Origin of the sequence: Thauera sp. 2A1 (assembly GCF_009469595.2) — a bacterium.
Taxonomy (GTDB): domain Bacteria; phylum Pseudomonadota; class Gammaproteobacteria; order Burkholderiales; family Rhodocyclaceae; genus Thauera.
In genome coordinates, this window is the sequence record NZ_SSXV01000008.1 from 1 (window position 1) to 172,732 (window position 172,732).

171 protein-coding genes and 6 pseudogenes are annotated in these 172,732 nt (G+C 64.0%); 89 read left to right on the plus strand and 88 right to left on the minus strand.

Annotated features, from left to right (window positions below; genetic code table 11):
- Nucleotides 1-628: 628 nt before the first annotated feature.
- The 4 genes from GH664_RS09220 to GH664_RS09235 all read left to right on the plus strand — a co-directional run bounded on the left by GH664_RS09220 (nt 629) and on the right by GH664_RS09235 (nt 6,639).
- The gene (locus GH664_RS09220) at nt 629-1,897 is read left to right on the plus strand and encodes a hypothetical protein (RefSeq protein ID WP_153167850.1); all 1,269 of its coding nucleotides are present in this window, start codon (nt 629-631) and stop codon (nt 1,895-1,897) included.
- A 39-nt stretch (nt 1,898-1,936) separates the two neighbouring features.
- Nucleotides 1,937-3,778, plus strand: coding sequence for an alpha/beta hydrolase (locus GH664_RS09225; protein ID WP_194270367.1), 1,842 nt, complete (start codon nt 1,937-1,939; stop codon nt 3,776-3,778).
- 775 nt (nt 3,779-4,553) lie between these two features.
- Nucleotides 4,554-5,009: a hypothetical protein gene (locus tag GH664_RS09230; protein ID WP_153167852.1), complete on the plus strand. Its 456-nt coding sequence runs from the start codon at nt 4,554-4,556 to the stop codon at nt 5,007-5,009.
- A gap of 193 nt (nt 5,010-5,202) precedes the next feature.
- The gene (locus GH664_RS09235) at nt 5,203-6,639 is read left to right on the plus strand and encodes an IS1182 family transposase (RefSeq protein ID WP_153167853.1); all 1,437 of its coding nucleotides are present in this window, start codon (nt 5,203-5,205) and stop codon (nt 6,637-6,639) included.
- A gap of 385 nt (nt 6,640-7,024) precedes the next feature.
- Here the strand turns inward: GH664_RS09235 and GH664_RS09240 are convergent, their stop codons facing one another.
- A complete protein-coding gene (locus GH664_RS09240; RefSeq protein ID WP_096453152.1) occupies nt 7,025-8,053 on the minus strand; it encodes a ParB/RepB/Spo0J family partition protein in 1,029 nt (342 codons plus the stop codon).
- Between the two features lie 427 nt (nt 8,054-8,480).
- On the opposite strand from GH664_RS09240, the gene GH664_RS09245 reads away from it, so the two are divergent.
- The 14 genes from GH664_RS09245 (at nt 8,481) to GH664_RS09310 (ending at nt 20,939) form a co-directional block, all read left to right on the plus strand.
- Nucleotides 8,481-8,843, plus strand: coding sequence for a transcriptional regulator (locus GH664_RS09245; protein WP_096453077.1), 363 nt, complete (start codon nt 8,481-8,483; stop codon nt 8,841-8,843).
- A gap of 299 nt (nt 8,844-9,142) precedes the next feature.
- Entirely contained in the window at nt 9,143-10,102 is a 960-nt protein-coding gene (gene trbB / locus GH664_RS09250; RefSeq protein ID WP_096453079.1) for a P-type conjugative transfer ATPase TrbB, read from the plus strand.
- A gap of 13 nt (nt 10,103-10,115) precedes the next feature.
- The gene (gene trbC / locus GH664_RS09255; protein WP_096453081.1) at nt 10,116-10,562 is read left to right on the plus strand and encodes a conjugal transfer system pilin TrbC; all 447 of its coding nucleotides are present in this window, start codon (nt 10,116-10,118) and stop codon (nt 10,560-10,562) included.
- A gap of 1 nt (nt 10,563) precedes the next feature.
- On the plus strand, nt 10,564-10,875 hold the full coding sequence (locus tag GH664_RS09260) for a conjugal transfer protein TrbD (RefSeq protein WP_096453083.1): 312 nt from the start codon (nt 10,564-10,566) through the stop codon (nt 10,873-10,875).
- Complete coding sequence (locus GH664_RS09265; RefSeq protein ID WP_096453085.1) at nt 10,872-13,439, plus strand: VirB4 family type IV secretion/conjugal transfer ATPase; 2,568 nt, start codon at nt 10,872-10,874, stop codon at nt 13,437-13,439. The genes GH664_RS09260 and GH664_RS09265 overlap by 4 nt, the downstream gene beginning before the upstream one ends.
- On the plus strand, nt 13,436-14,236 hold the full coding sequence (locus tag GH664_RS09270; RefSeq protein ID WP_096453087.1) for a conjugal transfer protein TrbF: 801 nt from the start codon (nt 13,436-13,438) through the stop codon (nt 14,234-14,236). Before GH664_RS09265 ends, GH664_RS09270 begins: the two co-directional genes overlap by 4 nt.
- Nucleotides 14,237-14,251: 15 nt before the next feature.
- Nucleotides 14,252-15,148, plus strand: a complete 897-nt coding sequence (gene trbG, locus GH664_RS09275) for a P-type conjugative transfer protein TrbG (protein ID WP_153167854.1) — start codon at nt 14,252-14,254, stop codon at nt 15,146-15,148.
- 2 nt (nt 15,149-15,150) lie between these two features.
- Entirely contained in the window at nt 15,151-15,639 is a 489-nt protein-coding gene (locus GH664_RS09280; RefSeq protein ID WP_153167855.1) for a conjugal transfer protein TrbH, read from the plus strand.
- 5 nt (nt 15,640-15,644) lie between these two features.
- Nucleotides 15,645-17,048 carry a TrbI/VirB10 family protein gene (locus tag GH664_RS09285; protein ID WP_153167856.1) on the plus strand — a complete coding sequence of 468 codons (1,404 nt, stop codon included), beginning with the start codon at nt 15,645-15,647 and terminating at the stop codon, nt 17,046-17,048.
- An 18-nt stretch (nt 17,049-17,066) separates the two neighbouring features.
- Nucleotides 17,067-17,846, plus strand: a complete 780-nt coding sequence (gene trbJ, locus GH664_RS09290) for a P-type conjugative transfer protein TrbJ (RefSeq protein WP_153167857.1) — start codon at nt 17,067-17,069, stop codon at nt 17,844-17,846.
- Nucleotides 17,847-17,863: 17 nt separating this feature from the next.
- Nucleotides 17,864-18,139 (plus strand): entry exclusion lipoprotein TrbK, encoded by a 276-nt coding sequence (gene trbK / locus GH664_RS09295; protein WP_153167858.1) that lies wholly within the window; start codon nt 17,864-17,866, stop codon nt 18,137-18,139.
- Nucleotides 18,136-19,725 (plus strand): P-type conjugative transfer protein TrbL, encoded by a 1,590-nt coding sequence (gene trbL / locus GH664_RS09300; RefSeq protein ID WP_153167859.1) that lies wholly within the window; start codon nt 18,136-18,138, stop codon nt 19,723-19,725. The genes trbK and trbL overlap by 4 nt, the downstream gene beginning before the upstream one ends.
- A 111-nt stretch (nt 19,726-19,836) precedes the next feature.
- Nucleotides 19,837-20,415 carry a TrbM/KikA/MpfK family conjugal transfer protein gene (locus GH664_RS09305; protein ID WP_153167860.1) on the plus strand — a complete coding sequence of 193 codons (579 nt, stop codon included), beginning with the start codon at nt 19,837-19,839 and terminating at the stop codon, nt 20,413-20,415.
- A gap of 2 nt (nt 20,416-20,417) precedes the next feature.
- Nucleotides 20,418-20,939: a transglycosylase SLT domain-containing protein gene (locus GH664_RS09310; RefSeq protein WP_194270368.1), complete on the plus strand. Its 522-nt coding sequence runs from the start codon at nt 20,418-20,420 to the stop codon at nt 20,937-20,939.
- A gap of 428 nt (nt 20,940-21,367) precedes the next feature.
- Here GH664_RS09310 and GH664_RS09315 read toward each other — a convergent pair whose 3' ends face one another.
- From GH664_RS09315 to GH664_RS09350, 8 genes are all read right to left on the minus strand, one after another.
- Nucleotides 21,368-22,927: a hypothetical protein gene (locus GH664_RS09315; RefSeq protein WP_153167861.1), complete on the minus strand. Its 1,560-nt coding sequence runs from the start codon at nt 22,925-22,927 to the stop codon at nt 21,368-21,370.
- Nucleotides 22,924-24,747, minus strand: a complete 1,824-nt coding sequence (locus GH664_RS09320; RefSeq protein ID WP_153167862.1) for a hypothetical protein — start codon at nt 24,745-24,747, stop codon at nt 22,924-22,926. The genes GH664_RS09315 and GH664_RS09320 overlap by 4 nt, the downstream gene beginning before the upstream one ends.
- 422 nt (nt 24,748-25,169) lie before the next feature.
- Entirely contained in the window at nt 25,170-28,034 is a 2,865-nt protein-coding gene (locus GH664_RS09325; protein ID WP_153167863.1) for an AAA family ATPase, read from the minus strand.
- Nucleotides 28,034-28,633: a hypothetical protein gene (locus GH664_RS09330; protein WP_153167864.1), complete on the minus strand. Its 600-nt coding sequence runs from the start codon at nt 28,631-28,633 to the stop codon at nt 28,034-28,036. Before GH664_RS09330 ends, GH664_RS09325 begins: the two co-directional genes overlap by 1 nt.
- Complete coding sequence (locus GH664_RS09335) at nt 28,630-30,471, minus strand: ABC-three component system protein (protein WP_153167865.1); 1,842 nt, start codon at nt 30,469-30,471, stop codon at nt 28,630-28,632. Before GH664_RS09335 ends, GH664_RS09330 begins: the two co-directional genes overlap by 4 nt.
- A gap of 489 nt (nt 30,472-30,960) precedes the next feature.
- Entirely contained in the window at nt 30,961-32,382 is a 1,422-nt protein-coding gene (locus GH664_RS09340; RefSeq protein ID WP_153167866.1) for an MBL fold metallo-hydrolase, read from the minus strand.
- 10 nt (nt 32,383-32,392) lie between these two features.
- A complete protein-coding gene (locus tag GH664_RS09345; RefSeq protein ID WP_153167867.1) occupies nt 32,393-36,001 on the minus strand; it encodes a S8 family serine peptidase in 3,609 nt (1,202 codons plus the stop codon).
- Nucleotides 36,002-36,523: 522 nt separating this feature from the next.
- On the minus strand, nt 36,524-36,859 hold the full coding sequence (locus GH664_RS09350; RefSeq protein WP_153167868.1) for a peptidoglycan-binding protein: 336 nt from the start codon (nt 36,857-36,859) through the stop codon (nt 36,524-36,526).
- Nucleotides 36,860-37,255: 396 nt separating this feature from the next.
- Here GH664_RS09350 and GH664_RS09355 point away from each other — a divergent pair, with 396 nt between their 5' ends.
- The 4 genes from GH664_RS09355 to arfB all read left to right on the plus strand — a co-directional run bounded on the left by GH664_RS09355 (nt 37,256) and on the right by arfB (nt 38,946).
- Nucleotides 37,256-37,636, plus strand: coding sequence for a transposase (locus GH664_RS09355; RefSeq protein WP_153167869.1), 381 nt, complete (start codon nt 37,256-37,258; stop codon nt 37,634-37,636).
- Nucleotides 37,633-37,977, plus strand: coding sequence for an IS66 family insertion sequence element accessory protein TnpB (gene tnpB, locus GH664_RS09360; protein WP_153167870.1), 345 nt, complete (start codon nt 37,633-37,635; stop codon nt 37,975-37,977). The genes GH664_RS09355 and tnpB (GH664_RS09360) overlap by 4 nt, the downstream gene beginning before the upstream one ends.
- A gap of 56 nt (nt 37,978-38,033) precedes the next feature.
- Nucleotides 38,034-38,243 (plus strand): hypothetical protein, encoded by a 210-nt coding sequence (locus GH664_RS09365; RefSeq protein ID WP_194270376.1) that lies wholly within the window; start codon nt 38,034-38,036, stop codon nt 38,241-38,243.
- Between the two features lie 298 nt (nt 38,244-38,541).
- Nucleotides 38,542-38,946, plus strand: coding sequence for an alternative ribosome rescue aminoacyl-tRNA hydrolase ArfB (gene arfB / locus GH664_RS09370; RefSeq protein WP_153167872.1), 405 nt, complete (start codon nt 38,542-38,544; stop codon nt 38,944-38,946).
- A gap of 37 nt (nt 38,947-38,983) precedes the next feature.
- Here arfB and GH664_RS09375 read toward each other — a convergent pair whose 3' ends face one another.
- Nucleotides 38,984-39,349: a hypothetical protein gene (locus tag GH664_RS09375; protein ID WP_153167873.1), complete on the minus strand. Its 366-nt coding sequence runs from the start codon at nt 39,347-39,349 to the stop codon at nt 38,984-38,986.
- A gap of 105 nt (nt 39,350-39,454) precedes the next feature.
- On the opposite strand from GH664_RS09375, the gene GH664_RS09380 reads away from it, so the two are divergent.
- On the plus strand, nt 39,455-39,931 hold the full coding sequence (locus GH664_RS09380; protein ID WP_153167874.1) for a helix-turn-helix domain-containing protein: 477 nt from the start codon (nt 39,455-39,457) through the stop codon (nt 39,929-39,931).
- Nucleotides 39,928-42,432, plus strand: coding sequence for a VIT and VWA domain-containing protein (locus GH664_RS09385; RefSeq protein ID WP_194270369.1), 2,505 nt, complete (start codon nt 39,928-39,930; stop codon nt 42,430-42,432). Before GH664_RS09380 ends, GH664_RS09385 begins: the two co-directional genes overlap by 4 nt.
- 48 nt (nt 42,433-42,480) lie before the next feature.
- Here GH664_RS09385 and antB read toward each other — a convergent pair whose 3' ends face one another.
- The 9 genes from antB to GH664_RS09430 form a co-directional block, all read right to left on the minus strand.
- A complete protein-coding gene (gene antB, locus GH664_RS09390; protein WP_153167875.1) occupies nt 42,481-42,981 on the minus strand; it encodes an anthranilate 1,2-dioxygenase small subunit in 501 nt (166 codons plus the stop codon).
- 4 nt (nt 42,982-42,985) lie between these two features.
- On the minus strand, nt 42,986-44,374 hold the full coding sequence (gene antA / locus GH664_RS09395; RefSeq protein WP_153167876.1) for an anthranilate 1,2-dioxygenase large subunit: 1,389 nt from the start codon (nt 44,372-44,374) through the stop codon (nt 42,986-42,988).
- Between the two features lie 115 nt (nt 44,375-44,489).
- Entirely contained in the window at nt 44,490-46,397 is a 1,908-nt protein-coding gene (locus GH664_RS09400) for an AMP-binding protein (RefSeq protein ID WP_153167877.1), read from the minus strand.
- A gap of 66 nt (nt 46,398-46,463) precedes the next feature.
- Nucleotides 46,464-47,471, minus strand: coding sequence for an NADPH:quinone oxidoreductase family protein (locus GH664_RS09405; protein WP_153167878.1), 1,008 nt, complete (start codon nt 47,469-47,471; stop codon nt 46,464-46,466).
- A 149-nt stretch (nt 47,472-47,620) separates the two neighbouring features.
- On the minus strand, nt 47,621-48,766 hold the full coding sequence (locus tag GH664_RS09410; RefSeq protein WP_153167879.1) for an ABC transporter substrate-binding protein: 1,146 nt from the start codon (nt 48,764-48,766) through the stop codon (nt 47,621-47,623).
- Between the two features lie 67 nt (nt 48,767-48,833).
- On the minus strand, nt 48,834-49,382 hold the full coding sequence (locus GH664_RS09415) for a flavin reductase family protein (protein WP_153167880.1): 549 nt from the start codon (nt 49,380-49,382) through the stop codon (nt 48,834-48,836).
- A 42-nt stretch (nt 49,383-49,424) separates the two neighbouring features.
- Entirely contained in the window at nt 49,425-50,684 is a 1,260-nt protein-coding gene (locus tag GH664_RS09420; protein ID WP_228111450.1) for an acyl-CoA dehydrogenase family protein, read from the minus strand.
- A gap of 9 nt (nt 50,685-50,693) precedes the next feature.
- On the minus strand, nt 50,694-51,485 hold the full coding sequence (locus GH664_RS09425) for an alpha/beta fold hydrolase (RefSeq protein WP_153167881.1): 792 nt from the start codon (nt 51,483-51,485) through the stop codon (nt 50,694-50,696).
- Nucleotides 51,482-52,522 carry a peptidase M29 gene (locus GH664_RS09430; RefSeq protein ID WP_194270371.1) on the minus strand — a complete coding sequence of 347 codons (1,041 nt, stop codon included), beginning with the start codon at nt 52,520-52,522 and terminating at the stop codon, nt 51,482-51,484. The genes GH664_RS09425 and GH664_RS09430 overlap by 4 nt, the downstream gene beginning before the upstream one ends.
- A 154-nt stretch (nt 52,523-52,676) precedes the next feature.
- Here GH664_RS09430 and GH664_RS09435 point away from each other — a divergent pair, with 154 nt between their 5' ends.
- From GH664_RS09435 to GH664_RS09450, 4 genes are all read left to right on the plus strand, one after another.
- Nucleotides 52,677-53,330 carry a glutathione S-transferase family protein gene (locus GH664_RS09435; RefSeq protein ID WP_153167882.1) on the plus strand — a complete coding sequence of 218 codons (654 nt, stop codon included), beginning with the start codon at nt 52,677-52,679 and terminating at the stop codon, nt 53,328-53,330.
- A gap of 57 nt (nt 53,331-53,387) precedes the next feature.
- Nucleotides 53,388-53,999 carry a TetR/AcrR family transcriptional regulator gene (locus tag GH664_RS09440; protein ID WP_153167883.1) on the plus strand — a complete coding sequence of 204 codons (612 nt, stop codon included), beginning with the start codon at nt 53,388-53,390 and terminating at the stop codon, nt 53,997-53,999.
- A 539-nt stretch (nt 54,000-54,538) separates the two neighbouring features.
- The gene (locus GH664_RS09445) at nt 54,539-54,826 is read left to right on the plus strand and encodes a DNA-binding transcriptional regulator (protein ID WP_194270372.1); all 288 of its coding nucleotides are present in this window, start codon (nt 54,539-54,541) and stop codon (nt 54,824-54,826) included.
- Between the two features lie 99 nt (nt 54,827-54,925).
- Nucleotides 54,926-55,723: an endonuclease gene (locus GH664_RS09450; RefSeq protein WP_153167884.1), complete on the plus strand. Its 798-nt coding sequence runs from the start codon at nt 54,926-54,928 to the stop codon at nt 55,721-55,723.
- 4 nt (nt 55,724-55,727) lie between these two features.
- On the opposite strand, the gene GH664_RS09455 is transcribed toward GH664_RS09450, so the two are convergent.
- The 3 genes and pseudogenes from GH664_RS09455 to GH664_RS09465 all read right to left on the minus strand — a co-directional run.
- A complete protein-coding gene (locus GH664_RS09455) occupies nt 55,728-56,687 on the minus strand; it encodes a 3'-5' exonuclease (protein WP_256219464.1) in 960 nt (319 codons plus the stop codon).
- A 43-nt stretch (nt 56,688-56,730) separates the two neighbouring features.
- Nucleotides 56,731-56,892, minus strand: a complete 162-nt coding sequence (locus GH664_RS09460) for a hypothetical protein (protein ID WP_228111459.1) — start codon at nt 56,890-56,892, stop codon at nt 56,731-56,733.
- A gap of 67 nt (nt 56,893-56,959) precedes the next feature.
- A pseudogene (locus GH664_RS09465) lies at nt 56,960-57,289 on the minus strand (HU family DNA-binding protein); the annotation flags it as partial.
- A 281-nt stretch (nt 57,290-57,570) separates the two neighbouring features.
- On the opposite strand from GH664_RS09465, the gene GH664_RS09470 reads away from it, so the two are divergent.
- Nucleotides 57,571-58,041, plus strand: coding sequence for a polymorphic toxin type 4 domain-containing protein (locus GH664_RS09470; RefSeq protein ID WP_153167885.1), 471 nt, complete (start codon nt 57,571-57,573; stop codon nt 58,039-58,041).
- Between the two features lie 35 nt (nt 58,042-58,076).
- On the opposite strand, the gene GH664_RS09475 is transcribed toward GH664_RS09470, so the two are convergent.
- The 3 genes from GH664_RS09475 to GH664_RS09485 form a co-directional block, all read right to left on the minus strand.
- The gene (locus tag GH664_RS09475) at nt 58,077-58,226 is read right to left on the minus strand and encodes a hypothetical protein (protein WP_157748705.1); all 150 of its coding nucleotides are present in this window, start codon (nt 58,224-58,226) and stop codon (nt 58,077-58,079) included.
- Nucleotides 58,227-58,398: 172 nt separating this feature from the next.
- On the minus strand, nt 58,399-58,578 hold the full coding sequence (locus GH664_RS09480; protein ID WP_194270373.1) for a hypothetical protein: 180 nt from the start codon (nt 58,576-58,578) through the stop codon (nt 58,399-58,401).
- Nucleotides 58,575-58,838, minus strand: a complete 264-nt coding sequence (locus GH664_RS09485; RefSeq protein ID WP_096453126.1) for a hypothetical protein — start codon at nt 58,836-58,838, stop codon at nt 58,575-58,577. Before GH664_RS09485 ends, GH664_RS09480 begins: the two co-directional genes overlap by 4 nt.
- A 401-nt stretch (nt 58,839-59,239) precedes the next feature.
- On the opposite strand from GH664_RS09485, the gene GH664_RS09490 reads away from it, so the two are divergent.
- Both GH664_RS09490 and GH664_RS09495 read left to right on the plus strand, forming a co-directional pair.
- Entirely contained in the window at nt 59,240-59,692 is a 453-nt protein-coding gene (locus GH664_RS09490; protein ID WP_153167886.1) for a hypothetical protein, read from the plus strand.
- 5 nt (nt 59,693-59,697) lie between these two features.
- On the plus strand, nt 59,698-60,561 hold the full coding sequence (locus GH664_RS09495) for a hypothetical protein (RefSeq protein ID WP_096453128.1): 864 nt from the start codon (nt 59,698-59,700) through the stop codon (nt 60,559-60,561).
- A gap of 260 nt (nt 60,562-60,821) precedes the next feature.
- Here GH664_RS09495 and GH664_RS09500 read toward each other — a convergent pair whose 3' ends face one another.
- The 4 genes from GH664_RS09500 to GH664_RS09515 all read right to left on the minus strand — a co-directional run bounded on the left by GH664_RS09500 (nt 60,822) and on the right by GH664_RS09515 (nt 62,104).
- Nucleotides 60,822-60,950 (minus strand): hypothetical protein, encoded by a 129-nt coding sequence (locus GH664_RS09500; protein WP_255424921.1) that lies wholly within the window; start codon nt 60,948-60,950, stop codon nt 60,822-60,824.
- 68 nt (nt 60,951-61,018) lie between these two features.
- The gene (locus GH664_RS09505; protein ID WP_096453130.1) at nt 61,019-61,417 is read right to left on the minus strand and encodes a type II toxin-antitoxin system VapC family toxin; all 399 of its coding nucleotides are present in this window, start codon (nt 61,415-61,417) and stop codon (nt 61,019-61,021) included.
- Entirely contained in the window at nt 61,414-61,650 is a 237-nt protein-coding gene (locus GH664_RS09510) for a CopG family transcriptional regulator (RefSeq protein WP_096453132.1), read from the minus strand. The genes GH664_RS09505 and GH664_RS09510 overlap by 4 nt, the downstream gene beginning before the upstream one ends.
- 187 nt (nt 61,651-61,837) lie before the next feature.
- A complete protein-coding gene (locus GH664_RS09515; RefSeq protein ID WP_096453134.1) occupies nt 61,838-62,104 on the minus strand; it encodes an RHS repeat domain-containing protein in 267 nt (88 codons plus the stop codon).
- Between the two features lie 117 nt (nt 62,105-62,221).
- On the opposite strand from GH664_RS09515, the gene GH664_RS09520 reads away from it, so the two are divergent.
- From GH664_RS09520 to GH664_RS09550, 8 genes are all read left to right on the plus strand, one after another.
- On the plus strand, nt 62,222-62,503 hold the full coding sequence (locus GH664_RS09520; protein WP_096453136.1) for a DUF1778 domain-containing protein: 282 nt from the start codon (nt 62,222-62,224) through the stop codon (nt 62,501-62,503).
- Nucleotides 62,500-63,021, plus strand: a complete 522-nt coding sequence (locus GH664_RS09525) for a GNAT family N-acetyltransferase (protein WP_153167887.1) — start codon at nt 62,500-62,502, stop codon at nt 63,019-63,021. The genes GH664_RS09520 and GH664_RS09525 overlap by 4 nt, the downstream gene beginning before the upstream one ends.
- Nucleotides 63,022-63,445: 424 nt before the next feature.
- Nucleotides 63,446-63,685 (plus strand): helix-turn-helix domain-containing protein, encoded by a 240-nt coding sequence (locus GH664_RS09530; RefSeq protein WP_096453140.1) that lies wholly within the window; start codon nt 63,446-63,448, stop codon nt 63,683-63,685.
- Nucleotides 63,685-65,016, plus strand: a complete 1,332-nt coding sequence (locus tag GH664_RS09535) for a type II toxin-antitoxin system HipA family toxin (protein ID WP_228111451.1) — start codon at nt 63,685-63,687, stop codon at nt 65,014-65,016. Before GH664_RS09530 ends, GH664_RS09535 begins: the two co-directional genes overlap by 1 nt.
- Before the next feature lie 214 nt (nt 65,017-65,230).
- Nucleotides 65,231-66,301 (plus strand): tyrosine-type recombinase/integrase, encoded by a 1,071-nt coding sequence (locus GH664_RS09540; RefSeq protein ID WP_153167888.1) that lies wholly within the window; start codon nt 65,231-65,233, stop codon nt 66,299-66,301.
- A 650-nt stretch (nt 66,302-66,951) separates the two neighbouring features.
- The gene (locus tag GH664_RS23915) at nt 66,952-67,704 is read left to right on the plus strand and encodes a homing endonuclease associated repeat-containing protein (protein WP_153167889.1); all 753 of its coding nucleotides are present in this window, start codon (nt 66,952-66,954) and stop codon (nt 67,702-67,704) included.
- The gene (locus GH664_RS09545) at nt 67,694-68,365 is read left to right on the plus strand and encodes a hypothetical protein (RefSeq protein WP_153167890.1); all 672 of its coding nucleotides are present in this window, start codon (nt 67,694-67,696) and stop codon (nt 68,363-68,365) included. The genes GH664_RS23915 and GH664_RS09545 overlap by 11 nt, the downstream gene beginning before the upstream one ends.
- Nucleotides 68,366-69,171: 806 nt before the next feature.
- Nucleotides 69,172-69,408, plus strand: a complete 237-nt coding sequence (locus GH664_RS09550; protein ID WP_255424927.1) for an HAD hydrolase-like protein — start codon at nt 69,172-69,174, stop codon at nt 69,406-69,408.
- Here the strand turns inward: GH664_RS09550 and GH664_RS09555 are convergent.
- The 7 genes and pseudogenes from GH664_RS09555 to traJ all read right to left on the minus strand — a co-directional run bounded on the left by GH664_RS09555 (nt 69,405) and on the right by traJ (nt 83,753).
- Complete coding sequence (locus GH664_RS09555) at nt 69,405-73,319, minus strand: DUF4062 domain-containing protein (RefSeq protein WP_153167892.1); 3,915 nt, start codon at nt 73,317-73,319, stop codon at nt 69,405-69,407. The two genes, GH664_RS09550 and GH664_RS09555, sit on opposite strands and share 4 nt — an antisense overlap.
- 976 nt (nt 73,320-74,295) lie before the next feature.
- Nucleotides 74,296-78,102, minus strand: a complete 3,807-nt coding sequence (locus GH664_RS09560) for a zincin-like metallopeptidase domain-containing protein (protein WP_228111452.1) — start codon at nt 78,100-78,102, stop codon at nt 74,296-74,298.
- A 64-nt stretch (nt 78,103-78,166) separates the two neighbouring features.
- Nucleotides 78,167-78,262: pseudogene (locus GH664_RS09565) on the minus strand (conjugal transfer protein TraD); the annotation flags it as partial.
- Between the two features lie 243 nt (nt 78,263-78,505).
- Nucleotides 78,506-79,042, minus strand: a complete 537-nt coding sequence (traF, locus tag GH664_RS09570; RefSeq protein WP_096452951.1) for a conjugative transfer signal peptidase TraF — start codon at nt 79,040-79,042, stop codon at nt 78,506-78,508.
- Nucleotides 79,043-79,089: 47 nt separating this feature from the next.
- Nucleotides 79,090-80,994, minus strand: a complete 1,905-nt coding sequence (locus tag GH664_RS09575; protein WP_153167893.1) for a type IV secretory system conjugative DNA transfer family protein — start codon at nt 80,992-80,994, stop codon at nt 79,090-79,092.
- Nucleotides 80,991-83,300, minus strand: a complete 2,310-nt coding sequence (gene traI / locus GH664_RS09580) for a TraI/MobA(P) family conjugative relaxase (protein WP_153167894.1) — start codon at nt 83,298-83,300, stop codon at nt 80,991-80,993. Before traI ends, GH664_RS09575 begins: the two co-directional genes overlap by 4 nt.
- 18 nt (nt 83,301-83,318) lie before the next feature.
- Nucleotides 83,319-83,753 (minus strand): conjugal transfer transcriptional regulator TraJ, encoded by a 435-nt coding sequence (traJ, locus tag GH664_RS09585; RefSeq protein ID WP_228111454.1) that lies wholly within the window; start codon nt 83,751-83,753, stop codon nt 83,319-83,321.
- A gap of 396 nt (nt 83,754-84,149) precedes the next feature.
- On the opposite strand from traJ, the gene GH664_RS09590 reads away from it, so the two are divergent.
- The 3 genes from GH664_RS09590 to GH664_RS09600 are packed head-to-tail and all read left to right on the plus strand — an operon-like array spanning nt 84,150 to nt 85,731.
- Entirely contained in the window at nt 84,150-84,572 is a 423-nt protein-coding gene (locus GH664_RS09590) for a TraK family protein (RefSeq protein WP_153167896.1), read from the plus strand.
- Complete coding sequence (locus GH664_RS09595) at nt 84,572-85,297, plus strand: conjugal transfer protein TraL (protein ID WP_153167897.1); 726 nt, start codon at nt 84,572-84,574, stop codon at nt 85,295-85,297. The genes GH664_RS09590 and GH664_RS09595 overlap by 1 nt, the downstream gene beginning before the upstream one ends.
- On the plus strand, nt 85,297-85,731 hold the full coding sequence (locus GH664_RS09600) for a conjugal transfer protein TraM (RefSeq protein WP_153167898.1): 435 nt from the start codon (nt 85,297-85,299) through the stop codon (nt 85,729-85,731). The genes GH664_RS09595 and GH664_RS09600 overlap by 1 nt, the downstream gene beginning before the upstream one ends.
- A gap of 451 nt (nt 85,732-86,182) precedes the next feature.
- Here GH664_RS09600 and GH664_RS09605 read toward each other — a convergent pair whose 3' ends face one another.
- Entirely contained in the window at nt 86,183-86,536 is a 354-nt protein-coding gene (locus tag GH664_RS09605; protein ID WP_096452965.1) for a KfrB domain-containing protein, read from the minus strand.
- A gap of 393 nt (nt 86,537-86,929) precedes the next feature.
- Nucleotides 86,930-87,091: pseudogene (locus tag GH664_RS09610) on the minus strand (JAB domain-containing protein); the annotation flags it as partial.
- A 49-nt stretch (nt 87,092-87,140) separates the two neighbouring features.
- Between GH664_RS09610 and GH664_RS23920 the strand changes: the two are divergent.
- Nucleotides 87,141-87,428: an SUMF1/EgtB/PvdO family nonheme iron enzyme gene (locus GH664_RS23920; RefSeq protein ID WP_153167900.1), complete on the plus strand. Its 288-nt coding sequence runs from the start codon at nt 87,141-87,143 to the stop codon at nt 87,426-87,428.
- A gap of 37 nt (nt 87,429-87,465) precedes the next feature.
- On the opposite strand, the gene GH664_RS09615 is transcribed toward GH664_RS23920, so the two are convergent.
- A complete protein-coding gene (locus GH664_RS09615) occupies nt 87,466-87,702 on the minus strand; it encodes a type II toxin-antitoxin system YafQ family toxin (RefSeq protein ID WP_013521179.1) in 237 nt (78 codons plus the stop codon).
- A 36-nt stretch (nt 87,703-87,738) separates the two neighbouring features.
- Entirely contained in the window at nt 87,739-90,705 is a 2,967-nt protein-coding gene (locus GH664_RS09620; protein WP_013521180.1) for a Tn3 family transposase, read from the minus strand.
- A gap of 203 nt (nt 90,706-90,908) precedes the next feature.
- On the opposite strand from GH664_RS09620, the gene GH664_RS09625 reads away from it, so the two are divergent.
- From GH664_RS09625 to GH664_RS09640, 4 genes are read left to right on the plus strand one after another with little or no spacing between them, the layout of a single operon-like run.
- The gene (locus tag GH664_RS09625; RefSeq protein ID WP_011137965.1) at nt 90,909-92,591 is read left to right on the plus strand and encodes a DDE-type integrase/transposase/recombinase; all 1,683 of its coding nucleotides are present in this window, start codon (nt 90,909-90,911) and stop codon (nt 92,589-92,591) included.
- Between the two features lie 2 nt (nt 92,592-92,593).
- Complete coding sequence (locus tag GH664_RS09630; protein WP_011137966.1) at nt 92,594-93,502, plus strand: TniB family NTP-binding protein; 909 nt, start codon at nt 92,594-92,596, stop codon at nt 93,500-93,502.
- The gene (locus tag GH664_RS09635; RefSeq protein WP_011137967.1) at nt 93,499-94,716 is read left to right on the plus strand and encodes a TniQ family protein; all 1,218 of its coding nucleotides are present in this window, start codon (nt 93,499-93,501) and stop codon (nt 94,714-94,716) included. Before GH664_RS09630 ends, GH664_RS09635 begins: the two co-directional genes overlap by 4 nt.
- Before the next feature lie 60 nt (nt 94,717-94,776).
- A complete protein-coding gene (locus GH664_RS09640) occupies nt 94,777-95,391 on the plus strand; it encodes a recombinase family protein (RefSeq protein ID WP_000904941.1) in 615 nt (204 codons plus the stop codon).
- A gap of 52 nt (nt 95,392-95,443) precedes the next feature.
- Here GH664_RS09640 and merE read toward each other — a convergent pair whose 3' ends face one another.
- The 5 genes and pseudogenes from merE to GH664_RS09665 all read right to left on the minus strand — a co-directional run bounded on the left by merE (nt 95,444) and on the right by GH664_RS09665 (nt 100,938).
- On the minus strand, nt 95,444-95,680 hold the full coding sequence (gene merE / locus GH664_RS09645) for a broad-spectrum mercury transporter MerE (protein WP_001087809.1): 237 nt from the start codon (nt 95,678-95,680) through the stop codon (nt 95,444-95,446).
- Nucleotides 95,677-96,042: a mercury resistance co-regulator MerD gene (merD, locus tag GH664_RS09650; RefSeq protein WP_003465059.1), complete on the minus strand. Its 366-nt coding sequence runs from the start codon at nt 96,040-96,042 to the stop codon at nt 95,677-95,679. The genes merE and merD overlap by 4 nt, the downstream gene beginning before the upstream one ends.
- Nucleotides 96,043-96,058: 16 nt before the next feature.
- Nucleotides 96,059-97,291 (minus strand): annotated as a pseudogene (gene merA / locus GH664_RS09655) (mercury(II) reductase); the annotation flags it as partial.
- A gap of 31 nt (nt 97,292-97,322) precedes the next feature.
- Complete coding sequence (locus GH664_RS09660; protein ID WP_153167901.1) at nt 97,323-100,352, minus strand: Tn3 family transposase; 3,030 nt, start codon at nt 100,350-100,352, stop codon at nt 97,323-97,325.
- A complete protein-coding gene (locus GH664_RS09665) occupies nt 100,336-100,938 on the minus strand; it encodes a recombinase family protein (protein WP_153167902.1) in 603 nt (200 codons plus the stop codon). The genes GH664_RS09660 and GH664_RS09665 overlap by 17 nt, the downstream gene beginning before the upstream one ends.
- 203 nt (nt 100,939-101,141) lie before the next feature.
- On the opposite strand from GH664_RS09665, the gene GH664_RS09670 reads away from it, so the two are divergent.
- From GH664_RS09670 to GH664_RS09690, 5 genes are read left to right on the plus strand one after another with little or no spacing between them, the layout of a single operon-like run.
- Nucleotides 101,142-101,399 (plus strand): antitoxin, encoded by a 258-nt coding sequence (locus GH664_RS09670; protein ID WP_153167903.1) that lies wholly within the window; start codon nt 101,142-101,144, stop codon nt 101,397-101,399.
- Complete coding sequence (locus GH664_RS09675; RefSeq protein WP_153167904.1) at nt 101,396-101,722, plus strand: type II toxin-antitoxin system PemK/MazF family toxin; 327 nt, start codon at nt 101,396-101,398, stop codon at nt 101,720-101,722. Before GH664_RS09670 ends, GH664_RS09675 begins: the two co-directional genes overlap by 4 nt.
- Before the next feature lie 15 nt (nt 101,723-101,737).
- Nucleotides 101,738-102,037 (plus strand): helix-hairpin-helix domain-containing protein, encoded by a 300-nt coding sequence (locus GH664_RS09680; protein WP_153167905.1) that lies wholly within the window; start codon nt 101,738-101,740, stop codon nt 102,035-102,037.
- Nucleotides 102,034-102,426, plus strand: coding sequence for a VOC family protein (locus GH664_RS09685; RefSeq protein ID WP_153167906.1), 393 nt, complete (start codon nt 102,034-102,036; stop codon nt 102,424-102,426). Before GH664_RS09680 ends, GH664_RS09685 begins: the two co-directional genes overlap by 4 nt.
- 13 nt (nt 102,427-102,439) lie before the next feature.
- A complete protein-coding gene (locus tag GH664_RS09690; protein WP_153167907.1) occupies nt 102,440-102,976 on the plus strand; it encodes a transposase in 537 nt (178 codons plus the stop codon).
- Nucleotides 102,977-103,024: 48 nt separating this feature from the next.
- Here GH664_RS09690 and GH664_RS09695 read toward each other — a convergent pair.
- The 4 genes and pseudogenes from GH664_RS09695 to merT all read right to left on the minus strand — a co-directional run.
- Nucleotides 103,025-103,444, minus strand: a pseudogene (locus GH664_RS09695) (cation transporter); the annotation flags it as partial.
- Complete coding sequence (gene merF, locus GH664_RS09700; protein ID WP_000654684.1) at nt 103,441-103,686, minus strand: mercury resistance system transport protein MerF; 246 nt, start codon at nt 103,684-103,686, stop codon at nt 103,441-103,443. The gene merF and the pseudogene GH664_RS09695, both read right to left, overlap by 4 nt.
- A gap of 2 nt (nt 103,687-103,688) precedes the next feature.
- Nucleotides 103,689-103,964: a mercury resistance system periplasmic binding protein MerP gene (gene merP / locus GH664_RS09705; RefSeq protein WP_000735441.1), complete on the minus strand. Its 276-nt coding sequence runs from the start codon at nt 103,962-103,964 to the stop codon at nt 103,689-103,691.
- A gap of 15 nt (nt 103,965-103,979) precedes the next feature.
- Nucleotides 103,980-104,330 (minus strand): mercuric ion transporter MerT, encoded by a 351-nt coding sequence (gene merT, locus GH664_RS09710; RefSeq protein WP_001294667.1) that lies wholly within the window; start codon nt 104,328-104,330, stop codon nt 103,980-103,982.
- A 71-nt stretch (nt 104,331-104,401) separates the two neighbouring features.
- Between merT and merR the strand changes: the two genes are divergently transcribed.
- Nucleotides 104,402-104,836, plus strand: a complete 435-nt coding sequence (gene merR, locus GH664_RS09715) for an Hg(II)-responsive transcriptional regulator (protein WP_000429838.1) — start codon at nt 104,402-104,404, stop codon at nt 104,834-104,836.
- 124 nt (nt 104,837-104,960) lie between these two features.
- On the opposite strand, the gene GH664_RS09720 is transcribed toward merR, so the two are convergent.
- Nucleotides 104,961-105,509, minus strand: coding sequence for a cytochrome P460 family protein (locus GH664_RS09720; RefSeq protein WP_043743735.1), 549 nt, complete (start codon nt 105,507-105,509; stop codon nt 104,961-104,963).
- Nucleotides 105,510-105,536: 27 nt separating this feature from the next.
- Entirely contained in the window at nt 105,537-106,070 is a 534-nt protein-coding gene (locus GH664_RS09725; protein ID WP_013521184.1) for a carboxymuconolactone decarboxylase family protein, read from the minus strand.
- A gap of 117 nt (nt 106,071-106,187) precedes the next feature.
- On the opposite strand from GH664_RS09725, the gene GH664_RS09730 reads away from it, so the two are divergent.
- The 9 genes from GH664_RS09730 to GH664_RS09770 all read left to right on the plus strand — a co-directional run bounded on the left by GH664_RS09730 (nt 106,188) and on the right by GH664_RS09770 (nt 110,471).
- Nucleotides 106,188-107,030: an AraC family transcriptional regulator gene (locus GH664_RS09730; RefSeq protein ID WP_079436164.1), complete on the plus strand. Its 843-nt coding sequence runs from the start codon at nt 106,188-106,190 to the stop codon at nt 107,028-107,030.
- Nucleotides 107,031-107,207: 177 nt separating this feature from the next.
- Nucleotides 107,208-107,498 (plus strand): nucleotidyltransferase family protein, encoded by a 291-nt coding sequence (locus GH664_RS09735; RefSeq protein ID WP_001247892.1) that lies wholly within the window; start codon nt 107,208-107,210, stop codon nt 107,496-107,498.
- A complete protein-coding gene (locus GH664_RS09740; protein ID WP_003100872.1) occupies nt 107,495-107,881 on the plus strand; it encodes a DUF86 domain-containing protein in 387 nt (128 codons plus the stop codon). The genes GH664_RS09735 and GH664_RS09740 overlap by 4 nt, the downstream gene beginning before the upstream one ends.
- Before the next feature lie 15 nt (nt 107,882-107,896).
- Nucleotides 107,897-108,070 (plus strand): hypothetical protein, encoded by a 174-nt coding sequence (locus tag GH664_RS09745; RefSeq protein WP_003154411.1) that lies wholly within the window; start codon nt 107,897-107,899, stop codon nt 108,068-108,070.
- 47 nt (nt 108,071-108,117) lie between these two features.
- Nucleotides 108,118-108,474, plus strand: coding sequence for a cupin domain-containing protein (locus tag GH664_RS09750; RefSeq protein WP_003465043.1), 357 nt, complete (start codon nt 108,118-108,120; stop codon nt 108,472-108,474).
- 254 nt (nt 108,475-108,728) lie between these two features.
- The gene (locus GH664_RS09755; protein ID WP_003100858.1) at nt 108,729-109,055 is read left to right on the plus strand and encodes a hypothetical protein; all 327 of its coding nucleotides are present in this window, start codon (nt 108,729-108,731) and stop codon (nt 109,053-109,055) included.
- Nucleotides 109,052-109,552: a hypothetical protein gene (locus GH664_RS09760; protein WP_003100856.1), complete on the plus strand. Its 501-nt coding sequence runs from the start codon at nt 109,052-109,054 to the stop codon at nt 109,550-109,552. Before GH664_RS09755 ends, GH664_RS09760 begins: the two co-directional genes overlap by 4 nt.
- Nucleotides 109,549-109,920 carry a hypothetical protein gene (locus GH664_RS09765; RefSeq protein WP_003100853.1) on the plus strand — a complete coding sequence of 124 codons (372 nt, stop codon included), beginning with the start codon at nt 109,549-109,551 and terminating at the stop codon, nt 109,918-109,920. Before GH664_RS09760 ends, GH664_RS09765 begins: the two co-directional genes overlap by 4 nt.
- Nucleotides 109,914-110,471 carry a recombinase family protein gene (locus GH664_RS09770; protein ID WP_003100847.1) on the plus strand — a complete coding sequence of 186 codons (558 nt, stop codon included), beginning with the start codon at nt 109,914-109,916 and terminating at the stop codon, nt 110,469-110,471. Before GH664_RS09765 ends, GH664_RS09770 begins: the two co-directional genes overlap by 7 nt.
- Nucleotides 110,472-110,734: 263 nt before the next feature.
- Here GH664_RS09770 and GH664_RS09775 read toward each other — a convergent pair whose 3' ends face one another.
- The 3 genes from GH664_RS09775 to GH664_RS09785 form a co-directional block, all read right to left on the minus strand.
- Nucleotides 110,735-113,650, minus strand: coding sequence for a Tn3-like element IS1071 family transposase (locus tag GH664_RS09775; RefSeq protein ID WP_003049965.1), 2,916 nt, complete (start codon nt 113,648-113,650; stop codon nt 110,735-110,737).
- Nucleotides 113,651-113,764: 114 nt separating this feature from the next.
- Nucleotides 113,765-114,469, minus strand: a complete 705-nt coding sequence (locus GH664_RS09780; RefSeq protein ID WP_079385910.1) for an isocitrate lyase/phosphoenolpyruvate mutase family protein — start codon at nt 114,467-114,469, stop codon at nt 113,765-113,767.
- Nucleotides 114,470-114,954: 485 nt separating this feature from the next.
- Nucleotides 114,955-116,814, minus strand: coding sequence for a glutamine--tRNA ligase/YqeY domain fusion protein (locus tag GH664_RS09785; protein WP_197970338.1), 1,860 nt, complete (start codon nt 116,812-116,814; stop codon nt 114,955-114,957).
- A gap of 69 nt (nt 116,815-116,883) precedes the next feature.
- On the opposite strand from GH664_RS09785, the gene GH664_RS09790 reads away from it, so the two are divergent.
- The 15 genes from GH664_RS09790 (at nt 116,884) to GH664_RS09860 (ending at nt 129,967) form a co-directional block, all read left to right on the plus strand.
- Nucleotides 116,884-117,735 (plus strand): AraC family transcriptional regulator, encoded by an 852-nt coding sequence (locus GH664_RS09790; RefSeq protein WP_052157284.1) that lies wholly within the window; start codon nt 116,884-116,886, stop codon nt 117,733-117,735.
- A gap of 124 nt (nt 117,736-117,859) precedes the next feature.
- The gene (gene msrA, locus GH664_RS09795) at nt 117,860-118,369 is read left to right on the plus strand and encodes a peptide-methionine (S)-S-oxide reductase MsrA (RefSeq protein ID WP_008652077.1); all 510 of its coding nucleotides are present in this window, start codon (nt 117,860-117,862) and stop codon (nt 118,367-118,369) included.
- Between the two features lie 85 nt (nt 118,370-118,454).
- Complete coding sequence (locus tag GH664_RS09800; protein ID WP_034053978.1) at nt 118,455-118,943, plus strand: peroxiredoxin; 489 nt, start codon at nt 118,455-118,457, stop codon at nt 118,941-118,943.
- A gap of 4 nt (nt 118,944-118,947) precedes the next feature.
- Nucleotides 118,948-120,480 (plus strand): YdiU family protein, encoded by a 1,533-nt coding sequence (locus tag GH664_RS09805; RefSeq protein ID WP_074423286.1) that lies wholly within the window; start codon nt 118,948-118,950, stop codon nt 120,478-120,480.
- A gap of 567 nt (nt 120,481-121,047) precedes the next feature.
- The gene (msrB, locus tag GH664_RS23925) at nt 121,048-121,488 is read left to right on the plus strand and encodes a peptide-methionine (R)-S-oxide reductase MsrB (protein WP_034054008.1); all 441 of its coding nucleotides are present in this window, start codon (nt 121,048-121,050) and stop codon (nt 121,486-121,488) included.
- Nucleotides 121,485-122,705: a bifunctional alpha/beta hydrolase/OsmC family protein gene (locus tag GH664_RS09815; protein ID WP_008647313.1), complete on the plus strand. Its 1,221-nt coding sequence runs from the start codon at nt 121,485-121,487 to the stop codon at nt 122,703-122,705. The genes msrB and GH664_RS09815 overlap by 4 nt, the downstream gene beginning before the upstream one ends.
- 32 nt (nt 122,706-122,737) lie before the next feature.
- Nucleotides 122,738-123,019, plus strand: coding sequence for a DUF427 domain-containing protein (locus GH664_RS09820; protein WP_034053981.1), 282 nt, complete (start codon nt 122,738-122,740; stop codon nt 123,017-123,019).
- A complete protein-coding gene (locus GH664_RS09825) occupies nt 123,016-124,425 on the plus strand; it encodes a mercuric reductase (protein ID WP_034053982.1) in 1,410 nt (469 codons plus the stop codon). Before GH664_RS09820 ends, GH664_RS09825 begins: the two co-directional genes overlap by 4 nt.
- A gap of 17 nt (nt 124,426-124,442) precedes the next feature.
- A complete protein-coding gene (locus GH664_RS09830; protein WP_008647302.1) occupies nt 124,443-125,051 on the plus strand; it encodes a sulfite oxidase-like oxidoreductase in 609 nt (202 codons plus the stop codon).
- Complete coding sequence (locus GH664_RS09835) at nt 125,044-125,805, plus strand: FAD-binding oxidoreductase (RefSeq protein ID WP_042797684.1); 762 nt, start codon at nt 125,044-125,046, stop codon at nt 125,803-125,805. The genes GH664_RS09830 and GH664_RS09835 overlap by 8 nt, the downstream gene beginning before the upstream one ends.
- Nucleotides 125,806-125,826: 21 nt before the next feature.
- Nucleotides 125,827-127,035: an ergothioneine biosynthesis protein EgtB gene (gene egtB / locus GH664_RS09840; RefSeq protein WP_197022694.1), complete on the plus strand. Its 1,209-nt coding sequence runs from the start codon at nt 125,827-125,829 to the stop codon at nt 127,033-127,035.
- Nucleotides 127,032-128,009 (plus strand): L-histidine N(alpha)-methyltransferase, encoded by a 978-nt coding sequence (egtD, locus tag GH664_RS09845; RefSeq protein ID WP_034053995.1) that lies wholly within the window; start codon nt 127,032-127,034, stop codon nt 128,007-128,009. Before egtB ends, egtD begins: the two co-directional genes overlap by 4 nt.
- Nucleotides 128,010-128,022: 13 nt before the next feature.
- A complete protein-coding gene (locus GH664_RS09850; RefSeq protein ID WP_008647292.1) occupies nt 128,023-128,469 on the plus strand; it encodes a hypothetical protein in 447 nt (148 codons plus the stop codon).
- Nucleotides 128,470-128,492: 23 nt separating this feature from the next.
- The gene (locus GH664_RS09855; RefSeq protein ID WP_034054001.1) at nt 128,493-129,029 is read left to right on the plus strand and encodes an MOSC domain-containing protein; all 537 of its coding nucleotides are present in this window, start codon (nt 128,493-128,495) and stop codon (nt 129,027-129,029) included.
- A 5-nt stretch (nt 129,030-129,034) separates the two neighbouring features.
- Nucleotides 129,035-129,967: a CorA family divalent cation transporter gene (locus GH664_RS09860; protein ID WP_042797683.1), complete on the plus strand. Its 933-nt coding sequence runs from the start codon at nt 129,035-129,037 to the stop codon at nt 129,965-129,967.
- A gap of 156 nt (nt 129,968-130,123) precedes the next feature.
- Here the strand turns inward: GH664_RS09860 and GH664_RS09865 are convergent.
- The 3 genes and pseudogenes from GH664_RS09865 to GH664_RS09875 all read right to left on the minus strand — a co-directional run.
- Nucleotides 130,124-130,498: pseudogene (locus tag GH664_RS09865) on the minus strand (ATP-binding protein); the annotation flags it as partial.
- A 146-nt stretch (nt 130,499-130,644) separates the two neighbouring features.
- On the minus strand, nt 130,645-133,560 hold the full coding sequence (locus GH664_RS09870) for a Tn3-like element IS1071 family transposase (protein ID WP_003049965.1): 2,916 nt from the start codon (nt 133,558-133,560) through the stop codon (nt 130,645-130,647).
- Between the two features lie 354 nt (nt 133,561-133,914).
- The gene (locus GH664_RS09875; protein ID WP_153167908.1) at nt 133,915-134,742 is read right to left on the minus strand and encodes a KilA-N domain-containing protein; all 828 of its coding nucleotides are present in this window, start codon (nt 134,740-134,742) and stop codon (nt 133,915-133,917) included.
- 148 nt (nt 134,743-134,890) lie between these two features.
- On the opposite strand from GH664_RS09875, the gene GH664_RS09880 reads away from it, so the two are divergent.
- Genes GH664_RS09880 through GH664_RS09890 form a run of 3 tightly spaced genes read left to right on the plus strand, consistent with a single transcriptional unit; the run spans nt 134,891 to nt 138,150 of the window.
- Nucleotides 134,891-135,529: a recombinase family protein gene (locus GH664_RS09880; protein WP_153167909.1), complete on the plus strand. Its 639-nt coding sequence runs from the start codon at nt 134,891-134,893 to the stop codon at nt 135,527-135,529.
- 25 nt (nt 135,530-135,554) lie between these two features.
- On the plus strand, nt 135,555-137,189 hold the full coding sequence (locus GH664_RS09885; protein WP_228111458.1) for an IS481 family transposase: 1,635 nt from the start codon (nt 135,555-135,557) through the stop codon (nt 137,187-137,189).
- Complete coding sequence (locus GH664_RS09890) at nt 137,179-138,150, plus strand: ExeA family protein (protein ID WP_153167911.1); 972 nt, start codon at nt 137,179-137,181, stop codon at nt 138,148-138,150. Before GH664_RS09885 ends, GH664_RS09890 begins: the two co-directional genes overlap by 11 nt.
- Nucleotides 138,151-138,397: 247 nt before the next feature.
- On the opposite strand, the gene GH664_RS09895 is transcribed toward GH664_RS09890, so the two are convergent.
- On the minus strand, nt 138,398-138,961 hold the full coding sequence (locus GH664_RS09895) for a MarR family winged helix-turn-helix transcriptional regulator (RefSeq protein ID WP_153167912.1): 564 nt from the start codon (nt 138,959-138,961) through the stop codon (nt 138,398-138,400).
- A 109-nt stretch (nt 138,962-139,070) separates the two neighbouring features.
- On the opposite strand from GH664_RS09895, the gene GH664_RS09900 reads away from it, so the two are divergent.
- The gene (locus tag GH664_RS09900) at nt 139,071-139,304 is read left to right on the plus strand and encodes a thioredoxin family protein (RefSeq protein ID WP_153167913.1); all 234 of its coding nucleotides are present in this window, start codon (nt 139,071-139,073) and stop codon (nt 139,302-139,304) included.
- 12 nt (nt 139,305-139,316) lie between these two features.
- Entirely contained in the window at nt 139,317-139,793 is a 477-nt protein-coding gene (locus tag GH664_RS09905) for a cytochrome P460 family protein (protein WP_153167914.1), read from the plus strand.
- A 454-nt stretch (nt 139,794-140,247) separates the two neighbouring features.
- On the opposite strand, the gene GH664_RS09910 is transcribed toward GH664_RS09905, so the two are convergent.
- The 18 genes from GH664_RS09910 to GH664_RS09995 all read right to left on the minus strand — a co-directional run bounded on the left by GH664_RS09910 (nt 140,248) and on the right by GH664_RS09995 (nt 153,426).
- Complete coding sequence (locus tag GH664_RS09910) at nt 140,248-141,789, minus strand: NAD(P)/FAD-dependent oxidoreductase (protein ID WP_153167915.1); 1,542 nt, start codon at nt 141,787-141,789, stop codon at nt 140,248-140,250.
- A gap of 72 nt (nt 141,790-141,861) precedes the next feature.
- The gene (locus tag GH664_RS09915; protein WP_256219465.1) at nt 141,862-142,320 is read right to left on the minus strand and encodes a cyclopropane-fatty-acyl-phospholipid synthase family protein; all 459 of its coding nucleotides are present in this window, start codon (nt 142,318-142,320) and stop codon (nt 141,862-141,864) included.
- Between the two features lie 35 nt (nt 142,321-142,355).
- Entirely contained in the window at nt 142,356-143,798 is a 1,443-nt protein-coding gene (locus GH664_RS09920) for an MATE family efflux transporter (RefSeq protein ID WP_153167917.1), read from the minus strand.
- Nucleotides 143,795-143,920, minus strand: coding sequence for a DUF1428 family protein (locus GH664_RS09925; protein ID WP_153167918.1), 126 nt, complete (start codon nt 143,918-143,920; stop codon nt 143,795-143,797). The genes GH664_RS09920 and GH664_RS09925 overlap by 4 nt, the downstream gene beginning before the upstream one ends.
- A 10-nt stretch (nt 143,921-143,930) precedes the next feature.
- Nucleotides 143,931-144,377, minus strand: coding sequence for an SRPBCC family protein (locus tag GH664_RS09930; RefSeq protein WP_153167919.1), 447 nt, complete (start codon nt 144,375-144,377; stop codon nt 143,931-143,933).
- A 57-nt stretch (nt 144,378-144,434) separates the two neighbouring features.
- Nucleotides 144,435-144,821, minus strand: coding sequence for a VOC family protein (locus GH664_RS09935; RefSeq protein WP_153167920.1), 387 nt, complete (start codon nt 144,819-144,821; stop codon nt 144,435-144,437).
- Nucleotides 144,818-145,366 carry a VOC family protein gene (locus tag GH664_RS09940; protein ID WP_228111455.1) on the minus strand — a complete coding sequence of 183 codons (549 nt, stop codon included), beginning with the start codon at nt 145,364-145,366 and terminating at the stop codon, nt 144,818-144,820. The genes GH664_RS09935 and GH664_RS09940 overlap by 4 nt, the downstream gene beginning before the upstream one ends.
- Nucleotides 145,367-145,410: 44 nt before the next feature.
- On the minus strand, nt 145,411-145,845 hold the full coding sequence (locus GH664_RS09945) for a glyoxalase/bleomycin resistance/extradiol dioxygenase family protein (protein ID WP_153167921.1): 435 nt from the start codon (nt 145,843-145,845) through the stop codon (nt 145,411-145,413).
- Nucleotides 145,846-145,918: 73 nt separating this feature from the next.
- Nucleotides 145,919-146,374 carry a VOC family protein gene (locus GH664_RS09950; protein ID WP_153167922.1) on the minus strand — a complete coding sequence of 152 codons (456 nt, stop codon included), beginning with the start codon at nt 146,372-146,374 and terminating at the stop codon, nt 145,919-145,921.
- A gap of 102 nt (nt 146,375-146,476) precedes the next feature.
- Entirely contained in the window at nt 146,477-146,896 is a 420-nt protein-coding gene (locus GH664_RS09955; protein WP_153167923.1) for a nuclear transport factor 2 family protein, read from the minus strand.
- A 25-nt stretch (nt 146,897-146,921) separates the two neighbouring features.
- Nucleotides 146,922-147,365: a nuclear transport factor 2 family protein gene (locus GH664_RS09960; RefSeq protein WP_153167924.1), complete on the minus strand. Its 444-nt coding sequence runs from the start codon at nt 147,363-147,365 to the stop codon at nt 146,922-146,924.
- A gap of 85 nt (nt 147,366-147,450) precedes the next feature.
- Nucleotides 147,451-147,843: a YciI family protein gene (locus GH664_RS09965; RefSeq protein ID WP_153167925.1), complete on the minus strand. Its 393-nt coding sequence runs from the start codon at nt 147,841-147,843 to the stop codon at nt 147,451-147,453.
- Nucleotides 147,844-147,896: 53 nt separating this feature from the next.
- The gene (locus GH664_RS09970; RefSeq protein ID WP_153167926.1) at nt 147,897-148,277 is read right to left on the minus strand and encodes a YciI family protein; all 381 of its coding nucleotides are present in this window, start codon (nt 148,275-148,277) and stop codon (nt 147,897-147,899) included.
- A 103-nt stretch (nt 148,278-148,380) separates the two neighbouring features.
- Entirely contained in the window at nt 148,381-149,715 is a 1,335-nt protein-coding gene (locus GH664_RS09975; protein WP_256219466.1) for an RNA polymerase sigma factor, read from the minus strand.
- An 824-nt stretch (nt 149,716-150,539) separates the two neighbouring features.
- Nucleotides 150,540-151,118, minus strand: coding sequence for a cyclin-dependent kinase inhibitor 3 family protein (locus tag GH664_RS09980; protein ID WP_153167928.1), 579 nt, complete (start codon nt 151,116-151,118; stop codon nt 150,540-150,542).
- 52 nt (nt 151,119-151,170) lie between these two features.
- The gene (locus tag GH664_RS09985) at nt 151,171-151,359 is read right to left on the minus strand and encodes a hypothetical protein (protein WP_153167929.1); all 189 of its coding nucleotides are present in this window, start codon (nt 151,357-151,359) and stop codon (nt 151,171-151,173) included.
- Between the two features lie 289 nt (nt 151,360-151,648).
- Nucleotides 151,649-152,542, minus strand: a complete 894-nt coding sequence (locus tag GH664_RS09990; protein ID WP_153167930.1) for a DNA-binding protein — start codon at nt 152,540-152,542, stop codon at nt 151,649-151,651.
- 215 nt (nt 152,543-152,757) lie between these two features.
- Complete coding sequence (locus GH664_RS09995; RefSeq protein ID WP_153167931.1) at nt 152,758-153,426, minus strand: SOS response-associated peptidase; 669 nt, start codon at nt 153,424-153,426, stop codon at nt 152,758-152,760.
- Nucleotides 153,427-153,514: 88 nt separating this feature from the next.
- Here GH664_RS09995 and GH664_RS10000 point away from each other — a divergent pair, with 88 nt between their 5' ends.
- Nucleotides 153,515-153,847, plus strand: coding sequence for a hypothetical protein (locus GH664_RS10000; protein WP_153167932.1), 333 nt, complete (start codon nt 153,515-153,517; stop codon nt 153,845-153,847).
- Nucleotides 153,848-153,850: 3 nt separating this feature from the next.
- On the opposite strand, the gene GH664_RS10005 is transcribed toward GH664_RS10000, so the two are convergent.
- The 3 genes from GH664_RS10005 to GH664_RS10015 all read right to left on the minus strand — a co-directional run bounded on the left by GH664_RS10005 (nt 153,851) and on the right by GH664_RS10015 (nt 156,432).
- A complete protein-coding gene (locus GH664_RS10005; protein ID WP_153167933.1) occupies nt 153,851-154,381 on the minus strand; it encodes a hypothetical protein in 531 nt (176 codons plus the stop codon).
- 19 nt (nt 154,382-154,400) lie between these two features.
- The gene (locus GH664_RS10010; protein WP_228111456.1) at nt 154,401-155,381 is read right to left on the minus strand and encodes a tetratricopeptide repeat protein; all 981 of its coding nucleotides are present in this window, start codon (nt 155,379-155,381) and stop codon (nt 154,401-154,403) included.
- A gap of 679 nt (nt 155,382-156,060) precedes the next feature.
- Entirely contained in the window at nt 156,061-156,432 is a 372-nt protein-coding gene (locus tag GH664_RS10015; protein WP_153167934.1) for a DNA-binding protein, read from the minus strand.
- 388 nt (nt 156,433-156,820) lie between these two features.
- Between GH664_RS10015 and GH664_RS10020 the strand changes: the two genes are divergently transcribed.
- Nucleotides 156,821-157,315 (plus strand): H-NS family nucleoid-associated regulatory protein, encoded by a 495-nt coding sequence (locus GH664_RS10020; RefSeq protein WP_153167935.1) that lies wholly within the window; start codon nt 156,821-156,823, stop codon nt 157,313-157,315.
- 328 nt (nt 157,316-157,643) lie between these two features.
- Here GH664_RS10020 and GH664_RS10025 read toward each other — a convergent pair whose 3' ends face one another.
- The 3 genes from GH664_RS10025 to GH664_RS10035 form a co-directional block, all read right to left on the minus strand.
- Nucleotides 157,644-158,192: a TIGR02281 family clan AA aspartic protease gene (locus GH664_RS10025; protein ID WP_153167936.1), complete on the minus strand. Its 549-nt coding sequence runs from the start codon at nt 158,190-158,192 to the stop codon at nt 157,644-157,646.
- 262 nt (nt 158,193-158,454) lie between these two features.
- The gene (locus GH664_RS10030) at nt 158,455-158,949 is read right to left on the minus strand and encodes a GNAT family N-acetyltransferase (RefSeq protein ID WP_153167937.1); all 495 of its coding nucleotides are present in this window, start codon (nt 158,947-158,949) and stop codon (nt 158,455-158,457) included.
- Nucleotides 158,946-159,218, minus strand: coding sequence for a DUF1778 domain-containing protein (locus GH664_RS10035; protein WP_153167938.1), 273 nt, complete (start codon nt 159,216-159,218; stop codon nt 158,946-158,948). Before GH664_RS10035 ends, GH664_RS10030 begins: the two co-directional genes overlap by 4 nt.
- A gap of 213 nt (nt 159,219-159,431) precedes the next feature.
- Between GH664_RS10035 and GH664_RS10040 the strand changes: the two genes are divergently transcribed.
- The 3 genes from GH664_RS10040 to GH664_RS10050 all read left to right on the plus strand — a co-directional run bounded on the left by GH664_RS10040 (nt 159,432) and on the right by GH664_RS10050 (nt 164,603).
- Nucleotides 159,432-160,538, plus strand: coding sequence for a hypothetical protein (locus tag GH664_RS10040; RefSeq protein ID WP_153167939.1), 1,107 nt, complete (start codon nt 159,432-159,434; stop codon nt 160,536-160,538).
- Nucleotides 160,539-160,553: 15 nt separating this feature from the next.
- The gene (locus GH664_RS10045) at nt 160,554-162,569 is read left to right on the plus strand and encodes a hypothetical protein (RefSeq protein WP_153167940.1); all 2,016 of its coding nucleotides are present in this window, start codon (nt 160,554-160,556) and stop codon (nt 162,567-162,569) included.
- Nucleotides 162,570-162,815: 246 nt separating this feature from the next.
- Nucleotides 162,816-164,603 carry a phage integrase family protein gene (locus tag GH664_RS10050; RefSeq protein ID WP_153167941.1) on the plus strand — a complete coding sequence of 596 codons (1,788 nt, stop codon included), beginning with the start codon at nt 162,816-162,818 and terminating at the stop codon, nt 164,601-164,603.
- A 294-nt stretch (nt 164,604-164,897) separates the two neighbouring features.
- Here GH664_RS10050 and GH664_RS10055 read toward each other — a convergent pair whose 3' ends face one another.
- The 5 genes from GH664_RS10055 to GH664_RS10075 form a co-directional block, all read right to left on the minus strand.
- A complete protein-coding gene (locus tag GH664_RS10055; protein ID WP_153167942.1) occupies nt 164,898-165,047 on the minus strand; it encodes a hypothetical protein in 150 nt (49 codons plus the stop codon).
- A gap of 454 nt (nt 165,048-165,501) precedes the next feature.
- Nucleotides 165,502-166,449, minus strand: a complete 948-nt coding sequence (locus GH664_RS10060; protein WP_096453061.1) for a hypothetical protein — start codon at nt 166,447-166,449, stop codon at nt 165,502-165,504.
- A gap of 581 nt (nt 166,450-167,030) precedes the next feature.
- Entirely contained in the window at nt 167,031-168,089 is a 1,059-nt protein-coding gene (locus tag GH664_RS10065) for a ParB/RepB/Spo0J family partition protein (RefSeq protein WP_153167943.1), read from the minus strand.
- Between the two features lie 2 nt (nt 168,090-168,091).
- Nucleotides 168,092-169,168, minus strand: coding sequence for a ParA family protein (locus GH664_RS10070; RefSeq protein WP_096453065.1), 1,077 nt, complete (start codon nt 169,166-169,168; stop codon nt 168,092-168,094).
- 234 nt (nt 169,169-169,402) lie between these two features.
- A complete protein-coding gene (locus tag GH664_RS10075) occupies nt 169,403-170,020 on the minus strand; it encodes a TetR/AcrR family transcriptional regulator (RefSeq protein ID WP_194270374.1) in 618 nt (205 codons plus the stop codon).
- A gap of 133 nt (nt 170,021-170,153) precedes the next feature.
- On the opposite strand from GH664_RS10075, the gene GH664_RS10080 reads away from it, so the two are divergent.
- The gene (locus GH664_RS10080) at nt 170,154-172,292 is read left to right on the plus strand and encodes an NAD(P)/FAD-dependent oxidoreductase (protein WP_194270375.1); all 2,139 of its coding nucleotides are present in this window, start codon (nt 170,154-170,156) and stop codon (nt 172,290-172,292) included.
- 23 nt (nt 172,293-172,315) lie between these two features.
- Here the strand turns inward: GH664_RS10080 and GH664_RS10085 are convergent, their stop codons facing one another.
- On the minus strand, nt 172,316-172,603 hold the full coding sequence (locus tag GH664_RS10085) for an RES family NAD+ phosphorylase (RefSeq protein ID WP_096453069.1): 288 nt from the start codon (nt 172,601-172,603) through the stop codon (nt 172,316-172,318).
- Between the two features lie 17 nt (nt 172,604-172,620).
- Here GH664_RS10085 and tnpB (GH664_RS23930) point away from each other — a divergent pair.
- Nucleotides 172,621-172,732, plus strand: a 112-nt coding sequence (gene tnpB, locus GH664_RS23930; RefSeq protein ID WP_368857353.1) for an IS66 family insertion sequence element accessory protein TnpB, incomplete at its 3' end; no start/stop codon positions are given.

The window sequence follows — 172,732 nt, forward strand, 5'->3', positions numbered from 1 at the left end:
CAGAAGACGGCCAGCGTCGACTGCGAAAACGAGCTCGGCTGGCGCGTGTCGTTCGGACTGCTCAGGCACGTCGTCGACCTTTGAAGCCCTCCGCTCCGCCGGGGGGCGGGGTTGCTCGGACGGTTACTTCACTCGGAATGGTGCCATTCCGTCAGCCCTCTGTCTGTCTTGTCCAAAGTACGGCGAGAAGCGCGGGCTCGAAGCCCTGCCGTTCCTGGAGGTCGTGCCCAGCCGTTGGACAAAATGGTTCATTTTGTCTAATCACGCCGCGCCATGCCCCTAAACGACCTCTTTGCCGGCCCACTCATGACAGACAGCAGGCGGCCAAGAGCAGTCGATCGTCGTTACATTTCCTTTGCATGCGCTCGGCTACCGCCTATGCTGAATGTAGTTTGCAAGAAGAGTGCGGATTCGCTTTACAGCAGTTTGCCGTCCTTATGCCCCCCGTTGGATATTGCTGGTGGTGCTCTACGTGGAAACGACAATCTCGACGACGCTTTACGGCCTGTCCCTGATATTGAGCGTGGGGTTTTGTCATTCACGGAGTGCTCTTCTATCTTGCACGGGTGAAATTCGAATTAGCGTCATTTCTACGTGCAATCAGCCCACATGACAAAGGGAGATGCCCATGTCAGAGATGTCCTCGATGGCAGACGACGGCCTGGCTCTCCTCGCATGGGCAGTTAGACAAGGCAAGCAGGTGCCGCCGGAACTCTCGGGAGAACTGCTGGCCGCGCCCGACCAACTGGCCGACCTGGACGAAGGCCCGAAGAAGGAAGCGTTCTACAGTGCCATCCAGAGACTGACCGCCCTTTTGCAGACAAGTCCCGCTGAAATTTGGGCCGAAAAGCAACGCGAAGCGCGTCTGGCACAGCAGGTTGTCGACGCACAGCAGCTACTCTCTTATGCAGTTGCCAATGGGAAGGAGATCAATGCTGGTGTTCGTAAGGCCTTGGTCGAATCGGCGGATGCCCTCATGCGGGGAAGTTTGAGGGCAGAAGGTGAGGACCGCTTCCTGCAGGCTTATCAAGAACTGACTAAGACGCTCGCACCGGTGACTTCAGAGACGCTGGAGGCGTCTAGAACCCGCTTTCCAAAGCTTGCGTTGTTGCTTACCCATCCGACCGAGTTCGTTAGCGGACTCGCCGTCGCCACTGGTGGCCGATTCTTGCACTCCCTGTTCTTCGTCTGCGTGTTGGTCGTGACTGGATTTGTACTCGCCTATTTCGCAGTGGGATCCACCACGCTCGCACGATACGATGAAGTGATTCAAATCGCCCAGATGGCGAAAGATTCCGCACGAACGAAGCAACTCGCGGTGCTCGGTGCCACACGAGCGCTCGAAACTGCAAGGGCAGGCACAGAGGCCGAACTAGAGAAAGCGCAGGCCGAGTTGGATAGGACCAAGGATGAGTTGACGCAGAGCGAGGTCACGTTGAAGGAAACCGATGCCGAGATGATTGGATTGCGTAATCGGCTGACAACTTGGATCAAACCGATTTGCGGCATGGTGGGGATGGCCGGCGCGTGCGGTTCTGAAGATAGGCCCGCTAGCACGTTAGTTTTTGATGCGCAAGTCATCCGCGATCAACTCGCTCAGATAATGTTGCCGATGCTGCTCGGCTTTCTCGGTGCGCACACCTTCGTGCTGCGCAATATGAGCCTCGACATCAGCAAGCGATCGTTTGCACCTGGTTCCTCAATTCATCACATGATCCGCCTCTTCCTAGGAGCTATGGCTGGAATTGCTTCGGGATGGATGCTGAAGCCTGAAACAATCGGCTTGCTCAGCAGCGCCCCTGCCTGGACTCTCGCCTTTATCGCTGGATACAGCGTGGAACTCGTATTTTCGTTTATGGACAGGATCGTAAGTGCCTTCAGTAACAAACCCCTATGAATTGATGTGCAACGCGTATCCTTGATGAGGACCGAGACTATGGAAGCGCATCAGTCTGCCCGCCCCACAGACAAAAACAAGCATCGCCTTCTAGTGGTCGCATTGAGAGGCTGGACCAACGCGAATGATCTGCTGCCAAAACTAACGGGAGACCCTGGCGGCGAGTATCCGAAAGCGTTTCTCCAGTTTGTTGAGTCGACGCTCCAGGAAAAATATGAGGTGGATCTATGGGTACCCGAGTTGCCACTTGCAATGTTTTCCGTGGCAGATCCAGCGGAGATAGTCGCGCAGATTGTGGATGACCTGAGCAAGAAAACTGAGGCGAAGGACTATGATGAAATTCAACTACTTGGGTTCAGCACAGGCGCACTCTTGGCACGCGGGGTCTTCTGCGCGGGCCATGGTGCGAGCGACGCGGGAGAAGTATGTCCCGAACACCGAAAGAGATGGGCCTCCTTAATCACTCGGATCGTGTATATATCGGCGATAACGCGTGGTTGGGAGATATCATCCGCCACACCGATGCGCTTCCGCTTGGTAAGTCCTCTGCTGAATTTTTTTGCGCACGCTTGGGGAATCTGGCACAAGCTATCGCACATTCACTCCTTTTCGCTCCGCAACTTGTTCGAGCCAATGGTGCTGATACATAAAGTGAAAAGGGGCGCTCCGTTTGTCACGCTAACTCAGCTTCAGTTTCTCGCAGTCCATCGCTCATTGATCGATGCTGGGCGCCCGGAACCGACAATTGTGTACCTCCTCGGATCACAGGATGAGTTTGTATCTCCGGCCGACGCGATGGATTTCGGGCCACGGGCTTGCTCAAATTATTTAGAAGTCCCGAATAGCAGGCATTTCGACCTATTGCGCCTTGAGGGGGACGGTGATAGGCCAAATGCACGCGTGGCAGTCCTACGTGAGGCGCTTCTAGCCTCACAAGAGACCTTGGCTCAGAGTCGATACAAAGTAGATCAGGAAGACTTGGACAGCAATCTTGACATCCTCGACCGGCCGCGTCGAGACGGTCCGTCGGAGGAATTTCCAAATGTAAATGTAGCCGTCATAATTGTTCATGGCATTCGCGATCACGGCTTCTGGACGAAGCGAGTCGCGCGCTGGGTTAAGAAAGTAGGCGCCGAAAAGGGCTTGATCGTTCGCGCACCATCCCCTAGTTACGGCTATTTCTCTGCGTGGGATTTCATCCGCCCGAGCGGCCGATTGGATGCGACCTATTGGTTCATGGAGCGGTACGTCCAAGTCAAAGCGGTGTATCCAGAGGCCAAAATTTCGTTCATCGGACACAGTAACGGAACCTTCCTCGCAGCAAGAGCGATGGAACTCTGCAAGGCGATCAAGCTGGATAACGTCGTGTTTGCCGGCTCAGTCGTTCGCTCGACGTTCGAGTGGCCCGTCATTCTTTCCATCAGCGCAAAGAGAGTTTTTAATGTCACGGCATCCAAGGATTTCGTTGTTCGGATGCTTCCCGGCTTCGTCGAACGGCTGGGGCTTTCTTTCATGCAATGCGGAGGCGCTGGTTATTTCGGATTCCGCGATTCCGCCACAATCGCCGACAATCGAGTGAAACAACTCGGAGTCCATGGTAATCATAGCGCAGGCATATCGGAAAACCATTGGGAGCGTCTGGCCAGAGCGGCTGTTAATGGCACGGTGACCGAGTCTAGCGCGTCAGAGTTGCCGGCTGCGCTATCGCGATCCATGCACGGGACGTTGCTCGTCGACCTCGCACTGATTGCGATCGTCGGTGGGATACTGTCTCTGCTTGTCCGGTTACTTATCGTCGTCTTACCGAATTCAATCCCCATTGAGACCATGGTCGCCGTGGTTGGCAGCCTTATTATCTACCGAGCTGCCAAATTCCTTTGAGGAAATACCCCTCCGCCCTCATCATCACCTCAGCTTAAATATAGTTCAACTATTGATGGCGACGTGTCCTTGCGGTGATCGAGAGATCAAATGTGACAGAAGCGAAACGGTGAAAACTCCGTTCAGGAAGTAGGCATTGAGCAGGCGCGATGCCAAGTGATCGGAGCGGTTGAGCAGACCGATTACATTACCGGCCCAGGAAAGCAGGATTCAACGACGTGAAGGATCGAGACGGTTTCAGTCATGCAGCCGGCCTATTTTGCAGGTGTGTTTCCTGTTGACTATGATGACAATTGCCGCGACCTTTAGAGCCGACCAAGACAGCCCATCTTGGTATTCCCGTGGGCTCACAAGCGCTTGCGGCCGTCAGTTGCAGCTTCATGCTGGACGGCACCTTTCGTACAGCCCCTCCGTCCGCTTCGGGTCGGCCTGAGACGCTCGTGGGTGGCCTTCCGAGGTGCTGCGTGGGTTCGGGGCCCTGGGGCTCTCAGTCCGGCCAGGAGCTGCCGGTGAGCGTTGGCGCTCGTAAGCCAACATCCACAATCCGCATGCAGTATGCTTCTCGCGTTAGGCCTACCCCCGACGAGTACCTGAACCGGGATCTGAAAACTACGATACGCTCCGGTCCAATTGCCAGGACCGCAGCACCACTCCTTGAAACGGCGCACATGTGCATGCAGCGCATTGCTGCGATGCCGAAACAAGTGGGGTCGTATTTTAGCCATGAGTACGTTCGGTATGCCCAGTCAATTAACTATTTGCCTGCCTGGTTAATGTGACTGCACCTCTTGTTTGGACGATCTGCCTCTCGTGCGTCAATACACAGATCGAGGAAGGGGCGCTGTATCTTGGGCGTGTGCAATTTGCCTCAGAAGAAGAAGCCCTGGCGTGCCTTGAACAGATCGAACGTGACGAGAATTCAAGTTATATATGCCAGCTCAGATGCGACGGGTGGGCTGATGCAAGTACCGGCTTAAGTGGGATTGAACATCCTCCAATCCATGTATCTGAGAAGGCAATTGAGAGTCTTCTTGGCGAGCCCCTTTATCCAAAAATAATTCAATGGAAGAGAAAATATAAAGTTCAAAAATTTATTGAAAAAAATGGCCTGCCAATTATTTCAATACTAACCATCATTGGGTTAGCTGCCCTTGGTGCGTCGGAGAATGTCATAGATATATTTCTGAAGATCCTCGAGGTCATTTGGCATCCTTTGACGTCATGGAGATAGAAGTTCACGCGCTAACGATTCCGTCGAGAGGGACCGCCCACAAGCTGCACTTGTGGGCTTTGCGGCTACGGTGGCCCTTCACGGCAAACGTTGAACGTCGGCTTTCCATATCTTCGACTGTCGTCTTTGGGTCCAGGCTGTGTCAAAACCCTAGATATAATATGCACGAGCCGTACATGGATCGGGGACTGTCGTGAAGCGTTTCGTTGAAGGCCAAGACCGTGGTCAAGGCACCCTGCTTCCGGAGCATGTGGATGATTACGTCGCCGAGGACAATCCAGTCCGCGTCATCGACGCCTTTGTCGAGCATCTCGACCTACGCAAACTGGGTTTCGAGCGCGTCGATCGCAGCTTCAATGGACGCCCGGCTTATCATCCTGCCGTATTGCTGAAGATCTACATCTACGGCTACCTCAATCGGATCCAGTCGAGCCGGCGACTTGAGCGCGAGGCGGGACGCAATCTCGAATTGATCTGGCTCACCGGTCGGCTTTGCCCGGATTTCAAGACGATCGCGCGGTTCCGGCAGGACAATGGCCAAGCCATCCGTAACGTCTGCGCACAGTTCGTTGGCGTCTGTCGCAGGTTGAAACTGTTCTCAAACGCCCTCGTCGCGATCGACGGCAGCAAATTCAAGGCGGTCAACAACCGGGACCGCAACTTTACCGCCAACAAGATCGATCGCCGCCGCGAGCAGATCGAAGCGAGCATCGAGCGCTACCTCGCCGCAATCGAGACGGCGGACCGGCAGAACCCTGACATTGCTGAGGCCAAGACTACACGCCTGCGCGAGAAGATTGCTTGTCTGAAGGAGCAGATGACGCAGCTTGAGGAAATTGAAGCCCGTCTGCAGCAGACGCCCGACAAACAGATCTCGCTCACCGATCCCGATGCACGCTCGATGGCCACCAGTGGTCGTGGCACAGGCATGGTCGGCTACAACGTCCAGACGGCCGTCGATAGCAGGCATCACTTGGTGGTGGCCCACGAGGTAACCAATGTCGGCCATGATCGCACCCAGTTGGCCAAGATGGCGAAGCAGGCAAAGCGCGCGATGGGTGTGAAAGAGTTAAGCGTGGTTGCCGACCGGGGCTATTTCCGGAGTGAGGAATTTCTGGCCTGTGACAAGGCGGGGATTACGGCCTACGTGCCCAAGCCGTTGACATCGAATGCCAAAGCCGATGGGCGGTTCGGCAAGGATGACTTCCTCTACGATCCGGAAAGCGACGAATATCAATGTCCAGCCGGTGAGCGACTGATCTGGCGCTACCACACCGTCGAGAACGGCCAAACGTTGCACCGTTACTGGAGCTCGAACTGCAAGGCGTGCTCATTGAAGCCGAAATGCACCCCTGGCGACCAACGTCGGATCAGCAGGTGGCAGCACGAAGACTTGCTCGAACGCATGCAGCGCAGGCTCGATCGCTCACCAGATGCAATGGCGATCCGGCGCCAAACGGTAGAGCACCCATTTGGCACGTTGAAGGCCTGGATGGGGGCGACCCATTTCCTGACCAAAGGCCTTGAGCGTGTCAGCACGGAAATGAGCTTGCATGTTCTCGCTTACAACATGAAGCGAGTAATGAAAATTCTCGGAAATGCGGCGCTAATCAACGCAGTGAGGGCCTGAAGGAGGCCTTCGTTTCTCTCTCTTTTCGTAATTCAACAGACGGCGAAAGAAACTTGGGACTCGCGTTTCGGTGTTTCCCCTCGGCTGCTCATTCTCTCAACGACTTTTGACACAGCCTGGGTCGATACGAGACTGTCGCAGGCGGTTCGCTGAGCCGCTGAGCGGGTTAAGGGGAAACGCCCACGTCAGATACATGTACGGGTCAGTAACCCAACGGCGGCGCCGAATCGACGTTTGCTGTTTCTTGCTGCAGATCAGCCCTGCGGGACTTGATTGCGATGGATGGACGCTGTTGCCCTGTCGATCCACGCGATCCCTGGCCGCTCTCCCTCGACCCGCTGGCGGTACCGAGCCAATGTTCGAGTTTTTCCACTCGGGCTCACCGTCAGCCTTCGATCAGCGCCACCAGTTTCATGTCTGCCAGGCGGGCTTCGACCTTATTCCCGCCATCCTCGTAGGTTAGCCAGGCCCACCCCTCGGTCGATGGGCGCTTGCTGAGGATTAGCCGGGCCCGCCGCCCGCGGTGTTCGACCTGGATGATGGCCCGCTTGAGCATGTCAGGGCCGGCCTTGCTTCTGGCGCCCGTCCTGTCCGGGCGCGGAGTCTCCCCTTCGCCCTGCAAATGAGATCCGTCCCCGAGGAGGTCATCGATACCTGCGTCGTGCTCGTCATCATGATGGCGCTTTTCCGCCAGGAACTCGCGCAGCATCCTGACCGACCCGCGCGTGAGTTCCTGGGTCTCGTCGGAGAGCCAGGCGCCAACTTCCGCCGGATATCGTTTGAAGGCGGTGACCAGTTCGTTGACCACGGTCACATCGCTTGCCCGGCCGCTGCTGAACGCGCGTGCGATGGGATCGGGCAGATCGAGAAGCGTCACATGCTGGGTGACGAACGCCGGGGATTTCCCGATCTCGCGGGCGATGTCGCTCTTCTTCTTGCCGCTCGAGAGTTCGCGACCGATGAAATCGGCGATCTCACGCGCGGTGAGCTCGTTGCGCTGCAGGTTCTCGATCACCTGATCGGCGTGGCTGTAGTCGTTGTCGATGAAGGCGGGGATAGTTGTCTTCCCCGCCCAGATCGATGCACGGTATCGCCGCGCGCCGTGGTTGATGAGGTAGCGCCCCTCGCGCTCCGGATGCTCACGCACCGAAATCGGCGACTTCACGCCCCGGATCTGGATAGTCTGGCCGATCTCAGCAATGCTCTGCGCCGAAAAACCGGGGTTGTCGGCCGTGCGCGGCTGCTGCGGATCTTCGTCGATCAGCTCGAGCGGCAGCTCCAGCGGGCGCCCGATGCGCACGAAGGCTTCCGACGGGCCCGGTTGCCGTGAGGGCTTGTCGTTACCTGCGGTGTCCGATGCGGATGCCCGGGGCCTCTCATCGGCTTTCGTCCTGGCATTCTTCACGCGGCTCATGGTGTGCTCTCCCATTTTCTTGTTGTCCGCGCAGGGTCACGGGTTGAACGCGGTGCGCGAGCGCGCTTTGGCCTCCCCCCTCGCTTCCGCCTTCATGGCCCAGGGGGTGTGTTGCCCGCCTGTGGGTCTGGGGTCACGCCACGCGCGTTACCGCTTCGAATGGGACCCGTCGGCGCCAGCGCAAGCTCCTCAAGCCCGGCAGGCCGTGCCTCCGCAGGCGGCGAAGCGGTCGGCGGGAGTGACGCATTCCGCGTGTCCGATCGTCGGCGCGCAGGTAAAATCGCGGGTTGACGAGAACAGGTCATGCCATACGCATTGTTTGAGACCCTCGCCCGACGCCACGCTGTGTGTGCGCAGGGTGTGCGGCGAAAAAACAATGCGATTTTAGCGGCTAAAGCCGAACGCGTGCAGCCAGAAGGCCCGAGCCTTGTACAACTACATCTTCTTCACGAACGTGCTGCGCGTCCTCGATGAGCTGCAGATGACCAAGCACGACCTCGCCGAAAAGTCCGGCGTGTCCATCTCTTTTCTCTCCGACATCACCACCGGCAAGGGCAACCCGTCGCTCAAAGTGATGGAGGACATCGCCCGCGCGCTGCAGACGCCGCTGCCGCTGCTGCTCGAAGTCACCGATCTGGATCCGGCCTCGCTCGAGGCGCTCGCCGGTGGCAAGGTCCCCAGCAGCCTGCCGCCCGGCTACGAACGGGTGGCGGCCGTCCTGCCCGAGCACCAGGCCTTCATCGTCAGGAAGTGGGCCGAGGCGGCCCAGAAGAAACTCAGGAAGTCGTAACGCCAGGGGTAGGGCGACGCAGCGGCACGAACGGGCAGACGCCCGCGTTTTAGCGGCTAAAGCGTGCCACAGCGGCACAGTCGCCTCTGGATGCCGCGCGTCCACAGCCTTTTCTCGCCCACGCACTCGTGCCCCCGGACGGCCGGCGGCCACGGTCGTGCTGCGCGCCCGTCTATTCACGCAGGATAATCAGGCCGCAACATTTTCGTCAAAACATTTTTCTTGAACTGCAAAATAGTTCGGTATATCGTTTAACAAAGTTCGGTGCCAACACAATGGCATTGTAGCCGGGGGAGACGATGTCCGAACAGCCTGAAGCCATCAGCATCCGCGAGCGTGCCCGGCGCAAGCTCGAACGCGACATGGGGCCGGCGTTCCTGGCGGCGCTGCACGACCCGAAGACCGTCGAACTCATGCTCAACGCGGATGGCCGCCTGTGGCAGGAGCGGCTGGGCGAGCCGATGCGCTGCATCGGCACGATGCGGCTGGCCCAGGCACAGGCCATCATCGAGACGGTCGCCGGCTACCACGGCAAGGAAGTCACCCGCCAGAAGCCCATCCTCGAGGGCGAGCTGCCGCTCGACGGGTCACGCTTCGCCGGCCAGCTCCCACCGGTCGTCCCGGCGCCGACCTTCGCCATTCGCAAGCGCGCGCTGGCCATCTTCACGCTGGATGAGTACGTCGCAGCCGGCGTGATGAGTTCCCACCAGCGCGACGTGCTGGTCGAGGCGGTGCGTGCGCACCGCAACATCCTCGTCGTGGGCGGCACCGGCAGCGGCAAGACCACGCTGGTCAATGCCATCATCGATCAGATGGTGGCCCATGACCCGGGCGAGCGGGTGTTCATCATCGAGGACACCGGCGAGATCCAGTGCGCCGCACAGAACTATGTCCAGTATCACACCAGCCTCGATGTGAGCATGACCGCGCTGCTCAGGACGAGCCTGCGCATGCGCCCCGACCGCATCCTGGTCGGCGAGGTCCGCGGTCCGGAAGCGCTCGATCTGCTGATGGCCTGGAACACCGGTCACGAAGGCGGGGCGGCCACCTTGCACGCCAACAGCGCGCGTGCCGGTCTGGACCGTCTGGCGATGCTCATCAGCATGCATCCGGACGCCCCCCGACCCATCGAACCGCTCATTGGCGAGGCCGTGCAGCTCGTCGTGCATATCGCCCGCGTCGACGGGCAGCGCCGTGTGCAGGACATCCTCGCCGTGTCGGGGTTCGACGGCGGCCGCTACCTCACCCACACCCTCTGAAGGAGTCTTACCGATGCCGCTTGCCCTGTCCCCGTTCCGCCTCAAGCACCTCGGGCAGCCCGCCGTGCGTGCGCTCTGCCTGCTCGCACTGCTGGCGCTCGTCCTGCTGGCACCGCAACTGGCCCTCGCTTCGGAGGGCACCGGGGGTTCGTTGCCGTACGAGAGCTGGCTCACGAACCTGCGCAACTCGGTCACCGGACCGGTCGCCTTCACCCTGTCGCTGATCGGCATCGTCGTCGCCGGCGGCATGCTGATCTTCGGCGGTGAGCTCACCGCGTTTTTCCGCACGCTGATTTTCATCGTGCTGGTCATGGCGCTGCTGGTAGGTGCGCAAAACATGATGAGTTCCTTCTTCGGCCGGGGCGCGGAGATCGCCGCGGCAAGCGGGGGCGCGGCCGAAGCCGTGCGGGTGCCGGCCGTGCAGGCCGGTACGGCGATGTCGACGGCGCAGGCGGTGTGACATGGCGCTGCGCACGATCCCGCTTCGCCGCGCCGGCAACCGGCACAACCTCTTCATGGGCGGGGATCGCGAACTGGTGATGTTCGCGGGCCTGCTGGCCGGTGCGCTCATCTTCAGCGCGCAGGACCTGCGCGCCACCGTATTCGGGGTCATGCTGTGGGTGGTGGCGCTCTTCATGCTGCGGCTGATGGCCAAAGCCGATCCGAAGCTGCGCCACGTCTATCTGCGCCACCGCCGCTATAGGGGCTACTACCCGGCGCGTTCGACCCCTTTCCGTGACAACACGGCCGCCCAGGGGAAGCAGTACACATGATCGCGGCCATTGCCTTCGTCGTAGCGGGGCTGGGCGCCGCCTTGCTGCTGATCCTGGTGGCCCGCATCCGCGCGGTCGAGGCCCGGGTGCAGCTCCGGCGGCATCGGTCCCGGGACGCGGGCCTCGCCGATCTGCTCAACTACGCCGCGGTGGTCGATGACGGCGTGATCGTGGGCAAGAACGGTGCCTTCATGGCCGCGTGGTGCTATCGGGGCGAGGACAACGCCAGCCGCACCGATGAGGCGCGCGAGCAGGTGTCGGTTCGCCTCAACCAGGCGCTGGCGGGTCTGGGCAGCGGCTGGATGGTGCATGTCGATGCGGTGCGCCGGCCCGCACCGGGCTACCCCGAGCGCGGGCGTTCGCATTTCCCGGATGCGGTGTCGGCGGCGATCGACGAGGAACGGCGGCGCCTCTTCGAGCGTCTGGGCACGATGTACGAGGGCTATTTCGTGCTGACGCTCACCTGGTTCCCGCCGGTGCTGGCGCAACGCAAGTTCGTCGAGCTGATGTTCGACGACGACGCGATCGCGCCGGACCACACGGCGCGCACGATGAATCTCATCGCGCAGTTCAGGCGCGAGATCGCGGCCATCGAAAGCCGTCTGTCCGCGGCGGTGACGCTCACGCGGCTGCGGGGCGAGCCGAGGGTCGAGGAAGACGGATCGACCGTCACCCATGACGCCTTCCTTGGCTGGCTGCAGTGCTGTCTCACCGGCGCCCATCACCCGGTGCGGCTGCCGGCCAACCCGATGTATCTCGATGCGGTGATCGGTGGTCAGGAGCTGTGGGGCGGGGTGGTGCCACGTATTGGCCGCCAGTTCATTCAGGTGGTGGCGATCGAAGGTTTTCCGCTGGAATCCGCGCCGGGGCTGCTCACCGCCCTGGGCGAGCTGCCGTGCGCCTACCGTTGGTCGAGCCGCTTCATCTTCATGGATCCGCACGAGGCCGTGCGCCACCTCGAGCGCTACCGCAAGAAGTGGCGGCAGAAGGTGCGCGGCTTCTTCGATCAGGTCTTCAACACCCACCTCGGACCCATCGATCAGGATGCGCTGTCGATGGTCGCCGACGCTGAAGCGGCGATCGCCGAGGTCAATAGCGGCCTGGTGGCGCAGGGCTACTACACCAGCGTGGTGGTGCTGATGGACGAGGATCGGGATGCGCTCGAGGCCTCGGCCCGCCTGATCGAGAAGGCGATCAACCGGCTGGGCTTTGTGGCCCGCATCGAGACGATCAACACGCTCGATGCTTTTCTGGGGAGCCTGCCCGGTCACGGCGTCGAGAACGTGCGCCGGCCGCTCATCAACACGATGAACCTGGCCGATCTGCTGCCGACCTCCTCGATCTGGACCGGCAGCCCGGAGGCGCCTTGCCCGCTCTATCCGTCGGGCGCGCCTGCGCTGATGCACGGCGTGACGCAGGGGGCCACGCCGTTCCGGCTGAACCTGCACGTGCGCGATCTCGGCCATACCTTTATGTTCGGCCCGACCGGCGCGGGCAAATCCGCGCACCTGGCGCTGATCGCCGCGCAGTTGCGCCGCTATGCGGGCATGTCGATCTATGCGTTCGACAAGGGTCTGTCGCTCTACGCGCTCACCCGCGCGGTCGGCGGACAGCACTACGCGGTCGCCTCCGACGACGGGCGGCTCGCCTTCTGCCCGCTGCAGTTCCTCGAGTCCAGAGGGGATCGTGCCTGGGCCATGGAGTGGATCGAGACGGTTCTGGCGCTCAACGGCGTGGAGGCCACGCCGGCCCAGCGCAACGAGATCGGTCACGCCATCCTGAGCATGCAGCGCAGTGGCGCGCGCACGCTGTCCGAATTTTCGGTGACGATCCAGGACGAAGCGATCCGCCAGGCGATCCGGCAGTACACGGTCGATGGCGCGATGGGCCACCTGCTCGACGCCGAGGAAGACGGCCTGGCGCTGGCCGGTTTCACCACCTTCGAGCTTGAGGAGCTGCTCGCGCTCGGCGAGAAATATGCGCTGCCGGTACTGCTGTATCTGTTCCGTCGCATCGAGCGCAGCCTGAGCGGCCAGCCCGCGGCGATCCTGCTGGACGAAGCCTGGGTGATGCTGGGGCATCCGGTGTTTCGCGCCAAGATCCGCGAATGGCTCAAGGTGCTGCGTAAGGCCAACTGCCTCGTGCTGATGGCGACCCAGAGCCTGTCGGATGCGGCCAACAGCGGGCTGCTCGACGTGATCGTGGAATCCACCGCGACCAAGATCTTCCTGCCCAATGTTTTCGCACGCGATCCGGACACGGCGGCGCTCTACCGGCGCATGGGCCTGAACACGCGGCAGATCGAGATCCTGGCGAGCGCGGTGCCCAAGCGCCAGTACTACTACGTGTCCGAGTCCGGCCACCGGCTCTACGAGCTGGCGCTGGGCCCGATCGCACTCGCCTTTGTTGGGGCAACCGACAAGGCATCGGTGGCCGCCATCCAGCGCCTCGAGGCGCGCGTCGGCGAGCGCTGGGTGCACGAATGGCTGGCCGCCAGGGGCCTGACGATCAACGATCAACGCGACGACGGGGACCCCGTCGATGCAATCCGGGAGGCCGCATGAGTCTGGCTGATACCGTCAAGGGGTGGCGCTTCCGGCGGCCGTCCGCATCGGGGCGCGACGCGACCGCGCCGTCGCACGGCTCTGAGGCGCCCGCATCGGGCGATTCGCCCGGCGCGCGGCGCACTGGCGACACCGACAACCCGTATCTCGCGGCGCGGCGCACCTGGAACGAGCATGTCGGCTCGGTGATCGCTCAAACCCAGACTTGGCAGGTGATCGGCCTGCTGTCGCTGCTGATCGCGCTGGCGGCCGTCGGTGGGCTGATCCACATCGGCAGCCAGTCGAAGTTCATCCCCTACGTGGTGGAAGTCGACAAGCACGGCCAGACGGTGGCTGCCGGACCGCTGACCGCCGCCGCGAAGGCCGACCCGCGCGTGGTGCATGCCGCGGTGGCCGAGTTCATTGGGGACGCCCGCATCGTGACGCCCGATGTGGCCCTGCAGCGCAAGGCCGTGTTCCGCGTGTATGCCAAGCTCGCGCCCAACGATCCGGCCACCGCGAAGATGAACGAGTGGCTCAACGGCCACGCCGAGGCGACTCCGTTCAGGCGCGCGGAAAAGGAAATGGTCAGCGTCGAGATCCGGACCGTCCTGCCCCAATCGCCCGACACCTGGCAGGTCGATTGGGTGGAGACGCGCCGCGACCGGCAGGGCACGGTGATGGGAGAGCCCGCCACGATGCGCGCGCTGGTCACGGTGTACACGGCTGAAGTGTCCGGCCAGACGACTGACGAGCAGTTGCGCAACAACCCGATGAGCCTGTTCGTCCGCGACTTCGCCTGGTCGCGGATTCTGTGAAGTGAGGGGGCGACGATGCAAAAGCACCTGTGTGCGGTGATCCTCGGCGCGATGGTGGGTGCGCCCGTGGTGGCGGCGCCCGGCGACGAGCTGGCCGACAAGTACTTCTCCGGGAAGAGCCCGGAACTGACCGCGCCCGAGCGCGAGGCGTTGCGTATCGCCAAGCGGTGGGGCGGCAGTGCGGCGTCGGGCGTGAAGCCGGTGGCGGGTCCGGACGGAGCGGTGCGCTTTCTCTTTGGGGCGCAGCAGCCCAGCATCGTGTGTGCGGTGCTGCAGGTCTGCGATATCGCCCTGCAGGCGGGCGAGCAGGTCAATTCGATTCATCTGGGCGACACCGCGCGCTGGACCGTCGAGCCCGCGATCACCGGCAGTGGCGCGACCGAGACCCAGCACCTGATCGTGAAGCCGATGGATGTGGGCCTGATGACAAGCCTCGTCATCACCACCAACCGGCGCACCTATCACCTGAAGCTGCGCTCGCACCGCACCGAGTACATGCCGCAGGTCGCGTTCACCTACCCTGAGGAGGCGCACGCCAAATGGGAGGCGATCCGCAGCCGAGAGGCGCGCGAGCGTGACGCCCAGACGCTGCCGCACACCGGCGAATACCTCGGGAATCTGTCCTTCGACTACGAGGTGGCGGGCGCCGCGCGCTGGAAACCGGTGCGCGTCTATAACGACGGTCGCAAGACCATCATCGAGATGCCCGTTTCGATGGCTCACACCGAGGCGCCGACCCTGCTGGTCGTGCGCAAGGATGGCGGGCTCTTTACTGAGGATGAAACGGTGCTGGTGAACTATCGCGTCCAGGGCGGGCGTTACATCGTCGACACCGTCTTCGACAAGGCCATCCTGATCGCAGGGGTGGGCGGTGGCCAGGACCGGGTGACCCTCACCCGGACGGGGAAATGACCATGACACGACGTCTCCCCCTGACCGGCCTCGTGCTCGCGGTGTGGGTGCTGGGCGGTTGCGCCACGGGCAGGCCGTACGGCAACTTCGTCGCGACCTCGGCCGCACTCGATCAGCCCGCGCTCGCCGCGCAGGCGACTCGGCAACTGGCAGCGCTGTGGCCGCCGGCCCGGACCCGGTTCGCGCTGACGCAGCCCGCGGCGGACACGTTTGGCGCTGCGCTCGTCGGGCAGTTGCGGGCCGCGGGCTATGCCGTTCAGGAGGCCGTTCCGGCGGCCGCCGCGGGGAGCCCCGCGCTGGGCACGGCGCCGGTCGATCCGGCAGCCGGCTTGACGTCGGAAGCGCTGCCGCTGCATTACGTGCTGGATCACGACGCGGGCACGGACCTCTATCGGCTGACCCTCTCGGTAGGCGAGCAGTCAATCACGCGGGCCTACCTGGCGCAGGGCGGCACGGTGAGACCGGCTGGCGCCTGGGTACGCAGGGAGTGAATTCGATGCGCGACACCGATGATCCCATGGCCCCCGAAGCCTCGCCCGGGACGCTCACGACGCGCTCGGGCGTGCGCCGGGTCAACAATCTGCCGATGTATCTGATGGGGGGCGTCATGGTCGCCTTCCTGGTGATCATGATGATGGTGGCAGCCGATCGGGCGGCCCGGCAGCACACGCCCGCCAGCGAACCGGCCGGGAAAGCGGGCAGCACCGCGATGTTCGCCCGGGAGATCGCGGGCGAGCAGACTGGCGGGATCATTCCCCCCGCCCCCCGACTGATCCCGCCCGCGCTGGACACGGCGCCCGCCCGGGGCTCGGTCTCGGAGCCGATCCTGATCGCCCGCCCGGACGATCTGGACGCGCCGCCCCGGCCGCCCGATCGCAGCGGACCGGTGCAGCCCGCGCGCGATGAGGAAGCCGAGCGCATCCGTATGGCCAAGCTCCAGCGCCTCGAGGAAGCGGCCAGGGCCCGAACCGGTGTGCCCGTCGGCGCCCCGCGCAGTGCCGCTTCCGCGCCGACCGGTGTTGCCGGTTCGTCGTCTTCGCGCGAGGACGTACGGGCGCGGCTCGCGGCGCTGCGCCAACAGGCCGAGGGCGCCCGCGGCGACGATCCCACCGCAGCCTATCAGGCGCGCCTGGCGCAGATCCGCAGCCAGCTCAACACCGGCGCCGGCACCCCGGCCACCAGTGCGGGTGGCGCACCCTCCCTGCTTCAGGGGGCCGGTGGCGGACGTCACGCCCTGGCCTCGTTCGGCCAGGCAGGAGCGGGCGACCGCTGGGCGATGGACGCCCAGCCCGAGGCGCCGCGCACGCCGTTCGAACTGCGAGCCGGGTTCGTCGTGCCTGCGACGCTCATTTCGGGGATCAACTCCGATCTGCCGGGCCAGATCATGGCGCAGGTTGCGCAGCCCGTGTATGACACGCCGACCGGCCGGCATCTGCTGATCCCGCAAGGCGCGCGCCTCATCGGCGCCTACTCGAGCGAGGTTGCCTACGGGCAGGCGCGCGTGCTGGTGGCCTGGCAGCGCATCGTGTTTCCGGACGGCAAGGCGATGGACATCGGGGCGATGCCCGGCGCCGACAGCGCCGGGTACGCCGGCTTCAACGATCAGGTGAACAACCACTACGTGCGCACCTTCGCATCCGCCTTCCTGATGTCGGCGGTGACGGCCGGCATCGCCCTGAGCCAGGACCGGGGCGGGCGCACGGACCATCGCGACACACAGCGTGCCGGCGACGCCCTGAGCGAAGCGCTGGGTCAGCAGCTCGGCCAGGTCACCGCGCAGATGATCGCGAAGAACCTGAACATCTCACCGACGCTCGCGATCCGTCCCGGCTACCGCTTCAACGTGATCGTGACGAAGGACATGACGTTCTCGAAGCCGTACCAGTCATTCGATTACTGACCCGAAGGAGGAGCCCTCATGAAGATGCAATGCCGAGTCGCGCGCGCCGCTCTCGTCGTGGCGCTGGCTGCCGGCCCCGTCACGGCGCATGCCGGCGGGATCCCGGTCATCGACGGGGCGAACCTGTCGCAGACGGTCATGACCGCCATCGAGAGCGTGGCGCAGACGCTCAAGCAGATCGAGCAGTACCAGACCCAGCTCCAGCAGTACGAGAACCAGTTGCAGAACACGGTGGCGCCGGCGGCCTACATCTGGGACCGCGCGCAGGCGACCATCAACGGGCTGATGGACGCGGTCGACACGCTGAACTACTACAAGTCGCAGCTCGGCAGCGTCGATGCGTATCTCGGGAAATTCCAGGACGTCGCCTATTACCGCGGCTCGCCGTGCTTCTCGCCGGCCGGCTGCAGCGACGCCGAGCGGGCCGCCATGCAGGAAAACCGGCGCCTGGCGGCCGAGTCGCAGAAGAAGGCCAACGATGCGCTGTTCCGGGGACTGGACCGGCAGCAGGATGCGCTGAGGGCCGATGCCCGCACGCTGGAGCAGCTTCAGTCGGGCGCCCAGGGGGCGGGCGGTCAGATGCAGGCCCTGGGCTATGCGAATCAGCTTGCGAGCCAGCAGGCCAACCAGCTCCTGCAGATTCGTGCGCTGCTGATTGCCCAGCAGAATGCGGTGGCGGCTCGTATGCAGGCGGAGTCTGATCTTGAAGCCAGGCAACAGGCAGCGCACGTCACGTCGACGGAATCGCGCATCGAACGCACGGCCAGCCCGAAAAACTGGCTTGAACTGACTCGCTGACAGGGAGGTCCGGCGCCATGAACAAGACGATACTGCTTGCAGGCCTCGCAGTGGTGCTACTGGCTGGCTGTGACAGCCACCCAGTCCCTCCTGCCATGCCCGAAGTTAACGACACCAACTGTCAGATCGAGACGATCAAGAAGATCGAGGACAAGGCAACACGCGAAACCTTCGCTGGGTTGTGCTCTCGGCGGCCACCGGCCGGCGGTGGCATTGCGCCGACCGAGAAGCCGATGAACTGGCTGGAACTTGCCAACCCGAAAGACCAGAAGGGGCAGGGGGCGAAGCCATGAACGCCGGGCACAAAGCAGCCTTGAGCGGTGCGGTCCTCACTCTCTACTCGACCGCTGCGGTGGCGCAACTCACGAACCTGGGGATGCTGGACCAAGTGGTGATGGAGTTCGCCACGCGGGCCACGGCTTGGCAGACCGTGGTGATGAATGCCGCCATGTACTTGTTCTGGACGCTTGGAACCATCTCACTAGTCATCACGTTTGGCGTCATGGCGCTTCGAAGGGCCGACATTGGCGAATTCTTCGCCGAGTTCGTCAGATTCATCCTGTTCTTCGGTTTCTTCCTGTGGCTGCTGCGCAACGGCCCGAATTTCGCCAACTCGATCATCCAGTCGCTTTCTCGGATCGGCGAGCAGGCCTCCGGCCTGTCAACGATCACGCCGTCAGGGATCGTCGATGTGGGCTTCATGATTTGGAAGCAGGCGATATCCAGTTTGTCCGCGTGGAGTCCTATTGATAGCTTCGTTGGTGTGGCCTTGAGCGCCGGCATCCTGATTCTGCTGGCTGTCATCGCCGTGAATATTCTGCTGCTGCTCGTATCGGCGTGGCTGCTGGCCTACGCAGGCATCTTCTTCTTGGGGTTCGGCGGCTCGCGTTGGACGTCCGACATCGCGATCAACTACTACAAGACCGTGCTGGGCGTGGCCGTGCAGATCATGACAATGGTGCTGCTGGTCGGCATCGGAAACGACCTCCTTTCCACGTTCTACGCCAAGATGAATAAGGGCGTGCTGAACTTTGAAGAGTTGGGTGTGATGCTGGTTTTCTGTCTGGCGCTGATGCTGCTGGTCAACAAGCTCCCAAGTCTGGTCTCCGGAATCATCACCGGCGCCAGTATCAGCCACGCCGGTATCGGCAGTTTCGGCGCAGGCGCGGCGGTGGGGGCTGCCGGGATGGCGGCGGCTGCAGCGGCAACGGGCAGCGCGATGCTGGCTGCGAGTGCAGCGAATGCCGCTGGCGGGGCACAGGCGTTGATGACAGCGGTCGCGAAGGGCAACGAGAACGTGCAATCCGGCGCCGACGTGCTCACGAGCCTGTGGGGTGGTGGGTACGACGGGGGAGACACGGGCGAGCGAGCCAAGAATCACATGTCGTACGCCGAGGCCGCTGGCATTTCATATCCCAACAGCACCCCGATTGATTCGACAGGGCAGGGTGGGAACGTCAGAGGCAGACAGCAGGCGAGGAACGACCAGTCAGGCAAGACAAGCGCATCTCGGGACCGCGCCGGCTCGAGCAGCGCGCGGAATGTCGAGGATCGTCCGCAACCGGGCTCGAGCGGACTGATGGCCTCAGTCGGGAAAGCTGGATTGATTGCCGCGGACACCGCCGCGAACCTGGCCAAAGGCACCGCACAGGTCGCCAAAGACGCGCTGGCCGGAACCACAGAGGCTGCACTGGACCGCATCGCCGAAACACCAGGCGGCAGGATCGCGGCCGCCATTAAAGGTGCGGCTGCGCCCGAAGGCGCGCATGGCGCGGCGCCGACGTTCGAGGGCAACACCCTCGCGGGCGCAGACACCAGCGACATCGACGTGGAAGCGGAAGTCGCGGCGTTCGTCAATCGCGACACCCGATCCGCATGAGCAGGAACAGCGCGGACTCGTCACGGCAAGGCTGGCACGCCCGGTGAAGGGCAAGGCGGGCGACGCTCACGCTACTGGCAAGAAGCGCAAATCAGCGAGGAGAAACGCACCATGAAAAGGCACCTCTTGGGCATCGCCGTCGCGGCGATGGTCCTCGGCGTAGCGATCCACCCGGCCGGTGCCCAAGAGGCAGAGGAGCTCGCCGGAGACACCCGCCTGGCTTGCGAGGCGATCCTGTGCCTCTCAACAGGCCAACGGCCGAGCGAGTGCACGCCATCACTGAATCGCTACTTCGGCATCATCAAGCGGAAACTCTCCGACACGCTCGAGGCCCGGCAGAATTTCCTCGAGCAATGTCCGGTCGCCCATCAGACGCCGCAGATGTCGGCCCTGATTCGTGCCGTCTCGCGCGGTGCCGGTCGGTGTGATGCGGCCTCGCTCAATCGAACGCTGCAACGGTGGAGCGGTGACGACGGCGGAGAGATCTCGATCAGCGACAGACTCCCGGAGTACTGCGCGGCGTACACCGGGCACGCCTACACCGACTTCAGCCAGACGCGACCCCGGTACGTGGCGACGCCCGAGAGCGGGGGCTATTGGGTCGAAGCCCAAGACTACGAGCGAGCCCTTGCGGAGTACAACGCGCGCCGGGAAGCAGCGCGCCGTAGCGAGGGGTGGGGAGATCGCTAGACATGCTGTCCTTCGTTGCCGATATGCCGCCGCTGGAGCAGGAAAGGATCCTGTGTTCGATTTCTTCCGCGGTGAAGTACGCCGTGCCGGCCAACATCGTGCTGGCTGTTGCCGAGAAGGAGGGCGGCAAGCCGGGCCAGTGGGTCCGCAACACGAATGGCACCCATGATGTTGGTGCGATGCAGTTCAATACGGCGTACCTACGCGAGCTGGCGCGCTACGGCATCGCGGCGGACGACGTTGCGGCCGCAGGCTGCTACGCGTTCGAGCTGGCCGCCTGGCGGTTGCGAAAGCACCTTCGGAACGACCAGGGCGACCTCTGGACGCGCGCCGCGAACTACCACTCCCGTACACCTCGATTCAACGCCGTGTATCGCACTGACCTGATGAAGAAGGCGGCAAAGTGGGCCGATTGGCTGGAAGCCCGGTTTGTCACGGTAGACGTGACCCGGGCGGACGCGACGCCATCAATGCCGATGGCAAATGCGGCGAATGCGCCGGCGGCGCTGACTGCGCGGCGATAACCCTGTTTGCATTCATCCAGAGCCCCCGAGTTCGACCTGGACGACACGTTTCTGAGTGGAGCTGCCATTGGGGGAACGGCCACGAACTGCTGGTCGTCGGCCGGAGCTGCCGGTCGGCCCGCGCCGAATGAGCGGCGGCAATGCGCTGTACTGCTGTCGGGGGAAGCGGGGGCGGGGTAAGCGACCCGTCTTCGGCCCCACCAGTTCACGCTACCGTCCGCAGCCGGTCGAATCCTCAACGAGTCGACGTCGGCATTCTGCGGATCGTCAGCTGGCACGCAAGACTCCAGCGAGAATAATGGAACATCGAGGACCGGGAATCGACGTGACCGCGCATTCCTGTCATGGTCGGATGTTGGGGGGCGGGATCATGACTCTCGAGCTTCCGAGGCGTTCGATGGGCACTACAGAAGCCTATTAGAGCCGAGTCAAGCGTAGTACTTGAAATTGGGTTTCCACTTGTCAGAGGTGAGCCCAGGGTTGGCGAGCAAGATCTCGCCGACCCGGTCGGAATACTTCACGGTGATCGGTTGGCCCTCGCCCAACTGGCAAGCGTTGTAATTCAGCTTGGTGAGCCCAAGGATGTCGCGTGCCACCTGCAGAAGATCTGCGTCGCCGTGCTGGATGGCGATTGCCAACGGGACTGGGACCTCGAAGCCGTCGTATGTTCCGAGCCGTGGCTTGAAGCCGTTGGTGAACAGAAGACCGTAGCGCAGGCCGCGCTGCCAAAACACTCCGCGCTGGACAGGATGTTGACCGCGTTTGCCGACGTCAGGATGCTCATCGAACCGATAGAGACGCTGACCATTTCTGTCTTGCCTGACCCGGATAGCCACGAGGTTCACACCCTTCGGACAGGCACGCCGGAAGCCCTCGAACTCTTCCGCTTCGATGCCAGAACGAGCGTGTAGGAAGATTTCCTTCAGTGGCCGACCATCTTGCTGCTCGTAGGTATCAATAACCCCCCTGAGTAGCGCCTCAGCTTTGTCAGGTGGCAGATGGAATTCGCCTTTTTCCTTTGAATACCACGGGCCGAATTCGCCTACGAAGACCAGCCCGTCGCCACTATCAAGGAACATCTGAGCGGCGCAGCAGGCTTGTCGGCCGTCCTCCGTCAGTTTGTAGGCGATGCCAACGTAGCACACGCCTTCGCGCGCCCACGGGGTCTTCCATGGTTTGGCGCCGCTCTTGTAGTAGACTGCTGTACCGAAATTCCAGAGACGGTCCGAGAGCGGATTGGTGCCCTTTTCGCCATTGCGGACCTGAGGCGTAACCATCAGAGTCGATTCTTTGATGATTTGAACGGGCAGTTCGTGTGCCATCATCCGAGCCTTGAGCTGCCGACGAAAGTCTGGCGAGAGCTGTCGCGCGGCTTGGTACTCGTCGAGTCCTCCCATGTCTTCGTCGTCGAACATTCGGAGCTGTCCACTCGCACGGTCTTTCAAGACGGACTTGAACAACCCGATCTCCTCTTTGGACCGCCCCTCATCGCTTCGTTTGTCGGGTGTGACGAAAGACTTGGGACGGCAGTTTTCATAGACCTCGTCCGGAACAACGCACACAGCTAGCGATGGCCGTCCATCCAGCTTGGCAAGTCGCTCGAGTTGCGCCAAGTAGAGGTTGGCGACACCATAAGAGCGCTCATGTCCGTCTGTTTTTCTGGACGCCTCTGAGAGTTCCGCGTCGTCTATGGCGAATGAACGCAGAGGCTTTGGCCATGGTGCACCGAATGCCACTTCGTACCCCGGAAAGGGTGGCCACGCACGATGCTTCGCGGCATCAACACATGAGGCGGGCGCATTGAGGGCGAAGCACCACTTCGCCCAAAGCTCAATACCCCGGGGCGTACCGAACACGACGTAATCCGGCATCTGGGAGCGACGCTCGGCGGGTCCGAAAAGGGCAAGGCCGTCGTGTGGGTCTTCGGCCGTCTGCCCCTCCCCAAACTCCAACAAAGGTTCTCCGAGAAAGTGAAAAGTATCGCTCATGCTTCAGTTGCCCCTTCGGGGGAGGCAGTGGTCTCGTCGTCACTCTCGTCATCATCTCGGGTACGGTACTCAGCAAGCTCTTCGCCCATGTCGTACACGCCGCTGATCGCCGCCACATCAAGTCCGACAGGGCAATTCCAACTGAGCGGAGTGCTCTTCATGACAACAGCAGCGTTTCCTTCACCGAACTGAATGACACCTGGGGACGTTTCGATGCCTTGCACCAAGCCTAGCAGGCGTGGAAGCCACTTGTTGTTCCACCATTGCTTGCTGACGATCTTTCGGCGGCGCCCAATCTCCTTGCCTTCAAATAGCATGCCTTCAGCGGTAGTCACTCGGATGTAGGGCCTGACCAAGACAGTCCAATTGCCTTCCTCGTCGCACTGCGGTGAGAAGCGGGGTGCAAGTTGGTAGTAGAACAGAGACGCACGGTCGCCGAAGCCTTTAGTGCGCTCGCCCGTCAACTGGACCGTAGTGTTGCGACCATCTACATGACGAATAGGCTGAACCCATTCGCCGGCTTCCCGCTTGGGGTAATAGAACACTCTGCGGTCGGTGCAGAACTTGAGACCCTTCTGGATGCACACGACTTCCAGGCTTCGACGCGTGACTTCCTTTGCGATGTCACGGGTCCGGCGGCCGTTACGTTCCGACATCTCCCTCCAAAGGAACTGACCTCGATTCGCTACCTTGACACTTGCCGGCGGCTCGTAGAACGACGCAAATGCGCTCTCGCCAATTCGCGCACACGGCCAGGTCTGGCGCCACGCCTCAATTTCTTCCTCCTTCGGCGTGTGCCGAAGGTCAAACGTTTTCATGAGGTCCGGTAATTGCAGCGAGAAGACGTTCGAATACACGGGCTCTGGTTTCGCCACCGTCATTCGGGTCGGAAGATAGTCACCAAGCGCGATGCTGCGCCCGCGTGCTGCATCGAGCTTCGGGGCTAGTCCGAGCGCTCTCAATCGGCCGAAGATGCTCTCCAGGCCTTTCATCCACGATGCGCCGAATTCGGCAGAGGTCAAGGATCTGAGCTTGGATGGCAACCGTGAGCCAAGCGGCAACCCAACGGTGCAAGGAAGCACAAGGTCGTTCTTGGCGCCGGCGATGACGCACCGCTCCAAGAAAATGCTGTCTGCTAGGCTGGCATTCGAGAGAACTGGCAGATACTGCGCTGCCCGAGAGTCGAGCAGTATCCGGATGGTCTGGTCCGTGTTTTCACCGGCGAGCGGCGCCGTCCCGCGGCACCATGTAGAGTAACCCGCGAGTGCAAGCCTCCTCGCAAGCCAAGTGCTCAGTGCGTGGTCGGCATCGACATGGTCGAGTACCAAGAGGTCTGGAGACTCAACGACTGACTGGCCGCCTCGTTGAGGAAAGAACGGCGGCGTGAAAACGCTCGGATGCTCGGCCAAGAGGTGCCGTTGCGGCCCCGCGAGTTGCACACGCAAACGCTCCAAGTCAAAGAGGTCAAGCTTCCAGCCGTACTTCTCCGCGACCAGCGCATGAGCCCAATCCTTCTCGGAAGCCGACAGAGCCTCGGTGCATACGAAGACAAGAGCGTCGAGCTTGTACTTCTTCTCCGTCAACCGGTCGCAATCGCCTTTGAACTTGACTCGCCAGTCCTCCCGGACGGTGTACGCAAACCCAATCGTCCGATTTGATGCGTCGCTCCGCACTATCGCATCTCGACCTCCGTCACCTGTTCCTCCCAACGGATCGATGCCCGGATACCCTGCACCGGCAAGCAGGGCGGAGGAAAGCCGTTCGAAGTCTCGGTAGTCCGACAGGCGTTCGAGACAGTAGATGATGCGGTCAGCAGACATAGCTCGAGGATACCTTACTGCGGTGTAGAAACATGCCGGACAAAGCCGAAATGGTGAAAGCAAGCCATCACTGCCTACTGAGCATCCCAACCCCCGAAAGCGGCGGAAGGCGTTCGCAAAGAAAACAACTGGTTGCAGAACGTTTTCTTGAGAGATGCGACAACACAGTTCAGCTGCAAACCGACTACTCGGTCGGCCATGCTTCGTCGTCTCACCAGCCGCTCCGGCCGAGATACTTTGGTACCCGGTCCGTCTGCTTCGTCCAGAAGCGGCCATTCGAACCGACAGAGCAATTTGGATGGAGCTAAGGCAGTGAAGAATGTCTGTAGATCTCCCCCCAATTTGACTGCCGATTCCACGTCCGCCTCAGTCGCTGAAATCCGCCCGGAAGCCTCATAGACGTATACCGCCAAACACAGCGTTTAGCGTAGCGGATAGATGGTGCTCAGCCGAATGCCGCTGCGCCCGTTGCCGTCAAGCTCCAGAACCTTAAGCGGATGCACCTTTCCTGCCGGCGTCTCTACCAAATCGATGCCGGCGAACTTCTCGATGAGGTGGCGAGCCAACGCACGGCTCGAAGTCGTGATGACGAGATTGAGGGCCCGACTGTTCTCAAGAACGGTCGCGCGCAAGATGTCGAGTAGTCCGACGCGATTGAGATCGTCGAGATGGATGATCGGCTCGTCGAGGAAGAATGTGCCTCCGAGGCTGCGCGCCCGTGCGAGGAACAGCGCGAGCGCTAAATCCTGCCGCTGTCCTTGACTGAAATCCGTCCCGGGGTCGAGCTGCTGACCGCCAGCGTCGGCCAGCCAGTGAAGGAAGTCGCTGTCCTCGCCGAGATTGATGCGATCAAATACGCGGTTGGCGTGCATGCGTGCGAAGAGCGGATTGACGACGCGGCTAAGGTCCTGGACCTGTTTTCGACTCATTGTGGTATAGGCGTCGTAAAAGACCGCTCTCGCGCGATTTGCGGCGGCAATCCGGTCACTCATGCGCTTTTTCCGATCGAGCGAGGGCTGGATTGCTTGGCGCAGTTCCTTGAGCCTCGCGCGCCGAGACTCGGCCGCCCATGCTGCCCGCGCGGCTTCGATGTGACCCTCGGCACGCGATAGCCGCTGGGCTTCCGCGGCGAGCTCCGTCTTGAGTGTGGTTAGGGTGGTATCCGACCAATCGACACCCGGAGCAGCCTCTGCGCAGGCCATGCGCAGAGTGGCGAGCTCCGACGACTTCCGCTGCAATGCCTCGCGGGACTCACGCAGGGCCTGCTGGGTGGCGGCGTAGCTTGCACGCAATTGGTCGCGCTCCTGAGTCGCCGTTTCGATTCCTTTCGCCAGATCCGCTAGCTGGAGCTGAATAACGCGGTCACGCGCAGAGAAGGTCGCATCGAGCTGATCGAGCAGGTCGGAGACCTGCGCGTCGGGTGCGAGGAGGAGGTCACCCGGAAGCGTCGGCGAGAGGCTGTCACGCGCGGCGATGAGCTCTGCGAGAGCATCGGCGACATCCAGATGGAGGCGCGCAGCCTTGACCGTCTCGGGAGTGGCGCCCTCTGCGAGACCAAGCCGCTCTATCGCGCGATGCCGGGCATCGTCGGCAGCTACCAGACCGGCGTGCTCCTTCTCGAGCGTAGCGACTTGGGCTTGCGCGGAAAGCGCTGCATCGAGCCGCCCGCGCGCTGCCCGTGCCGCGTCGGAGGCGACGGTAGCCGCAGCCCTGGCCGCCTCAACGAACTCCGGCGCCGCCGAGAGCGTGGCGGCAATGGCGGAACGCAAACGCACGGCGTCGCCCCAGTCATGCGAACAGGTCGGGCATTTGGCAGCGTCGATGCCATGATCGTGCAACAGGAGATCACGCGCGGCTGCTTGCAGGCGGGCCACCGGATCCGCCGTGCCATCCAGGATGGTGACGGCGGTGCGGGCACGGGCGTCAGCCTCTGCGACGTCGCTGCGCAGGACGGCGAGTGCCTCCTCGGATACCGGTCTCGAGCGCGCCGCCGCCAGATCCGCATCGAGCACGCGCAGGCGCTCGATCTGATCAGCTGCTTGCTCGAGCGCAGCCTCAAGGGCTGCCAAGTCGCTGCGGTATTGCTCGCGCGCGCTGGCGGTCCACAGGCTCTGAGGATATCGTTCCGATAGCGCTGCGAGTGACTGCGGACGCCCGTCCAAGGCACCGGTATCGAGTAGCACAGCGAGAAGCACGGCGCTCAAATGGGAGAGTCGGTCCTTGGCTGCAGCAAATGCGCGGGCCGCGTTGCTCACCGCGTAGCGCTGCGAGCTGCGCTCGGCAACGCGCGCTGCAGCTTCGCTGGTCTTTTGCTCGATGTCGGCAAGCGATTGCGTCAACCTCGCTTCGAGCGCGGCTCCTTCGTCCACAGCGTATTCCAAGCTGGAGCGCGTGCTCCACCGCACTTCAACGCGCTGTGCGGCACGCGTGCGCGCATCCAATGCGTGACTCTGGCGACGCTGGATGGCAGTGAGCGCTTCGAGCAGGTCGTCGAAATTCGCTTGTTCTTGGGATTGGCGCAGCTCATTCGACGCCAGGAGCGCAACGGCAGCCCTGGCTTCAGAGCGTGCCGAAATCGTGCGTGCCGGCCCATCCGTCTCTTCGCCCGCGAGAGCTTTTTCCAGCGCATCGGCTTCGGCGGATTGCCGCGCGATCAGCTGAGTCAGTGAACGAAGCCGGGTGGAGAGCTCGGTTGCATATTTCTCGCACTGGCGCTCGGCATCGAGCAGGTGGCGAATGCCTAGCAAATCGGCAAAGACTTGGGTTCGTCGCTCGATCGTCTCGTCATCGGTATCGACTAGAGCGGCGAGCGACTCTGCACCCAGAAACCGCGTCCCCTTGAGCCAGCGTTGGCGCAGATTGATTGCCGTCAGATGGTGCGCCTCGTTTGCCGCAGCGGCAGGCGCAAGAAGCGCCAGCAGCTCATGTGGGCGGTAATCGGTCGCGCTCGCAACATCGTTTCCGAAGACCGCGGGGGACTGCGCGCCATCCGCAAAGCGAGCGACGAAACGCCGTTGGCCGTCGATATGGAGGTCGGCGGCCGTCACGGGGAAATCGGTCTCCTCAGTGAATTTGGAGCGGAGCACCCTTGCGTCAAAGGACTTGCCTTCCTTCAGGCGCTCGACCTGGCCGGTGAGCAGCCATTCGGTAGCCTCGCACATCGTGGTCTTGCCGGTGCCGTTTGGCGCGAACACCAGCGTCAGCGGTGCGCTGAAGTCGAACTTGACCGAATCGTTGATCCCCCGAAAATGGGCGACGCTCAGAGAAGAAAGCCGAATTCCGCTCATCAGGCCGCTTCCTCGTGGCGCAGGATCGCTTCAGCGACACCGATGGAAACAAGTTCGTTCCATAGCGCCTCGGCCTCAATGTCGAGGCCAGGCCATTGCAGTTCCGGACCAGGCGCGGCTACCGCGTCGGGCAGCCCCAGGACCGTGACGTCAGCCACACGTCGCCATCCGACTGGGTCACCGTCGGCATCATCGGCCGAGGATGGCCAGATCAAATGCTTGCGACAGACCTGCACCGAAAGCTCAATACGGCGAATTTCCTCCCGTGCCTCGGCGTCGGGGGCTTGCGGAAGCGCGAGCACGAGATAGCCATCGATCGGACGGCCCCGTGTGTGGCGTTCGCCTTGGACGAGAACTTCATCGAACCAGGCTTGGCCAGCCGCCGCCGCCTGCTCGACCGACGCCGGGTCGCTTGCCCCGCACGGCCAGAGAAGAACGCGCGCATAGGAGGAGGACCAAAGCGTCGAACCGTTGGGCGGCCGGATAGGTGTTTCCGATTGCGGAAGATCGTTAATGCTCACGAGTCCAACCTTGGCGCAAAGTTCTTCAAGCTGCCCACGGGCGCCCGCGAGGTCCGCGGGTTCAGTTCCTTCCGTCATCCACTCCCCTCCTGAAAGAACGCGCCGATTCGGTCGAGCAGCGCAGTCACGCGCGCATCATCGTCGGCGGCATCATAGTCGGCGAAGACTGCCGCGACATGCGAGAGACCAAGACCCGCTACCCGCCGCAGTACTTTGGTAGTAGTGATATCACCAGCGACAGGTGCAAGCGATCCGCCGGCGGAGAGGTCGGTGCCGACCGCAGGTGCAGCGCTGATGTCGTCCCGCCGATCCTCTTCGATTTCCCCATCGGCAATGTCACCCATGCGTGTGGATCCGAATACCACGAGGTACGGATGTACGCCACCGTTAAGTCTCCATTCGGCAAGATGGCGCTTCAGCGCTCGCGGTGATTCGCTGGGCGAGCGCCACACAAGGATGTGACGGTCCTGCGTATCGATCCGCAGTTGGCCAGTCATACCCGGAACAGTCTGCCACCTGATCCCCTCAATCGACTTTAGCGTCGCAAGTGCATGGAGCCCGGTCTTAAGCGCACTACCCACCTCCGCATCATGGAGTGCATCGGGGTCAACCGGTTCGGCGGCGCGGGTTCCTTTCAGTGTCGAGTTGAGTAAGGACGCCGGGCCGTGCGGATCGGAGCGCCGCAATTGTTCGCCGATTTCGATGATGCCTCTAGCGAGCCTTGGCGCGCAGCCGGGATCGGGCGGATGCCGGCGGAGGAATCGTGCAATCTCACAAGCAGCCGCGCTTGGCGCAATCACGACGGGCGCCGCGATTCCCTCGTCGTGGATCGGGCACGCCATGTTGCCCCGCCAGACAAAGTTACCATTGACCGGGTTGTACGGCGCCCAAGAGACAAGACCCGCAGTAGCCGATGGGTGCGTTTGGCGCACGACTGCGCCAACAACGCCTTGGGCGTTGAGTGCGCGAGTCGCAGGCAAACTCGCTTGGCCATGAGTCATCGTGCCATAAGGTGCAAATACGCCGGTCAGACTGCGCCACTTGTCATGGGTCTCATTCGCCACCGGTTCATCATGCGCGACATTGCAGAGCGCAACGGCGCCCGATCGCCCGGCAAGCACGACGTTGAGGAGTGAATCGATCGCGACCGCCCAGTTCTGATTGAAACCGGTTTGGAGCAATGACCCCACGACGAGCGTCGGCCGGTCGTCAGGAAGAGTCGCCAGCATGCGTTGTATCCTTGCTTGTGGCGACGCGGAGTTCTGCGCGGCCGGTTGCACGAGATCAGCGCAAATCAGCGGCAAGATGTCGAGATCGGTGAACCGCAGATGTAGGAATGTCTCGCCGGTCTGCAGGTCGGGAATGGCCACAGCCTCGAACGCCTGCTGAAGGACATTCTTGAGGTACGCGATACAGTGGGTAATGCCATTGGGCTCGTGAACCCAGCACCATCCGCCGTTGACCCGCATCGCGACGCTGAGGGGGTGATCAACCTGCAACCAAGCCAGATGGCGATGCGTGCCTCCTTCTGCTCCACCTGTCTGCCAATCCAGCACAGTCTGGCCCACGGTTGCCCCGAACCCAGCGATCAATACGAGCGGACGATTAGTCGCTCGTACAATCTTATCGACCGCAGTCCAGTCACCTGAGCCCAAGGAATATTCCGGTGCGACGACGAGAACGGGACCGCCTCCGGGCATCAACTGCTGCAACGCGGGCTGCGGGTGGTTCGGTCCTCCGATGAGCAGGTCGCGCAGAACGCTCACCGCGATTGGCCGGGAAGCATCATGTAACGCCTGGTCAATCGTCGCCGAAAACTGGAGAAGGCAGATATTGAGCCCACCTCCTGTGCGAAGCGCATAGTCCACATCGATCCGGGTATGATCTCCTGCGAACTGAAAATGCAGATTGGGCACGTTGTAGTAGGGGCAGCCGGCAACGGTTGAACTGTCGCTCGTTAGAATACCTTCTTCCCGTCGTCATGTGTTATCGCCACCTTGACCCTGGGGATCTAGCAGTCGTGGCTGCCTCGGCGTACCTTTAGCCCCTTCCTCCCCATACCGCTCTAGGAAAGAGGGGATCGGAGCTCGTCCGGCACGGCCGATTTGTCTGGATTCAGTTCGCAAAGGGCTGCTTCGGGTCGATATGGTGAGTTCGCAAGATTGCGGACCCACCGTTCGACCGCGCAAAGTACCCTACGGCAGTTGTAGGCTGCGTTGCCGCCGCTCATCTGGCGCACGCTGGCCGGCAACTGAGGCCGACTTGCCGGCGTGCGGCCTCAAGGCGTGACCGGCAGTAGTCGGAGTGGAGTTGCCGTTCCATCGACCGTTTCGTCCAAGGGGCCACAGGCCGGTGATGGCCGCGGGCTGCGACTCCGTGCTTCGGACTTTCGCAGGGGCGCGCCTTCAGTCCACCGTCACCTCGAAATAGAGGTCGGTGGAGCGGGCGCCGCGGGCGCTGGCCTGCGCGGAAGGCAGCGCGTCGCTGCGTAGAACGTATCCGGCTGCGCCGGTGGTCTGTTCGAGGGCGGCGACCAGGGTGTTCAGCGGGATGTCACCCCAACGCTTCTTCACCGCCATGTTGTGGTCCACCGGGATCAGGGCGACCCGCAGCCCACTCATGGATTCGAGGCCGCCCTTGCGAAGGGTTGCGTTGTAGCTGCCATGATGACCGACCTTGTAGAGGACGGTGCGTTTAAGGAGATCGTCGACCACGACCCGCGTGCCGCCGACCGTCCACTCGTGGGTGCGCCAGGATTCCCAGTTCCCGACCTGGGCGTCGGCCGCAAAGAGGAGCACGCCGGCCGCGCCCAGATCGACCGCCAGCACGAGACTGGTGTTATTGACTAGGTTGTCCAGCATCAGCGCGAGCTGGGTCGCGCTATCCATCCAGGCGAGGTCGATACTGCGCCAGGCTTCGCCCGCGCCCTCGTCGACCCAGTAGCGGGCTTGGAAAAAGGGCATGCTGCGAGCGACCACGTCCGGAATCCGATAGGGGCCGCCGAAGGGCTGGTCCTCGTCGCTGCCGCCGAGCGCCGCGGCGGCAGCGGCGACGCTGGCGGCGAATGCCTCGGCCGCGAGATGGTAGGTTTCGTCCCGGTCCGTCTTGGCGGGCAGCATCTTCTTCAGGAAAGCCTCGTCGCGGGGCGGGCCCAGCACGTAAATGCGCGCGCCGAAATCGGACAGTTCGAACGGCTCGTCCTTCGGGTCGCAATAGCGAAGCGTGGCGCCGCCCTTGGCCCGCAGCGCGTCCATAGCGCCGTCCGTGGTGGCAGCGCCGGCGGCGCCGAAGAATTCGAGGACCGTCGCCAGCAGCGTTGGCTCGGCGCTGGCGGCCAGATGCATCCTCGCCGCCGCCGGTTGCAGCATCGCCAGCGCATCCGCCTGTTGCTTGCGCAGCGGCGCGGCGTCGGGGTCGCGGGGGTTCTCAGTCCATCCCAGCCAGACCTGGCCGACCTTCAGCCGGGCAAAATCATCGGCCGCCTGCACGAAGCCGGACACGTGATCCCAGTGTCGGTGAGTGGCCACCAGGACATCCACGGTCCCGCCGGATTCCTGGATCACGTCCCTCATGACGGCGCTCATCTTCGCTTGGGCGTTCGTTGTGCCGAGGATCACGCCGCAGTCGATGAGCATCCGGAACTTCCGCCCGGTCGCGCTGGTGAGCGTGAGCAGGTGGCAGTCGCCCAGGCCGTGCCGGTAGGTACGTACCGTGGCAGCCGGACGCGGCGCGTTCGTTGCCACCGGCGTTACCACCGTTGCGCCGGGTCCTTTCCTGGATCTCGAGCGCGTCTTCGTCGTGCCCTTGTCGCTTGCGTTGCCTACCATGGCGATTTCCTCAGCGGCGGTGAAGGAAGGCGAAGGGCTCGCGCGCCTGCGCCGCCAGTCCGGTGTAGTTGTTGCCGGCCGCGTCCATCTGCGCCTGCCAGGCGGCCTGACTGCGCGTGACGCGGGCCACTTGGTCGAAGCGCTTGCGGACCATATAGACCGCCGACTGGGTATTGAGGTCGAAAAGTAGGGTCGCGCCGCCGCGGAATTTCATGCGGCTGCCGTCGCAGGCAGTCAGGGACTGGGTCAGTTCAACGACCAGTTGCGACAGCAGGCGCCCATCCGGACCGACCCGCTGCAGTGGCCGCACGGAATGGACCTCGATGGCGTGCAGGTCGCATTCAATGCTTTCGCCGGCCGCGTTACGCAGCCGGTAACCTTTGGCGGCCCGGCGCTGCAGGCCGAGCATCTCGAACTCCTCGTCGCTGACACTGTCCTGCAGCCAGCGGTGAACCTGCCGCGCATTGACCAACGAACTGAGCCACGCGCGGCGCCGATGGGTGCTGCGGTCCCACTTCAGGCGCAACCTGTGCAGCAGGCCACCGAGCCGGCTGAAGGCAAGGGGTGGTGGCTCCCACAGCACGGTTTCGACGGACAGGCTGCGCACCGCTTCGGGGAAGATGCCGCGCTGGGCAAACGCCGACACGAAGGCCACGCGGTAGCCCCACGGGTCCGACGGCACGAGGTCGTGGTCGGCGGTGACGAGGGCGCGCAGGAAGTCGCCGAAGGTGATGTCCACCGGCGGGCAGTAGTCGAGCGCGCGGATACAGATCGTCAGCACGTGGCCGGCGACCTTGGCGGCCACGTCGGTGAGGGCGTCGGTGAGTTCGCTGGACAGGACACCTGGGGGCAGCACTTCGGAGCCGCCGGTGGCCAGACTGATCGGCCGCAGCGCACGGCGCGCGTAGACCTGCGAAAAGGCGTCGAAGACCGCAGCGACGAGCACCGCGCCGCGGGCGTGGGGCTCGTTCGATGCCTGGTAGTCGCCGATCGTTGGCCGCGCCGGCGTCCAGGTCTTGCCACCGGCCCCGTCGTCGGTGAACTGTCCGATGGCATTGCGCAGCCCGCCGTGCAGCCCCCGCGCCCTGCCGAATTCGACGGCCAACTGAGCGAGCAGGCTGTTCTGCCCGGACAGGTCGCCGCGCACCTTGCGCAGCTGGTCGCGCAAGGATTCGTGCAGGGTGAAGTGCTGGAACAGCGCGACAATGTCGGCGAAGGCTTCGTGAAAGGCAAGAACGTCGGGGTTCGTCGGCTCGCGGAAGCGCGGGTGGAGACCGTCGAGGAGCGCGTGGGTCGTCTCGTGGGCGACGATGTCATGGGAAAGCGCGGTGAATACCGTCTGGCTCGGCGCGCCGGCGACGTCGAAACGGCACGAGAAATAGCCGAGCAACAAGGCCTTGCGATCCGGGCTGTAGTAGGCGTTTTGCTCGCGCAGCGCGTGAGGATAGATGCGCAGCCGCTGCACGAAGCGTTGCCCGGGCCGGGTCTGCGGGCGATTCTGCGCACCGCTCGTTGGTGGATCGCCGGCGCGCGCCTGCAGCGGCACCTGCACGACGCGCGGAGACCACAGGGCGGTGCGGCCCAGCGCCCGCTCGAAGTGTTCGATGGTCTTCATGGCCACCGCGTAGGCCATTTGCTGGTGGAACTGGGGGTTGGCCTCGGCGGGGCGCAGGCCGTCGGACGCCAGGAGGCGCGGGTCGTTGAGGTCCACCGGCGCATAGCAGCAGCCGCTCGCCGGGTCCACGTCCACCACTTCGACGTATTCGCCGACCGGCCCCGGCGCCAGGTTGTGCTCCCAGCGGATAGTGGAAATGGTCTCGTTGAGTCCGATTGTCTCCAGTTCCCGGCCGAGCGACGGGTCGTAAGCATAGATTCGCAAGCGGCGCGCAGTGGGTTCGGGCGGGCGCGGTGCGACGGCGTGCCTCAACTGCAGGGCCTCGACGCTAGGCGAAGTGGCGGCCGGCCCAATCGGGGGCGCGTCAACGGCCCGCAGGGCGCGGCGCAGTGCTTGCGAGGCCCGGGGATGTTCGGCAAGTGCCTTCGCCAGCGCGCTCCGCGTGCTGGCATCGAGGGAGGCCGGATCGACGCCGGCATCGGGCAGAATTGCCTCGATCGCCGCGGATTGGGAAAGCTGCAGCGCCTCCAGTTCGAGCATCGCCTGCTGCGCGGTGCCAGCGTCAACGCCGAGGCCGGTAAGCACCTTGAGGAATCCGAAGCAGGCCGAATCGGGGGCTTCCTTGGCGAGTTGTGTCTCTTCCGCCGGGGCCACCGCCATAGCAGCGGCGACGCGCAATTCGCCGTTGCCCAGTTTGTGGCCGTCGCCGCGGGCAGCGCTGGAAAATAGGGCCCGACGCGCCGCCTCGACGCACATCCAGGGCTGGGAGTAGGCATCGCAGGCGGCCTTGTTTTTCTGCAGCCACATGGCTGCAGCGGCGGCGATCTGGGGCGTTGCTGCGGACGTACCCGCACCATCGAAATCGACCACGTCGGAGCAGCCGAACTTGGCCCACGGCACGTTCGGCGTGCTGGCAGCGAGGGCTGTGCGCATCTTGCTGTCGGGGCCGTAGTTCCCGGCCATCTTTCTCAGTGGCAGATCGGCGTAAGGCGAGTGGTCAGCCATCACGCCGCAGGCAGCAATGACGCGGTTGAAGCGCGCCGGATAGACAAGATGGCGGGTGGGCAGATTGCCGAAGTTGTTGCCAGCCGCGGTGACGACGACGACCCCCGCCTCGTAAAGCGCGTTTACCGCGTCCGCCCAGGCCCGGCTAGCGAGGCCACCCATGCTCATCGAAATCACCGCCACGGCGCTCTCTGGCCCCTTTCCCGCGGTCAGGCCGTGTACATAGTCGAAGGCCTGGGCGATGGCGCTGTTGTAGAAGAGCTCGACCCGGTTGGCGACACGGATAGGCACCACCTTCACGAAGGGTGCGGCGCCGAGCCGTGGTAGGCCCGCTGCTGGCGCGCCGGCGAGGATGCTCAGGGTGCCGGTGCCGTGGCCAAGGTTATTGAAGAAGCCGGAGGAGTCGTCGGCGGCATCGTTCGGGCGGTCATCGTCGACGAAGTTGCGCTGCAGGGTCCGCTCGAGGCGCCGGGGCAGGCTATGGTGATCAGGGTCGTAGCCGGTATCGAGGTGGGCCACCCGCACCAGCTTGCCGTCGTCGGCAGGCAACGGCAGATCGGCCAGCGCACGGGCGAACTGACCGTGGGCGTCGTCCTGGTACCAGAAGTTGTCCAGCGCCCCGGGAAAGCCATCGGGGCCGGTCTTCTGGTCGTCCGCCGCGCACGAGGCGACGAGCGCCTGTTCGCGGTCGTTCGGTGGGGCGGTTATCCATGCCTGCTGTAAATCCGGCTCGGCGAACTCCGGCCGGACCCCGCCGGCCAAACCGAGGCCCTGGGTGACCATCGAGTGACAGACGTCCCACGCATTGCCCATGTCCAGCGCCACCGGCGCCTCGACAATGTGCCAGATCGACGGCGCCGCGACGCTGGCTGTGCGGGGCTCGGTGATACTGCCGAAAAGGGGGCGGGCACGCAGCACCGCAGCCTGCCCGGCAAGGGACAGGGACGTGTTCGGCGCCACGACCGGCATCTTGACGAGGAATCTTTGAACTTGGGCCATCACCCGCCTCTCCACGGTCGATGCGCCGGGCCGCGCGTCTCGCCAACCCCATGCGCGCGCAACCCGGGCGATTTCAAGAGTTCTTCCGTTAAAGTCCCGCCATCGCCGGGCCGGCGGACGGGGCAGGTGCCGCCACGAAACCAGGCGCTCTTGCTGGCCGTAGCGGACGAACTCGCGCCGCTGCGGGTCCGACGACGGAATCGCGAACTGCGGGGCGGTGCGTCCGCCGCGGCAGGCGCGCTTTGCGAGACCACGGCGAACCACCGTGTTGTGAAGTGGCGCCGCTCCAGCCGGCGCATCGCCCGCGGGCAGGGCATCGGGGAAACCCGCTGTCTCCCCGCGGGAGCGCAGCGCGTCGCCACGGATTCTGCATTGAGATCAAAGAGTGCTGCGCCGTGCTCCTGATCTGCACCAGGCGCCATGACCTTCTTGATTGCGCTTGTCGCGTCTGTCATGCACCGTCCTCGGAGCGTTGGTCACTCTTGCAACTGCTGCTGGTATTTCGCGGGCAGAAAGCGTTGATCAGGCTGTCAACTCGCCAATCAGCGCCAGATCGGCAATACCGTTGGCCGGCCGCCCGTTCTGCGCCCGCCAAGTCTTCACCAGATTCAAGGTCGTCTGCCCGAATATGCCGTCGACCTGAATATCCACGCCGCGGTCAGACAGCCCGAGTTGCAGCAGCCGGACGTCGAACCCGCGCGCCAGCGGGGCCGACAGCGTCAGCGGCCGTGATCCCGGTTGCGGGCCGTCGTAGCAGCCGGGGGGCATTGCGGCCAGCGTCAGCGGTGAAATCTCCTTGCCGCGAACCACAAACGGCAGCTCCAAGCCCCAGAAGCCCTGGTCGGCGGCTGCGTACATTTACACAATCTCGGGCTAGACAAGGGCCCCTTCATGACAAAGCATTCGTTCAGCATAGCCTGTGGTCGACAGCATTCAAGTGATCGCGGGCCATTTCATGCAGCAGGCGCAATGTGCTCGGCCCGGGCCGATTGCGGCATGCCCAGGTAGGTGAAGCAGTTGAGGATGGCGGGCGTCTCTCAAGAAAACGTTTTACAAGTTATTGTTTTCTTTGCTAACGCCTTCCACCGCTTGCGGGGGACGGGATGCTCAGAAGACGGATCGCAAAGTACGCTAAGCGTGCGCTGAGGCTGGCACCGTAAGCGTCCGCCCAATGCCGTCTTTCCTTCGGCGTAGCCGTCGCTGACGATCACCCCCTCTGAGGGGGCACCCAACGTTGTGCCCACGATTGCATTCATGGACACAAATTTGGATCAACGCCCGCAGCGCGGCCCGCGCGGGCCGTACCGCCGCCACACGATCGAGTTCAAGCGTACCGTCGTCGAGCAGTCGCTGCAGCCGGGCGCCTCTGTGTCGCGGCTCGCGCGCCAGCACGACATCAACGCCAACCAGATTTTCACGTGGCGCAAGGCCTACCACGAAGGTCGTTTGGGTACGGCTGCGTTCGTGCCGATCGTTCTCACCGACACCGATGGTTTGGAGGCAACGGAGAGGCTCGATCCCCCGGCGGTCGCGTTCGGTCGGCTGACGATCGAGCGCAAGGGCGCGCGGCTGACCGTCGAGGGACGTCCCGACGCCCAGGTGCTCGCGCAGGTGCTGGCGGTGCTGTTGCGATGATCGCCCCGCCTTCTGGGACGCGGATCTGGATCGCGGCCGGCATCACCGACATGCGGCGCGGCTTCGACGGGCTGGCGGCCCTCGTTCAGACCCAACTCCAGACCGATCCCTTCAGCGGCCAGATCTTCGTGTTCCGGGGCCGACGTGGAGACCGGATCAAGGTGCTGTGGTGGGACGGCGACGGCTTGTGCCTGTTCGCCAAGCGGCTCGAGCACGGCAAGTCCGTCTGGCCGCAGGTCACGCACGGGAGCGTGGCGCTGACACCAGCGCAGCTGTCGATGCTGCTCGAAGGCATCGACTGGCGGCGCCCGGTCAGAACGGCACCGAATCGGGCCGCATAGCGGTAGATGAACGTCTTTTAGCGGCATTTGGCCGCATGCTTCGGTATCATGCCGCCATGGCGAACGCCCCTGTTTCCACCCCTGACGAAGTCATTGCCCTGCGGGCGAAGGTGGCCCAGGTGTCGATCAAGCCGAAAGGCATCAGCAAGAAGAAGCGCACGATCTGGGTGCCCGAGTTCCGGCATTACACCGAGGTGCAGGGGCGGTTCACGGATCTGCTGCCGGTGAAGGAAGGCGACGTCGGGGCGGGCGGCACGCTGCACTGAGGCAGCCGGGGAGGGCGGGCGCATGTGCGGTCGTTACGCCCTCTACGATCCGGTCCCGCACCTGCGTGAGGCCTTCGACGTGCATGCCGTTCCAGCGATTCGATCCAGGTGGCGGCGGCCTGGTGCAGCGCGGGGGTGAGGAGGGGTAGGGGCATGGCGTCACCGATGACGAATGTGACGCAGCGCGCTGTGGGTGGCGGTAAAGGTACTTTCATTCATTGTGCCTGTCGCAGTTCGGAATCATGATGTTCCGGACCTACAGTGCCTGCATTTCGTATGACCTAATCCTGCCCGAGCGATGACCACCCGCTTCACCCTTTCTCCTGACGAAATCGAGATCACCGCGATCCGGGCCCAGGGTGCGGGCGGTCAGAACGTCAACAAGGTGTCGAACGCGGTGCATCTGCGATTCGACATCGTGGCATCGAGCCTGCCCGAGGACATCCGCGCGCGACTGCTGGCCCTGCACGACCATCGGATCAGCACGGACGGCGTGGTGATCATCAAGGCGCAGAAGTTTCGCAGCCTGGAGAAGAACCGCGCCGAGGCGCTGCGCCGGCTGGAAGAGCTGATCGAGGGTGTCGCGGCGCCCCCGAAAGCGCGTCGCGCGACCCGGCCAAGCCGCGCGTCGGTCACCCGCAGGCTGGAGGGAAAAGCGCGGCGGGCGTCGATCAAGGCCGCGCGCGGCAAGGTCAGCGACTGATCGGCTTGTCCCGTCGAGGGTCAGTGAGCGTCCCGCATCACTCGGCGTCCAGCAGGCGCGCGCATTCGTCCATCATCGAGCGCGCCAGCTCCGAGTCGTAGTTCGGATCGAGCGCTTCCATCATCTCGTGCGTGGTGTAGAGGCCGGCTTCCCGTGACAGCGAGCCGGCGATCTGGCGCGCCAGGCCGTCGCTGAGCGCGGAGAGCTGGCGACGCTCCGCCAGTGGTAGTGCGCGCTCGCTGCGCCCGAGCCAGTCGGCGATGAAACTCGCGCCCTGGGCCTCGGTGAGCCACTGGCCATGCTCGTAGTGGATCGACAGGCGCTCGGCAGTGAGCGCGAAGATCAGCGCGGCGCGCGTTCCCCGGCTGTCGGCGGGCGGTGTCGGGCGGGGGTGTGGGGACATCGTGCAACGGCCAGGTTAGGTCAGGAGACGGCCGGATGCTATCAGCCCTCTGCTGATTTTAAAGGACAGTTGTGCTGTTCAAATAAAAGTGGCTCAATAGGCGCCATGAACACCGACGCTTCTCCAAGCTATCCGTTGGCCGAGCTGGCCGTGCTCGCGGACCTGCCGCCCCGCACGGTGCGTTACTACGTGCAGATCGGCCTGGTCGACCGCCCCGAGGGCGAGACCCGGGCGGCCCGCTACGGCGCGCGGCATCTCGAGCAACTGCTGCAGATCCGCAAATGGACCGCTGCCGGCGTCTCCCTTGAGCGCATCCGCGAGTTGCTCCACGGTGCGCCGCCGCCGGTACCCCCTCGCGAACGCGCCATCGGCAGCGTGTCGGTGTGCAGCCATCTGACCGTAGCGGACGGCATCGAGGTGGTGATCGATCCGCAGCGGGCGGGGCTCAGTCCCGAGGCGGTGCGGCAGTTCATCCAGGGCGTGATGACGGCCTTCAAGGCGGCGCAGGGCGAAGAACACGGTGCCTCGCAGGAGGATCCGGCGAACACGAACAAGAACGAACGACAGGCGAGAGAATCATGATGAAGCAGCAATCGGCACGGCTCGAGACGCGTGCGGGTGAGGCACTGACGCTCAAGGGCGTGCGCTTTGAAGGAAGCTTGCGCGGCACGCTTTTCGATGCGAGCCTCGAGCAGCGCTTTGCGAACCCCTTCGACCGCCATGTCGAGCTCGTCTACACCTTCCCACTGCCTTGGGCGGCCGTGCTGCTCGGGGTCGAGGTCCAGATCGGCGATCGCCACCTGTCCGGCGCGGTGGTCGAGAAGAAGCAGGCCGAGCAGGGCTATGAGGACGCGCTCGCCGAAGGCAACACTGCCATCCTGCTCGAGCAGAATTCTGATTCCAGCTACACGCTGAACCTCGGCAACCTCGCACCCGGAGAGACCTGCGTGGTGCGGGTTCGTTATGCCCAGGTACTCCAGTTCGAGCAGCATGGCCTGCGCCTGGTGGTGCCCACGGTGATCGCCCCGCGTTATGGCGATCCGGTGGGCGATGCCGGCTTGAGGCCGCACCAGGTGGTCGAGCATGACCTGATGGTTGTGTATCCGTTCGAACTCACCCTGCGCGTCGAGGGCGCCCTCGCACGCGCCCGCATCGGCTCGCCGAGCCATCCGCTGTCGATGCGCCTCGAAGGCGAGGGCGGCGCGACGGCAATGGTGGTGTCGCTTGCGCGCGGTGGCTGTCTCGATCGCGACTTCATCCTCGTACTGGATGAGGTTGCACAGGATTCGCTCGCCCTGTGCGCGCAGGACACGCAGCACCCGGGTGGGGTCAGCGTGCTGGCGAGCTTCAGCCCGCGCGTGCCGGCGTCGGCTCATCCGCTCGCGGTGAAGATCCTCGTGGATTGCTCCGGCTCGATGCAGGGCGACAGCATTGCCGGCGCGCGTCGCGCGCTGCAGGCCATCGTCGCCGGTCTGCGCGAGGGTGAGCGGTTCTCGCTGTCACGCTTCGGCGATACCGTCGAGCACCGCTCGCGCGCCCTGTGGCGCACGAGCCCCGCCACCCGGTTGGCCGGGCAGCGGTGGGCGGCACAGTTGCAAGCCGACCTGGGCGGCACCGAGATGGAAAAGGCGCTGGATTCCACGCTGGCCCTCGCGGGCGAGGTAGCGGCAAACCTTGGTGCTGAGGAGGGGGCTGCGCCGGTCGATCTGCTGCTCATCACCGATGGCCAGATCCACGCCATCGAGCGCACGGTGGAGAAGGCGCGCGCGCTGGGCCACCGGGTCTTCGTGGTCGGTATCGGCAGCGCACCGGCCGAGGGCGTGCTGCGCCGCCTGGCCGAGGAGACCGGCGGGGCGTGCGATTTCGTCGCACCGGGAGAGGCCGTGGAACCGGCTGTCCTGCGCATGTTTGCGCGCCTGCGCTCGCAGCGCATGGCGTCGCTGGAGCTTGCGTGGCCGGCCGGTGCGAAGCCTGTGTGGATGAGCGCGCTACCCGGCTCGGTGTTCGACGGCGACGCGGTGACGGTGTGGGCACGCTTCGCGCAAGCACCGGAGGGCACGGTGAGACTGGTGGGCAGGCGGGCGCACAGTCCAGCGAGCGAGCGGCTGGGTGAGACCGCCTTGACGGTTTCTCGGAACGACGTTGTGCTCAACCGTATGGCGGTGGCGGCGCAGGTCGAGGACCTGCTTGAAACCGAGGGGATGGCGTCGCCTCAGGCACTCGAACTTGCAGTCGGCCAGCAACTGATTACACCGCTCACCAACTTCCTGCTCGTCGAGGCGCGTGCCGAAGCCGACAAGCCAGCGGACATGCCCGACCTCGTGAAGGTACCCGCGATGCTGCCCGCCGGCTTTGGCGGGCTCGGCAGTCTCGATTTCTGCATCGAGCCCAACATGGCGCCGCTCACCTTGAAGGAGGCGTCGGAGCACATTGGCTCACCAGTTGCGGTAAGCGGTGCGTGTTTTGACTTCGATAACACCTTCGCTGCGCCCGTGGTGCTTCGTTCGCGTCGACGTGCGGATCGCGGCGATTCGCCCAACAAGGCTGGGACCTATGACATCCCGGCTTTCCTGCGCCGAGGCTCCAACCAGGATGCCTGGCAGCCACCCCGGGACGATCCGCGTTACTGGTGTGCGGAGCCGCACTACACTGGTCTGACCCCGCTGGGCCTGACACAGTGGCTGCGCAGTCACCCGCAGGCCGAATGGCCGCAAGGTTATGCCGAGTTGCGCCGAATCGGTGTCGGTGCGGCGGTGCTTGACTGGCTGGAGTTCGTCCTGGCTGAAGGGGAGGGCGAGGCCCTGGTGGTCGCCTGCTTCGTCCAGGAGATGGCGCAACGTGATCTTCACGAAGCGCTGCTGTCGGACACCGGCACGCTTGGCCGAGTCAAGGCCTTGGTGCAACGTGTGGCACCGGGTGCTGCGCCGAAGCTCATGCAGGATGATCCTGCGGCTGCGTCGATCGTTGCTCGCTTGCAGGTGTTTGCAAGCACGCTCCGGGCAGAGCAATGGCCCGACTGCGTGTTTGACCTTCGGGACGAGGCGACGGCGCTTGGTTGCCGGCGGCGCTGGAGGTCGCCTTGAGGCGCTACTTGGCAGCGGTGGCCGACACCGCATGGAGCGTGCCTACGGTCAGAGGTGGTAAAAGTCGAGTACCGCGTTGATCGTGTCGTTGAGCAGCACGACGTGCTTGCGCGCGATCTTCCAGCTCTCACCTACGGGCTTGAGGTGGTAGGTCGCGTAGCCGAAAAATAGTCCTGCCACGGCGAAGCGATAATGATGCGTCGCCCAGTTGACCTTGACCTCGAGCTCACCATTCGAGCCTCCTGGCAACTCGGCGATACGCACGTTGCTGATCTGGTGCAAGGTGCGCGGCATCGGTGTGGAGGCCGCGGACTTCCCGGTGCGGATGCGGTAAACACGATCCTCGAGCCCCGAGCGGTTCGCGTAGTAGATCAGCGACATGCTGCGCTTGGGATCGGCGGTGTACGTGTGCTCCGACTCCCATTGCGGCACGTGAAACTCGCTCTCCTCGTCGAACATCTCGAGGTATTCGTCCCAGGCCTGGTTGTCGCACAGCTCTGCGTTGCGATAGAGGAACTGCTCGACGGCATGTTGAAGGTTGGGGTTCATCTGCTTACTCCTTGTTCGCCATCTGCAGTTTGTTGTTGATGCCCTTCAGCAGGAACTTCTGCCAGGCGCCATGCTGGTTCACATACAAGCCTTCCTGGGTGAATTCGGTGCCGGTCAACACCGGCCGTATTCCGACCGCCTTGCTGTTGGCGGACTCTCCTTCGATCCACTTGTCGTGACCGCGAGAAATGTCGCTCCAGCGCTCGAGTCGGGCTTCGAACCCCCGCTGCGCCTCCCGGAATTCCACCAGATCGTCCGGCGTCCCCATGCCCGACACGTTGAAGAAGTCCTCGAACTGGCGGATGCGGCTTTCGCGATCCTTGTCCGACTCACCCTTGACGCCGATGCAGTAGCTGTGGATCTCGGTCTTGTTCCAGGCGACCGGCCGGATCACGCGCAGTTGCGAGCTGATCTGGTCCATGAAGAACAGGCTCGGGTAGATGTTGAGGTTGCGCAGGCGATGCATCATCCACTCCGCCTTGGCCTGGCCGTACTCCTCGACCAGTCGCGGCATGATCGTCGCGTAGCCGGGACGCACACTCGGATTCGGCATATCGCTGAACAACAGGCTGTGGCCATTGCGGAACGAGAAGAAACCGTCATCCGTCTCGGCGTCGCCGGCGCCGAGCTTGCTGTAGTCGAGCGTTCCCTCGACCTTCCCGCCCTTCTCCGCATTCACCTCGTGCCGGTGCTTGACCGTGGCTACGTAGTTGAAGTGCACGGTGCTGACGTGATAGCCGTCCAGGCCGTTCTCGCACTGCAGCTTCCAGTTGCCGTCGAAGGTGTATTGCGAACGGCCGGGCAGCACTTCGAGTTCGCCCGTGGGCGACTGCGCGACCATCATGTCGAAGAAGACCTTCGCGTCCCCCAGGAAGTCTTCGAGACTATCGGTTCCGTCCACATCCAGGCTGATGAAGACGAAGCCCTTGTAGCTTTCGATGCGCGCCTTCTTCAGGCTGTGCTTATCCAGATCGAAATCGGCGGCGTACTCGGATGGCGCCTTCACCTTCACCAGACGGCCGTCGGTCTTGTACGTCCACGCATGGAACGGACAGGCAAAGGCCGTCGCCTTGCCCTTGCAGACGCGCGTCAGCGTCGCGCCGCGGTGCTGACACGCGTTGACCAGCGCATTGAGCTTGCCACCGGCGTCACGGGTGATGATCATCGGCTGTCGGCCAGCGCGCATCGTCACGAAATCGTTCGGATTGGGGATTTCGCTCTCATGGCAAGCGTAGATCCAGTTCTTCTCGAAGATCATCTCCATCTCGAGGTCGAACAGTTCGGGCTCGGTGAACATGTCGCGTGCGATGCGATAAACCCCATCCGCCGGGCGGAAATCTAAGCAGCCTTTGACGAAATCACGCCACTCGGCGTAGGTGCGCTGGGTGTTCATGTTGCTCCCTCGTGTTGGGGTTGATATCGGAGAAATATGCGCCGCTGGCTATTTACTGGCAGTTGCCGAAGCCGCGTCTTCGGCATTAAAGGTCAACGCCTATCGAGCTAAATAGTCACTCGAACAAAAGGCAGTCGGGCGGGCAGTCGTTCACCGTCGCGGCGTACAAGCGGCGCACCGAATCAGCACGGTTGATGAGTACGCCGCGTTGGTTGATGTGTCCCTTGTCGGTGATCTCTCCCGCGTCGATGCAGGGCGGGCGGTCAAGGATCAGGGCGCGCGCGATGCGTGTGCTGCTGGCGCGGTAGGCGTCGTTGTGCGAGCGCAGCGCGTCGGCAAGGGTCTGCTTGACCAGTGGATGCGTGGCGAGTTCGGTGGCGGTGAGTCCTTCCAGACCGGGCAGGCGCTTGCGTAGCTGGTCGACATTGGGGAACAGCAGTGCGCCGAGTTCATCGGCGTCGTGGCCTGTGCACACAAGGTCGGTGAGCCACGGGTGGGTGTGGGCGAGCACATGGCCGCGCACATGGGCCACCGACACCCAGGTGCCGGTCGTCAGCTTGAAGTTCTCGGCGATGCGCCCGGCGTACTGCAGGCCGTGACGCGGCTCGTCGGGGGTGATGAAGGTGACGGCATCGCCAGTCTTCAGGTAACCCTCCTCGTCGAAGGCGTCGCGGTTGGCTTGGTCGTCGCCGAAGTAGCCGGTGGTGATGTTCTGGCCGCGGAAGCGGATTTCCATGCGGTTGCCGACCGGCACCAACTTGGCTTCGACGCCGGGCGCGGGCAGGCCGATGGTGCCGATGACCTGTGGTGGCCACCAGGTCAGCGTCGCCGGGGTGGTGGTTTCGGTGGAGCCGAGCGAGGACAGCACCGGGATGCGGCGGCCGGTGGCGCGGGCGCTGAATTCCTCGAGCTTGAGCCAGGTGTTGGGCGGCAGCGAGGCGCCGCCATAGACGATGACGTCGAGGTTGGGAAAGATCGCGTCGGCGATGCTCGGATCCTCTTCCATGCGCGCGACCAGCATCTCCAGGCCGCGTGGCACATTGACCATGATGCTGGGCTGGAAGCGGCACAGGTTGGCGATCGTGCGGTCGACCAGTTCGGGTACCGGTTTGCCGTCGTCGATGTACAGCGTGCCGCCGTGCCGCAGCACCATGTTGAACGAGCCGTTGGCGCCGGCGGTGTGGTTCCACGGCAGCCAGTCGACCAGCACCAGCGGGCGCTTGCCGAGGAAGGGCCAGCATTGGTCCCACAGCGTGCCGGAGGCGATCATGTTGCGCTGGGTGACGGTCACGGCCTTGGGTGCCCCGGTGGAGCCGGACGTGAGCAACAGGCGGCCGATGCTGTCGAGGCCGATCTTCGCCACAGCTTCGTCGACCGCGGCGCTCGGTGTGGTACGCAGGATGTCCGCGAAAAGGTCGTCTACCGGGATGCCGGCGTCCGGCGCGGCCTCGTCGCTCAGCACGCGGGCGCCCGACAACGACTTCACACTTGCGAGCGCTTTCGCGTAGCGCTTCGCACTCCCTGCATAGACGAGCGCCGGCGCAAAGCGGCGGCTGAGGTCGGCGATCTTGCTGCCGCTCTGCGACACCAGGCTGTAGGCAGGCGACACCGCGAGCACCGGGATGCCGATCTGCATCGCGCCCAGTTGCAGCAGCGCGTGGTGGATGCTGTTCTCGCTCAGCACGAAGATTGGGCGGTCGGTGGGGATGTCGCGGTCGAGTAACCATTGCGACACCGCGTTCGTCGCCGCCAGCGCCTCGCGGTAGGTGATCTGGCGCCAGTTGCCGGTGCCGTCGGGTTCGGCGAGGAAGACAGTGTCGGGCCGCTCGGCGGCATGCAGGCGCAGATAGTCGCCCAGCTGGCGCACGGCCATTGGCGCCAGGGGCTGCAGGTTGCGGATCAGCACGGCGCCGTCGGCGCGCTCCGTGACTTCGATATCGACCGGGCCGAAGCGGACGTCGCGGAACGGCGCGCTCGGACGTCCAGCTTCGAAGGCGGTGTGGGATGCGGCGAGAGTCGTCATGGCATCTGTCCTGTCTGACGTGAAGTCGCGATGGGATGGAGCTAGGTGGGTGGGTTGCAGACGCGTTCAACGGCCGAAATCGAGCAGCACTTTGGCGCCACGCGGGGCCGAAAAGCGTTGCCAGGCATCGGCGAAAGCGCGCGCCGGCGTTGCCTCCCAGGCGTTCGGCGTCAGGACGCCCTCAGCCAGCAGGTCGAACACGCGCGCCAGCTGAGTGGTGAATTGCGCTTCCTCGTTAGCCAGCAGGCCGCCGCAATACACGCCGACCAGCGAGGCGCCCTTCAGCAGCAGCAGGTTCATCGGCACCGACGGGATGGCGCCGGCGGCGAAGCCGATCACCAGCAGGCGCCCGCGCCACGCCAGCGCGCGCACCGCCGGCTCGGTGTAGAGGTCGCCGACCGGGTCGACAACGATGTCGGCGCCGCGCGGGCCGAGCAACTCCTTGAGGCCCTGGCGTAGCGCGGCGGATTCGACCGTGACGGTGCGGTCGTGCGTGTGGTCGCGCAGCGACAGTCGGCCTTCGGCTGCGCGCTCGACGCTGTATAGCTGGGCGCCAAGATGAGCTGCGAGTTGCATTGCTGCCCGGCCCACCGCGCCGCTGGCGCCGAGTACCAACACGCGCTCGCCGGCCTTCAGCGCGGCGCGGTCGACCAGGCCGTGGTAGGCGGTCAGGTGTGAGTTGATGGAGGCGACCGCGTCCTGCGGCGATAGACCCGGCGGCAGCAGGATTACGCGGCGGGCTGGGGCGACCAGCTGCGACGCATAGGCGCCGACCACGCCGCTTGAGACGACGACATCGCCCGGCTTCAGGTGTGTGACGCCCGCACCCACTGCGTGCACCGTGCCGGCCGCATCGAGACCGGGGACGAAAGGCAGGGACGGTCGATCCTGATAGCGTCCCTGCATCATCAGGTGATCGGTGAAATTCAGCGCTGCGCAGTTCACGTCGATCACGACCTCACCCGCCGCTGGGGTGTTCGGCCGCGCCCATGGTTCGACAGCGATCTGCGGCGGGTTGCCGTACGCGCGGCAGACGAGGGCATAGGTCGGGGAGGGCGGAGGAGTTGCGGACATGGAACGACGCTCCGGGCAAGGTGGCGGACGCAGGGCATGCGTGCCGTACCGACGAAGGTAAGGGCGTGGATGGAAATCGTGCGGTGGCCACCCCGGGCCGCACGCTGCAGCCCCGGGTGGCCAGGATCACTTCGGCGGGGGTCGGCGCGTCAGCGCACGAGTGTCCAGCCGCCGTTCTTCACCGTGATCAGCTCGCGGCCACGTTCGTCAAAGCCGCTGTGGTCGGCCGGCGTCATGTTGAACACGCCCTGCGTGCCCACCAGCTCCTTGGTCTGCTCGAGCGCGTCGCGCAGCGCGGTGCGGAACTCCGGCGTGCCCGGCTTGCCCTTCGCTGCGGCCAGCGGCACCGCTTGCTTGAGTAGAAGTCCGGCGTCGTAGATGTTGGCACCGAAGGTGGCCGGCTTGGTGCCGTGCAGCTTCTCGTAGGCGGCGATGTACTCGCCGGCGAGCTTCTTCGACGGATTGCTGTCGTCGATCTCGGGCAGTACCAGCATCAGGCTGGCGGCGAGGATGGTGCCCTCGACTTTCTTGCCACCCAGTTTCAGGAAGTCGGGTAGCGCGGCACCATGGGTCTGGTAAAACTGACCCTTGTAGCCCTGATCGACGAGTGTGATCTGCGGCAGCACCGACGCGCCGCCTGGTGCAGCGACGAGTACGGCGTCCGGGCGCGCTGAATAGATCTTCAGCGCCTGGCCGGTCACCGAGTTGTCCGAGCGCAGAAAGCGTTCGTTGGCAACGATTTTGATGCCGGCCTGCTCTGCCATCGGCGAGAAAACCTTGTACCAGGTCTCGCCGTAGGGGTCGCCCGTGCCGATGAAGCCCACCGTCTTGATGCCGGCCTTGCGCATCTGCCCGATCAGCGCGCGGGCAATCAAGTCGTCGTTCTGCGGCGTCTTGAACACCCACTTCTTCTTCTCGTCCATCGGCAGCACCACCGCATTGGTGCCCACAGGCGCCAGCAGTGGCACGCCAGCCGAGGCGATGAAGTCGAGCACCGCGATCGCATTGGGCGAGCCCGAGGGTCCGATGATCGCATCGACGTTCTGTTCGGAAATGAGCTTCTTCACCGCGGTGACTGAGGCGGTCGGGTCACTGCCATCATCGAGCGCAATGTATTCGACGCTCATGTCGCCGATCCTGGTCGGTAACAGGGGCACAGTGTTCTTCTGGGGAATGCCGACCAGCGCGGTTGGGCCAGTGGCCGACGACACGACGCCGATCTTGACTTGCGCGTGTGCGGTCGTCACCAGCAAGGCGCCGAACATCAGGGCGGATGCGATCTTCTTCAACAGCATGTTTGTCTCCGTTTTGATGTGGTTGTGGTGTGCAAACTGTCGAGGCGGGGTGATGCGTTGTTGCGGGTCAGGTTAGGCGCTGTGCAGCGGCGTCATGGCTGCGCGCTACCGCATATCCTCCATTCCAGTAGGCCAGCGGCGCGCCGTCACGGTGGCAAAAATGGTCAACGAGTCCGAGCACGATTTCGTGATCGCCGGCACTCACAAGCGAGTCGAGCGAACACTCGAAGCTGGCGATCGTGTCTTCGAGAACAGGGAGGCCCGCCGCAGACCGGTGGTAGCACACACCGTCAAACCTGTCAGCCAATGGGCGTGCCATCTGCTGTGCGATCTCGCGCTGGTGTTCGGCCAGCACATTCACGACGAAGCGCTGAGCAGTGCCAAAGATGGCATGGGCTTTGGAGCCGCGAATCACGTTCCACGACACCATTGGAGGCTGCATCGAGACGCTGGCGAAAGAGTTCACCGTGAGCCCGTAAGGTACGCCATCCTCGTCCACCGTCGTGATCACGGCGACGCCGGTGGGATAGCGGCCGAAGGCCCGGCGAAGTTCCGGTTTGGGAGCGTCCGCCGTGGGTATGGCGGGCGGCGGAGCAGATAGGACGGTTTCGGACATGTTGGACCTCCACTGTGTTTCGGGATCGACCTTCGGGCCCTCTCAGTCGTCGCGCTCGCCTTCCTCGTACAGCACGCCGTGGCCTATGCGGTCGAGACAGATTTCCGCTGTCCAGGGCAGCATGAGCGAGCCGCAGCGGCTGTCGCGGAACATGCGTTCGAGCGGAAAATTCTTCAGCATCGCCTGTCCGCCACACACCTTGACCGCGGCCGAACAGATCTCGGCGCTGTATTCCATGATCGTGTACTGGCAGGCGTAGGCGCGCATGCGCTCGGTGCGCGATGGGTTGCGCTTGAACTCCGAGGTGACGCGGTGGAACAAGGCCCAGGCCTGCTGCAGCTTGACGTACATCTCGGCGACACCGAATTGCTTCGTCGGATACATGCGGCGCTTCACATTAACGTCCGACACTTCGGCGCGCAGATAGGCGACGGCGAAGTCGTACGCCGCCTGCGCCAGGCCCATGTAGCAGGGGGTGAGCGTCATGAACATGTGCGGGTACTGGCTGGCGGCCTGGATGTAGACGCCCTGCGGCATCAGCTGCGCGGTGTCGGGCACCACCACGTTCTTCAGCAGCAGCGTGCGCGACACGGTGCCACGCATGCCCAATGGATCCCAGTCGCCCACGACCGACACACCGGGAGCATTGGCTGGCACCGCCATGAACATGGTGTGGGCGCGGGTCGGCTCGGCGACGTCCTCGGTACACAGCACGCCGTAGTAGTCGGCGTGGCCGGACAGCGATGCGAAGATCTTCTTGCCGTTGAGCACCCAGCCGTCGGCGGTCTTGTGCGCGCTGGTGCCGAAGGGGTGCTTGCCGGCGGCGGCGCCGCTGCCCTCGGAGAAGGGCTGGGCGTAGATCTTGCCGGCGAGCATGTGGCCGTAGTGCAACGCGCGGTTGTGCTCGTGGCTTTCCCGCTGCTCGGGCGTCAGCTCCAGCGCGTCCACCATGTCGGCGGTCCACAGCGCGTTGGCGTTGTGCATGTTGAAGGTGTTTGCAGTGGTGCTGCAATAGTACGAGATGCGCGATGCGACCAGCGCGTAGGTGCGGTAGTCGGCACCGATCCCCCCCAGGCGCTTGGGTACGCACAGGCCGAGGAAGCCCATCTCCTTGAGGTCTTCGTAGTTCGCGGTTGGGAAGCTGGCTTCGCGGTCGTGCTTGAACGCACGCTCGGCCCAGGCCACGCCGTACTGGTCGACCCTCGCGAGCAGCTCGCGCTGCAGATCGGTGAGCGGCGCGCCGTCGAACATCGTGTTGGCGTCGGCCGACTTGGCGTACTTGATCAGGTAGCTGCTGTCCATGCGGGTCTCCTACTTGTCCTGTTCGGCCGCGGCGAGGAAGGCTGCGACGGTGTGGTTGAAGCGGTCCGGCGATTCGATATTCGCCATGTGGTTGATGTGTGCGAATTCGTGCAACTCGACCTGCCTCAGGTGCTCGGCCATGCGACGCATGGCCTTCACTGGCGCCTGCTGGTCGAGCTCGCCCGCCATCAGCAGGGTCGGCACAGCGATGTCGGACAGCGCGGCCTTGCGATCGAAGGTGGTAAGCAGGCGCATGTAGTGCAGGTACTGCGACTTGACGACGCCGTCGGCCGAAAGCTCAGCGAGCCTGAACATTTGCGGGCGGGTGTCGGCGCCGACGAACTTGCGCAGCAACTCCGGCGCCGCGTCACCGAAACGGGCGACGTTTGCCAGCGGCTCGGCCCGCAAACGAACGAATTCCTGCTGCCACGTCAGGTCCGGATTGCCGAAACCAGCGGTGGTGGCCGACAGGATCAGGCTCGCGACGCGCTGCGGATGACGGTGGATGTACTCCTGCGCCACCATGCCGCCGATTGAATGGCCGAGCAGATGCATGCGCTCGATGCGCAGTGCCACACGCATCGCTTCCAGCGCGTCTGCCAGGTCCGCCCAGTCGATGTCGGCCGCGGCTGGCGAGTGGCCGTAGCCGGGCATGGTCCAAGCCACCGTCAGGCGTTCACGGCCGAAATGTTCGAGCTGCGGCAGCCAGATGCTGGCGGTGGAGCCCATACCGTGCAGCAGCACCAGAGGCGTTCCGCCGTGACCGCTGGCGAGCCAGGAAGGAACCAAGGCGGCGCTCATTCGAATACGGGACAGAGCTGGCCACGATCGACGATCTGCACGCCGTCCAACGACACGCTGCAGTTGCGCAAGGGCAGGTCGAAATGGCCCAGGCTGTGGCGGCCGGCGTTGTCGTTGGCGCCGGTGGAGTACAAGAAGTTGCCGGCGAAGGCGCGCAGCTCGGTGCCGTTGGTGTCGGCCTTGTCGAACATCTGCAGCGCATCCCAGCGCGCGCCGGGGTTCATGCCCCAGCCGACGTGGCTGACGGCGTAGGCATCGGGGTCGTTCCACGCCGCCATATAGCTGCGCATCAGTTCGGCGTCGAGGCTGCGGCCCTCGATCTTGCGCACGTAGTCGTCCTCGATGCGCAGCGTCACCGGGCTTTCCAGATAGCGCTTGAAGGTCAGGTTCACGTCGCCGGTGTCGAGCACCAGCGTGCCGTTGACCGAGCCCTTCGCCGGAAAGGCGAGGCAGATACCGCCCGGCCAGTGCTGCACCAGGCCTGGACGGTCGGCCCCGCCCCACACGCCGGCCGGCTTGGCACCGGTCAGCACGATGCGAAGATCGGTGCCGGCCTCCGAGGTGACGTGCATTTCGCTCGCCTTGGCCAGCATGCGTACGCCGTTCTTGATCGACTTCGTCAGGTCCGCGTCGGTGGTCAGGCGCTCGAGGATCTCGGGATGCTCGTTGCTGATCATCATCACGCGCGCGCCGCTCGCGAGGATTTCGCCGAGTTCGGGGGCGTGGAGCAGGCCTTCCACCGTCAGGTCGACCACCAGACCTTCGCCCGACAGCGCCTGCATCACCGGACGCATTTGCTGGATCACGTGCGAGGCGCCGGTCGAGCGCACCGGAACCGGCGTCGTCACCGGTAGCGAGGGCACGCCAATATGGACCGGGATCGCGCCCATCCGCGCAAGCGCCAGTTCGGCCAGCTTCAGATTGATCTGTCGGCTGTCCGTCTCGGAGAGGATGCGGACGACCTCGCCCGGCTCGACCTTGCAGCGGCGAAAGATCGTCTCAAAAGTACGGATCCACTTTTCCTGGATTTGAATCACGTCTCCGGCTCCTCGTGTTCAATAGTTCCGGTTTCATCCGATTGATAAACCGTCTTGTGGGTCGAACTATTGGAGAATTTTTGATATAAGTCAACTCGCGAGTCGATTTATTTCCGGCGGCCGTTCGTCGGAACGCGTGGAAAGGGATGAGGTCATGGATCAGCTACTGCAACTGCACGGAACCCCGCTCAGCAACTACTACAACAAGGTCAAGATCGCGTTGCTCGAGATGGGCTTTGCGTTCACCGAGCACGCTCACCTACCCAACAGCGGCAGCTGGCCAGGGTCCGGCTCCCCGAGTGGAAAGATCCCTTTCCTCGTGACCACGGAGGGCCCGATCCACGAATCCCAGGCCATCCTTGAGTACCTTGAGGACGTCCGCCCCGGTGTCAGCCTGTATCCCGACGATGCCTACAGGCGTGCGCGTTGTCGGGAGTTGATCCAGTACCTCGAGCTGTATGTCGAGGCGCCGGCGCGCGCGCTCTATCCCGCGGCGTTCTGGGGCAAGGAGCTAGCATGCGAAACCGTGGAACGGGCCGTTGAAACCATCGCCTCAGGCATCTCCACGCTGGCGCGTTGCGCGCAGTTCGAGCCGCATCTGTGCGGCGAGTCATTCACTCACGCGGACAGCGTCGCCTGGGTGCACCTGAACACCGTGGCCATGGCCCTCAAGCGCGTTACCGGTGCGAACCCGATACCCGCATGGCTGCCGGCGGTGCCAGGCTATCTCGAGCGCCTGGCTGAGAGACCGTCAATCCGGCACGTGGAGGACGATCGACGTGCGGCGGCGCGCGCGTCGCGCGGATGAGGCGGCCTCGCTTACCATGCACCAACCCGCGCATGATCAACTCCACCCGAAACCTCTATGGCCCGCACTCGCGCACCTGACTTCGAAGACCGCCAGCGACAGATCCTCCGTGCTGCGGCAGTGCTGTTTGCCGAGCACGGTTACAACGAGACCTTACTCGACGACATCGCCGAGCGCTGCGGGACCAAGAAGTCGTCCCTCTACCACTACTACCCGTCGAAGGATGCGATCCTCCATGAGCTGATCGCATGGAAGATTTCTGACCTCACCGCCAAGGTCGAGGCAGCGGTCGAACCGATGGCATCGCCACGTGCGCGACTTGACGCGCTGGCGACGACGCTCGTCGAGGAGTACATCCGTACGCCGCAGGAAATCACCGTGCTGCTCACCCAGACGCGGCATCTCAGCGTCGTTGCGCTGCGTGACACGGCTGCAATCCAGAACCGGATCATCGATCTCGTCGTCGGGTTGTTGTCCGAATTGCGGCCGGAGTTGACGATCCCGCGACGAAAATCCACTGTGGTAGCGATGTTGTTTTTCGGGATGACTAACTGGATCCACGTCTGGTACAAGCCAGCGGGATCGATTGGCCCGGCGGAATTGGCGAGCATGATCGTCAACGTATTCCTTGACGGATTCGTCAATCAGCCGGCGTCGTTGTTGGGGTGAGCTGCTTCGTCTGCGCGCATGGCAGCCCCGTCCGCCTTTAGGCGGCGACGAAGCTGGCCCCGCTGTACCCAAGCAAGGGCACAGCGCGGATTACGTTGCCGCCGAATTGCAGGGGCCCACGTGCAATCATGTCATCGAGCAGCGAAGGCAGTCTTTATCCCTGAGGCGGGCTCGCCCTGTCGGCCAGATGCACGTAATACAACCCTGAGGGCACGTCAGGTCAGGTGCGGTCGAGCGAAGGCCACCTTACGCTGCACTGCCATCGTCCTAACCCTGAACGACAGGTCACCGACACATTGTCGCCCGAATGTGCACGGTGGGTCGGCGTCAGCTAAGGCCGAGATTCAGTCTCATGCCACCGACAACAGGCGGCACCTCGGCCTTATGTGGAGCTCCACATAAGGCCGATCAGCAGAAATTGATTTCGGCGTAACTGTCGAACTCGGGAGGCCCCGTGCGTGAAGGCGGTAGGCGCCGATGGGCTGCGGCGATGGAACCGAGTGCTGTAGGATATGCGTTTTCCATTTTCCGGGGAGACGATGAAGCTGCATGTCTACACCGGTGCCGAAGTGAAGGCACGTCGCAAGGCACTGGGCCTGGTTCAGGCCGATTTCTGGGGACTGTTCGGTGCCACCCAGAGCGCCGGTAGCCGCTACGAGTCCGAAGGTGGTAGGGAGATTCCCGAACCGATCCAGATCCTGCTGAACATTACACTTGCCAGTGACGCTAAGGCGAGCACGATCGTGCAGTCACTGCGGACGCTGGGTAAGCCGCCGAAACAGGACAGCAAGCCCAAGGTGCCGCTCGGGTTCGGCCGGCTGCCGTGACCAATCACCCGTGACGGGCCTTGGCCGCCCGTCGCAATCCTTCCCCTTCCAAGTTCCTCATCCCCACGACCTGTACAACCGGCAGGCCGATTCGTGTTCATGCGCGCCATCCTCTTGTTGGTCAGCCTCATGCTGGCCGGCTGCAATGCGGCCTTCATCCACGACCCCGTTGTCGATCAGAGGTCATCGAGACCGTCCCCGCTGCCGGCGCCGACGGCCGACGTACCCTTCTATCTCGTCACCGGCAAAACGACGGTCGGCCACCGCAGCTTCGCCAACGCCAAGAAGGTGCTTCCGTACGTCTTCGCGGGGATGGAGCAGGATTTCTACTGCGGCTGTAGCTACGTGGGGACGGCCGTCGATTTTGCGAGCTGTGGCTACGTTCCCCGCAGGAACCTGACGCGGGCCAGTCGCATCGAGTGGGAACATGTGGTGCCGGCCTGGACGATCGGACACCAGCGGCAGTGCTGGCAGGACGGCGGACGGCAGCGCTGCACCGAAATGGATCCGGTGTTCCAGATCGCCGAGGGCGACCTCAACAACCTGGTGCCCGCCGTGGGCGAAGTAAACGCCGACCGCAGCAACTTTGCGTACAGCATGTGGGAACGAGACCCGGCGCCGATGTACGGCGCCTGTCCCACGGTGGTCGACTTCAAGCTGAAGCGGGTCCAGCCGCGAGAAGGTGTCCGGGGCCGGGCTGCGCGAATCACGCTCTACATGTATCAGACATACGGTCTGCACCTCAGCGATCAGGACAGGAAGTTGATGTGCGCCTGGGCCAGGCGCTATCCCATCGATGACTGGGAGCGCGAGCGCAACCGGCGGATCGTGCGCTGGCAGGGCCGGGGCAATCCGTTTGTGACCGACGCCACCCAGCTCAAGCGCAGCTGCGGTTGAAGGCTCAGGCGGCGGGGCCGACCGGCATTTTCTCGCGCGACAGGTAGCGGTCCGTGTAGCGCTCGCGGCCGGTGACCGTGTCGACCGTCACCTGTGCGGCGCGCGGATAGATGTCGCGGCCCAGCATGGCCAGTTCGCCCGCCAGATCCTCCACGCCCGCCTTGTACCAGGCCTTGATGGGCTTTTGCGGACTGGTGCCGTCACTCCAGGAATACCCCTTGTCCATCTTCAGCCGATCCTTCATCTCGAAGGGTGCGTGCTCGGCCCACACGCAGTAGGTCCGGCGGCCGCTGCGCTCGAGGATGTGCGAGAGGATCGTGCGCGCCTCGGGCCCCGATCGGGTCAGCAGATACAGCAGCACTTCCGCGTCCACGAGCGCCCGGTGCGCGCCATAGAACACGCTGCCGAGCCGGTAGGCGAGCCATTCGAGTTTCGTCGAACCGGTCATCATGGCCTGCCAGGGTGCTTCACGCTGTGAGCACGCCCACCACTTGTTCATGAATGAGGGGAACCGCGCTTCCAGAAACCCCCGGTCGAACGGCGCATTGTGGGCGATCACCAGGTGGGCGCGTGCGATCGCCGCCTCGACACGCACCGCATCGAACACCTGCCCGGCGACGTCCGCATCGCGAATCCCGGTGAGTTCGGTGATGTTCGCCGGAATCGGCCGGCCCGGATCCTCAAAGCCGCTGTAACGCTCCAGAACGCGATGCACGAGGCCGGTTCGGGGATGGAACTCGGCCAGCACATACCCGAGGTCGATGATCCGGTCGTCGTCCTTGCTCAGACCCGTGGTCTCCGTGTCCACCACCATCGCGACGCGCAACTGTTGCGGATCCACGCCCTCGAGCGGGGCGTAGCACGGAGCGGGCTCGAAGCGTCGCAGTACCTTGAAATCGCCTGTCGCTTCGAGTTGCCGGGCCAGGTCCGCGTAGTCGGCCGTGGGTCGGCTCCCGGCAGGCACTGAGGTTTCCCCGGCGTTCACAGGCCTCGTGGTCGGGCTCATCTCATCCTTCCGCGCAGTCGGCGGCGGTGAGCCGCCAGGCGATCCCGAGGCCGAGGCCGAGGAGTACCTTGGATGCCGCGAAGCTCGCGGACGCCGCGAAACGCGCTCGACGGGCGTCCACGGTGTCGTCCGGCGCAACCCTGGTGACGTGTGGTCGGGACACGGCGTTCAACGCCTTCCCGCAATGCCTTGTCCGGCTTGAAGTGTGGCCGCCATTTCGCCGGGACCGACGCCGCTGCTCCCGTTCTGGGATTGCGCCCCGATCTGGCGGGCCCGCGACTGACACTGAAGCTGCCGAATCCCCGAATCCCCGAATCCCCGAATCCCCGAATCTCGACCCTGCCGCCGGCGGCCAGCGCCGTCTGCAGGGCATCGAGCAGAATACCGACGCCTCGAAGGCCTTCTTCCCGGTCAGTTGGGGGAAGCGCTCGGCAAGGCGATCGTGCAGTTCCGATTTGAGCATGACCGGATTCTACCCAAGCGCTGCGCCGTGCCCCGCATTGATCGGATCGCGCACAGGTTTGCCCCACCACCGCCGAGTCAAGAGCGTGGGCCGGCATCAGGCGTTCGTGGTGCGATCGGGGTCATGGGCCCCGAGTCGCGGTACGGCCACTGTCACCGGCGAGGCGTCTTTGTCACCTGTATAGGGTGGCAAGGTGCTGCAGAACCTTCGGCTTGAAGCAGAGCGCCACACCGCATTCCATAATGATGATGGATGCAATCGGCTTCGACGCCTATGACACCCTGCAGCGGTCCGCGCGCTGGCGTTAGCTGACCCGTCATCATCCACTGCGCCGGCGCGGTTGGCGAACCGAAGGCCCCGACGCGAAAGGAGGAACTCATGCAGTTTGCTGAACGCACGTTTCGTGATGCACTTGGGGCCATCGTGATTCAGAGTCGCCTGCGGCCCGGTGTCACCCGCCAGGACTTCGAAAAGCAGATGTTTCCAGGTCTGGAAGTCGGCCTGCCCGGGTGGCAACGAGCCCATAGCCAAGGCGCAGGCACGGGCTTCGAAAGCCCGAACGCGATCAGGTATGCGCCGGAGGCCGTCAATCAGCAGTATCAGCGCCTGGGCATTGAGCGCCACGTCCGTGAATTGCTCGCCCACAAACCGCCTGGCGTCGAGCTTTGGCTGACCACCGCGACGACAACGCATCCACGCACGCTTCGGCTCAAGGAGATTCAGTACCGGGTGGATGCCGTGCAGGGCACCCAGTCCCGCAGGCTCTTCGAAGCGAGCATTGCCGTTTCGGACAGTCGGGACAGTCCCCGCGTCACCGTGCAGGCGACCCCCTTCGGCACGTTCTCGTGATTGGAGACCGTCGCTCGGGCGCCAGTTTGGCGACCTCAAGCGCCGGCACCGACGTCGTCGGGATCGTCCCGGACGAGGCCTCGAGCCTTGGCCCGTCGGTCTCCCCGCGGCTCGAGTCGCACGACGAACGGGCGCTGCAATGCCGCGACATGGCGCGGGAAACGCGCGCCGAGCGGGGTGGTCATGCCAGCGTCCGTCCGTCTGACGTCACCGCCTCTTCCGCCACGCCCCGGTGCCGCGATCGATTGTGGCGCTGACGATTCCCGCTGCGGCGCATCGACAACGCGCCGCATGGCCACCGTGTTGCCGTCGTCTTCGGTGCGACAGACGATGGAATCGTTTGGCCGCACCGCGAATTCACAGGTGCCAGGCGTTCTCCCCCGCCCGGTTCAGGGCCGGGCGCTGCCGGGCGAGTTCGGCCTTTTCCTCGAACGCATCATCGAGTTCGACCGCGACAGCCGGATTGTCCCCGGCGACGTCATCCATGATGGCGTCGCGGTCGGCCAACGCCGTCGGCCGCTGGACAAGCCGCGTCACGGCCCGCGCTGGCGCAGCGCGGTCTTCCGGGGCGCGAAGTGGGTGCGAGCTGCGTCATCGGGCACGCTCGGGCGAGGACCATCGATAGTCGCCCGGACCTGTGCGCGGAACCAAGCGTCATACGCAGCGGCTTCGTGGACACGCTGCATCTGCTGGGCTGCATCCTGGCGCGGCCGGCGGCTCATGTCGCCCTCGCTGTCTTGCGGGGCGTCGAGCAGGTCGACGCGAACGATGTGCAGCTCGTTGTGCAGGTAAGCCATGCCAGTATCCAGGCTGCGCCACGTCCTGGGCTTGTCGGTGCACCGGGTGCCGAGATGCTTTTCCACCCGGCCGAGCCTGAGCGTGACGGACCAGCCACCGGGTCGGCCAATGATGAAGGGGCCGCGGATGGCGCTCGCCCCGGCTATGCGTCGCTATGGATCGTTTGCGTGCTCATCCGTCCATCCTGCCGCTGGCGCAGTGAAATGGCAGGCGGCCGGCATCGTTTGGCAGCCGCAGCTCGACGAACCGATTCGGCGAGGGGACGGGCGGCCGGACATGGCCGGACCCAGTCCACGGCTTTCGCGTGCTCACTTGTCCCTTGCACGATTCCCGCACTTGCCTGCGCCTGATGCTCGCTGTACCGGGATGATATTCTTGCCCGATGGCGCTCTCGACTCGCATGTTCCTGCTGGATCAGGCTGATCGGCTGTATCGGCTGCCGGGCGCACTGTTTGAGCGCATGCTTCGTGATCCTGGCGGCCACCCGGTACGCCAATTTTCCGGTGCGCGGATACGTATGATCGACATGCTGGTCCAGCTTGAGAACCGTCAGCCGATTGATGTTGCCTGGATGTCCTGTCATGTCCTCACCTTCGATGCGTCCGGATGCCTCGACCCGGGCGCATTCGAGCGTCACCAGCGGGCGCGTGCTGATCTGGGTCTGGCGGCGCTGAGCGGCACGTTCGATCGTAGTGCGTCCGTCGTCGACGCCGCAACGCACTTCGTTGCGCGGGGTGGAGGCTGGACGCCGTCACCCGGCATGCTGCAGCGTCTCCGTGATGTCGGATTGGGCAAATCAGCCTGTGCCCGGCTGTCACTGCGCCGCGGTCCGCGTACGCCGCCATCTCGGTAGAACCCATGCACGAAGCCCCGGAACAGGAGGTCGATCGCTACCTTCGCAGCGGAAACGTCGAGATGCGTTACTCGGCATGGCCCGGGGAGGCCTTTTGCGATCGTGTCCGATACGGCGAAAAAGCGCTTCGCGCGGCGCTGATCGAGGCTGTGCGCAGCCGCCGCCCACGCCGCCGGCGCGGTACGGTGCCGTCCGAGCAGAGCGGCGCGGCGTTCGTTCGCACGAAGCTCGCGCCGATGGTCCAGGGCCTGTTCCCGCGCCATGAGCAGGCGCTCGTGCTTGACGTGCTCTGTGGCTCGATCGTCTTTGTGACGCCGACGACCATTGAGGGGGTGCTCGAACGGGTGTCCTCCCTGAACACGGCGTGGAAGCTGGCCAACCTCTATCTCGCGAGCATCGATGCCGCACTGCTTGCCGACGATGCGCCGAGGATCGTGGGCTTGAGCGAGGAAACGACGTGCTACGTGTCGGGCGAATACTTCAGGGAGGCGGGTCGCTTCGACGACTATCTGGTCCACGAGGCCGCGCATGTCTTTCACAACTGCAAGCGTGAATCGATCGGCCTGCGCCAGACCCGGGTGAAGGAATGGCTGCTGGAGATCGATTATGCCAGGCGCGAGACCTTCGCCTACGCCTGCGAGACCTATGGCCGTATCCTGGAACTCGGTAGCGGGCTGAGGGCGCGGCAGCAACTGCTCGCCGACTACGCTCGCGGGCCGATGCCGGCCGACGACCGGGTGGAGACCGGCGAGTATCTGGACATCCTGGGCGAGGCCATTGCCGCCCGCAATGGCTGGAAAAGCATTCTGGCGCGGTGCGCTGCACCCCGGCCGATGCGTCCCCACCTCACGGGCCATGGAGCATGGTGAGCGGACCCTGTCCTGGACTTGCATGTCGGCTTTGCGACGATCGACGGGTTTAAGCGAAGAGAATGCCAGCCTTCAGGGATCTCTTCCTGAAGAACGCTCCAGGAAGACACACCCGTTCCATGTCGTCGCGGTGCGACCGGTTTCACGTCGGTCGTGATACCCCTCACTGGCTGTGTCGTCGACCGTCCCTTTTTGAGCCGGGGTAAGAGCAGCACGCGGCTCTCGACGTCGATCGGGTGCAGCTTCCGCCCGCAGACCTTCTACACCCGCAGCCCATGGCGAAACATCACCAGGATCAGGCAGTGTTCGCGCGCCTCGGTGGGGCTGACGCCGGTGGCAGTGATCAGGCGCTCGACCTCGCGCGCGGCGAGGTCGCGACGCTCATTCATCCTGTCGCGCAGGAGAAACCGGCATGACCGCTCAAGTCTTCAAGAGCCATCCCAAACAGGAAAAGAGGCTACCGCCAGTTCTCCACCTGTAAGCCCCCCACACGATGGAACTCGCCGACGTTCGACGTCACCACGATCAAACCGCGTGCGACCCCGGTGCCCGCGATCAACACGTCGTAGGCGCCAATCGGCTGCCCCTTGTTCTTCAGCGCAGCCCGAATGGCCGCTGTGGCCTGCGCATCGGCATCCTCGAAGAATACGGTACGCGTCACGGAAAAGAAGGCATCGAGCATGGGCGCCAACCTTCTCGCGCGCTCGCTGTTGAGCGCCAACCCATAGTCGATCTCCATGCGTGTGATCGAGGAAACGACGATCTGATGCGGCGAGGTGGCCTTGATGCGGGCCAGCACGCCGGGCTGGCCTTTCACGAAATCGGACACCGTGCAGGTGTCCAGCAGATATTTCATGCCAACGGATCTTCCACGGGGAGAGTCAGCCGGTCGCGCCCCGCCTCGAACGGCGGTATGTCCGCCATGCCCTGGAAGTCCATCACCGCATCAGGCCACTGGGCCTGCGCGTGTCGTGCAAGCCATTCGCTGACCGCCTTGCGGATCAGCGCATTGCGGCTCTCTCCCGCCTGCGCGGCAACGGCCGTCAGCCGCTGCCCGGTCACGTCATCGAAATAGACATTGAAATGCATGCACGCCTCCAGCACTCCGGCATCACACGTTGTGATGTTATACGCTCGCCGTAACGGGCTCAAGGAGGGGTCGTCTCAGAAAACGGAAAATAAAGCACGTTAAGCCGATTGCATTGGCCACCGCATCGCACGGGTAGGCGAGCGTCTTGCCACCGGCTGCGGTGCTGGTCAGGCGCCCGGCCGCATCTCACACGTAGGCCACGGTGTCGCTATTGTCGGCGTACTTGGCCTGGGTGCGACGGCCCAGCAGATCGTAGGCGAAGGCGACGTTGTCAGCGGCCGTGGGGTAGCTGCGGCTGGTCAGGCGGTGCAGGTTGTCGTAGGCGAGCGTGATGGTTTCGCCGCTGCGCTTGCGGTGGTTGATGAGGCTGCCGACTGCGTTGTAGCCGAACTGCTTGTAGTCGGTGGTCGATGAGGTATTGACGGTGCTCGGGTGCGGGTAGCGCAGCTTCACCCGGCGGTCGTGGCCGTCGTACTCGTAGGGGCCAGCTCACGAAACGGGAAAATCGTATGGTAGTGGCGTGGATCTGTACGGCAATCTGCCGTATAATTTCAGCCGGAGGACAAGACTATGCCCGCAGCCATTTCTACCGCCCGCCTCGAAGCCCGGATCAGCACCGATCTGCATTCGATGCTCAAGCGCGCCGCCGAACTTCAGGGGCGCACCATGACTGATTTCGTGGTCGCTGCCGTCCAGGACGCCGCGCAACGCGCCATCGAGCAAGCCGAGGTCATCCGCCTGTCGCTGGCCGATCAGGAGTGCTTTGCACAAGCGTTGCTGTCGCCGCCGCAACCGGCCCCGGCCTTGGAACGCGCTTTCGCCCGTCGCCGCAAGCTCTTGCGTGCTGAATGAGCAGCGCACCGTTCCTGCTCACGCCGCTCGATGCCGCGCATGTTCGCGCAGCGTTCAACTGCGGTTCAGAACCGCTTGAGCGCTACCTGCGGGAACAAGTCACCCAAGATGTTCGCCGCCGTGTGGCTGCCTGCTTCGTGGCGTTGGCAGAAGGGCAGCGCATCGCGGGCTACTACACGCTGGCGTCGGCAAGCCTGCTGCTGGCCGATCTTCCGGCCAGCGTCGGCAAGAAGCTGCCGCGCTATCCGACCGTCCCAGCGGTTCGCATGGGCCGCTTGGCCGTCGATCAGGCTTTCAAAGGGCAAGGGCTTGGCGGCGCACTGCTGGCCGATGCGCTTGACCGTGCTGTCCGTTCCGAGATTGCCGCCTATGCCTTGATGGTGGATGCGAAGGACGAGGCGGCAGCGGCCTTCTACCGACATCATGGCTTCATCGCTTTGCCCGACTCACCGTTCACGCTCTTCCTGCCGCTGGCAACGGTGGAGGCGTCTCGGAAAACGGAAAATAGCGCGCGCTAAGCCGTTGGCATTCTTGCGCGTCAGGTTGGGCTATAGCTCAAATTGACGTTGACACCACTTATTGGCCTCATCGTCCTGGGCATTCACTCGTTCATTAGCTTGCTGACCGCCTTACGGATCAGCGCATTGCGGCTCTCTCCCGCCTACGCGGCAACCGCCGTCAGCCGCTGCCCGGTCACGTCATCGAAGTAGACATTGAAATGCATACACGGCTGCGGCACGCCGGTATCACGCGTCGTGATGTTATACGCTCGCTGTAACGGGCTACAGGCTGACCGCAGCGGCGCTCCCTTGACGCGCCGACCGCCGGACGCATGGCGTCCTGAACGCACAGGGTCGGCGTTTGGGGATCGCGATTTCCGATATTGCGCATTTATCGTTAATTAAGATAATCTGCATTTATCGGCTTTCCCGCTAGAAGTCCATGCTCAGGCTCAACTCCCCCCAGCAGACCGGCCAGATTCTCGTCACTCGACGAAAGGCGCTCAGCCTGTCCCAGGCAGCCGTCGCGGCAAGCCTCGGCATCAGTCAGAACCGTCTCTCGGAGCTGGAAGCCCATCCCGAGCGCTTCACGCTCGACCGTCTCCTCGCCCTGGCGAGCCAGCTCGGCCTGGAACTTGTGCTCCAGGACAAGACGCCGCCCACCAATGAGAGCGAGTGGTAATGATGGGGCGCCCTGCCCACACCCGCGCTCTCAATGCGTGGACCAACGGCAGGCTGGTTGGCCAGTGGCGTTTGCCGGGGCGGGGACCGACCGAGTTCCAGTACGAGCCGGCCTGGATCGCCTCGCCCGAAGGGCGCCCCCTGTCTCTGTCGTTGCCCTTCACGCTGGACAATCTGCCCCTGCGCGGCGACGTTGTCCGCAACTACTTCGACAACCTTCTGCCCGACAGCGACCGCATCCGTGCGCGCCTGCAGTCGCGCTTTCGCACGGAAAGCACCGGAGCCTTCGATCTGCTGCAGGCCATCGGGCGCGACTGCGTGGGTGCCGTGCAACTGCTGCCCGATAACGTCGAACCCGACAGCGTGTTTCGCATCGACGTAGAGCCGCTCGACGACGCGGGCGTGGAACGGATCCTCAGGGGCACCGTGTCCCTGAGCGGCGTTCTCGGTCTGGCCGCGGTGGAGGAAGGCGAGTTCCGCATCTCGATTGCGGGTGCCCAGGAGAAGACCGCACTAACCTGGCATGCGGGTCAATGGTGCCGCCCCTGCGGCGCCACGCCCACCACTCACATCTTCAAGTTGCCGCTGGGTCTGGTCGGCAACCGTCAGGCGGACATGCGCACTTCGGTCGAAAACGAGTGGCTCTGCGCCCAACTCCTGGCCGGCTTTGGTCTGCCGGTTGCGCCTTGCAAGATCGAGCGCTTCGGTGACCAGAAAGTCCTGGTCGTGGAACGCTTCGACCGCCGGCTGGCGAGCGCCGGCGACTATTGGCTGCGCTTGCCCCAGGAGGACTTCTGCCAAGCCACCGGCACCCCCCCCGGGGCAAAGTACGAAGCCGATGGCGGCCCCGGCCTGATGGACATCGCGCGCATCCTGCAGAATTCGGAAACGCGCGAGGCCGATCTCCGGACGCTTCTGAAGGCGCAATTGCTCTTCTGGATGCTCGCGGCGACCGACGGCCATGCCAAGAACTTTTCGCTCTTCCTGCTCCCCGGCGGGCGCTACCGCCTGACACCGCTCTACGACGTGTTGTCGGCCTGGCCGGTCACCGGCACGGGCCCAAATCAACTCGATTACGAGAAGCTTCGCCTGGCCATGGCCGTGCGCGGCAAGAACACCCACTACAGGCTGCGCGACATCCAGCGCCGGCACTTCAACGATATGGCCCGCAAGTGTGGCCTCGGTGCCGACATGGAGCCCCTCATCGACGAACTGGTGTCCCGCACCCCCCGCGTGCTCGAGGCGGTGAGCCGGGCACTGCCACCGGATTTCCCGCCGGACGTTTTCGATGCGGTCGCTGCTGGTCTGCGTAGCTCGGCCAAGCGGCTATGAGCGGTCGGTGCGTCTGGCGGGACGGCTCGCCGGTGACCGCTACCTGCGGGTGAGCCGCCCGCCCGCGCAGGTGCAAGTGCGGGCGACCAGCGGCGCCTCAGTTGCCCGGGAGACCCGATGACGCGTGCCGTCGCGCTGTCCGCTCGAGCATGAATTCCTGTACGTTTACCCACCCACACATCGACGTCATTGCGCTCCCCGCGCGAGAGGCCCCATGGAACCCGCTGACACTGCGCACCGCACAACCTATGCAATTAAGCGTCAGTCGACCCAACGCGACGCCACCCCCGCCCCCGATCTCTTCGACAGCCTCGAGCGCTGGCTCAACACACCTGACCTCGCCTATGCCTCCTGGCTCAATCACCAGAGGCTGCGTGCCTCCACGAAGACGGTCTACACGGCCATGTTCGGCCGCTTCTGCCAATGGCTCCAGGCCCAGGGCCGCCGTCTGGACACGCTCGACGCCGACGACATCCGGCGCTTTCTCGACAGCGCGGGCAGCGCGCCGCGCCAGCGGGCCCAGCGCGGGCGGCAGCGCCAGCAGTACGTGCGCCAGCTCGAGCGCGTGTTCGCGCATCTGGGCGCGCTGGGCTACCGCGGTGACAACGTCGGCAGTCTCGCGGGCGCCGAACAGGTGGGGCAGGGCAACGATCAGCCGGGCCGGTTCCTAAGCGCGGCCGAATGCGAGGCGCTGATTGCGCTGCTGACGACGACACTGGCGGACCTCGCGCAGGAGGGGAAGGGCGCCGAGGCGTGGATCGAGTACCGGGATCTGGCGCTGGTCGCGGTGATGCTGGGGGCAGGGTTGAAGGTGCGGGATGTGGTGGGTCTGACGCTTAATTGCATTGATTTGGTGGAGGAACGCATCGAACTGAGCCGCCCGGGGTGCGCCCACCGTGCCCGCATCCTTGGCTTTGCCGTCGCGCCGATCCGGGCGTGGCTCGCGCTCCAGGACCAGATCCACGGCGCCGCGGACGCGTCGCCCGTGCGCAAGGTGTTCGAGGCGGACCGCTCGGCCGGCTTCGGACGCCTGAGCAAGAAGGTCACGCTCTCCGCCTCCTCGGTCCACCGCCGCACGCAGAAGCTGCTCGAGGGGGCGGGCATCACCGGCGAGCGGGCGTGTGCGCAGACGCTGCGCAACACCTATGTGGGACTGCTCATCGACGGCGGCGCCACCGACGAGCAGTTGATCGACTATCTGGGGCTGCAGGCCTCGATTAGCGCACAACGCTTGCGCGCCAGTTTCGCGCGTGCAAAGGCTTTGCCGGCTGGGAGGCACTGTTGATCCGCCCCCACCTCACCGGCCGCCACTCAAGCATCGTGGGCTCCTCTGATGCTGAGTGGCGGGACGCAGCGCTGCAGGCGGCCACGTGACAAACCAGCGCCGCCGGCTGGCGAACCGGGAAGGTTGACGACTGCTCTCGTGCCGCGACTACGATGGCCCCTGGCACGCAAGCAGCACGCTGCAAACGTCCAGGTCAGGCGGCACCGATCATCACAACGTTGTCACTTCGACGCACATCGTTGCTTGCCACCGTCACCAGGAATCGGTCAAGTCGACGACCGCTACGGTCATCCAGGGTGCCGCGACATTATCCGAATGGGATGACGGCTTACGCCTGTCGTGCCCTCCCGTAATCGACCGAGACCGGGCATCCGGATTTCCCCGAAGCCGCCGGTGAGGCACGGTGGCCTTCTGTGAGTTTCGCTGCCACGAAGCTGCCGTTCGTGACCTCACGACTACGGCCACAAGCCGGCAATCGCCACCCAATCCGAATAGCGGCCATCCGGGCGAGGCGGTATGCTACGGGACTGTGTTCCAGATGGGCCGCTTCGACCCGCTAGCCCGTCGGCTGCTGCTTTTCCTCTCTTGTTGTTCTGTATTGCGCATAGTTTCTGCTTCTAAACAGTAACTTGTAGAACAAGTTAGCCCACATGACCGAGCCTCAGTTCCAACTGTCCCGTGTATCCGGCGCACCCGTCTCCGACGAGGAGTTGATCGCCGACCTGCAACGGATCGCGTCAGCTCTCGGTTCCGACACAGTGCCCCAAAAGACTTACGGGGCCCGTGGGACGTTTGACTACAGCACTCTTATTCGCAGGTTCGGTTCTTGGAACAATGCGCTCCGATTGGCCGGCTTATCTATTGCGAACGAGATCAACATTTCCGACGAGCGGCTCTTCGAGAACTTGCTTGTGCTCTGGCAGCACTTCGGGCGTCAGCCTCGGCGCAGTGAGCTAGCGTCGCCACCGTCCGTTATCTCCCAGACCCCATACAACCGCCGGTTCGGTTCTTGGACTGCGGCCCTTGAAGCCTTTGTAAGTTTCGCAAACGGTGCAGGCGCTGAATCGCCTACTGCATCTGCTGGCGTAACGCCGTCCCGGCGCACTGGGCGCGACCCTTCGCTTCGCCTTCGCTGGCACGTACTCCAACGAGACCGCTTTTGCTGTCGCGGGTGCGGCACGAGCCCCGCGCTCACTACCGGCGTTGAGCTTCATGTCGATCACATCGTCCCGTGGAGCAAGGGAGGAGAAACCGTTCTTGAAAACCTGCAAACGCTTTGTTCCGTATGCAACCTTGGCAAATCGAATGTGGGCGAACCCATCATTCCACCGGACCTGCGCGAAAAGCCGCGCAGGCCGGTGAATTCAGACGTTAGAGCGCAGGGGAAAGATCATGGCGTCTGACAGGCTTGAACCACCAAAGGCAACCAAGGGTGATGCGGCGCATGCGCTCGCCAAAGCTGGCCTTTCTGCAATTCCAGTTGTCGGCGGCCCCGCAGTTGAGTTGTTTCAGCACTTGATACAGCCTCCCTTGGAGCGTAGAAGAGTTGAGTGGATGGCCTCAGTCGGGGATAAGCTACAGGAGCTAGAGGATCGTGGCATCGATCTAGCGGAACTGGGTCAAAAGGACGAGTTCATCTCTGCGGTCATGCACGCTTCTCAGATTGCGCTGCGGACCCACCAAGATGAGAAGAGAGAGGCACTTCGCAATGCTGTGTTCAATGTGGCTGCCGGGCAATCGCCGGGGGAGGCACTTGAGCACATTTTTTTTGAGTGGATTGACTCGCTTTCCGTCTTGCATCTCCAAATACTCAGGCTCTTTCAGAGCCCCACCCCGCCTCCCAGCATGAGCATGGGAGGCCTGAGTAGCGTCCTTGAGTACAACATGCCGCAGCTAAGGGGGTGTGGGCACATCTACAACCAAGTCTGGAAAGATCTCTACTCACGTGGATTGGTCAATACAGAGGGAATGAACGTAACAATGACTGATCAAGGCCTTGCAGCTAAGCGCACCTCGGACATAGGAGATGCATTTCTCCGGTTTGTCTCGGAGCCTGCGCTCTAATTCAGGTGTTGAACGACAGCTTTCCAAAAAGCTCAAGGGCGGCATTGGGTCGGGATGCGACTGACGTCTCTTCGAGTTCACCGCCGGAAAGCGGCCGCTGAAGTTTCACTTCCCGGAAGCAGCCGTTCGTAGCCGAGTGCTGACGACCCTGAGCTGCCTGATGATGTTTGCAAGGTCGAAGTCGGCTTTCTGACCTTCAAGCTGCCAGTCGTTTCTCCAAGCTGACCGAGTCGTCCTCGGCCAATCCGGACGCTGGGCCTTCCGATCCCGAACAGCCGGTATGTCACCGTAAGCTGCCCGCCGCCGAGGATCTGTGCCGGGCGTCAGCTTCCGATCGACGAACTCACGCTGGCGGGCCCAAAGGCGACGGCCGTGCTCCAGACGGACAATGGTCCACTCCAGGAGGTCGAGCGGACAGTCGCGAGAGGTTCCGGGTGGCGGCAGCCCGGGCCAGTCCGACAATGGCTTTGAATTTCCTATCATTGACGGGCAGCGCAGGAGCGTAGCCTGCGGGCCAACTGGCTAATTCATGCCGACATCGCCGCTGAAATCGGCCCGAGCGGCGGGAACACTGCCGTGGCGGTGCTGCGCGACGCCGGCCTACATTTCACCTTCGACAGCGTCACCACCGCATTCCTGCTGAAGGAGGGGCCTGCTGCTGGTCGCTGTGGTGCTCAACCCGTGCTTTTACGAGCCGGACGGATTCACGCTGGATCTCGGCGCCTTCGTCGCCGCCCTGGGGTACGGCGCCGGCATCCAACGCCGAAATTGTCGGCAAACCCGCCGCCCCTTTCTTCCTCGGCCCGCTGGCCGAACCGGGGGTCGCCCCCGGCGAGGCGGTGCTGATCAGCGACCACTTGCGGGACGACATCGGCGGGCCGCAAGCAGTGGGGATTCCGGGGATTCTGGTGCGGACGGGGAAGTTCCGGCCGGGGGACGAGGCCGATCCGGCGGTGCGGCCCGCCTTGGTGGTCGCGAACTTGAGAGCGGCAGTGGCGGCCATCCTGACTGACGACCAAAGACGCATCTCTGATAACCCCTAAGTTCGCGGTTCTGTCAGATCAAGGAAGTGAAGGCGTCCGCTGGCGTCGCCGGCGACAATCTGGCCGACGGGGAGGGCGAGCAGACAGTAGACATCGGCATCAGCCTCGAACCCCGCGGTGATCCGCTCGAACTGGCGCTGCCAGACCAGAACCCGATGCCCCGTGGCAGCCACCAGGCGACCGTCCGGCAGAACCGCCAAAGCCGTCACAGGAGACCCGGCGGGGTTTTCCAGAACTTGGAATCTAACTTTGCCCCGAAGGTCCCATAGGCGGATCGTGCTATCGCTGTGTCCGGAGACCAGTCTGCCGTCCGGCAGCACCGTCAGGACATTCACTCTGCCCCCATAGGCTGCCAGCAACTCCGGATCGGCCTCGCTCCGGGGGGGCCACAGGAGAATCGTGCCATCGTTACTCGCAGAGGCCACGCGCCCGTCCGGTAACACCGCCAGGGCTTTCATCTGGAAGCCAGGGCCTTCCAGTACCTGAGGCTCAGCCCCGCCCTGGAGGTCTAACAGGCGGATCGTCCCATCGTCGCACTGGGCCACCAAGCGGCCGTCCGGAAGCACAGCCAGAGCATTAACTGCGGCGCCATGGCAGTCCAACACCTGGGGCTCTGCAAAACTCAGAGGGGGCCAGAGGCGGACGGTCCCATCGAAGCTCCCCGAAGCCAGGCGCCCGTCCGGTAACACCGCTAATGAGAATACTGGGCCACCCTCGCCTACCGTCACCTGGAGGTCGGCCCTACCCTCGAGGTCCCAGAGGCAGATCGTACAATCGTGGCTCGCCGAGGCCACGCGCCCGTTGGGAAGCACCGCTAGGGCATTCACCTGATCGGAGTGGCTTCTCTGCACCAGCGGTGCACCACTGCCTTGAAGGCCCCAGAGCCGGATCGTCCCATCGTCACTCCCGGAAGCCAACCGCCCGCTCGGGAGAACCGCCAGGGCATTCACCCGAACGTCGTGGCCGCCCTGCACTTGGGGTGCATTGCTACCCTGGAGACCCCACAGCCGGACCGTGCCATCGACGCCGCCCGAGGCAAGCCGTCCGTCGGGTAGGACCAAAAGGGTGCATACCCCGAGCCAATGACCTTCCAGCACCTCGGGCTCGGTCTCCCCCCGGAGATCCCACACACGGATTTTGCCATCGAAGCTCCCTGAGACGAGTCGCCCGTCTGGCAAGACCGATAGGGTATTGACCTCGCAACCAGCACCTCTAAGCACCTGGGGCTCTGCCACACCCCGGGCGGGCCAGAGGCAGATCGTGCCATTTCCGCTGCCCGAGGCTAGCCGTCCGTCTGGCAGCGCCGCCAGTGCGCCGACCCAGGCGCCCTGGTTTTCCACCACCTGGGGCGCGCCTCCGCCCTGGAGATCCCACAGACGGATCGTGCGGTCGTAGCAGCCCGCGGCGAGCTTCCCATCAGGCAGTACGGCCAGGGCAGTTACCCCGCCGCCGTTACCTTCCAACACCCGGGGCGGGCTACCGCCCGCAAGGTCCCACAGACGGATCGTGGCGTCTCTGCTGCCCGATACTAGCCGCCCGTCCGGTAGCACCGCCAGAGCCTTGACCCAACCTCCATGGCCTTCCAATACCTGGGACTCAATCCCTTTCGAGAGATCCCACAGGCGGATCGTATGATCGATGCTCCCAGAGGCTAGGCGCCCGTCGGGCAGTATCGCAAGGGCGCTCACATCGCCGCCATGGCCTTCCAGAACACCGAGCAACGCGGTTTCGAGCCGCAAGCTGGCGGTCGATGGCAGCAGGACGGTAGCGGGCGAGCCCGCCACCTTTTTGCGAACGCTAGTGCAAAGTGCAGAAATTCCGGGGATCAAAGCCCGCCCGTTCAGCCGGCCCAGCACCTGTGCTGCCAACTGCCCAGGATCACGCCGCAGCACATGGGCGGAGTTGCGCAAGCAAGCCGCTAGCAAGCTACCGAAGCCGTCCTCGGCCAGATGCCGGCAGTCGCCAATGAGGGCATCCGCCCCGACCAGTCGCAAGCGCTCCCGCAGCCAGCAGAAGTCCTGCATCAGCATGGTGAAGGCGTTCTGGCGCTCGGTAGCGTCGGGCAGATGGGCGGCGAGGTGGCGCACCAGGTAGTCGAAGCGGTGGATGCTCCCTTCAGCAATCCGTTGGAGGACCCGCTGGTGGATGCCCGCCTCTGCCTCTGCCAGATCCACGGCAAAGGGCCCCGCGCGGGGGAAGCCTTCTTCGTTCTCCCGGCTCAGCCATTCGGAGATTGAGAAATGCTCGAACGTATAGCCTCTCCGGCGCTGGACGATGAAGTCCGGCAGGAGGGCGCGGGCGTCTTTCACGTGAGCGGGTTGACAGCCCAAGAGCTCGGCTAGGGGCTCGGCGGACACAGGCTCTCGTAGGGCGCAGAGCAGGCCCAACAGCTTGCGGTAGGGCTCGTAGTCTCGCCCGGCGCGGTCGAAGCGGCGTTCGAAGGCGTCCCGGTAGAAACCGTCCATGCCCGGCGGCAGCGCCCCGGCCTGGGCTAGGGTAAGGCGGCCGCCTTCCAGATCCCGCAGGGCGCGTGCGACGTAAAGGAACTTGCCGCCGGCCTTGTCCCGCAGCAGCGTCGCCAGCCATTCGGCGCTCTTGCCGGCAGCGGCAAGCTGCCCGGCAATGGGCTCGGCGCAGGCCCGGTTGAGGGCGAAGGCGTAAAGGTCCTCGCGGTTGTGCTGGCCCTCGGCGTCGATCTGGGCGAGGGTGAAGGCCTGTTGCAGGCGGCCGACGACTTCCGGGTTGTTACGCGAGGTCACTGCGACTTGCACCCACGGCGGCAGACGCCGGGCCTTGTTCGCCAAGAGCGTGACCAAGGTGCCGGCGCGGCGGGCATCCTCGGCATCCACCTCGAGGGCTTCATCCAGGGCATCGATGAGGATCAGGCGCGGTTTCGGCGGGGCCGGGAGGGCGGCCAGGGGGTTGAGGATGGCGGCCTCGAAGGCGCTGCCGGGGTCTTCCATGGCCTTTTCCAGGCGCTCCTGGAGTTCCGGCTGGGCTTCCACCTGCTCGCGGTAGCCGGGCAGCCGGTCCTGCAACTGCGCCGCCAGGCTGCGGACGAAGGTGCCGGCGCGCAGCGTTTCCCGCGTGTCGTGCTGGCAGAAGTGCCAGGCGAGGATGGCGCCGTCCGGGTTGCGGGCGACCAGTTCGGCGAAGAAGGCGGACTTGCCGACGCCGTAGTCGGCGCGGATCAGCAGGGCGCGGGAGTCCGGGTCGGCGAGCCAGGTCTGGATGTGAGCGAAGAGCCACTCCCGCCTCGCAAAGCCGCGGCGCTTGTCGATCATGTAGGCGGAGAAGTCCCAAGCGGCCGGCCAGCGGAAGGCAGATTCGCTGAGGGGGGATGTTGGCTGCTTTCCCGCAGGTCCAGCCAGTCGCTCCTTTTCCCATGCGCTCGCCGCTTCCAGGACGAGCCGTGCCAGTTCGTCGGGACTGGAAAAGAAGCGGTTGCCGTGTTCCTTGCCAACATGATCGCGAAAACGACGGATGCTGACGCCGCGGTCGCCGTCCTCCTGGAGCCGGTCGTCAAACTGCTCCAGCCAGGGCGCTTTCGAATCGAGTTGGAAAACGAGGCGGGGCAGACAGGATACCGTCGCCTGAAGGTACTCGCGCTCGGTGATCGACAGATTTTCGGGGTTGCCCTGGGCGGGAATGTAGCCGTAGCGCTTGGCCAGGATTCCAACGTAGAGGTCGCAGGACGCCACGTCCGCCAGGCATTTCGCCAGCGGTCGCCGATCGAACGCCGGGTAGTCCTCCATGACCACCAATTCGTAACCCGCCCGGCGCAGCCCCTCATTGACCTTGGCGCGATAGTCCTTCAGGTCTTCGAAGGTGGAGGAGACATACACCCGCGTCTTGCTCATTCGGCTAATCTCGGGGAAGAGAAGGTCCATGCCGGGCAATTCGCCCAGCATGGCTGAACTCTAGCCGAACGCACCGGCGCCGTCAGTCACGGGCGCATGGCCCATAATCCTCACGGTCTGCCGAAATATCCCACCATTCACCGCCGCGGCCCCTCGTCCCGCAGCAGCCCTCGCAGTGCACGCTTTTTCTCCAGCATGTGTTCCACCCCTCTAGGTGGCGGAGGATGGTGCAGGTGAGCACCGGGTGGGCGAGGATGAACTTGAGGAAGAACTGGCTCAGTTGCGGCATTCGATCACGGCGGCGAAATCTGGCACGGGTTTGCCGCGCACGGCGGCGAAGAGGTTACCGCCCTCGAAGGGGCGGTGGGAATCACGGCCATCCCGCGCTTAGCGGCGAGCGGTAGGAGGCGCTGCTCCACTTCGCGGCCCGATGTAGAGTAGGCGCTCCTCGGCCTTCCAGCGCCGCCGGGTGTGCAGGTGGGCCTCCCAGTCCAGCACGTTATGGATCTGCATGAGGTCAATCCGCGGCAGGCCCCAGAGGGACATTGACCGCACCATCTGCTGCTCGCCAAGCCATGGCCTTTGAACGGCGCGTTTAACGTCCCGATTCCGTGGCTGGCAGGTGGCCGGAGCGGGGTGGGTCCGGACAAACCACATCACGAAGGCCCTTAGTCCCTCACGTACGGCTGCTGACGAACCCATACCGATCACCGGCCTTGCAGTGAGCGAACAGCCGGTCAGGCCGAGTTATTCACGTGGGTTATCTGGCAGGTTTCAGAGTGTAGCCGTCGATCCAATGGCAGCTATGTCGAATCGATGACCGACCGGTCATGGCCGGGTTGAGCCAACGCGAGCTCCGAGTTGGCCTCCGTAAACCGGTCATCCAGGATAAGCCGACGAGGGAAGTCCTGACAGGGAAGCGGTGATGCAGACGACGGCCCGAGCGCTTCGATGTGGGCCTGCGTGGTGCTCTTCAGCGCTTCGTCGATCAGCTCGCCCGATCGCAGTTGCCGACGAGCCCGCCGGGTCAAGCGATCCGCGCCACACGCCTGGGCTGCAGCGGCGCGTGGATGTTGTGCTCCTTCTCCGGTTCCGGTGTGTGCTCGCGCTTCAGTTCGTCCTCGTGGATCACGCGGCTGACTTTAGCCTTCAACTGACGTTCAACGCCTTCGCGACCGAGCACGCTCCGTGTCGCCAGGTCATTGAAGTCGGTGTGCGCCTTCATGTGCTCGAGGGCCGCCATCTGCAGGTCGCTGAGCAGAGCGCCTTTCAGCTCCGCCACCTGCTGGCCGGTGAGCTTCACGCTCTCAGACGCCCCCTCAGACGCCTTCTGCGCATCCTCCAGCGCTTTGGTGGCGCGAAGGTGCGCCCGGTAGCGCTGCGGCGTAATGGGGGGCAACTCGGCGGGATAGGCGTTCTCGCCCGGTGCGAAGATCGGCAGCAGCGCCTTGCCCCCCACGGCCTTCGCGGCTTCCTCGGCTTTCACCCGACCGGCATTGGTGCCCTGCGTGAGTTCCAGTTGCCGGTCGTCGTCCCCCAGGATGAGGACGGGCTTGTCGGGAAACGTCTCGTGCAACGCCCGGGCGACTGCAGCCAGGTTCCCCGAGTCGAACGCTGCGACCGTCGCAAAGCCCAGCACCTCGGCGTTGGTGGCCGCCGTCGCGTACCCCTCGGAGATGACGAGCGCCGGGGCACGGGCGAGCGCCTCCAGGCCGCCGACCGCATGAAAGCACCCGTCCTTGCGGCTGTCCTTCGCAAAACGCTTGGTGCCATCCTCCTGGATGTACTGCATCGTCCACTGCTTGCCATGCACATCGTAGGCGGGGATGCAGGTGGTCTTCCCCTCCTTGTCGGTGAAGACCCCGGGGTGGACCTGGATTCCCTTGCTCCGGATATACGGGGTCGGCGCCACCACCGGCGCCAGATCGGCCAGCTGCTTCACCACGCGCTGCGCCGCCGCTTCGTGCGCGCGCTCCTGCTCGCGGGCGCGGGCGGCGAGCTTGCCCGCCGCCTCGGCCGCCCACCGGGCCTTCTCCTGGTCGTCGAGGACGTAGCCTTTCGACTTCCAGGTCATCGCGACCCCGGTGCGGTTGTTCTTGATGTAGCCGGCCGGGTGGCCGTCCAGGTGCGCGACATAGAACCCCGCCTGCTCACCCTTGCGGTCGCCCTCGACGCCGATCCGGTGCGTCCTGCCGTCCATGATCGGGTGATCGCCGCTCAGCTCGCACCCCACCGAGCGCAGCGCGTCGGTGAACTCGTCGCGCGGGCTCATCGCCGGCGCCTGCTGCGCCGACACGTTGTCGGGCAGCCAGCGCTGCAGCCGCTCCAGGTCGGCCTTCGGGCCGGCATACCAGGACCGCGCGGCCCTGTCCCACGCGGCGCCAGCAGCCTTCGCCGCGGCCCGCTCGCCATAGGGCACGGCCAGATAGATGCGGTCCTGACCGGCCTGCGGGCCGGCACGGGGGCCCTGGCGGGGCTCTGCGGCCGCCTGCATCCATTTGGCAAAGGGCGCCCAATTGACCCCTGGGGGCAGGTACCACGCCTGTTCCTGCCGGTCCCAGCGTGCCCCGAGCGCCTTGGCCTCGTCCTTGTCCTTGTATGGAACCTGCAGGTAGGTCCGCCCGGCCTGTGCCAGATGCTCGGCGCCGTGGCCTTGCCTATCCGCCGCGGCAAGCGTTGCATCGAGGTCCGCCGCCTTGCGCGCCGCTTCGGCCGCCCGGACGTCCTCGTCCGTGCGGTCCGGATCGCGCCGGACGCGATCCTCGTGCGCACGCGCCAGGATGGCTGCCCGCTCCTGCTCGTCGTCGCTCGAATGGGCGGCAATCACGGTCAGCCGGAACGCCAGATGCTCGGCCTTGCGGGCGCTTCCGAAGTCCTGCACGAACGCGAGACGTCCATCCTCGCGCTGGGCGTAGACGCTCCAGAGCCTGGGCGCCACCCCCACATCAGTCGCCGCCACGACGTGGGTGGCGCCGTTGAACGAGACCTCGGCGCTCGCCTGCACCACGACCTGGCCGTTCCAGTCGTGTGGCAAGGCAATGTCGAAGGCGTCACGCGCCGCGCGATCGAACGCCGCCCGATCGCCGGCCTTGCGCGCCTCGCCCACCATGGCTTCCTCGCGGAGCTGCTCGAGCGGCTCGATCGCCGCCGCGATCTTCGCGTCGAGCGCATCCGGATCCTGCGGCAGTGCATGCCGCGTCCAGAACGCGTTCTGCGTGTTGAGCGGCTGCATCGCGTCGAGGACTTCGGCGACGCGCTCGATCCGGGCGAAGTTCGCGGTCTCGAGGGCGCGCATCAGCGTGCCGTGCTCGAGCTGTTCCAGCGTCCACGTCTCGGCGACCTCCGGGGCCGCCTGTTGCGGTGCCTGCGCCATGTTCGTCTCCTGTCCTTGTTGCAGGGTCTGGAAGAGCTGTTCAGCCTTCAGGGCGAACGCCTGGGCCAGGCCCTTGCGCTCGAGATAGGGCTCGCCCATCCGCGAATCGGCCGGCTCGAGGCCAAACACGGGGGAGAGGCGGTCATGCGCCTTCTCCCGGAATTGACCAGGGTCATGACCGGTGACGTGCCCCACGGTCGTCAGGCCGCGGCTGCGCAAGGCTTCCGGCAGGGAAGCGCCCACAAAGGCCTCGAAGTGGCTGAAGGTCACTTCCGGGTCACCGAGGATTGCGTCGATGTCCACCGCCAACGCCCGGACGACGGCCGCCTCCCGGCGGGCATCCTCGAACGTGGCCGCGTTCAGCGGCGTGAAGGAACGTTCCTCGCCTTCGCGGCCCACATAGAAGAAGGTGGTGTCGCTGCGCGCGAGGCCCTGCCAGTCGGCAGGCAGCGGCTCGGCTGACGCCCAGCGGCGCAGCACGCTGGTGCTGTCGAGGAATGCGTCCGGATGCATCTGCTGTGCGGACGCACGCGCTGCATCGTCGTGCTCCAGACCCTGCACCTGAACCTGCTGCTGCTGCTCGAAGGCCAGCACATAGTCCTTGATCTTCTCGGCCTCGGCCGCCGCCCGGAAAATCTCCAGCGGATCGTCCCGCAGCGCCTTGATCCATGAACCGACGTAGGCGGCGTGCTGCCCCGGATCGTGCCCGATGCCCAGCTCGTCGCCGAGGATCATCGAGGCGATCTCGGCGCGCAGCTCTTCTTTCGCGTACCCCTCGCTGCCGAACGGATGCGCGAGATCACGGGCGAGCCGGGACGCGTGCCCGGTCCAGTGCCCGAGCTCATGCAGGGCCGTCGCATAGTAGGTGTCGGCGCCCGGAAACTGGCTGCGCTCGGGCAGGTGAATCGTGTCGGTCGCGGGCCGATAGAAGGCCCGGTTCTGCTCGCCGTGGCGGATCACCGCCCCCGAGGCGGCCAGGATGTGCTCGGCCCGCTCGAGCGCATCCCACGCCGGCGCCGTGTGCGCCAGCGGCGGCAGACCGTCGATCTGCTCGGCATTGAACACGGTGGCGAAGAAAACGCGCGGGCGCTCGAGCTGGACGGTCTGCTTGACCGGCTCGCCGTCGCCATCAAGCACCGGGCGGCCCGCTTCGTCACGCCGGACCTGCTCTTCGCTGAACTGCCAGTACTGGACGGGCGTCCCTTTTTCGCCCTTGCGCACCTGGGCCCCAACGGCAGCGGCCTGCCGGTAAGTCATCCACCGGTTGTCGGCGCGCCCCTGGCTCATCAGGTGAATCGCGTTAATGCCCTTGTAACGCTTGCCGGTGGTCGGATTGAGCGGCAGGACGGCGCCCGGCTCACCGGGCGCCCACGGCCGCTGCCAGGGCGCGGTGCCGGCTTCGAGTTGGGCGATCAGGCGCTCAGCCACCGTTTCATGGAAGGGTTTCCGGGTCTCGGCCATGATCTCAGCCCTCCCGCGCGCGACCGGGGACGGCCGGCTCGATGCGCTCGAGCTGGCTCTCGAAGGCGTCGGCTTCGCTCAGGGCGTCCTCCACGAAGGCGCCCGCGCGCTCGGCCTCGAACGGATCGAACTCGACCCGGTAGCCGGGCGTCATCGCATCGACGAATTTCGCTGAAATCGTGGCTGAAATCGCGGCGGCAATCGTGTCGCGGATCGTGCCGGAGGTCGTCCCGCTCGCAAGCTCCCGCGTATCGGCGGCGGTGGCGTCGGGATCGGGAATGGGAATGGGCTCGGTCATGGTCGGGACTCCTCTGCGTGCGGGGGGTGGAACGGTGGCGGGCGCCCTGGCGCGCCGCGTGGCGATGAACAGCGAGACGGCCGGCGCTTTCATACGGGCCTCCCGCTACCAGGTGAGCACCGGGGCCAGCGCCGTCACGATCTGAGCGCGGGGCAGGGGCCCGAAGTAACGCGCATCGAAGGACGTGGCGCTGATCTCCGACATCAGCAGGACCTCCGAGGCCCCGAGCCGGTAAGGACCCGTCCGCCAGCGGGGCAGGGGCCGTCCGCCGACATCGGCCGCCCGCGGCGCCGTGAGCGCCAGCAGCACGCCATTGACCGACACCCCCACATCGGACACCGCGATCTCGTCCCCCTGCGCGGCGACGAGGCGCTTCATCAGGTAGCCGTAACCGCCCGGGCAGAAGCCCGCGCCCAGATAGCCGCGCGCCCGGGCTTCATCGAAGAGCGGGGTGGGCGGGGGACAGACCAGCACATATGCGCCGGGCATCGCGGGCGCACGGCTCACCCGGTAGAGACCGACCGGAATGCTGCGCGTCGTGTTGATGCGCACGCCCGCCGCCTGGGCGAGCGCCGCCCCGGCGAGCACGACGACCCCCGCCAGCGCCAGGCCGGCAGCGATCCGGCCCACGGGCCCTGGCACCCGGTGCCGCCCGCGCCGCCTGCCGGGGGCGAAGGTCCGTGGCGCACTCATAGCCGGATGGCCTCGCCCGTGTCGGCGAAAGAAACCAGGCGATCGGTGACCGCGGGCGCCGGCACCGCAGCCCGGGCGCGGAAAACCGGGTCCTTGAAGTAGAGCGGCTGCTTGCCGTAGATCGCCGGAAACCCGGCCACATACACGACCATGTCGCCCGGAGCCTCGATGTGACCATCGGCGCCCTTGCGCGGACCGGGCATGCGCAGGCACTCGTCCGGCGTCAGCAGCGGCCGCTGCACTTCCTGGAAGGTGCGCGACACCTGGCCGAGCATCGCCGCGGTGCGCCGCCCGCTGGTGGTGACCTGCGCCTTGACCACGGTGGTCTGCCCGGTGAGCCGTGACAGGTGCTCGGCGGTCTCGAGGCGATTGGGCGGATAGGCGTTCTGCACATGGCAGTTGGACGTGATCGTCTCGTCCGGCCCGTAGCCGGTCTCCCGGCTCTTCAACTGGTTGAGGTCCTGGCAGATCAGGTAGCACTTGATGCCGTAACCTGCCACGAAGGCGAGCGCCTCCTGCAGGATCGGCAGCCGCCCGAGGGCGGCGAACTCGTCGAGCATGAGCAGCAGCCGGTGCCGGTAGTGCGCCACCGGCCGGCCGTGCGCGAACGCCATCCGGTCGGCCAGGCGGCGCACCACCATGCTCACCAGGATGCGCACCAGCGGGCGCAGCCGATCCTTGTCGTTGGGCTGGGTGACGATGTAGAGCGTCACCGGATCGTCCGCGTGCATCAGATCGCGGATGCGAAACTCCGAGCGGCTGACGTTGCGCGCCACGACCGGATCGCGGTACAGGGCGAGGTAGGACTTCGCCGTCGAGAGCACCGAGCCGGCTTCCTCTTCCGGGCGATCCATCATGTCGCGTGCCGCGGAGGCGATCGCCGGGTGGGGCTGGCCGTCGAGGTGCCCGGTGGTGGCCATTTCCATCCACAGCTCGCCGACATCGCGGTTCGGATCGGCCAACATTGCATCGACCGCCGGCAGCGTGGCCGAGACCCCATCGGCCTTCGCCTTGTAGAGCGCGTGCAGAATGACGCCCACCAGCAGCGCGAAGGCGGTTTTCTGCCAATGCGATTCGAGCCCCTTGCCGCTCGGATCGACGATCAGCGTCACCAGATTCTGGACGTCGCCCACCGCGTCTTCGGTCTCGAGCCGGATCTCGTCGAGCGGGTTCCAGCAAACGCTGCCACGGGCCGTGGCCGGCTCGAAGCGCAGCACGGTGTTGCGGGCATGCGCCTTGCGCCAACCGGCGGTGAGCGCCCACAGCTCGCCCTTGAGATCCGTGACCACCGCGCTCGCCCCCCAGGACAGCAGCGTCGGCACCACGAGACCCACGCCCTTGCCCGAACGGGTGGGGGCATAGGTCAGCACATGCTCGGGCCCGTCGTGGCGCAGGTAATGAAACCGACCACGCGCATCCTCCCAACCCCCGACATAGACGCCCGCCGAACGGCAGGCCGCCTCGCCGGTGAGGACGTCCCACAGGGTGCGCGGTCGGGGCAGCAAGCCGGCGGCCTCGATGTCCGTCTTCCCGGCCCAGCGCGCCGAGCCGTGCAGCGTGGCGTTCGCCCGCGACGAGTTGGACGACACGACTTTCGCCACCGCGACCCCGAAGAGCCCCAATGCCGACACCATCATGCCGACACTGGCCGCCTGCAGGAGCTCGTCCGGATAACGGGCCGACCAGTTCGAGGCCCACTCGAGGATCGCCCACGGCGCATAGACGTGGTGCAGATGTTCGCCCAACTGCGCCGGGTAGCCGAAGCGGTGAGCGAAGAACTGGGTGGCCGACTGCAGGCCACCCGCGAGCGATACCGCGGCGAGCACGGGCAACAGCTTGCCGCCAGGCGCACGCCCGGCGCGCACCTGGGGACCGACCGCGTTGTTCACCTCGAGCTTCATCGACTGTGCCCTCCCGTACGCTGGATCGTGCCGTGCGGCGTCACGCTCACCGCATCGCCCCGCGAAACGCGGGACAGGCGCCGCGCCGTGGCCGCATCGACCGGCAGGACCAGCACGACGTCCGTACCCCGTACCGCACCCGCCGGCACATCGCCCGGCCTGAAAAGCGCCAGCGGCTGACCGTCGACGGTGCGCAGACCGGCAAAGAAAATGACACCAGCACACCCATCATAGAGGGCGTGTTTCGGTATATCAATTCCTTTATGCCGCTTTTCTTCGCGCTCTGCAATGTAGCGGCCGGCCGCGGCACGCTGCGCCGGTGTCATCCGGCCTGCGCGCAGTCCGCCGGCGCCGGCAACGCCCCGTCGCAGTGGGTGATCTGGTGCGGCTCCGCGCTGCTCCAGGTGATGAGGAACATCACCCGGCAGTAACACTTCACCTCCGCCGGCGAAGCGAACCACACCGAGTTCGGACAGGCCTCGCAGACGGTGCCGGGATGCGGGCGGCGGGACGCCTCCAGCGCGGCCAGGGTGGGGCTTTCCGGCGGCACGGGCGTGTGCGTCGACACCGGCGCCGGCGCGGTTCTCATCCGGTCGGTCACCGGATCGCTCGTCGGATCGACTGCCGTATCGATTGGCTCGGGCCCCAGCACCGCGAGGGCGGCCTCGATCAGCGCGTCCTCGCTCGGGATGTTCAGTGGATTCATGAGCCGTCTCCTGGGTGAAGAGCCGTTGCCGCCGCCCTTCCAGGGCGGGGTCGGCGAAGGTGAGGGGAAACCGGGCGTCCACCGCCACCCGGATGACCAGGGCCTTGAATTCGGGCGTGCCGCAGACGGTGATCTCGCCGCCATAGCGTGCCATCGCCAGGCCCAGCGCGACCTTGACGCCCTCGCGCGTGAGCGTGCGGGACACCTGCAGCCGGTCGCCGTCATCCCGCACCGCCGAGGATCCGGCCCGAAAGAGGATCGTGCCCTTCTTCGTGACGGTGTCCTGAACGGGGTCCGGGCCCGGCCCCAACGGATCCACATTCGCGCCCGCTCCTGTTCCCGCGCCCGCGAGGGTGTTGCCCGTGAGCCCCTGCGCGGCCTCGCGGGCGCGCAGCGCCGCGAGCGCCTCGGCGTTGCCCTGCAGCGCTTCGTGCTTCAACCAGTCGGCCCACGTCCGCCGCCGGAAACCGTCGTAGAGCACGGCCCGCTCCCTGGCGTACGCCGTGTGGATCTGCGCGAGCCGCTCGCGCAGCGCGCGGCTCGCCTGCGCATACAGCAGCCTCTTGTCGATGCCCTTGCCGTCGGCCACCCTGATCGTCGCCCGCCACAGCCGGTTCGCCCGCCGGGCGTCGTCGACGGCGCGCAGCTTGCGCCGCCGGGCGCTCGCCAGCGCCTCACTGCGCTGCGCCGATGAGCGCTGCTGCTCAGCCTGGTAGCGCACATGCAGCGCGGTGGTATCGATGCGCAGGCGGACCGGCGCCTTGCTGTAGTGCGGGCCAACGGCGGGGGAGGGGGAGGGCGGCCCGTCGGACGCCCCATCGGCGAGCACCTCGGTCGGCGCCTCGAACGGTCCCAGCCGCGCCTCCAGCGCCGGTTTCGACAGTTCGCGGGCCAGCGTGCTGGCTTTCACCCGCGTCCCGTCACGCGATTCAACGATGAGCCCGTTCCCGCGCGGGCGCAGCACGAGTCCGTTGTCCGACAGGACCTGGTGCAGTTGGGCCCAGGAATGCGCCCCCAGGAGATCCTCGAGGCACACCCGCCGCACCCAGCCGAGGAGCGACTCGACGCCGGCGTGGCGCTCCATGTCGGCCGCGCGCCCCTCGGCCACCGAACGGCGCGAGACATGGTTGTCCGTCTGCAGGCCGTACTCGCGCTCGAGCGTCACACACAGATCCGCGAGCGTGCGGTACGACTGGAACGGCTCGTGCAGGGTGCGCCGCTCCGGGTGGATCTTGTTGATGGCGATGTGAAGGTGCACGTTGTCGGTGTCGTGATGCACCGCGCTCACGCGCTGGTGCTCCGCAAAACCCAGCCCGGCAGCGAGCCGCGCTTCGATCGCCTGCAGCGTCGCCGCGTCCGGTGCCTCGCCCGGCCGAAAGCTCACCAGCAGATGAAACGTCTTGTCGCCCGCCGCGCGGGTGTTCTGCCGCTGGGTGGCCAGCACCTCGCCGATCACCGCCGGCAGCGTCGCGGCCGCGCAGTTCGTCACGCGGATCTCCCCGAGCCGCTCGGTCTTGTCCTGGGCGTCGGTGATGTACTCGACCAGCTCGGCGAAGTTGCTCCTGGCGAGCGTGCGCATCGGCACGTGCTTGGCGATCACGGGCGCGCCTTCGTCTCTTTAGCCGCTAAAAGGCTCGCGCCCGGCCCGAGGCTGGACGACCTTCATCATCACTTCGCCCATCTGCTCCTGCGTGGCCTCGATGCGCGCGAGCACCGCGCGCAGCGTCGCCTCGCCGAACTGCGCGGTGCGCTCGTCGTTGGTGAGCCAAAGCTTCAGGAGCCCGCCGAGGCGCCCCAGATCGCCATTGATCCGCGCGAGCTCGCGCACCTGCTCGTAATCGACCACCCCGCCGATGCGATAACCCTGTCCGACCTCGCGCAGGAAGCGGGCGACGCTCATGCCGGCGCGCTGCGCCTGCGCTTCGATCAGCACCTTCTCGCCGGGCGACACCGGCACGCGCAGGTGATGGGCGCGCCGGGCGCTGCCGGGCGGGGCGGCGTTCGGCGCCGCGCTTGCCGCTTCGGCCGCCGCCGGTCGGGCAGCGTGTTCCACCGTCCCATCCATCCTCACACCTCGCTGTGAATGCCGGCGGGAGCCGGCTGGGCCTCGCAGAGCAGGATCCCGTTGAGCGCCCCCGGCGCGAATAAGGCCAAAGCGAAGGGGGATGACCGGCTTGCCGGTTAGCCAACTTCGCCCATCCTGCCCGCCGTTCAGACCTCATGACGCCAGAAGGAGAACGCATCGCGGAACCGAATTTATCCGCATTCCTACGCTAAACCGTGACCGCATACTAGACGGATATAGCGAAATTGTGCAAGCTCGTTCATAATCCCGTTGTCGTAGCGGCGGAATGCGCGGGAATTGCGCCTTTTTGCGCAGGAATTGCGGAACGCAGTGCGCGGGGATGCATCGGAGATGCCGACGGGCAGCCCGGAAGGAGGGATCAGGATGACGACACGCTACACCGAGGAACTGGCCGGCTGGGTGAGCCGGCGCGCCGCACCGCGGCCGCGCCAGGACCGCAACATCGTCGCCTTCCTGGCCGTGAAGGAGGATGTCAGGGCGGCGCTCGAGGCGGGCTATTCCATGAAAACCATCTGGGCACACCTCACCGCAACCGGACGCCTCGCCGGCCGCTACGAGACCTTCACCCAGCACGTGAAGCGCTACCTGCGGACGGCGCCCGCGGCCGCAGGCTCGCCGTCCCTGCCGTCCCTGCCGTCCCTGCCGTCCCTGCCGTCCCTGCCGTCCCCGCCGTCCCCGCCGGCGCCCACCCCACCGCCCGCAGCGGGCGAGCCCCGCAGGACGCCCCCGCCCTCGGTGGGGGGCTTCACGTTCAATGCCACCCCGAAGACGGAGGACCTGTTCTGATGGCAACGATCCACATGGTTCTGCAAGGCAAGGGCGGCGTCGGCAAGTCGATGATCGCGGCCGTCCTCGCCCAGTACAAGGCCGGCAAGGGGCGAACGCCGCTCTGCCTCGACACCGATCCGGTCAACGCCACCTTCGCGGGCTACCGGGCGCTCGGCGTGCAGCGCGTGAACATCCTCGAAGGCGACGAGATCAACACCCGGCACTTCGATGCGCTCATCGAGCAGATCGCCGCCGCCGAGGGCGATGTCATCATCGACAACGGCGCGAGCGCCTTCGTGCCGCTGTCGCACTACCTCATCAGCAACCAGGTGCCGGCCCTGCTGCACGACATGGGACACGCGCTCATCGTGCACACCGTGATCACCGGCGGGCAGGCCCTGCCCGATACGGTCAGCGGCTTCGCCCAGCTCGCCAGCCAGTTCCCTGCCCAGTGTCAGTTCGTCGCCTGGCTCAACCCGTACTGGGGGCCCATCGCGCACGAGGGCAAGGGCTTCGAGCAGATGAAGGCGTACCTGGGCCACAAGGCGCGGGTGTCCGCCCTCATCCAGATCCCGCCGCTCAAGGAAGAGACCTACGGTCGCGACTTCGCCCAGATGCTGCAGGCGAGGCTCACCTTCGACGAGGCACTCGCCCTGAGCACGCTGACAATCATGACGCGCCAACGCCTCAAAATCGTGAAGACGCAACTCTTCGCCCAGCTCGACAACGCCGCGGTGCTTTGATGTCCGACCAGATCGAGGCGCTGATCAGGGAGATCGCGGCCAAACACGGCATCGCCGTCGGCCGCGACGACCCGATCATGATCCTGCAGACGATGAACGCGCATCTGATGCGCGAGCACGCGGCCGCCCAGCAGGCAGCCCTCGATCGCTTCAGGGAAGAACTCGAGGGCATCGCCCACCGCTGGGGCGAGGACGCCCGCAGCAAAGCCGAGCGCACGCTCAACGCCGCGCTCGCCGCGAGCACGGACGCCATGAAAAGCGGCATGGAGGCGGGCGCGAAAGCCGCCGCCACCGCCGCCCGCCGCGAGATCGACGCGGCGCTGGCGCAGCTTGCCGGCCCGATCCGCGAGGGCCGGCGCATCGCCGTCCTGAACCTGATCGCCGCCGGCATGGCCGTGTTCGCGGCCGCGCTGGCGCTGCTGTCGACGCTGTGAAGCGGCCCACTGCAGCGGACAAGGGGTGGAGAAGGGAAGGGGTGGAGAAGGGGGGAGGGGTCCGGCCGGTAGCGAAGCTGCCGGCAGGTTCCGGGGAGGCCAAGCGCAGCGCGGCGGGGTGGGCGCAGCCGACCCCAGGAGGCAAGCGCAGCGCGCCGCGAAGGCGCCAGGCGCGGGCGGGCAGGGCGCAAGCCTTGCCCGAGGGCGCGCGCCGCGTGAGCGGGGCCTCGAGCGCCCGGACCGCGCCCGGTGCCGCAGCGAAGTCCCCCTCCCGGCCCGCGGGCCGGCCGATCAGTTCCCGCAGCGACCCTACGACCGCGCGCTGCCCCTTGCCGCCACTGTCTGCGCCCGCAAAGGTGCCCCCAGACCGACACGTGCATCGCTGAACCTTTCCGGACACAGCGCCCGCGCCTTTTCCGGCCCGGTTCCCGCCGGTTGAGCGCTTTAGCCGCTAAAGCGAGCGGGAGCGCCCGCGGCTGAGCTGGACCGTTTCAGCGGCCAGGCTGGCCCGGCCCTGCGCATCGTAGCCGATGCGCATCAGGCTGCCGATCTCGGGAGCCTTGTCGAAATCGGCGCGCGCATGCACAACATAGGTCTTGCCGGTCTGCTGGAACACGCCGTCCTTGTCGACGTGAACGATCATGCCGGTGCAGGTTGCGGTCTTGTCGGCCGGGCGGGCCAAATACAAGTTGTAGATGCCAGGCTTCAGGGCGCCGGCCTTGTCGACCTTCTCGTTGCGCCATTGGCCCTCCTGCTCGCTTTGAACGATCCGGGAGCCATTCATTATAAGAAGCCGCTGCTTCATTAAGTCCTCACAGTCCAGTGCACCGGGCGATTTCGATCGGAAAGTCGCGAAGTGTGCCGCAATGGAATGCGATGTGCAGCGGTGAAGCAGCGCGCAGGTGCCCTATGTGGCAGCGCCTGAAGCGCACCGTGTCGCCGTTTCGAGCGCGAGTGCGAGCGACAACAAGCGAACGCCTCTTGGCACCGGGCCCCGGCGTCAAAGACGTGCCATCGTGCTTCGACGGGCACGAAGCCGTCGGCGGTTTCTCGGGAATGCCAATCTTCAGCGCCGCGGGCAGGGCATCGCCCTGCCCGCGGCCGCGCCCATGGGATTTTCTCGTGAAGGCCTCTCCCACCCCACCGCGGGGCACCGAGAGGGCGTCGGCCGGACACGCGCGTGCCCGGCCGACGGGGATCAAAGCAGTCCGCGTTCCGCGAAGCTGGTGGGCTTCGCCGTTCCGGCGACGATGAAGTGATCGCACACGCGCACATCGATCATGGCCAAGGCGTCCTTCAGGCTTTGGGTGAGCCGCTCGTCGGCCAGGCTCGGCTCAGCGCTGCCGCTCGGATGGTTGTGATATCCGCGCGGCACCTGGCACGTCAGTGCCGGACACGACCCCCTCGACATGGCCAGCGAAGTTCTGGAGTGGTGCGCGAACCAGCACAATCTCGCAGGGGACATGCCGGGGCGCCAAGGTGAAGAGTCGCAACGTGCGCTGCGCGGAGGCTCCGGGCACATTGACCGAGACCTGGCCCGGTGTACGGCACGGCTTGGCGATCATCCACGCGGCCGTTACCCGAGCGTGGGCTTTCGTCAGTGCCATTGCCCGCCCTCTTGTCCGCTATCCCGTCCGTCTACCTTGTTGTCCGCGAACGCGTTGATCAAGCACGTTATCGGACATTGTCCAGCTTGACGGTCTAATGATCGTTTGGCGGACAAGGCGACTGGCATCAGCCGAACAGCTCGCTATGGGAGCCAAGCCGCGCCAGTCGCAGGGTGTCGGCGTCGGACTTGCGGTAGATCAGCAGCAGGTCGGGCTTGATGTGGCATTCGCGGTAGCCCGCCCAATCGCCGGAAAGATCGTGGTCGCGGTATCGCACATCCAGGGGCTGATCGGTCGCCAGCGCGACCAGAACCGGCTTGAGGTCATCATTCGTGCAGCGGACTCCTGATACTGTTCGTTCAATAGAGGGGTCGTCTCAGAAAACGGAAAATAAAGCACGCTAAGCCGGTTGCAGCGGCCGTAGCGGCCTGAACTTGCCCGCGCCGATCTTGGCGCTGCTGCGCCAGAGGTAATCGCCGGTCAGGTTGATGTGCTCCCAGCCGAGCGGCGACAGGTACTGCAACAGGCCGTCATCGACGGCTTGACCGTGGCCACGCAAGGCGTTCGCGGCCCGTTCCAGATAAACCGTGTTCCACAGCACGATGGCTGCCGTCACCAGGTTGAGGCCGCTGGCCCGGTAGCGTTGCTGCTCGAAACTGCGGTCGCGGATTTCGCCCAGGCGGTTGAAGAACACGGCACGGGCCAGCGCGTTGCGGGCCTCGCCCTTGTTCAGTCCGGCATGCACACGGCGGCGCAGCTCGACGCTTTGCAACCAGTCTAGGATGAACAGCGTGCGCTCGATGCGGCCCAACTCGCGCAGGGCGACGGCCAGACCATTCTGGCGCGGATAGCTGCCGAGCTTGCGCAGCATCAGCGAGGCCGTCACCGTGCCTTGTTTGATCGACGTGGCCAGCCGCAGGATTTCATCCCAATGGGCGCGGACGTGCTTGATGTTGAGCGTGCCGCCGATCATCGGTTTCAATGTCTCGTAGGCGGCATCGCCCTTTGGAATGTAGAGCTTGGTGTCGCCCAGGTCACGGATGCGCGGCGCGAAGCGGAAGCCCAGCAGGTGCATCAGCGCGAAGACGTGATCGGTGAAGCCCGCCGTGTCGGTGTAGTGCTCCTCGATGCGCAGGTCGGATTCGTGGTACAGCAGGCCGTCGAGCACGTAGGTCGAGTCGCGCACGCCGACATTCACCACCTTGGTGTGGAACGGCGCGTACTGGTCGGAGATGTGGGTGTAGAACGTCCGCCCTGGGCTGCTGCCGTATTTTGGGTTGATGTGGCCGGTACTCTCGGCCTTGCTGCCGGTGCGGAAGTTCTGGCCGTCCGATGACGACGTGGTGCCGTCGCCCCAGTGCTCGGCGAAGGGATGCCGGAACTGCGCGTTGACCAGCTCGGCCAGCGCCGCCCCGTAGGTTTCGTCGCGGATGTGCCAGGCTTGCAGCCAGGCCAGCTTGGCGTAGGTTGTGCCGGGGCAGGACTCTGCCATCTTGGTCAGGCCCAGGTTGATCGCGTCGGCGAGGATCGTGGTCAGCAGCAGGTTCTTGTCCTTGGCCAGGTCGCCCGATTTCAGATGCGCGAAGTGCCGGGTGAAGCCCGTCCATTCGTCCACCTCCAGCAGCAATTCGGTGATCTTGACGTGCGGCAGGGCCATTGCGGTCTGGTCGATCAGGGCCTGCGCGGTGTCGGGCACCGCCGCGTCGAGTGGCGTGATCTTCAGTCCCGATTCGGTGATGATGGCATCCGGCAACTCGTTGGCCAGCGCCATGCGGTTTACGGTGGTGAGCTGCGTTTCCAGCAGCGTCAGCCGTTCATGCAGGTACTGGTCGCAATCGGTGGCCACAGCCAGCGGCAATTCGCTGGCCTGCTTGAGGCTGGCAAATTTCGCTGGCGGCACCAGGTAGTCCTCGAAATCCTTGAACTGGCGGGAGCCTTGCACCCAGATGTCGCCGGAGCGCAGTGCGTTCTTCATCTCCGACAGCGCGCACAGTTCGTAGTAACGCCGGTCGATTCCGGCGTCGGTCATCACCAGCTTTTGCCAGCGCGGCTTGATGAAATCGGTTGGCGCATCGGCGGGCACCTTGCGGGCGTTGTCGCTGTTCATGTTGCGCAGCACTTCGATAGCGTCGAGCACGTCCTTGGCGGCGGGCGCGGCCCGCAGCTTGAGCACGGCGAGGAATTCCGGCGCGTAGCGGCGCAGCGTGGCATAGCTCTCGCCGATGCGGTGCAGGAAATCGAAGTCCTCGGGCTGCGCGAGTTTCTGCGCCTCGGTGACGCTCTCGGCGAAGGCATCCCAGGACATGACGGCTTCGATGGCGGCGAACGGATCGCGGCCGGCTTGCTTGGCCTCGATCAGCGCCTGGCCGATGCGTCCGAATAGCCGCACCTTGGCATTGATCGCCTTGCCGGATGCCTGGAACTGCTGCTGATGTTTGTTCTTGGCGGCGTTGAACAGTTTGCCCAGAATGCGGTCGTGCAGGTCGATGATTTCGTCAGTGACGGTCGCCATGCCTTCGATGGTGAGCGCAACCAGAGTCGCGTAGCGGCGCTGCGGCTCGAACTTGGCCAGGTCGGCTGGCGTCATCTGGCCACCCTCGCGGGCGATCTTGAGCAGCCGGTTCTGGTGCACCGACCGCTCGATGCCGGAGGGCAGGTCGAGCGCCTGCCACGCCTTGAGGCGTTCGATGTGTTCCAGCATGTGCCGCGAGTTCGGTTTGACCGGGGATTGCCGCAGCCAGGCCAGCCAGGTCGTCTTGCCGTTGTCGCGGCGCTTGAGCAGATCGTCGAGGCGACGGCGATGCATGTCCGATAGCGGTTCGGCCAAGGCGTCGTAGATGCGCCGGTTGGCGCGGGTGATCGCCTCGGCGCTCGCCCGCTCGACGGCGTTGAGAGCAGGCAGAATGACCGACTGCCGCCGCAGGTGCTCGATGAAGGCGCTTGCCAGCACAATGCCCTTGTCGGTTTGCATGGCCAGCTCGGTCAGCGTGTGGACGGCCTGCCGGTAGTGGCTCATGGTGAAGGGCCGGAAACCGAAGACGGTTTGCAGCTCGATCAGGTGCTCACGCCGGGTCTGCTCCCGCTGTCCGTACTTGCCCCAGCTTTCGATGCTGACCTTGAGCTGGTCGGCGACCAGTTTCAGCAAGGGCGGGAACGGCGGTTCATCAACGCCCAGTATGACGCCCGGAAAGCGTAGGTAGCAAAGCTGCACCGCGAAGCCCAGCCGATTGGCCGGGCCGCGCCGCTGCCGGATGATGGAGAGGTCGCTTTCGCTGAACGTGTAGTGACGGATCAACTCATCCTTGGTGTCCGGCAACGCCAGCAGGCTTTCGCGCTCGGCGGCGGAGAGGATCGAACGGCGGGGCATGCGGTTTCCTTCTTCTTGAAAACGTAGGTTTGTGACAAGCCCGCCAAGGCAACCGGCGCGGCTGTCATTTTCAGAAGACGACTGCACCATTCAGCGCGGTTTGAAGCCTCTTGTGCATACGGCTCCTGACAGCCAGATATCAGGACTCCTCTGCACGAAACTCGTCTATGCTCAATACTCGTGTGCACCAAAGCGAGATGAGCATGGCGACCGATACCGCACCGATTACCGAGCACGGCGTGGCCACCCTGCCAGAACAGGCATGGGAGCGTGCGCGTCGTCGCGCGGAGATCATTGGGCCGTTGGCGCAGTCGGAGACGGTTGGGCATGAAGCGGCCGACGCGGCAGCCCAGGCATTGGGGCTGTCCCGGCGGCAGGTCTACGTCCTGATCCGCCGTGCCCGGCTAGGATCGGGGCTGGTCACTGACTTGGCTCTTGGGCAGTCGAGCGGTGGCAAAGGTAAAGGCCGCTTGCCGGAGTCGGTCGAACGAATCATCCGCGAGTTACTGCAAAAGCGCTTCCTGACCAAGCAGAAGCGTAGCTTGGCGGCGTTCCACCGCGAAGTTGTGCGGGCGTGCAAGCTGCAAAAGCTGCGGGTGCCGGCGCGCAACACGGTGGCTCTGCGGATCGCCGGCCTCGATCCGCGCGAGGTCACTCACCGCCGGGAAGGACAAGATGCCGCCCGCGACCTGCAAGGTGTTGGTGGTGTTCCGCCACCCGTCTCCGCGCCGCTGGAGCAGGTGCAGATCGACCACACAGTCATCGACCTGATCGTGGTGGACGAGCGCGACCGGCAACCGATTGGCCGTCCATACCTGACCCTCGCCATCGACGTATTCACCCGCTGCGTGGTTGGCATGGTCGTTACGCTGGAAGCCCCGTCCGCCGTCTCGGTCGGCTTGTGCTTGGTGCATGCCGCCTGCGACAAGCGCCCTTGGTTGGAAGGGTTGAACGTAGAGATGGATTGGCCGATGAGCGGCAAGCCCAGACTGCTCTACTTGGACAACGCGGCTGAGTTCAAGAGCGAGGCGCTGCGCCGTGGCTGCGAGCAGCATGGCATCCGGTTGGACTATCGCCCGCTCGGGCAGCCGCACTACGGCGGTATCGTGGAACGGATCATCGGCACGGCGATGCAGATGATCCACGACGAATTGCCGGGGACGACCTTCTCCAATCCTGACCAGCGCGGGGAATACGCCTCCGAGAAGATGGCCGCCCTGACACTGCGCGAGCTGGAGCGCTGGCTCACATTGGCGGTCGGCACCTATCACGGCTCCGTGCACAACGGCCTGCTCCAACCGCCGGCCGCGCGCTGGGCCGAAGCTATCACGCGGACCGGCGTGCCAACCGTCATCACTCGCGCTACGGCTTTTCTGGTCGATTTTCTGCCCATCATCCGCCGCACGCTGACCCGCACCGGCTTCGTCATCGACCACATCCACTACTACGCCGATGCGCTCAAGCCGTGGATAGCTCGGCGGGACCGCTTGCCTGCGTTCCTGATCCGGCGCGACCCGCGCGACATCAGCCGCATATGGGTGCTGGAACCAGAGGGGCAGCACTACCTGGAAATTCCCTACCGTACCTTGTCGCACCCGGCTGTCACCCTATGGGAACAACGGCAGGCGCTGGCGAAATTACGGCAGCAAGGGCGCGAACAGGTGGATGAGTCAGCGCTGTTCCGCATGATCGGCCAGATGCGAGAAATCGTGACCACCGCGCAGAAAGCTACGCGCAAGGCGCGGCGCGACGCGGATCGACGCCAGCATCTCAAGGCAACGGCACCGCCTGTCAAAACCACGCCACCACCAGATGCGGACATGGCTGACCCACAGGCCGACAACCAGCCGCCGGCCAAACCGTTCGACCAGATTGAGGAGTGGTAGCCGTGGACGAATATCCCATCATCGACTTGTCACACCTGCTGCCAGCGGCACAGGGGCTGGCTCGGCTGCCGGCGGACGAGCGCATCCAGCGCCTTCGCGCCGACCGCTGGATCGGCTATCCGCGCGCGGTCGAGGCGCTGAACCGGCTGGAAACCCTGTATGCGTGGCCAAACAAGCAACGCATGCCCAACCTGCTGCTGGTCGGCCCGACCAACAACGGCAAGTCGATGATCGTCGAGAAGTTCCGGCGCACGCATCCGGCCAGCGCCGACGCCGACCAGGAGCACATTCCGGTACTGGTCGTGCAGATGCCATCCGAACCGTCGGTAATCCGCTTCTACGTCGCGCTGCTCGCGGCGATGGGTGCGCCATTGCGACCGCGCCCACGGCTGCCAGAAATGGAACAACTGGCGCTGGCACTGCTGCGCAAGGTCGGCGTGCGCATGCTGGTGATCGACGAGTTGCACAACGTCCTGGCCGGTAACAGCGTCAACCGCCGGGAATTTCTCAATCTCCTGCGCTTCCTCGGCAATGAACTGCGCATCCCACTGGTCGGGGTCGGCACGCGCGACGCCTACCTGGTCATCCGCTCCGATGACCAGTTGGAAAATCGCTTCGAGCCGATGATGCTGCCGGTATGGGAGGCCAACGACGATTGCTGCTCACTGCTGGCCAGCTTCGCCGCTTCGCTTCCACTGCGGCGCCCCTCGTCGATTGCCACGCTGGACATGGCCCGCTACCTGCTCACACGCAGCGAAGGCACCATCGGCGAACTGACGCACTTGCTGATGGCGGCAGCCCTCGCCGCCGTGGAGAGCGGCGAGGAAGCGATCAACCATCGCACGCTGAGCATGGCCGATTACACCGGCCCCAGCGAGCGGCGTCGGCAATTCGAGCGGGAACTGATGTGAAGCCAGCGCCACGCTGGCCACTGCATCCGGCTCCCAGGGAAGGTGAAGCCTTGTCTTCGTGGCTCAACCGCGTGGCCCTTTGCTATCACATAGAGGTGTCCGAGCTGCTGGAGCACGATCTTGGTCACGGTCAGGTTGATGACCTGGACACCGCGCCACCACTGGCGCTGCTGGCGATGCTTTCCCAGCGGAGCGGCATCGAACTGAACCGGCTGCGTTGCATGAGCTTTGCCGGCTGGGTGCCTTGGCTACTGGACAGCCTTGATGATCAGATTCCAGATGCATTGGAGACCTATGCGTTCCAGCTCTCGGTGTTGCTGCCGACACACCGCCGTAAGACGCGATCCATCACGAGCTGGCGTGCCTGGCTGCCCAGCCAGCCGATACACCGCGCCTGTCCGCTATGCCTGAACGATCCGGAGAACCAAGCCGTACTGCTCGCGTGGAAGCTGCCCCTGATGCTGAGCTGCCCGCTGCATGGCTGCCGGCTGGAATCCTATTGGGGCGTGCCAGGGCGGTTTCTAGGCTGGGAGAACGCCGACGCCGAACCGCGCACCGCCAGCGACGCGATTGCGGCGATGGACCAGCGTACCTGGCAGGCACTGACGACCGGTCACCTGGAGCTGCCGCGCCGACGCATCCATGCCGGATTGTGGTTTCGGCTGCTACGCACGCTGCTCGATGAGCTGAACACACCGCTTTCGGCGTGCGGAACCTACGCGGGGTATCTCCGCCAAGTCTGGGAAGGCTGCGGGCATCCGCTGCGTGCTGGGCAAAGTCTGTGGCGACCGTATGAAACCCTGAATCCGGCAGTACGGTTGCAGATGCTGGAGGCGGCGGCAACGGCAATCAGCTTGATTGAGGTGAGGTACATAAGCCCGCCAGGCGAGCAGGCAAAGCTGTTCTGGTCCGAGCCCCAAACAGGGTTCACCAGTGGCCTGCCGACGAAAGCGCCGAAGCCCGAACCCATCAATCACTGGCAGCGTGCAGTCCAGGCCATCGACGAGGCCATCATTGAAGCGCGGCACAACCCCGAGACGGCACGCTCGCTGTTCGCGTTGGCTTCCTATGGTCGGCGCGACCCCGCTTCCCTGGAACAGTTGCGCGCCACCTTCGCGAAGGAAGGCATCGCCACGGAATTTCTGTCACATTATGAGCCTGACGGATCCTTTGCATGTCTTAGACAGAATGACGGGTTAAGTGACAAATTTTGACGACCTTAACTTTCCGGCGCACACTGTCACATAATCGAACGTATATGTGACAGGTACGACATGCTGATAGGCTACATGCGGGTATCGAAGGCGGACGGCTCCCAGGCTACCGATTTGCAGCGCGACGCGCTGATTGCCGCCGGGGTCGATCCAGTACATCTTTACGAGGACCAGGCATCCGGCATGCGCGAGGATCGGCCCGGCTTGACGAGCTGCCTGAAGGCGTTGCGAACTGGCGACACACTGGTCGTGTGGAAACTGGATCGGCTCGGACGCGACCTGCGACATCTCATCAACACCGTGCACGACCTGACTGGGCGCGGCATCGGCTTGAAGGTATTAACCGGGCACGGCGCGGCCATCGACACCACGACCGCCGCCGGCAAGCTGGTCTTTGGCATCTTCGCCGCCCTGGCCGAGTTCGAGCGCGAGTTGATCGCGGAGCGCACGATTGCCGGCCTAGCCTCGGCCCGCGCGCGCGGGCGGAAAGGCGGCCGGCCGTTCAAGATGACCGCCGCCAAGCTGCGGCTGGCGATGGCGGCAATGGGTCAGCCAGAGACCAAGGTCGGCGACCTGTGCCAGGAACTTGGCGTCACGCGGCAGACCCTGTATCGGCATGTTTCACCCAAGGGTGAGCTACGTCCAGATGGCGAGAAGCTACTCAGCCGAATTTGATGCCGGCATGAGGCAACGTAGCGACAGCGTGGTTTGTCTCAATGGGAAGCGCTCATGATCGATCTTTGAAGGCCCGCAGCAGTCGTGTCACAGACAGGACGAACAAACCGGTCAGCGTGAGGGCTGCGATACCCCAGTACTCTCCGATGAACGCGCCGGCCGTCGTGCCGGCCAGCACAATGGCGAGAATCGGCAAATGGCAGGGACAGGTGAGCACGGCCAGCGCGCCCCACAGGTAGCCGGTGATCGGTTTGTGCGTCTCGGACGGCAAGCGCTCGGGGCTGTTCATGGCAGACTCTCCGCGTGCTGTGCCGGCTCGGTCGGCATGGTGGCCAACTGCACCTCCAGATCGGCCAACGCTTCGCGCCGACGCTCGACGAACTGGCGCAGAACGGCAAGCTGCGCGGCCGCTTCATCGCCGTCCGCAGCATCCAGCGCCCGGCACAGCCGCGCCAGCGCGTCCAGGCCGATGCCCGCCTCGAAGGCCGCCCGCACGAAGCACAGCCGTTGCAAGGCGGCATCATCGAACAGGCCATAGCCGCCCGGGGTGCACGCCACCGGACGCAGCAATCCGCGCAGCAGGTAGTCGCGCACGATATGCACGCTCACCCCGGCATCAAGGGCCAGCCGGGACACGGTGTAGGCGCTCATTGAAAACCTCCTTTTTTTATCCAGCGCAGCAGGAAAGCTGCTTCACGTCCTTGTTGAAGGTCTGCGCCGCAAGCTTCAACCCCTCGACCATTGTCAGGTAGGGGAACAACTGGTCGGCCAGTTCCTGCACCGTCATGCGGTTGCGGATGGCGAGCACCGCCGTCTGGATCAGTTCGCCCGCTTCCGGGGCCACCGCCTGCACGCCGATGAGCCGTCCGCTACCTTCCTCGATGACCAGCTTGATGAAGCCGCGTGTGTCGAAGTTGGCAAGCGCTCGCGGAACGTTGTCGAGTGTCAGCGTGCGACTGTCGGTCTCGATGCCATCGTGGTGCGCTTCCGCCTCGCTGTAGCCCACGGTGGCGACTTGCGGGTCGGTGAACACCACTGCCGGCATCGCGGTCAGATTGAGGGCTGCGTCGCCGCCGGTCATGTTGATCGCGGCACGGGTGCCGGCGGCCGCTGCCACGTAGACGAACTGCGGCTGGTCGGTGCAGTCGCCGGCCGCGTAGATGTTCGGGTTGCTCGTGCGCATGCCTTGGTCGATAACGATGGCCCCTTGCGCATTGACAGTGACCCCCGCCGCGTCCAGCGCGAGGCTGCGCGTATTCGGTGCCCGACCGGTGGCAACCAGCAACTTGTCAGCGCGCAATTCACCGTGTCCGGTGGTCAGCACGAATTCGCCGTTCACATGGGCGACCTGGCTGGCTTGCGTGTGCTCCAGCACCTCGATGCCCTCGGCGCGGAAAGCGGCTGTCACGGCCTCGCCGATGGCCGGGTCTTCCCGGAAGAACAAGGTGCTGCGTGCCAGGATCGTGACCTGGCTGCCGAGCCGGGCAAAGGCTTGCGCCAGTTCCAACGCCACCACCGACGAACCGATCACGGCCAGGCGTGCGGGAATGGTGTCGCTGACAAGCGCTTCGGTGGAAGTCCAGTAGGGTGACTCTTTCAGGCCCGGAATCGGCGGCACGGCCGGACTGGCACCGGTGGCGACCAGGCAGCGGTCGAACGTTACCTCGCGCTCGCCACCCTCGTTCAAACGGACGACCAGGCTCTGGTCGTCCTTGAAACGCGCTTCACCGTGCAAAACGGTGATGGCTGGATTGCCGTCCAGGATGCCTTCGTATTTGGCGTGCCGCAGTTCATCGACACGGGCCTGCTGCTGGGCCAGCAGTTTGCTGCGGTCAATCGCAGGCACAGTTGCCGCAATACCGCCGTCGAACGGACTTTCCCGGCGCAGATGGGCAATATGGGGTTGTAAGCCGGAACCCCAGAAATTTCCGTCACCCAAGATCAAGCCCCGCCACGAGCGCATCCAGGTCGATCATCTTGCCGTCGCTCTGAAAGGTGTAATGCCCATTCAGCAGGATGTGCCGCCAGGCCGCCGGCGATATCTGGGTCAGGAGAGCCAGCGCCTTGGCGCTGCCGCACGCCTCGTACTTCGTCAGCAGCCGCGACAGGATGGCCGAGTTGTAGTAGATGACCGCGTTGGCGATCAGCCTGGCACACTGGTTGCTAATTTCGATCTCGATGTCGGTGCGCCCGGTCAATTCCTTCTTGCCGCCGACCTGGGCGATGGCCCCGCGTAGCTGGTGGTAGGACTCGATCCGGTTCTGCGAGCGGTGCACGTTGCGCTCCAGTTGCGGATCGCGCAGGTAGCGCAGTGTGTAGATGCTGCGAATGAGCTTGTCGAATTCGAACACCGCGCGCCGCGTCGGGTTCGGCGCGGTGTAGGTGCACAGCTTGCGGATCAGCGTACCCTGCGTCATCTCCTTCAGCCCGAGCGTAGCCACGATCTGGTCGAGGTTCGGCTTCTCGTTGACGATGAGATCGCGGTCGATTTTCCCGGCCGGCCGGATCAGGCACTTCTCGTACTGCGCCGGATCGTCGGCGCAGTACAGCTCCTTCAACTGGTCGTCATGATCAGTGAAGCGCGGCTCGAAGCGCAGGCCGAACCAGTGCAGGATGGCGAAGTTGGCCTTGTTGACGCTGTGCATGTCGCCGGTGATCGCGGTCGGCACGATGTCCGACGTGTTGCGATACCAGATGTCGAACACGTGATGGGCCTCGTAGTCGTGCGCGCCGATCAGGTAGCCGTTGAGCGGCACATGGTTGCACAGCAGGGTGTAGGCGACCACGCCCTTGCCACGCCCGAAGTATTTGCGCGAGTAGCGTGCCCTCACGGTCGGCCGCTCGACGCCGAATTTCTGACCGTCGACGGCACCGTACAGCACATCGAGGTCGAACGAGTAGTACGGGAAGATCGGCAGCGCTGCGATGGCGTTGCTGATGCAGTCGTTGGCCGCGTGCAGCGTGGCGTGGCGCAGGTATTGCTGGTAGGCGCTCTCCAGCACGTGGTACGGGATGTCGCTGGTGCGAGCCATGACCTGGTTGCCATGGTTCATCGCCTGCGCGATGATGACCGCCATCAGGCTGTCGGCGTCGGCGACCTTCTTCGCATAGCGCGGTTGCAAGGGCGTCAGCGCTGACAGGAACTGGCACTGGCCGTTGACGAAGCGGAACACGTCGGCCACGTCGCAGAACGGCAGTTGCTCGTAGAACGCCTTCTCGCGCGCCTTCGGGTTCTCACCCTTGGGCTTGCGCCAGGTCAGCTTCTGCGTGCCCTCGTCGTATTCCAGGTGCGTCAGCTTGCCCTGTTTCAGCTCGCGGTTGAAGGCCTGCCATTGCGTGTGCAGTTCGGCCGCCAGCACATCGAGCTGGGCATCTACCGGCTGCCGCAGGAACGGGATGTCCATCTGCGCCAGCGCGTCAGCCTTTTCGTCCAGCGAAACCAACTCGTCGGAGAAATGACGGTGTTGCAGGCTGTCGTCGAGGTAGAGTTCACCTGACTGGAAGCGCTTTCTGACCTGGCGGTACAGCCAGAACTCGTAGCGGTCGGCATGCAGGCCCGTCGGCTTGCCATCGGCATCGAAGGTTAGCAGGTACGGCCGCAGGCGTTTCGGCAGCGTGGCCGCCGGACATTCGGCGAGCGGTCGTTGCGACAGGCGCTGCTGTTTGGCGAACACGCCCGTGGCCCAGGCCAGCGCCGCGAGCCACGGGCTGTCCGGATCAGTGCCAGCGAAGTCGAGCGCGACATACAGCGGCCGAAGATGACGACGGATACGCTCGGCCAGGCCGTCCACCGCCTGCCAGTGCAAAGCCAACTTGCTCACCGGCTTCACGCTCATGCGCTGCGCCGTGGTTTGCAGCGTGTCGCGGGGCATGATCTTGTAGGCGCGCTGGCGCACATCGCCGAACGGCGTGGGATCGGGCACGCTGTCGTCGATGTAAAGCGACAGCAGGCGGCCGACCTGCGGCGTGTCTTGCTGACGGCGCACCTGTTCAGCGACGAAGGACTGCTTTGCGCCGACGCTGCTTTCGTCCTCCAACTGTTTCATGTGGTAGGCCATCGCATCGACCAGGTTGTCGGAGAGCTGCCGGTAGCGCACCCATGCATAGCACAGCAGGTAGAGCTGGGTCTGATCGGCCTTCAGGTTGCGCAGGTCATGGACGGTGTAGAAGTTCGCCAGGCTCGCGTAGTACAGCAGGTTCTGCTGCGAGACGCCGAGCTTGGGCAGCAGCGTCTTGGCGATCCGGTGCAGCGGCTCCAGCGTGGCGCGCTTCTCGCGCTCGCGGGCCATCTGACGCCAGCCGAAATCCTTGGCGTCTTGCTTGAGCGCCGCCAGTTGCGACAGGGTGTCATCACGCACCAGAAGCTGAGCCAGCACGGCCTTGGCCGATTCGTCCAGCACTTCCGCCAGCAGGCCACCCAGCCGCCGACGCTCGGCGGACAGCGTTTCGCTGACCACCTCTTGCAGGGTGGTATAGCCGGGCCGGATGATCTTGTGCTCATTGAGCCAGACGATCAGCTCGGCGGCGATGAACCCCGGCATCACGTCGCGCCGCACGGTCTGCGTCGCCTGCTGCGCGAGCTGCGGCAGCAGGTCGGCTGTCCACGACTGGTAGCCGAACAGCCCGGCGATCCGCTCGCGTTGGGTGTAGTGCTCGTGCTTGGTGATCGGCTTGCGCTCGAAGGCCTCGCCGTGGAAATAGCGGCTCAGTACGAAGGCGCAATCGTCCTCGACCTCGTTCCAGTCGAAACGGAAGAAGGCGTGCTTGGCCTTGAAGTAACCGATCTGCAAGACGCAATAGACCTGGGCATGCAGGCCGGACCGACTGCTGGCGAGTGCCAGTTCGGTTTCGGTCAATGCCAGGTATTCCAGCCGCTGCGCATCGTCGAAATCCGGCAGGCCGTACAGGGCTTCCTGTTCGGCGTCCGACAGGACGGTGAGCAGCTTATTCTTGTTGCTCATCGGCTATCCTTCCTGCTCCACGCCAGCCTACTCGCGCCAAGGTTTCGATCAAGGTGGTGCGCTTGACGCCGAAATTGCGGCACACCGCCGCCTTGGACATGCCGCTTTCGAGCGCGGCGAGGATGGCCTCCAGCTTCTCGCCGGTGATCGCCTGCGGCCGGCCACCGATCCGACCACGTTTGCGGGCGGCGGCCAGGCCGGCGACGACGCGCTCCTGGATCAAGGCGCGCTCGTATTGTGCGAGCGCGCCGAACACCTGGAACAGAAACTCGCCCGATGGCGTGGTGGTATCCAGGTTCTCCGTCAGCGAGCGGAACGCCACCCGCTTGTCCTTGAGCGAGGTCACGATGGCGAGCAGGTGCGACAGCGAGCGGCCGAGCCGGTCGAGCTTCCACACCACCAGCACGTCGCCGGGGCGGACGAATTCGAGCGCCCGCGCCAGACCCACGCGGTCATCCTTCGCGCCGGAGGCGTGATCCTCGAACAGGTGACGTGGATCGATACCGGCACCGAGCAGCGCGTCGCGCTGCAAGTCGGTGCTCTGGCGGTCGGAGTCCGACGACACGCGCATGTAGCCTACCAACATAAGCGGATAACCATGAAAAATGGGTTTCCGTATGGTAGCGGATAGCGACAGAGTTTTCCGCACAATTTTGAGGGTGCCCAGAGGTTGGTGCATGCCCTTGTTGCAGATATGTCGTAAAACAAGTGTTTTCCGATAAACACGGCTTGCAGCCTAAAATAGCCGGGGTTATACTTTGATATAACTTAACCCATTGGAGACGCATCATGCACACAACCAATCTCCGCAAGGTCGGTGGCTCGATCATGTTGGCCGTGCCGCCTGCCTTCCTCGACCAGCTGCACCTGCAAGCCGGCGCAACGGTCGGCCTCGCGGTTGATCATGGCTGCCTGGTAGTCAATCCCAATCCGCGGCCGCGCTACACGCTCGCGGAGTTGCTGGCCGCGTCGGACTATTCACAGCCGCAGCCAGCCGAGGAACGCGAATGGGTCGATGCGCCCGCCGTGGGCGGTGAATTGCTATGAAGCGGGGCGACATCTATCTCGTGTCGCTCGATCCGACCGCAGGGCATGAACAATGCGGCAGCCGTCCCGTACTGGTCGTATCGCCCACCGAGTTCAACGAAGCGACCAAGCTGCCGGTGATCCTGCCAATCACCAAGGGCGGCGAGTTTGCCCGTCGCCTTGGCTTCGCCGTGCCCTTGGCCGGGATCAAGACTACCGGCGTCGTGCGCTGTGACCAGCCGCGAGTGATCGACTTGGCCGCACGCCATGCCCGCAAGGTCGACACGCTGCCAGCGCCGCTCATGGATGAAGTGTTGGCGAAGGTCGCCACGCTTTTCGAGTAAATTGCGTTTACCGTCATGAGCCCATACAAGGTTGATCGTGCCCGACTACAACAACTCACCGACTTGCCGAATGTGGGTCAGGCTACCGCAGATGATCTTCGCCTGCTCGGATTTCACTCGCCTGAGCAGCTTACAGGCGAGTGTCCATTTGATATGTATGAACGGCTTTGCGTAAGAACGGGGCATCGCCACGATCCTTGCGTCATCGACGTCTTCATGTCCGTCACCCACTTTATGAGAGGCGAACCACCTCGCCCTTGGTGGGAGTTCACCGAGACGCGAAAGAATATTCTTGCCGGAGCCTCTACAAAATGAAGTTCGGTTACACCATCGTTTATGTTCAGTCTGTTTCTGACGCCTTGGCTTTTTACGAAAAGGCATTTGGTTTTCAGGTTCGTTTCCTTCACGAGTCTGGCCAGTATGGCGAGTTGGAGTCGGGCTCAACAACCCTTGCCTTTGCCTCCCACGCAATGGGCGAAATGAATTTTGGCACTAACTTCGTGCCCGTGTCCGCCAGCGCCACACCGCCTGGCATTGAGTTAGCTTTCGTCACTGACGATGTCTCGTCCGCTTATGCCAAGGCAGTTGCGGCAGGCGCTTTGCCGCTTCATGCTCCGGTACAAAAACCCTGGGGACAGATGGTCGCGTATGTTCGTTCGTTGGAGGGCACGCTGGTTGAGCTGTGCTCGCCCATTGGTAGCTAAACAGGCATTGGGCATGAATGAATTTCGCCGACTGGCCGCGAAGATCGACCAGCATATGCAACAGCTTGCCGCCCAGGACGTCAGCGAGGCACATGCCATCATCAATCGCATGGTGGGGTACGCGCCCGATCTGCACAAGATTTGGGTCGGCACTTCCGATCAGCAGCTCATGGCGTTATCCCACGAATTCCCTGGGTTTTACCGCTATGCCCTCATCATGGAAGAGGCGTCCGAAGCCGAACGCAACAAGGCATCACGGCCCTATGACGGCATGGCCGAGTTCTCGGAAAAGCACAAGCAGCGCGCGGCTCAATTGCTGGTCACGGCAGGCACGCTTGAGCGCGGCTACCAAGCATTCCGTGGCAGTGGCAACCTGCAAGTCTTTCAGCCCCAAGTCAACGAGCTGGGCAGGCTACATCGGCAATGGTTAGCCGATTTGGACAGCTTCAAAAGCTCGCTACGCACGCAGGGCGTAGAACCCAAGGCTTTGGAATATGTGAACGAAGCGTTCGGGCGTTTGGCCGAGCGCATCAAACAGCTTGCCGGTTGAACGTCGAGGCGGCCGACGGAATTTTCTGGGGTTCCGGCTTACAACCCCAATATGGGCAGCGCGGATCATGATCTTGGACGGCACACAGCCGATATTGACGCAGGTGCCGCCGATGGTGCCGCGTTCGATCAGCGTGACCGTCGCGCCTTGCTCGACGGCCTTCAGCGCCGCCGCCATCGCGGCCCCGCCGCTGCCAATGATGGCGATATGCAAACCGGCGCCCTCAAGTGCATCACGGATTTTTGGTTCATCTTTGAAATCACCAACCCGGATCGAGCCTTGATAACCCAATGCGGCGATGGCGGCCAGCAGTTGGTTGTGGCTCACGGCGGTGTCTGCCATGACTTGCGCGCGGCTTTCTGGATAGGACACCACAGCGGCATTCACGCCGGGAATCTTTTCCAAAGCATCTTTGACATGGGTGGCGCAGGATGTGCAGGTCATGCCATTCACGGTGATTTCGGTCATTTTTTTACTCCATTGAATTTCGGGGTGCAGCAGGCATCGGCTTGGCGTTTTCGTTGGATGGCGTAGATGGTCAAGCCGATGAAAATCGCCAGCGCAGGCAGCAGCACATAGTCCAGATAGCCGGTCAGCGCGGACAAGCCGACCACACCGAGCAAAATGACCAGAACAGGGGTGAAGCAACACAGCGCCACGAGGGTTGTGCCAATGATGCTGACCCGCAGCAGTGTCTTCGGGTCTTTCATGATCAGTTCTTGACTGATGATGGGTAGCCCGCATCCTCGGTAGCCTTGGTCAGTTTCTGCACGCTGGTCTTGGCATCATCGAAGGTGACCACCGCTTCGCGCGTCTCGAAGGTCACGTCAACTTTACTGACGCCATCGACCTTGGAAATCGCCTTCTTGACAGTGATCGGACAGGCCGAGCAGGTCATGCCCGGTACGGACAGCGTAACGGTCTGGGTGGCGGCCCACACGGGGGCAACAACGGCAGCGAGGGCAAGGGCGGAAAGCAGCTTTTTCATGGTGAACTCCTGTGATCAATAGAAAAATGGCACGACGTAGGGAAATCCGAGCGCGACCAAAACCAGCACGGCCACGCCCCAGAAAATGAGCTTGTAAGTAGCTCGCACTTGGGGAATCGCGCAAACCTCACCCGGTTTGCAGGCGGCTGACGGCCGGTAGATGCGCCGCCAGGCGAAGAACAACGCCACCAGCGCCACGCCGATAAAGATGGGGCGATAGGGTTCCAACACCGTCAAGTTGCCGATCCAAGCGCCGCTGAACCCCAAGGCGATCAGAACCAGCGGCCCGAGGCAGCAAGCCGAGGCGAGGATGGCGGCCAGCCCGCCAGTGAAGAGCGCGCCGCGCCCGTTTTGAGGTTCAGACATACGTTTGTCCTTTCGAATCTGAATTGGATAGCTTAAGCTTACTTCCGTAGTTATGTACGGAGTCAAGCGATATGGAAAACAATTTGGAGAACCTGACCATTGGCGTTTTCGCCAGGACGGCCGGGGTCAATGTGGAGACCATCCGGTTCTATCAGCGCAAGGGCTTGCTCCCGGAACCGGACAAGCCTTACGGCAGCATTCGCCGCTATGGCGAGACGGATGTAACGCGGGTGCGCTTCGTGAAATCAGCCCAGCGGTTGGGCTTCAGCCTGGATGAGATCGCCGAGCTGCTGCGGCTGGAGGATGGCACCCATTGCGAGGAAGCCAGCAGCCTGGCCGAGCACAAGCTCAAGGACGTGCGCGAGAGGATGGCTGACCTGGCGCGCATGGAGGCCGTGCTGTCTGATTTGGTGTGCGCCTGCCATGCGCGGAAGGGGAACGTTTCCTGCCCGCTGATTGCGTCACTGCAAGGGAAGAAAGAACCGCGCAGTGCGGACGCGGTGTAGCCCGAGGGAACTACGCCTTAGCGTGCTTTATTTTCCGTTTTCTGAGGCGACTCCAACGTCAGAAAAGACCGTGCGGTCGACTTTTGATATTTCGTGCTGTCGCCTTCTGAAAGTGACAAGCAAGTCAGTGCTGGGTCAGTGTCGGATAGCCCTGGATGAATACGCGGTCGGTCTTGGCCGCCGGCACATGGCAGCCCATGCAGTCGGCTGCGTAGCTGACGGCGACATTCTTGGCGGGGGCGTCGGCCTTGAACAGCGCCCAGCCCCAGCCGTCGCCCCACAAGGGGTTGCTGGCGAAACGGCCTTTGGCGTCCTTGACCATCACGAACCACACGGCCGCATCGGAACCCCAGACCACAGGGTCGCCGGTGGTCATGGCGCTGGTTTCGAGCTTGCGGATCTCTTTCACCAGCGTGGCGCCGTCCGGGAACTTGCCGGTCTTGCGGTAGTGCTCGGCCGAGGCCTTTTCGGTGTACACATCGTGCAGGCCGCGAGAGGCGGATTTTTCGTCCAACACCGCATATGAGCCCAGGTGGACGAAGTTTGTGCGGAAGTCTGTGGGGCGGCTGATGCCGCCCTGGCTGTCCACATAGGGCGAAAAGTCGCCGGCCGTGACGGCCAGTGGCAGGACGAGGGCGCTGGCGAGCAGAGCGCCGGTGAGTGCGATTTTCATTGTGTTCTCCTTATATGCCTATGGAGATCAGACGGCGACCACGGGGAAATCCACCGTGGTGTCGGCGATGTGGTTGGTGTAGTTGGTGAGCGTGTTCAGCGCGATGTTGGCGATCACTTCCAGTATCAGGCCGTCGTCGAGCCCCGCGCGGCGGTAGTTGGCCATGGCGTCGGCCGACACCACGCCGCGTTGCTCGACCAGCGCGCGGGCAAAGCCGGCAATTGCATCGTCAAGTGCGTTGGCCGCCTGGCCGGTGCGGGCCGCGGCGATGGCCTCTGCCGACAGTCCGGCACCTTTGCCGATCAGGGTGTGTGCGCTCAGGCAGTACTGGCAGCGATTGGCTTGACCGGCAGCCAGCGCAACGATCTCGCGCTGGGTGGCACTCAGGCGGCCGGTGCCCAGCGTTTCGGACAGGCCGAGGTAGCCGTTGAGCGCTGCCGGCGCGTGGGCCAGCGTGGCGAGCAGGTTCGGCACCACGCCGAGCTTGGCTTTGACGGCCTTGAGTGTGGCAGCGGTAGCGGCGTCAGCGGTGTCGATGGTCAGGGGGGCGATTTGGGTCATGTCTATCTCCGTAGTGGGTGAGGTGCAAGAGCACGTGGGCATGATCGCCCTTTGTTTGGTACGATATGGCACGTAAAGTATCAAATACGTAACCTATCGTCTTATATGGAGAGTGGAATGGCGGATCGACTGGCCGGCTTGCTCCGGCACTACTCGCTTTCGGCGCGCGTTTTTCACAGCGGCGCCTTCTGTGGGCAGCATCATTACGCGGCGCCGCATGGCTATATCCATCTGGTGCGGCGCGGCCCGATTACGGCGCGTTCGCCCGTGCATGAAGATCTGCTGGTTACCGAGCCGAGCCTGCTGTTTTATCCGCGCGTGGCGTCGCATCGTTTTGTCGCCGCCCCCGGCGATACCGCTGAGCTGTTGTGTGCGGAGGTCGATCTGGGCGCTTCGACGGGCAATCCGTTGGCCATGGCCTTGCCGTCGATGCTGCTGATTCCGCTGGCGGACTTGCCCGGCCTCGGGCCGACGCTAGAGCTGCTGTTTGCCGAAGCCGAGCGCGACCAGTGCGGTCGGCAGGCCGCCATCGACCGCTTGTGCGAGTTGCTACTGATCCAGTTGCTGCGTTATCTGATGGATGGGCGGCTTGGCGCCACCGGACTGCTGGCGGGACTGGCCGACCCGAAACTCGCGCGCGCCATAACCGCCATGCACGATGCGCCGCAGACCGCGTGGTCGCTCGAGGCGCTGGCGGCGCAGGCGGGCATGTCACGCGCGCGCTTCGCCGCCGCGTTCAAAGACGCGGTGGGCGTCACGCCGGGCGACTATCTGGCCGACTGGCGGATGAACGTCAGTTGCACCCTGCTCAAGCAGGGGCGTCCGGTGGCGGTGGTGGCCGACCGCGTCGGCTACGGCAGCCCGAACGCGTTGGCGCGCGCCTTCCGCGTGCGCATGGGCTGCGCCCCGCGCGACTGGCTGGCGCAGCAGCGCGGTGACGCGTCGCTCAGCGGTTCGTGAGTTTGAGGTCGATTCGCCGGTTCTTGGCGTAGGCGGCGTCGGTGTTGCGCTCGTCGAGCGGGTGAAATTCACAGGCGCGGCACGGGAATCAAGGCATTGCGATTCTCGAAAATAGTTCTTGAAATTCTATTCTTGATTGCATATCATCTCAACGAGTTTCGATAAGAAAGGATGCGCATGCGACCGTCTGTTGTGCTTGACATGAAGCGAAGCGCAGTGCGTGAAGCGGTAGGCCGCTTTCGCGCCGCGAACCCGCGCGTCTTCGGCTCGGTGCTGCATGGCACCGACCGGGATGGCAGCGACCTCGACCTGTTGGTCGATGCGCTGCCCGGTGCCACGTTGTTGGACTTGGGCGATTTGGAAGAAGAACTGAAATCGCTGCTCGGCGTTGACGTCGATCTGCTGACTCCCGGCGACCTGCCGCCGAAGTTCCGGGCCAAGGTGCTCGCGGAGGCGCAACCGATATGAGCGAGAACCGCCTGCCCGATTACCTCGACCACATTCAGCAGGCCGCAACCGATGCGCGCAGCTTCGTGGAAGGGATGGCCAAGGACGACTTCTTGGCCGACAAGCGCACCCAGCAGGCCGTCATCATGAGCCTGATCGTCATCGGCGAGGCGGCCACAAAGGTGATGGATGGCTACGTCGAGTTCACCCAGGCGCATGCCGACGTGCCGTGGCGCAGCATGCGCAATATGCGTAATCGCATGGCTCACGGCTATTTCGACATCAACCTCGATGTGGTGTGGGAGACGGTACAGGAATGGCTGCCGGCGTTGCTCCAGCAATTGCCCGCCGTGCGTCAGGATGCCGACGATGAAGACCGTAACGACAAAGGCATGGAGCCATGACCAATCAAGCCGCCGATGTTCGGCCCCTCTGGCGTGTTCGATCCCGCGACCTATGAGCCGCGCTCGGGCAAGACCTTCTGGATGGCCGCAACGGACGTGAGTTCGCTGGTGGGCAAGGAGGCAGCAGCCGACACGCTCATCGGCAACTGCACGACCGCACGACCAGCCTCCCGTTCAAATTCGAGTTAGAACTCATATCCAGCCTGTCTGGGGGCACTGTGAAAGAGGGATCTCCGATGACTGTTGAATCGAGAATATTTTCTGTAGCCGAGTATGTTCAGCCGTCCGAAGGCGAGCCTATTCGTTCCGTTGTGCTTGAAACCCGAGACTCAATTATCGTGGTTTGGCATGTCCATCCCGGGCAGGAAATTGCGGCTCACATTCATCCTCACGGCCAAGACACGTGGACTGTTTTGTCGGGAATGGCTGATTACTTTCAGGGCAATGGGATTGTTCGTGCCCTCAGGGAAGGTGAGATAGCCGTGGCAAGACCGGGCCAAGTGCACGGGGCGCGAAATACAGGTACCGAGCCATTTGTGTTCGTCTCGGTTGTGGCATCAGCCAATGCCGGTTTCGTATTGGCTGAGCGATAGAGCCCAATCTCTGGAGTTGGTCCAATGAGCGGTCGGGGAGATAGGTAACAGACATGCAGCGGACACGGCTGCTAAACCAGGTCGCAAACCTCCTTGCGTCGCAGCGTGCCGCAAGCGACGCGATCAATCGAATGGGGTCGGCATGAGACTGAACACCATCCAGTTCCCGACCGCGTAGCCGCCTGTCCTGCCGATCAGGTCTTGACCATCGACGCCTGGGATCAGTCCTGAATGTTCTTGGAGACCACTACGTTATGAGCCGCAGCCGCCGCAAAACACCCATCGTCGGGCACACGACCTGCGGCAGCGAGCGCGAGGACAAGAAGCTCTGGCATCAGCGCTGGCGCACCCGTGAGCGCACGGCGCTGACCAGCGCGTCGCCCGAAGCCCTGAGCGCCCATCTGCCCCTGCTGGAAAACCAGGCCAGCAGCGTCTGGTCGATGGGCAAGGATGGCCGCTCCTACTGGCCCGTCAAGCGCCAGGCCGCCACGGCGGATCGCATCGCCAATCACAAGGGACGCAACCCGCAAGAACGCGCCTCCCTGAAAAAGCGCCTGCTGCGCAAGTGGATGAGCAAATGAAGCTCTCCTTCCATCAGCACATTGCGCTGTTCTGGATGATCGGTGCTCCGGGCGTCTTCGCGCCCGTGATCGAGAACGCCAAGCGGCCCGATGCCGGCGCCGTCATGGCGTGGGGTGTCGCGATCGTGGCGGTGATGATCCTCTTCACCCCTTTGCTGCTGCGCTGTCCACCATTCCGGCGCTGGTATGGCCGGACGGATGCGCTGTCGGAGCGGCAGCGCCAGGCGCTTGCCGAGCGCGGCCTGCGCCGCTACTACCAGACCGCTTTCGATGACGGCTACGTGCCCCGCGTGATGCCCTACGTGTGGCGCATCATCTGGACGGTCGGCGGGTTGATGGCTGTGACCGCCGTACTGCCTACCAACACCGGACGGCCAGCCTTCGATGCCTTGGTGGTCTTCTCGACCTGGTATCCGATAGGCGTGATGCTGCTGGTTTTCGCGTCGAGGCCCCTTGGCCGGTTGATTCGCCAAAGAGCACAGGAGCGGCGGAAATGAGCACGTCAACCATCGAGGCGCTGGCCAGCGCCTGGGCAAGGATTGCCGAGGAAGCGGAATTCCCCGCTGACTACGAGGGGACTGCCACACCACAAGCGCATCGGGCTAGCGAAGCTATTCAGGAGCAGATTCGGGAGCGCATCGTCGCCACCAACGACATGCGGCTGTTCAGCCTGCTGCACCTGCTGGGTCAGGCGTCGCTGCGCATGGAGCAAGCGCTGTGGCCGGAGGATTACGAGCGGATGACGCGCGAGGTTGAGGAAGCCCTGCGGCAAGCCACCGACGCCAACGCCAGATCGTACACCCACGAAGAAGTGATGCAGGCGATGCAGGAACGCATCGACCGGGCGCGAGACAAGCCATGTTGATTGGCTATGCGCGCGTCTCGACGCAGGATCAGAACCTGGAGCTGCAACGCGAAGCCTTGAGCAAGGCCGGATGTAAAAAGGTCTTCGAGGACAAGGTGAGTGGCACGCGGGCAGACCGGCCTGGCTTGGCCAAGACGCTCGAAATGCTGCGCGAAGGCGATACTTTGGTCGTCTGGAAGCTCGACCGGCTGGGCCGGTCGGTCAAGCAACTGGTCGATCTGGTCGGCGATCTGCACAAGCACGGTGTCCAGTTCAGGAGCCTCACCGACTCCATCGACACCGGCACACCATCCGGGCGGTTCTTCTTCCACGTCATGGCGAGCCTTGCCGAAATGGAGCGCGAGCTGACCGTCGAGCGCACCCGCGCCGGGCTGGAAGTCGCCAAGCAGCTCGGCCGCAAAGGCGGCCGCAAGCCGAAGATGACCGACAGCAAGATCGAGTCGGCCAAGAAGCTGCTGGCCAGCGGGGTGCCGCCCAAGGACGTGGCCAAGAACCTCGGCGTGTCCATTCCGACGCTGTACCGCTGGGTGCCAGCCTCCACGCACGCTTAGCGTGCTTTATTTTCCGTTTTCTGAGACGACCCCAATAGACGACTGCACAACAGCCTTCAAACCGCGTTGTCTGGTGCAGTCGTCTTCTGAAAATGACATTATCTTGGCCGGGTCGTTATTGGGGTCTCCTCGTTTTCAGTGCAATAAGTGACGGTACGAAAAGCTAGCACTGGCGCGGAGGTGGTGTTGGTAGATCGTTGATTTCATTGACTTTCCTGTTCACTTTCAAATCTGCGATTCGTGGCGTCAAACCGTGGTCGGTTTCATCCATTGGTGCCAGTTATCGATGCATTTGGCCGCGAAGGCAGGATTTGGTCAGCATAGCGGTCAACCGGGAAGCGAAACACACCCCGCAAGTTGATGCTCTCCAGCCTGGTGGGCGCAATCTTCCCGATCAGTTCCGGTGGAATGACCTGGCGGCGGTTCGACCAGCGATCCAGGACCGCCTGCATCTGTGAGGTATTCCACGCCATCACGATGTTGGCCATCAGGCTCAACGCATCGGCCACAGCCTGCATTTCATCGACACGTTTGGCCTGCGCCGGGCTGATCCGGCCGGTATAAATGGCGCGCTTGAGGGCGTTAACAGCCTCGCCCCGATTGAGCACCCGGCGCAACTCGTTCCTGAAAGCGTCCTTGACAAAGTAGTCAGCCAAAAACGCCGTACGCAGCAACCGCCCCAATTGCACGCCAGCCTCATAGATTGGATCGCCCTGGGCGGCAGAACCGAACCGCGCAAGAGCTGCCACCGCACTGGCATGTCCGCTCATGACCGAGGCTGCCAGGTGCACCAGACTATCCCAATGCTTTTCGATCAAAGCGACGTCGACATTGGCTTCGCACACCGCAGCGATTTCTGCGGGCACTTTGGTGCCGCGTGGCACAAAGAGGTGGCGCTGTTTGAGTTCCTTCAACCGCGGGCAAAGATCAAAACCAAGCAAACGGGCATGTGACATGGCAAAGTCGGTGTAGCCATGGGTATCCACAGCAAGCTGGCTGGTCTCCAGCTTTTCTTGGCGGATGACACCTTCAATGGCCACGCCCGCCTGGCGCTCATTGAGCACAAAGGGCTGCGCATGGAAGATGCCCCACCGGTCTTTTACATGGGAGTAGATTCCAATGGAAGGTGTGTTGCGCCGAGGATCAAGCCGGGCTTGCCACACCCGTTTGGTGGTCTCCATGCTCATCATGTCAGAAGATGCCAAATCGGACCGCCCCCAGGTGGCGGCAATCGGGTGTCGCTGCATGAATTCCAGCACAGCCTGGCAGGCCTGGCTCAGACGCCGTTCGTCCCGCGCCCAGCGCATGGCCTGGCGAATGCTGGTGGCAGACAATTGCGGAATCATGCGCGCGCATTCGACCGCAGTCAGACTGGTGCCGTGGGCCATGATGCCGGCATAGACCATCAGCAGCTCGTCGGTAGAGCGCGGCTCACGTCCGAGCATGATCCAGCTAAAGCGCACCTGGGCGTCAACGGCCAGAATCACTTCCGGCAATTGAACCTCACCGATGCGGTGATCCAAAGCCGCGCGCAGCTTGGTCACTTCTGGGTCTTCGTCCTCTGCGGGCAATGGCGACAAATGGAGTTCATCATCCACGCGCAGTACGCCACTGCGGGCTGCAGCGGCCACCGCATCGACACCGGCAGTTACTCTGGCCAGCAAAGGCTTCAAGAAAGTGGCAGCCTTGCTGGGTAACGATAGACGGGCATAGTGTTTCTTGGACTCTGCCTGCCAACGCTCGTCCGTGAAGAACAAGCGCGCACGACCCCGAAAGCTCAGGCTGTGCTCAATCCAGACCGAGCCATTGCGCACCGCGCGGCGCAGGGCAAACAGGGTGGCCACCTCCAACGCCTGAAACGCCCGTTCCCGGTCTGGGCTGGAGATCGAAACCTGCCAGATCATTCCCAGACTTGGTGCCACCACTTCAACTGGCAGCTTTCTGGATCCTTTGAGATATAAAGCTTGCAGCTTGGCAAGGTACTCGATGGCAGGATGCTCGCCGGTGGCCTGCCAGGGCAGCTTTGCAATGGCGACGAGCAACGACCGCACGGGGCGAATTCCATCAATCAATCCCTCGCGGACCAGGGAGGCCCTGCTCGGTGGTTTGCGTTTCTGGGTTTCGGTGATCAAGGCTTCAAGACGGGCACGCAACTCAGCATCTGGCACCGCACCTTGCGCGCTCAAGGCAACAAGTTCGCCGAGCAGCGTTTTGTACATTGCGGCCCAATTGACGGTAGCGGGGACATCGGCGGCAGCCTGACGCCACAGATCGGCGATCCGGCGCTGCACCATAAGGATCAACTGGTCTGTGGTGGTGAACAGGCAATACCGAAGAAAGCATGCGACCTCCACGGTGCGCGCTGGCTCTTTGATCTTGGCTCCGGCTGAGGGCGGCCTGGAGACAAGTCGGCGCGCGTAGCGGCGCAAGATGAGATCGGGGATGTCTGCCAGGTGCTTATGAACGTCCAGCGTGTAAAGCAGGTCGATGCGCTCCAGTACCTCGCTGATTTGGCGGGTTGAGTGTTTCGCCGGTGCAGCCCATAGCCAACTCTGCTGGGTTTGTCCATCTGGGCGCAGCTCTGAAACTGAGGCTCGCCAGCGATCAAGTGTTGCTGGATCAACGCTGGCGGCGATGGCGGTGCCTGTTTCAACTTCAAGCTGGGCAAGTGCCGCCGCAATCAGTGTCCGAATTGCCCGCTCGTGCACGATCACCAGCTTGTTCTTGTACAGCCATTGACGCGCCCGCACGAGTAGCTGATCGCGGTCGGCGCAGCGCGCCACTTCGTCGCGCAGTTCACGTACCAGTGAGCGGCGCTGGTGCTCGCTCATCCACTGGAATCCAAGGACCGTGCAGGCTACTTGTTGGTGATCGAATAGCGTGCGCCCGCGTTCATACATGGCTCTCAGCGAGGCGACTTCTGGTGCTGCAATGCCAAGCTCGTTGCCAAGGTGGCGCCACAAGGCTACTGGAATTACCCGAAAGGCACCGAGCAAACGCCCACTCATGCGCAGGAAACCAATATGGAGCGCCAGACCAAGCTTGTGGGAATCACCTCGGCGTGCATTGATTGCGTCGCGCTCGGCACCATCGAAGGTGAAAAATGCCTTCATCTCGAAGTCGCTGATATCGCGGGGGAGCCCACGCATCCCCAAAAACGTTGTGTGCCAACCCTGCATCGTGAACCTCAAAAGTGGGAGGCCACCATACCCGTTTACAAAGCGAACAGGAAAGTCAATGAAATCAACGGTCTACCCAGACCACCCCCGCGCCAGTGCTAGCTTTGCGTACCGTCACTTATTGCACTGAAAACGAGGAGACCCCAAAGATCCGAGTTGGGGCACGGTGAGAGGTGAACCTGTCAGGCCCATGACCACGGTGAGGGGGGCATTGATCTCCCGGACGAGCGCTTCGATGGTCTTGGGGTCGGAAGCCCCCGGCACAAAGAGGCAATCCGCACCCGCCTCTCGGTACGCATTGCATCGCTCGACGGCCTCTGCAAAAACATTGCTCGCACCAGTCAGGTAGACATCGGATCGGGCCGTCAGAACAAAAGGAACTCCCGACGCGTCCGCGGCGCGTCTTGCTGCCCGAACGCGCGCGACAGCGTGCTCTCTGTCGAACAGGGCTTGCGCAGGATTGCCGCTGTAGTCCTCGATGTTCGCGCCCACCACACCAGCACGAATCGCAGCCGCGATGGTTTCTCCAACCTCTTCAGGGCTCGCACCGTAGCCCGACTGGAGATCGGCGGAGACAGGAAGTGGACTTGCCGCAGCAATGGACCCCACGCGATCCAGCATGGTCTCCCTGCTCACAGCAGCTTCTTGATCAGGGAATCCCAGCGAGAAAGCCACGCCTGCACTCGTAGTGGCGATAGCGGGAAAGCCGCAGGACGCGAGCATCAGCGCACTACCAACGTCCCAAGCGTTGGGCATCAGAAAGATGGCCTCGGCAGTGTGCAATTGCTGGAACCGTAGACCCCGTTGGATTTGGCTCATTATGGCCATCCTAGTCGCCGAAGTTGGTGGCGGGTACTTCAGTCGGTATCGTGCGTATGGGCAATCTCGCCCAGACACCGCATCAACTTGTCGTAAAGCGTGCGCCCTGTTGTCGGGGGAGGTATGCCACACACCCATGTACTTCCTGCCGTTTTTGCGATTTGGTAGAGCGCCTCACTTTTCGACCATAACCAGCGCATGCACAGATTCGTCGGTGTCGAAAAACGGCTCACGTTGCTTGCGTGGTTGCTTTAGGCAGCGCGTTCGAATCTCCTCGGGACGATTCAAGACAGGTTTACCGGGCAAACGCTCCGCAACTCCTATGTGGCCGTGTCAACCGCGCGTTGTTCCGGATCTGTTCACCTACTCGCCAAAACGGAGTAGATAGCTACCCCCAGATTCTGAGAGTGAAGTGGTGCAAGGCGATGTCTTCAACAAAGACGATTTGTACGAGGCATTAAGCAAGCACAGAGTGGGAATAGCGATCAATTCCAACGATCCTTCAACCCCGTCACCCGGTTGAACACCACTTTCCCGCCCACCCCGTGGTCCGCACGGTCGGCCACGAAGTAGCCGTGGCGCTCAAACTGGAATTTCTGGTCTGGCTTCGCTGCAGCCAGTGAAGGCTCCACAACCGCCGTCACCACCTTCAGGCTGTCGGGGTTCAGCGCGTCCAGGAAGTTCTTGCCGCCCGCGTCGGGTTGCGGGTCGGTGAACAGGCGGTCGTACAGGCGCACTTCGGCGCTCACCCCGTCGGCGTTGCCCACCCAGGTGATGGCGGCTTTGGCCTTGACGCTGTCGGCGCCGGGGGTGCCGCTCTTGGTGCCGGGGATGACCTTGGCGTGCACTTCGGTCACTTTGCCTTCGGCGTCTTTGGCGCAACCCGTGCATTCGATGACGTAGCCGCCTTTGAGGCGCACCACGTTGCCTGGGAACAGGCGCTTGTAGCCCTTGGGCGGCACTTCTTCAAAGTCTTCGCGTTCGATCCACACGTCCTTGCCGATCTTGAAGACGCGGTCAGGCGGCGGCGTCTGGCCTTCGGCAATGGTGCTGTGGGGCAGGGCGGGCTGGGTGCAGTCTTCGGTGTAGCCGTCAGAGCCGAACACTTCGGCCCAGTTGGTGAGCACCAGCTTGACGGGGTCAAGCACGGCCATGCCGCGGTGGGCCTTGTTTTCCAGGTCTTCGCGCAGGCAGCCGTCGAGCGTGCTGTAGTCGATCCAGGAGTCGCTCTTGGTCACGCCGATGCGTTCGGCAAACAGCTGGATGGCCTCGGGCGTGTAGCCGCGGCGGCGCAGGCCGACGATGGTGGGCATGCGCGGGTCGTCCCAGCCGCTGACTTTCTTCTCGTTCACCAGCTGCGCCAGCTTGCGCTTGCTGGTGATCACGTAGGTCAGGTTCAGGCGCGCAAATTCGTACTGCCGCGGCGGTGGGGCCTTGAGCAGGCCGCCTTCGCACAAACGCTCCAGCAACCAGTCGTAGAACGGGCGCTGGTCTTCAAATTCCAGCGTGGCGATGCTGTGGGTGATCTGCTCCAGCGCGTCCTCGATGGGGTGCGCGAAGGTGTACATGGGGTAGATGCACCAGGCGTCGCCCGTGTTGTGGTGCGTGGCGCGGCGGATGCGGTAGATGGCCGGGTCGCGCAGGTTGATGTTGGGCGAGGCCATGTCGATCTTGGCGCGCAGCACGGCGGCGCCGTCGGCCAGTTTGCCGTCGCGCATCTCGCGGAAGCGGGCCAGGTTCTCTTCCGGGCTGCGGCTGCGGAAGGGGCTGTCCACGCCGGGCTTGCCGAAGTCGCCGCGGTTGATGCGCATGTCTTCGGCTGTCTGCTCGTCCACATAGGCGTGGCCGGCGGTGATAAGGTATTCGGCCGCGCGGTACATGAAGTCGAAGTAGTTCGACGCGTAGTACAGGTGGCTTTCCTGCTTGCCGTTGAAGTTGGATTCCCAGTTGAAACCCAGCCACTGCACCGCGTCGAGGATGGAGTCCACGTACTCCTTTTCTTCCTTCTCGGGGTTGGTGTCGTCAAAGCGCATGTGGCAGACGCCGCCGTAGTCGCGCGCCAGGCCGAAGTTCAGGCAGATGCTCTTGGCGTGGCCCACGTGCAGGTAGCCGTTGGGTTCGGGCGGGAAGCGGGTGCGGATCTTGGCCGGGTCGGGCTGGCCGGCGTCGTGGAAGGCGGCATCACCCGGGCCGCCGCCCCATTGGCGCTGGGCGTAGGTGCCGGTGGCGAGGTCTTTTTCAATGACCTGGCGCAGGAAGTTTGACGTCCTGAGCGCCTGGCCCTCAATTTCTGCGGGAGCTTGGTGGTGTCGAGAGATGCTGGACGAAAGGGACGGGGGGGGCATGCAGTCATTCTAAGGAGAGGCGGAAGCTCCAAGATAATCAAGGTCTAACCCACAACAGGTGTCACGCGCTTGAACCAAAGCACTCCCTTGCCGAACGCCTCTCTGCTGAACCAGCTGTTACGGTTCACCCCCACGGCGCGCATGTTTTTCTCGGGAAATCTCTGTACCCTGACGCAGGGATCCGAGGCTGACGGCCTCAAGCAGGGGACGATGCACCTGCTGAGTCGCGGCGAGCTGCAACTGACGCGCAAGGGCTTTGCGCCGCTGAACGTGCGGGCGCCCAGCGTGCTGTTGCTTCCCCGCGCGTTGGAGCACTGGGTTCAGGGCTCAGGGCCGCAGGGGGTGGACCTGATGTGCGCCACCCTCAGTGAATTGGCGCCGCCGCTGGACATGATCTTGCCGGACGTCACGGTGATTGACTTGACCGCCACGTCATCGCTGCAGCGACCGGTAGAGCTGCTGTTCGAGGAGGCCGAGGCACGTGCTTTTGGTTATCGGGCAGCGATCGACCGCCTGCTGCAATACACCTTCGTGGTGCTTGTGCGTCACCTGATTGATCGGCAACTGCTGTCCGGCGGTGTGCTGGAGGCCATGGTCGACAGCCGTCTGGGTGTGGTGCTGTCCATGCTGCACGAATCGCCAGAGCACGACTGGACGCTTGACAGCATGGCGGAGCTGGCGCACCTGTCCCGGTCTGCCTTTGCCCTGCGCTTTGTCCAGGTGGTGGGCATACCGCCGTTGACCTACTTGACCCACTGGCGCATGGCGGTTGCCCGCAACCTACTCGCGCAAGGGCAGGCAGTGAAGGCGGTGGCCTCTCAGGTGGGCTACGGTAATGCCACCGCATTCGCGCGAGCGTTTCAACGGGCCTCGGGGCAATCGCCCAGCGCTTGGCAGATGGAGCATCTGAGTCAGCCGTAGGTCCATCGCGCCCTGGTTCTGGACGATCGGTGGCGTGATGCGGACGCCGAATGCCGTTGTGCTGTGCCGAACGGACCCGACTTCAGGTTCAATGCCTTGAGGCAGAACTTTGAAGGAGATCACGATGAACCCGAGCGAAAAAGCAGTCCTGGCCGGCGGTTGTTTCTGGGGCATGCAGGACCTGGTGCGCAAGCTGCCTGGCGTGTTGCGCACCCGTGTGGGCTACAGCGGCGGCGATGTGCCCAACGCCACCTACCGCAACCACGGCACCCACGCCGAGGCGTTGGAGGTGGAGTTCGACCCCACGCAGACGAGCTTTCGCGACCTGCTGGAGTTCTTCTTCCAGATCCACGATCCGAGCACCCCGGGGCGCCAGGGCAATGACCGCGGCAGTTCCTACCGGTCGGCCATTTTCTACACCTCGGACGAGCAGCTGGCCACGGCGCAGCAGACCATTGCCGATGTGAATGCCTCGGGTTTGTGGCCGGGCAAGGTGGTCACCGAGCTCGCGCCCGCGGGGCCGTTCTGGGAGGCCGAGCCCGAGCATCAGGACTACCTGGTCAAGCACCCCAACGGCTACACCTGCCACTACCCCCGTGCGGGCTGGAAGCTGCCGCGACGCGAGATCGGCTGACGGCCAACGCTCAAGAACGGTGGGGGTCGGCGCGCCAGTGGGCGGGCCGACCCGGTGTGTCTGTTTTTTTCCTGAGGAGATGGTGATGCAATCCCGGTGCATTCAACAGGCGCCCGAGCTGCGGGTGCCGTGGTGGATCGACGGCGAAGGGCGCAGCATGGCACCGCTGAAGCTGTCCGATCTGGGCGACGGGTTCAAAGTGATCTTCTGCTTCCAGCACTGGTGTCCGGGCTGCCACAGCCATGGCTTTCCGACCCTGCAGAAGCTGATCAAGGCGTTGGGCGATCGCGGCTTCGCGTTTGCCGCGGTGCAGACCGTGTTCGAGGGCGCCGAGTCCAACACCTTCGAGCGCCTGCGCGAGACGCAGTTGCGCTACGGCTTGAACATTCCGTTCGGACACGACCCTGCGATCGGACGCGCGTCGTCGCTCATGGCGGACTACGGGACGCGCGGCACGCCGTGGTTTTTGGTGATCGATCCGCTGGACGAGGTGCTCTACAGCGACTTCGAGCTCGACGAGCGGCAGCTGATCGGGGCGTTCGGCGCTTCGAACGATGGTCTCAAGGCGGCCTGAAGTCATGCGTGCGTCCACACCAAAGGCCGTGTCGGAGCCGAAGACGCCGGGGACGGGCCCGGCGTTTCGGCTGCCGTTTGACAACAGCTTCTTCCGGGACATGCAGGGGTTCTATGTGCCTTGGAAGCCCGAGCCGTCCCCGGCCCCGGCCTGGGTGCAGTTCAACGACGCCCTGGCGCTGGAGCTGGGGCTGGAGCCGGCGACGCTGAAGTCTGCGACCGGTCTGGCGTGGCTGTCCGGCGTGGAAATGCCGGCTGAGGCGGCGCCGCTGGCGCAGGCCTACGCGGGACACCAGTTCGGCCAGTTCTCGCCACACTTGGGGGATGGCCGCGCCTTGCTGCTCGGGGAACTCATCGACACGGCAGGACAGCGTCGGGACCTGGCCCTCAAGGGGTCGGGCCGTACGCCGTTTTCGCGCCGTGGCGATGGCAAGGCGGCACTGGGCCCGGCGCTGCGCGAGTACCTCATGGGCGAGGCCATGCACGCGTTGGGCATTCCCACGACGCGTGCGCTGGCGGTGATCCGGACCGGTGAGCGGGTGAACCGCGAGGGCTCGCCCCCCGGGGCGATCTTGGTGCGCGTGGCGGCCAGCCACTTGCGGGTGGGCACTTTTGAGTTCTTCGCGGCGCGGGAGGAGGAGGTGATGCTTCGGCGGCTGCTCGACTATGCCGTGGCGCGGCATGACCCCGCCCTCGCCAAGCTTTCCGACAAGCCCATTCCGATGCTGGAGGCCGTCTGTGAGCGGCAGGCGCAGCTGATTGCACGCTGGATGGGCGTGGGCTTCATCCACGGGGTGATGAACACCGACAACATGAGCATTTCGGGCGAGACCATCGACTATGGTCCGTGTGCGTTCATGGAGGGTTTCGATCCGGCCACGGTGTTCAGCTCGATCGACCGTCAGGGGCGATATGCCTACGGCCAGCAGCCGGCCATGGCGCAATGGAACCTGGCCCGTCTGGCCGAAGCGTTGCTGCCGGTTCTGGACGCCCGCGATATCGACGTCGTGGAACGGGTGGAACAGGTGGTGGCCGGGTTTGCCGTGCGCTTTGACCGGCATTGGACCGGGCAGCTGCGCGCCAAGCTGGGCTTGGCCGCTGAAGAGCCGGACGACCGCGCCCTGGCGGACGACTTCCTGCAGCTGCTGCAGCGGGAAAAGGTGGACTTCACGCTGGCGTTCCGCCTCCTGTCCGACGCCATCACGGGGCCGGATGCCGCACTGCACGACCTGTTCGGACGGGAGCGCCCGGCGCTCTCGGACTGGCTGGCGCGCTGGCGCCAGCGCATGGCCCGGGAGGGAAGGACCTTGCAGGACTGCGCCGCAACGGCGTGGTCGGTCAATCCCTTCGTGATCCCGCGCAATCACCAGGTGGAGGCGGCGCTGTCGAGTGCCGTGGACGAGGCCGACCTCGGTCCGTTCGAGCGCCTGCTGGCGGTGCTGGGGCGGCCGTACGAGACGGTGGAGTCCGCGCGGCCATTCACGCTGCCGGCCTCGCCCGAAGTGGCCGCAGCCCACCGCACCTTCTGCGGCACCTGATTGGGGTACCCAACGATTTCTGAAAGGAGACTTCGCATGACCACAACGAAACAGGAACCCGGTGTCCTTGGCGAAGCGGCCGCTCCCCTGGGTGTGACCCGGTGGGTGGACGCGTCGGGCCAGGCGCTGGAACACTTCGACCTGGACCGCATGCCCGGCCGGTTCAAGCTCATCTTCTGTTTTCAGGACGCCTGCCCGGGGTGCCATGCGACCGGCTTTCCGGCGCTTGCCCGGGTGGTCGACGCGTTTCGGGGGAGCGACTTCGTCGGGTTCGCCGCAGTCCAGACCGTGTTCGAGGACTTCGGTTCGAACACCTGGGAGCGCATGCTGGCCAATCACTCCCGCTACGCGCTGGGCATTCCCTTCGGGCACGACGCCGGTGACGAACAGGACGGCGCGGGTTCGGAGCTGATGCGCCGCTACCGCAACGGCGGCACACCCTGGTTCATCCTGATCGATCCCGATGGCAGAGTGGTCTACAACCATTTCCGAATCGACGCCGACAAGCTCGTCACCTTTCTCAAGCGGCTGGAAAACGAACCGGCGGCACCGGAGCCTGGGCCCGACATGTTGACTTGGAAAGGAGTGATTCAACTGGTGGAAACGGGCAACCCGACGCCACCGCGCCGAGTTGAGCGCAGCGAAGCCGAGTGGGCCCAACAGCTGACGCCCGAGCAGTTCCGAATCACGCGGCTCAAGGGCACCGAACGGGCGCACAGCTCCTCGATGTGTACGCTGTTTTCGCCCGGGATCTACCGGTGCGTGTGCTGCGGCACTGAACTATTCGATGCGTCGACCAAATATGACAGCCGCAGCGGCTGGCCCAGCTTCACGCAGGCCATTGCCCCGGGTCTGGTGGGCTATCACGGAGACAACAGCCACGGCATGGTGCGGGTGGAGACGACGTGCAACGTCTGCGACGCCCACCTGGGTCACGTGTTTCCCGACGGACCCAAGCCCAGCGGTCTGCGCTACTGCATCAACGCCCTGGCACTGGAGAAAGCATGAGCAGCGAAAAGGTAGGCTTCGCTGGCAGCAGCCAGGGTCTGCTGGTGGGTGTCTTGGAACGCCCGGACCATGCACCGTTACAAGCCCTGGCGGTGTTTGCCCACTGCTTTACCTGCGGAAAGAACTCTCTCGCCGCGACCCGCATCAGCCGGGCGCTGGCTCAGCAGGGCATCGCCACGCTGCGCTTTGATTTCACCGGTCTGGGCGAGAGCGAAGGCGACTTCGGGCGCGGTGGCTTTTCGTCCAGCGTGGCGGACATTGTGGCGGCGGTGCACTGGATGCAGAGCACGATCGGCATGCCTGCACTGTTGGTCGGACACAGCCTGGGGGGGACGGCGGCCATCGCGGCGGCTGCCCGCCTCGACGGCATACGGGCGGTTTGCACGCTGGGCGCACCCGCGACGGCCGACCATGTGCTTCGTCACTTCGGTCCGACCAAGTCCGAAGAGGATGGGCAGATCCAGGTCGACCTGGGCGGCCGGGCGTTCAGGATCGCGCCGGCCTTCATTGAAGAGCTCCAGGCCCAAGCCCACGAGAACCCGGTCAAGGGGCTTCGCGCGGCCTTGCTGGTTATGCACGCGCCAAGTGACGCGGTGGTGGACATCGGCGAGGCACAGGACCTGTTCAAGGCGGCCAGACATCCTAAGAGTTTCATCAGCCTGGACGATGCGGACCATCTGCTCACGCGCCCGGCCGATGCGCAGTATGCGGCTGACCTGATTGGCGCCTGGGCCTCGCGGTTTCTGCCGATGCGAGCCGAGCGAAACGATGCGCCGTCGGACCTTCGTGCGGGCGAGGTGTGGGTGGGGGAGCACGATCACGCCTTCTGGCGATCGATGCGAGCAGGTCCGCACCACCTCGACGCCGATGAGCCCAAGGAAGTGGGTGGTGGCGAACGCGGGCCCGATCCTTATGAACTTCTGCTGATGTCGCTGGGCGCCTGCACGTCCATGACATTGCGCCAGTACGCCAAGCGAAAAGGCTATGCGCTCAAGGATGTCCAGGTCAGGTTGCGTCATGAGCGCGCGCACGCGACCGATTGCCAGGAGTGCGGGGATCGCTCGGGACAGGTTGACCACGTCACGCGGCAGCTCCTGCTGAGCGGACCGTTGAGTGAAAGCCAGCGACAGGACCTGTTGCGCATCGCCGATCGTTGCCCCGTGCATCGAACGCTGGAGAACCATCCGGTGATCACCACCACACTGATTCGGGACTGATCCCAACCACACACAAACGAAGGAGACGGAGCATGAGAGCCATCTGGAAAGGCACCACCATCGCTGAGAGCGATGACATCGTGGAAGTTGAAGGCAACGCCTATTTCCCACACGACGCGTTGCGCCCGGAACATTTCAAACCAAGCGATACGCACACCACCTGTCCATGGAAGGGGCGGGCCAGCTACTACGACGTCGTGGTCGGCGAAGACGTGAACGCTGACGCGGCGTGGTACTACCCGTCGCCCAAGGCTGGTGCGGAGGCGGTGACCGGCAGGGTGGCGTTCTGGCGCGGTGTCGAGGTGCGGCCATGAGCGGGGAACAGAGGTTCGACGCGATCGTGATCGGAGCCGGTCAGGCCGGTCCCTTTCTGGGCGCGACACTCGTTGCCCGGGGTATGAAGGTGGCGCTCATCGAGGAGCGTGACCTGGGTGGTACCTGTGTCAATCGGGGCTGCACCCCAACCAAGACCCTACGCAAGTCGGCTCGTGTGGCTCACATGGCGCGCCGGGCCAGCGAATTCGGTGTGCAAACCGGGTCGGTCCAGGTCAACTTCAGGGCAGCGATGGAGCGCATGCAACGCCGGGTGGAGGAGGCTCGCTCTGGCCTGCAGGCCTGGCTGGGCCAGTTGGAAGGACTCACCATCATCAAGGCGCGCGGTCGCCTGGCGGGCCGTGAAGGCGAACAGTTCGTGGTGCTGGCCGGCGAGCATCAGCTGGTGGCGCCCAAGGTGGTGCTGAACACCGGCACACGTCCCTTTGTTCCGCCGGTGCCTGGGCTGGACGAGCTGCCGTTCCTGGACAACGAACGGCTGTTGGCGCTGCGTGAATTACCGTCCAGGCTGGTGATCATCGGCGGTGGATACATCAGCCTGGAGATGGCTCAGATCTTTCGGCGGCTGGGAAGTGAGGTTGCCATTCTGGAAACAGGGCCCCGCCTCACGGCCCGCGAGGACGAGGACATTGCAGCCGCTGTGACCGGAATGCTGACAGCGGAAGGCATCGAAGTGAACACCGGCGTGCGCATTGAGCGGGTCGGCAAGGCGGACAACGACGCTGGCGTGCGGGTGCAGTTGGCTGGTGGCCGCAGCGTGGATGGCAGCCACCTGCTGGTGGCCACCGGGCGAATACCGAACACCGACTGTCTGGGCCTGGAAACGGTGGGCCTGGAGGTCAGTGCGCGAGGCTACCTGGTCACCAACGACCGGCTCGAAACCGCGGTTCCCGGCATCTGGGCGCTGGGTGACATCAATCAGCGCGGGGCCTTTACCCACACCAGCTACCACGATCAGGACATCGTGGCGGAGAACCTGGCCGGAGGGCAACGCAGCGCCGCCGCGCGCGTCGGCATTTATGCCATGTTTACCGATCCTCCGCTGGCCCACGTCGGTCTTTATGAGGCCGACGCGCGAAAACTCGTGACCGAAGGGCGACGCATTTCCCAGGCGGTTCACGCCATGAAGGACGTCAGTCGCGCGAAGGAAGAAGGCGAAACCGTGGGCAAGATCAAGCTCCTCATCGATGAGGACAGTGGTCATTTCCTCGGAGCGACCATGCTCGGGATCCAGTCGGACGAGATCATTCAGGCGATCGGTCTGGTGATGGCCAGTGGCGGCACCTGGAAGTTGGTCCGGGATGCATTGCCCGTTCACCCGACGGTCACCGAGTTCCTGCCCACCATCATTGATCGACGCAAGCCCTTGACCGCAAGTTCTGGGTGAGCCGGAGGACCCACACCATGCCCATCAACCGCTCATTCAGCGGCCGCAATCGCGATGTCCACAACCACGGCGGTCGACTTCCGCCAGGACAGTCCCTGACGGAAGGTTTTCCCGTGCTGACTGCGGGCCCCACCCCAAAAGCCTTGGCGCTTGGCGATTGGCGCTTGACCTTGAAGGTCGGTGTGCGGCCGGTTCGCGTTTGGACCTGGAGCGAATTCCAGGCCCTGCCCCAGACCGAGCAGGTGGTCGATATCCATTGCGTTACCACCTGGTCGAAATTCGACACCCGCTGGCGCGGTGTGACGTTGGACACCTTGTTGCAGGCGGCCGGACTGGAAGCGCCCACGCCTTGGGTGTTGGCGCATTCTCAGGACGGCTACTCCACCAACGTGCCGTTGGCCGATCTGACACAAGGGCGCGCAATGATCGCAACGCACTACGACGACCGACCGCTCGCGCCCGAGCACGGGGGACCGGCACGCCTGTTGGTGCCGCATCTCTACTTCTGGAAGTCGGCCAAGTGGGTCAATGCGCTGCAGTTCAACGAGCGCGACGAGGCCGGGTTCTGGGAACTGCGGGGCTATCACATGCGAGGCGACCCTTTCAAGGAAGAGCGCTATGGATGAGGCTGTTGGTCAACACCGGCTGAGCTGGCAGACCGCACGCATCGATGCGTTGCAGGCACTGACTCCACGCGTCATGCGGGTGGTGCTGCGTCCTGACAGATGGGTTCGCCCGAGGCCGGGCCAGCATTTGGATGTCCGACTGACAGCGGAAGACGGCTATCAGGCACAACGGAGCTATTCACTCCTCTCACCTCCTCAACGTACCGGGCTCTATGAGCTTGGCATTGAGCGTTTGGACGATGGCGAAGTATCCACCTGGTTTCACGACAAGGCCCAGCACGGCGAAACGATTGAAGTCCTCGGACCGGTTGGAGGTCATTTTGTGCTTGACGAGTCGAACACACGACCAGCCTTGCTGATTGGGGGAGGATCTGGCGTCGTTCCCCTTTTGTCCATGGCAGCGCAACGCGTGGGTGCATACAGCCAAGCGCATACAACGCTGTTGGTTGCCGCACGCCATCTTGACGAAGTGTTGCTCTGGCCCACCCTGCAGCGATGGGAAGCGTTTACGCCGCGGTTTCGCAGCCGACTGGCGCTCTCGCGGGATACCTGTGCCCCGCGCGCACAGGACCACGTTGGCCGCATTGATGGAGCCGATGTTGCTTGGGCATTGCAGCAATTGGGTGATGTGGCGACCGAATCTGCGCAGGTTTTCATCTGCGGGCGTAATGACTTTGTCGAGTCCATCGTTCATATGGTCACCGGGCTAAATGTGCCCGAGGTCTCCATCCGCACCGAGCGCTTCGGAAGTTGACTCTCTTTTTTCTCATCTGCCGTGACACCTGAAGACATCCGCCTAACCCGATACGTCTCTGTCCGTTCGCGCAGCGAACGTCTGTGTGCCCCTCTGAGTGCCGAGGACCATGTTCCCCAACCGGTTTCCGACGTCAGTCCGCCGAAGTGGCACTTGGCCCACACCACGTGGTTCTTCGAGACTTTTGTCCTCGCGAAACAACAGCCGGACTATCGACTGTTCCATCCTCTGTATGGCTACCTGTTCAACAGCTACTACGAATCGGAGGGCGCTCACCTGGCACGCCCGCAGCGAGGGAGCTTGAGTCGCCCGACGGTGGCTGAGGTGATGGCGTATCGCGCGCATGTGGACGAGTCCATGCGCCGTATGCTGAAGGAACCACTGGAGCCCGCGGTCGCGGCCTTGGTAGAGCTGGGCATGCAGCATGAACAACAGCATCAGGAGTTGCTGATCACAGACATCAAGTACATCCTGGGCCACAACCCATTGCATCCGGCGTATGACCCTCTGGGCATCGGTCCCCAAGATGTGACGGCCGAACATGATGGAACCTGCCCACCACTGGACGATTGGCTTAGCGTCGAAGGGCAGACGATTCGCATGGGCCACCAGGGGCCAGGGTTCGCCTTCGACAACGAGTCGCCATCGCATTTGGCGCTCATTCAAGGAGTAGACATCCGTGTGGCGCTAGTCACCAATGATGAATACCTTCAGTTCATGCGCGACGGAGGATATCAGCGCCATTCGCTCTGGCATGCGGAAGGCTGGGACTGGGTGCAAACGCTTAAATTCCGTGCGCCGATGTACTGGCAGCCCGACCCTAACCAGCCTGACGGATGGGGTCATTACACGCTCCAGGGGGTGATGCCGCTGACCAGTCAGGCACCAGTCACGCATGTCAGTTACTACGAGGCACACGCTTTCTGCGATTGGGCGGGGTGGCGATTGCCCACCGAGTTCGAGTGGGAAGCAGCGGCAAGCCGGTTCGACTGGGGGCGTCGATGGGAATGGACGCGCAGTGCCTATCAGCCCTATCCCGGTTTTGCCCGCAGCGAGGGCGCAGTGGGCGAATACAACGGGAAGTTCATGGTGAACCAGCAGGTCTTGCGCGGAGCGTCCTGGGCCACATCGCCGGGCCACGCCCGTTTGACATACCGGAACTTCTTTCACGCTCCGTTGCGTTGGCAGTTCACGGGCATCCGTCCTGTTCGCTCGCGGGAGTCCGCATGACTGATCGGGACAGACTGACGGAGCATGTTCTGCAAGGGTTGACGCGACCACAGAAGGCGCTCTCATCCGCTTGGTTCTACGACGATGAGGGCTCGCGCCTGTTTCAGCAGATCATGGCGCTGCCCGAGTACTACCTCACACGCCTTGAGCACGAGCTGCTGCGCTCACGCGCGGATGAGCTTTCCCGGTGGATAGATCCTCGGTGCAGCCCGATCGATCTGATTGAACTGGGCAGCGGCGACGGGGCCAAAACGCTGTCGCTGTGCCAGGCACTGGCGCAACGTGAAGTGGATTGCATCTACAGGCCTATGGATGTGTCCGCACACGCCCTAGCGGATCTGAGCCGCCGCTTTGACACGTACCTCCCCCGCATGGCCATCGAACCGGTGCTGGGAGACTATTTCGAGCATTGGCCTCAGATTGCCGAAGGGCGACGCCAGGTTGCAATGTTGCTGGGCAGCAATCTGGGCAACCTCGACGAACACGGTGCCGTCAAGCTGCTGCAGCGGGTGCATTCGCATTTGCGCCCGGGTGACCTTGTGCTGCTTGGTCTGGATCTGGTCAAGGACCCGGCCATGTTGCGCGCAGCATACGACGATTCACAGGGCGTGACCGCTGCGTTCAATTTGAATCTGCTGACGCGGTTGAATCGCGAGTTGGGCATGGACTTCGATCTGACGAAATTTCGGCACTACGCCAGCTACTGTCCGCTGGAACACGTGGCCAGAAGCTTTCTGGTGAGCCAAGTTGACCAGGTGGTCCACAGCAGAACCCTTGACCGAGGGTTTGTATTCCATGCCGGGGAGACCATCTATACAGAGCAATCCCAGAAATACTCCCTGGCTTCAATCGAACACCTCGCACGCCGAAGCGGGTTTGACAACACCTGCACCCTGACCGACCCCCGAGGCTGGTACGCCATCACCGTCTGGCACCGGCTACCGTTCACCCCAACGCAACAAACGTCGACCTGAAAAAGGAGTCCTAATGAGCAACAAGACCCATCTGCGCCAGACCATGCTGGACCTTGCCGAAGGGCGCCTGCGGTTTGCTGAACAGACCTATGCGCAATACCTGGTCGGTGCGGCGGGCCGCGGAGATGAACCCAGTGAAAGCGATGCGGCGTCGCGGGCCGTCAACAATGCCGCTCTGGCGCAGGCGTTCGAATGCCCCATTCACGATCATCAGGAGGCCCTGGAAGTCTTACGTCAGATCGATTTCGGTCCCCGGGATTCGGTGGAGACAGGCGCCGTGGTTCGCATCGACGGGCGTTGGTTCGTGATTGCGGTTGCTAGCGATGCCTTCCAGTGCGACGGCAACACCTACATGGGAATTTCCACCCAGGCGCCCATCTACGCAGCGATCGCAGATGCCCGAGCCGGTGATGTTGTCAGCTTCCGGCAACGCGAACTGCACATAGAGGAAGTCTTGTGATGCACCTCATTCGAGTCTGAACGATGGGCGGCACGCTGCGCGACTTGGTCCGGCGCTTTCATGGCACAGGTCGACTTGGTGCCATCGTTCTGCGCCCGGATCGCCTCAAGGACGCTGTGTCCGTGCAGGAGGCCAGGGCCGAACCGGGTCTCGGGCTGATTGGCGATCACCGCTCCCTGCGGCTTCGTCAGTCGGATGCGCAACGCCATCGCGAGCTGAGTCTGATCCAGGCTGAGCACCTCAGCTTGCTCGGGGTCTGGACGGGGCAAGCCCCAATTGCCCCGGAGCGTTTGCGGCGCAACCTCGTGATCTCGGGGATCAACATCGCCGCGATGCATTCACCTTTCCGGGAAGAGCGCTTTGTCTGGCGAATTGGCGGTTCGGTCCGCATTGAAATCACGGGGCCATGTCCTCCTTGTTCACGCATGGAGGACGAGCTCGGTGAAGGCGGTTACGCCGCGCTGCGTGGTCACGGGGGCGCCACGGCACGGATCGTCGTAGGTGGCGTGCTACGGGTTGGAGATACCGTTAACCTTGACGTTGAATCCACCGTGGGCTGAGAGCCATGATCGAAGCAGAGCGTACGCCTGGGTTCCTCCATCTTCTCCAGATGACCGGCGGTGCGTCGTGGTTGCACATGTGCATCCACCACCGCGAGACGGAAGGTTTTCTCTCGAGCGCGACCGGCCTGGACAAGCTGATCGCCGCAGCGATGGTCTCTGAAGATACCCGGTCGCGGTTGCGCGTCCACGGGCAGGGTGTGATGGTTCTGCTCAAAGCGATGCATCTGAGAGCTGATGGAGTGGGGCATCCAGAGGACATGGTGTCCATGCGAATCTGGATTGATGAGCGTCGGGTTATCACGACCCGCGAGGAGGATGTGGATCCCATCCTCGAACTTGCAGAAGACATCTCTCAGGGGCGCGGCCCTGCAACGCCAGGTGACTTCCTTTGCGATCTCATCGAAGAGCACCTCGCGGAAGTTTCCGAGCAGGTCGAGATGCTGGAGGATGGGGTGGATCTGATCGGCGGCCTTCTGGTTCAGCACCAGACGGAAGCGGCATGCCCGAGCATGGCCAATACCCAGACCGCGATCTCTGGCTTTCTTCGTCATCTTGGCCCCCAGCGAGCCGTTCTTCAAACGTTGACAACTCTCGTCGTCCCGCCGCTGAATATAAATCACCGAGGCCGACTGGAGGAGCACCTGAACCAGCTGTTGCGGTTGCTCGAAACGCTGGAGAATTTGCGTGACCGTATCGATATCCTCAGTGACCAGGCAAACCGCATTCAGGAGCGACAGCTGAATCAAAGCTCTTATGTTTTTGCCGTGGTATCCACAATCTTCTTGCCCTTGAACTTTGTCACTGGCCTGTTTGGCGCCAATCTTCTGGGACTGCCGTTCGCAGATGCCACCAATGGCTTCTGGGTGTTGGTAGGTCTTTGCTTACTAATGAGTGTTGGGTTGGTAGCGGTCTTTCGCTGGTTCAAATGGCTTTAGTAGACGGTTTGTGGACTGTTTGAGATGTATCTTCGGAGCCGTCCATCAAGGACGGGTGCGCTGTTAGGAAAAACGATACGTGCCTGTTGATTCATCAGCACAACTGAGCCAGTGATCACGTCGAATACTGAGCCACTGGGTTGATGGATGTTCTGGCTACTCGGTTGTGGATAAGTCTATCGGGTCTGCTGCTTTTCGATCTCCTTTCTGAGCTTTTGCACGTGGCTTGGACGGTGCCGCGCCAGCGGCACTGGAGTGCTTGAATCGCCAGCTCTCATTGCCTGTCTCCACGATGTGGCAGTGGTGCGTGAGGCGGTCGAGCAAGGCGGTTGTCATCTTGGCGTCGCCGAAGACGCTGCTCCATTCCGAGAAGGTGAGGTTGGTGGTGATCACCACGCTCGTTCGCTCGTAGAGCTTGGAGAGCAGGTGGAACAGCATCGCACCGCCCGACTGCGTGAACGGCAGGTAGCCCAGTTCATCCAGGATCACCAGATCGACGTACATCAGCCGGTGTGCCAACTGCCCGGACTTGTTGGGGTCTCCTCGTTTTCAGTGCAATAAGTGACGGTACGAAAAGCTAGCACTGGCGCGGAGGTGGTGTTGGTAGATCGTTGATTTCATTGACTTTCCTGTTCACTTTCAAATCTGCGATTCGTGGCGTCAAACCGTGGTCGGTTTCATCCATTGGTGCCAGTTATCGATGCATTTGGCCGCGAAGGCAGGATTTGGTCAGCATAGCGGTCAACCGGGAAGCGAAACACACCCCGCAAGTTGATGCTCTCCAGCCTGGTGGGCGCAATCTTCCCGATCAGTTCCGGTGGAATGACCTGGCGGCGGTTCGACCAGCGATCCAGGACCGCCTGCATCTGTGAGGTATTCCACGCCATCACGATGTTGGCCATCAGGCTCAACGCATCGGCCACAGCCTGCATTTCATCGACACGTTTGGCCTGCGCCGGGCTGATCCGGCCGGTATAAATGGCGCGCTTGAGGGCGTTAACAGCCTCGCCCCGATTGAGCACCCGGCGCAACTCGTTCCTGAAAGCGTCCTTGACAAAGTAGTCAGCCAAAAACGCCGTACGCAGCAACCGCCCCAATTGCACGCCAGCCTCATAGATTGGATCGCCCTGGGCGGCAGAACCGAACCGCGCAAGAGCTGCCACCGCACTGGCATGTCCGCTCATGACCGAGGCTGCCAGGTGCACCAGACTATCCCAATGCTTTTCGATCAAAGCGACGTCGACATTGGCTTCGCACACCGCAGCGATTTCTGCGGGCACTTTGGTGCCGCGTGGCACAAAGAGGTGGCGCTGTTTGAGTTCCTTCAACCGCGGGCAAAGATCAAAACCAAGCAAACGGGCATGTGACATGGCAAAGTCGGTGTAGCCATGGGTATCCACAGCAAGCTGGCTGGTCTCCAGCTTTTCTTGGCGGATGACACCTTCAATGGCCACGCCCGCCTGGCGCTCATTGAGCACAAAGGGCTGCGCATGGAAGATGCCCCACCGGTCTTTTACATGGGAGTAGATTCCAATGGAAGGTGTGTTGCGCCGAGGATCAAGCCGGGCTTGCCACACCCGTTTGGTGGTCTCCATGCTCATCATGTCAGAAGATGCCAAATCGGACCGCCCCCAGGTGGCGGCAATCGGGTGTCGCTGCATGAATTCCAGCACAGCCTGGCAGGCCTGGCTCAGACGCCGTTCGTCCCGCGCCCAGCGCATGGCCTGGCGAATGCTGGTGGCAGACAATTGCGGAATCATGCGCGCGCATTCGACCGCAGTCAGACTGGTGCCGTGGGCCATGATGCCGGCATAGACCATCAGCAGCTCGTCGGTAGAGCGCGGCTCACGTCCGAGCATGATCCAGCTAAAGCGCACCTGGGCGTCAACGGCCAGAATCACTTCCGGCAATTGAACCTCACCGATGCGGTGATCCAAAGCCGCGCGCAGCTTGGTCACTTCTGGGTCTTCGTCCTCTGCGGGCAATGGCGACAAATGGAGTTCATCATCCACGCGCAGTACGCCACTGCGGGCTGCAGCGGCCACCGCATCGACACCGGCAGTTACTCTGGCCAGCAAAGGCTTCAAGAAAGTGGCAGCCTTGCTGGGTAACGATAGACGGGCATAGTGTTTCTTGGACTCTGCCTGCCAACGCTCGTCCGTGAAGAACAAGCGCGCACGACCCCGAAAGCTCAGGCTGTGCTCAATCCAGACCGAGCCATTGCGCACCGCGCGGCGCAGGGCAAACAGGGTGGCCACCTCCAACGCCTGAAACGCCCGTTCCCGGTCTGGGCTGGAGATCGAAACCTGCCAGATCATTCCCAGACTTGGTGCCACCACTTCAACTGGCAGCTTTCTGGATCCTTTGAGATATAAAGCTTGCAGCTTGGCAAGGTACTCGATGGCAGGATGCTCGCCGGTGGCCTGCCAGGGCAGCTTTGCAATGGCGACGAGCAACGACCGCACGGGGCGAATTCCATCAATCAATCCCTCGCGGACCAGGGAGGCCCTGCTCGGTGGTTTGCGTTTCTGGGTTTCGGTGATCAAGGCTTCAAGACGGGCACGCAACTCAGCATCTGGCACCGCACCTTGCGCGCTCAAGGCAACAAGTTCGCCGAGCAGCGTTTTGTACATTGCGGCCCAATTGACGGTAGCGGGGACATCGGCGGCAGCCTGACGCCACAGATCGGCGATCCGGCGCTGCACCATAAGGATCAACTGGTCTGTGGTGGTGAACAGGCAATACCGAAGAAAGCATGCGACCTCCACGGTGCGCGCTGGCTCTTTGATCTTGGCTCCGGCTGAGGGCGGCCTGGAGACAAGTCGGCGCGCGTAGCGGCGCAAGATGAGATCGGGGATGTCTGCCAGGTGCTTATGAACGTCCAGCGTGTAAAGCAGGTCGATGCGCTCCAGTACCTCGCTGATTTGGCGGGTTGAGTGTTTCGCCGGTGCAGCCCATAGCCAACTCTGCTGGGTTTGTCCATCTGGGCGCAGCTCTGAAACTGAGGCTCGCCAGCGATCAAGTGTTGCTGGATCAACGCTGGCGGCGATGGCGGTGCCTGTTTCAACTTCAAGCTGGGCAAGTGCCGCCGCAATCAGTGTCCGAATTGCCCGCTCGTGCACGATCACCAGCTTGTTCTTGTACAGCCATTGACGCGCCCGCACGAGTAGCTGATCGCGGTCGGCGCAGCGCGCCACTTCGTCGCGCAGTTCACGTACCAGTGAGCGGCGCTGGTGCTCGCTCATCCACTGGAATCCAAGGACCGTGCAGGCTACTTGTTGGTGATCGAATAGCGTGCGCCCGCGTTCATACATGGCTCTCAGCGAGGCGACTTCTGGTGCTGCAATGCCAAGCTCGTTGCCAAGGTGGCGCCACAAGGCTACTGGAATTACCCGAAAGGCACCGAGCAAACGCCCACTCATGCGCAGGAAACCAATATGGAGCGCCAGACCAAGCTTGTGGGAATCACCTCGGCGTGCATTGATTGCGTCGCGCTCGGCACCATCGAAGGTGAAAAATGCCTTCATCTCGAAGTCGCTGATATCGCGGGGGAGCCCACGCATCCCCAAAAACGTTGTGTGCCAACCCTGCATCGTGAACCTCAAAAGTGGGAGGCCACCATACCCGTTTACAAAGCGAACAGGAAAGTCAATGAAATCAACGGTCTACCCAGACCACCCCCGCGCCAGTGCTAGCTTTGCGTACCGTCACTTATTGCACTGAAAACGAGGAGACCCCAACCAGCTTTGGGTTGCAGACTTTACCTATGTGTAGCGGCTTGCAATCGTGGCGGTCCCGGCTTGCAATCCAGGCCCGTTTCCGGCTCAGATTATCTGCAACTGACCAGGCCGCCGGGCTCACATTCCCTGCAACCCGGCCTGCAATCCATCCGGCGGGCTCACAATCCAGCGCCGCCGGCTCACGCTTTCTGCAATTGATCCCGACCGTTACTCAGGGGTCTGCCCCAACCGTTTGATGGCTGTGGCACTGAGCAAGGATCGCATCTGCGTGATGGCGATGCCGTTGAGCTGCGCCAGCCGCTCGGAGGCCGGTAGCCCCTGATGGATCAGAACCGCGTTGATACTCTCAAGGTTCGAGAGCACGACCAGTTGCTCCAGGGTGGCGGCATCGCGCATGTTGCCAGGCTGACCAGGATTAGCCTGCCGCCACTGCGCGGCGGTCATGCCGAACAACGCGACGTTGAGCAAGTCGGCTTCACTGGCGTAGACAGTGACGGTCTGGGCCTTGGTCAGTTGCGGCGGTATCAGCCGCTCCTTGATGGCGTCGGTGTGGATGCGGTAGTTGACCTTGGCCAGCGTGCGCTGGAAGTTCCATTCCAGTGACGTGGCGCGGGCCTCGTCGTCCTTGAGGCGCTGAAACTCCTTGATCAGGTACAGCTTGAACTCGGGGCTGAGCCAGGAGCCGAATTCGAATGCGATGTCGCGGTGCGCGTAGGTGCCGCCGTAGCGCCCGGCCTTGGCGTACAGCCCGATGGCGCCGGTCGCGTTGATCCACTTCTTGGCCGACAGGTAGAAGCTGTTGCGTCCGGCCTCATTCCTAATTCCCTCGAATTCGAGGGAATTGAAGCCGCGGTTGTTGATCTGCTCCCACACCCCCAGAAACAGCACCGTGTCCTTGTTCTTCAGCCACTGCTCGATGAGCGCACTGCCGCCGTCGAAGTTCTTCACCATGTCGGTGAGCGAGATGTAATCCTGCTCATGGCGCGAGGTGATGGCGACATCGGTGCCTTGCACGGTGATGCTGCGATTCTTCATGTCGATCCGATGGTGTCGGGAAACAGTTGTTTGGCGTTAGGTGGGTTATGGCCACCGATCCGACACACGCACCCCCCGAAATTCTGTGCGGAAAACCATACCGCAATGGTATAGGATACGAGAACCTTGATCCACCGGTTTTCCGCACATGCTCGTCGGCTACATGCGCATCTCCACCGACAATGATCGCCAGTCCACCGACCTGCAGCGTGATGCGTTGCTGGCAGCCGGCGTCGATGCGCGCCATCTGTTCGAGGACCACGCTTCTGGCACCAGGGATGACCGGCCCGGCCTGACAAAGGCGCTGGAATTCTTGCAGCCGGGCGACGTGCTGGTGGTCTGGAAGCTGGACCGGCTCGGTCGCTCGCTGTCGCACCTGCTCACCATCGTGAACGCCCTCAAGGAGAAGCGGGTAGCGTTCCGCTCGCTGACCGAGAACCTGGACACCACGACGCCCTCGGGCGAGTTTCTGTTCCAAGTGTTCGGTGCCCTCGCGCAGTATGAGCGCGCGCTCACGCGCGAGCGCGTCATGGCCGGGCTCGCTGCCGCCAAGCGGCGCGGCCGTCGCGGCGGTCGGCCGCCGGCGATCACCGGCGAGAAGCTCGATGCCATTCTCTCCGCGCTCGATGGCCGCATGTCCAAGGCGGCCGTGTGCCGCAACTTCGGCGTCAAGCGCACCACCTTGATCGAGACGCTAGCCCGGATCGGCTGGCCAGAGGGCCTCGCCAAGCAGCCACGTCGCGACACGACAGACAGTGGCAACCCGAAAGATTCGCGGCGGTTGTAGGACACCAACGATGGGGCGGAAGCAGATTCCCTACGACTCGCTCCTGCAGCTCCGCCAGCGGCTCGACCGCCTGCCGCACAAAAGTCCGGAGCGGGCTGCCCAGGTCGCTGCGATGGCCACGCTGTACGGTGTCTCCACCGATTCCGTCTACCGCGCGTTGCGCGAGTTCAATCGACCGAAGGCGGCGCATCGCGCCGATCAAGGCAGGCCGCGCGTGCTGCAGCAGGCCGAGTTGGAGCGCTACTGCGAGTTGGTGGCTGCACTCAAGCTGCGCACCACCAACAAGAACGGCCGCCACCTGTCCACGAAGCGCGCAATCGAGCTGCTGGAGGACTATGGCGTGGAAACGGCGCGGGGGTTGGTCAAGGCGCCGAAGGGGGTGCTGACCAAAGCCACGGTCAACCGCTATCTATCGCTCTGGCACGTGGACCAGACGCGCCTGCTGCGCGAGCCGCCGGCCGTGCGCTTCCAAGCGGAGCACAGCAACGACTGCTGGCAGTTCGACATTTCACCGTCCGACCTCAAGCATATCGACAAGCCCGACTGGATCGACCCGGCCAAGGGCGAGCCCACGCTGTCGCTGTTCAGCGTGGTGGATGATCGCAGCGGCGTCGCCTACCAGGAATACCGCTGCATTTACGGCGAGGACGCCGAATCGGCGCTGCGCTTCCTGTTCGATGCGATGGCGCCGAAAGCCGACCCGGCCTTCCCGTTCCAAGGCCGGCCCAAGATGATCTACCTGGACAATGGCCCGGTCGCCAAGAGCCGGGTGTTCCAGAACGTGATGCTCGCGCTGGGCATCGAGTGGCAAACCCACATTCCGGCCGGCAAGGACGGCACACGCACCACCGCGCGCGCCAAGGGCAAGGTGGAACGACCGTTTCGCACGGTCAAGGAGCTGCACGAGACGCTGTACCACTTCCACAGGCCGGAGACTGAGAAGCAGGCCAACGAATGGCTGCACCGCTTCCTGATCCACAAATACAACCAAGGTGACCACCGCAGCGAGCCCCATTCGCGCATCGAGGACTGGATCGCCAACCTGCCGGCCGACGGCGTGCGTGAGATGTGCTCCTGGCAGCAGTTCTGCCGCTTTGCGCGCGAGCCCGAGCGTCGCAAGGTCGGCATCGACGCGCGTTTCGGCATCGACGGCACGCAGTACGAAGTCGAGCCTTACATGGCCGGCGAGCACGTCATCTTGCTGTGGGGCCTGTTCGATGACGAGATGTTCGTCGAGTACGATGGCCAGCGCACTGGTCCCTACCACCCGGTGAATGGGCCGATTCCGCTGCATCGCTATCGTGCGTTCAAACGCAGCAAGGTGGATGAGCGCGCCGACCGCATCCGCGCCTTGGCCGACCAGCTCGGCCTACCGATCGCGGCGCTCGCCGGCGACAACCTGCAGTTCTCGGCCCCGCCGGTACTGGCGACCATCCCGCGCCAGCCGTTCGACGCCGAGGCCCTGGAGTTCAAATTCCCAACGGCGATCGCCGCGAAACTGGCCATCGCCGCAGACTTGGCGATGCCGCTGGCCAAGCTGCCGTCGGAAGACCGTGCCTTCATCGACCAGGTGCTCGCCGAGACGTTGATCCGGCGTGTGCTCCTGGAACGGATTCGTGGATATTTCAGACACAGGAAGGGGAAGGAACATGCGGGTTGAGGTGATGGACTATTACGGCTTGGTCAAGCCGCTGAACCAGGCGGGCTACTACGAAACCACCCATCATAAGGAACTGATGAAGGACGTGAGAGGGGCGATCATCGAAGGTCGCCTGATCGCCGTCTGTGGCGTGATCGGCAGTGGCAAGACGCTGATGCTGCGTCGGCTTGAGCAGCAACTCTCGGAGGAGAAGAAGGTCCTCGTCTCCAAGTCGGTCGCGGTCGAGAAGCACAGCATCCGCCTGGCCACGCTGATCGAGGCCCTGTTCTACGATCTGGTGCCCGACAAGCAGGTACAAATTCCCAAGAAGATCGAGCGGCGAGACCGCCAGCTGCGCGAGCTAATCCAGAAGAGCAAGCGCCCGATCGCGTTGTTCGTGGACGAGGCGCACGACCTGCACGGTAACACGCTGATCGGCCTCAAGCGCCTGTTGGAGCTGGCCGAGGACGGCGGCGGACGCCTGTCGGTCGTGCTCGCCGGCCATCCCAAGCTGCACAACGACCTGCGCCGGGAAACCATGGAGGAAATCGGCTACCGTACCGACGTGTTCTCGCTCGACGGCATTGCCGGCAGCCAGCGGGAGTACATCGAGTGGCTGCTGACCAATTGCACCGGTGGCAAGGCCCATCCCGCCGAAGTCCTGACGCCGGAATCCATCGACCTGCTGGCCGAGAGCCTGCGCACACCGCTGCAGATCCAGTTGCACCTGATGCTGGCCCTGGATGCCGGCTACCAGTCCGGTGCCAAACCGGTGACGGCCGACGTGGTGGAGTCGGTGCTGTCGCGCCACATCGACGATCTGGAGCCCACCCTGACCCGTCACGGTTACAGGCCGAAAGACCTGGTGGAGCAGTTCGGCGCGAAGCCGGCCGAGATCAAGGCACTGTTCAACAACACGCTCGACCCGGAGCGCACCACCGAACTGCGCGAGAAGATGCTGCGCGCGGGGCTTCCCATCTGAAGCCGATACAGTGACACATGGAACGATGACGATGAACGACTATTGAGGGTAGACCGATCAGTGGCCTGACCGGACGGCCAGCATCGGCTCGCCTTACTTCTTCGTCAAGTCCGCTTCGGCGCTGTGCGCCAGACGGCAGTCGACCCACAAGGGACAGATGACGTAGCCATCGCCATTGGCGACTAAGCAATTGCAAACCTGCTGTTCGAGATTCTGGGATAGCTGTCAATCTGGGACAGGCATGCAATCAAACGCACTCCGGTGTTGCTGCTGTCCATTCACGACAGATGCGAATAGTTTGCTCGGTGACGAGCGGCTCGTGAGTCAGTCCGCAGCGTGCGCCACTTTCCTCGGTCAGAAAGTGAGCGCACTGGTGACATAGGCCGAAGGCACGCTGTCCATTCACGCGCTGCATGGCTGAAAGCAGTTTGCGCAGCGTGCTTTCAAGTGCATCAGCCTCACGCGTTCGTTCGCAGAGTAACTGCTCCACACGCTCGACCCAACTCTCGCTTGATACAGACTCGCCGGCGGGGGTCAGTTTCAGGTGCACGCGCTTGCCGTGACGGGCGTCCGGTTCCTTGGTCAGCAATCCCTTGCGTTCAAGCACAGCGAGCGTCTGCGACACCGTCCCGCGGGTGATGCCGAAATACTCCGCAATGGCGATGGGCAGGTCGCTATACCGATTGGCCAGTTTGAGGTAGTGCAACACCTGAATGTGGATGGGCAGCAGCCCGTGCCGTGCCGCATCGTCGCGGACGGACTGCTGAACTAGTGCCCCTAGGCGCTCGAGTAGGAGAGAGGTTTGGTTCATGATTTCAATGTATCGCCTCGATGCATCTGTTGACAAGCATGATGTAGTGACTCTAATCTTGATATGCATCGAGTCGATGCATATATTCGTTAGTCCTGAGGAGTCAATCATGAGCGAAGCCTTGTTTTTCCATGCTGGTTGCCCAGTGTGCACATCTGCCGAGCAGCACTTCATCCAGGCACTCGATCCGAAGCGGTACGCGGTAGAGGTTGTCCATCTGGGCGAGCAAAAGGATCGTATCGCTCAGGCTGAGCGCTACGGCGTGACGTCGGTACCCGCGCTGGTCATCGACGGGCAGCCGTTCCACATCAACTTTGGCGCTGCGCTGGCCGATCTGAAATAGGAGGGGTCCAAGATGAAACGCATCCTGACTTTGCTATCTTCGATGGCGCTCGTTTTTCCGGCTGTCGCGGCCGATCCGCTGGTGCCATACCCGGAGGAGTATCGCGGCTGGCATCACGTCAAGACCATGGTCATCGATAAAGGCCATCCGCTCTATGAGGCCTTTGGTGGCATCCATCACCTCTACGCGAACCCAAAAGCAGTGGCGGGCTATCAGTCCGGGAAGTTCCCTGATGGCGCAATCATCGTGTTCGATCTTCTGGAAGCTATCTCAGCCGACAATGCCGTCACTGAGGGGACGCGAAAGATCGTCGGTGTGATGCACAAGGACGCGAGGGAGTATGCGGCGACAGGCGGTTGGGGGTTCGAGGGCTTTGGCGGTGGCGACAAAGCAAATCGGGTCGTGGGGGGCAACGCGGCCAGCGCCTGCTTTGCTTGCCACGAGCCGCAGAAGGACCACGACTACGTGTTCAGTCGCCTACGAGATTGAGGTGCCGTGTTGATGAAAGCTCCGATGGCACCCGAGTGTCTGGTAGAGGTCTGGTTGGACACTCGGGTGCCATTGGAGCTGCCGCAGCGTCGGGCAGTCGCGGCCGCACGAACTCGGGCGTATTGATTGGGCACGATCACGATTCTTGATGGTCTATTGGTCACGAAAGATAAGTTCCGTTCCATGCGTGATCCGGAAGTTCGACCACCTTGGGGCTCTGCCCCAAACCCCGCACTCGCCGCGGGGCAGCCGTCCGGGCCGTCGCGACCGCTGACCAGAAATAGAAATGGCGGCTGATGACACGAGTGTTGGGTCTACGCCCTGTTCAGAAAGAGCAAGTCTGGTCAGTTGCAGATAATCTGAGCCGGAAACGGGCCTGGATCGCGGGCCGGGACCGCTACGATGGCAAGCCGCTACATGTACCGGCACACGATCCACGGCCCGCGTCAAGGGCTCACTGCGACATTTGCCTCCATAGGCGTGGCTCAATCGACGCAGCGGCCATGAACCCGCCCATGAAGGCGCCCTGGATTCCTGGGCTGACTGCATCCTGGCCGGCCAACAACAACCCGGGCACCGGTGTGACGACTCGCAGCGCCCTGTGGCTCATATGTTCGGCGGACATCTCGAGCCCGTACATGGCGCCGTGATCCGCCAGAACGAACGACGCCTGCGACAGTGGTGTCGAGAGTTCATGGAAATCGATCAACGGGGCGAGTCTCGGAAAATGGCGTTTGAACTGCGCCAGTAAATTCTCGCTGATCCAAGCCTTGGTTGCCTCATAGTCCTCGGGGCGGCGTCCCGCCTTACTGGCTGACCAGGCGGCGAAGGGCTCCCAGCGGCAGATCGCCACAACTTCGGCCGTGTGGTGTGCGGGGTCCTGGTGTGCCGAATCCTTAAGGGAAGGAAACGATACGAAGAGGGAGGGGGCGTCTTCGTCGGTCGGGCGCTCCCACATCCGACCGATGTCGTCGCTTTCGTACACCCAAACGTTCGCGGTCGTTGCGCCGTGCGCGCGAATGTCGCCGCGGAAGCCCAAATACAGCGTCACGTAGGACACACCGGACCTGAGCGCCTGGATGTCCCGGCGCCATTCAGGCGACACTTCTCCGGGGAGCGCGGCGATCGTATTGCACGCGCCCATTGCCGAGATGACGACAGGTGCAGCGATCGCCTCGCCGTCTTCGAGGCGCACGCCACATACGCGCCCGCCAACAACGCGGATCTCAGAAACGGTGGCTCGTGTGCGTAATTCGCCACCGGCAGCACAGATCGTTTCCCCAAGCGCCATGGCGAACTGCGCCGGACCGCCAATCGGGTAATAGGCACCGCTGAAATAACTCCCTGTGACCAAGGCGTGGATCCCGAAAGGTGACCGCGCGGGGGGAACGCCGTAATCGCCCCAGCGCGCGGCAAGGACAGCGGCAAGGAGGACATCGCGGACATCACGCACTGCCTCCTCGGTAGTCGTGCCGAGCGCGCGGCGAATGCGTTTCGCGTTGAACCAGCGCACGAGCGCTGCAATCGGCGCGGGGGCAGCCTTCGCTGCAAACAGGGCCAAGATCGCCTTCTGTGTGTCGTCGCAGGCGGTGAAGTACCGGTCGATCACGCCGGTCTCTTCTGGAAAGGCAGTCTTAAGCCGTTCGACGTAGGCAGCGCGCGGCGACTCGATGGGGAACTCGAACCCTGGCAGCCGCACGATATCGTACGGCGAACCGAGAGAGGCAAAACGCAATCGCCCCTCGGTCAGCCATCGAAGCATCCGCCCGAACTGGTTCTCGGCCCCCGGCGCTTCGCCGACACCCCCGATGTAATGCAAGCCCGTCGCAAACACGTATTCGCGTCGGCGAAAAGTCTGGGTGAGGCCACCAAGTTGAAAATGCTGCTCAAGGACTAGAACGCGGCGTCCGCATTTTGCAAGCGCCGCGGCTGCGGTAAGCCCGCCTATCCCTGAGCCGATGACGATCGTATCGAATCCGCGCGCACCTGAACTCATCTCACTCCACGGCCGGCGATTCAAGCCTCCCAAGAACCGAGCTTAGACCGGAAATGGGACGAGAGCCATGATCTAAACGGGTACATAGGCATTCAGATGAGCGTCAAGCACATACGCCAGTCCATCGACGACAAGGCACCCGCCAGGCGCGTGCGCGTCCGCCAGGCGCGGCCATGCACGCGCGCGGGCGTCCGGGTGCCGACCATCGAACGCGCCGACGCGCACCGCAACGATCAGGTCGAACGGCGCCTCTCCGGGTGCCAAGACGAAGTCCTCGGCGGCGACCTGGCGGAAGGACACATGGCCTGCGGCAATCGCCTCGGCGGACGCCGCCATCGCCTGCGCAACGGCGCGGGCCGAGCGGTCGATGCCGAGCACCTGTCCGGGCGCCACGCGCATAGCGATCGCGCGCGCAAGCGCGCCTGGGCCGCAGCCGATTTCGAGTACGCGCAAACCGGGCTGCAGAGGCAGCGCGTCGAGTATCTTCTGCAGGCGAGGAGAAAGCGCGGGCATGGCGTGAGTGATGGTCACCGCTGCTCAAGGAATGCGATTACGTATCGCCGCGGTCAAACCCGTGCAGTCTTCCAGCGCCCACGGCTGAACAGCCACAGCGTGAACAGGCCGACCGCAGTCTCGGAGATGAACACGCCCCAGAACACGCCGGAGTGCGCCCAGCCCAGGGGCAGCGCAAGCGCCCAGGCGAGCGGGATCTGGATCAGCCAGAAGAACACCAGGTTGATCCAGGTTGGCGTCATCGTGTCGCCGGCGCCGTTGAAGGCCTGCACCGACACCATCCACCAGCCGTAGACGAAGTAGGAATACGACAGGATGGCGAGCCACTCGCCGCCGATGGCGATAACTTGCGCGTCGTCGGTGAACAGGGCGATGAGCTCGTCATGCAGGAAGAAGAACGCCACCGACACCGCCAGGGTGAAGGCCATGTTCATCCAGCCGATGCGCCACACGGCGGCCTCGGCCCGCTCGGGCTGGCTCGCGCCGAGGTTCTGCCCGACCAGCGTGGCGGCGGCGTTGGACATCCCCCAGGCGGGCATCAGCGTGAACATCATGATGCGTATCGTGATCGTCGCCCCGGCCACGGCTTCGGTCGACACGCTGGCGAGGATCCGCATCAGGAAGATCCAGGCGGTCATCGACACGATCATCTGGCCGATGCCGCCGAGCGAGGTACGCACAATCTGCAGCAGCGTCGCACCATGCCAGCGCAGGCTGGCGCGGCGGATCCGCAGGTGTTCGCTGCCGCGAACCAGGATCCAGACCTGCATCAGCACGCCCGCGCCGCGCCCGATGTTGGTCGCGATCGCCGCGCCCTCGATGCCGAGCGCCGGGATCGGCCCGAGGCCGAAGATCAGGATGGGATCGAGCACGATATTGAGCGCATTGGCGACCCATAGCACGCGCATCGCCGCCGCTGCGTCACCCGCGCCACGGAAGATGGCGTTGATGACGAAAAGCAGCAGGATCACCGCGTTGCCACCAAGCATCCACTGGGTGTAGCGGTAGCCGTGCTCGATGGCCCAGGCGTCTGCACCCATCAATCGCAGCAGGTCCTGCGCCCAGACGATGCCCGCCACGGTGAAGGGCAGCGAGACCAGCAGCGCCAGCACGATGGCCTGCACGGCCGACAGCGAGGCCTCCTCGCCGCGCTGCTCGCCGATGCGCCGGGCGACGATCGCGGTGACCGCCATTGCCAGGCCCATCGCGATCGAATACAGCAGGAACAGATAGGTTTCGGTCAGGCCGACAGTGGCCACCGCCGACGATCCGAGCTTGGCGACGAAGAAGATGTCGACCACCGCGAAGGTCGACTCGAGCACCAGCTCCAGCATCATCGGCACGGCGAGCAGAAACACCGCGCGCTTCAGTGGAATGCGCGTGTAGTCGGCGTTCGTGCCGCGCAGCGCGGCGCGCAGGTCGGCCCACAGGCCGGTGGAGGCATTGCCCGACGTCGCATGCGCATCCGCCACGGACGCCGTGTCGCGGACTGTCATGTCCCGACCCGCTGGACCACATCGACCCCGATCCACATCGCGCCCGCCTTCTGCGCAAGTACGCGATAGGCGTTCAGTTGGGCGCGGGGCATCGGTAAAACGAATCCATCAAAGTAGTCCATGAGGAACTGGTTAGTTGGGAATCTCGGGCTCCACCAGGCTGGCGAGCTGGAACAGAGATTCCTGCCAGCCGAGGTAGCACGCCTCGACAGGAATGGCCTCTGGAATGCCGGCCTGCTCGATGTGGACGTCGGTGCCACACGACACCTCGCGCAGCTTCACCGTCACGCGCATCTCGCCTGGCAGGTTGGGATCGTCGAAGCGGTCGGTGTACTCGACCACTTCGCCGGGTGTCAGCTTCACGTACTCGCCGCCGAAAGAATGGCGGTGGCCGGTCGAGAAGTTCTCGAACGACATCTTGAAAGTGCCCCCGACCTTGCCATCGAAATGGTGGACGTGGCAGATGAAGCCATGGGGCGGCAACCACTTGGCCAAGGCCGCGCCATGGGTGAAGGCTCGGTAGACCTTGTCGGGCGTGGTGCGCAGGACACGGTGCAGGTGGACGGTGCCGGTGGGCATGCTGGGCTCTCCAGTGGTGGGGGTTCTACTTTGGGGGGCGGCGTCTGGTCGACGGATTCAGGCCATCGAATGCAGGCCGATGCAGTTGCCCTCGGTGTCCGTCACCAGCGCGCAGTAGCCGTACTCGCCGATCGAGAACTTGGGCTTGAACACCTTGCCTCCGGCTATTTCGACACGCGCTTGTTCAACAGCGCAATCCTCGCAGCCAAAGTACACCAGCGTGCCACCGCCGCCAGAGGTCACCCCGTCCATCTTGGCCAACATGCCGCCGGCGCCCGGGCCTGACATGTCCATCGGAAAGGACAGCATCTGCATGTCCTGGGCTTCGCCCTCGGGCGACTTCAGCTCAGCGAGCTGGCACTGGAACACCGTTTCGTAGAACTTGCGCGCGCGCGACATGTCCTGCACGTAGATCTCAAACCAGACGACGGGATTGGGTTTCATGGGATGCTCCTCGGGGGTTGAGGCATGTGGGTTCCGACTGGAACAGGGTGGGTCAAGGGCAGTGTGCTCAGCGCCCCGCCAAGGCTGCCTCGATGGCGGCGACGTCGATCTTGCACATCGTCATCATGGCTACGAAGGCACGCCTGGCCTCCTCGCCCCCCCGCGGCCATCGCCTCGGTGAGCACGCGCGGGATGATCTGCCAGGAAACGCCCCAGCGGTCCTGGCACCAGCCGCAGGCGTTCTCGGCACCGCCGTTATCGACGATGGCGTTCCAGTAGCGGTCGGTCTCTGCCTGGTCGTCGGTCGCGATCTGGAACGAGAAGGCCGCGGTGTGCGGGTACGCCGGGCCACCGTTGAGGCCGAGGCAAGGGATGCCTGCGACCGTGAACTGCACGGTCAGCACGTCGCCGGCCTTGCCGGACGGGTGATCGGCGGGCGCGCGATGGACGGCGGTGACCCGGCTGTCGGGGAAGGTCGCAGCGTAGAAGCGGGCGGCCTCCTCGGCGTCCTTGTCGAACCAGAGGCAGATCGTGTTCTTGTGCATGGTCTCTCCTCGCGTCTCGGATCCGTAAGTGTGGGACAAGCCGGTCAAGCCTGCGCCGCGGGTTGCAGGATGGCCCACTTGAGGCCGAACGGGTCTTCCAGCAGCCCCCAGTCGTCACCCCAGAACTGGCGCTCGTAAGGAGCGAGAACCTTGCAGCCGGCGGCGACCGCCCGATCCCACCAGGCGTGGCCGTCGGCCACCACGAGTTGCAGGTGGCCGAAACCGCCGCGCTGCGCCGCCTGATTGCTACCGTCTGCGCATCCCGCGTGATCGGTCATCATCAGCGCGCCGCGATTGATCTCGACCTGCGCGTGGATCAGTCCCGGTTGGCCGTCGGGGAAGGGCATGCGGCCCAGTTCCTTCGCACCGAAGGCACGGGCGTAGAAATCACAGGCTTCGGCCGTACGGCCAGCCATGGTCATGTAGGGAATCACGCCGTTCATCACGGCGGGGTCGGTGGGGTGCGGTGCATCGCTCATGGTGCTCTTCTCCAGGTGAGTGAAACGGTTGCGTGTACCTGCTGGTCGATCGGCGGGTGGCCAGATCGACGGCTCACACCCAGCCTTCGATCTTGAGACCGGAGGCCTTCTCGGCCTCTTCGCGCGTCACCGCCTTCACCGTCTGCGCGAAGGTCCAGATGTGCCCTTCGGGATCGAGCGCGCGATAGGTCCGATCGCCGTAGAACTGGGTCTGGGGGGCCTGCAGGATGACGGCGCCGGCCGCCTTCGCTCGCGCGCAGTGCGTGTCGATATCCTCGGTCAAGTGAACGTGAGTGGTCTGCGTGTTCTTGCCGGCGATCGACGCCGGGCTTCTTTGGTCGGCCGTCCACTCGGTGCCGACCATGATGATGCCGTCGCCGAAGCGCATCTCCGAATGCTCGAGATTGCCCTCGGCGTCCATGATCACCATGACGGTCTCGAACCCGAACGCGGCTTCGAGCCATTTCAAGGCCGCCTTCGGATCGCGGTAACAGAGGGCAGACGACAGCGTCGGGCGCGGCGCGCTCATGGTCTGGGACCCTTCCTTGCTGCATGAGAAAGTTTGCACGGGGCGGCACTCACGGCAGGACTCCTTGGATCGGGACAAGAACGATGGACAGCACCAGCGCTGTCATTGCGGGGACGACTGTGGCTCGAGCGGATGCGGTGCCGAGTGATGTTCGTGAACGATAGACCAGCGCCCATGACGTCGTTGCAGCCCCAGCGTCAGGCGGCATACCGGCGCTGTCGAGCCGCCGATACGCAGCAACCCCGAAGCAAAGGCTACGTCGTCGCCAGCAGCGATGCGCAAGTCGTCAATGACGAACGCAGTCGGACCCGGCGGGTTGTAGCGAAAAAAGAGCTCCCACGTCTGGCGGTAAGCGCTCAGGCCGAGAGACTGCATCGGCTCGGGCACATCGAACATCAGCACGTCATCCGTGTGACGATCGAGAATGCCGGCCATGTCGCCGGACTGGATCGCACCCTCCCAGGCGCGAATCAGGTCGCGGACCTGCGCTTCGGGTGGGATCGTCGAGGTGATGCCGGTCATGGTGTTCTCCTCGGGCTGGACGGCGTCAGGGTTCCAGCCACAGCGCCTTGTCGCTCTGCGGGTCGAACGGGGCGGAGAAATGTTCGTGCACGACCCGCCACTTGCCGTGCTGCTTGCGGAAGCAGGCGGTCATCCGCATCCAGCCGGACATCTCCTTGCCGTCCGGTCCGGTGCCGCCGCAACGGTTGAGGCCGTGGACGAAGGCCAGTTCGTCGCCCGCGCTGACCTGCAGCTCGTGGAGTTCGAAGATCATCGGACCGGAGCACATCGTCATGCAGGTTTCCCAGTGCTTGCGATAGGCGTCGGCGCCCTTGAACTGCAGTTGCGCGATGGCATCGAAGGCGACAATGTCCGGCGCGTAGTGGGCAACGATGCGGTCGATGTCCCTGGCGCGAACCGCGTGCGCCCAGTCTTCCAGTTGGCTGCGAAGCTCGGTTTCAGTGCGTGCGAGGGTGGATGGGGTGTCCATGATGGGGCTCCTTGGTGTGGGTGAAACGGTTGTGTGTACGTGCTAGTCGATTGGCAGGCGGCCAGATCGACATCGGTTCGCCGGTTCAGCGGGCGGCGTCCGGCACAACGAAACCCAGCGCCTGCAGCGTCTGCAGATCCTCGGCGACCGGCCGCACCTCGACGCAGCCGAACTTCGCTCCGGGGATGCGGGACGCCACCTGGATCGCCTCGTTCAGATCGCGGGCCTCGATGAGGTAGTAGCCGCCGAGCTGGTCCTTGGTCTCGATCCAGGGCCCGTCGGTGACCGAAACCCGGCCGTTGCGCACCCGGACGGTGGTGGCCGCATCGGGCGGCAGCAGGCGGTTGCAGCCGAGGTAATGCCCGCTTTGCCGGATCGCGTCGGTGAACTCGCGGTACTCCTCGAAGTGCTTGTCCGCATCGGCGCGGGGCATCTGCTCCATCACCTTCTCGGCACAGATCAGGCAGAGGTATTTCATGACCAGTTCTCCTTTTAAGTCGTAGATGAGGGCCGATATCGGCCCCGCGACGCTCAACAGTCTTCAGGGTTCGCGTTCCGCAGCGCGTCGCCGCTGGCGACGATCTCGCGGATCGGCCGGATCGGCCGCACTTCGATGCTGCCGACACGCGCAGGCGGGCTCCCTGCCGCGATATGGATCGCCTCGTCGATGTTCTTTGCCTCAATCATGTAGAACCCGGCAAGCTGCTCCTTGGTCTCGGCGAAGGGGCCATCGGTCACCGACACCTTGCCGCTGCGCACGCGCACGGTGGTGGCGGTATGGACCGATTGCAGCGCTTCCGAGGCGAGACAGTGACCGCTTGACCGGATCGCCGTGTCGTAGACGACGCAATCCTCATCGGGCAATTCGTCGAGGCGTTGTTCATCGAGATAGACGAGGCACAGGTATTTCATTGCTTTGCTCCATCGAGGGTCGTCTTCATTGCGGCTTCCGTACCCCTAGTCGAACGGCGCGCGGCGAGATCGACATGGGGTCGGCGATATCACGCTGGCGACCTCACGCCGGCAGTTCCGCGAGCCGCCGCTCGAGAAAGCGCCGTTCGGGCGCCTGGCGGACCAGCTCGAGCGCGCGCCGGTAGGCCGCCCGCGCCTCCTCGGTTCGGCCCAGGCGCCGGCACAAATCGGCGCGGGCGGCATGCGCGAAGTGGTAGTCGGGGAGTTCGCCGCGCGATAGGATCGCGTCGACCGCGGCCAGCCCGGCCCCGGGCCCGTCGCGCATCGCCACCGCAACGGCACGGTTCAGTTCCACCACTGGCGACGGGTCGAGACGCAGCAACACGTCGTAGAGACCGACGATCTGGGCCCAGTCGGTCGCGGCGGCAGTGGGCGCCTCGGCATGCACCGCGGCGATGGCCGCCTGCAACGCATAGGGGCCGGCGCGGCCCGCAACCAGTGCGTGCTCGACCAGCGCAGTGCCTTCGGCGATCAGCGTCCGGTTCCAACGCGAGCGGTCCTGTTCGTCGAGCAGCACCAGATCGCCTTCTGCGGTCGTGCGTGTTTCGCGGCGCGACTCCTGCAACAACATCAGCGCGAGCAACCCGATCGACTCCGGCTCGGGGAGCAGTTGGGCGAGCAACCGGCCAAGCCGGATCGCCTCGCCCGACAGCTCTGCGCGTGTCAGCGACTCACCAGCCGATGCCGAGTAGCCTTCGTTGAACACCAGATAGATCACCCGCAGGACACTGTCGAGGCGGCCCGGAAGCTCGGCCTGAGACGGCACTTCATTGGGGACGCGCGCGTCGCGGATCTTGCCCTTGGCGCGCACGATGCGTTGCGCGAGCGCGGGCGGGGCGACGAGGAAGGCGCGCGCGATCTCCTCGGTGGTGAGGGCGCACACCTCGCGCAGCGTCAGCGCCACCTGCGCCTCCGGCGACAGCACGGGGTGGCAGCACGTGAAGATCAGCCGCAGGCGATCGTCCTCGACGCTGTCCTCGTCGATCGCCCCTTCGGCCGCGTCTACGCTCGCCGGGTCGAGCCGGTCATCGAGGTCGTCGACGAAATCGAACCGTGCCCGCCGCCGCAGGCCGTCGATCGCCTTGAAGCGGCCGGTGGACACCAGCCAGGCGCGCGGGTTGTCCGGCACGCCCTCGCTCGGCCAGTGCTCGAGCGCGGCGCGAAAGGCATCGTGCAGCGCTTCTTCGGCGACGTCGAAGTCGCCGAGCAGCCGAACCAGCGTCGCGAACATCCGGCGCGAGTCGGTACGGTAGAGCAACTCCAGCCGCTCACGCACGTCCGTGGTCGCTCCAGCAGGTGCGTCCGGAACGAGCTGGTGAGATTGGTCCGATGAAACGTTGCGCTCGCCCATTCGCGTCTCCCGTGAGCGTCTCGGCATTCAGAGACGACCGTGCGCCAGACAGTCGGCGTGTCCGGTGCGCCTGCAAACGGTTGTTCCTTCTCAACCTGTTGGCGGTGGCCCTTGTGTTGTGGAACACCGTCTAACTGGAGCGGGTTTCCACGCCCTGCGCAGCAGCGCCGAGATCGGCGCAGGTAAGTTCATGCCGCAACGGCCGCTGAATGCAGCTTAGCGTACGATTCTTTCCGTTTTCTGAGACGACCCAGGTGGGGATGTGCCGCCAGATCGAACAAAGATGCACCTCCTTGTCTGATTGATGTCCTGGGGAGGCCTCGGCAACAGCGCGGCCTTGCGTCCCTTCGTCGCACTCTCCTCCAGACACAACGGCGCCGAACAACCCGAATGGCAACAGTCTACGTGAAGTCGCCATTCGATCCGCCTGCCTGCGGACAGAACGGCGGGTTGTGATCAGCTCATCGCCCTGAGCTTCGTTGCCGTCACCTGCCGTTCTCGGCTGGGTTGCAGTCGGGGCAGCCATCCGCTCTGGGACGAACGCTGGCAAGAGATTGAAATGGCGGCTGGTGCCACGAATGCTGAATCTATCCAGCGTTGATGCTCAGAAGGGACACGTTTGTTCAATTGCAGAAAGCGTGAGCCGGCGGCGCTGGATTGCGAGCCCGCCGAATGGATTGCAAGCCGGGTTGCAAGGAATGTGAGCCCGGCGGTCTGGTCAGTTGCAGATAATCTGAGCCGGAAACGGGCCTGGATTGCGAGCCGGGGCCGCTACGATTGCAAGCCGCTACACATAGACGTCCTCGCGAAACCCCATCAGGCGTTCGAACCAATCCATCGGCGTCACCTTGTCACGACCCAGCGCCGCGTCGGCGCGGCAGGTTCAGGACATATTGTTCCTGTTCAGCAGTCTCGATCGCCCCGGGTCGCGCCGACCGGACGCGCCCGATCGCTTCGACCGCTGGCATTCCCAGTTCGACCAGGAGACGGGCCGCGACCGTCCCCGCACGCCCGAGTCCGCCCCGGCAGTGCACCAGCACCCGGTGCCCGGCGAGCAACGCATTGCACAGCACCGGGCCGCTCGTCTGCCAGCCCGCCTCGAATTGCGCACCGGGCGGCTGAACGTCCGGGATCGGCAGGTGGTGCCAATCGAGGCCGCGAGAACGGACCTGGGCACCGAGCTCGGGCACACCAAGCAGCGCAAGTTCATGCTCCTCGAGAAGAGTCACCACCGCGCGCGCGCCCCACCCGACGATCACACCCAGGTCGACCGCGAGATCCCGCTCCCAGCGGAAGTCGTACAGGCTGGGGCCGGTCTTGCCCGGGCAAAACGTGATCCCGATGCGGCCGCCTTGCTCGCCGGCAATCACCTCGTCAATGTGAAGCGGATCGCTGCGGCTCGTCCGCACGGGGGCGGCCTTTTCCTTCATGCGCTCACCATACGCTCACCAAATGCCTGTCGGTCAGCACGGACTCGCCGTCTCAGCGGTACGCGACCAGCGGGCCCCGTTGCCGGCCGACCAATCGACGCACGCCGCGTGCGCCCGCGAAAACCGCGATGCGCCCTGGATGGTGCCAGCCGGCGACGGTGTGCCGATAGCCGACCCTGGCCAGCAGGGCGTCGAGCTTGTCCGCCTGCCCGCGGATGTCGCCGATGACGTAGTAGCCCATGGTGTCGACCAGTGAAACGTTGCGTCTTCCACTACACGATGCCTGCGTCGAACGGCTCGCCCGCGCGCGTTTTCGGGAAGGTTGTGGTGAGAAAGCATGCCATGCCAGTGCGGCGCTTGCAGGGCCCGTTGCCTACCACCACCCGCCGATCGGGCCGCCAGGATGACCGGGTCTCTCGAGCGCAGCCCAGACGCGGCTTGCCGCGGCAACGCCCTCTGCACCGCCGCGCCGCAGCGGAATCGATCATCACCTGACATCCCTGAAGCCCCGCGGCCGGAATCGCCCCGGATCACGCACCGCCCGCGCCCCGGGCGCCCATCGCCTCGAGCAGCGCCGCGTTCTGCGCCTGCAGCGCCTCGAGCTGACCGGCGAGCCGGGCGGTGTGCTCCCGGGCGGCCGCAGCGTCTTTCGCCTGCTCGTCGCGCGCCTTCTCCACCGCGACCACCTTGTCCGCGCAGCGCTGCGCTTCCCGGGCCGCGTCCTTTCGGTGCTCCTGGTGTGATTTCTCCGCGGCCTCGGCCGTCGCCTTCACCGTCACCAGTTCGGCGCGCAGACCCTCCGCAGTCACCGTCGCCCGCTTGAGTTCCTGGCGAACCTCGTCGAGTTGGGCGCCGGCCGCCTTCAACGCCTCGGCGTGCTGTTCCGCCTCGGCCTGCGCCGCCCTCTCCGCCGCCGTCAGACGCTCGCGCAACTGAGCGAGTTCGACCTTGTGCCGCTGGGACTCAGCCGACACCTGGTCAAGGCGCTGCTGCAGCGCCTCGCGCTCGGCTCTGCAGGTTTCGAGCCGGTCCTCGAGGTCGTCGACCGTTTGCGCCGCGTCGGCGAGTTCGCGCTCGGCCTGTTCGCGCTGTTCGCCGGCGGCACGAACGATCTCCGCCACCCGGCGCTCGGCCGCCTTCACAGCCTTGTCATTGAGCTCGACTGCCAGCGCGGCGATCCGCTCGGTCAGCGCCCTGGTGACCTGAGCGACGGTCTCGGCGACTTCGACCGGCAGCTCGGCGACGGGCTCCGCCTGTGCGACCTGCTTGCTCGCCAGATGCTCTTCCCACACCTGGCGCAGGCGCGACGGGTTGCCGCCACCGACCCTCTGACGGAGAGCGAAACCGGTGACATTGCGGCCGGCAGCCTGGATGGCCTCGCCGGCGGCGACGATCTCTTCGGCGGTGTATTCGGCTGGACGCATGACGGGGCCTCCTCAACAGGGGCTCGATTATAAAAGAAACAAAGTAATAAACAAACAAACTGCTTAAATAGAGCTCTCGACCGGCGGCGATCCAGCGCCGCGCCGCGGCGAGAATCAGCAGAAAAGAGGGGGGTTTCGCCCGAGAAATCGGACGCCGTGCCGCAAACTGACGTTCGAAGCGGGGAGAGATGGGTAGGCGAGGCCCGGAAAACCGCTCAGATCGCCTGGATCAGCGTCGGCGAGTCGTTCCGCACGCTCCCCACCGCCCGCGAAACCGGATACGCCGCGAGCCCTGCCTCCGGACACGGCCTCATTAGCCCCTGCACCTGGTCGGCCGGCGTGGCCCCGCTCAACCACGCCGCGTAATCCCCCGGCGCCAGGATCACCGGCATCCGATCGTGCAGCGGCCGCATCGCCGCATTGGCCTCGGTGGTGACGATCGTGAACGTGTCGAGCTCCTCGCCGTCGGCCGGGCGCGTCCAGCGCTCCCACAGCCCTGCCAGCCCGAAGAACTCGCCCTCGACCGGGTGGATGTAGAACGGCTGCTTTTCGCCGGCGATCTGCTGCCACTCGTAGAAGCCGTTGGCCGGCACGATGCAGCGGCGGCGGCGAAACGCCGCCCGAAAGGACGGCTTCTCGGCAACCGACTCGCCGCGCGCGTTGATCAGCTTGGTCGCGATCGCCTCATCCTTCGCCCACGACGGCACCAGCCCCCAGCGCAACAAATGGATCACCCGCTCGCCGCTCGGGCGCTGGCGCACCACCGGCAGCCACTGCATCGGAGCCGCGTTGTAACGCGGCTCGAACTCGAAGTCTTCGGGATCGGCCTCGAAGCGTTCGCGCAGGCGCGAGACCGGACCATAGAGCGCGTAACGACCGCACATTGCTGAAGCCTCCTGCCGACGGGCTCGAGCAGCGCCCCAAACCCGACACAATGAGCGAAAATAGACTGTATTTTTTTACAGTCTTTCCATGTACGTCAGAGTCGTCCAACTGATGGCCGAAGGAGTACGCCGCCCGCGCGACACGTGCCTGGCCGACCCCGGCATCACCGGCACCCTCAGCATAGGCGACATCCCGATCGGCACCGCGGAGAAGCGCCCGCTGCGCGCCGCGCAGCTCTGGGAACAGTGGGGCTCGGCGGCCAAGCGCCCACTGCTGCCGCCACTCTTCGACGTCCAGGTGCTGCGCATCACCCCGCGCGGGCTGCTGCTGCGCGGCTTCCAGATCGACAGCCGCAACCTCAAGGCCATCGCGCAGCACGCGCAGGAATGGTGGGCCGTGCCGATCCGCGACCGGGAATGAAACCTAGTGCAGCGTCCCGGAAGGCCCGCCCTCGCCTTCCTTCACCGGCAGCAGATCCGTGAACCGCCCCTGCACCTCGGTGTAATGCCGGAACTCCGGCACCCCGATCGTGCGCTTCTTCTTGCTGATGCCTTTCGGCTTGATCGGCACCTGGGCGACCCACACGCCGTGGCGCGTCTCGAGCGCCAGGCTCACCACCTCGATCCGCCAGCTCGCCGGGCAGTCGGCGAGCGACCCGTACTCGTCGAGGATCTCCTCGTAGCGGGCGACCTTGTCCGCCCGCAGGCTGTAGGCCTCCATCAGCACGAAGACGAAGTCGGCGTCGAGCTGCTCGGCGAGCATCTTCACCGCGTGCGCCGCGACATCCTTGTCAGCCGGCGCGCGCCCGAAGAGCGGCGTCGGGATCGTGGCGCCGGTGGTGAAGTTGCCGACGAAGGCCATCGCTGCGAGTTCCTCGCCCTTCTCGAGAAACTCGCGCGCCTTGTCGATCAGCGGCGCGATCGCCGTCCGGTAGCGTTCGGGAAGCTGGCTCATGTCGGGATCCTCGCCGGGCTCAGCGCTTGCGCTGCATCTTCACCGCAGCCTCGTACTCGCGATCGAGCCCGGTCCCAGCGTCGCCCTTGGGGTCGAACATGCGGAACCCCACGTGCATGTATGCCAGCAGGGCAAGCCCCGAGAACTCGCCTTCGAGGTTCTGCAGCGTGTAGCGCACCGCCGGCTTGTTGATCTCGAGCCCGTTGCGCCCGAGCAGTGCGATCTCCATCACGATCTGCCCGACCTTCGCCTGCTCGAGCTTGGCGAAGCGATCGAGCGCAGCCTGCATGTACATCACCGCGTCCATGCGCAGGCCGCCGTCGACTGCCGAGCGCAGCTCGTCCTGCCCGATGCGCGTGAGCGCCTCCTCGGCCATCTCTCCCGCCTGGTGATCGGGGAAGCGCTTCACCACCGCCTTGTACTGCTCGGAAGCCTCCTTCCGATACTCCGGCCCGAGCGCCTCCAGGCACTGCGCGAGCCCGAGCTGCGCCCCGGGATCCGCCGGCGCCAAACTCGCCGCCTGACGGAAGTACGGCAGCGCCTCAGCCGCCCGACCGGACCGCATCAGCACCGCCGCCAGGTTGCGCTTGGCGAAGGCGTTCCCGGGCTCAAGCTTCACCGCATCGGTCAGCACCCGGGCCGCCTCGTCGGGGCGCCCGGTACGCTCGAACGCCACGCCGAGCGCGATCATCGCGTTCGCATTCGCCGGGTCGAGCGCCACCGCCCGCTGCAGCGGCGCCACCGCGTCGCCCGCCTGGCCCAGCTCGGACAGACACAAGCCGTGGTTGTAGGCGATCTCGGCGTCGTCGAGCATCCCGTCGAGCGCCTCGAGCACCGGCAGCGCATCCGCGAGGAAGCCGTGCTCCAGCAGCCCCAGCACATAGGCCTTCGGCTCGACCCCACGCTCGGGCACGGCGACCACGCGCACGAACGCATCGTCGACCGTCACGACGGCCTGCCAGCCCCGCGCCGCGTAGTCGAGCGCATAGCGCCCGATCACCGCCTGCTCGAATTCTGGCGTGCCGCGCGGGGACAGGCCTGCCGGATCGAGGTCGTCGAGCGGGATCTAGAAGATTTCCGGGGCTTGGTGCGTAGTCATTCGGGGCGGTTCCGATCGCTGAAACGGAGGCCAGATTGTCGCACAGCCGATCCCCCCACCTGACGCCGCCCGCGCGTGCATCAAGCCGCCTCGAGGTGCTGAACAGGATCCCAGATGTCCGATGACATCCGTCCTGAGGTCGGGCCCGAGGCCCGTGGTGTCGCCTTCGCGTGCCCGCTGCGAACCACGGACACGCCTTCGTCGTGATCGCCATGCAACCGAGCCCCGACTCGAGGAGAGGTTATCCACAAAAACTGTGGATAAGTCCTGGGGTGAGGGCGCCAGCGAGCTGATTTTTCAGGGGCTTAAGGACCGAGCAGTCCTTGAGCAGATTCCCTTGCATCCTTGAGGGACGCCAGACTCATCGGTTCCTCGACGCCACCCAGGCGCAGGAGACGGCGGGGCTTCGCGCTCCCGGTCAACAAGACATCAAGCCTTTGGGCGTTGTCCGAGAAATCACCGGGAGGCCCCCGCGGGCGGGTATTCGGCTGCGCGGCACCCGCGCCGCTGGTGGGCCGGCTGGCCCACTGCGGGGTGTGCACGCGAAACAGCGTGGTTCCGGGCGGCAGGTCGTGGAGGATCATCCGACGAACCCGGCGCCGATCGACTCCAGGTAGTCGATCGCATCCTCAGTCCGTCCTTCCTGCACCAACTGCAGAAGGGTCTTGTGACGGAACGCAGGGATCGGTTCGTTCTTGATCAGGAAGATGGCGCGCTGGGTGTCGGGTTGCACCGCTGTGGCGGCCGACAGCACCCGCATCAGGTCGCGTAGTGCGGCTTGCAGCCGGGGCGATTGGGGGTGGGTACGCAGGGTGTTGCGATGCACCCCCGCCAGTACGGCCAGATCCTGCTGCTGCAGGCCAAGGACGTCGGCGACGCCCGAGGCGGAAAGACGCGACGTGCCAGGCTCGCGTGCGGAATGCAGTACGTCGGAGAAGACCGTCGCAGTCATGGTCGTGCTCCTGAAGCAACAAGATAATACGCACACTATATGCACACTTATTGCACAGTTCAAGGCCGGCGCGTCCAGGGTGAGGGTCGGCCTCGCCCGATGGATCACCCCAGATTCATCCTCGGTGAGGGGTAACCCTCCCACGTCCGCCTGCTTGCGCTCGCCGGCTGACATGCGCGCCTGCCAAACCGGAGACGATGACCCGCCGGGCGCTTCTGCTGACGCCTCTTACACCACTCCCGGGACACGATCGGAGGCAAACCCCGCGGCAGCCGTGGGGGGCGGGACCGACGCGCAAAGCGCCACCCATGTCTTCCCCCGTGACCCTGGGTCACCCTGCGTGGCATCATGCTCCACTTTCGTCATACCACGACCCCCGGCCGCCCGAATGAAAGACTTCGACGAACTTACCCTCCCGCAACTCAGGCAGCTTCACGTGCGGATTTCGAAGGAAATCGACAAGCGCGCTTCAGCTACGAAGGCCGACCTCCTCAAGCGGATGCGCAAGCTCGCCGAACAGGAAGGCGTCACCCTCGAAGACCTGCTCGGCAGAGCCACCATCGACGCGCCCGCCCAGGCCCGGGGCGCACGCCGGCGCACTGAAGCTGCCCCGACGCCGAATCAGAAGGCGCCGTTGCCCTTGAAGTACCGGAACCCGGACAATCCCGCGCAAGGCTGGTCCGGCCGCGGCCGCAAGCCCGGTTGGGTGGTAGCGTGGCTCGCCAACGGCGGCGCCTTGTCGGCGCTCGAGCACACCGGCGCGCTGAAAAAGTCCCGACGTCATGCGCCGGCGCCTGCAGAGATCGCGCCAGCCATCATGGCCTCGGACATCGACGCCGCTCCGGCCACCGCGTCCTCCGACGCATCCGCCGAGGCCACCTGACGGAACGTCCCGGCTCGCTTGCCCACCGCGCAAGTGTGCTTGTCGAGCGCCGGGAGCCCAAGGCTTTCCATGCAGGCCTCCGCCATCGCGCCCAAGGGCCACGCGTCCTCGAATTCGGCTTCCGCGTAAGCCTCGGGTCAGCCTGCGAGGGCCCCGTCGAAGTCAGCCTGCGTCTGGCAGTTGCCGTCATCGCGCAGACAGGCGAGATCGGCCAGTAGCGCACGCTGGCGTGGCCGGGGCGCGCCTGTCGGCGTGCCAGCGGATCAGGGGTTCGACCAGGCAGGCACTGCGCCTGGCCTTACGCCTTCTCGCGCGATCAGCGGCCCATTCAGGTCCGCCCGCCCCGCGTGTCGGCGGCAGGCCGCGCAGTGCGCAGCACCAGGATGTTGCCGCGCTGGGCGAAATCCAGATGCTTCAGGACACTCATCCCCAGCAGCACTTCGTCATCTTTCATGCCGGGGTTCAGGTGGCCGCGGACGCCCGTCAGCCGGAACGGACCAAAGGCAAGTTCGCCGATTGAGGTTTCGCGCACGGCGACTGGGCCGTTTGCGGTCATCGCTGTGCCGCAGGCACCGGGCACCAACTGCAGCGCTTCAACGAGGTGCGCGGGCACCGCGACGTGCGTGGCGCCGGTGTCGAGCAGGAAACGCACTGGCCGACCATTGATCAGGCCCGGAAAGCGGTAATGCCCGGCACGATCGCGCCTGAGCACCAGCTCCGTGGCGCCGGGATCGACCACCAGGTTCCGATTGGGGTGATCGCGCCGCTCGAGCACGCCGTGGAAACTGACCCAGCCCAGCCCCAGAAAAGCCACTGTGGCCAGCAAGCCCATCGTTCGGCCCAGGCGGCGGGTGTCGGCATCGTGTCGGCTGGTCATCGGGGGTGGATCTCCTCGTCGTCGGCCGGGGCCACGCAGGTCAGGGGCGCGAGGTGCTTTGGCTCAGCCGGCGCCGGTTTCGTTCCGGAATCCGAATTTCACCAGGATCTGGACCGTCCGGAGGCAACACAGGGACAGCCATCACGGTGCCAACCCACAGCAGCCATTCGATGATGAATGGGTGCGTTGTGCCGCGCCGGGCACAACACGCGCACGATTCTTTCCGCTTCGCGAGCTGACCCCAACGCCAGCGTCCAGACTTTCAAGCCTTTGCGCCGTTCAACCGCAGCATCAGCGTCATCGTGTGCTGTGGCGATTCCTGAAAGCCGTAGTACTCGTAGAACTGCTTTGCGCGCTCGTGCAAGGCGTGAACGAGCAAGGCTCGTACGCCCGCGCTCTGTGACACGGTCACCGCCCGTTTGACTGCGTCCTGAAGCAGGGCAGCCCCAAGCTTCATCCCTTGGGCGCGACGATCAACCGCGAGTCGGGGCAGCACCATCACCGGGATCGGGTCGGGCATGTTTCGTCGAACGCTGCTCGTGGCCATCTGGTGCGAAACCGCACCCGCTGCCATCGCGTAGTAGCCGAATACGCGGCCCTGGCTGTCTGCGACGACGAAAGTTCGGCTGACGCCGCTCAACTGGTTTGCCATTGCCCGGCGCTTGAGCCACTCATCGAGACTGGTCTCCCCGCAGGCGAATTCGTCCAGAAGATTGGCGGCTTCGAGAGTTCGCGGCGCGTTCAGCGCCAAGCTCATGCGGCGCCAGTACTCCAGGGTGCCTCGACGGCCATCAGGCGTTCAAGTCCGGGGTTGGGGCCAGGCGGAGCGTCAAGCATCGCGGTGAACTGCTTGAACTTGCCGGCATCCAGGCTAAAAAAAACCTGATCCAGCACCACGGACCGGGCACGGTCGCAGGCCGCTTCGAGCATGAAGTCCGAGCGGTTCTTACCCAGCAGGCTGGCAGCGTGATCGATCAGGTCACGCTGCTCGGGCAGTGCCCGCAGGTTGATGGCGGCATCACGCATGGAGATGCTCCTTGTTTGCATATACGTTAGATACACGATTTCTGCGCAATTGTATATCTTCCGTCAATACATTGGATGTCCTGGGCTGACGCCAACTCTGTGCCAATTTCGTGCGCAGCCGAGCCGGCCTGGTCGGATCCAAAACCGGCATTCTTCTTGCGCTCCGACCGAAATTGGGTTTATACGGGGGTGTCTTTGGGAGGAGACGCCCCCATGTACGCCGCTGACGACCTCGACGTTCAGATCGAACGCATTGACAAGGAGATCGAGCTCGCGCGCAAGCGGCAGGAGCTGGCCGAACTCCTCGTAAACGCCGGGTTCTCGGACATGGAGCACGACAGCATGTCGTCGCTTCAGGACATGCTCCACGTTGCGCTTGAGGCGCAGATCAAGAAGATCCGCGGCGTGCAACCCACTGACCCGTCAGCAAGCGACTTCGCGCGTGACTGGATTACCGACAACTGGCGCAGTCGCTTCCGTCACATGGAGGTAGTGGCGGGCGTCTTTCCGCATGCTGTCGTTCAGGAAGCGCTACATGATCTGTACGCTCTGAATGCGCACAACATCGAAAAGCGTGGCGCAATCGCCGAGCTGAACGACAGCTTGCGCTGGGCGGTCGAGCGGACGACCCATCCATGGTGGCGCCGGTGGCCCGCCGGGTTGCAGCGACTGCTGAGGCGGCCAGCCGGCGTGGGCAAGAAGGCAAGCGAGTTGCGCACCGAACGCCGTCAGGACGGGATCCAGCGCTGGTTCTCGGCGCTCGCGGTCGTGTTCACGCTGACGACGGCGCTGTTCATGACGGCAATGCTCGTCGTCGGCATGCTGCAACTCTACAACGCGGTCGCGCAGGGTATCGGGATCCCGTTACAGGTGGCAGTGCTGCATCCAGTCAGCGACAACCACACCGTCACCCCATCTCATACGGCCGAGTCTCAACCCCCCGCAGGCCACTGGATGGTGCGCGAGGACGCGGTCACGGCCGACCCGCACAAGGCGATGCAGACTAGCCTTCTCGCCCTCGAGATCATCCTAGTGGCACCGCTGCCCTACCTTCTGGTGCTGGGCCTGACGCGCTACATCAAGGCACTGGCCTACCAGGAACGCGCCGATGAGTTTCGGCGTGAACTGCTCGAGTTCAAGGCATTCGAGGTGGCGTTATTCATCGCAATCATTGCCGCGGCCGTCGTTGAGCGCGTGCTGCGCACCGACCTAACCTACGAGTTTTCAATCTCCGTGGCGCTGGTGATGGGCGTGCTGGCGGCCTACTATTTCCTCATTGAGCATGCGAGCAAGGCCGCCGGCGAAAAATCAACATCCTGAATTGTGGGAGCAGTCATGCCACACATTGTTCTACGCCCGTGGGTGATCGATGCTCGTGACAATGAGACCGGGGTCGCTGGTGTGTTTGTGCGCGGCTCTGAGGCGCAAGAGTTCGAGACAGATCCCGGCAAGAACATCGTGGTCGGTGCCAAGGGAATGGGTAAGTCGCTGCTGCTGCAGAAAAAATATCTGCACCTTGTATCGACGATCCAGGACAAAACCAACCACGTCTTTCTGCCAGGTGGAGGCGACAAAATCGAGCTTATGAGCCGCGTGGCCTTCTCGTTTTCACATCGGTCGCTGCGCGAACGCGCCCACATACTCGACTCGTCGGACTGGTGGGAACTCGTCTGGACGGTGGCGATTGCAGCGGTCGTGGTCTACCACGTTATTGAGCGGCACGTAGTGAGTGACATTTGGCAGGTTCTTGACCTGCCTGATGATCTTCGCAAGCGTCCGTTGGACAAAAGGGCTCCGCTTTACGTACATAAAGCCGTACAAGCGCTAGTAAGGGCCCAGATCAGTGCCGAGGCGCTGGCTGTAGCGTTTTCACAGCTGCGTCCCGCGCTTGGCAACATGAGCAAGACGGTCATCGTGTTCCTCGACAACGTCGACGAAGCATTCCAGTCGGCCACGATTACCACGAATGGCAACGCGTGTCTCGACACCACCGTGTTAGAGGCAGGAGACGATACGAGCGAATTCGAGTTCCTGGGGCCTGAGTTCTCGCTCACCGCGCAGATCGGCCTGCTCGCTGCGGTCCGCGTCTTGCGCTCATGCAAGCGGCTGCAAGTCTATGCCTCGCTACGGATTGAGGCGCTCGATAAACGACAAGCCCACCCCATGTGGCAACAAGAGCGCGCGCTGTGCGTTGAGCTTACTTGCACGAAGGACTTCGCGCGCGAGATCTTCGAGGCCAACATCGACGCGACACCAGATGAAAACTGTGCGCGGCCTGACGTTCGGGACGACCGTTACGTGCGCTTTCTCGGCTTCAACACGATTCCATTCCTCACTGATCACGGCGTGCCGGAGCCGGCATTCGATTTCTTCTATCGCCACACGCTGGGCCGGCCACGTGACCTGATGCAACTTGGTGCGGACGTGCTGAAGCTCGACGTCAAGGACCGCACCCCCGAGGCCGTGCGTACTGCGACCCTGCGCTGCGCAGGAAAGTGCCTAAAGGCCTACGAAGGGGCAATCCTGCCCGCTTGGGATTGGCGCTGGAAATCGGCTTTTGGTGAGTTCGACACCAACGTGCTGAGCGAGGGCGACATTGTCGCAATCTCTGACCGCATCGTGAGCCGTCATCATATTCCAGAGCCGATCACCTACCTTGTCGACCGCGGACTACTCGGCACCTTGCAAGGCGCCGACGGCAAGGGCAAGCGTTTGATCCATTTTCGCGAACCTTCACGGTACATTCGAAAAGGTAATGTTCGCTACAAACACAGTCCCTATTACTTTCTGCACCCCGTTGTGCTCGGCGACGTGCGCAAGGCCAACCAGTCGTTCCAGGTCGACCGGGTCACGATTGTTGGAAATGGATACGCGTTCGACCGGCCTATCGACGAGCCGGTCGTAAGAATCGACGGGCTTGAAGAATCAGGCATTACGGTTCTGATCGACAGCCGCACAGTGCTCGCACTACGCAATGAGCACAGCATCTCGCCGCCGGTGTTCGCTGCAATCACGTCGGCAGCGTGGCGGCTGGGCCAGCAGCGGGTCGAATACGATGCCTTCGCACGCGAACTCAAGCGCATCCTCGCTGCACGCATCTGCGCCGTGAACGTGCACGACCGCGCACTACAGGACATCGTCGACGACTGGCCCAACGACGAGGCTCTGCGCAGCGATATCGAGGAGGTCATCGCCGATCTCAACTGGATTATCAGCAAGCACCTGCGCGACCAACCATTGCGTACTGACTACCTTCACTGGGACGGCATCGCGTTCACGCTCGCGCTACCGGGCAAGGTCGACTGCAGCCCCCTCGCGGACGAGCTGGCGAGACTGTGCCCCGACCCCTAGCAGGCTGTTGATCTGAATGGGAAGGTATCAGGCGTAAATGCCTCACCGCTGCTTGGATCTGCGTAAAGCAACACCCCGCTAGCACGGTTGGCGGCGACCGCCCTGCGCAACCCTCGGGGCCGCAGTTCTAGGCCGAGATGCCGCTCCTGTGCCGGGCTGGCTGCTCGTTTCTTACCTGATAACTCTTATTATCAGGCAAGGATTTTTCACCTAATATCCGGGAAAAGGCGGTTTCCGGGAGGCGGTATGGCGCAGAACACGGTAGTCGAACGGGCGCTGCCGCGCTACACGCGGGCGGACTTCGCGGCGCTGCGTGGGTGGCTGAACAAGCTGCCGGTGGAGCGCCTCGCCGCGCTCTATTACACCGAGGACGATCTCGAGGCGCTCGGCTGCACCGCGCCAGGTGCGCTCGAGGCGCGCCTCGCGCTGATGCGCGATCACCTCATCGAACGGGCGAGTCTCACCAATCCGCGTCTTGCAGAAGGGCTGCGCGAAGCGCGGCGCTCGGCGCGCTGGAGTGCGGTGGCGATGCGCTATCTGTTCGATGCGGCCGAGTTCGCCTCGCGCGAACCGCAGTCCACCGATGCCCTCACCGCGTGGCTGAAACCGCGCATCAGCCGGCATCTGGCGCATGAGGGCGTGCGCGCGGTGAGCGAGCTCAAGAACCTGATCGAGGTGCGCGGCCCTGGCTGGTGGCGGCCCGTCCCGCGGCTGGGGGCGGGCAAGGCCGCGGCGCTCGAGCGCTGGCTGCGCCACCACGAAAAAACGCTCGGCCCCCTGGCCGTGCCCGTGGCTCCTACCCGGGCTCAGCCGCCCATCGTACTGCGCCCGGACGAGCCGATCCTCGTGCCGCTCGAGCGCATGGCCCTCGCGCACGAGCTCGACGGCCGCCATGGGGTCAATCGGGCCGCAGCCCTGAGCCTCATCGCTGCCGACAACGACCTGGAGGCGGTGCAGGCCTTCCTGGTGAAGTACCGCGGCCAGGCGAAAACACAGCGCGCCTACCAGAAGGAGCTCGAGCGGTTTCTGCTGTGGTGCCTCTACGCCCGGCACAAACCGCTCTCGAGCGTGCTGGTCGACGATTGCGAAGCCTACAAGACGTTCCTCGCCGCACCCGATCCCGCCTGGTGCGGCAAGAAGGCGGGCCGCCATACCGTCTACTGGCGGCCCTTCGGCGGGCCACTCTCACCCGAATCCCAGCGCTACGCGATCACCGTGCTGAAGACGTTTTTCGCCTGGCTCATCGATGTGCGTTACCTCGGCGGCAATCCATGGGTGGCCGTGGGCGCGCCGCTCGTGGAGCAGCGCTCGGTGGCATTGCGCCTGGACAAGGCGTTGCCCGAAGATCTTTGGACCCGGTGCGCACGCGAGGGCGGGCTCCTCGATGAGGCGTGCGAGATGGGCCCCGACGAGGACGCGCGGCGCCAGGCGCGGCTCGTGCGCGCGGCGCTGCTGCTGATCGGGCACGCCGGCATCCGGCGCGAGGAAGCGGCCCGCGCGCAGCGCCGCCACCTGAAGCCCCTGCCGGGTCAGGCCGGCGCGCTGTGGGAGCTGGAGGTGCTGGGCAAGCGCCGGAAGTGGCGCACCGTATTCCTGCCCGTGCGGGCGATTGAAGCGCTCGCCGCGCACTGGGCCGACCGCGAGGAGGATTTTGCGGCGGCCGATCACGCCGGCGCACTGCTCTCGCCGCTCATCATCCCCTCGACCCCGGCCGCCCGCGACAAGCACCTCGACAAGCTCGATGCGCCCGGCGCCGGTTTTTCGCCCGACGGGCTCTACCGGTGCCTGAAGACGGGGCTGACGCGGATCGCGGCAGATACGCGGCTCACGCTCGACGACTCGGAGCGCGCGCTATTGAAGCGCGCCGGCCCGCACGCCTTTCGGCACACCTTCGGCACCCTCGCCGCCGCACACGCGCTGCCGCTCGATGTGCTGCAACGCGTCATGGGGCACGCAAGCCTGCAGACCACCTCGATCTATGTACAGGCGGAGCGCCGGCGCAGCATCGAGGAGATGGGGAAGTTCTTCAGATGAAACATTCCCGCCCAACGCAGGAATCCAATCTCCATGCCGCAACCGGGTAGGTTTCGGCGTTGCGCGAGACTGCCGGCGAACGCGAGGACAACGCGTCGCCGACGAGGTGGTCGATGCCTCGCGCGTCTGTGTGGCGGGACGGCGTTGTCGCGCAGTGCCGAAGCGGCCTGCTTTCGAGGACAGTACGGTCTCAGGATGAGCCAGCCTTTCTCCAGGCCATCCGCTCCTGGGCGTCCTTGAGATCGAGCAGCGCATCGATCATCGGGTTGAGGACGCTGGCTTCGAGATAGACGCTCAGCTTGAGAGCCGTCTTGTCTGGTGACGTGATCGTAAACCGGAAGCCGCCTCCATCTTCGGCATCCTGGTGGCGATGTACTCCATTGTTCCCACGGTGTGCTGATAGGCGATCAGACGCACAAACGCGTCGCCTTCCATGTGCTTCATGACTGGCCTCGCTGGTGAAGTGGGCGGACCGCTTCGGCGGTCCAGGTGATCCCATTGAGGTGGCCCGCACTCATCCATGCGAGCGCTGTGGTGGCCGAAGGCGAAAGGCCTGGTGACTCCGCCATTCGCCGACGTGCCCGCATCGTCGCAGCCCAAATGCGCGGAGAGTCCCCGGTTGCACGCCACTTCATCCTGCGTGTGAGGATGCGCCTCACCGTGGTCTCGACGCGCGTCAACACCGCTTTGCTGACGTCGCATCGAACGCGTGCGTCTCGTGCAGTGCGGTCTGGTCGGCCGCTTCCAGTCGCTGCCCGATGATGGGCAGTAGTCGGGCCAGGCTGTCGGCTACGGGCCGCGGGCGGTTCGTTCTCCCTGGCAGTGCAGTCATGACCAACACCATCGCGCGCAAGGGCGTGACCGCGGCACCGAAAGTTCCTGCGCGGACCCGCCCGATTCACGGGACACCCACGGCCATCGGAACGAGCCGTCCCTCGTCGATGGCATCAAGGAACGCGACATCCATCGGCCTAAAGCCCCGACGATCGGGCCCGATCTGCTCAACAAAGCCGTTTGCCCTCACGAAGACCTGGATCCGGCCGTCTCGGGTGCGGTAAGCGCGGCCTTCGAGCTCCGCCGCCTTGCGGGCCACGCGTGCCTTGTCGAGCCCGGCTTGGTGCGCCTGCGTCTCGTGCTGCACAACGGCGCGGTAGTCCTTGTCCTGCAGCACCAGTTTGCGGAGGTAGGCGAAGAGCCCTCGATCGGTGAGCCCCTCGAGGTACTTGCGCGAGGCCTGCACGATGTCCGAGAGCCGCTGCTTGCGGCTGCTGGCCAGCTTCATCAGCGCGAGCACCCCGGTGGGTTTCATGTCGTTGCGGGCGACGAGCCAGGCAAGTTCCGTGGGCAGCGCGCAGCCTTCGATTTTGACAAAAGGCGCCGGCTTCGCCGGTTGATTTTCTTTAGATTGTTTTTGATGGGTTGATTTAGAGGCGTCAGCCGGGACGGGTGATGCCGCGGCGGGGCTGTGGATAACCGGGGTTGAGGACGCATCGGGCGCCGGAGCGGCTTCGCCGGTGAGGGTCAGCGCCTCGAGCAGGCGCTCGGTCGGCGTGATGGGCGACGAGGAGCCTTTGAGGCCTTTTCGGGCGATTTGCTCGCGTTCGATCAAACCGCGCTCTTCCAGCCATTTCACGACGCGACCGACGGTTTCGACCGATTTGCCCGATTCTCGGGCAAGGGTGGCGCGTGCGGCATAAATGGGCGATTTCAGGCACGCGAGCCGGATCTTTTTGACGATGCGCACGACAACGCGAAGGTAGCCGTCCGGGAGGTCCCGGAAGACGGCGGCTTCATCGATCGCGGCGCAGGCGCGCGCGATCGACGAGGGGTAGGCAATGGCAGACATTCAAAACCTCAAGGCGTAAAGGTTCCTTGACGTTTCAGGCCGTTTTGGTAGCATTGCCTCGTTGCGGGAGGGTTTGACCGGTTGGCGCCGGTTGCTTCCAAAGTGGTCCGAAACACCAGTTCCAGATAAACCCCGTTGAGTTGGCGCTCAGCGGGGTTTTTCTTTGGCAGGAAGGGTTTTGATCGGGTCAGGTCATCGTGATCTCCTGGGCTGAAACCTGATGCTCGAAATCGGACGCCCAGATGTGCGAAACCCCGCGGAGGGCGGGGTTTCTGTGTGTTGCGTCGTGGGCTGGCAGGCGGTGTTTATACGTATAAACACGCCATACCCGATGGGATCGGGGAGGCTTTCGTTTTGGATCGGGCAGTTCCTGAGAGGAGACCATGGATGGCTTGCGGCCTCCATGATGTTTATACGTATAAACAACTCCGGCGCCGGCTTGGGCGGACGTGTTTATACGTATAAACATCTCTTGGGCTTTCCGATGCGCGGCGATGTTCGCGTCGCCGCGCGGGCGTGAGTAGTGAGCACCTCCGCAAGCCGGCTGTCTGGTGTTTATACGTATAAACAGCCTGATCATGCTAGTCCCGCGCCTCCTCGTTCTCGGCTGGAGCACTACCCTTCGACGTGTCATCCTCATTGAACTCTTCGGCGACCGTTGCCAGCAGCTCCTCGAGCGCCATCGCAAACTTGACGCGCTTCGACGGCTCGACGCTGATGTTGACTTCGAACGCGTCGCCGCGCCGCTTGTAGTAGCCGTTCTTGTAGCGAACCTGTTTTGAGGCCGTCGGTGTCTTGCTCGTCTTCGGTTCAAGCAAAGCCTGGGTCTGATTCACAAGCCAGGCATGGGTGTGATTCTCTTCTGCAAACTTCACTGCAAGCCGGACGGCCTGTCGGAGGCCGACCTTGTCGGCAACTTTGCTCAATTGGTATGCGGCGTTGGCGCCAAAACGTGTTGGTGCGCCTTTGATAATCTCGACGACATCGGGGGGCAGCTTCGAAAACGCCCGATAAAATGTCATCTGCGATCGAGAAACGCCCGCTCTGCGCGCGACATCGGCCGACGTCTCGCCAGCGGCAATGAGCTTCTCGTAGAACAGTGCCCGATCAAGGTCGCAGTGTTGCTCGCGCTCTTCGTTCTGTTGATAGCCGAACCAGGCTGATTCTTCGAGTGTCAGGTTGTCGTGAACTTCTGCGAGAAGTTCTTCGAGAACCTTATGCTCCAGGCACGATTGAACGCGTGTCCAGCCGTCCGCGATAATGAATCGGCCGTCCTGATCCGGGTTCGGGATGACGTGGATTGGGTCGTGCTGCCCTTGCGTGCGGAGCGCCTCTGCGCGATCCCGGATCATTTCGGGGGTGTAAACCTCACGCGGAGCAAGGGGGTTCGGATCGATGAGTCGTACATCGATCATCATTAGGTTCCGGCCTGATCCGTTCGTGGAAATCGGGACGGCTTTGGGTGGCAGCGCAGATGTGACCTTGAGTGGTGGCACGATCTGCCCGATTGCCTCCTCGGGAACGATGGGCTGATGAGAGATGACAGCGAATTCTTCGGGCTCGGCATGAGGCGATGTCGATGGAACGACGGCGCCTGACTTGATCAAGCCCGATATCTTATAGGGTGCACGCTTGGCCATCGTCAGCGCTCCGTGTCAACTTTCGGCAAGCCGGGTTGAGTGATTCCGAAGCTCAGGATCAGGCTCTTCGCGACATCGATGATCGCGATCGATCCTGCGGAACTCGGATCGGATTCGACAAGTGGAACGGCCTCGCGCGTCTGCGGATTAAGTTGGCGGGAGAAACCGCTGAATGTCGGGACGATCGAGTCGTTCAGCATGGTGCCGTACTTGCTGTACAGAAAACCCATCGATTCACGCACATGCTTGAGCTGAGGGTGATACTTGTTGATCACGACTTCGAGACCAATCTTTGCACCCGTCATCGCCTCGATTTCAGCCAAGTTTGACGACAGGGAATCAAGCGCGCGCAGACAACTTCCCTCTGGTTCGACGACCGTCAGGACTTTCCCGGATTCTTTGGCTGCGTAAGAGAATGCGAGTCCGATCGGAGTGGTGCCCGGAGCTGTATCCACAACGATGACATCGTAATTTTCTGAGAGAAAGGCGCCGTTGCGCTTGAGGAAAAGCAGCGCGCGTTCGTGGCTCGCCATGGCCGTGACGAGTGACGCGTCAGCCTCGGCAAGCGTGATGTCCGACGGGATGACGTCGAGGAACCCCCCCTCGTACACGTGAACGATCGCCTCGGATAGATCGGTATCCGGGTCAGCAGACTTCTTGACCAGAAAGTGCCCAATGTGTTTGATCGTCGTGTCGAAGGTGGACTCGACCCCCAGCAAGTTCGAGGCGGTCGCCTGCGGATCCGCGTCAATCACCAGAACGCGATACCCCATCAACGCTAGCGCCGTTGCAGCATTGACCGAGATCGACGTCTTCCCGACGCCCCCCTTCGTCATTCGGGTCATGATAATCGGAGGAATGGCCCCGGTCTTTGGCTTGCCTTTACTTTTCGGGATGTTGGTGGGATCGATACCAGCAAACCGATAGCGCGCGGAGCGAAGATCCGCCGGTGTGTAGCGCATATGATGCTGCCCTGGCGGCTTTTCTCGGCCGACAAGATCTTGCAGACGCTTTGCCGGCACATCCAGTCCGGAGAGCATCACTGCTACCGATGTCTTGAAATCAACCTTGCGCGCCATAGAACACCGCATCAGACCTTGTCAACGCTTGCAAGGCTACTCGTTGCGAAAGTTGTTAGCAAGTTTTTTATATATAAGACAAAAAAAACTATTTTTCCCCGGTTTAAGCTTCCCAACAAAAGTTCTGGGTCGGCGGGGTTTTGGACTGCAGGCCTCGGTCGTGTAACAGGCTCTCAAGAATCATTGAGGTACCGTTGGCACATGAGCGGACGGGCAGTTCTACCCACGTAAGCATCACCCGAGGGCCTTGCCGTGCAGTGCCAGCACCTCGCCGATCAAGGCGTCCTGGGCACGGGCATCGTCTGGCAGCGGCAGCCGGCCGTCGATGAGCAACATCGCCAGGCCATGGACCAGCGACCAGGTCGCGATCGCCAGCGCCTGGGTATCCGCGCCCGGCGCTGCGCCCCGCTCGCGCTTGAGGGTGGCAACGGCCTGGGCGCAATGGGCGAACGCCTCGCCGCCGGCCTGCGCGAGGCCGGCGAACTGTGGCTTCCCGGCCAGCGTCGGGCCGAACATCAGGCGATAGAGCGCCGGGCGGCGGCGGGCGAAGTCGAGGTAGGTCAGGCCGAAGGCGCGCAGTCGCGCGGCCGTTTCGCTCTCCCCCGTGGCGGCAGCGCCCATGTCCGCCGACAGGGCGCGGAAGCCGCGCTCGGCGACCGCAGCCAGCAGGCTGTCCTTGTCGGTGAAGTGCCGGTAGGGCGCCATGTGCGATACCCCCGCGGCACCGGCCACCGCGCGCAGCGTCAGGGCCTCGAGGCCCTGCGCTTCCAGGATCGTGGTTGCCTCGAGCACCAGCCGCTCGCGCAGATCACCCGTTCCCGCCGTCTCGGCGTGCGTCAGCGTCGTATTCATCGGGGCAGTATGGCGAATCGAGTTTACAACGTAAACATCAACGTCTATGTTTACGGTGTAAACAACCCGCCAAGCCCATGTGCGGCCCATCCGATCCATGTGCCCGTCCGACGGCCGCCCCAGGAGGCGTTCGATGAAGACCTTTCTTCGCATCAAGCTTTTTCTCGTGCCCCTGCCGGCTTTCCTGATCGCCACCGCACAAGGCCATGGGTTCGCCGGCGCGCTCGCGGGCCTGGTGTGGACCCTCGGTGCGTCCGTCCTGAGACGCGGCCTGCGACCGCCACCCCCGTTCGAGGCCTCGCTGGTGGTCGGCTTTGCCCTTGCCATCCTCGCACTGACGGTCACAGCCCTCGATCCGGGGCGGACGGTCAGCCTCGTGATGGGCAGCCTTGCCGCTGGCGCCACCGTCAGCATCCTGCACGGGCGTCCATGGACAGCCGGGTTTTCGGCGGCCGAGTTTGGCGGCGCAAGCGCGACCCCCTTGTTCATTTCCATCAACACGGCGATCTCGGCCCTCTGGGGAGCGCTGTTCGCCTGGCTCGCGGTGGCTACGTGGCTCGCGCTGCCGGCTCTCGCGCACTGGCTCGCGGTCGCCGCCGGCGCGGTGGCCTCCATCGTGCTGCCCAGGCTGCTCGTTGCGCGCGGATTGCGCCGCATGGCGGCGGGCGACACGCGCCACGCCTGGCCGTCCCCCGACCTGCACGCCTCCTCTGCTGCCGCAGGGGAGGTGGTCGACGTGGCCGTGATCGGCGCCGGCATCGGCGGTCTCACCGCGGCCGCCCTGCTGGCGGATGCCGGACTGCGGGTGGAGGTGTTCGAACAGCATGAGGTGCCCGGCGGCTTCGCCCATACCTGGCTGCGGCGCGCCCGCGCGTGCGACCCGGAAAATGGCGCATCGCTGGCGTTCCGGTTCGACGCCGGCGTGCATGACGTGTCGGGCTGGCACCCGGGCGGCACCGTGCGTAGCGTGTTCGAACGTCTGGGAATCGCGCACGAGGACGAATGGGTCCGGCTGGACCATCGTTATGTGTTCGATGGCCGTGCGATCGACGTGCCGCGCGACTGGCGGGCCTGGGTCGAACGGCTCGCGGCCGAGTTTCCACACGAGGCGGCTGGCCTGCGCGCGCTGTTCGCCGACATCCATGCCATCCACGAGGCGATGTTCTCGACCGCTGCCGAACGCGGCGGCATTCCCGGCACGCCGGGGACGCCGCAGGCCCTGCTCGCGTTCGCCCGGCGTCATCCGCTGGCGGTCACCTGGCTGGACCGGCCCTGGCAGGATCTCGTCGCGCACCATCTGCGTGACCCTGCGGTGCAGGCCTGGGTCTGCGCCTTGGCGGGCTACCTCAGCGACGACATCACCCGCCTTCGGGTGCGCGACTTCGTCCCCCTCTTCGGCTACTACTTCAACGGCGGCTACTACCCGCTCGGCGGTTCGGGCCTGATCGCGCAGCGGCTGGTCGAGGCCATCGAGGCGCGCGGCGGGCGCGTCCACCTGCGCACCGCGGTGACGCGCATCGTCACCGCGCAGGGCACCGCGACCGGTGTCGTCGTGCGCAGACGCAACGGCCCCGAGCAGACCGTGCGGGCGCGAGCGGTGGTCACCAATGCCGACCTGCGTCAGAGCCTGACCCGGCTGCTTCCCCAGGACGACGCCCCTCCGGAAGCACGCATCGCCGAGGCACATCTCCAGGCGAGCTGTTCGGCGATTGGCGTGAACCTTGCGGTCAAGGGCACGCTGGACATGCCGCCGGTCGTGCATGTGGCCGACGCGAGCGGTGCCGTGTCCATCGTCATCCCCTCCCGGGTAGATCCGGGCTGCGCGCCCGCCGGCTATTCCACCGTCGAGCTGCTGGCCTTGATGCGGCCGGACGAGGCACACACATGGTTTGCCGACGCTTCGACCGACGGCAATCTCACGGAAGATCACGACCACCGTGCCTACCGCCGCTCGGCGCCCTATCTTGCAAGAAAGCAGGCCGCCGGCGACCGCCTCATCGCGCTCGCACGCCTGGCGATCCCCGATCTGGAGCAGCGCATTCTGTTTCGCACCGACGCCAGCCCGCTCACCTTCCAGCGCTATGCGTGGACGAGTGGAGGCGGCATCTATGGCACCCGCAGCGATGGGATGATTCCCACCAAGTCGGCGGTACGCAATCTCGTGGTGGCGGGTGCGGCCACGCATGGGGCAGGGATCGAGGCGGTGGTGATCTCCGGCGCCTTTGCTGCCGAAGCCCTCGTGCCGGGGCTGCTTGCGCGCACCGCGGCATGAGGTGCAGCCATGATGCCGATCATTCAGCGCGCCCAACCGGTCTGGTCGTGTGGGAGTCGCCCGTCAGGGTCATTCACGATGACTGCGTTGCCGCTCTTGGGCTGTTCCGGGTATACGACGAGGTTCGTGCCGCCCTCGTGCGCCTGGCTCGGAAAGAGGATGCCGGTGTAGCCATTGGCCAGCACTATGTCCGCGAGAACCCAGGTCGGGGGCACGATGTGCAGCTCGAATTTGAGTGTGCGCCAGTCATGCCATAGCTCGTCCCACGGCGCCCCCTGGTGGAGCTGACGCAGATCGATAGGGCGCGACAATCATCCTGTCCTCGGCGATCCGCGCCCACGTCTATAGCGAGGCGGTGGACATGAGGAAGTCGATCGATGGGCTCGCGCAGATCGTGTCGCGCTGCATGGGCATGAACCCGCTCTCGGGTCAGGTGTTCG

Excerpts from the sequence above, each read along its gene's own strand:
- arfB (WP_153167872.1), top strand. The coding sequence starts at position 38,542 with ATGACCACCCGCTTCACCCTTTCTCCTGACGAAATCGAGATCACCGCG.
- GH664_RS09760 (WP_003100856.1), top strand. The coding sequence starts at position 109,052 with ATGAAGCTCTCCTTCCATCAGCACATTGCGCTGTTCTGGATGATCGGT.
- GH664_RS09675 (WP_153167904.1), top strand. The coding sequence starts at position 101,396 with ATGAAGCGGGGCGACATCTATCTCGTGTCGCTCGATCCGACCGCAGGG.
- GH664_RS09475 (WP_157748705.1), bottom strand. The coding sequence starts at position 58,226 with ATGACCACCCCGCTCGGCGCGCGTTTCCCGCGCCATGTCGCGGCATTG.
- GH664_RS10060 (WP_096453061.1), bottom strand. The coding sequence starts at position 166,449 with ATGTCTGCCATTGCCTACCCCTCGTCGATCGCGCGCGCCTGCGCCGCG.
- GH664_RS09340 (WP_153167866.1), bottom strand. The coding sequence starts at position 32,382 with ATGGTAGGCAACGCAAGCGACAAGGGCACGACGAAGACGCGCTCGAGA.
- merD (WP_003465059.1), bottom strand. The coding sequence starts at position 96,042 with ATGAGCGCCTACACCGTGTCCCGGCTGGCCCTTGATGCCGGGGTGAGC.
- GH664_RS09785 (WP_197970338.1), bottom strand. The coding sequence starts at position 116,814 with ATGCCCCCCCCGTCCCTTTCGTCCAGCATCTCTCGACACCACCAAGCT.
- GH664_RS09400 (WP_153167877.1), bottom strand. The coding sequence starts at position 46,397 with ATGACGACTCTCGCCGCATCCCACACCGCCTTCGAAGCTGGACGTCCG.
- merE (WP_001087809.1), bottom strand. The coding sequence starts at position 95,680 with ATGAACAGCCCCGAGCGCTTGCCGTCCGAGACGCACAAACCGATCACC.
- GH664_RS09435 (WP_153167882.1), top strand. The coding sequence starts at position 52,677 with ATGGATCAGCTACTGCAACTGCACGGAACCCCGCTCAGCAACTACTAC.
- GH664_RS10045 (WP_153167940.1), top strand. The coding sequence starts at position 160,554 with ATGCCACACATTGTTCTACGCCCGTGGGTGATCGATGCTCGTGACAAT.
- GH664_RS09895 (WP_153167912.1), bottom strand. The coding sequence starts at position 138,961 with ATGAACCAAACCTCTCTCCTACTCGAGCGCCTAGGGGCACTAGTTCAG.
- GH664_RS09380 (WP_153167874.1), top strand. The coding sequence starts at position 39,455 with ATGAACACCGACGCTTCTCCAAGCTATCCGTTGGCCGAGCTGGCCGTG.
- GH664_RS09505 (WP_096453130.1), bottom strand. The coding sequence starts at position 61,417 with ATGAAATATCTGCTGGACACCTGCACGGTGTCCGATTTCGTGAAAGGC.
- GH664_RS09590 (WP_153167896.1), top strand. The coding sequence starts at position 84,150 with ATGACGACACGCTACACCGAGGAACTGGCCGGCTGGGTGAGCCGGCGC.
- GH664_RS09595 (WP_153167897.1), top strand. The coding sequence starts at position 84,572 with ATGGCAACGATCCACATGGTTCTGCAAGGCAAGGGCGGCGTCGGCAAG.
- GH664_RS09870 (WP_003049965.1), bottom strand. The coding sequence starts at position 133,560 with ATGCAGGGTTGGCACACAACGTTTTTGGGGATGCGTGGGCTCCCCCGC.
- GH664_RS10050 (WP_153167941.1), top strand. The coding sequence starts at position 162,816 with ATGGCGCAGAACACGGTAGTCGAACGGGCGCTGCCGCGCTACACGCGG.
- GH664_RS09375 (WP_153167873.1), bottom strand. The coding sequence starts at position 39,349 with ATGTCCCCACACCCCCGCCCGACACCGCCCGCCGACAGCCGGGGAACG.
- trbB (WP_096453079.1), top strand. The coding sequence starts at position 9,143 with ATGTCCGAACAGCCTGAAGCCATCAGCATCCGCGAGCGTGCCCGGCGC.
- merT (WP_001294667.1), bottom strand. The coding sequence starts at position 104,330 with ATGTCTGAACCTCAAAACGGGCGCGGCGCGCTCTTCACTGGCGGGCTG.
- GH664_RS09355 (WP_153167869.1), top strand. The coding sequence starts at position 37,256 with ATGGACACAAATTTGGATCAACGCCCGCAGCGCGGCCCGCGCGGGCCG.
- GH664_RS09985 (WP_153167929.1), bottom strand. The coding sequence starts at position 151,359 with ATGGGCTACTACGTCATCGGCGACATCCGCGGGCAGGCGGACAAGCTC.
- GH664_RS10070 (WP_096453065.1), bottom strand. The coding sequence starts at position 169,168 with ATGGCGCGCAAGGTTGATTTCAAGACATCGGTAGCAGTGATGCTCTCC.
- GH664_RS09665 (WP_153167902.1), bottom strand. The coding sequence starts at position 100,938 with ATGTTGGTAGGCTACATGCGCGTGTCGTCGGACTCCGACCGCCAGAGC.
- GH664_RS09910 (WP_153167915.1), bottom strand. The coding sequence starts at position 141,789 with ATGAGTTCAGGTGCGCGCGGATTCGATACGATCGTCATCGGCTCAGGG.
- GH664_RS09220 (WP_153167850.1), top strand. The coding sequence starts at position 629 with ATGTCAGAGATGTCCTCGATGGCAGACGACGGCCTGGCTCTCCTCGCA.
- GH664_RS09920 (WP_153167917.1), bottom strand. The coding sequence starts at position 143,798 with ATGACAGTCCGCGACACGGCGTCCGTGGCGGATGCGCATGCGACGTCG.
- GH664_RS09285 (WP_153167856.1), top strand. The coding sequence starts at position 15,645 with ATGCGCGACACCGATGATCCCATGGCCCCCGAAGCCTCGCCCGGGACG.
- GH664_RS09690 (WP_153167907.1), top strand. The coding sequence starts at position 102,440 with ATGAATGAATTTCGCCGACTGGCCGCGAAGATCGACCAGCATATGCAA.
- GH664_RS09485 (WP_096453126.1), bottom strand. The coding sequence starts at position 58,838 with ATGGCTTACCTGCACAACGAGCTGCACATCGTTCGCGTCGACCTGCTC.
- GH664_RS10000 (WP_153167932.1), top strand. The coding sequence starts at position 153,515 with ATGTACGTCAGAGTCGTCCAACTGATGGCCGAAGGAGTACGCCGCCCG.
- egtD (WP_034053995.1), top strand. The coding sequence starts at position 127,032 with ATGACTGATCGGGACAGACTGACGGAGCATGTTCTGCAAGGGTTGACG.
- GH664_RS09980 (WP_153167928.1), bottom strand. The coding sequence starts at position 151,118 with ATGAAGGAAAAGGCCGCCCCCGTGCGGACGAGCCGCAGCGATCCGCTT.
- GH664_RS09775 (WP_003049965.1), bottom strand. The coding sequence starts at position 113,650 with ATGCAGGGTTGGCACACAACGTTTTTGGGGATGCGTGGGCTCCCCCGC.
- GH664_RS09995 (WP_153167931.1), bottom strand. The coding sequence starts at position 153,426 with ATGTGCGGTCGTTACGCGCTCTATGGTCCGGTCTCGCGCCTGCGCGAA.
- GH664_RS10080 (WP_194270375.1), top strand. The coding sequence starts at position 170,154 with ATGAAGACCTTTCTTCGCATCAAGCTTTTTCTCGTGCCCCTGCCGGCT.
- GH664_RS09510 (WP_096453132.1), bottom strand. The coding sequence starts at position 61,650 with ATGCATTTCAATGTCTATTTCGATGACGTGACCGGGCAGCGGCTGACG.
- GH664_RS10005 (WP_153167933.1), bottom strand. The coding sequence starts at position 154,381 with ATGAGCCAGCTTCCCGAACGCTACCGGACGGCGATCGCGCCGCTGATC.
- trbK (WP_153167858.1), top strand. The coding sequence starts at position 17,864 with ATGAACAAGACGATACTGCTTGCAGGCCTCGCAGTGGTGCTACTGGCT.
- GH664_RS09855 (WP_034054001.1), top strand. The coding sequence starts at position 128,493 with ATGGGCGGCACGCTGCGCGACTTGGTCCGGCGCTTTCATGGCACAGGT.
- trbG (WP_153167854.1), top strand. The coding sequence starts at position 14,252 with ATGCAAAAGCACCTGTGTGCGGTGATCCTCGGCGCGATGGTGGGTGCG.
- GH664_RS09740 (WP_003100872.1), top strand. The coding sequence starts at position 107,495 with ATGAGCGAGAACCGCCTGCCCGATTACCTCGACCACATTCAGCAGGCC.
- GH664_RS09520 (WP_096453136.1), top strand. The coding sequence starts at position 62,222 with ATGCCCGCAGCCATTTCTACCGCCCGCCTCGAAGCCCGGATCAGCACC.
- GH664_RS09940 (WP_228111455.1), bottom strand. The coding sequence starts at position 145,366 with ATGCACAAGAACACGATCTGCCTCTGGTTCGACAAGGACGCCGAGGAG.
- GH664_RS09815 (WP_008647313.1), top strand. The coding sequence starts at position 121,485 with ATGAGCAGCGAAAAGGTAGGCTTCGCTGGCAGCAGCCAGGGTCTGCTG.
- GH664_RS09875 (WP_153167908.1), bottom strand. The coding sequence starts at position 134,742 with ATGAAGAATCGCAGCATCACCGTGCAAGGCACCGATGTCGCCATCACC.
- merF (WP_000654684.1), bottom strand. The coding sequence starts at position 103,686 with ATGAAAGACCCGAAGACACTGCTGCGGGTCAGCATCATTGGCACAACC.
- GH664_RS09385 (WP_194270369.1), top strand. The coding sequence starts at position 39,928 with ATGATGAAGCAGCAATCGGCACGGCTCGAGACGCGTGCGGGTGAGGCA.
- GH664_RS09950 (WP_153167922.1), bottom strand. The coding sequence starts at position 146,374 with ATGAGCGCGCCGCGCCCGACGCTGTCGTCTGCCCTCTGTTACCGCGAT.
- GH664_RS09720 (WP_043743735.1), bottom strand. The coding sequence starts at position 105,509 with ATGAAAATCGCACTCACCGGCGCTCTGCTCGCCAGCGCCCTCGTCCTG.
- trbJ (WP_153167857.1), top strand. The coding sequence starts at position 17,067 with ATGAAGATGCAATGCCGAGTCGCGCGCGCCGCTCTCGTCGTGGCGCTG.
- GH664_RS09765 (WP_003100853.1), top strand. The coding sequence starts at position 109,549 with ATGAGCACGTCAACCATCGAGGCGCTGGCCAGCGCCTGGGCAAGGATT.
- GH664_RS09820 (WP_034053981.1), top strand. The coding sequence starts at position 122,738 with ATGAGAGCCATCTGGAAAGGCACCACCATCGCTGAGAGCGATGACATC.
- GH664_RS09440 (WP_153167883.1), top strand. The coding sequence starts at position 53,388 with ATGGCCCGCACTCGCGCACCTGACTTCGAAGACCGCCAGCGACAGATC.
- GH664_RS09960 (WP_153167924.1), bottom strand. The coding sequence starts at position 147,365 with ATGGACACCCCATCCACCCTCGCACGCACTGAAACCGAGCTTCGCAGC.
- GH664_RS09860 (WP_042797683.1), top strand. The coding sequence starts at position 129,035 with ATGATCGAAGCAGAGCGTACGCCTGGGTTCCTCCATCTTCTCCAGATG.
- GH664_RS09330 (WP_153167864.1), bottom strand. The coding sequence starts at position 28,633 with ATGACGGAAGGAACTGAACCCGCGGACCTCGCGGGCGCCCGTGGGCAG.
- GH664_RS09365 (WP_194270376.1), top strand. The coding sequence starts at position 38,034 with ATGGCGAACGCCCCTGTTTCCACCCCTGACGAAGTCATTGCCCTGCGG.
- GH664_RS09925 (WP_153167918.1), bottom strand. The coding sequence starts at position 143,920 with ATGGACTACTTTGATGGATTCGTTTTACCGATGCCCCGCGCCCAACTG.
- GH664_RS09600 (WP_153167898.1), top strand. The coding sequence starts at position 85,297 with ATGTCCGACCAGATCGAGGCGCTGATCAGGGAGATCGCGGCCAAACAC.
- GH664_RS09415 (WP_153167880.1), bottom strand. The coding sequence starts at position 49,382 with ATGTCCGAAACCGTCCTATCTGCTCCGCCGCCCGCCATACCCACGGCG.
- GH664_RS09410 (WP_153167879.1), bottom strand. The coding sequence starts at position 48,766 with ATGCTGTTGAAGAAGATCGCATCCGCCCTGATGTTCGGCGCCTTGCTG.
- GH664_RS09745 (WP_003154411.1), top strand. The coding sequence starts at position 107,897 with ATGTTCGGCCCCTCTGGCGTGTTCGATCCCGCGACCTATGAGCCGCGC.
- GH664_RS09670 (WP_153167903.1), top strand. The coding sequence starts at position 101,142 with ATGCACACAACCAATCTCCGCAAGGTCGGTGGCTCGATCATGTTGGCC.
- GH664_RS09990 (WP_153167930.1), bottom strand. The coding sequence starts at position 152,542 with ATGCGTCCAGCCGAATACACCGCCGAAGAGATCGTCGCCGCCGGCGAG.
- GH664_RS10055 (WP_153167942.1), bottom strand. The coding sequence starts at position 165,047 with ATGAAGCACATGGAAGGCGACGCGTTTGTGCGTCTGATCGCCTATCAG.
- GH664_RS09625 (WP_011137965.1), top strand. The coding sequence starts at position 90,909 with ATGGCGACCGATACCGCACCGATTACCGAGCACGGCGTGGCCACCCTG.
- GH664_RS09725 (WP_013521184.1), bottom strand. The coding sequence starts at position 106,070 with ATGACCCAAATCGCCCCCCTGACCATCGACACCGCTGACGCCGCTACC.
- GH664_RS09310 (WP_194270368.1), top strand. The coding sequence starts at position 20,418 with ATGCTGTCCTTCGTTGCCGATATGCCGCCGCTGGAGCAGGAAAGGATC.
- GH664_RS09825 (WP_034053982.1), top strand. The coding sequence starts at position 123,016 with ATGAGCGGGGAACAGAGGTTCGACGCGATCGTGATCGGAGCCGGTCAG.
- GH664_RS09605 (WP_096452965.1), bottom strand. The coding sequence starts at position 86,536 with ATGAAGCAGCGGCTTCTTATAATGAATGGCTCCCGGATCGTTCAAAGC.
- GH664_RS09660 (WP_153167901.1), bottom strand. The coding sequence starts at position 100,352 with ATGAGCAACAAGAATAAGCTGCTCACCGTCCTGTCGGACGCCGAACAG.
- GH664_RS10020 (WP_153167935.1), top strand. The coding sequence starts at position 156,821 with ATGAAAGACTTCGACGAACTTACCCTCCCGCAACTCAGGCAGCTTCAC.
- GH664_RS09770 (WP_003100847.1), top strand. The coding sequence starts at position 109,914 with ATGTTGATTGGCTATGCGCGCGTCTCGACGCAGGATCAGAACCTGGAG.
- GH664_RS09495 (WP_096453128.1), top strand. The coding sequence starts at position 59,698 with ATGCACGAAGCCCCGGAACAGGAGGTCGATCGCTACCTTCGCAGCGGA.
- GH664_RS09970 (WP_153167926.1), bottom strand. The coding sequence starts at position 148,277 with ATGAAATACCTGTGCCTCGTCTATCTCGATGAACAACGCCTCGACGAA.
- GH664_RS10040 (WP_153167939.1), top strand. The coding sequence starts at position 159,432 with ATGTACGCCGCTGACGACCTCGACGTTCAGATCGAACGCATTGACAAG.
- GH664_RS23920 (WP_153167900.1), top strand. The coding sequence starts at position 87,141 with ATGGCCAGCGAAGTTCTGGAGTGGTGCGCGAACCAGCACAATCTCGCA.
- GH664_RS10035 (WP_153167938.1), bottom strand. The coding sequence starts at position 159,218 with ATGCGTGATGCCGCCATCAACCTGCGGGCACTGCCCGAGCAGCGTGAC.
- GH664_RS09975 (WP_256219466.1), bottom strand. The coding sequence starts at position 149,715 with ATGCCGAGACGCTCACGGGAGACGCGAATGGGCGAGCGCAACGTTTCA.
- GH664_RS09955 (WP_153167923.1), bottom strand. The coding sequence starts at position 146,896 with ATGACCGGCATCACCTCGACGATCCCACCCGAAGCGCAGGTCCGCGAC.
- GH664_RS09270 (WP_096453087.1), top strand. The coding sequence starts at position 13,436 with ATGAGTCTGGCTGATACCGTCAAGGGGTGGCGCTTCCGGCGGCCGTCC.
- GH664_RS23915 (WP_153167889.1), top strand. The coding sequence starts at position 66,952 with ATGACCGAGCCTCAGTTCCAACTGTCCCGTGTATCCGGCGCACCCGTC.
- antB (WP_153167875.1), bottom strand. The coding sequence starts at position 42,981 with ATGAACCCCAACCTTCAACATGCCGTCGAGCAGTTCCTCTATCGCAAC.
- GH664_RS09490 (WP_153167886.1), top strand. The coding sequence starts at position 59,240 with ATGTTCCTGCTGGATCAGGCTGATCGGCTGTATCGGCTGCCGGGCGCA.
- GH664_RS09450 (WP_153167884.1), top strand. The coding sequence starts at position 54,926 with ATGCGCGCCATCCTCTTGTTGGTCAGCCTCATGCTGGCCGGCTGCAAT.
- GH664_RS09935 (WP_153167920.1), bottom strand. The coding sequence starts at position 144,821 with ATGAAACCCAATCCCGTCGTCTGGTTTGAGATCTACGTGCAGGACATG.
- GH664_RS09405 (WP_153167878.1), bottom strand. The coding sequence starts at position 47,471 with ATGTCCGCAACTCCTCCGCCCTCCCCGACCTATGCCCTCGTCTGCCGC.
- GH664_RS09880 (WP_153167909.1), top strand. The coding sequence starts at position 134,891 with ATGCTCGTCGGCTACATGCGCATCTCCACCGACAATGATCGCCAGTCC.
- GH664_RS09225 (WP_194270367.1), top strand. The coding sequence starts at position 1,937 with ATGGAAGCGCATCAGTCTGCCCGCCCCACAGACAAAAACAAGCATCGC.
- GH664_RS09265 (WP_096453085.1), top strand. The coding sequence starts at position 10,872 with ATGATCGCGGCCATTGCCTTCGTCGTAGCGGGGCTGGGCGCCGCCTTG.
- trbC (WP_096453081.1), top strand. The coding sequence starts at position 10,116 with ATGCCGCTTGCCCTGTCCCCGTTCCGCCTCAAGCACCTCGGGCAGCCC.
- GH664_RS09530 (WP_096453140.1), top strand. The coding sequence starts at position 63,446 with ATGCTCAGGCTCAACTCCCCCCAGCAGACCGGCCAGATTCTCGTCACT.
- merP (WP_000735441.1), bottom strand. The coding sequence starts at position 103,964 with ATGAAAAAGCTGCTTTCCGCCCTTGCCCTCGCTGCCGTTGTTGCCCCC.
- GH664_RS09555 (WP_153167892.1), bottom strand. The coding sequence starts at position 73,319 with ATGCTGGGCGAATTGCCCGGCATGGACCTTCTCTTCCCCGAGATTAGC.
- GH664_RS09320 (WP_153167862.1), bottom strand. The coding sequence starts at position 24,747 with ATGTCTGCTGACCGCATCATCTACTGTCTCGAACGCCTGTCGGACTAC.
- GH664_RS10030 (WP_153167937.1), bottom strand. The coding sequence starts at position 158,949 with ATGAGCTTGGCGCTGAACGCGCCGCGAACTCTCGAAGCCGCCAATCTT.
- GH664_RS10015 (WP_153167934.1), bottom strand. The coding sequence starts at position 156,432 with ATGACTGCGACGGTCTTCTCCGACGTACTGCATTCCGCACGCGAGCCT.
- merR (WP_000429838.1), top strand. The coding sequence starts at position 104,402 with ATGGAAAACAATTTGGAGAACCTGACCATTGGCGTTTTCGCCAGGACG.
- GH664_RS09755 (WP_003100858.1), top strand. The coding sequence starts at position 108,729 with ATGAGCCGCAGCCGCCGCAAAACACCCATCGTCGGGCACACGACCTGC.
- GH664_RS09850 (WP_008647292.1), top strand. The coding sequence starts at position 128,023 with ATGAGCAACAAGACCCATCTGCGCCAGACCATGCTGGACCTTGCCGAA.
- GH664_RS09730 (WP_079436164.1), top strand. The coding sequence starts at position 106,188 with ATGGCGGATCGACTGGCCGGCTTGCTCCGGCACTACTCGCTTTCGGCG.
- GH664_RS09945 (WP_153167921.1), bottom strand. The coding sequence starts at position 145,845 with ATGAGCGATGCACCGCACCCCACCGACCCCGCCGTGATGAACGGCGTG.
- GH664_RS09780 (WP_079385910.1), bottom strand. The coding sequence starts at position 114,469 with ATGAGCCAAATCCAACGGGGTCTACGGTTCCAGCAATTGCACACTGCC.
- GH664_RS09930 (WP_153167919.1), bottom strand. The coding sequence starts at position 144,377 with ATGCCCACCGGCACCGTCCACCTGCACCGTGTCCTGCGCACCACGCCC.
- GH664_RS09240 (WP_096453152.1), bottom strand. The coding sequence starts at position 8,053 with ATGAGCCGCGTGAAGAATGCCAGGACGAAAGCCGATGAGAGGCCCCGG.
- GH664_RS09305 (WP_153167860.1), top strand. The coding sequence starts at position 19,837 with ATGAAAAGGCACCTCTTGGGCATCGCCGTCGCGGCGATGGTCCTCGGC.
- GH664_RS09540 (WP_153167888.1), top strand. The coding sequence starts at position 65,231 with ATGGAACCCGCTGACACTGCGCACCGCACAACCTATGCAATTAAGCGT.
- GH664_RS09280 (WP_153167855.1), top strand. The coding sequence starts at position 15,151 with ATGACACGACGTCTCCCCCTGACCGGCCTCGTGCTCGCGGTGTGGGTG.
- GH664_RS09750 (WP_003465043.1), top strand. The coding sequence starts at position 108,118 with ATGACTGTTGAATCGAGAATATTTTCTGTAGCCGAGTATGTTCAGCCG.
- GH664_RS09900 (WP_153167913.1), top strand. The coding sequence starts at position 139,071 with ATGAGCGAAGCCTTGTTTTTCCATGCTGGTTGCCCAGTGTGCACATCT.
- GH664_RS10065 (WP_153167943.1), bottom strand. The coding sequence starts at position 168,089 with ATGGCCAAGCGTGCACCCTATAAGATATCGGGCTTGATCAAGTCAGGC.
- GH664_RS09890 (WP_153167911.1), top strand. The coding sequence starts at position 137,179 with ATGCGGGTTGAGGTGATGGACTATTACGGCTTGGTCAAGCCGCTGAAC.
- trbL (WP_153167859.1), top strand. The coding sequence starts at position 18,136 with ATGAACGCCGGGCACAAAGCAGCCTTGAGCGGTGCGGTCCTCACTCTC.
- GH664_RS09470 (WP_153167885.1), top strand. The coding sequence starts at position 57,571 with ATGCAGTTTGCTGAACGCACGTTTCGTGATGCACTTGGGGCCATCGTG.
- GH664_RS10025 (WP_153167936.1), bottom strand. The coding sequence starts at position 158,192 with ATGACCAGCCGACACGATGCCGACACCCGCCGCCTGGGCCGAACGATG.
- msrA (WP_008652077.1), top strand. The coding sequence starts at position 117,860 with ATGAACCCGAGCGAAAAAGCAGTCCTGGCCGGCGGTTGTTTCTGGGGC.
- GH664_RS09800 (WP_034053978.1), top strand. The coding sequence starts at position 118,455 with ATGCAATCCCGGTGCATTCAACAGGCGCCCGAGCTGCGGGTGCCGTGG.
- antA (WP_153167876.1), bottom strand. The coding sequence starts at position 44,374 with ATGAACACCCAGCGCACCTACGCCGAGTGGCGTGATTTCGTCAAAGGC.
- GH664_RS09500 (WP_255424921.1), bottom strand. The coding sequence starts at position 60,950 with ATGAATGAGCGTCGCGACCTCGCCGCGCGCGAGGTCGAGCGCCTGATC.
- GH664_RS09965 (WP_153167925.1), bottom strand. The coding sequence starts at position 147,843 with ATGAAATACCTCTGCCTGATCTGTGCCGAGAAGGTGATGGAGCAGATG.
- GH664_RS09525 (WP_153167887.1), top strand. The coding sequence starts at position 62,500 with ATGAGCAGCGCACCGTTCCTGCTCACGCCGCTCGATGCCGCGCATGTT.
- GH664_RS09425 (WP_153167881.1), bottom strand. The coding sequence starts at position 51,485 with ATGAGCGCCGCCTTGGTTCCTTCCTGGCTCGCCAGCGGTCACGGCGGA.
- GH664_RS09315 (WP_153167861.1), bottom strand. The coding sequence starts at position 22,927 with ATGAGCGATACTTTTCACTTTCTCGGAGAACCTTTGTTGGAGTTTGGG.
- GH664_RS09640 (WP_000904941.1), top strand. The coding sequence starts at position 94,777 with ATGCTGATAGGCTACATGCGGGTATCGAAGGCGGACGGCTCCCAGGCT.
- GH664_RS09260 (WP_096453083.1), top strand. The coding sequence starts at position 10,564 with ATGGCGCTGCGCACGATCCCGCTTCGCCGCGCCGGCAACCGGCACAAC.
- GH664_RS09830 (WP_008647302.1), top strand. The coding sequence starts at position 124,443 with ATGCCCATCAACCGCTCATTCAGCGGCCGCAATCGCGATGTCCACAAC.
- GH664_RS09545 (WP_153167890.1), top strand. The coding sequence starts at position 67,694 with ATGGCGTCTGACAGGCTTGAACCACCAAAGGCAACCAAGGGTGATGCG.
- GH664_RS09575 (WP_153167893.1), bottom strand. The coding sequence starts at position 80,994 with ATGAAGCTCGAGGTGAACAACGCGGTCGGTCCCCAGGTGCGCGCCGGG.
- GH664_RS09680 (WP_153167905.1), top strand. The coding sequence starts at position 101,738 with ATGAGCCCATACAAGGTTGATCGTGCCCGACTACAACAACTCACCGAC.
- GH664_RS10075 (WP_194270374.1), bottom strand. The coding sequence starts at position 170,020 with ATGAATACGACGCTGACGCACGCCGAGACGGCGGGAACGGGTGATCTG.
- msrB (WP_034054008.1), top strand. The coding sequence starts at position 121,048 with ATGTTGACTTGGAAAGGAGTGATTCAACTGGTGGAAACGGGCAACCCG.
- GH664_RS09560 (WP_228111452.1), bottom strand. The coding sequence starts at position 78,102 with ATGGCCGAGACCCGGAAACCCTTCCATGAAACGGTGGCTGAGCGCCTG.
- GH664_RS09350 (WP_153167868.1), bottom strand. The coding sequence starts at position 36,859 with ATGTACGCAGCCGCCGACCAGGGCTTCTGGGGCTTGGAGCTGCCGTTT.
- GH664_RS09685 (WP_153167906.1), top strand. The coding sequence starts at position 102,034 with ATGAAGTTCGGTTACACCATCGTTTATGTTCAGTCTGTTTCTGACGCC.
- GH664_RS09420 (WP_228111450.1), bottom strand. The coding sequence starts at position 50,684 with ATGGACAGCAGCTACCTGATCAAGTACGCCAAGTCGGCCGACGCCAAC.
- GH664_RS09535 (WP_228111451.1), top strand. The coding sequence starts at position 63,685 with ATGATGGGGCGCCCTGCCCACACCCGCGCTCTCAATGCGTGGACCAAC.
- GH664_RS09325 (WP_153167863.1), bottom strand. The coding sequence starts at position 28,034 with ATGAGCGGAATTCGGCTTTCTTCTCTGAGCGTCGCCCATTTTCGGGGG.
- tnpB (WP_153167870.1), top strand. The coding sequence starts at position 37,633 with ATGATCGCCCCGCCTTCTGGGACGCGGATCTGGATCGCGGCCGGCATC.
- GH664_RS09345 (WP_153167867.1), bottom strand. The coding sequence starts at position 36,001 with ATGGCCCAAGTTCAAAGATTCCTCGTCAAGATGCCGGTCGTGGCGCCG.
- GH664_RS09905 (WP_153167914.1), top strand. The coding sequence starts at position 139,317 with ATGAAACGCATCCTGACTTTGCTATCTTCGATGGCGCTCGTTTTTCCG.
- GH664_RS09835 (WP_042797684.1), top strand. The coding sequence starts at position 125,044 with ATGGATGAGGCTGTTGGTCAACACCGGCTGAGCTGGCAGACCGCACGC.
- GH664_RS09445 (WP_194270372.1), top strand. The coding sequence starts at position 54,539 with ATGAAGCTGCATGTCTACACCGGTGCCGAAGTGAAGGCACGTCGCAAG.
- GH664_RS09735 (WP_001247892.1), top strand. The coding sequence starts at position 107,208 with ATGCGACCGTCTGTTGTGCTTGACATGAAGCGAAGCGCAGTGCGTGAA.
- GH664_RS09805 (WP_074423286.1), top strand. The coding sequence starts at position 118,948 with ATGCGTGCGTCCACACCAAAGGCCGTGTCGGAGCCGAAGACGCCGGGG.
- GH664_RS09620 (WP_013521180.1), bottom strand. The coding sequence starts at position 90,705 with ATGCCCCGCCGTTCGATCCTCTCCGCCGCCGAGCGCGAAAGCCTGCTG.